The following is a 166,502-nucleotide window of genomic DNA, read 5'->3' as shown; positions in this document are numbered from 1 at the left end:
AGTAAATAAAAATAACCACTAACGAACTAAAAAATACAATGTCTTCTTGGAGATTATTCATTGTAAAATTCCACGCTAGAAGCATCAATATGGTTATACAAAACGTTAGTAGTATGTGAACAGTAAAAGTTTTCATGATTAAGGTTGAATGTTTATTGTTCTAATTGAGCTTCGACGTTGAATTTCATTATTTACTTTTGATAGCTCTGATTTATTAAATAATACAGTACCCCAAATGACGAGAGTAACGACTCCAGCTTTGGTCACTTTTCTATTACTCCAAAGCTTTACTAATAAACCCTTTCCACTTAAAGCCGAGGCGCCAATACCAATATATGATGCAAAGTTATCAACTTGACTATGAAAATACTGATCAGCTATAAGTTCTTCCGTTGTAAAAGACCATATGCCCCAATCCTTATTAACGAATGTAGGCTCAACAGCTAATGATATTAGCTTCGCTTTTAACGCCCCATTTGGTACGGATCTAATTAAAGTCATTGCTTCTATTTTTTGATGGCGATCTAAGTGTCTATATAGAATTGCACCACATATAGCTTCAACTTCATTTTGACCACCATCTTTGACTAAGGAGAAGGTATTTTAACTATATTTGACAGTATTCTGAGTTGCTCATTTAAGTTGTTTGGTAAATCGTATGGAAGATTACTAATAGAAAATGATGATGACATTTTTATTCCTTTAAAAATATAATATGAAAAAAGGGTACTTAATAATGCATGTTAGGTCAACAGCCAAAATCAAATTTAAAACAACTACTCTACTTTTTTGTACAAAATATCCGAATGGTAGTAATTAATTTGTAAGGGAAAATAATCTTAGGGTTTTAGCATTTAGTAACGAATATTCTAGCGAAAAATTGAACAAGGATAATTCAATGCTAAGTCATTTACCCCGTCGCGTATTTCGCACTGATCACCTGCAAATCGGTGAAGGAAATATCAGCGGTTACATTGCTTGCTTTTTTATTGTGTTGTTGGTGACTGCTGGTGTTTGATTAGGCGAATGTGTAGATTAAGTTTGGTTGGCTAAAAATTTTATCGAGTATTGGCATGGACAGATAACGATCAAAAATAGATTGCTAAAAAAGGTACTACCAGTGATAATTGGTTAAAGCAGGAATAATATATTATCATTGTTAGCTTTTTTTAAACTAATCGAACACAAGGATTCTATTTTGCAATTGAAATTACTTTTAATGAGCTTATCTATTTTGGCCGCAAGCGGATGCGGTGGTTCTTCTAACGACAGTCAAGATACAGCTGTTACAGAGCAAACGTTTACGCTTAAAATAACAGCCAATAGTGTTGCCGCAGGACTTGAAGTGTTATGGATGGATAATAAAGCAAAGCTTACTGTAGACAAGGCTATTGAACTTAGCGCAACAGCGGAGACATTTTTACAACCGACCTTACTAGCCATACCTAAAAGTATTTCGTGTGATACACAGTTGAGTAATGCAACAACGTTGAATTATAGTCTTGCTATCCAATGTGTATCTTCTCAGGCGACTTTTGAACAAACATCCCCTTATTCATACCCTGTAACTATTCGCTATGGCGAGCAAAACATTCAGTTAAAAGACTCTGTGCTTTCAGTTCCGCCATTTACAATGACTGAGCCTGAAATTACAGCGCTTGGCGGGCCACAGATTTGTGAGATCGATGATTCATCTGCTCTTAACTTTAAAGTCGCTTGCCGTCCTTATACTGTGGTATATGAAAAACGTAAATTGTATTTGGTGTTTAGTGAACAAGAAAAGCAATTATTGTTTGATAATCCCGACAAAGAGCGGTTAATTGAATCTGAATATTTATGGTTTGATGAGCAAGTTTGGTTTATTACTGAAGGTGCCTCTACGCAATACAAATTACACTCTGCTTCTTTTGATAATGGCCAATTAGGTAATTATAAAGTCCATGATATTAACGCTTCAAGTTTAGCTATTTCAGGCGGTAAACTATTTGCGTTAACGTCTTTCACTGATGGTGTTTATAGTTGGCAAAGTGGTAAATGGAAAGCAGTATCTAACCTAATCAACGATGGGGTTTTGAAAAGTGAATTTATTGCAAATAATCAAGACCTTTATCTAGCGCTTGAAGATAATAATGAGGTTTCATCAAAATCGTATATACAGATCATAAATGCTCAGATCCGAGGGAGAACTGTATTGAGTAAGCAGATCAGTACATTTAGTCATACACCATTTTTTGAATATGATGACATCACTTTTGGTCTAGGTTTTGGTACTGATGAGCAGTTGCTTATAAATGTAATGGACGTCATACCAAGTGCGCGCGATGACGCTGTGTTTTCATTGAATAATGTACGCAATGCTACTATTTGGCAAAATGCTAATAACCAGTTCTTATTTACAAACCAAGACAGTGGCATTGAACAGTTTAAATTCACACGAGAACAAGTAGAGACAAGTACTGCATTCGATTTAACCGCGTTAAGGCAAACAACTCCTGATTGGATTGGCGGCGACTTAGATACTTTACTTGCGGGTGATTTTGTCGAGACTGCATCGATAAAATATGCCGTGCTTAAATATTTACGTAAGGCGGATATAGAGCAGTCAGAATTGCAGTTGCAAACACGGCTAAATACCACTCAACCGATCAGAGTTTATAATGAAACGTGGCGCACAATTGCCAGTTATGCACGAAGTAATACTAAAAAAATCACCCCAATTGTGAGTGAACACGGCTATTTATTGGTTTATGTAGGTGATGCGTCATCTAATCAATCGATAGGCCAACTGTGGGCTCTATCAGCTGATAAAGAGTATTTGATCAAAGATGATGTGTCATGGGAAGGTTATTTAATGAAAGACTTTCATTTTGAGGCTGTTTCAGAAAAACACCTTGTGGTGTATAGCGAAATAGCCAATAAAATCATTACAATAACGCTAGATTAACGCTATTTTATTAACCAACTGAGTTCTGAGGGCGTTTATTTTATAGCTAGGCGGAAAGCGCGGCTCAGAGGTAGAGTCGCGCATAAAAGTTATAGTTTTTCTATTAGTGCTTTAAGAGTTGGTCGTCGGCTCATATCTGCGTTCATACATTGTTGAGCAAGTGTTATTAACTGTGTTGCATCGCTCGTAACTTCAGTACACACGCTCAGTAAATCATCAATTAAGCAGCCAATCGCTCTGACTTCAATACGCTGCATTTGTTGGCGCTGATAGTCGGTCAGAGAGTCTAAGTTAGTTGCTGCGCCAAAGTCACCAAACAATACTGTGTATTCATCGTTTATCATGGTGTTATGCGCATATACATCGCCATGACTTACGTTATTGATATGTAAGTGGGTAAGGGTGCTGACCATTTGCTTAGCAATGTGTTTAATGGCGTGAGCAGTAAACTGTGTATGCTCAAAAAAGGTATCGCGGGTGCAAGTATCAAGTGACGGCGGTAAGCCGAGGTTTTGATAGTCCTTGCTGATAAGCTCCATAACCAGACCAAGTTGCTCTGGGTTATCGATATAGGCGAGAACGTTTATTAGGTTTTTATGTTCGCCCGCTTGCAAGCAACAGTTTACTTCATCAAGTGGATAGCCATCACTGGTGATCGCGCCTTTAAACAGTTTTAACGCCACATTATTGTGCTGCCACTGTGCTAAGTGAATAATCCCTGACGCACCTTCACCAATTTTTTCTACAAGTGAAAACTCGTTTAGTTGTACGGCTGCTAATTGAACTTGTTGTAAACTTTGTGCTTTATTAAAGTCATTGCCTGCAAAAGCCAGCCAGCTGAGTTTTGGTAATTCAAACAGCCAGTCATTAACATCAGTTAAGTTATTCGCAGATAAACGCACGAGTTCAAGCGCTTGGCACTGCTGCATACTGTGTGGCAAAGTCGTTAGTCGATTGCCAGCAAGGGCAAGTTTACGCAGTTGCGTAAGTTCACCAAAAGAGTCTGGCAATTGTTCAATATGGTTGTCAGTTAAAATTAACCATTGTGTCGAAAGCGGCAAACTATGCTCGGCAAATTCACTGATTTTATTGCCTTTAAATGCAATCATAATAAGGGAGGGACATTTTGCCAATACGGCAGGAATATGCTGGAACTGATTGAATGATAAAAACACCCGCTTTAATTTAGTTAAACTAGCAAATTTGTCGGGCAAATCAGATAAGTTATTATTTGATAAGTCGAGTACTTCAAGGGTATCTGCAAGGGTAAAAATTTCGTCTGGGAATGTGGTTAGCTCTTCAACCAGCTGTAAGCGTTTAGTGCCAGCTAATTTACCACTATGAAGCTGTTCAAGGGTATTCAAAATACAAGCCCATTTATTTAGGTAGTTTAACTATTAGCAAATAAAAGAGGCCAATCTAGTTGGCCTTAGTGATAATTTTAGTCAATAAAATTAAAATTGTGCGTTGTGGTACACGTTTTGTACGTCGTCACAATCTTCAAGCATGGCTAAAAAGCGTTCCATTACTTCTACGTCTTCGCCTGCAATGGGTGCTTCAACTTGTGGCACAAATGAGATCAAATCTTCATCAAACTCAGTAACGCCCATTTCTTCAAGTGCGGTACGGGTGTTGTTGTACTCAGTATGCGGAGCAAAAACAGTGACTTTGCCGGCTTCAACTTCTACGTCAGTAACATCAACGTCAGCCATCATTAGTGCTTCAAGCACGGCTTCGTCATCATCGCCATCAAATACAAAAATAGCCAAATGATCAAATAAGTGAGATACCGAGTTTTGTGCACCAATTTTAGCGTTTGCTTTAGTAAAACATACACGTACATCAGCAAAGGTACGTTTGTTGTTGTCAGTTAAGCAATCAACAATGATCATGCAGTTACCAGGGCCATAGCCTTCGTAACGAGTTGCTGAGTAGTCTTCACCGCCGCCGCCTTTGGCTTTATCAATTGCGCGGTCAATTACGTGTGCTGGTACTTGATCTTTTTTAGCGCGTTCAATTAAACGACGTAGCGATAGGTTGCCATCGGGATCAATACCACCATTTTTTGCGCAAATATAAATTTCTTTACCGTACTTTGAGTAAACTTTAGTTTTAGCACCCGCAGTCTTAGCCATTGAATCTTTTTTGTTTTGGTAAGCTCTTCCCATCTGCGTTTCGCCTTAAATATGTTTTTAAAAGTATAAATTTTGTAGTGCCGTATTCTATACCCAACTCGCTTGGAAATACAGAATTCAGTGGGAATTAAAGTTGCTTTGAGTGAGCAAGCAGCACAAAAAAATATAACCCGCAGTTGCGGGTTATATTTTCAATCGAAATGTATCGGGTTATTAGCAAATACGTACGCGTTGATCTTCTGGTAAATACAAGGCATCACCCGGTTGTACATTGAATGCTTTGTACCATGCATCGTGGTTACGTGGTGCTTGTGCTCTAAAACGACTAGGACATGGGTGCCACCACGAAGCTGGTTTAACATGCTTTGCTGAGTGCGTTTTTCTTTCCATACTTGTGCCCAAGCGAGAAAGAACCGTTGATCGCCCGTAAGGCCATCAATAATAGGGGCTTCTTTACCGTTTAGGCTGAGTTTGTAAGCGCGATAAGCCATAGATAAACCACCGACGTCACTGATGTTTTCACCTAAACTATTACGACCATTAACGAAGTTACCGGGGATTGGCTCTTGCTGGCCATTTAGCTCTTTTCCGTAAAATGCGAAGTTAGTATTGAATACATCTTCAGACAGGAGCTCTGCATAGAGCTTAGCGCATGGTAGGTTAAGTAATCTTTCCATACAGTAACATCTTCTTGATTAGGTAAAAACAACAAGCAACGCGGCATACAGTGTGTATCCCACGCCGAAGATGAGTCTCCATGTTTATGCTGTTTTTTGTTGAAGTTCCCACATGCGCGCGTATTCACCATTGAGGGTAAGTAACTCATCATGTTTGCCTTGCTCGATCAGCTGGCCTTCTTTGAGCACAATAATCGTGTCTGCATCTGTTATTGTTGATAAGCGATGGGCAATTACTAAACTGGTATGATTAGAAGCCAGTGCAGACATGGCTTTTAATATTGCTTGCTCGGAATGAGAGTCTAGTGCTGATGTTGCTTCGTCAAAAATGATAATAGGGGAGCGTTTTAAAATGGCTCTGGCTATGGCAATGCGTTGTTTTTCACCGCCTGAAACTTTTAAACCTCGTTCACCAACGAGGGTTTGATCACCTTTATCTAAACTATCAATAAAGCTGCGTAAATGCGCCATATTAATAGCGTTATCAACCTCTTGTGCTGTAGCATCTGGACGGCCATAAGCAATGTTGTCGCGAATGCTGGTATTAAATAACACAGTATCTTGTGGCACAATGGCAATCGCTTGACGCAAGCTGTTGAGTGTGACGCTAGTAAGTTGTTGACCATCAATATGTATTTCACCGCTGTCAATATCATAAAAGCGATACAGTAAACGGGCTAGGGTGCTTTTTCCTGCACCGCTGGCGCCCACCACCGCGACTTTGCTGCCTGCTTTAATAGCAAAACTAAGCTGCTTAATGATAGGCCTTGATGGATGGTAGCCAAAGTTAACGTTTTTAAATTCTATATCAGCGTGTTGTATATTAAGCTGTTGCGCATTGGCTTTATCTGAAATGAGTGGTTTACGGGTTAATAGTCCGAGCATATTTTCAAGGTCGGTTAAGGCGCGGCGAATTTCTCGATAGACAAAGCCTAAAAAATTGAGCGGTAAAAATAATTGGATCATATAGGCGTTGATCATTACCAACTCACCAATAGAGAGTGTGCCTTTAACCACTTCAATACTAGCAAGCCACATTAAAGCGGTGATCGCTGCTGCTATGATCAAGGCTTGACCTGAATTAAGGGCAAGCAACGATAAGCGGTTTTTAAGCCGGGCTTGCTCCCAGCTTGCTAAAAAGCCATCATATGTTTGTGCTTCATGCTTTTCATTATTAAAATATTTTACGGTTTCGTAATTAAGTAAGCTGTCAATAGCACGGCTGTTACTATTATTGTCGGCTTGGTTTGCTTCGCGAATAAAGCGGTTGCGCCACTGTGTTACAACAACCGTGAAGGTAATATATAAAGCCACTGCAAGCAGGGTAACTACGGCAAACCAGGGCGAAAATAAAGTTGCAAAAATAATCGCAACTACGGCTATTTCAAATAAAGTTGGCACAATATTGAACATTAAAAAGCGCATTAAAAAGCTTAAGCCACTGGTGCCACGCTCTATATCACGGCTAATGCCGCCAGTTTGCCTATCAAGATGAAACGACAACTCAAGGCTGTGTAGGTGATTAAATACTTTGAGGCCAATATGGCGCATAGCATGTTCAGTTACACGACCAAACAACGCATCACGTACTTCACCAAAAAACACACTCGCAAAACGTAGTCCGCCATACAGTAACAGTAAAGCTATGGGTACTATGACTATATTTTGTAAACTTGGATCAACACTGTCGATTATTTCTTTTAGCGCCCATGGCATCAATAAAGTGGCACCCTTTGCGGCGATCAATGCCAGTGTTGCAAGTGTTACACGGCCTTTAAAAGCAACCAAGTAAGGCCACAAGGTGACAATGCTTTGCTTTAAATTCATCGCATCATGATGTTTTATTGCTTCTTGTTTACCCATTCCGCGCATATTCTCTCTAACTCTATTAAGTCTGCATTAAACTTTTTCTAGTAGCCTAGAGTATAAACTTTAACAGTTTGTATCTAGGGCTATACTACTAACAGCACATAGTACAGTTTAGGCAGCTTAAGACAATGTTTTAGAGTGGTTAATTAAACTCAGTTTTTAACATAGAAGGGAAAGCAGATGAAAACTATTGGATACGCAGCACATCAAGCTAATACGCCATTAGAGCCATTTCATTTTGAAAGACGCGATTTACGCGATGAAGATGTCGCGATTGAAATCTTATATTGCGGGGTGTGCCATTCAGATCTACATACCGTAAATAATGATTGGGGTGGCACCAGTTACCCAATTTTACCAGGACATGAGATTGTCGGTCGTGTCACTGAGGTTGGCAGCAAAGTGACTAAATACAAAGTTGGCGATAATGTAGCAGTTGGTTGTATGGTTGATAGCTGCCTTGAGTGTGACCAATGCCACAAAGGCGAAGAGCAATTTTGTCGCGAAGGCATGGTCGGAACTTATTCAGGAAAAGATCGTATCACTGGTGAATCAACCAAAGGTGGTTACGCCAAACACATTGTAGTGCGCGAAGAGTTTGTTTTAAACGTTCCAGAATCACTTGATCTTGCTAAGTGTGCGCCAATTTTATGCGCGGGTATTACCACTTATTCGCCGCTACGTACTTTTAATGTCGGGCCTGGAAGCCGAGTTGGCGTTATTGGCTTAGGTGGGTTAGGCCATATGGCAATTAAAATCGCAGCGGCAATGGGTGCCCATGTGACAGCTATTAGTCGATCAGATGATAAAAAACAGCAAGCGTTGGAATATGGTGCTGAAGGTTTACTGGTATCTAAAGACGAACAAGCCATGAAAGCATACGCTAATCAGTTTGATGTGATCATTAATACTATTCCAGTTAAGCATGACTTTACCCCTTATATGCCCCTATTAGATATTGATGGTACTCAAGTATTAGTCGGACAAGTGGGTGAGATGGCTGAATCAAACTCGGTGCCATTATTATTGGGGCGTCGCCGCGTGGCTGGCTCTTTGATTGGTGGTATTGCACAAACTCAAGAAATTCTTAATTTCTGTGCGCTGCATAATATTTTACCGGAAGTAGAGATGATCAACATGGCAGATATTAATCAGGCTTTTGAACGCTTAAAAGAAGGTGACTTGTCTCATCGTTATGTCATTGACATGTCCTCACTTGAAGTCGCTTAATTATCGACTGTGATTTTTGGCCGTAAGTAGTTTTACTTGCGGTTTTTTTTGTTCAATTGCAAATTAGCTATTGAAATAGGGCAATTACTCCCCATTTATAATACCAGCTTACTATTTAGATAATAAAATGATCCGTTTTCGCTTAGTCCTTACTGTATTACTGCTGTTTACTGCACTTTTTAGTGTGCAGGCTAATGCTGTGAGCAACGCTGAGACTAATGTGAGCCAGCCTACCGCTTTTTTTCAGTCGGCGATGTTATCTGATTTGAGTGTTTTAGAGGTTAAGGTATTTGATACTTCAGTATCAGATAGCACCCCTTTTACCAAGAAGATACCAATTGCGGCGGCTGATCAACAAACAGAAGGCGCGGGGTTTGAGTCTTTACAGCCACGCTTTTCAGCGAGTAATTCATCGTTATTTCTGTATCAAAGCCAAGTTGAGCCAAGTTATGTGGCAATATTTGAGTTTTTTGTACCTAGCCTTGCGCGCCAACTTTACTTACAACCCCTTGAACCGCCAATAACATTACCTTGGTTTGTAGCCTACGAAGGTAAAAAATCACGGATTAGTGGTTGGAAAGACGCCAACTTACAATACCGTGCAGTACTTACTTACTTCAGTTAACTCTTCCTACTAATTTTTTCGATGTTTTAGTCATTCAACTAAAGCAAATAAATTACTGCGCCTATGAGGCGAGAAACCGATGCTTGCATTGGTTTAAAGGAAGCAATATGTTAAAAAATTCATCAAAAAAACCGCAGCTACAGCGTTTTAAAATAAGCTATATGGCGATGTTTTTGGCGCTGGTATTATTAGCTATCAGTGCCTTACCAAATTTATATCCAGCAAAATCGTGGCTGCATCTGAGTACAACGCAGAGCCAGCAACATTCACAGCAGTTACTAGCGAATACTCCTTCGCAAAAATCTGTTATTAATTTTTTAAATCAACATGGGTTTCTGGTTGAGCAATCAATTCAAGTGGCGAAAAACAGCCCTTCATTAAATGTGTTACTACAAGAGCCAACCAAAAGTGCCGCAGCGCAACAAGTGTTAAAAAGTGAATTTACGCAGTTGAATGCAAAAATAGTTACGCATCAAACAACTCCCGACTGGTTACAAAGCTTAGGATTAGCACCTATAAAATTAGGTCTTGATCTTAATGGTGGTGTGTTATTTGTATTAGATGTTGATTTAGTGAAAGCGCAACAAGAGCAACTTGATAGTGCGTATGAACAAACTAAAACAATTATTCGTGATGAAAAAGCCAGAGGTGTTCGTGTACAAAAAAATGCCCATGGTTTTGAATTACACGCGTTGCCAGCTGCTAAAAGTGACTTAGCCGCAGTACAGGCGAATGTACTAAAGCGTTTTGAGCGTTTAATGGCAACTGCGCATTCACAGGGTAATTTAACAACGGTGACATTTAGTTTTAGTGAACAAGGTAGTAATGCGTTTGATAAAGAAGTAATGAGTCAAACCTTAACCACTTTAAGAGGCCGTATTGAAGAATTAGGCATTACTGAAGCAGTTACCCAGCGCCAAGGTAAACAACGTATTCGTATTGAGTTACCCGGTGTACAAGATCCAAGTGAAGCAAAACGTATTATAGGTGCAACAGCGTCGCTTGATTTTTATCAGCTTAAAGAAATCGGTGGAAAAAACTTTAACCTGCAAAATGGTGGCTCGATCAATTTAGACCCAATTGCTATTTTTTCAGGACAGCACATCAATAATGCCCATGCAGGGCGCGATGAATGGGGCAAGCCGCTAGTGCAGCTTAGCCTTGATAGCCAAGGTGGCGAGGCGATGTCGGCATTTTCAAAACGTAATATCGGTAAACCAATGGCAACGGTGTATTCTGAATATTATAAAAATGCCAAAGGTGAAGTAGTTAAAAAAAGTGAAGTGATTAATGTTGCCAATATAGCTCAACATTTGAGTAGCCAATTTAGTATTACTAATATGCAAAGCCCACAAGCGGCGCAGGATTTAGCATTGCTATTACGTGCAGGTTCATTAACTGCGCCAGTGACAATCGTACAAGAACAAACCATTGGGCCAAGCTTGGGGGCAGATAACATACATAATGGGCTCGCGGCCTTAATGTTGGGAATGGGTATTACATTAGCCTTTATGGCGCTGTGGTATCGCCGTTTAGGGCTGGTGGCAAATATTGCCTTATTATTGAATTTAACAGCTTTAGTAGGATTAATGTCACTGCTGCCTGGCGTGGTGCTAACTTTACCGGGCATAGCCGGGCTGGTACTGACAATCGGTATGGCTGTTGATACTAATGTTATTATTTTCGAGCGGATCAAAGAAGAGCGCCGTAAAGGCCGAGCACCATACCAAGCGATAGAGCAGGGCTATCAACAAGCATTTTCGACAATTTTTGATGCTAATATTACCACTATGATCACGGCAATTATTTTATATAGTATTGGCTATGGGCCAATCAAAGGCTTTGCAATTACGCTGGCGTTAGGGCTAATAACTAGCGTATTTACCGGGGTGTATGTCTCTAAGGCGTTGAGTCAGACTTTGTATTTAAAATTGGCAAATAAGCGAGGAGCTCGCGCATGAGTAATTCAAATGAAAAAATGAGCACCACAACCCGCTTACGTTTATCGGGGATGGTTTTATCTATCTTACTAGTGCTGCTCTCTCTAATAGGGGTTGCTACAAAAGGACTCAATTTAGGTCTTGATTTTACTGGTGGCTATTTAACGGAGTTTACCACTGCAGTGCCAATTAGTGAGGCTGAGCTGGCGAAAAAAATTAGTTATTATCACCATGATAACTTTACCTTAAACGCTCAATCTAGCCAGCACTTTCAGTTAAGAGAGGCAGAGCAAGCCAGTACATCGCCTTGGTTAGCAACGCTTACGCAAGATGAGACTTTAGGTGCTGAAGTGTTGTCATCTTCTTACTTAGGCTCACAAGTTGGCGATGAATTATTTGAACAAGGCTGTTTGGCATTATTTGCGGCAATGGTTGCTGTGATGATTTATTTAGCACTACGCTTTGAGTGGCGTTTAGCGTTGGGATCGGTTGTGGCTTTAATGCATGACGTGGTGGTGGTAGTTGGTTTATTTGCATGGTTACAGCTTGATTTTAACTTAACCGTGTTAGCGAGTTTACTGGCAATCATTGGTTATTCATTAAATGATTCAATTATTGTCGGAGACAGGGTACGCGAGCTACTGCGCTTAGATTCCACAACACAACAAGCTAGCGTGAATACGGTGATCAATGAATCAATTAAGAGCACTTTGCCCCGTACTTTGATCACCTCAGGCACTACTCTTGCCACAGTGGCGAGTGTGTGGTTATTGGCAGGTGCGCCATTACAGGGGTTTTCTATCGCACTATTTGTAGGAATTGTTGTGGGAACATTATCGTCAATTTGTATTGCTGCAACGTTACCACAGTTACTTGGTTTAAGGCATGAAAACTATCAAGTTAAGGTCGATGAGCAAAGCCAAGCGTTGATGGATATGCCGTAACTGACTTTATCAACGAAAAACAAAAATGCCGCGATATACGCGGCATTTTATTCTTTAAGTTAATTTGTTAACTTAAATTAATTGTCACAACATCAGCTGTTTCATCATCGTTAAGTACAGGTTGTTTTGGTATGTCTGGTTTATCAAGCGCAATATCGCCGCCATCAATTACTTCACCGGTTTTTAAGTTGGTGAAATCAAATAACTCATTATCTGCTAGGTGCGAAGGTACAACATTTTGCATTGCGGTAAAAATACTCTCAATACGACCAGGGTGCTCAATATCCCACTGTGCAAGCATCGCTTTGGTATGTTTGCGTTGCAGATTTTCTTGTGAGCCACACAGATTACATGGAATGATAGGGTATGCTTGGCTGACAGCATATTGTTCAATATCTGTTTCTTTACAGTAGGCTAATGGACGAATTACCATGTGCTCACCGTTATCGCTCATTAATTTAGTCGGCATGCTTTTCAGTTTGCCACCATAAAACATATTTAAGAATAGGGTTTCGATCATATCGTCGCGATGATGACCTAAGGCGATTTTAGTGGCCCCCATTTCATTTGCGGTACGGTATAAAATGCCGCGACGTAAGCGTGAGCATAGCGAACAGGTTGTTTTACCCTCAGGAATAATATCGGTCACTATACTGTAGGTATCTTCTTCAACAATTTTATATTCAATATTCTGTGTGTCTAAATATGCTGGCAATACATGTTCAGGGAAGCCCGGTTGCTTTTGATCAAGGTTAACAACAAACAAATCAAATTTAATAGGTGCAACACGCTGCAAATGCTGCAGCATGTCGAGTAGGGTGTAACTGTCTTTGCCGCCAGAGAGGCACACCATGATACGGTCGCCTTCTTCAATCATGTTGAAGTCCATCACCGCTTGACCGGTTTGACGACGTAAGCGTTTTTGTAACTTAGATAAGCTATGTTGAGCTTTGGCTTGAACAGAATGCGACATTACGCCCCCTTTAGAACTATGGGTAAAATAAAGGGGCGTATTATATGCCTAAAGTTTCAATCAACAAAATTTATTTAATCTTTTGCCAACGGACTCACATAGCCATCGGGTTTTAAGGCTAATACGTCACAATCAAGGCTGTCAATGACATGCTCTGCGGTGTTACCCACTAAGGCTGCACTTAATCCAGTGCGGCCAACCGTACCAATCACCACTAATTCACTATTAAGGCGCTTTGCTACATCAGGGATCACGTCCTCTGGTAAACCTTCTTCTATAACACAGTTTTGCTGGGCGATTTTATGACTAGCTGCTAACTCATGGGTTGATTCTATGTGGTGTTTTTTTACTGACTCATTATAAATACTGGGGTTAAATTCAGGAATTTCAATCGCAATATTAATCGGTGTAGCAGGATAGGCGTTAACGATATTTAGGCTTGCATTAGCCAGTTCACATAAAAACTGCGCATCTTGAATAATACGATGATTTAAATCAAGGTGCTGTTGATTTTCGCTAACGGCGTTGACAGCAGCTAAAATATTGCCCTGCGAAGGCCACGCGTGCTCTTTTACCAATAATACGGGGGCTGGGCATTTACGAATTAAATGCCAATCGGTTGGAGTAAAAATAACTGACTTAAGTGTATCGTGCTGATGAGTCCCTTTTACAACCAGATCAAACTGTTGGTCAATAACTGTATTAATGATCGCTTCATAAGTGCGATTATGCCAAACCACTTGGCTTTTAATATCGATGTCTGGATAGAGCTGCAAAATTTCATCCAGCCATAACTGACGGTCTTTAACGACGGCATTACGCATTGCCTCGCGCTCATCGCCAGAAAGCATGGTCGTCATCTCATAGGAAAAATCATAAATGCTCATAAAAGCGGTGATGCTGGCACCGGACTTTTTGGCTAATTCAATAGAGCGAGATAAACCATGCTGAGACTCAGTGGTTGGATCAATAATGGCGAGTATTTGTTTGATGCTGTTCATAAGCTGCTCCTTTAACTACTGTATAGTTAGAGTGTAACGTATAACGTGAGTAGTTAAAGTAACAGCTAACAACTTGTTGCGCTAGATCAAGTTTATTTTGGGTGGATTGCTGCAGCTGCGGATAACCCATCATTATCTAGAATAGTGATAAATTTACCTTCTACTTTGATTAAAGCAGCTTTTTGAAAACGACTCAGTAAACGACTAATCGTTTCAACGGTTAAACCAAGGTAATTACCAATTTCACCCCGAGTCATGGTAAAGCGAAACTCTTTACGAGAAAACCCGCGTTCACCAAAGCGTTTTGATAAGTTGTAGATAAAACTAGCTAAGCGCTCTTCGGCTGATTTTTTATTCAGTGACAAAAACATTTCTTGGTCGTAGTTAATTTCACTGCTCATCAGGCGCATAATCTGCTGACGTAACTTGGGTAATTTACCTGAAAGTTCATCGAGTGTATCAAATGGAATTTCGCATACCATCGAGGTTTCAAGCGCCTGAGAAAAGCTTTGGTGTGCCATTTTATTTATTGCGTCAAAGCCAATTAAATCTCCTGCTAGGTGAAAGCCAGTAATTTGTTCGTCCCCTTGCTCGGAAAGGGTATAAGATTTAAATGAGCCAGAACGCACTGCAAAAATAGCCTCTAGCGGGGCACCTGACTCAAAAAGAAAATCCCCTTTGTGCAATGGTTTTTTACGCTCAATGATTTCATCAAGTTTATCCATTTCTTGCCCATTAAGGCTAAAAGGTAAGCACAGTTGATTAATACTGCAGTCATTGCAGCTGATTGTGCAATTGTTTTTGACTTTGTTTTGATATAAATCCATTAGTTCAGTCCATTAAATGTTGTCACACTAATTCGTTAAGATTAATGCAGCAGCTTGTCAGTTGCAATGATAAGTAAATAAATTCCATACCAAATAAGTACACTGCCCAGCGCTATTCGTGCCCATGGGTGGTTTAATACTTTATGCAATACTTGTGCGCCCATGCCGATACTTAACATCGCGGGAAACGTACCAAGAGCGAAAAATAGCATGACTAGAGCGCCATCAAGGGCTGTGTTGCTGGTCATCGCCCAAGTTAGCGCTGAATAAACTAAACCACACGGTAACCACCCCCACAATGCGCCATAAGCCATGGCTTTAGGTAATGAGTTGATTGGCATTATAAAACGGTTTAGTTTTACCAAGTGTTGCCACAGCAAGGTTTTTCCTAGCGATTCCAGCCATTGTAAGCTTGCGCCTAAACGCATGATATACAAGCCAACCAAAATCATAAATAGGCCACTTAAAAACGCTAAAGTTAACGTGAACCAATGACTTTGGGTGGCTACATGGCTGCTGATCCCTGCAACGAGTGCCCCAGCGAGCATATAACTGGCGGCACGACCGATGTTATACGCAATGGAGTACTGCAATGGCCGGTTTTTATCTGTGGCTAATTGTAAAGAGCTGGCAATACCGCCACACATTGCAATGCAATGTCCGCTGCCAATCAGGCCCATGATAAAAGCGCTGAAAAATAAGGGATCAATCATTACTTTTTTTGTGCTGTTCTTTATCGTCTTCAAACAAAATACTATGACCTTGTTTGTTCAAATCTGAAAATTGTTCGCCGCGCACGGCCCAAAAAAACACCCCGATTGCAATCAGCACAAATAAGATCGCAATTGGAACAAGAATATAAATGACACTCATAACTTTAATAACCTCAGTGAGTTGCTTATCACAATGATCGAGCTGGCAGACATCCCAATCACAGCCATCCAAGGTGCAACTAAGCCTAATGCTGCAAGCGGCAAGATAGAGCCATTATAAAGCAACGAAAGCGCTAAATTTTGCTTTATTATTCGGCGTGTTTTTTTCGATATTTTTAATAAATGATCGATTGCGGCTAAATCGCTATTGAGTAATACCACATCGGCGGTATTTTTGGAAATATCCGCGCCAGTTTCCATTGCAATAGATAAGTGAGCGCTGTTAAATACAGGGCTGTCGTTAACACCATCACCAACCATAGCAACAATTTCACCCTGACTGGACCATAGTTTCACTTCATTTTGTTTATCTTCAGGTAGACACCCTAGTTTAAAGCTATCAAGTTTGAGTTTTCTAGCAATTTGTTGTCCTGCATTTGAGGCATCGCCAGTTAGCATATGGCAGGTTAAGCCTTGTTGTTGCAAAGAGCTGATTAACAATGTTGCATTACTTTTTACTTCATCAACAAAATAAAAATTGGCTACGGGTTGTTGATCAATGTAAAAAGTTGCTTGAGCGTTTGTTTTCTTACTGTCAAACCAACCACTTTTGCCTATTGCATAGTGATAATTATCATCTTCACCTGTGATGCCAAGGCCTGGATGAATTTTGATATTAGTTAAATCGCGCTGCGCCGGTGTAAATTCATTAAATGCAGTTGCAATAGGGTGCTCAGAATAACTTTCGAGTTGTGCAGCAAGAGCCAAAATACGGTTTTTAGATAAAGAATCTACTAATACATCTACGGCATCTAGACTAAAACGACCTTGCGTTAAAGTACCTGTTTTATCAAATGCAAAACGGGTTAATTGTGGCAGTGTTTCCAGCACATGAGATTGCTTGATAAGTACTCCTTTGCGTGTCAGAGTTGCCACTGCGCAAGTTAAGGCGGTTGGAATTGCTAAACTCAGTGCACATGGACAGGTTGCAACAAGAACCGCAATGGTGATCCAAAACGCATGCTCAGGGTCAATTTGATACCAACTAATAGCGGTGATAGAGGCAAATATTAGCAAGCAAGCAACAAACCATTGTGCCACTTTGTCAGTGATCTCGACAAGTTTAGGTCGGGTAGCAAGTGCGCTGTGTTGCAGTTTTATAATTTGGTTTAAAAGTGTATTTTGGCCAATTTTGTTGATAAGAATTTCAATTGCACCATCATGATTAACGGTGCCAGCAAAGACGTGATGATCAATGTACTTATTAACTGGTAAATGCTCACCTGTCATCATCGATTCATCAACTGTGGTACTGCCTGCGAAAATAATTCCATCAGCAGGAATAGTTTCTCCTGCTTTAATGAGTACTCGATCGTTGAGTTTTAACTTTTTAGCGGCAATAATATGTTCGTGGCCGTTTTCATCCAAAGTACGGGCTGTAAGTGGTAATAACTTTTGTAAGTTAGCAGTAAACTCACTGGCTTTGAGGCGAGCTCGGAACTCTAAATATTTACCTAGCAATAATAAGAAGGTAAACATGCAAATTGATTCAAAGTACACTTCGCCGACAGCCATCAAGGTGGCATAACTACTTGCGCCATATGCGCCAAATATGGCCAGAGACACTGGGATATCCATGTTTAATTGCTTGGCTTTTAAGCCATTAATTGCATTGGTTAAAAAAGGCATGGCACTGTATAAAATAACCGGTGAAGCGAGGATCAAGCTGATCCATCGAAAATACTGTTCAAAGCTTTCTTCCATGCCTGAAAACATGCCAAAGTACATTGCGAATGCGAACATCATTACTTGCATGGTCATTAAACCAGCTACACCGAGTCTGCGTATGTAGGCTTTGGCTAGTAATTGTTTTTGACTTGCTTCTAGATCTGCTTGGAATGGGTAGGCTTTATAACCAATTTCTAATAATGACTTGATTATTTCACTTAGCGGCAATGCTTCTTTACGCCATTGGATCATTGCACGATTAGTTGAGGTATTTACATCAACGAGTTTAACCGCTGGCATATTAAGTAATTGCTTTTCAATTAACCAGGCACATGCTGCGCAGGTAATACCCTCAACAGTCAATAGTACTTCACTGATGTCCCCATTCAAGGCTATAAATTCATCTTGAATATCTTCGTTGTCATAACTTTTGATAAGTTCAAGTTGCTCAGGCACCAGTTGCTCTACTTTACCCGCAGTAACAGTTCTGAATTTATAGTAATCTGTCATACCTTGGGAGACGATTGTCTCAGCAACGGTTTGACAGCCAATGCAACACATAGGTTTAGCGCTATCGTCTATAACAACGGTGGCGCTAAACCCAGGTGGTACACTTTCAAGGCAATGAAAGCAGTTATTAGACATGATGAGGTGGCTACTTATATTCAGGACTTATAGCAATACTTTGCTCAGTCGGCAAAGTGATGTTTTCTTTTAACTTCCAACTACCGTTTGTTGGTTCAATAAAGACAGTATAAGTGCCATCACTGTATGGTTCGACGATTGCTGTAAATTCACCATTCGCATTAGGGGTTAAGTGAATATTAAAATCATGAGCCTTAATTGTACGGTGATAAAACGATAGTTTTAATGAGTGGATATTACTAGTGTCCCCTTTATTAAATTTAAAGCTGACTTTATCAGCTTCGATTAGCAATTCACCATGTAAATACAGCGCTTTGGCTTTATCGAATTTGCTCAACTCTAAGTTAATTGCTTTACCTTTTTTATAGTAATCATCAACCACCATATCAGGGCCATTACCGATAGCAGTTATAAAGAGGGAGATACAGCCAATGATGGCAACTAACGGAAAAAAGATTAAAAACCACGGCCAGAAATTTTTATACCAAGGAGTAGGGGTCATAAATACACTTAATTAGTTTACGATAAGGGCATTTTATAGGATTTAAATTGAAAAGACTAAAAAAAAGCCTCCAGATGGAGGCTTTTTTGATCTGCATTAATCTATTGAATTAATACATTAAAATATAAACATTTTATTAACGTTTTAGTTATTTATCTTGCGATAAACTATAAACGTATGCGGTTAGTAGATGGATTTTATCTTCACCTAAAATGTCTTTCCATGCAGGCATAACACCAGCACGACCGTTGTTAAGTGTTTCTTCAACAGCTCGTTGAGAACCACCATATAGCCAGGTGTTATCAGTTAAGTTAGGTGCACCAAATGGTAAGTTATGTGCAACTGAACCTTTACCGTCAGCCCCATGACACGCGGCACACATTGCAAACTTAGCTGCGCCAGCGGCAGCGTCTTTTTGGTTAACTGTACGACCCGATAAGCTGAGTACATGAGCGGTCATTTCTTTAATGCCTTGCTCACCTAGTGCAGCCCCCCACGGTGGCATAGCAGCAATACGGCCATGTAAAATCGTTTCTTTGATTTTATCTGGCGTACCGCCGTACAACCAATCTTTATCAGTTAAGTTAGGGAAGCCTTGGCCACCCCGGGCATCAGAGCCATGACACTGAGAACAATTTTGGGCAAACAAACGTTGACCAATCTCAAGCGCTTTTTCATCTGTAGCAAGTGTTTCAATGTCTTGCTGAGCAAATGCTTCAAAGATCGGACCAAAGCGTTCATCTGCCGCGCGGTATTCAGCATCAAGTTTAACAAAGCGACCTTCAGCCTGTGCCTCTTCAACAGCCATTTTAGACTCTGCTAAAGAGGTAATACCTTGATTAGAGCTTGTCCACTTACCTAAACCTTCCCAATTACCCAAACCTGGGTATGCTGCTAAGTAATAAACTGACCATGCGAATGTTGCAAAGAACATGTAAGTCCACCACTTAGGTAGCGGGTTATTTAGTTCTTCAATACCATCAAATTCGTGTCCGCAGCTTTCACCTTCTTTAACGCCTGTATAGTTTTTTAAGTTCCATACGAGCAAACCAAACAAAATGAAAAGACACGATAGGGTTAATACAATAACCCATATACTCCAAAAGCTAGTCATTTCTCAGACCCCTTTTCCTCGTTAGAGATTGTATCCTTGTGTGTTTTTTCATCTTCAAAGATGGCATTAGCAGCGTCTTTAAAACGTGTTTTACTACGCCTGCTATATGCCCACACAACAATGACAATAAATAGTACTAAAATTACCAGAGTTAAAATGCCTCTGTATGTTCCGTAATCCATAATTTATTACTTCAAGTGTGTGCCAAGTTGTTGCAAATAAGCGATAAGGGCTTGCATTTCTGTTGCACCTTTACCGTTATTCATTGCATCAACCTTGGCAACATCAGCGATTAGTTCTTCATCGCTACCATACCCTAAACCTGGATGTGCCGGGTTTTCTGGGTTAATAGCAAATGTATCACGAAAAATTTTAAGCTTTTTCAGAGTAAGGCTAGTATCAACTCGATCCTCTGCTAACCAAGGGAAACCTGGCATGTTTGACTCAGGAACCACTGCACGCGGATCTACCAAGTGAGCATAATGCCAGTCATCTGAGTAACGCTTGCCAATTCTAGCAAGGTCAGGACCGGTACGCTTAGAACCCCATAAAAAAGGATGATCCCATACTGACTCACCTGCTACTGAGTAGTGACCGTAACGTTCAACTTCGTCACGGAAAGGACGGATCATTTGTGTATGACAGGTATGACAACCTTCACGTACATAGATGTCATGGCCTTCAATTTCAAGCGCATTAAGAGGGCGTAAACCCTCAACAGGCTTAGTTGTATCGTCTTGGAACATCAGTGGAGTGATTTCTACTAATGCGCCGAAGCTGATAGCAAAAACAGTCAAGATAGCCATAAGGCCGATATTTTTTTCGACTATTTCATGTTTGTTTTGTGAATTATTATTGCTCATCATCTCACTCCGTTATGCTAACTGTGCTTGCGCATCTAATTTCAACGAATCATTCTTCGCAGAAATAGTACGATAAACGTTATAAGCCATAACCAGCATGCCTACTACGATGAACACACCGCCTAAGAAGCGCATAACATAGAAAGGATGTGATGCTTGCAGTGATTGTACAAAGGTATACATTAATGTACCGTCAGCATTTACTGCGCGCCACATTAGACCTTGCATAACACCTGAAATCCACATTGCTACAATGTAAAGTACAACACCAACAGTATGTAGCCAGAAGTGTGTATTAACGAGTTTCACGCTGTACATACGGCCTTGCGAAAACAACGCAGGGATAAGATGGTAAATCGCACCGATAGAAATCATTGCAACCCAACCTAATGCACCAGAGTGAACGTGACCTATAGTCCAATCAGTGTAATGAGAAAGAGCATTCACAGATTTAATTGCCATCATCGGACCTTCAAAGGTAGACATACCATAGAAAGACAATGATACAACTAGAAAACGCAGTACCGGATCGGTACGTAATTTATGCCATGCGCCAGATAACGTCATGATACCGTTAATCATACCACCCCAAGATGGAACAAATAAGATGATTGACATCACCATACCTAAACTTTGCGTCCAATCAGGAAGCGCGGTGTAGTGTAAGTGGTGAGGACCAGCCCAAATATACAGTGAAATCAATGCCCAAAAGTGAACCACTGATAAGCGGTATGAATATACAGGACGACCCGCTTGTTTAGGTACGAAGTAATACATCATGCCTAAGAAACCAGCCGTTAATAAGAAACCTACAGCGTTATGACCGTACCACCATTGAACCATGGCATCTACAGCACCTGCGTAAATTGAATATGATTTAGTTAGGGATACAGGTACAGCCATACTGTTAACAACATGCAATACTGCAACGGTAATGATAAAGCCGGCATAGAACCAGTTAGCTACATAGATGTGTGACACTTTACGTTTAGCTATAGTGCCCATGAACACAACCGCATAAGTTACCCAAACAATGGCAATTAAGATATCAATTGGCCACTCAAGCTCTGCGTATTCTTTAGTACTGGTCATACCTAATGGTAATGTGATAACAGCGAGGACAATAACTAATTGCCAGCCCCAAAAAGTAAAGGCTGCTAATTTATCGGAGAGAAGGCGCGTTTGACAAGTACGTTGCACAACATAATATGATGTCGCGAATAGTGCACTTGTACCAAATGCGAAAATAACTGCGTTCGTGTGTAACGGACGAAGTCGAGAGTATGTTAACCATGGTATATCAAAGTTAAGTGCTGGCCAAGCTAATTGGGCAGCAATCAGAACCCCAATACTCATGCCAACGATGCCCCAAATCACTGTCATAATAGTGAATTGGCGTACAACCTTATAGTTGTACTCAGTTTGTGATGCTACTGTTTGGCTCATTATCTGGCTTCCGCTGCAATAAATGCGTTTAGAAATGAATTACCCACTTTATTAAGTGGGGCCTACTATTTTTCTCAAGTATGTTATCAAAAACCCTCAATACCTTGACTGCTTCAGAAAACAAACTCGAGAAACCCTTATTTTTGCAGGGAAATGATAAATTTTTTGACCTAAAAAAGATAGGTCAATTGCATAAAATTATGACATCAATCAATTTTTCTCATGCAGTTGGCTATTTTTTGACACACTTTTGTACATTTACGTAAGAATTTAGTTCAGTGGTTGTATTTTAACGGTACGCTGATTAGTATCGGCCTTTAATTTCTCTAAGGAATACTATGCCAATTAAGCTTTTAGTAGTGTTTTTAAGTGCATTAAACATGTTAATGGCATGTGGCCCACAACCGCTAAGTATAGAAGAGCAAATCCAAGGTGCAAGTTGTCAGCCAAATCAGTTATGCGAGTATGATAATCAGGTGAAAATTTGGTTGAGTGAGCAACAAATAACACCAGAGACACCTTTTGAAATAAACTTATCGTTACCAAGTACAATGTTAGTACACAGCGCTAAGCTTGAAGGTATCACTATGTATATGGGTTATATTCCGGTGTTGTTTGAGCCGCGTAATGATATTTATGTTGCTCAAAGTATGGTTGGCATTTGTTCTGAGCGTAATATGACCTGGAAATTGACACTGGAAGTTAAAAATCAACAAGGCCAACTTAAGCATGTATATTATTACTTTGATGCGACTTATTGATATCTGTTTAATTTATATTAAACCTGAGTGTTAATTAAGAGGTTAACGACCCAAGCTCAGGTTATTTAGTTGCGACCTCCTTTATCGATCATACTACCTATCGAAACACCATTTTTGCCACCTTTTATTAGCTTGCTTTGTTATATTTTCAGTTAAATTTACAGAGTGCGCATAAAACCACCTTATTTTTACATTAGGCTGCACTGAACAAAGAGCAACAGCATTATATTGCCATTAAAAAAGCTGTATAGAGCTTAAATGCGCAAAATTATTGCATAACTATGGTTAGCAGTTGTTGGTCAGTTTTGCAGTTTTAATAAAACCATGTGATTAACTTGTTAATTTTTCTGATTTGGGTATTTTTGTACAGTAATTACATATAATTACAAAGTTAGTTGGTTTGATTTCATAGGTGTTTAAAGTGTTTCATGTTAAATGTAATATATTGAATTGAATATGTATTAACTGATTAACAATGAAACATTCATTAACTAACGTACCTATTGCAGGATTATCAATAATTGAAAAGGTAATTATTGACCTCTCATTCAGATTTCGTTCAGTTAAATCCGCCTAAGTTGCCATCGCTGACTCGATATTCTCAAATAAAACGAGCGCTACCTGAGCAAGGTATTTCTCCAACAAGTAGGGTTTCACATGAAAAAATCTATGATTGGCTTAGCTGTTGTCACAGCTATTCCTATGTTTTCAACAATGCAAGTAGCAGCAGCTGAAAATGCGGCGCAAACTATCGAAAAAATTCAAGTAACGGGTTCTCGCATTAAGCGTTCAGATATGGAAACCGCTAGCCCAGTTACATTAATTGGCGCCGATGATATTAAAGCAATGGGTGCAACAAGCATTGATAGCGTATTACAAAAGATGACCGCTACAGGCGGCGCAATGACAAACCCTGGTGTTAATAATGGATCTGGCGGTAACGCATCGATTAACCTTCGCGGTTTAGGATCTCAACGTACTTTAGTGCTTGTTAATGGTCGTCGTATGATCAACTCAGGGACTGGTGCAGCGTCTACCGTTGATTTAAACACTATTCCAGTATCAATGATCAAGCAAATTGAAGTACTTAAAGATGGTGCTTCTGCTGTTTACGGTACTGATGCTGTGGCAGGTGTTGTAAACATAATCCTTAAAAATGACTTTGAAGGTTTAGATTTAAATGTAAACACTGCAATGACTTCAAAGCATGATGCAACTGAAAATTCAATTGATTTTACAGTTGGTACTTCTTTTGATAAAGGTAACATTGTTTTTGGTGCTCAGTACACTAATCGTGGCCAAGCAAGCCAAAGTGACCGTGACTTCTCAAGCTGCCCACTACTAGAAGGCGCAAATGGCCTATATTGTGGTGGTTCTTCATTTAGCGAAGGTGGACACATTCAAAGTAATGTAACGGCTAATATCTTAAATAAAGATGGTGAATTAGAAAAAACGGGTGTTGCTAACGACAGTGGCTTAAGTGGACTAGGCGGTACTTTACATCGCTACACAACAGCAGCTGATGCATACAACTACTCAAAAAGTAGCTATTTATATACACCAATGAATCGTTTAAATATTACGGGTCTTGGTACGTATGAACTTTCTGACGATACAAGTTTTTTCAGTGAATTCACTTATACTAAACGTTGGTCAGAGCAGCAGCTAGCTCCACAACCAATTAACTTTGCATTTAACTACGATCCAAGCACTATGGGCAATAGCCTATTAGGCCAAACGTATGATAAACGTCAAGTTGTTAATAATGCGTTTGTAAAAGATGCAAATGGTAAGTATGTTACAACGCCAACAAACTACGCTAAAGGTGACGAAATTAGCTATCGTCGCCGTATGAGCGAAAGTGGTACTCGTAACTACACCCAAACTGTAGATACCGTGCGCATAGTTGTTGGTGCTGAAGGTGTAATTAACGATTACTCTTGGGATCTTTCTGCAAACTTTGGCCGTAACGATTCAGTAAGTAAAACCAGCAATCTACACAATGTTTCAGCGTTAAAAGCGGCCGTAGTTGATGGCACATTTAATCCTTTGAATGAAGCTGATTGGGCTCAAGCAAATGTAAATCCTTATATTTACAAAGAACAAGAATCAGGTGGCAGCCAGTTATTTATCGTTGCTGGTTCACTGTCTGGTGAGATGTTTGAACTACCTGCAGGTTATGCTGCATTTGCCGCTGGTGTAGAGCATCGTCAAGAAAAAGCATGGCAAGATCCTGATTCAATTGCTGCGCAAGGTCTAGGTAACGATCCTCGTATCGATCCAACAAGTGGCGGCTTTGATGTTGATGAAGCTTATGTGGAATTTGCAATTCCATTATTAGCAGATGCACCTCTAGCGCAAAGTGTTGAACTAAGTGCGGCAATTCGTGCTTTTGATTACAGCACATTTGGTTCAGATAATACTTGGAAGTTAGGTTTAACTTGGAGAGTAACAGACGAGCTAATGATGCGTGCTGTGCGTTCAACGGCTTTCCGTGCTCCTACTGTTGATGAATTGTATTCAGGTAAAGCAATATCTTATGATGGTGTAACTTACCCTGGTGCAGACGATCAAGCAGAAGTTACTGTTGGTGGTAATACAGCTCTAACTCCAGAAGAAGCCGATACATTCACATTTGGTATCGTGTATGAGCCTGAGTGGATTAGCGGCTTTTCAATGACGGTAGATTACTACGATATTGAAATTGAAAATGCGATCAGCACTTACACCAGTCAATTCGTTGTTGATCAATGTATTAATCCTAGCGGTACAGGTACTACACTGTGTGAAAATACCGGTGCATTTATACGTACAGATGGTCGTATAGTATTTAATAACCAATTGCGTAATATCGGTTCAGAAAAAACATCTGGTATTGATTTAAACTTAGCGTATTCATTTGATGCATTAGGTGTAGCTTGGAAAGCAGGCTTAGATACAACATATTTAGACGAGTATGTAGTAGACACAGGTGCTGTGATTGATTACCAAGGCTACGTTACAAATGGTAGCGGTGGTTATGCAGATCTTAAGTCAAACTTCCACCTTACAGCAAGCAGTGATAGCTGGGATGCTACATATGAAGCACGTTATATTGCCGGAATGGATAGCTTTACATGTCGTGATGAACCAGGTGAATGTATTGCACCAACGACTCCATCTATTGTATATCACGATATAAGTGGCTCATATATGATAAATGATATCGTAAGTATTTCTGCTGGAGTAAATAACTTATTTGATAAACAACCACCTTATTACTCAGGTAACTACAGCTCAAATACTGATCCGTTCACATATGATGTATTAGGTCGTCGTTTCTTTGCTGGTGTGAATGTTAAACTTTAATCAGTAAGTAACTTTGATTTTATCTAAGGCCTAGTTTTTACTAGGTCTTTTTTTATTGAACAAATGAAAAAAGGCAGTAAAATATAGTGAGCAAAATTAATTTGGAGAGTTGATTGTTAAGGCAGGATGAAAATTTATCCTTTATTATCGAACCAGAGCTGAGCCCTCGTGCTGAGCAGCGTATCGACATGTATTTTTCTATCCCCAATGAAATGGGCATCAATCCGCAAACGTTAACAGAAGAATCGTATTTTAATAACCACTTCAAGTCGTATTTAGCGTATAACGCCAATAATATCCATTTACCTTTAGTACGTAGTCGCTTTGTTAGTAAAAATAAAGGCGAACAACAAGATTATCGGCAAAACCTCAATTTGTATTGTTACCAAGTCCGCTTGGCGATTGATACTGATATCAAAGATACATTGAAGATTGAAGAAGTTGATGAGTTTTATCAGCGCGCTATTGAATTATCTGAACAAAGCCAAAGCCTACTAAAAAAATTAAGACGTTACACCCCAGACGATGAAAAACTGATTTCGTTTTATACTAACGCAGATAACTATTTAAGTTGGCACATAGAGCAGTCATTTTTGAAACTGCTTGATGAAGGGCCGCGCAGTAGTGATTATGCAAAAGAGCGCACTGATCTGATGAATTTTTGTAAAGCTGAGCAAGATTACCGTCAGGGACTGCAATATAACTCGGAATCAACCCTTCAGGATGCAAACCGGATCACCAATAAAATGCGTCTTTTACAGCGTTTGATTGAGCATGGTGTGGTGTTAAATCGTAATACTCGTTACCTCAATAGTTATTTAAAACGATTGGTTAAAGGAACCGTCACAGCAATTATAATGGCGTTTGTTATGGTTGTAGTACTGAATGCGCGGATCTCGTTTACCGAAGTGACTGCGACATTAGTGATCATTTTAGGCGCTATTTACGGGATGCGGGAAATTTTTAAAGAAGATATAACACGAGTTATTTGGCGAGCTATTGTGAAAGGTCGGCCAAAATGGCGGTTTCAATTTCGAAATAGTGTAACCAAAGATAAAATAGCTACACAATACATCTGGCTTGAATATACACGCTTTAAACATATTCCAGAGGATGTACGAAAAATATTTTCAAAACGACGTCAACAAAATAAACAAGCAGCGCAATGGCTGCACTTTGCCAGTGAAATTCGGGTTAATGCAAAAGAGTTCTTACCTGGTTATGATAGCTTGCAACAGACCTTACAATTTAGTTTAGCGGCGTTTGTGCGGAACTTAAAAAAAGGCGAAGGTAAACTGTATCATCTTGATAATAATAAAATATCTAAACAAAGTGTAGAGCGACGCTATCAGCTAAATGTAGTGCTTTCATATCAGAATGACGAAGAGATAAAGTATCAGCGTTATAAGATCACTTTAAATAGAAGTAAAATTGTTAGTATTGAGCTTATTTATAGCGAAATGGAATAAATATTACCGGCGATTTTTATCTATCAGGTATTATCTCGCTTTTTTACACAGTTTGAGAGGGAATTATATGCGCTTTCTGATTTCCAGAATGGCCCAACCAGTCATTATCTTGTTTATTGGTAAATAACTATCAGTAGGTGGCAACATCGTTACTACCTACTGCAATGGTTTATTTTTCTAAACCAGTTTTACTATATAAAGAGACTTTGTTTGACACTAAGGTGATTTCAATATTTTTACTGTCATCGCCCCATGTACAATTTGTGTGCAGGGTTTTTTCAACACAATTATCAGCGCTGCCTAAGATTGCTTCAACTTCGGTTTTGTCCATGCCAATTTCAATTTTTTCGTAATTTTCTAAACTTACTTTTGAACAGGCCGCAAGACCAAGCGCTGCTGCAATGATTAAAAGTTTTTTCATTCGGTCATCTTCCTTTATTTAGTGGTTAAATTTTCTAATTTGTACAATCATGCCCATTTTAGGATGGTCAAAATAATGAATGTCGCCACTTATAACCCGTTTGAATTGTGAAAACCTAGCGTGTTGGATTTCACCTGTGGCTTGGACTTCACTTACATCAAAGCTGGCATTAATAAATAAATAATGGCGCAAGTAAATATTAAAAGTACCATCTAATTCCCATTGATCTGCATTTTTCTCAATTGCGGGTGCGATGCGCTGATTGGCGCTGACTAAACTAATAAAGTTATTAGTAGTATATTGTGGTGTTTGCGCAATTATTGGTGCGTGCAATAATTTACCGCCAAACAGTTTAATGCTTTCAGAGCGAGATTGGCTCGCACCTTCAAAGCGCCATCCTGTATGAAGTATAGGCTTGAGTCCTTTTCGCACCAGCTCTTGCTGTTGTGATATAAATTGTAGCTGTGCGGGAGCAAGTAAGTAGGTTTGCTCCATATCATCTTTAGCAGGCGCTATTGGGCTAAGTGGAAGTGCTGAGTAACTGTGTAGGTAGTCAATACTGTCATCACATAAATTAGAGCGACTGGCACCAATCACAGAATCGGTTAATGACTGCGAATTAAAGCGAGTGTCGCCGTTGATACACTCCTGTTTAGCTTGCGCCGTATAAAGTGGTGTCAGTAAATCAACGCTGCGCTTAGCCTTAATTGGCTCTTTGTCTAAGCTAAAATCCTCTTGCAAATAAGGGGCAGGGCGCTGTTTGAATATCAGTACTTCTACTTCAAACCAACGTTCTGCAAATGCTGTGCTACTAAATACACAACACAGTAGGATAAGAGATTTTTTAAGCAACATTAATGGCTAACCTTTTTTTCGAAATCTGCAATCATTGCAGTGACCATTCTTAAGCGTTCGCGGGCATTCGCCTCATTGATCGCAAAGCGCAACTTATTTGCACCATCCATTTTATACACCTTAGGTGCACTTTGTATCAAACCTATAATGAAGCTAGGGTTAACCTTAGTATGTTGATTAAACTCAAAATAGCCACCTTTTGGATTTGCTTCAATTTTTTTGATGCCTAATTCGCTGGCTTTGAGTTTCAGTTGTTGCAAACTAAATAGGTTTTTAGTTGCATCAGGCAGCAGACCGAAGCGATCAATTAGCTCAACTTGTAATTCGTCCATATCATCTAGGTTAGCGCAGCTGGCAACCCGTTTGTAAATACCTAGTCGCGCATTTACATCGTGAATATAATCTTCAGGGAGTAATGCGGCTAACTTTAAGTCCACTTCACTTTGTTGTTGTAGCAAGTTATCAAGGGTAGGCTCTTTGCCTTCACGAAGAGATTTCACAGCTTGCTCAAGCATTTCCATATATAAGCTAAAGCCGATGCTCTGCATTTGTCCTGATTGATCATCACCAAGCAACTCACCAGCACCACGGATCTCTAAATCGTGGGTTGCGAGTGCAAAGCCGGCACCTAGATCTTCCAGTGACTCGATGGCTTCAAGGCGTTTAACGGCATCTTTCGACAGCCCTTTAGGATTGCCGGTTAATAAATAAGCATAAGCTTGGTGGTGGCTTCGTCCAACACGGCCCCGTAACTGATGTAACTGCGCTAAGCCTAGTTTATCGGCTCTATCCATAATAATTGTGTTGGCTGTAGGGATATCAATTCCCGTTTCAATGATGGTAGTACATACGAGTACGTTGTATTTCTGGTGGTAAAATTCGCTCATTAGTTGCTCTAAATCGCGTTCGCGCATTTGGCCATGGGCAGAAGCAACGCTTGCCTCAGGTACCCACTCACTAATTTCTTCTGCCACGCGGTCAATAGTTTCAACGTTATTATGTAAAAAGTATACTTGGCCACCGCGTTTTATTTCACGTAATACCGCCTCTCTGATCAAATCTGCATCGCGCTGACGAACAAAGGTCTTCACCGCTAAACGTTTAGCAGGAGGGGTCGCGATGATTGATAAGTCGCGCATACCACTCATGGCCATATTTAAAGTACGTGGGATAGGTGTGGCGGTAAGGGTTAATATATCGACATCTGCACGTAAGGATTTGATTTTTTCTTTTTGACGAACCCCAAAGCGGTGTTCTTCATCAACAATCAGTAAGCCAAGATCTTTAAATATAATATCGGCTTGGATCAGCTTATGTGTACCAATAACAATATCTAAGGTGCCTTTGGCCATTTTTTCTAGGGTGTCTTTTTGCTCTTTGGGTGAATTAAAGCGAGACAGTACACCGACTTCGATGGGTAAATCGGCAAAGCGGTCTTTAAAGTTTTCAAAGTGTTGTTGTGCAAGTAAGGTAGTTGGTACTAAAACGGCTACTTGTTTATTGTCGTTTACAGCAACAAAAGCGGCGCGCATCGCAACTTCAGTTTTACCAAAGCCAACATCACCACAGACCAGTCGGTCCATGGCTTGTTTACTTTGCATATCACCTAGCACAGCTTCGATAGCGTTACGCTGATCGTCAGTTTCTTCAAATGGAAACCCATCACTAAATACCCGATAAGCAGCACCATCAAGGGCAAATGCATTCCCCGGTTTTGCTTGACGTTGGGCGTAAATATCGAGTAATTCAGCGGCCACATCACGTACCTTTTCAGCCGCGCGTTTTTTCGCTTTTTCCCACGCATCAGATCCCAGTTTATGTAGCGGTGCACTGGCTTCTTCGCCACCAGAATAACGACTGAGCATATGCAGGGCTGACACTGGCACATACAATTTTGCTTCATTAGCATAGGTAATGGTTACAAACTCAGTGATCAGACCTGCCGCATCAATCGTTTGCAAGCCTTGATAGCGACCTACACCGTGATCCAAATGCACAATCGGTTGGCCAACTTTAAGTTCAGCTAAGTTACGGATGAGCGCATCTTGGCTAGCTTCGTATTTATGTTTACGACGGCGACGCTGCGATACTTTAATGCCAAGTAATTCTTGTTCAGTAACTATGGATAATGCGGGCTTTGTACCAAGTACTACACTTTGTTCTAGTGGGCTGACAATTAAGCCAACATCGCTACTGCTATTTACAAATTCATCGAATGATGAAAACTCTTTAAACTTTAAGCCGCTGGGTTTAAGTATAGCGAGCAGAGATTCACGGCGACCATCGGATTCTACTGACAGTAAGATACGGCCTTTTTGTTTCTTTTGCGCTGCTACATAATTTATAAATGCTTGATAGGATTCATGTAGTTTATGATCAATGCGTATTGCGGGTAACTCGCTGGTGACTAGATTTTTATTGCCTGCTTTTGTCGCGAGTTTTGCTTGCGATAACCGAATGCGAGCAAAGTTGCCTAAATTTTCAAACAGTTCATTAATGGGTTGATAAAGTGCAACTGGCTCAAGTAACGGGCGCAGTGGATCGACTCGACGGTTTTCATAACGCACATTAATATCATGCCAAAAATGCTCCGCAGCATCTTCTAAATCTCCCAGTTGCATCACTGTTGCAGTATCTGGCAGGTAATCAAAGATAGTGGCTAATTGCTCAAAAAACAGCGGCATATAATATTCGATACCAGCAGGCCAATTGCCTTTGGTCACTTGCATATACACGGAATCTTGCGATGAGCTGGCACCAAATTTTTCACGGTAGTTTATTCTAAATCGTTCAATATCGGCTTCGTTGGTAGGGAACTCATGAGCAGGTAGTAATTCAATTTTATCGACTTTTTCATCCGAGCGTTGGCTTTCAACATCAAATAAACGAATGGTATCAAGTTCGTCATCAAGAAAATCGAGTCTAAATGGATGCGGACTGCCCATTGGATATAAATCAACAATCGAGCCACGAATGGCGTATTCACCATGCTCCATGACTTGTTGCACATGCAAATAGCCTGCTTGCTCTAAGTTACTGCGAAGTTTGTGGGTATCGAGAATATCACCGACTTTAAAATTAATGGTTGAACCATAAATAAACGAAGCAGGGGCGGTACGTAGCATCAAGGTAGACACAGGCACAATTAATACACTTTGTTGTTCTTTCTTTAAAGTATTTAAGGTGGCTAAGCGCGATGAAATTATATCTTGATGGGGTGAGAAATGATCGTAAGGCAACGTTTCCCAATCAGGGAATATCATTACTGGATGCTCGGGTAGCAAGCACTCCAACTCTGTTTCAAGGCGCAATGCACTGGGTGTATCAGGGGTAACAATAAGCACTAAGCCAGCTTGTTGTTTAACCCCTTGTGCAATGGCAATACTTAAACCACTGCCAGTGAGTTGCCCCCATTGAATTTTATCTTTTTGAGATTTTACCCAAGGCAAGGCTGCCCATTGCGCAAACGCCATTTACTACTCCTTTAATGCGCCTCAACTGAGGCGCTAATTTATTCTTAATCGCGATATATTTTGGTTAAATCGTGGTAATGATCTATACGACGGTCGCGTAGGTACGGCCAAATGCGTCTTACATTTTCAGAACGCTTTTGATCAAGTTCAACAAGTAACAGTTGCTCATCAGTGTTGTTGGCTTCTGCTAGCAGTTCACCTTGAGGACCCGCTATAAACGAGTTACCCCAAAATTGAATACCTTCACTTTGACCACTTGGATCACTTTCATGACCGACACGATTACAACTAATCACGGGTACGCCATTGGCAACCGCATGTGCGCGTTGCGATATTACCCACGCATCTTTTTGACGTGTTTTCTCGCCTTCGTCATCACGTGGATCCCAGCCAATTGCGGTTGGGTAAATTAATAGTTCAGCACCGGCCATTGCCATTAAACGCGCAGCCTCTGGAAACCATTGATCCCAACACACTAAGACACCAAGTTTGCCGACAGAAGTTTGAATTGGTTCAAAACCTAAATCACCCGGAGTGAAATAAAACTTTTCGTAAAAGCCTGGATCGTCAGGGATATGCATTTTACGGTATTTACCCGCAATTGTGCCGTCTTTTTCAAGCACTACCGCAGTATTGTGATAAAGCCCTGTGGCACGTTTTTCAAATAAAGAGGCAACAATAACAATGCTTAATTCTTTTGCAAGCTCAGCTAAAGTGTCGCTACTTGGGCCAGGAATAGTCTCTGCCAAATCAAATACATCAACATCTTCGGTTTGACAAAAGTACAGACTGCGATGTAATTCTTGTAACACCACCAGTTGTGCGCCTTGGCTTGCGGCATCGCGAATACCGGCAATTGATTTTGCCATGTTTTGTGCGGCATTATCACTGTTACTTTGCTGCACTAAGGCAACGGTTAAATTTGCAGGGCTGCTCATAATGATGCTCCAGCTAAAAATCCACGGGGTAATTGCATAGTAATGCAGTGTAAACTACCAAATTGATGAATAATTGGTAAGCAGTTTACGCCTATTATTTGATGCTCAGGGTAGGCCGTTTGAATTTGTGCTAAGGCTAATTCGTCATTGGCATCAGCATAAATAGGCACAAGTACAGCTCCATTAATGATTAAATAATTTGCGTAGGTGGCAGGTAACCTGTCGCCATCATCATTAAATACGGCTTTTGGCCATGGTAAATCAATTAAGGTATAAGGTTTACCTGTTGTTGTTTTAAAACCTTGCAACTGCTTTTCCATGGCATCAAGAGCGCTGAAGTGTTGGTCATTTTTATCATCACACTTTACATACACTAAGGTATCATTGGGCGCAAAACGCACTAAAGTGTCGATATGACTGTCGGTATCGTCACCAGCTAAATAGCCATGATCAACCCATAAAAAGTCGGTGGCGCCAAGTTGTTCACGCAAGCACTGTTCAATGTCTTGTTGGGTTAGGTCTGGATTACGATTTGGATTAAGCAAACATTCACTGGTGGTCAATAGTACACCGTGTTGATCAATCTCTACACCGCCACCTTCAAGAACCAAATCAAGCGCTTGGTATTGATTGCGCGTATCGGCAAGTTGTTTAACCAGTACCGCATTAATTTTATTATCTAATTCACTGGTAAATTTATTACCCCAGCCATTAAAGATAAAATCAACAATTTTTAGTTGGCTATTATCAGCAACTGCGGCGCAGGTTAATGGGCCATGATCACGTGCCCACGTATCGTTACAGGGAGTAACAACAAAATGCACGCGGCTCAAATCAACAGCGTTGTTGCGCAATAATTGGCTAATGTGTGTTTTTAAGGCTTCATCATGAGCGATGATCACTAATTGCTCTGCATTACAAATATGCTGACATAATTGCACGTATACAGGCTCTACAGCGGTTAAATTGTCGCACCAATCAGTGGCTTGGTGTGGCCAAGTGAGCATAACGGCGTCTTGCTCAGCCCATTCGGGTAAAAGTCTAAAGTTCATGAATTTAATAAACAAACAAAGGTGCTATTAGTTTAGCATTTCAACTATAGCCAAGCCACTTCAAAATGAGGGTTGCTAGTAGCTATATTATTCTGGTTTTGTTGGCTCTGTTGTGTCTTGGTTATCAAAGTTGTCGCTTTCATGTTGCAGCAGCTGACGCTTTTTCAGTTGTCTGGTTTGTGCATGTAAACTAGCACGTACCACAAGTTCTTGATCAGTATCGCGGACGGCTTTAAAAAGTAGGGTGTATTGGTAGTGTTCATCGTCAATCTTATTAACCGCAACTACCTCGGTGTAACAATAAATAGCAGAGGCTTCATGCTGTAAAAATAATTTAGTGCGAAATGCTTGGCCAATAGAGTAGACTTTTGTATCGGTTAGTTTGACACCGCCACCGCCGTAGCTATCACAATAAATGGCGTTATCTTCGGGCTGCTCTGAGGCCAATATATGGCTCATGATCAAGTCGATTTTACGCGATTGTGCTTGTAAAAATACGGCAAGCTCTTGTGCCAAATCACCAAGGCTACGCAATGGTCTTAACGAGCTTTGCTCTAATTCACTAACCTCATTGGCCAATTTAAATAACGGTGGGATATCTGCTTCTAGTTGCGCTAAGGTAGTAGGCACTTTGCTATCGTCAACAGCAAATAAATTTACTCGATTACTTTCATCAATCTGAAAGTACTGCTCAAACTCGGTTAATTTTTCACTATTCATCATAAGGCTCCTCGACGCAATAGTTTAATAGTAGCGCCGACAGTATAAAATTGCTAGTTATCAAATTACCATAAAAAAGGGCAAACCACTGTTTGCCCTTATATTTTTGTAGCTGAGCTTAAATCATAAATTACCCTCTTGGGTGTCGACATGTTCACGCTTGTGGTGGCTTGCAATTTCATCGGATAAATCTGCTCGCGAGCGTTTTTCAGTAAGTTTGCGCTCAGTTAACCAATAAAAGAACAGTGGTACAAAGAACACGGCAAGGAAGGTTGCTGCCATCATGCCGCCCATAACGCCAGTACCAACGCTATGACGTGCACCTGCACCGGCGCCTGAGCTCAATACTAATGGCACTACACCTAAAATAAAGGCCATCGAAGTCATGATGATGGGTCTAAATCGAAGGCGGGCAGCTTCAAGTGCTGCAGCGCTTGCGCTCCAACCTTGTTGATGTTTCATCAATGCATATTCAACAATCAAAATGGCATTTTTACTGGCTAAACCAAGTAAGGTCACTAAGCCGATTTGGAAGTACACATCGTTAGTCATGCCTACTAACCAGATTGATACCAATGCGCCAAAGGTTCCAAATGGCAATGCTAGCATCACCGAGAGTGGCAATGACCAACGCTCATACAGTGCCGCAAGGATTAAGAAAACCATGATCACCGCAAGGCCTAAAGCAATTCCTGTGGTACCTGAGCTGCGCTTTTCTTGATACGCAGAGCCGGTCCAGTCGTAGGTCATATCCGGTGGTAATACTGCTTTTGCAATACGTTCAACTTCAGCAATTGCTTGGCCAGAGCTGTAACCGGGTGCAGCATTACCGAGCAGTTTTACCGCAGGCAAGTTATTATAACGATTTAGATTTTCTGGTCCGCGGCTATATTCAATATTAGTAAACGCAGACATAGGAACCATAGCACCTTGACTATTTTTTACATAAATTCGTCCAATGTCATCAGGCTTCATTCTAAATTCAGCTTCTGCTGACATAAGTACTTGCCAAGCTCGGCCAAACTTATTGAAGTCGTTCACATAATATGTACCCAGTGTGCCGGCAAGGGCTGTAAAGGCATCGTCAATTTCAATGCCCATCGCGCGGGCTTGTTCACGATCTACATCAACTTTAAGTTGCGGTGCATTTGGTCGCCACAACGTTTGTAGGCCACTTAAAATAGGGCTTTTTTGTGCTTCAGCCATCATTAAGCCCATGGCTTGTTGCAGTTTTTCTGGGCCACCTGCGCCTTTGTTTTGAATATAAAATTCAAATCCGCCAGTGCTCCCTAAACCAAAAATAGCAGGGGGGTTAAACGCTAAAACAAGTGCTTCGTTGATATGCGCAGTTTTCATAAACAGCTCATTAACCAAACTTTTAGTATCAATCTCTCGTTCATCCCAATGTTTTTGGGTGACGAATAAGGTGGCTGCACTGTTTTTATAACCGCCGCCAATAAAATCAAAGCCTGTAAATGCCACCACATTTTCATTGGCAGGATTAGATTGTACGGCGCTAATAACTTCAGCCACTACTTTTTCTGTACGCTCAAGGGATGAGCCATCAGGTAAGAAAATAGCTGAAATATAGTAGCCTTGGTCTTCATCAGGCACTAATGAACCAGGAGTGCTTTTCCAAAGGCCAATGGTAATTGACACCATACCAATCATCAGCAATAAACCTAATGCGCCACGGCGCACCATAAAACCAACAGCACCCACATACTTACTGGTTATTTTAGTAAATACACGGTTGAACCATAAAAAGAAGCTTGCGGTTTGTTTATGCTCTTGTTTTAAAATAAGCACACATAAAGCAGGGGTCATTGTTAGTGCAACTATGCCAGATAAGCTCACAGCAATTGAAATGGTGATCGCAAACTGACGGAATAGTTCGCCAGTTAAGCCACCTAGAAATGCAATTGGCACAAACACTGAGCAAAGTACTAGAACAATAGCAACAACAGGTCCAGATACTTCTTTCATCGCTTTTATTGCGGCTTCATGGGCGCTCACATGCTCTTCGTGCATGATACGCTCTACGTTTTCAAGTACCACTATGGCATCATCCACCACGATACCAATAGACAGTACCATGCCAAATAAAGTCAATGAGTTGATAGAATAACCGAGCATATACATACCAGCAAACGTACCAAGTAATGACACTGGTACGGCAAGTGTTGGGATCAGTGTGGCGCGCCAATTTTGTAAAAATAAGAACACCACTAAGAAAACCAGTACCATTGCTTCAAGCAGTGTTTTAACTACTTCGCGGATCGAGACTTCAACAAAACGGGTGGTATCGTACGAATTTAAGTGAGCAAGTCCTGTGGGGAATTGCTGAGTTAATTCTGCTAATACACCATTTACTTCTGCTGCTACATCTAGGGCATTGGCACCGGGTTGTAGGAAAATACCTAATAGTACGGCTTCTTTGCCGTTGATAGTGCCTCTGAAGTTATAATCTTTTGCACCCAATTCAACACGGGCAATGTCTTTTAAACGTAAACTACTGCCATCAAGATTTGAACGAATAATAATTTCTTCAAATTGTTCAGGCTCTGATAAACGCCCTTGAGAGGTAACACTGTAAACCAGCTCTTGCGCTGATTGTGAAGTGGGGGTTGCACCAATCGAACCGGCTGCATATTGAGAGTTTTGGCTGCGTACTGCCCCTGCGACTTCCTCAACCGTAACACCAAGCTGACTCATTACATCAGGGCGCAGCCAAATACGCATGGCGTAATCTTTCGCACCAAAAATTTGTACACTCGTTGTGCCAGGAACACGTTTAATTCGGTCTAAAATATTCAGTGTGACATAGTTTGAAGTCCATAAGCTATCGCGAGTGCCGTCCGGTGAATAAAACGCATGGACTTGCAAAAAGCTCGATGAGCCTTTCTGTACCACCACACCTTGGCGCCGTGTTTCTTCAGGTAAACGAGCTTCAACTTGCTTTACACGGTTATTGACGTTAACTGCTGCTTGGTCAATATCGGTGCCAATTTCAAAAGTTATTTCAATAGTTGTTGCACCAGAGCTTGTCGAGGTTGAAGACATATACATCATGCCTTCAACACCAGTAATCGCATTTTCAATCGGCGCGGCTACGGTTTGTTCGAGTACTTCAGCCGATGCCCCCGGGTAGGCTGCTGTTACTTGCACAACGGGTGGGGCAATTTCAGGGTATTGGGCGATCGGCAAGCTGCGCATAGCAGCCAGACCCGCCAGTACAATAACAATTGAGATCACAAACGCAAAAATAGGTCTGTCGATAAAATAACGAGAAAACATAAAACTCCCTGCGCCTATTCTGCGCTTACGTTGTTTGTTGCATTGCTAACGGTCACTGGCATGCCTGGGAAGAAAATCTTTGCCATACCATCAATGATCACCTCATCGCCTTGCTGTATGCCGGATTTAATCAACCAAAAGTTTTTATCACCTTGATTATCTGGCTTTTGGATCCACTCACCCACTTCAACGGGGGCTGGGCGCGCAATCGTGCCGCCTTGTTCATTTTTAGCGACAACATATACAAATTTACCTGTGCCATTATCAAGTACCGCACGTTGCGGTATTACAAATGCATTTTTGCGTACCGCACCACTTAACATCACTCGCACAAATTGACCTGGGCGAAGTTCAAAATCAGTGTTGGGGATAATTGCTTGTAGTTCGCTGGTGCCGGTATTTGGGTTTATACGTACATCAGAGAAGTTAACTTTGCCGCTTTTATTGGAGAGTGAACCGTCTTGTAATTTAATGCTCGTGTGCCACTGACCTTTTTCTGGTAGCGTTAATGAGCCATTTGCGACATCTTGACGCATTTGTAATTGTTCACGCTCAGAAATACCAAATCGTAAACGAATAGGATCAAGTTGGGTAATTTGCGTTAATAATAGATCGGGACCTGATACAAAAGTACCTACCGACACAAATTCACGGCCCATCACCCCGGCGACAGGCGCTTTTATTTGCGCATATTCTAAATTGAGCTGGGCTTCTTTTAACGCAACTTTCGCGGCTTCTAACGTGGTGTTAGCGATATCTTGGGTGGAACTGGCGTTATCGTAATCCCGTTGTGAAACTGATTTCTCAGCACGTAGTTTGGCTAATCGCTTCACCTCACGTTCGGCTTGTACTAAAGATGCTTTTGCACCATTAAGAGCAGCTTGCGCACTTTCAACCGCCAATTGATAGGGGGCTAGATCAATAGTGAAAAGTGACTGACCTTGTTTAACTGTCTGGCCTTCATCGAAGTTACGAGATTCTAAGATCCCCGTTACTCTGGCACGTACTTGAACTTCTTTAGAACCTGATAGGGTTGCTGGTAGTTCAATAGTGAATGGGGCATTTTCATGGGTTGCTATAGTTGTTATAACAGCCGCAGGGTGCATTGTTTCATGTTCGGTTTTAGGTGCTTCACTACAACCTTGTAGAAACAGCGAAGCCGAGGTAAATAAGAATAAAGGTAATTTTGATGGTGCGAAAGACAGACGCATGGTTACTCCACAGTTCCAATTGTTAAGTATGATATGAATAATATATAACATTTTATAAGCTAATAGTATGACATACTGTTGATCTTATCACCTACTGTCTTACACGGTGCTTAATCCATATAGCTTAGTTGAATGCGAGTGTATACCTTAAATATTTACGGGTATACACTGGTGTTTATTTTTTCATGGTTTTTTAAATCGCGTAGGGCATATTAGGGTGAAATGAATTAAATCGCAGCCCCGCTGGTTTTTAAAGTTTAACAACTTAATTATAAAATGTTGAAAGTGATTTGTTAGCGAAACAGCTTTAATAACCACAAAATTAACAAATTGCTTTGTAATTGGCGCTAAAACTCGTACCCTAGACGTAATAATCACAACAAGGGTAAAGTTAATAATGACGCGCAAGCCGACATTATCTACAACATTTATTGAACTGTCTTCACAGTTGCGGCGTTTTGTTTCGCGTATAGTACAGCCAGATGACGTGGAAGATATCGTACAAGAAACCTTTGTTAAAAGTTACCAAGCTGATTTAAAGCAAGATATTAAATATACGCGCAGCTATATGCTAAAGACAGCCAAACATTTAGCGCTCAATCACATAGCAAAATGGGATAATCAGCATTGTGATTCATTAGATACCTCTGATGATTATCAGCAGTCGTTGAGATCTATGCAGCTTGAGGATGAAGTGACCTCAAAAGAGCGGTTTTTATTATTTTGCCGTGCTACTGAGCAACTAAGTCAGCCAGTGCGAAAATGTTTTATTTTAAAGAAAGTATATGGCATGAGCCAAAAAGAAATCGCAGCGCAAATGAAGTTAAGTGAAAGCACGGTTGAAAAACATATTGCCAAAGGTTTGTTACAATCTATGCGCTACATGCAGCAACATGAGCAGTTAGGTGAGCACAGCAGTGCTACTATTGAACCTACCAGGAGGGTGGGAAAATGAGTAATATTCATCAATTTTCGTCTAAAGATGTTATCCAAGCTGATGCCAGTCGTTGGATCAGTGCTATGGATAGGGGCTTATCAAAGCAAGAGCGTCTGCAATTTCAGCACTGGGTGCAACAAAATAAAGCTCATCAAGATGCGGTATTTGAGTTAGCTCAATTATGGGATGAACTGAGCGTATTAAATGAGCTCAGCAGTCTGTTTCCAAATAAAAATAGTGTCAATAAACCTGCCCGTAGAGAAATTAATTTTTCGATTGCGGCAAGTGTCTTTACTGCATTATTAGTAGCCAGTTTTTTATTTGTAGGTATTAAACATTGGCCATCAACACCTCAAGAGCAAGCCAAGTACAGTAAAATTTACCGTACTAAAGTGGGTGAGCAAGCAACATTTGTACTACCAGATAGTACGATTGTGCAATTAAATACCAATAGCTTATTAGAAGTAGCGTATACAAGAAATCGTCGGCAACTCATTTTAAGTCGTGGTGAAGGACGTTTTAATGTTGCTAAAGATGCCTCACGTCCATTTACGGTGATGGCGGGCGATAAGTCATTCACCGCGCTGGGTACGGTTTTTAATGTGCAGCGTAACGCAGCATCAGATCTTGAGCTGGTCGTGACCGAAGGTAAAGTGATGATCACGGATCCTTCGGTTGCTGTAAATGCGGATGATTTTGTACAATTGCAAAATGCCAGTAACGATACAGTAAAGGTTAAAGATATTAATGCTAGTATTGTTATCTCTGGTGAAAAAGCATTAATCAAAGAAAGTATTACCAAACCCATTACGCGTTTAACACAAGACGATGTACAACGCGATTTAGCATGGCAACAAGGGATGCTAATTTTTAATGGCGAACCATTAAGCGAAGCTTTGCAAGAAGTGAGTCGTTATACTGCAACGCGTTTTGAACTTGCAGATCCTGCTTTAGCTTCTTTAAAAGTGGCAGGAGTGTTTAAAGCCGGTGATATCATCGGCTTACTTGATAGCTTGCGCATTAATTTAGCCATTGAGCATGAACGTTTAGGTGAACATATCGTAAGCCTAAAACACGGTGATCGTAGCTAAGCTTTATGCTTGCTCTTTGATTTAAAGTGTCAGAAGTTACAATGGTAAATATAAAAAGTAAAAAAACAATTAACAAAAAAGTAGGGTTACATAGCGGATTATTCTTTCTCAACTGTTTGTATAAGTTACGCAGTAACCAAACGTATCCAATGTGTGGGTTAATTGTATTTGCACCTTTAGTATTGAGTCTGAATGCTCAAGCGGAGGCTGTGAATCCACAGATGGTACAATTTGATATAAAAGCGCAGCGAGCTGATCAAGCATTGATAGAGTTTGCCAAACAAACAGAACAAACCGTGGTTTTCTCGTTTGATTTAGTAAAACAATACCAAGCTCAATCAGTGTATGGTTATTACACTCAGTTAGAAGCGCTAAGTACAATGCTGAAAAACACTGAACTCGATGCGGTTGTTGATCAAAATGGTTTACTGAGTATAAAACTCAAACAAATCAATAGGAATGATAACAACATGAAAAAGCTTTCAGGGGTCAGTGCTGCTGTTATACCCCTTTTAATGGCAACCAATAGCCAAGTTGCTAATGCACAAGAACAAGCCGCTCAAGAAAACATTGAAAAAATCGCCATCGTTGGTAGCCGTGTAGCAGGACGTTCAGTCGAGGACTTACCCGTACCTGTTGATATTTTGAGTGCTGAAGCGCTGGAAAATACCGGACAAACAGAAGTCGGCCGTATGCTACAAGCCATCGCACCATCTTTTAACTTTTCAAGTTCATCGATCAGTGATGGTACTGATGCACTACGACCTGCCACTTTACGTGGTTTAGGGCCAGATCAAACATTAGTACTTATTAATGGTAAACGTCGTCACCAAGCCAGCATTATCCATATTAATACATCTGTAGGTCGTGGTACTGCAGGTACAGACATGAATGCAATCCCCGCTGCTGCGATCAAACGTATCGAAGTGCTACGTGATGGTGCGGCTGCGCAATATGGTTCTGATGCGATTGCTGGTGTTATCAACATTGTTTTAAAAGACGCTGATGAAGGCGGCAAAGCCGCAGTTAATTATGGTCAATATTCTGAAGGTGATGGCGAAACCGTTACGGTTGATTTTAATCAAGGTTTTGCGCTAGGTGATGATGGTTATTTAAATACCACTGTTAATTACCGCGACCGTGCGCCGACTAATCGCGCTGGATTACATGGTTCTTGCCAATTTTATGGTTGTACAGAACTTTCTGATGGCACGCTGTTAGCGGGCGATCCCCGTGAGCTTACTGCGCCACGTGATACGTTTAGAATTGGTGATGCAGACTCGCAACAATTTGCTTTAACGGTGAATACTGGTTATGAACTTGCTGGTGGTGAGCTCTATGGCTTTATTACTTATTCAACCCGAGATAACGAATCAGCTGCGTTCTTCCGCCATAATGCCAATGCTGATGGCAACCCAGTTTTACAAGATGGTGATGCGGTGATCCCGATGGGCTTCTTGCCAATGATCAACACCACCATTGATGATATCTCGTATAACTTTGGCTTTAAAAAAGAGTTTGATAATAGTTCTAGTCTTGACCTGTCATATACCTATGGTGAAAACAGCATCGATTACACCACTAGTGACACTATCAATGGTTCATACGCTAATTTATTACGTTATGATCAAGGCTTAAGTGCTGATGATATTCGTGCCACGATTCCTCGTCAAGCGTATGCGTATGGGATGGAGTTATCACTGCAAACGATTAACCTTGATTTTACACAAGATTTTGATGATTTTTCACTGGCGATGGGGGCAGAATTACGTACCGATGAATACCGTATTTTAGAAGGCAGCGAATACGCATACCGTGATTACGATACTAATAATGGTGTTAATATTTATGACGGTATGAGCGGTGGTATTGGTAGCGAAAATGCAGCGGGTGGCACACAAGGTTTTGGTGGCTCTGCACCAGAGTCATCGGTGAATGAATCTCGCGATGTTATTTCCTTTTATATTGATGCCGAGACCTACATTATTGATGATGTCATTATTTCTGGCGCACTGCGTTATGATAACTATAAAGGCTTTGGCGACACGGTAAACTTTAAGCTTGCTGGTAACTGGTCTGTTACTGATAATGTATCGTTACGTGGTGCTGTGAGTACTGGTTTTAGAGCGCCCTCGATGCAGCAGTTATATTTTAATAACATTAGCACCCAATTTGTGGTTGGTCCTAATGATACTTTAGTAGCTGAAGAAGTCGGGACATTTAGAAACGACAGTACGCTTGCACAAAGTATCGGTATTCCAAAACTTAAAGAAGAGAAATCACAAAACCTGAGTATGGGGATTGTGTATAACGTGACTGATAACATCAATGTGACCGTTGATTATTATTCAATTGATATTGATGACCGCATTGTGATCAGTAATCGTTTAGGTAAAGGCTTAGCAGACACCTTAGATGCTGCACTGATTAGCGCAGGTGCAGGTGCTGGGCAGTTTTTCTTAAATGGTGCTGACACTGAAACACAAGGTATTGATTTTGTTGCAACCTGGAATACTGAAGGGTTAGGTGGCACCCTTGACTTTACATTGGCAGCTAACTTTACAGAAACCGAAGTGGTGGATTTATTTACCCCACAAGGCAGTGGCCTTGAGACAATTCCTGTGGAAGATGTGTTTTCAGCACAAGAAACCTCAATCATCGAAGAATGGCAACCTCAAGATAGAGTTAACTTAAGTGCGTTATATCGCCTTGAAGATTGGACAGTCAATTTATCGCTGAATCGTTATGGAGAGTACACAGTTGAAGACGGTGGGCGCCAAACTTACGGTGCTGAAATCCTTACAGATGTAAAAGTGAACTATTTTGTTACAGATAACTTGTCACTGAATATTGGAGCAAACAATTTATTTGACGTATACCCAGATAAGAACTCTATAGGTAACTCACGCGCAGGCACTATAGTGGATGCATCGGGTAATACAATTGTTAGTTCTACAGGGGTCTTTGATTATTCACGTCGCTCTGCGCCATTTGGCTTTAACGGTGCTTACTATTATGTAGGTGCGGAATACCGATTCTAAAATAACTTCTCCTGCGTTATTTAGTTTTGAAGGGCCGGTTAGGCCCTTTTTTTGCTTTTAGTACGATATGAGCGCGATAGGATAGTTACCATGCTCTTTGATTAATGCTTTTGCATACGGCTCATTTCGGTATGACAACTTTGCATGGTCAGTAATACTTTAGCGAGGGCGGTTTCACAATCATGCGGTTGTGGTTTTTTCATGGCAGTTTTAATTTCTTCAAGTGTTTTATCTTCCACTTCTTCAAGCTCTTTAGCATATATTTCATCTTTATCTGAGCTAAATTTAGTGAGCAGTGCGGTATATGCACGACGTGCTTCAACAGCAAAAGATGAACCGTCTTCTCGTTCACCTTGCTCATTAATAGCGTAAGGCTGTAGATTTTCAACGCTGACTTTACGTGCGTCTATCATACGCTGAAATAACGCGCCAATGGCTGGATCTTGTACTTTTTCCTGCGCCTTTTCATAAAAGTCGATGCCGCTGTTCATTACTTGGATAATGTCAGTGATATGATTTACTTCGTTTTCTTGATGGGTATTCATAATAGTGACCTCTTTAAGTTAAATGAATATAAAAGTTCAAGTAACTTAAAGCAATCGTTATTCCATTTTTTAAATTATTTTAACATCATGATTATTAAAACTTTTTAAATTTGTGTTTGCTTATTTGAAAATACCAATAAGCAAATTTTACAGGGCTTTTGTAAGAGTGTTACTTTAATTCATCTGCCACTTCGGCTACTTTTTGGCGTAACCAAATATGACTGGCGTCTCTGTGAAGTAATGGGCTCCAAATCATATCTAACTCAAATGGTGGTATAGGGAAGGGAGGTTCCAAAATTTTTAAACCTGGATCATCTAAATAAATATTCGCGGCTTTTGAAGGGAGTGTCGCAATCAGGTTCTTCTCTTTCGCTAGATGTATTGCAACGTGGTAATTACGGGTAAATGTGGCAATATTTCGGTGTTTACCAAAATGGGCGAGGGCTTCATCTACCCAGCCAAGTTTTTGTACGTCTTTAGGATCCATCCCAACCCCGACACCAAAACCTGTCTTACTCACCCAAATATGTCGAGCTTTTAAATAACTATCGAGGCTAAAATTTTCAATGATCGGGTTGTCAGCTTTTACTAAACAACAAAAGCTATCTTTCCAAATACGTTTGTGATGAAACGATTGTGGCAGGTTTTCGAAACGGTTTATTGCCATATCGACTTTACCGTTTTCTACATCATGAAAAGTAACATCACTTGGAGTGAGAATATCAAGAGTGGTATCCGGCGCTTCATCGTGTAATTTACTCAGGAGTCTAGGTGCTAAGGTGCTGGCAGCATAATCACTGGCCATAATCCTAAATACCCGTTTGCTTTGGCTGGCTTCAAATTCACGGTTTGGTGCAAGCGTTTCTTCTAATGTCATTAAGATGCCACGGATCACTGGCTGCAATTCAATAGCTCGTTCAGTTGGCACCATACCATCGCTGGTGCGCACCAAAATTGGATCGTTAAACAAGTTACGTAAACGTTTTAAACCATTACTCATGGCCGGCTGTGTAATGCTCAGCTGATTTGCGGCGCGAGTAACATTACATTCGCGTAATAAGGTGTCGAGATAAACGAGTAAGTTTAAATCTATTTTACTGATATTCATAGTGTGTCCTTTCGTCTACCATTGATGGATAAAACGCTGCGTAGCTGGATAAGGGTAGATATGGCTAACGACCCCTGCTTTTATATTTCGTTGCGCTTGCTGCCAAAATGCGACGTCTAATAGTTCTGGATGTGTTTGGCTGAAAACAGCTTTGTAGTGCGGGTTTGGCATTACAAAAGTGCATAACTGCTCTGGAAATACATCTTGTGGTGCCACAGAGTAACTTTGCTCATTAGTTAAGTAGTCATCATAACTTTTTGCTTTAGGCAGTGCCCTAAAGTTCATATCTGTTAAGTATTGCACTTCATCATAATCATAAAAAATAATGCGTTTGTGTTTACTGACCCCAAAGTTTTTAAGCAACATATCGCCTGGGAAAATATTAACGGCGATCATTTCCTTGAGTGCTTGACCGTACTCTGCAATGGCAACAGCGGCATCTTCAGTATTGGCTTTTTCTAAATATAAATTTAGAGGCGTCATGCGTCGCTCAATATACATATGTTTGATGATCAGTAAATCGCCTTCGATGATCATTGATGAATCAATAGTTTGTTTAAGCTGTGCAAGCAATGTAGCGGTAAAACGCGCAACAGGGAATACGACGTTAGAATACTCTATGGTATCGGCCATACGACCAACGCGGTCATGGCTTTTAACTAATTGGTAGCGTTTGAGTACGGTATCGCGACCAAATGGTTTGCTTTCACCAAATTTGTCTTTAATTATTTTAAATACATAATCAAATGAAGGTAGGGTAAATACCATCATCACCATGCCTGGTGTGCCAGGGGCTACGATAAAATCATCAGTAGAGCGTTGTAAATGGGTTAAAAACTCACGGTAGAATTCCGTTTTGCCTTGTTTATGAAAACCAATAGCGTTGTAGAGTTCCGCAATCGTTTTATTGGGCATCAGTTGGTTTAAAAACCGAACTAATGCCGAAGGGGCGTGGGTTTCAACCATAAAATAAGCGCGGGCAAAGCCAAAAATAACTCGCATTTGCGATGAGTTAGTCAGTAGCGCATCTAAATAAAGACCTTCATCTTGATGATGCAATACGGCAATAATAAAGGGTTGTACGCCACTTTGCGAAACTACACGACCAACAATATACGCGGCTTTATTGCGATAAAAAGGCGTTTGCAAAATATCAAAACGCATTTGCCATGCGCGGTGATGGGTGTCGGGCGCTTGTTTATAAAACGCTTTTACTAAAAGTCGTATATCGCGCTCTAAATTAACAAAGTCGGCTTTAAAATCAAATTGATTAATTATTTTTCGGATGGTTGGCTTTAATCCATCTACGACCGGAAAATAACTACGGTATTCAGCTTCAATCGGTAAAGCGGGTGCATCTGCCAAGGTGGCTTTTACAAAAATAAAATTATTATTAAAATAACGACGATGAAATAAGCGGCAAAATACCGAGTTATAAAATGTTTCGGCTAACTCGGCTTGCGGATGAAACGTTAAAAAGTGTTGGTAGATTTGTTTTGTTTGCAGCCAGAGTGATTCATCAAGTTGATTGGCTAATTGCTGATTTTGTAGCTGCTGGGTGGTTTCGTTGACCCGTTCATCATAATAGCTTATCCGCAAGCGACTAATATCGTGCATCTTTGTCCAATTTTTATTTGCAAATGCCAAAGGTGCTTGTGCGGTGATCTGCTGAAATAATTTATAATGCTTTTTAAAACCATTTAGAATTAGCTCGGCGATGTTTTGTGGTTGCATAAACGGGTACTCCAAAATGACCTGTAGAGTATATGCTCTACACTTGTTAAGAGTATGCTAAATACAGGTAAAACCCAATAGCTTATTCATAGCGTTTCAGTTTTTTTTCTAGTGAGGAGAGGTGTTTATTCGTTTTTTTAGTGTTTTTGGCAAACGTTTTATTGATCACTTTTAGCTGCTTTTTTATCTCTTTGCTAAGCTTTTTTTTATCGTCATCGCTCATTAAACGATTTAGCCGTTGCAGTTGCTCGTATTCAGCGCGATCACGGTCACGACTCAAAATGGCGAGCTTATATTTAACGCTGCGGATCTCAGCGTTGAGATTGCGAATGATTTGCTCACGCTCAAGGGAATTAAGCACTTTAACATGATTTATATTGGCTGAGATAACGTTAGGCGACACCGCTATTTTATGTTGGGTTGCCTGCCTGCCACAGGGAAATTGGCTAAAAGTAGTGCCTTTGTCGGTTACGCACTTATAATATTGATCGGCAGAGGCCGCCGGATCAGCAACGAAGAGCAAATTAATAAAAATAACGAAAAGGATACACGGTTTCATTACGCTAGCCTTCCCTAGTTAGGGCATAATTAAATATAAAACTATAACCTAACTAGGGTAAATCGCCAGTGGCAGTTATTCGGTAAAGGTTTTGAGCTTTTTAATGCTTTGCGCTAAAAACGGAATATCTAAACCTTGCTCTATTGAAAAGCCTTGTGCAGCAGAGATATTTTTATAATTACCATCAGAATCAATTAATGTAATGCGGTCTTTCTTATAGGCAATAAATACGCCTTGTGAATAATTAACGCCCATATCGCCTTTTTTGTTATACAGATTAACACCTAGCATGCTTTGTTTTGCGAGTTCAGCGCAGTTCAAATATTGACCAACGCTTGTGGCAATTAAATCGCTTGGCTGGATCAAGCCTTCAATACGGGTTACTTCTCTATCTGTGCTATATAGCGATGAAGCACTTACAATACCATGATCAACATCGGCTAAACTAAATGCAAATACTTGGTTTACTCCTTCGCGAAGCGCGGTGTTTTCATCGGCGTTAATGATACGAATTGCTGCATTCCCCGCAGTTGTACTATTGATATAGTTAAAATCATCAAAGCCACTGACACTTAGGCTACGGCGATTACTTTGCCACACTGGCAATGTTTGCTCAGCCATTAAGGCTGACTTGTAGTAAGCAGGTAAACCGTATAGCAAGCTAAATAGTACATCTTGATGATGAACGGGCTGCAAAAACTGCTCGGTTTTATTTAAAAATTGGTACTGTTTTGCAAAACTTGTTAACGCAGATGCAGAGCTAAACACTAAAATATCGACTGTCGTCGCAGTATAGTTTTCACAGCGAGCCAGTGGTGTGGGAGCTGTGTAATCTACATTTAGTGTATTAACCTTTACGTTATGTGCTTGCTCGTAACTTTCAAGATCAAGTAAATCATTTTTTGCGAGTAAACTTTTTGCGGTCGTTGGGTAAGACAAGGGTAAGACATTATCTTGCTTTGTGATATCAAACTTCAAATTTGCATCAGCCCAAATATGAATACTGTGACTCATCGCAAAACAAACCAATAACAATGAGCTGGCGTAACGAGCAAATTTATACTGTTTTAAGCGGGCTAAATGGTGCCATGTATAGTTACTTGCTAATAATTGGAACGCAAAAATAAGCATCACAATTCCGCCAGCCAGTAGGGTTGTCAATGCTGGAGAACTAGTTAAGCGATACCATAATAAGGTAATAATCTCAGGTAGCGCAGAGCTACTTAAATGGTAGCCTAAATTAAAATACACATAGGCATCAAGCGTCAATAGTGATGCACCACAGGTGGCAAGTATTGCTGCCATACCGCGGATATGACGCGGATAAGGAAATATTAAACTTAGCGGAAATACCGTCAGCACAAAGGCAATAAAGGTAATAAAGCTAGTGTGACTAAGCCACGTTACTAGCATATAAAGCATACCCATAAAGCTGGTTGGGGGAGAGTCAGCAAATAAGTAACTTAAACTTATAAGTAACACTAAGCCGATATTGGCAAAAGTAAACAAATGCCCCCAACTTAATAATTGACTCGCTTTAGACGAAAATTGATTGTGCTGCGATAAATTCATAAAGTCTATTTAACCGATTGCGCAAGTGCTTTAGCAAAATTGTCTGCAACCGCTTGTCTTTTCCCTGTTGGTACATGCTCTTTTAAGATATGCGTGATAGAATTTCCTAAACACATAAGACTTAAATCAACCGGCGCATTGTGCTTAGTTAACACATCAATGAGCTGATCGACGATTTGTTCTACTTCATCATTAGAATATTTTGATAAGATTGGCATCAGTTGGTTCAATAAAAGAGTTATATTCTCACATTTTAACACCAGAGGCGTGAAAAACAAAGATGGCAATAGATGTTAAAAAGTTAGTCGTTCATTATGTAGACAAAAAAGACGACGATACGCAAATTCATTTGCGCAATGACGAAATGGCAGTGAATGATAAAGTCGCTGTATTCATCGAGCAACTTCATCACGCATACAACGGTAAACCCGGTAAAGGGTACTGTGCTTTTAGTGGCGATAAAAACTCTGTAGTTGCATCAGCCATGCAAAGTTACCGCAATAGCGAGCTTGGCTTTTGGCACATGACAGAGCAAGCTTCAGCAGTACTTAAAGAGGAACTTGATAAGTATGCGTTTAACGAAACTGGCTATTTAGTATTTTGTCATTATCAATATGTAGCAACTGATTATATGCTGATTGCAATGATCAACATCAAAGAGCATTACTCAATTACCTCTGAGCTTGATTTAGCCTCGTCACGCCATTTAGATATTTCCCGCATGCAACTAGCCGCACGCATTGATTTAACTGCGTGGGACACTCAAGCAGAAGACAATCGTTATATCTCCTTTATTAAAGGCCGAGCAGGGCGCAAAGTTGCTGATTTCTTCTTAGACTTTTTAGGTTGTGAAGAAGGTATCGATCCAAAACAGCAAAGCCAAGTGATGCTTAATGCTGTGGAAGATTATTTATCAGAGCAACAATTTGATAAATCTGAAAAAGACGACTTACGTAAACAAGTGTTTGATTACTGTAATGACTGCGTCACCACCGGCGAAGATGCCAACGTTGGCGAATTATCAGCAACGCTCACCAAAGGTGACGACAACCCATTTGAAAGCTTTTGCAAAGAGCAAAGCTATGACCTAGAAGAATCATTCCCGGTCGATAAAAAAACCGTCACCAGCATGGTTAAATTCTCCGGACTTGGTGGCGGCGTGAGCATCAGCTTTGAACGTAAACACTTAGGCGAACGGGTAATGTACAACGAGGCCACTGATACGTTAGTTATTAAAGGCATACCGCCGAACCTTAAAGATCAATTGCAACGATTTATGGAAAGTGAAGACTAAGCCATCAGTTTAAACTTAAGCTATAAGTGGTAAGTTTAAGCAGATTTGAGTTAGTTGAAAGCGTGGTGTTTACACCGCGCTTTTTTTTTGCTTACTTGTGATTGTTGGTTTTCTATAGATCAAAATTTATAAAATTAAAATGATTAGCTTAAGGACACAGCTAGATGTTTTGGAGAAAGAAAAAACAATATATGTTTCCGCATGATTATACTTCCTTCACTGAGGGGTTGTTTGTTGTGTGTGAGTTAAAACATTCAATTAGTTTTATCGAAGTGTGTAATCATAATGGGGTGCAGCACTGTATAAACCGAAAAGCAACAATGAAGCAGTTACTAGCGAATCATGATGGTAATTTGTACTTCAGAGGTTTTTGCAAAGAACTAAAAGATATTCGAGTTTTTGAGTTGTTAATGCCTGAGTATGAAATTGACGGACAGCTTCAAGTCATTTCACAATGGTTTTTTCGGTAACAGGTGAAACTAAGTATTCGTTTACACAACGTTGCTATAGACAATCACCTAAACTAATGTGGCAAGGGGAGTGTGAAGTCACATTTTTTATCGATGTTTGCACTATAATCGAGAAGGGTCAATTGAAAGAAACATGCATTAAAAGAAAATTTGATGCACTTAAACTTTATACAGATTCAAAAGATAACTTCTTTGTTGAATTCACTGATTTGATTATTAATAAGAATATTCGTACTTACCCACTACCATTAAAATTCACCACAGGAGAATCAAGCTACCTTTTTGAAGAATGGTGCAAAAATATTCTTGGGTTTAAAATTTGGAAATTTTTCCCTCCGGAAAACTAATTCAACCTGAACAATAGCTCCTTAAAAATTGTTGATAAATAAGCTGGGTAAAATAAATTAAGCCTTTGACTACTATTAAAAAAGCCGCGTTAATGAGAATTAACGCGGCTTTTTATTTTTGGCTAAAGCCAGAGTGTTAATCAACACTCATGGTTTTAGTCATTTCAGCGCTTGCACGACCTGCAGGTCTGATTGAACCAGCACGTAAGCCACTATCAGCAATAACTTCACGTTGGTCGTGTGCCATTGCTTTAGGTGTATGAGCAACTTCACTATCTGCAACTGGTGTAGGTTGTGCCATTGGTGCACTTGCTTTACCTGCGATGATCACTGTCTTCGTATGCGTCACAGGTTGTGTAGCAGGCTTAGGCTCTGCCACTGGTGCAGCTTCTTCAACTACTTCTGGAGTAGGTTCAGCGACAACTGGTGCTTCTTCAACTACGTCTGGAGTAGGTTCAGCGACAACAGGCGTGTCTTCAACTACGTCTGGAGTAGGTTCAGCGACAACAGGTGCTTGTTCAACCACGTCTGGAGCAGGTTCTGCAGCAACTGGTGCTTGTTCAACCACGTCTGGAGCAGGTTCTGCAGCAACTGGTGCTTGTTCAATCACTTCTTCAGTTGGTTCTGCAGCAACTGGTGCTTGTTCAACCACGTCTGGAGTAGGTTCAGCAGCAACTGGTGCTTGTTCAACCACTTCTTCAGTTGGTTCTGCTGCAACAGGTGCTTGTTCAACTACGTCTGGAGTAGGTTCAGCGACAACAGGCGCTTGTTCAACCACGTCTGGAGCAGGTTCTGCAGCAACAGGTGCTTGTTCAACCACTTCTTCAGCTGGTTCAGCAGCAACAGGTGCTTGTTCAACCACTTCTTCAGTTGGTTCTGCAGCAACAGGCGCTTGTTCAACCACTTCTTCAGCTGGTTCAGTAGTAATTGGCGCTTGTTCAATGACTTCTTCAGTTGGTTCAGCAGCAACAGGTGCTTGTTCAACCACTTCTGGAGCAGGTTCAGCAGCAACTGGCGTTTGTTCAACCACTTCTTCAGTTGCTTCAGCAGCAGGTTTTTCTTCAACTTGCTTATTTTGCTTGGCTTTTAATTCAGCTTCATATTCAGCAGCGGCTTGATCAGCAACTGGAATAAATGCTGGCGGTTGTGTACCTTGCGTTGGCGTAGCTTCTTCACCCTCAGGGCGACGACGGCGTTGTCCAGCAGCACGTAAATGACGTGGAGAACGACGTGAACGAGTTCGCGTTTGGCCTTGCTCTTCATCCGATGTTACTGCTTCTTGCTCGCTTGGTGCTGTCTGCTCAGCTTTTTGCTCAGATGCTTCAGTAACCGTTGTTTCAGCAGCTGCAGCTTCAACTGAAGTAGTCTCAACAGGGGCTTTCACTTCTTCCTGTTTTGCTACAACTGGCTTTGCTGGTTTTTCCTCAACAACTGGAGTAGCTTGCTGTTCAGCGTCATTGTTTGTTGCAACTGCTTGTTGGGCGTTTTCATCTTGCAGGCGAACTTTTTTACGTAAGTTACGGCGTTGACGACGTACTTTAGGCTTTTGCTCAGTTGCTTCAACAGCGACATCTTTAGCTGCTGCAGTGTCTTTAACGTCAGCTTTTGCTTCGGTTTTCTCTGCTACAACTTTGCTGTCATCGTTACGCGTGTCGTTGCGTTTACGAGAGTTAGGATTACGACGACGCTTATTGCGATTTTCGTTTCTTTCCTGTTGCTCGTTATTTGCTGTCGTAGCTGCTGGTGTTTCTTCAGCTACGCGCTCGGTACGCTCGTTTTGTGGTTTAGTGCGTGAATTATTATTACGACGACGTTGGTTATTACGACGACGCGTATCACCCTCGTTATTACGACGTTGATTATTGCGAGATTCACTCGCTGGTTTTTGTTGCTGTTGTTTGCTTTCAGTCTGCTCAGCAGGTGTTGCAAATAAAGCCTTAAACCAATTACCAATAGCAGTGAACAAACTTACTTGCGGTTGTGCTGCAGCACTTTGTGGTGCTGGTGTTGCTTGAGCTTGTTGTGGTGCGGGTGTTGAAGGCATTACAACGCCTTTTAGCACTGGCTCTTCACGTACTGCAACTGTTGGTGTTTTTGATGTTTCATACACTTCAGGCTCTGGCGCTGTAATTTGCTCGTAGCTTGCCGCTTCAATGGTTTCATCTTTACGCAAACGCATCACTTCGTAGTGTGGTGTGTCCATATGTTTATTAGGAATGATCACCACATCACAGCTGTGACGTTTTTCAATACGGTGTACGCTACGGCGTTGCTCATTTAACAAGTATGAGGCCACTGCAACAGGCACTTGGGCATTAACTTGTGAAGTATTGTCTTTAATCGCTTCTTCTTCGATTAAACGTAGGATTGACAATGCAATCGATTCGTTTGAACGAATTGTGCCTTGGCCACTACAACGTGGGCATGGGCCTTGGCTTGCTTCACCCAGTGAAGGGCGTAGGCGCTGACGCGACATTTCAAGTAAACCAAAACGCGAAATTTTACCAATTTGTACACGGGCACGATCTGGACGAACAGCGTCTTTTAAGCGATTTTCTACTTCACGTTGATGGCGCGGTGGTGTCATATCAATGAAGTCGATAACGATTAAGCCACCTAAGTCGCGTAAACGTAATTGGCGAGCAATTTCGTCAGCTGCTTCTAAGTTGGTATTAAGCGCAGTTTCTTCGATATCGCCGCCTTTAGTGGCTTTAGATGAGTTGATATCGATAGAAGTAAGTGCTTCAGTTGGGTCAATAACAATTGAACCACCAGAAGGTAAACGTACTTCACGTTGAAACGCAGACTCAATTTGGCTTTCGATTTGGTAATGAGTGAAAAGTGGTACTTCACCTTGATAAAGTTTTACACGGCTCATGAAGTCAGGGCGGAAACGCTCAATGTGCGCTTTAGCTTCTTCAAATACACGGGCTTTATCAATCAGGATTTCACCGATATCGCGACGTAAATAATCACGAATCGCACGGAAAATTACGTTGCTTTCTTGGTGAATCAAAAACGGAGCTTTACCACTGTCGGATGCTTTTTGAATGGCATCCCAGTGGACTAACAGCGCTTTTAAATCGTCGTTTAGTTCTTCAAATGATTTACCAACACCGGCAGTACGCACGATTAAACCCATGCCTTTAGGCAGTTCTAAACGGCTTAAAGCTTCTTTAAGTTCAGTGCGCTCATCCCCTTCAATACGACGAGAGATGCCGCCAGCACGAGGGTTATTAGGCATTAAAACTAGGTAGCTACCAGCAACACTGATAAAGGTAGTAAGTGCCGCGCCTTTTTGGCCACGTTCTTCTTTATCAACTTGGACAATCACTTCTTGACCTTCTTTGATCACGTCACGAATGTTCGGGCGACCGTGGAAGGTATAACCTTGTGGGAAGTAAGTACGGGCTATTTCTTTTAAAGGAAGGAATCCGTGACGATCAGCGCCGTAATCTACAAAGGCGGCTTCTAATGACGGTTCGATACGTGTGATTTTGCCTTTATAAATATTGGCTTTTTTTTGTTCGTGACCCGGGCTTTCGATATCTAAATCATACAGGCGCTGGCCATCAACCAGTGCTACGCGCATTTCTTCTTGCTGCGTCGCATTGATTAGCATACGTTTCATATTGTTACTCTACTGTGTTATGTCTCTGACATGACGAAACTTTTCGCCTGTTCAGTTGCTCCATCGCTTCTTTTTGTACAGTCTCACGACTGGATCTGTGGGGGAGCTTGGTACTGTATTCATATTTTAAGTATCTTTATGGTGCTGGCTGACAATAACGTGTTGTCACGTTATTAAATTCTATTATGGTGCCAAAACTATCGGCTGTTTTTACAGTGACGTATTCGAGTTCTGTCCAGAGTCGACCATTTATTAAATTAACTTAGGTGTTTTACAGTACATCTGCTGAACGGCGTATCGTACGCCGTCACGATCAGACAAATTATCTGTTCAAATTGCTTTTTTTATCAACATTTAATAACACTTCATGCTCAAACTTAACTGGCGATATATTACACGCATCGGAGTTAATTGAACGCACGTGTAAACTGGGTATGTATAAAAGCTTTGGAAAACTTATCTCGGATCTGTATGATCAATTACCCAGAATGTGCATCACGAATGTTTTAATGTGTTAAAAAGCACCGTTGTTATTTGCAAATATATATTTGCGTCGGTGATTATCCCATTATTATAACTGTGTTAGCAACTAAAATTATTTTACTTAAATCAGTGATTAGGCAATGTCAGAAAAAACCGGCTTACAAGTATCTTTCGTCACGATTACCGAAGACCATTTGGGTCAACGGATTGATAACTTTCTTATTACCCATTTAAAAGGGGTGCCTAAAAGCGCTGTATATCGAATTCTTCGTAAAGGTGAGGTGCGTGTTAATAAAAAACGCATCAAGCCTGTGTATAAATTACAGCTTGATGACATCGTTCGTATTCCGCCAATCAAAGTGGCTGAACGTGAAGAGTTTGTGCCAAAAAACCTTGATGTAGTCACCAAACTTGAAGACGCTATTTTATTTGAAGATAAATACCTAATGGTCATTAATAAGCCATCAGGTATGGCTGTGCATGGCGGCAGTGGCTTAAGTTATGGCTTAATTGAAGCATTACGCGTACTGCGCCCTGATGAGCGTAGCTTAGAGTTAGTACACCGTTTAGACCGCGATACCTCAGGCTGTTTACTGATTGCGAAACGTCGTTCAGTGTTAACCAGCTTACACGAACAGTTACGCGAAAAAACCATGGGAAAAAATTACTGGGCATTGGTTGACGGGCAATGGGATTCAAAAGATAAAAACGTTACCGAAGGGCTGTTAAAGAACACTTTGCAATCGGGTGAGCGTGTTGTTCGTGTTAATAACACCGAAGGTAAGCCATCTCATACCCGCTTTAAAGTGCTAGAACGTTTTAATGAATGCTCACTGGTGCAGGCATCACCAGTTACTGGTCGTACGCATCAAATTCGTGTGCATACACAATGTAAAGGTCATGCAATTGCGTGTGATGATAAATACGGAAACCAAGCATTTGATGCGGCGATGCGTAAAGTGGGGTTGGGGCGATTATTTTTACATGCACACGATTTGAGTTTCTATCATCCTAAAAACGAATCAACTATGCGTGTGGAAGCACCACTAGATAAAGCCTTAACTAATTGTATTAAAACCTTACGCGCCGCTAAATCGTGAAATCGTATAATTAGTAATATTCGATTAAGATGGCACTGTAATGGATTCAGTACCTAAAATCGTTAACAGCATGGGCAAAGCGGCCAATATTGACCGTTTAGGTGTAACGATGGGGTGCATAACACGCTGCAACTTAGCGAATTTGCACTATTGCCTCGGTTGACTCGTATCAACAGTTACATGAGCTTTTAATTAACGCAGTTGAGCTTGTTGATTAAGTACATCCAAACCAAACTCAGCCAATAACTGGTTGAGTTTGATAAGTGGTAAGCCAATTAAGCTGTTAGGGTCATCGCCGCTGAGTTTTTCAAATAAACAAATACCAAGGCCTTCACTTTTAAAACTGCCAGCGCAGTTATACGGTTGCTCTGCGTCGCAATAGGCACTTATTTGTGCCTGTGTGAGTGTTCTAAAAGTGACGTTAAAGGGCTCGACAAGGGTTTTTGTTTTATTATTTTGAATGTCATAAACACATAAACCAGTTAAAAATGTCACTGTATTACCGCTAAATAAACTAAGTTGTTTGATGGCATTTTGTTTATTATGCGGTTTACCCAAAATTTGTTGCTCGAACACGGCGACTTGATCAGAGCCGATAACTAAACCTTGGCTAAAATGTTGGTTAGCGGCACGGGCTTTAAGCTCACTGAGACGCGCTACAAGCGCTTGTGGTGTTTCTTTAGGGTGCGACGTTTCGTCAACGTCCGGTGAAAAAGTACTGAAAGGTAAATTAAATTTTTTCAATAAAGACTGACGAAAGGGTGAACTTGAGGCTAAAATAAGCGAGTGCTGCATGGATTGTTTTCCTAATGAAAATCAGATTGAGTTAGGATAAATCAGATCCGTCGGCAAAACAAAGAAATGAATCGCGAAAAACCACCTAAAAAAGGTTTTTTACTTTGACTAACCAAGTAACTATCTATATGATGCAGCCCCTATGCAAAAGGTGAAAATTCCCATCACTCTTCATCCAGGCAAAGCAGCGCAACACCGTTTAAAGTACGACGGCATTGTCCCGCTTGAAAAACTTGTCCGTTTACGGGAAGTTGTGCAGGAAGAAGTAGGTGAAATAGCGGTAAAAATTCATTGCAAAAACGATGAGCAAGGTTTCGCTGTGATTAGAGGCAATCTGTCCACACACGTAACTGTTACTTGTCAACGTTGTAATGGTGATTTAGGGTTGGATTTGGTTCAAGACTTTGTTTATTCTCCAGTAGATGAGGATACAGAGTTAGATAATTTTCCAGAAGACTACGATGAAGTAGCACTTGATGAAAATGGTGAAATTAACGTGTTTGATTTAATCGAAGACGAACTAATTTTAGCAGTGCCATTAGTTGCTACCCACAACGAAGCTTCATGCAGTTATTCAGCAAAGCCTGCCAGCTTTGGTGTATTAAAAGCGGAAGATGATAAACCAAATCCATTTGATATTTTGAAACAACTTAAGAAAGATTCTTAGGAGAAGACTATGGCTGTACAAAAGAGCAAAAAGTCTCGTGCAAGACGCGGCATGCGCCGTTCACACGATGCGATCAGTGGTCCAACTTTAACTGTAGACCAAACATCTGGTGAGACTCATCGTCGTCACCATGTGACTGCAGATGGTTACTACAAAGGCGTTCAAGTAATTTCTAAATAAGAGATTGCTTTTATGCTGACCAATCTAACCATTGCGTTAGATATGATGGGGGGCGATTATGGCCCCCGTTCATCTATCCCCGCAGCCGTTAACGCGGTAAATGCCAATGCCGACCTAAGATTGATCTTATGTGGCAACGAACAAGTAATATCTAAAGAACTCGAGTCTCTCGATTCTCTATCTCATTCTCGCTTAATAATTCGTCATTGTAGTCAAGTAGTCACCAATAGCTGTGAACCGTCTTCTGCTGTGCGATCTAAAAAAGATTCCTCGATGCGCGTTGCCCTTGATTTAGTTAAATCAGGTGAGGCACAAGCGTGCGTGAGTGCCGGAAATACCGGTGCATTATTATTTATGGCTCACTATGTGCTGAAAATGTTGCCAGGCGTAAAACGTCCTGCATTGATCTCGGCTGTGCCAACTGAGCGAAAAAATCCGGTTTACTTACTTGATTTAGGTGCGAACGTGCATTGTGATGCGCAAACTTTATATCAGTTTGGTATTATGGGCTCGGTGGTGGCCGGACAAGCGTTAGGCTGTGATAATCCGAAAGTCAGTTTATTAAATATTGGCTCAGAAGACATTAAGGGCCATGAAGATATCAAACAAGCTGCGCAACTGATGCAGCAATGTGATCATCTCAATTATATTGGTTACAGTGAAGGCAGCGATATTTTTACTGGTAAGTCTGATGTGATCGTCTGCGAAGGGTTTGTCGGGAATGTGGCGTTAAAGACCTGCGAAGGCATTGCTAAACTTATCATGTTTAAGCTTACCAAAGCTTTGCAGAAGCATTTTTTCTATAAATGTTTGGCGTTTATGTTACAGCCAGTGATAAAAAAACTCTATAAACGGGTGAACCCCGACCAGTATAACGGCGCTTCTCTGGTAGGATTACGCGGTATTGTCGTAAAAAGCCATGGAAATGCCTCAGCTAAAGCATTTCATGCTGCAATCGATGAAGCAGTTAGAGAAGTCGAACGCCAACTTCCAGAAAAAATAGCCGCTATCTTCGATCAAACACATTCAACTAAAAAAGTCGCAACCGACGATTAATTATTTTGTCAGGTGTGTACTTAAACATTTATTTATTTGTTTAATTAAAAGAGCAAAATATGGCACAAAAAATTGCACTTGTTTTTCCAGGTCAAGGCTCACAAACCGTGGGTATGTTAAATGAGCTTTTAGATCAATCTGACGTTGTTAAAGCAACGTTTGCAGAAGCATCAGAAGCACTTGGTTATGATTTGGCAGCGTTAGTACTTAATGGTCCAGAACAAGAACTCAATCAAACCCATCGTACGCAACCTGCATTATTAACAGCATCAGTGGCTATTTACCGCCAATGGCTTACTGCAAATCCAGATACAGATGTCACAATGGCAGGTCACAGTTTAGGCGAGTATTCAGCGCTGGTTTGTGCCGATGTACTAAGCTTAGCGCAAGCAGTAAAACTGGTAGAAAACCGTGGTTTATATATGCAAGAAGCCGTGCCTGCAGGTGTTGGCTCTATGGCAGCAATCATTGGTTTAGGCGATGACGAAATTAAAGCTGCATGCGCAGCGTCAGCTCAAGGCGAAGTAGTTGCACCGGTAAACTATAATTCTCCGGGTCAAGTTGTTATTGCAGGACATAAAGCTGCCGTAGACAGAGCCTCAGAGGCATGTAAAGAAGCGGGTGCAAAGCGTGCGTTGCCATTATCAGTAAGCGTGCCTTCACATTGTGAGTTAATGAAACCAGCCGCAGAAAAGTTAGCAGCTGATTTAGCCGCTTTAACATTTAATACACCTAAGTGTGATGTAATTAATAATGTCGATGTAACTGCTGCAAATTCAGCAGATGCAATTAAAGATGCTTTGGTTCGTCAATTATATAGCCCAGTACGTTGGACTGAGACGGTACAAGCGCTAGTGGCACAAGGTATTACACAAAGCTATGAGTTTGGCCCAGGTAAAGTGCTGACGGGCCTTGCAAAACGAATTGATAAAGCAATGGTGTGTGGCTCGGTAAATGACCAAGCTAACATCGATGCAGCAAAATAAGAGTAGGAAACAATGGCAAATTTATTTTCTTTAGAGGGCAAAATTGTCCTTATTACTGGTGCAAGTCGTGGTATTGGTAAAGCAATTGCAACCACGCTTGTGGCGCAAGGTGCTAAAGTAGCTGGTACTGCAACCAGCGAGTCAGGTGCTACAAATATCAGCGAATATTTAGGTGATAACGGTAAAGGTTATGCACTTAACGTAACAGATCCTGCATCGATTGAGGCAACACTTGCTGCGATAAAGGCAGATTTAGGCGATATTGATATATTAGTAAATAATGCTGGTATTACCCGTGATAATTTACTTATGCGTATGAAAGACGCAGAATGGGACGATATAATTAACACTAACCTAAGCTCTATTTTCCGTTTATCTAAGGCTGTTTTACGCCCGATGATGAAAAAGAAAAATGGCCGTATTATCAATATTGGTTCAGTTGTTGGTACAATGGGGAACGCAGGCCAAGCTAACTATGCAGCAGCTAAAGCAGGCGTCATTGGTTTTTCTAAGTCACTTGCGCGTGAAGTTGCATCTCGTGGCATTACTGTGAACGTGGTAGCACCAGGTTTTATCCAAACAGATATGACCGATGAGCTTACAGATGAGCAAAAAGCAGCTACGCTTGCTAATGTTCCTGCTGGACGTTTAGGTCAACCTGACGAGATTGCAGCCGCAGTATGCTATTTAGCATCTGATGCGGCAGCGTATGTGTCGGGTGAAACCCTGCATGTAAATGGTGCGATGTACATGGTGTAAGGGACTTTGTTCCTATTTTGTTTTGAGTCGGTTTGTCGAAAAATATTGAATTTTTTGTTAACTTGCTTTAAACATACTTGAATTCGTACTGAAAATAAGCGATAAAAGACACAAATAACCGTCAAGAGGTTTGACCAGATAAAAAATTATCAGCAAATCCTTGAATCACAGAATTATGCGCCGTAAACTACGCCGCAATCTGAAAATAACGCATTGGCGTTTTTAATAAAGGAAAGAAGAATGAGCGACATCCAAGAACGCGTAAAGAAAATCATCATTGAGCAACTAGGTGTTAAAGAAGAAGAAGTAAAGCACGAAGCTTCTTTCGTTGATGACTTAGGCGCCGATTCACTTGATACTGTTGAATTAGTAATGGCTCTTGAAGAAGAGTTTGACACTGAGATCCCAGACGAAGAAGCTGAAAAGATCACTACAGTACAAGCTGCAATCGATTACGTAACAGCTCACGCTGAGTAATCGATCGCACATTAAGGGCAGCATTCGCTGCCCTTAATCTATCCATAATATGATACTAATTAATTTAGTACACACCCACCTAAAATAATAATTCCCTTATTGGAGGCAACCCGTGGCTAAACGTCGAGTAGTCGTAACTGGCTTAGGAATGTTGACACCGCTAGGTAACGATGTTGAATCAACCTGGCAAGGCTTGTTAAATGGCAAAAGTGGTATTCAAACTATCACGCATTTCGATACTTCAAGTTTTGGCACCAAATTCGCAGGTTTGCTGAATGATTTTGATGCATCTAACTATATGTCACCTAAAGATGCTAAGAAAATGGATTTGTTTATCCAGTATGGCATAGCAGCGGGTGTGCAGGCACTACAAGATTCTGGCCTTGAGATCACAGAGCAAAACGCACCGCGCGTTGGTGTTGCTGTAGGTTCAGGCATTGGTGGTTTAACGCTGATAGAAGAGAACCACATCAAACTATTAAACAGTGGCCCACGTAAGCTTTCTCCTTTTTACGTGCCGTCGACCATTATCAATATGATCTCAGGTCATCTATCGATTATGCACGGTCTTCGTGGTCCAAATATTTCAATTGTTACAGCATGTACCACAGGTTTGCATAATATCGGCCATGCGGCGCGTATGATTGCGTACGGTGACGCTGATGCGATGGTTGCAGGTGGTGCTGAAAAAGCGTCTACACCGATAGGTATGGGGGGGTTTAATGCTGCACGTGCGTTATCGACCCGAAACGATGATCCCCAAGCCGCGTCTCGTCCGTGGGATAAAGACCGTGATGGTTTTGTATTAGCTGATGGCGCAGGTGTGATCGTACTTGAAGAGTATGAACATGCGAAAGCCCGTGGTGCTAAAATTTACTCTGAGTTAGTTGGTTTTGGTATGAGCGGTGACGCTTATCACATGACGTCGCCACCAGAAGATGGTGCCGGTGCAGCCTTGGCAATGGAAAATGCGTTAAATGATGCAAAAATCAATGCAGATCAAGTGGGTTATATCAATGCGCACGGTACTTCAACCAACGCCGGAGATAAAGCAGAAACCTCAGCAGTTAAGTCAGTTTTTGGTAATGCAGCAAAAGATGTGATGGTGAGTTCGTCTAAATCTATGATGGGTCATTTACTCGGTGCAGCAGGCTCTGTTGAATCAATTATCACTATTTTGTCGTTACAAGATCAAAAAGTAACCCCGACAATTAACCTTGATAACCCTGATGAAGGCTGTGATCTGGACTACGTTCCACACACGGCTCGTGATGCGAAACTTGATTACGCATTATGTAATTCATTTGGTTTTGGTGGTACTAATGGCTCGTTGGTATTTAAAAAGGTATAATCTTTTTTAACAACGAAACAAAATAAGAGCCCAGTTGTTACTGGGCTTTTTTATATGCAAAAAAACAAAAACCGATGCAAACAATAATTTTTACAGATCTTACAAGTACAGTGAGTATTAAAGACCGAGGCTTGAATTATGGTGATGGTTTTTTTACTACCGCAAAAGTGCACAATGGCGAGGTTGAACACTGGCCGTTACATTGTGCGCGCTTGGAAGAGTGCGCTTCACGTTTAGGTTTCGATGCGCTTGATATCGCCGCGCTAACGCAAGCCGTTAACGGTTATATTCAAAGCGTGTCTCTGGGTGTGTTAAAAATCGTTGTCACTCGGGGTGAAGGCGGGCGAGGCTATGCATTGCCTGAGCTGCCGCAAACCACTATTTTGTTATCGCAGTTAGCGTTTCCTGGGCATTATTATCAACAAGCGCTGAAGGGGGTGAAACTTGCGGTAAGTCCTATAAAGCTTGCTTCACAGCCATTACTTGCGGGTTTAAAAACCTTAAACCGTTTAGAGCAAGTCATGATCAAACGCGCGATGGACGCACAAACATGTGATGATGTTTTGGTTTGTGATTACCACAATAATGTGATTGAAGCCTCTGCTGCGAATATTTTTGCCATTCACAATGGTCGCATTGTCAGCCCAAATTTACAAAACTGCGGTATCAAAGGGGTTTATCTGCAATCACTGTGTAATAAGTTAGAAATTGAATTTATTGATATTACATTGTCTGAATTATTGCAAATGGATGCAGTGTATCTGTGTAACAGTTTAATGGCCATTGTTCCTGTTTTAGCTATTGCTGATACTGAGTTTGATTTAACAACTAGTTTAAGACTATTACATGGTTTTTTAGCCAAGGAGTCTGCGTGTTAAGAGTGATTTTCTCTATCGTGTTGTTAGCATTGCTGGCCATAGGCATTGGTTATCAACAATTACAAAGCACTATCAACAGTACATTAGTTGTTCCAGCGAGTACGCTATTTGAAGTTAAAAAAGGCACTGGGTTTAATCAATTATGCCAACAATGGCAGGCTAAAAAGTGGTTAGAAGGCTGTTTCCGTTATCAAATACTCACTAAGCTCGATCCGACATTGACGGATTTAAAAGCTGGATTATATCAACTTAAGAACACCACGGTGCTTGACAATATTCGGCAAATCAATCAAGGCAAGCAAGTAAGTTTTAGTTTTACAATTATTGAGGGTCAGTCACTGCGTGACGTGTTAGCAGCAATAAGTAAAGCCCAGTATCTTCGTCAAGATTTAAACCTTAGTGAGCTATCTCAGCAAATCGTTGGCTCTGAACAGCATTTAGAAGGATGGCTGTTTCCTGATACTTATTATTATCATGCGAATGATACAACAAGCTCAGTGCTCAAACGAGCGCATAAAATAATGCAAAATGTACTTGATGAGGCTTGGCAAAGCAGGGCTGCTGATTTACCGTTTAAAACCGCCTACGAAGCATTGATTATGGCCTCAATTATTGAAAAAGAAACAGGCCTTGCCAGCGAACGGCCATTAATAGCTTCTGTCTTTACTAATCGACTAAATACAAAAATGCGCTTGCAAACTGATCCAACCGTGATTTATGGCATTGGCGCTGACTTTGATGGTGATATAAAACGTAAAGATTTAACTAATCATACTCCGTATAATACATATAAAATTAATGGCTTACCGCCTACACCGATTGCTATGCCGTCAAAAGCGGCAATACTTGCAGCAGTCAATCCACCTGAGTCTGAGTACCTTTATTTTGTTGCCAAAGGCGATGGTAGCCATCAATTTTCTAAAACCTTAAAAGAACATAACAAAGCAGTACAAGATTACTTACGTTATCAAAAACAGTTAAGCAAATCAGAGTAAAAAATATAAAACGAGAAAGCAGATCAATGCTTTTTCAAACTAAAAAGAGAGATCATGACAGCAGCAAAATTTATTGTGATTGAAGGCTTAGAAGGGGCCGGTAAATCGACAGCTATAGCAATTTGCCAACAATTTTTAGAGCAGCACAAAGTTGATTTTATTAATGTACGCGAGCCCGGCGGCACACCCATCGCTGAAGCACTGCGCACTATTGTAAAAGATAACCATGTCGAACAGATTGCCAGCGAAACAGAATTACTGCTGATGTATGCAGCCCGTTCGCAACTGCTGCATAATGTTATTCGTCCAGCTCTTGCTAAAGGACAATGGGTATTAGGCGATCGACACGATCTATCATCGCAGGCTTACCAAGGCGGTGGACGTGAAATTGCCGCTACTACGTTAGATTCTCTCGCCAATATTGTATTAAAAGGTTTAAAACCAGATCTCACCATTTATTTGGACATTGAACCTGCGGTGGGCCTTGCTCGTGCGAAAGGACGCGGTGAGCTGGATCGTATAGAGCAACAAGCATTGAGTTTTTTTGAACGCACCAGAGCGCGCTATTTAGAACTTGCCAATAACGATGAGCGCATTAAAACAGTCAATGCTGGACAGAGTATGGAGTTAGTCCATCATGACATCATCGCGGTGCTTGAGCAATTTGTAAAAAGTAATCCTTAACATGATTTATCCTTGGCTTAATGATGTGCAGCAGCAACTAAGCGCTAGTTTTAATGCTGGGCGCTTTCACCATGGGCTATTATTTAATGGTCAACAAGGTGTCGGTAAACGCGCCCTAGTTGAACAACTTGCCAATGCATTACTGTGTAGCGCACCGCAAAATTTAGTTGCGTGTGGACATTGCAAAAGCTGCCATTTAAATCAAGCCGTTACTCACCCTGATAAATATACTGTGCAAGCAGATGGACAAAGCATTGGTGTGGATGATATTCGCAGTGTCAGCGATTTTATGCATCAATCAGCGGCGCAAAATGCCAATAAAGTGGTGGTGATCAATGATTGCCATAAAATGACCATAGCGGCGGCCAATGCCTTACTTAAAACGTTAGAAGAGCCCAGCCCGCAGCGATTTTTGTTACTAACAACGAGTGCTACAACGCAATTACCGGCCACTATTTTAAGTCGTTGCGCGCTTACACAAGTAAAAGTGAATGATGCCAATGTTGCTATGGACTGGATTGCCCAACTGCATGTTCCTGCATATCCATGGTTAAAGATGTTTACTCAGCAGCCATTATTGATTGCCCGTTGGCAACAAGATGAGCAACTGCAGGTAATCGATCAATTGTATAAGTTTGCAACTGAGCTAAAACAAGGCCATAATTTCAGTGCGTTAGTTGATATTATCAGTAAAGATACAGAGCGTGTTCGCGTCTTTTGTTTATTTTTAAGCGAGCAATTAAAACAACAACTCATTGCTGGAATGGATTTTGATTCATACCAGAGTGCACAAAATGCATTAGCCGAATTTGTGCAAAACAGTACACAAATATTAGGGTTGAACTTGCCGTTGGCAGTGTCTTGTTTAGCGTATCGTTTACGTAAAAGCTATAAGTAGGATTGATTGTGCAAGAATTATTAGTCGATTTAGATGATCTAGATGAATTATACCGCTGCTATATGCCGTATCTAAAAAATGGTGGACTATTTGTGCGCACTAATATGCGTTATGAACTAGGTCATTCATTGGCACTAAAAGTGACGTTACCAGATGCCCTTGAAGATGATGTAATAACCGGGAAAGTCACTTGGATCACACCACAAGGTGCACAAAGCTCTAACCCACCTGGGATTGGCATTAGTTTTATCGATGATAAAACTAACCTCAATTTGAAGATCGAAAAACTACTAGGGACTATGTTAAACTCTGGTAATCCAACTTATACCATGTAGAAAGCAGTAACGTGATTGTAGATTCTCATTGCCATTTAGACCGACTCGATTTTGATAAACTCGATTTAAACTTAGATCAAGTACTTGATAGTGCACGAGCCAAGCAAGTCGAACACTTTTTATGTGTCAGTGTCACACTTGATCAATTTCCGAGTATGCTGGAAAAAATTAAGGGTTACCGTGACGTATCAGCGTCGTGCGGTGTTCATCCGCTTGATCAAAAAGATGCGCTTGATAAACAACGCTTAATTGATTTAGCAAGCCAGGATAAAGTAGTTGCAATTGGCGAAACAGGGCTTGATTATTATTATTCGAAAGACACCCATGCCGTGCAACAAGCAAGCTTTGTGGGCCATATTGAGGTGGCTAATGAATTACAAAAGCCACTTATTATTCATACCCGTGATGCCCGTGTCGACACCATTAGTTTAATGCGTGAGCACAAAGCAGAAGATTGCGGTGGGGTACTGCACTGTTTCACCGAAGATTGGGATATGGCTAAAAAAGCCATTGATATGGGTTTTTATATCTCTATTTCAGGCATTGTGACCTTTAAAAATGCAGTTGAACTTAAAGATGTGGTTAAACAAATCCCCCTTGATCGATTATTAATCGAAACAGACTCGCCTTATCTCGCACCAGTACCGTATCGTGGTAAAACCAATCAACCAGCCTATGTACAAGATGTTGCGTATTATATCGCAGAATTAAAAGGTGTTAGTTATAAAGAGCTTGCCGAGGCCACTACGGCGAATTTTTATTCGCTATTTAATTTAGTAGATAAAGGTTAAGTAGCGTATGAGCACAGCCGCACTCCCAGAGCTACTAATGGGGCCAATGGTGCGCCGTGCTGACGCCAATGGGGTGTGCTTTCAATTTGCTACCAGCATCCCTTCACAATACCGCATTGAGCTAGATAACGTTGATACCTATAGTGAACATCACAGTATTGTGCTTGGTAGTCAGCTGTTTTTGCATTTTATTGTATTAAAATCGATTAATGAAAACTTACCTACTGATGAACTGCTTAGCTATCGCTTATATAACGATAAACAGCAAGTTGATCTCAGTCATTTTTGTTATGATGGCAAGGCAACTCCAGAGTTTGTGATCCCACAAACTCTCGAGCAAATATTTCATGGCTCATGCCGTAATCCACATCACCCAGCCCAAGATAGCCTAGTTGCTGCACAGCGGTGGCAAGCTGAGCAGCGCACTCATGGTAAGGCCGGCGCTGATATTTTATTGCTGTCGGGCGATCAGGTGTATGCCGATGATGTGGCAGGAGCCATGTTAATAGCAATCCATCGTTTGATTGAGTTATTGGGCATTTACAAAGAGCTGCCACTGGATATTCTATTGCCAGAGGAGCTCTCAGAGCAACTTTATCAACGTCATTTATTTTTGCCTAAAGTGCCATGGCAACAGCGTAATAAAATAGGTGTGGGCTATTGGTTAAAAAAAGACGAACCGCATTTCTCCAGCTTAAAAGCAGCTAATCATTTAATCTCATTTGAAGAATTTATTGCGCTGTATTTACTAAATTTCAGCTCGGTTGCTTGGTCGTTGATTGATTTAGCGTCAATTAGTTATCAAGCTAAAACAGCGGAATGTCAGCAACTGTTCGAAAATGAAAAACAGGCGTTAATCGAATTTAGTCAAGGACTATACGAGGTTCAGCGATTATTTGCCAATGTATCGACACTGATGATGTTTGATGATCATGATGTCACCGATGATTGGAACTTAACCGCAGGCTGGGAGCAGGTTATTTATCAACATCCAGTTAGCCGACGTATTGTTAATAATGGTTTGATCAGTTACTGGTTGATGCAAGGCTTTGGTAATGATGCTGGGGTTAAAACTGCGGCGTTAGTCGATGATTTCAAAGTTAGTTTAAGCAAGCAAAAGCAATGGCAATTTAATGCGTTTGATAAAACAGTATTGGACTTTAATCATTGGCATTATGAGCTCAATACTGTGCCTAAAGTAGTGGTGCTTGATACACGTACCCACCGCTGGCGCAATGAACAAAATTTTAATGAACCCTCAGGTTTGCTCGATTGGGAGCGCCTCACTGAACTTGAAAACAGCCTCTTAACCCATGAGCAAGTGATCATAGTGTCGCCTGCGCCGGTGTTTGGGGTGAAATCAATAGAAGCTATCCAAGCGCTATTTAATATGTGTGCTCAGCCCTTGCTGGTCGATGTTGAAAACTGGATGGCTCATGAAGGCTCAGCCAAAAAGTTACTTGATACTTTTCGCCGTGACGATACCCCCAAAGAAACGCTTATTTTATCGGGCGATGTACATTATTCATTCTGTTTTTCAGTACAGAAACGTTTTGGTAAGCATCCAAACCGCATTTGGCAATTAACAGCCAGTGGCATAAAAAATGAGTTTCCACGTAAGTTAATTAATATTCTTGATAAGCTTGATTCGATTTTATATGCTCCTAAAAGCCCGTTAAACTTTTTCACTAAACGTTGGCATATGGAGGTTGATAAGCACCAAACAAAGGACGACAGCCAAAAATATTTAGTGAGTGACTCAGCAATTAGCTTGATCACTCTTGAGGCCGGAAATTTAGCTTGTTACAAGCTGATACATGGCGATGGCCACACCACCGAATTTGATTTAGTAAAGCAATAAATTAAAAATAGGCTTTAGATGGATAAGTATCAGGTTGGTATTATTTTGAAATCGTAGCAGCGGGTTTACCCCGCGTTATGAATTATTGCTACTCTCACGTGATATAAAATTGCTGATACAAACTAAACCACAGCCTCTAAAAGTGCAGCGTCACTATGTCGTATTTGTTTTATATATCAAGGTATCAACTATATTCACTACGGTGTTTTTTAAGCCGTTTAGGGGCGGGTAATTGATTAGTTAATATAGCTAAACATAATACCACTATAAATAACATCGAATTTGCGCCAGCCTGTAATGAATAATCAACCGAAGAATGCAGCATCATTGCCACAATAGCTGTAGCACAACCAAAGGCTACGCCTTGATAAAGTGCTGTTTTACGAGTTCGCATGGTATTAAAACACAACCACAAACAATAAAGTATCAGCAATCCTAATAACACCGTAACCGGAATACCCAGCTCAACCGCAAATTGAACGTAATCATTATGCGCGTTATCGTAATACCCAGAGTAGGGCTCAGATTGATACGCTGGAAACGCGGTATAAAAAGTACCTCCGCCAGAGCCCAGTATAGAGTTATCTAGAATAAGCGGAATTGAGTCTCGGACGACTTCATCGCGAGTTTCCGATTGTAAACTGGTTTCGCTAATACGTTGCTTTACTTTTTCTACATCAAAAATGGCACCAATGATGATCAAATCAATTATAAAAAAGCTCACAATAAGTAGTTTAAATGCTTTAGGTTTTTGCTTATAAAAAAATAGCGCTAGTAAGCTCACTATTATCAGAGCAATAAAAAACGCCGAGTTACCCATACGACTGCGAGTTAATATAAGCGCCACAATAATAATAATTAATGAAATACGTAAAATTATTTTAGAGCTTAACAATACTTCAACCCAGGCGCGCAGTGTTTGTTTAAAAGTGGGCTGATAGCCATTATTTGTGCGCTTTAATTCGCTGATTAATACACCTATGCCTAAACATAAACATAAAGCTAAGTAGTTAGCTAAAAAGTTAGGGTAGGTAAAGGTGCCAATTGCACGGTCAGTATGTCCGTATCCAAATAAAGGACTCACAATATCGGGCGATAAGTTTAAGTAACTAGCATATAAAGCCTGAAATACACCTGCACAAATTACAGCGTAAATTAGCTTCTTAATTCGCTCTGCGCTATTACAGTAATTAAATATTAACCAGCTCAACATTAGTAAAAAGCTCGTTTTTAATAACATTTGTTTGGTTTGAAAGGGGTCAACACTAACGCTAAACAGCTGTACGCTACATACTAAAATAACCATGCTTAAAGCAACGAATATAGGCCACGTATAACGGGGCGGAAATAGTGACTGGTTATTATTTAAAACACTGTGCGTAAGGTGAGCAATAAAAGTAAAGCTAGTGAAAATACCAATGGCTAAAATTGCCCAAGGTCTGTAACTACCTAAGGGAAGGGGAAGTAAAAATAGGATCAGGCAAATACAAAAAAATATAAAAGGATTCAAAATAAACTCAAAAGTAAAAACGCAGCTATGTGCTGCGTTTGTATATACTATTAACTAGAAACTAGTTAGCGACTTCAGAAATACCAGTATCACCACCAGTACCGCCAGCACCAGAAGGTATTGGTAGTGTTGGTAAGGTAACGACTACTGGAGTAGCTGGGCCTGCACCAGAGCCTGCAGCTGTTGCTTCAGAAGCTATTGTAGGATCAATACCTGCAGTAATTGCAGCAAGAGTGATTGTATCAGAGTCGATATCAGTATCTGAAAGTGCAGCTAAAAAGTCAGGGATTAACGGGTTGTCTGCGCTAAAATTAGCAACAACAGCTGTGATCATTGCATCAATGTCTGCAGCGCCACATGCACCATTAAGTAGTTTTTCGTCTAGCTTAACTTTTCCTTCATTTTCACAAATACGTTTAATTTCTTCTACTAAGTCTTTGCGTAATTGCTCAGATGAAGTATCAGTCGTCACGTTGTTAAGAATGTCAATAATGCCATTTATGCTCTCCTCTTGAGCCACAGTAACATTGTCCGTTTGTGCATAGCTTGGAAAAGCAGTAAGAGCAGTTGCGCTAGCGACTAAGCCAGCTAAAAGTAATTTTTTCATTTCTCATCCCTTGATTGAGTACTAATTGCAAAATATTAGCGCATCGATGCAAAAAGTAAACTCTTTATTTACGCCATTTGTATTAGACTTAATAATTTTTGATGGTGCTTGTATCAAATTGCCTTGAACACCATCACACCCTAAGTATTCAAGAATTTCTAAAGTCTCTGTTTTTTCAATTAAACAGGCTAAAACTTTAATGCCAAAACCATGGCAAATATTGTTAACCGTTTGAATATAAAATTGGCTTTGCGGATTGGTTACTAAATCTTGAATATAGCTACCATCAATTTTAACGTATTCAATATCAAGGCCTTGTAAGTACCTAAACGACGTCAAGCTAGTGCCAAAGTGTTCAATACAGACATTAATACCCAGCTCTTTAATTGCATCTATATGTAACGACGCCACATGTACATTATATAGCAAACTTATTTCGTGAAGCTCAAACAGCAAGTTAGTTTTTATAACGGGTTTAGTGTACGAATAAAGAGTAAGCCACTCTATAAAGTCAGTCGAATATAAAGATGCTTTGCTAATGTTTAGTGCAAATACCTCATTTGGGTATTGCTCTTTTATATCCACAAAACTACGGATAATCTTTTTATCGAGTTCTTCGGTTAAGTTTAACTTTTCGGCCATTGCGAATAAGTGACCGTTATTTACTTTCTCGCCATCATGAATGAAGTGCGCAAATACTTCAAAGTAACATTGAGACTTCGTTGTATTGGCTTGCTTTACTGGCTGTATTGAAAAGCTGACTTCACCAGCATTTATAATCGACTTAATCAGTGTACGCCATTGATTAACGCTAAATAGCGATTCTTTATCATTACTGCTTAGGGTGGTGTCTTTGCCTATTGTACAGCCTGTATCAAGTAGCGATAGGACCTCACCTACACTTGTGCCTTGTTCAACACCAACCAATGCTAAATTGGCGTAACCATTTATATGTAAGCTGTTTTCTTTTTGGCTTAATTTTTCAAGAAGTTCAAGGCGTGCTTTATTTAAGAATAAAACGTCATATGGGGCCAGTAGCACAAACGTCCCCCCGTTAAGTTTGAATACTGTTGAGTTTGGTAATTCGCCAGCAAGGTGTCTTAGTAACTTTGTCGCATCAAGCACATACTGATCGCCATCTTGATAGCTCACAATTTGGTTTATATTATTCAATGAAGGCAGGGTAAGCATCATAGCGGTAATTGGCGCATCGTCTGAAATATTATTAACAACAGAATTAAAGTGGTTTTCAAACGACTTGCGGTTACCGAGCCCAGTTAATGAATCTATATATACTTCTTCGGTGAGTGCTTGAGTTTGTTTAGTTAGTGAGTCAAAGGTACTTTGTAAGTTTATAACCATATTATTTATGGCTTGAGTAACGGTGCGTAGTTCACGAGCTACCGGTATTTCTTTATTTAAAGTAAAGCGTTTACGAGTTACTAACGTAGCTTGATTTTCTACAACTTTTAACGGCCTAAAGACCGCGCGTAATATTAAAAACGCAATAACCAAAGAGGTTGCTAACAATAAAAACGAGCTATATAAGCTGCGTAATGTGTGCTGCCACAAAGTTAAATAAGATTGTCCTGTATGGCTGGTTACATCGAGTGTACCAGCAATTATCCAGCCGTTGTTTATTTCAGAATGCATAGTAGGTGCACTAAGTTCAATAGCATTAATAAACCAATTAGGGACCGATTCAACGCGTTTTGGGTTGTGTAACTCAAACACCACATTGTTGTGTACATCGGTAAATTTAATTTCACTATAATAACCTGAGTCAAAAATAGCAGTTGTCATTGTCTCTGCAATCATTAGGCTATCGTCTTCTAGATAGGGTGATATAGAAAGCCCTAAACTGGTGGCAGTGTCCTGCGCATGGCTGGCCATTTGCGTTTGCAGATAATTTCGGGTTGTATCTACGTCGATAATTACACGTACACAAAACGAAATTACCGAAATTAAAATGATCAAGCTATATACTTGGGTCTTTAAACTCAATCCATATTTAAAAATTCGAGACATAACTACCAGTTCCTTTATTGTTACCGTTGGCGGGCGCAAGCTCACCTTGTTCAATTCGCTCAAGCATAGTATTCCAAGCAGAGACACCACGACTATTTTTAACTTTATTTCCCAAACCTCTAGATTTTGCCAACCACAAACCTTGGCCGTTAAAACTATATATTGGCTTTAAATCACCGCGATTGCTTGCAGGCACTAGTTTTGTATTAAAATTATCGAGCACAAGCGGTATCTGATTGGGTTGTTCAAAATATATAAGTACCATATGTGGCTGATTAACCGTACGCTGGCGCACATACATAAACCGAATTTTATCTTCTGGGATACCTAAGGCAATTAATGTAAAATATTTTGCAATAACATAGTCCTCGCAGTCACCCATACCTACGCCTAAGCTTTCTAGTGGCGTGGCCCAGTAATCTGTTTTTTGCCAAAGGTCCTCATCGGTTTTGTACTTTATGTGCTTATTAAAAAAATCATTAACTAAATGAATTTTTTGCCACTCACTTTTACCTGCTGAGTCGTCAATAAAATTTAGCCATGTTTTTATTCGTTGATGGCCAGCATCACCATAAAATTGTTTAGCACGGCTTATTATATCGCTATTACGCAAATGCAAAAGCATGTCTTGTGCACAAGCAAAAAAAGACACTAATATAATGATGCAAAATCCTACGCGCACAAAGCCCATCCATAAAAAGTTAACGCGGTAATTATATTCTCATTGAAACTAAAATGATAGGTTATAAAAAAAGCACAGTTTAGCGGGTTAGCAATTACGCAACATAAAACAATCAAAAAGACTGCTTTTTATATTGAGCGATTGCATGTGTTGTGTATAATGCCCGCCCATATGGATTGTAGTACTTCAAAAACTCCGCTGAATTTGGCGAGAATATCGGAAAGTAATTACGGAACAACCAAAAAAAGTAACGTTAAAAGGAGTTGAAGTGAAAGTATTAAAAGCAGTCCTTCCTGTGGCAGGTTTAGGGACGCGTATGTTGCCTGCTACCAAAGCAACGCCAAAGGAAATGCTTCCTCTCGTCGACAAACCCCTCATTCAATATGTTGTTAACGAAGCGGTTAAAGCCGGTATTAAAGAAATTATACTGGTTACTCATGCCTCAAAAAATGCCATAGAAAACCATTTTGATATTAGTTTTGAGCTAGAAGCCACATTAGAAGCTCGCGTAAAGCGAAGTTTGTTAGAAGAGGTTCGTTCAATAATCCCAAGAGAAGTTAGCATTATTTCGGTCCGTCAATCGGCGCCGTTAGGCTTAGGGCACGCTATCCTTGAAACTCGCCCAATTATTGGCGATAACCCATTCGCTATTTTATTACCTGATGTAATTATTGACCAATACAAGTCAGACCTTAGGGTTGATAATTTAGCACAAATGATCGCACAATTTGAGCGCACTCAACACAATCAAATTATGGTTGAGCCTGTACCTCACGAGCAAGTGCATAATTATGGTGTGGTCGATCTTGCAGGTAAAAAAATACAACCAGGTGAAAATGCTGTCATTACTAACATGGTTGAAAAGCCGGACAATGACGGCGCACCAAGTAATTTAGCAATAACAGGGCGCTACGTTGTATCACCTGCTATTTGGGGTTTATTAGAGTTTACCCCTCCAGGTGCTGGCGGTGAAATTCAATTAACTGATGCATTACTGCAGTTACGTCATCTTGAGACAATTGAAGCGTATCACCTAAAAGGCAAATCACACGACTGCGGCTCAAAACTAGGCTACATGCTTGCAAACGTAGAGTATGCAATGCAATCAAATTTACTTGGTGAAGAATTTACAAAACGTGTGAAAGAACTCATCAAATAATCAGAGAGATAAAATGAAAGTAACTTTTTACGGAATTGGATATGTGGGATTGGTTCAAGCCACAGTTTTTGCGGATGCTGGTCATGATGTGTGCTGCGTTGATATTGATGAAACCCGCATAGAAAACCTCAAAAAAGGCATAATCCCAATTTACGAGCCTGGGCTGACGCCTTTAGTGGAGAAAAATTTTGCTGAAGGGCGTTTAACATTTACAACAGATGCCCAGTTTGGTGTTGAGTTTGGTGAACTACAATTTATTGCAGTAGGAACGCCGCCAGATGAAGACGGCTCAGCAGATTTAAAGTACGTATTAAAAGTAGCAGAAACTATTGCTACGTATATGCAAAAGCCAAAAGTTATTATTGATAAGTCAACAGTACCTGTTGGAACTGCAGATAAAGTTAAAGCAACAATACAGTCAACGCTTAATGAACGGAAAAGTGATTTAACCTTTTCTGTGGTATCAAATCCTGAGTTTTTAAAGGAAGGGGCTGCGGTTAATGATTGTAAACGTCCTGATCGTATAATTATTGGTACAGATTCAGCTGATGCAGAAGAGCAAATGCGCGAGCTTTATGCGCCATTTAATCGAAATCACGAAAAGATTATTGTGATGGATATTAAAAGTGCAGAGCTTACTAAGTATGCAGCTAACTGTATGCTAGCTACAAAAATTAGTTTTATGAACGAAATGGCTAATATTGCTGAGAGAGTCGGGGCCGACATAGAGCATGTTCGCCATGGCATAGGCTCAGACCCACGAATTGGTTATCAGTTTATATACCCAGGTTGTGGTTATGGAGGTTCATGTTTCCCTAAAGATGTGCAAGCACTTGTTCGTACAACTGACGGCATAGGCTACGAATCAAAAATACTCAAAGCAGTCGAAGCCGTAAATTATGCTCAAAAGCATAAGTTATTTGAATACATTACGAATCATTATGGATTAGAAAAAAATCCAGATGCAATTAAAGGTAAGACTTTTGCGTTGTGGGGATTAAGTTTTAAACCTAACACAGATGATATGAGAGAAGCCCCTAGTCGAGTTCTTATGGAACAACTTTGGAAAGCGGGAGCCAAAGTGCAAGCTTATGATCCTGAAGCAATGGAAGAGACACAGCGTATATATGGTGCTAGAAATGACTTAAACTTTATGGGTACAAAAGAATCAGCACTCAATAATGCAGATGCTCTGATAATTTGTACTGAGTGGCAAAACTTTAAAGCGCCAGATTTTTCTTTAATGAAGTCATTACTAACGACCCCAGTTATCTTTGATGGACGTAATCTGTTTGAACCTCGCAGACTAAAAAATAAAGGCTTCAGTTATTATTCCATTGGTCGTAATATTTTATAGTAAAGGGTCTTAGGATGTTGACAGTTATAATACCTGCATATAACGAAGAGAAATGTATTGAAAAAACTTTATCCGAATTAACGAATTTTTCGAGTTTGGAGGTTGAGGTAATTGTCTTGCCAAATGGCTGTACGGATAATACAGCCGAATTTGTTAGAGCTAAATATCCTTCCTTTAAAGTTGTAGAGCTTGAAACTGGTTCAAAAGTCTTAGCTATAAATAAGGGGCTTGAAATTGCTAAGTTTGGACATGTACTTGTTCAAGATGCAGATGTTATTATAAACGCAGAAAGTGTTAGAAATATTCTTAAGTTTATTGAATCTGAAGATTATTTATTTGCATCGCCAAACACCAGAATTATTCAAGATGGTAGTTTCTTAACCAATAAGTACTACAGCTTTTTGAAACTAACTCCTGCTTATCGCATTGGAATGGTCAACTCTGGTGCGTACCTTATTTCCCCAAATGCCCGTGATATCTTAGGAGAGTTTCCGCAAGTTATTGCTGATGATGGTTATGTTAAGGGGACTTTAGGTACAGCTAACTTGACTACGATCCCTTCTTGTTATTCAGTAGTAATGAGTCCAAGGACTATTTGGTCACTTATTAAAATAAAAACGAGAAGTAAGTTAGGTAATATGGAATTAAAGAAGAAGTTTACGTCACCCACCACTGGGGGGAATAGTTTTGCTTCTTTGTTTAAAATTGCTATCAAAGAGCAAGCTTTATTTCAGTTTTTAATTTATGCAATGGTCATTTCTATAGCCACTCTTCGCGCTAAGTTGCAAATCAAAAAATTAAAGACTATTAAATGGGAAAGGGACGAGAGTACACGAATATGAAAAGATTCATACATGTCTATGTACGACATTTTATACTATCCATTATCACGCTTTGGTATATCCACTTTTATAAAATGAATATACATAAAAGCGTTAGAATTTCATTGAAAGCAAAGTTAGATAAGACAAACCCACAAGGTGTTCATATTGGAGCGGGGACTTATATTGCATTTGGTTCAGTAATTTTAACGCATGATATGTGCAGAGATATTCATAAAGATGTGAGAATTGGCGAAAATTGTTTCATTGGTGGTAACTCAATCATAATGCCAGGTGTGACCTTAGGTAATTCATGTATTGTTGCTGCGGGTGCAGTCGTTACAAAGGATGTTAGCTCAGGGACAATTGTTGCAGGAAACCCTGCCGTTGCAATTCGTACAAACATTAAAACGAAAGCTTTAGGGATATTAATTAATGAGTAAGAAGCTCATAGCAATTGCATCAACGGGTGGTCATTATGTGCAATTAAGCAGAATCATGAAACAAGCCAACTTTGATTCTAATGACATTTTATATGTGCGAACGAAAGTAAACGCAAATGATACACCTTCTTTTGAGAATGAAAGCTTAATTGAGGATGTGTCAAGAGACACATTAATCCGTTCTCCGATAATCGCTTTTCAAATGTTGAAACTCATTTTAAAACATAAACCTAAATGGATAATTACCACAGGCGCAATGCCAGGGTTAATTTCTATTGTAATTGGGCGACTGTTACTTAGAAAAACCATGTGGGTGGATAGTATTGCTAATACAAAACAGTTATCAGCATCGGGAAGAATTGCAAAAAAAATTGCACATAAAACATTAACTCAATGGCCTGATTTAGTCGGTGAGAATGTTCAATACAAAGGTCGAGTTATATAATGAAAGTTCTTGTAACTGTAGGTGCGCAATTACCTTTTAAACGATTGATAGAAGCCATTAGCGATATCAATAAATCTCTTAACTTGGATGTTTTTGCTCAGGTTGGTGAAGACTCGCGTGATTATGATGGTATCCAAGTGATTGATTTTTTGAGCTCTAATGAGTACAAAACGAAGCTTGATTGGTGTGATATTGTAATTGCTCACGCTGGTATGGGTACTATTATTCAGTGCTTGGAATTAAATAAAAAGCTAATTGTAGTGCCTAGATTGGCTAAATTTGGTGAGCATCGAAATGATCATCAGCTCGATACTATTTCAAGATTCGAACCGTTGACATCCTCAAGTAGCTTAATGAGAGTTTGTCGTAATATTGATGACTTGAAACAGATTTTAGAGGAAATCGAGCCGCTAAGTGAGACGAATGACTTCTTTACTACAGCAAAAGAGAAAGATACAGAGAACCTTGGTGAATATATAAAAAAAATGATAGATGATGAAGTATAAATTATCTTTATTAATAGACTCGCTGTTATCTTCGGGTGCTAATTTTTTAATAACTTTTCTTTTACTTAAATATGAGGGGAATGAGTCAGTAGTAATGTTTGGCGTTGCTATGACTCTCTCCTTGATTTTCCTATCTTTCCAAAGAACAATTGTGCTTATCCCTTTCAATTTAAAAGAGGATAAGTGTAGTAAGGTGAGGATAATTGAGTTTTTAAGTTGTTCATTGATCCTCTTAGTGCAGTTTTTGGTGTTGATTGTTATTTGTACTTGTTTTGTATTTCCATATCAAGAGCAGTGGCTATTAGCTCCAACTTTGTTCGCTTTTTTATTTATACATGAATCATTTAGATACCTATTGATGATGAGTAAGCTGTTCTTTCTGCCAACTTTGATATCCGTTGTCTTGGTGTCTACTTTTGCAGCTTCGTTATTGCTTGATGGTTTATCTATAAAGCTTTTAACAAATACTTATTTCTGTTTGTTTGTTTTAGAGTTAATTGCAATTGTTCTTTACATCGTATTTAAGAAAGCGGAAGCGGATGAGCCGAAGGTAGATATTTTTTTTTGGTTTCGTGACACGAGAAACCTATTAAATAGAAATGTTCAATCTATCTCTCAATTATTACTCGTACATTCTCCATTTTTGTTAGTATCGGCTTTTTATCCATCGACTATTTCTTCGGTCTTATTTATAGCTCGTTCTGTATTTCAGCCTGTTCAAATATTGATCAAGTCGCTGGAGGCTATAGATCAAAGAAAACTGGCTAGTTTAAAAAATAATGTACATATATTTACAAAGAACTTATTCAAAAAGTATATGGTAATTTCTTTATTTGCTTCTTCCGTTTGCCTTTCAATAGCTGTTTATCTATTCCCCATTGTGTATGCTCAGCAGGCTGTACCACAGCTTAGTGATTTATTATTCTGGGCTGGTATTCTAATTTGTTTATCCTGCTCTAGAAGTGTTGAAATGCTACTAGTGAAAAAAAATATGTATAAGAAAATGAATTCACTATATTTGTTATCAGGCTTTGGTGTTTCATCTCTTTTATTCTTAAATTTGTTTCTTCATTTAGCGCTTCCACCATCATTTTCTATTTTTATGGGTTGGCTGTTTTTGGTGATGGCTTATTGTGTGATTGTTATAAAAGGAGCCGCAAATGAATAGAATAAAACTCTTTAACTTATTTCTTTTTTCAATGTTTATCATTTTTTCTTTATTTGTTTTTAGAATACGCGAATATGGAAGTGATAGTGTTGATTTTCAAATCATTTTACGGCTGATAGCATGGGGGGGGGGGATTTTAATCGCATTTATATATTTTTATAAATTCGGTTTTAGGGTGTCTAACAATCATGAGTTGCTATTTGTTGCTTTTATCCTCTTAGCAATTTTGATGCTTCCTTTTTCAATGCTTCCTTTTCGTAGCTTTGTTGTCGTTCTTTCATATGCGGCCTTCTACTTTTATTTTAAATATGTAAAAAGTAGGTTTGGAGATGACTTTTTACTTTATTCAATTTTTTTATCATTTTTTATAGTTATATGCTTTTCATACATTTACTATCTGGTGTTACCTGATTTGGGAAGGCATATCTATTGGTTGAATGATGTTTTATTTGTAAGTCCTCGCATGAGCGGCGTCTTCTCAACATCAAATGCAATGGGGGGATTTTGCGCCGTATATTGCCTGTTTCTGTTGCACTCTTTTAATAAGTCAGTTATTTCAAAGTCTTGTTTTATTATTGCATTTGCACTGTCTTTAATTGCTTTGTTATTGAGCGATAGTAAGACTGCTTTTATATCATTTGTTTTCTCATCTTTATTTTTATATAGAAGAAATAAGTTTATTCTTTTTGTGATTTTATCAGGGGTAATTTTTACCTCGTTATTGATAATATATGCTGCATTTGATTTTTACGGCTTCCTTGAGCATGTATCTCGCCATGGTGATCCTGAAGAAGTGTTAACCTTTACAGGTAGGACGTATATCTGGCCTGCTGTATTTGATATGGCGCTTGACCGGCCTTTTACTGGTTATGGGATTGGCGTAACATCTTTGGCTTTACCTACATTAGAAGATATTATTGGTTATACACCTGCTCATGCTCATAACTTAATTTTGCAAGCCTTTTTTAGTCTTGGGCTAGGGGGCATGTTATGTATAACTGCAATTCTTGGCTATAATCTCGTTATAAAATGCAAAAATAGATTGGGTAACTCGATGGCTGTCTATATTGTTATTACCTCTTTATTTGAGGCCTCATTTTTATCCGGTGTTGCTGGTTATTCTATAATCCCTGTTATTTATATGGTTTTAAGTAAAGAAAAATGAAACATTATCTAATTTTATTTTTACTTCTTTTAAGTTCATTTAATAGTCTAGGAGCTATTGAAGACTACAACTTAGTGTTATCTTCTGGTCAGTCCTTGAGTATAGGGCATACAGACCAAAACTTGAATCCAATCATTTTTCCAAATGCAGTTAATCCTGAGAAAGTGTTTTTGTTTAACGGGGTTAGAACTTCGGCGCCACAATACAACCAAAAATTAGTAGCAAATGATGTCAGCTTTTTAGAGCCTCTAAAGGATATAACCAGGCAAACACATGCATACTCAATGTTTAACATGCTGGAATACCTATATGAAGTTGAAAAAAAACCTTTTCCTAAGTTTATATATGCCCCTCATGCTCGCGGAGGGCAAAAAATTAGTAACTTGGAATATGGGACTGAACCATTTGAAAATGGACTAACCATGTTAAGAGCCGGCGAAAAATTAGCCGCTCAAAATAATGAGAATTTTAATGTTCCTTTTATTACTTGGATACATGGTGAATCTAATGCAAACTCTAACTTACAAGAGTATAAACAGAAACTAGGTAAATTATACAACGCATATAAAAACAAAATACAAGCAACCTCTTCTATAACTCGCAGTCCAATTTTATTTATAGATCAAACGGGCGTAAGTTATGGACACGAGATGGCAGTTGCGCTGTGGCAATTTGTAAAAGATAATGATTCGTTCTCTCTTGTAATGCCAAAATATTTTCTAAATAGGAACTACTTTAACAAAGCCGACGATAGAACTCACTTAAATGCAAAAGGATATATTTTACAAGGTGAATATTTTGCTAAAGCTATTTTTTCTTCATTTGTGTTAAATAAGAAGTGGAAGCCATTGCAACCAGAATCTTTAAAAATTGACGGTAATAAGGCTTTTTTGACTCTGCATGTTCCTGAGGGTAATTTGACTATTGATACTCAGACTTTACCTGAAGCTCCTGGTTTTGGCCTTAAGTACATATCTCCAGACAATATAGAATTTATTCCTCAAGTTACAGTACAAGGTAATTCATTAATGCTTGAGTTTAATACCTTAATAGAGGTTGGTGGAAAAATAGATAGTGGTTTTACATTAGATGACAGATATAATACTGCAAATCAGAAAACCCCAGTTACTAATATTAGAGATACCTCTGAGTTAATTTCCTCAATAGATCAACTGCGGCTGCATAATTGGCTAGTCCAATTTTCAATTGAAATAACTCCACAAACTCTAGGTATGTCCTCTTCTGTAAATCCAAGTGGTAACAGTATATGGAATGATGGAGATATTGTTTCGAACATGTCAGCACCATTTACAATAATAGGGGGGAGCTACAATGATGAAAGTCTGGACTATGCACTGTATCGCGTAAGCTTTGATGTTGAAATTGAATCAGGATATCCAATTCTTAATATTGGAGATTCAACTATACCAATTACAAAAAAAGGTAAAAACTCTTTTGTGGCAATTGTGTGTGAACCGACACAAGATATGGTTTCTATAGTAAGTACACAAACTATGTTTACAGGTTCTATGCACTCTATTTCTTTGAAGCCTATTTTATCGGAAACAAATTTTGATCAATATAGAGTTGAAGACTTAGGCGAAAACATATGGCCAAATAATGTAACGATCGATAATTTCGAAATGGATGAGCTGTCGGTTACAGGGGATTACTTTATTAAAACTAAGTTACAATACCCAATATATTTGCTTGAATATGAGATCGAAATTGGTGAGGGAACTGCATATATTAATATTGGTGACTTTCACAAGAGCATAAATGATACTGGAGTTTTTTATAGCAGGGTCCCAATTTGTATACCAGAGTTCGGGCGTTTAAGGTTCTCTGCGGGTAAATTTGGCTTTTCAGGTAAAGTATCTAACATTGAAATCGAACCTATTTAAGGGACTGTACTTTTGTTTTATAATTCAATTAATAATTTTCGTGCAATAGCAATAATATTTATTGTTTTCGGTCATTCCTTCGATGTCTCAGGAGTTGTTTTAGATAGTTTTTGGGAGGTTTTTATTCGTAACTTTCTATCTGGTGGGACTATTTTATTTGTTTTTATTTCTGGGTTTTTATTTGAAGTTGTGTTTTTAAAGAAGTTTAATTTTTCAAAGTTTTATATATCTAGAGTTTCAAGGTTAATTTGGCCATATATTTTTTTGTCATTACTACCAATATTTTTATATATGTATGTATCAAATCCCATTTCAGAAGGGTATTTCCTACCTAAAGCTGAAGATGCTATATCAAAATTTATTGTGCCTTTTCTCAAGTATGAAGTAACTGGTCGATTTATGACCGCTTATTGGTACATACCGTTTGCATTATTTTTGTTTTTATTATCACCACTAGTTGTTTTTGTGCTCAAAAAAAACCTTAAATTTAAAGTGATAGTAATTTTAGCTCTTTCTTGTTTGTCTATTTTTGCTCATAGACCAGTTGACAATATAAATCACATTCACTCTGTTGTGTTTTTTTTCCCTGTCTACCTCATAGGGGCTTTAGCCTCACAGTACAGAGAGTCTTTGATTGACTTATTTCAGGGTAATAAACTTTGGTTGTTTTTTTTATTATCAATTATGTTCACTCTCATTCAAACATACTCTGGCAGCGTAGGAAGCTATCATAAAGCATTCTTTGAATTAACAGGTATTGATTACATGTATTTGCAGAAGGTATTTCTTTCATTCTTCTTCTTCTTATTATTAGAAAAGCACTCAAAAGAGACTTTATTTTTCAATTACCTTGCAGAAACAAGCTTTGCTGTATTTTTTATACATCCGTATTTGATTTTTATTTACAGAAATCTAAAGTTTCCTTTTCCAGAGACAACCTTGTTTCAGTGGCTATATTTTATTGCTTTATCGTTAACATTTATTCTCATAAGCATGCTTTTAGCGCTACTCGTGAAAAAGTTGCTTGATGATAGAAGTAAATATATTATCGGTTATTGACACTATTTTGATTAAATAACTAGGAAATCAAAAGTGTGTGATCACTGTCAAAACGACTACATAAAATGGCCTTCGCAGGAACTGAGTTAAATGGACGGCATCAATCTCAGCGATATATTGAAACTATTGCTGAGATTAATGAAATACACTTCAATCTAAAATAAATGCTTTCACTTTAATATTTAGCTCCCTGAATACCTCCCTAAATTAAATTAACAACCAAGTTATAACGCTTTGGAATGACAGTTTTGTTATTTAATTACTTTTATAATTACAATGAACCACAATAAACATTGTATTAACAATTAAATAACATTTGAAGGTTATTTTGGGTGTGTTCTAAAGTTTTTTAATGTAATTTTGTTGTGTAAGTTGTTGATTTTTGTTTTTGTTTTTTTAATAATGTATATTTTTGGTACTTTTGTAGTGGTTTTTATTTCTTTTAGTTAGATTTGTATATACAATGCTCAGTAATTACTTAATGAACTAGAACCTTCATTGAACAAACAGTCTTTAATTTAGTGCCACTGATGCACATTATTTACGAGGAAAGTAATGAGTAACTCATTAATAAAATTAAAAAAGTTAAGCACAGTGATCGCACTAACTTTAGCTAGCTCTACAACGTTGGCCGCAGACTTAGGTATTGCAAATAATTTTTCAGCGTTTGTCTTTGAAGATTTTAAATCGAACTTTGGTCGTGCAGATGGCGCAATAGCCGCTGGTGAAATCGATTTGAAAGGTTATAGCGTCGGTTACTCCCGCCCTTATAACCGAGATGCATACTATTTAATTAGTGAATCAAGCATCGAATTTAAATATGGCCGCCAATATGTCGGTAGCATGATAGCTGGTGGTGCTACAAATATTCACTGGAGTGTTCGCTGGGGGATGGAGCAGGGTTCTAAAATACTTTCTAATCAAGATGAGTCGGCTATGCCATTTAATTTTGATGAACAAGAACAATATTACAAAGATTTAAGCGCAGAATTAAGCCAGCTTGATACAACCGGCACAGTAAACAGTAAATGGGGCGGCCTATATTTAGAAGGTGATGGAAGCTCTGATAGACAAGTATTTAATATAGATTCACGTGACTTTGCTAAAGCACACACATTTAAAGTGTGGGGTATTCCTGCTGATGCAACAGTAATTTTTAATATTACTGGTGATGATAACGTAGTGGTTAAAGGTAAAAGTTTTTCGCATTTACGCCATCATGCAAGTAAGACGGTATTTAACTTTGCAAATGCTGAAAAGCTAGATATTAAAGGCAATCATTGGTTAGGTGTAATATTAGCTCCTTATGCAGATATTAGAGGAGTTTACGGTACAGCTAAAATGCCAATTGTTGGTCAAAGCTTTTATGGCTCAATGACATTATTGGGTAGAGAGTTTACTGGTGATTTACCTCAAATACATGAACCTGTCTGTAATGATATTAATATAGTTGAAAAATGGAGCTGGAGTGGTAGTGAATTCTTGCCTGAGTATGATCAAATTATCTCAACACCTATCGCTGTAAATCTTAATGATGATAATGGTGATGGTGTTGTTGATGATAAAGATGTAACAGATATTTTAGCTGTAACTTTTAATCTTGCTAATTACCGCGCGCAAGGAGTTGTTCGAGCTTTTAGCGGCATTGATGGTGAAGAGTTGTGGAAAAATGAGAATCTTGATGGAACTTTTGATTACAAAACAATCAAAGCAACATCCACTTATTCTATTTCTGCTGCTGATGTTAATAACGATGGATTAGTTGAAGTTATAGTTAGAGATTCAACTGATCATAGTTATAAAATCTACAGTAATACTGGAGAGTTACTGAAAGCTATTCCAAAAGGATTCGCATACGGAAACTCTACAATATCAGATTTAGATGGTGATGGTTTTGCGGAATTGATTATTGGTAATCGCATTGTAAATCTTGCTAACGGCTCTATGGTTAAACTTGGAAAGCCTTTAAATTATAACAAAGGCAACTTTACTATGATTGATTCAATTGCTTTTGATTCTGATCTTAGTGGACAGCAGGAAGTATTGGTAAATGGTGTTTTATTTACTAAGGATGGAAACGTTCTTTGGAATAAAAATACACAACAGGGTTTTTCTGCAATTGGTAACTTTGATAATGACGCATATCCTGAAATCGTTCTAACGGACTTAGATGGTAGTGTTAAACTGTTAGAGCACGATGGTTCAGTCATTTGGGAATATCAATCAGAGGACTTAGGGGGAGGGGTTCCATCTATAGGCGACGTTAATGGAAATGGCGAGCCCGATATAGTGGTTGCAGGCGGTGAATTTATTAAGGTACTTAATAAATTCGGTGCTTTAACCCATACTTTTGAAATACATGATCCTTCTAGTAAACGTGCGGGCGTAATAACATACGATTTCAATGGCGATGGTAAAGATGAAATAGTTAACATAGATGAAACGGGTTTGAACGTATTTAGTGCTTCTGAAAATAAGCTAATTTATAAGTCGCCACAATCGTCAGGTACAATTTGGGAGTATCCAATCATAGTCGATTTAGATGGTGATGGCTCTGGAGAAATCATATCTGTTTCGAATAAGCTTTTTTTGCCTGATGGAGCTATCGGTACTAATGGTATTTCTGTTAAAACGTCAGGAAGTTGTAAGTGGTCACCTGCTACACGTATATGGAACCAGCATTCTTATTCAGGTTCAAACATTAATCAAAATGGCTCATTACCTTTACAACCAGTGAATAGTTGGGAAAAAACGAATACTTTCCGTTCAGCTAACCTGAATTAAATAGCACTCTAAATAAAAGCCAATTGATTTTTAATTGGCTTTTATTGCTAGAATAGCAAGTATATTAAAAAATTTGATTCAAAAGGTTTATTTTGACTGAGTTACGTTCTGATCCTGCAGTTAGAAGTTTGATGGAAAGAATGCCTGAAAGTATTCAAAATACGTTTACCGATGAACAGCTAGCGCATTTGAAAATAGCAATTGGCGCGAGGCAGTGGGGCAATCATGCCGTTGATTGCAGAGGGGTAATTAAAATATTTAAATACCGTTACTACTATGTTTTATTGGCAGGGCGAAATAGGCGACAACTTAGTGTTAAAGAGCAAAAAATTGCAAAATTAACACAAACACTAATTATTAGTTTTTTTGTGCTGGTTGTTTTTTCAACTGCTTTATTAATTATATATTTGTTGAAATCAGCATTGGGGATAGATATTTTTGAGGGGCATTCTTTTGGGATTTGGAGTTGGTTTAAAGGTTTATTTAATTAGTTATAGTCTTTTTATATAAATTTTAATTATTCAACGAAATTATAAGAAAGTTTTTAGTATAAAATATTACTATTTTACTGGAATCAGTAATTGAATAAAGCTGGCTAATACTATATTATCCCTTGCATTTTGTGGGGCTCTACTCACTCTGAACTAGCTATAAGGAATTAAGCAAAGTGACATCTCCAAGAACTTTTAAACCCTCAGGTTCGTCTGATGCCAATTTTTACCGACTATTTGATATATTTGCACTGTTTTTAGCTTTTCAGTGCGCATCCTTATTTTACAGCTTTAAACTGACCCCCATTTATGCAGCCTCTGCACTGACTGTTGCGCTCAGTTATTTGTACCGTGCTGAAATATTCTCTACTTACCGCTCATGGCGGGCAGGTAAGTTTAGAAAAATGGTTATGTGTGCATGGGGAAGTGTGCTTATCGCTTTCGCATTTTTATTAGTGATATCTTTTGCTTTTAAGTTTACTGAATCGCTCTCTCGTGTTGGTGTTGTTATTTGGTTTTTGCTAAGTGTGGCATATCTATACATTTGGCGTTTAGGGGTTTATTGGTATAAACGTAGCCGCCGTAAATTAGGCTTGTCGCAGCGCAATGTGGCCATTATTGGTGCAACAGAATCTGCAGCATACTTACATGCTGAAATTGTTACTCATGATGAGTTAGGCTTTAATTTTAAAGGCTTTTACGATGACAGAAACCCTGAACGCTTATTTGAGCAGTTAGAACAACAATCTGTTGAAGGCAGTATACAAAGCGCCGTTGACGCTGCTCGCCACGGTGAAATAGATATACTTTATATTGCATTACCTATGAAAGCACAAAAGCGTATAGCTGATATTTTATTGCAGCTAGGTGATACCACTGTAGATGTTCATGTAGTGCCTGATTTTTTATTATCGAACTTAATACATGCCCGTATTGAACATGTAGGCGATGTAGACACATTAAGCGTATTTGAAGCTCCTTGTATTGGCGCGCACGAATTTATAAAACGTACAGAAGACATAGTTGTTTCAGCTATTATTCTTACTTTAATTACCCCCGTTTTATTAACGATTGCAGTTGCAATAAAGCTGACTTCTAAAGGACCTATCATATTCAAGCAAGACCGTTATGGCTTAGATGGTCAAAAAATAAAAGTATGGAAATTCCGTTCTATGACTGTTACCGAAAACAGTGATGTAGTGACTCAAGCAACTAAAAATGACGTCAGAATTACTCCGTTAGGTGGTTTTTTGCGTCGTACTAGCCTTGACGAACTACCGCAATTTATAAATGTTTTAAAAGGTGACATGTCTATTGTTGGTCCAAGACCTCATGCGGTTGCTCATAATGAAGAATACAGAAAAAAAGTAGAGTTTTACATGTTTAGACATAAAACTAAACCAGGTATAACAGGTTGGGCGCAAATTAACGGTTGGCGTGGCGAAACTGATACACTTGATAAAATGGCTAAACGGGTTGAGCATGACTTACATTATATTAAACATTGGTCTTTATTGTTTGATTTGAAAATAATTTTTATGACAATTTTTAAGGGATTTAAAAGTGAAAATGCGTACTAATACAATTGCACCTTTACTTGTTACTTTAGGGTTATCAGCACCAACATTGGCTGTAGAATTACAACCAGGTAGTGTTATGACTAAAGACGGTGCAGAGGTTACACCTATGTTGAAATTAGGTGTTAGCAGCAACGATAACTTTTTTATGACACCATCGACTACTCAGTCTCGGTTAATTTGGAATATAGCACCTAGTTTAGAAGCTCTTATTGAAGATGGCCCAGATAATTATAAGTTTGATATAGCATCAAGCACGTCGTTTCATAATCAAGATACCACCGATAACTTTACTCAAGTAAATGTTGGTACTGTTGTACATAAAGAGTTTACTAGCCAACACCGTTTAGATGTAGTAGGTGATGCTGACTGGCTATACGAACCACGCGGAACAGGTTTAACAGAAGGTCAAGGTAATGCTATTGATGATCTAATCGACTATCAGCAACAAAATCTAACGGCTCGGTATGAATATGGTGCGCTAAGCTCTAAAGCAATGGTTGCTTTAACTGTGGGTTATTATAATAAAAACTACCAAAATTTTACTGCCATATCGCAGTATCGCAATTACGACAAGCCAATGTTAGGCATCGTTGGTTATTATAATACCCAAGCTGGGACTCGTACCTTTTTAGAAGTAAAACAAGAGAACTATCGTTATGATGTAATTGATTCGAATGGTGTTTCGCGTGACTCGGACGATGTAAAGGTATTATTCGGTATGGAGTGGGAAGCCACTGCCGTTACTACTGGTTCATTTAAAGTGGGTTATCAAAATAAAGACTTCGAGTCGAACCTCCGTAATAACTTTAGTGGATTAAGCTGGGAAGCGACTGTTGTTTGGAAACCGCTTAGTTACTCATCAGTTCAATTAGTTACTAGCCGTGCGGCTAAAGATCCATTATTACAAGGCGATTACATTAAAGAGAGTGTTTATGGTGCAACATGGCAGCATGACTGGAGCGAATACATAAGTTCTGTAGCAAGTGTTAATTACGTTGACCAAGAATACTCAGGTAATTTTGACCGCAAAGACAAAGTTAAAAATGCGCGTCTAGGGTTAAATTATTTAGCTAGTAATTTTGGCATGATAACAGGCTATGTTGATTTTATAGACCGTAACTCAACACAAGCGGATATTGAGTTTGACCGTGTAATTGTGGGTCTTAATTTTACATTTGCGTTAAAGGGTAATGAATGAAGGTTGGAATTGTAGCAAGTTTGATGTTGTTACTAAGCTTTGGTAGTTTTGCGAACGATTCGCAAAACTACATTTTAGGCGCGGGTGACAAAATAGAAATTAGAGTATTTGGCCAGCCTGATTTAGATGTAACCTCATTACTTGGCAATAGCGGTGAGATTAACTACCCATTTTTAGGTAAAGTTAAACTTGTTGGTTTAAGTGTTTCGCAAGTTGAACAAATAATAAGCGAAGGATTGCAGCCAAACTATTTAGTTAACCCTAATGTATATGCGCAAGTAGTAGAGTACCGACCTTTTTATATTCATGGTGAGGTTAAAGAGCCAGGTGCATACCCCTATCAGCCCGCGATGACGGTAAACCAAGCGATTGCATTAGCAGGAGGGTTAACCGAACGCGCCTCGGTTGATAAAATATTTATTTTTAAAGAGCAAACCAAACAGCAGCAACAAAAAGGTAGTTTAAACAGCCAAATTGCAGCAGGTGACACCATAAAAATAGAACAGCGCTTGTTTTAAGTAGTTTAAGGCAGTAATTAAAAAATGAATACACGATCTGAAAAGCCTAGCAACAACGAGGAACTAATTGACTTTGGTGCTTATCTTAATGTAATTAAGGTTAGCAAATGGAAAATATTAGGTTTTGCTGTTGTTATTGCACTATTAACCATATTGGTTGCTCTAACGTTGACACCTAAGTATGTAGCTACAGCCACTCTATTAATTGAATCTGAGCAAACAAAAGCAGTGAGCTTTGACGAAATTTATGGCTTAGACTCTACTAAAAAAGAGTACTATTCAACCCAGTTTGAAGTCATTAAGTCGAACACTGTTGCCCGTGAAGTTATCACTAAACTAAATTTGAAAGAGCATGCTGACTTTCTTGCTACACCTTCGTTTGCAGGCGAATTAAAAGACATGGTTAAGCAGCTGTTACCCTTTTTAAATAAAAAAGAAAGCTCAGTGATTACTGAGCAAGAGCAAGCAGAGCGCGAAATGTTAGGCTTGCTTGCAGCATTTAAATCCCGTTTGACGGTGTCTCCAATTCGTAAAACACAATTAGTACAAGTTAGTTTTGAATCGAGCGATCCTAAATTGGCTGCTTTAGTGGCTAATACTGTGGGTGAAGTTTATATTGAAAGCCAAATGCGCGCTAAAATGGGCATTACTCAGCAGGCATCTAGTTGGTTAAATACCCGTTTATCTGAATTACGCATACAACTTGATAGCTCTGAGGTACGTTTACAAGCCTACCGAGAAGAGCAAAAACTTGTTGATATAGAAGGTATTGCAGGGTTGGTTACTCAAGAGCTTGAGCAAACTTCGAAAAAATTGGTAGATGCTCGCGCTACTAAAAATAACCTTGAAAGTATTAACCGTGTTATTAACGAATATGGCAACGATAACATAGAGCTCCTTGGTAGTATGCCTGAAATCACCTCGCACCGCGTAATACAAGATGTTAAACGCGAAGTGGTACTCGTTGAACGTAAAGTCAGTGAGCTTGGCGAGGTTTATGGCCCTAAACATCCTAAAATGATCTCAGCTAAAGCAGAACTCGCTACAGTTAAAACTAACCTAAATAAGCAAATAAAAGGTTTAATTACTGGCATTGAAAAAGAGCTTAACAGAACAGCGCGAACAGTGAATGCACTTGAGGGCGATTTAGCTAAGATTCGTGCTGAATATCAAGATATTACCCGTAAAGAAACGCAATATAACCAGTTAAAGCGTGAAGTTGAAACAAATCGTAATATTTTTAATACCTTTTTATCTCGCTCTAAAGAAACTGAAGTAACCAGTGACTTTAGCTCAGCTGCCGCTCGTTTTACAGATCGTGCCTATGCACCAAATGAGGCAAGTAAGCCTAACAAAAAGTTAATTGTTATTTTAGCCTTTGTCGCCAGCTTTGGTTTTGCTATGATAATGACCTTTGTTTTTGATGCCTTAAACGATACAGTTAAGAACAAAAACGATGTAGAGAACAAACTTGCTCAGCGTATGTTAGGCTTGTTGCCTCATGTTGCTATCCCTAAAAAGAGTTTTTTCCCAATTCACGCTTATTTAGATGATACATACCGTCGATTTGCAGAGTCGGTACGCACTTTCCGAACTAGTTTATTGCTAACTCATCTTGATCGTGCGCACCAAGTTATTGCTGTTACATCAACTTCTCCAGGAGAGGGTAAAACAACTACGTCTGCTAATTTAGCTATGTCGTTGGCACAAATGGGTAAAGTATTACTTATTGATGCTGATCTACGTAAGCCAACGTTGGCTAAACGATTCGATATACCCGTATTTCACCCTGGTTTAAGTAATTTAATGATTGGCACAGATCAATTAGCCGACTGTGTGCATATTGATGCCCAATCGGGTGTAACAATTATGCCTAGCGGTCAAATACCGTCTAATCCACTTGAGCTTTTATCAAATCCACGCTTTTCTGAGTTACTCACTGAATTAAAAGCGCAATACGATCATATTATTATTGATACACCACCAACACAAGCTGTTAGTGATGCATTAGTAATAGCGCAAAAGGTTGATTCGGTTGTTTATGTTGTTAAATCAGATATAACCCGTATTAAACCAATTACAGCCGGCCTAGAGCGTTTATTTGAAGTAAAAGCTCATGTTGCTGGTGTGGTACTAAATAAGGTAGATATGAGTAAATCTAAAGATGAACATAGCCATGGTTACTATGATTATTACGATTACTCGCAGCAGCCTGAAAAACCACAAGCGTAACTAAGTGAGTTTATGATTGATATTCATACGCATATTTTGCCGGGTATTGATGATGGCGCTAAAGATTTAGCTGAATCTTTAGCGCTTTTAAAATTGGCTGAAAATGATGGGATTACTCATATGGTGGCAACGCCACATATACATATAGGCCGATTTAATAATTCGATTTCTCATATTTATGATGATTTGGCAAACCTACAGCTTCATGCAAAAAATGAAGGGATTAAAGTCAAGTTAGCTGCTGCTGCTGAGGTGCGTTTAGACGTAGAGATAATGGCAATGGTGATGGCTAACAAACTGCCTTTTATTGGTAAAATAGCAGATAAAAACGTTTTGTTACTAGAGTTACCACATTCGCATATGCCACAAGGCTACGATAAGTTTATACAGTGGCTCGGCAAACAAAATATACGGGTTATTATTCCGCACCCAGAACGCAATCGCGATATTCAGTCAAACCTTTTTTATATTCAACACTTAAAGCAATTAGGCTGTGATTTTCAGTTAACAGCATCGAGTATTGAAGGCGAGTGGGGGGAAAGCGCTCAAGTAATATCTTTGCAAATGTTAAAAGATGGTTTAGTGAGCTATGTTGCCTCTGATGCTCATTCAGTAAAACGTCGCCCTCCTATTTTAAGGCAAGCTAAAAACACAGTAACGCAATTAATAGGTGAAGAGCAGGCCACTGCGCTTTTTGTAACTAACCCACAGCAACTAACAGAGTGCTTATTTAATGACTAAATTAACCATGCTTAAGGTAGTTCCTGCTGTTATTTTAGGTATGGTAGTGCTTGTAATTGCTTATACGAGTATGCAAAGTATGCGGGCAAATGCGTGGTACTTTAATGCGCTTAATATTGTGCAAGAGTCGGATGGCGCTTTGTCTGGTTCATCGCTTCAAGCAGCAGAAAATGCGATTTTGTTAGCCACTCATGTGGACCCTGAGCATCCTCATTATTGGCATTTTTTAGCCCATATAAAAATGCTAGGTTTAGCTGGGGTTGATCCCACATCAAGTAAGCAATCAGCACATGTTCAGCAAACTTACCAACAAGCTGAGCAGGCGTTGTTAAAGTCTATTGAACTTAGACAAAGCTGGGCGCAAACATGGATAAGTTTGGCGCAAGTTGTAAGTTATCAAGAGGGCCCTACTGATCGTGTGTATAGTTATATTCAGCAAGCAAAAAAAGTCGGTTCTTATAAGTTAGAGGTACATTTAGGTATAATTCAGATTGCTCTAATGCATTGGAGTGATTTACCACCAATCTACAAAGCCCTTTATGTGAATGAGCTTAAGTTAGCTTCTAAGTATGGTTACAAATTTAATAATATTTTTAGTATGGCTGAAGAGATAAACCGCTTACCAATAGTGTGTTTATCGCTTCAATTTGGTTCTTATTTTGAAACAGTTAGAAACACGTACATGTTTAAAAAATATTGCAATTAATTGCTCAGTCATTAGTTTGATTGATCTCAAAGCTGGGAAGTCGGTTAGCTATCAACTTATTCATACTGATAGCCGCACCACAGAGTTTGATTTAAACGATAATTAAGCTGTTTTGAAGTTAATCTACTTTTCACGTTGTGCTTTAACGTAATCCCCCACGTTAGTGACCGTATCTAACCAGTAGCCATTATTAGGGTTTTTCAGATAAACAAGTAATTGTTCGAGGACTTTTGCGTCAGTGGTATATTGATCTCCGTTACCAATTTCATGGCCTGCTAAAATCAACCAAGCATTATTTTCCCGTAATTGATCCAGCATAGTAATGATTTCATCAAAACTCATTCCGTCGATCCTGAGTCCTGTTAGCTGTGCAAAATCAGTAAAATTAGGATTATTAGCTGACTCATCTAACCAAGTTCGGCCGCTGTCAAAATGTTTAGCGATTAAAGGCACGTAGCTCTTGGTATCAATGCCCCGGCCAACAAATGTATTGCCGCACGGATAAGCAAAGGCGCGAGGGGTCACTCCTAAATGATCTTTTAGGTATTGCTGCGCTGATAAAATATCATTTTCAAGCCACTTGAGTGTCGTGTGTTCAAGTGATAAGTCTTGTGCCCTTAACCATTCAAAGTTACCGGTACAGACATGGCTACTAGTATGATTTGCAATTTCATGGCCCGATTTTACCGCATCTTGCCACTGAGTTAGGCGCTGCTTAACGTTAAAAGGGGAAACATAAAAAGTTGCTTTGATTTGGTGCCTGTTCAAAATTGCGGTGCCAACATCGACTTGGCTGTGACGGGCATCATCAAACGTGATACTCACAGCATTTTGCGCTTTATGCGGGTAATTAAAACCAAGGTATTTTTGTGACTCAGGGTTGGCAATAACAGAGAATGACAGTACTGAAATAGTTATGATCAATGAAGATATTTTTAACATGGTAGTCCTTACACTTTTTTAGTATATAGAAACAAGTTATGTGTAATAAAGCAATGATTACCTAAGTGACAGAATAAATTTCAAGATGATAGCTTATTTATAGACAAAAAAACGCCCAGAACGAATCCGCATTGTTCTGGGCTTAGGGGATGGCTCTAATGAGCCTGCGCTAACTTTAAAAACACCTTCTAAGTTCATTAAGGGAGAAGTAGAAAGTAATATTAAGTGTAGTTAACATATGTAAAAAAGCCCAATAAATGATGTTTTTTTATACTACTTATAAAACAACTGTTTGTCTTAAAATGAAACGCAAAGCTTAAAATTTATACATTGGTTGTTGCCAGCTTATCCACACCTTATTATCACCAATTGATCAGTTGAGTGTTTTGTACTAAATCTCGAGGTAAGGAGTTTTTAATTTTATTTTTTTGCCATTTTCCAAGCCCTATCGGACAGCCACAAAGGGTTAAAATCACTTCACCAAGTGCGTTGCTAGGTTCGCTTAAACGAATATCTTTACCTTGAAAGTAGTCGTTGGCCTGCTCATTACTTAGTGCAATTACATTAGCCTTGCATTGGCCACCAAATACGGTGGCAAATTCGTGGTTAAGACGCACCCCATTTTTGTGGATCATGCCCAGGTGGATACCAAGTCGCGCGTATTTTATTTTGTTTTCAATGGCGGCAAACTGCTCAGGGAATAGCCACAGTTCTTTATCGCGCTGCATTAGTGAGCCGCTGAGTGATGTCAGATCAAATTGTTTTTTTAGCTCAGTGTAAAATGCTTGGCTGGATTTTTTGTCAAACGGCTGAAAAGGGAATGCACCTTTTTTTATTTTTTGATTTGGATTATCGCAGCTAGCACGCTTTTTAAACTTAGCAATAAAAAAGCCTTCGCTGTCGAATGTCTGCGGCCAGACATGCAAATAGCCTTCGCTGGTTGTGGCTCGCTCTGCACCGGCAAACAAATTATCTAATGGTTGTATTTCAAGATGCTCTGCAAACTCAGTGAGAAGATATTCGCACACTTGCTGATTTTCAAGCGGAGTTAGAGTACAGGTTGAATAGACTAATGTACCGCCTGGTTTTAATGCATAGAAAGCGCTTTTTATTAAGTTTTTTTGCACTTTGGCAATATCAATGTTTGACTCAATCGACCAATTCTTTAAGGCATCGGCATCTTTTCGAACCGTACCTTCGCCAGAGCATGGGGCATCGAGTAAAATACTGTCAAAGCATTCATACATATAATCGCCAAAAATAGCCCCATCAAAATGCGACAATGCACAATTGCCAACTCCCATGCGCTTTAAGGTTGCGCTGAGTACTTTTAAACGAGATGACGACAATTCATTGGCAACCAATACCCCGTGATTATTCATTAATGCTGCTAATTGTGAAGTTTTAGAACCTGGAGCGGATGCCATGTCGAGCACATGAGTTGCATCAGTTAATGCGTCTTTGAGTGCTATTGGTGGCAGCATCGAACTGGCTTCTTGTACATACATAGCGCCACTTAAATGTAGATCCGTGTTACCCAGTGCCAGAGCTTGCTCTTCATGTTCACTGCGCTCTAACCAAAAACCTTCGCTACACCATGGGATTGGGCTTAATGTCCAGCCTCTATCAAGGGCATACTGCTGAAAATCCTCAACCGACATTTTAAGCGTATTGACACGTACAGATTTACGAAGCGGTCTGCGACAGGCATTGAGAAAGTCACCCAATTTTAGGTGTGCTGGTAAATAGGTTTTTACGTCATCTATAAAATGCTGGGGAATATAGGTATTGGCGTCCAAGGCAGTACTCACAGAGAATTTAAAAGTTGTATTCTACCATTATTAGTGGCTCAGAGCAGTGCCTTAAATAATCTTTTAAAGGATGTGAACCTGTCGACACTTAGTGCCTCAATGTGTGTTTTAACTGTTTTTAAACATTATTTATTATACTTATGTCGACAATGGCCGTTTTTAAACGCAGTTTTTACTGATTTAGGGTTGACACATTTACAGCTAAAGACCATAGTGTATCCATAAATTGTCGACAATCTTGGGAAGGTGAACAATGACGCAAGATGCTTTTAGTGAAACACCTATTACTACCGCTTCAGATCAGGTATTTGTCGATATGCGTCGAGAAATTGTCGAAGGCAGTATTGTTCAAGGTAGCAAGATATCCGAGCCAGAACTGGCAAAGCGTTATGGTGTAAGCCGTGCAACGCTTCGTGAAGCGCTTAACCGCCTTGAAAGTTGTTATTTAGTTGAACGTAAAGCGAATGTGGGTTGTCGTGTTGTGGCACTTACAGCTGAACGTTTAATTGAAGTATATCAAGTTCGCAGTGCGCTTGAAGGTTTAGCGTGTCGTTTAGCTGCCGACAATATGGCACCCGATGAAGTACAAAGTTTAAAGCAATTACTTAATCAGCATTTGAAAACACAACGTGTAAAAGAGGGGGAGTCTTACTATCAAGAAGCCGGCGATCTGGATTTTCATTATCGCATTATTAAAGGCAGTAAAAATGACCACCTTATTCACTTATTGAGTAACGGGCTTTATCAGTTAATTCGTATGTATCGTGTGCAAATGGGCATGGTTGGGCCACGCGTATCAAAAGCATTTGATGAGCACTTAGCCATTATTAATGCCATTGAAAACCATGATGGGGAATTAGCTGAGTTATTGATGAAGCGCCATATCAGTGCATCGCAAGCCAATATACAAACGAAGTTTAATTTACATGCCGCGCAAAATGAGCGCGTAGAGCAGTAAAAACGTCATATTAAACCATTAAAAAATATAAGTTGTCATAAAGCAACCCCGTTCAAAGTTAGGAGAATGTAATGTCAGCAGGATTAAAATTTAAGCAGGCGATTGCCAATAATCATCCATTACAAGTCGTCGGCACAATCAACGCTTACACGGCGATGATGGCTGAAAAAATGGGTCATCAAGCAATTTACCTTTCAGGTGCAGGTGTCGCGAATGCTTCATTTGGTATGCCTGATTTGGGCATGACCAGTCTTGATAATGTTTTGGAAGATATTCGCCGCATCACAGGTGCCAGCGATTTACCATTACTTGTTGATGCTGATACTGGTTGGGGTGGAGCATTTAATATTGCTCGCACAGTCAAAGAGATGACCAAAGCCGGCGCGGCGGGGTTTCATATTGAAGATCAAGTAGCGCAAAAGCGGTGCGGCCATCGCCCGAATAAAGAAATTGTCTCGCAAAGCGAGATGGTTGACCGTATTAAAGCGGCTGTTGATGCTAAAACTGACAGTGACTTTTACATTATGGCGCGTACTGATGCGTTTCAAAAAGAAGGCTTAAATGCCGCGATTGAACGTGCAGCAGCCTGTGTTGAAGCCGGCGCCGATGCGATTTTTGCAGAAGCCGTACACGATCTTGCCGACTATCAAGCCTTTACCAAAGCGATTAATGTGCCTATTTTGGCCAACATTACTGAGTTTGGCCAAACGCCAATTTATACTAAAGAGCAACTAAGTGATGTAGGCGTAGAAATGGTGCTTTACCCACTCAGCGCGTTCAGAGCAATGAATAAAGCGGCACTTAACGTCTATTCAGCAATTTTAAATGAAGGGTCTCAACAGAGCCAAATTGAAAATATGCAAACACGTGCTGAGCTTTATGACTTTTTAGATTATCACTCGTATGAAAATACACTCGATAACCTTTTTTCAGCAAAATCTGATAAATAATAATAAATTCAACAGGAGACACATCATGGTAGATAAAGCATTAGGCGGCGCAGGACTTCGCGGACAAGTAGCAGGCCAAACAGCACTTTGTACAGTAGGGCAAACCGGTTCAGGCTTAACGTATTGTGGTTACGACATTGCAGAGCTTGCTGAAAAAGCGCAGTTTGAAGAAGTATCTTTCCTGCTTTCGCGCGGTGAATTACCGACCTCTGCAGAGCTTAGCGAATACAAAGCTAAACTAAAAAGTTTACGTGGTTTACCACCGGCACTGAAAACTGTACTTGAAAACATTCCAAAAGACGCGCACCCAATGGATGTTATGCGTACAGGTTGCTCTATGCTAGGTAACCTTGAAATGGAGCATGATTTTAGTCAGGCTAATGATGCAATTGACCGTATGGTTGCGGTATTCCCAAGCATTATTTGTTACTGGTATCGTTTTACTCACGACGGTGTGCGTATTGAAACACAAACTGATGATGACTCAGTTGGCGCGCATTTCTTAACGCTACTACATGATAAAGCGCCATCAGAGTTATTTGCTCAAGTGATGAATGTATCGTTGATTTTATATGCAGAGCATGAATTTAATGCCTCAACCTTTACTGGTCGCGTTTGTGCATCGACATTATCTGACATTCACTCTTGTGTAACAGGTGCCATTGGTACGTTACGTGGCCCATTACATGGCGGCGCGAATGAAGCAGCAATGGATATGATTGAAGGCTTTAAAGATGCAGACCATGCAGAGCAAGAAATCATGGGCATGCTGGAGCGTAAAGATAAAATTATGGGCTTTGGTCACGCAATCTATCGCGAATCAGATCCACGTAATGTGATCATTAAAAAGTGGTCTGAAAAACTCGCTGCAGAGCTAGGTGACGAGGTACTTTATCCAGTATCAGTGCGCTGCGAAGAAATTATGTGGCGTGAGAAGAAGTTATTTTGTAACGCAGACTTTTTCCATGCATCGGCGTATCACTTTATGGGCATTCCAACTAAGTTATTCACCCCTATTTTTGTTATGAGCCGTGTTACAGGCTGGACCGCACACGTAAAAGAGCAACGCGCTAATAACCGTATTATTCGCCCAAGTGCAGATTACACTGGGCCAGAAGCGCGTAGCTATACGCCAATCGAATCACGTTAAGACTATTAAAGGTGGGCGAAAATACGCTCACCTTTTATTTTTTGCACATTGCCACTAGCGCATAGTTTTTAAGGCCTCTTTTTTCATACATCCCTTAAACACGCTATACGTGTGCGACCACCGTCACCAAATTAGCGAGTCTTGTAATGACTATCATAAACAATACTAAATACAGAAAACCCTTACCTAACTCTAATGTCGATTATTTTGACACCCAAGCTGCAATTGATGAAATTAAGGCTGGTGCGTACGCAGCCTTGCCCTATACATCACGTGTTTTAGCAGAGAATTTAGTACGCCGCTGTGAGCCGCAAATGCTAACCGCAGCACTGTCGCAGCTTATCGAACGCAAACAAGATTTAGATTTCCCTTGGTATCCCGCGCGCGTAGTCTGTCACGATATTTTGGGACAAACAGCGCTGGTTGATTTAGCTGGCTTGCGTGATGCCATTGCAGCCAAAGGCGGCGATCCAGCTAAAGTTAACCCAGTAGTACCAACACAGCTGATTGTTGATCACTCATTAGCCGTTGAATACGCAGGGTTTGATCCTGATGCTTTTGAAAAAAACCGCGCTATTGAAGATAGACGCAACGATGACCGTTTCCACTTTATTAATTGGACCAAAACTGCGTTTAAAAATATTGATGTGATCCCACCGGGTAACGGCATTATGCATCAAATCAACCTTGAGAAAATGTCGCCGGTGATCCAAAGCCGCGATGGGATTGCTTTTCCTGATACCTTAGTCGGTACTGATAGCCACACACCGCATGTTGATGCGTTAGGTGTCATTGCAGTTGGTGTTGGCGGCCTTGAAGCCGAAAGCGTGATGCTTGGCCGCGCTTCTTATATGCGTTTGCCTGATATTATTGGTGTTGAACTCAGTGGCAAACGTCAACCGGGTATTACAGCAACGGATATCGTGCTTGCGATCACTGAGTTTTTACGTGGCCAGCGTGTCGTATCAAGCTATTTAGAGTTTTATGGTGAAGGCGCAGATGCATTGACATTAGGCGATCGCGCGACTATCTCAAATATGACACCAGAATTTGGTGCCACCGCAGCGATGTTTTATATCGACCAGATGACCATTGATTACTTACGCCTAACAGGACGTGAAGAAGAGCAAATTGCCTTAGTTGAAAACTACGCAAAAACTACCGGTCTGTGGAGCGACAGCCTAAAAACAGCGCAGTACGATCGGGTATTAAAATTTGATCTATCAAGCGTTGGCCGCAATATTGCTGGACCGTCAAATCCGCATCGCCGTGTTTCAACCAATGATTTGGCAGCGCAGGGGATCTCTGGGGTTGTTGAAAATGAAGACGGTTTAATGCCGGACGGTGCCTGTATTATTGCTGCTATCACTAGTTGTACGAATACCAGTAATCCACGTAATGTCATTGCAGCTGGTCTTATTGCGCGTAATGCAAATGCGAAGGGCTTAACTCGCAAGCCATGGGTTAAAACCTCATTAGCACCGGGTTCAAAAACGGTGCAATCGTATCTTGAAGATGCCAAATTACTATCAGAATTAGAGCAACTTGGTTTTGGTATTGTTGGCTTTGCGTGCACTACGTGCAACGGTATGAGTGGCGCGCTTGATCCCGTTATTCAACAAGAAGTGATTGATCGCGACCTATACGCCACGGCTGTGCTCTCTGGTAATCGTAATTTTGATGGCCGTATTCACCCATACGCTAAGCAAGCATTTTTAGCGTCTCCGCCATTAGTAGTTGCCTATGCCATTGCAGGAACTATTCGTTTTGATATTGAAAAAGACGTACTCGGACAAGACCAGCAGGGCAATGACGTAACCTTAAAAGATATTTGGCCATCAGATGAAGAGATTGACGCAGTGATTAAACAAAGCGTAAAACCTGAGCAGTATAAGAAGGTTTACGAGCCGATGTTTAATTTAACCGTTGATTACGGTGAAGATAACGACCCACTTTACGATTGGCGCCCACAAAGTACTTATATTCGCCGCCCGCCATATTGGGAAGGCGCACTCGCTGGTGAGCGAACCATGAAAGGCATGCGCGCATTAGCGGTACTTGGCGATAACATCACAACTGACCATTTATCACCGTCAAATGCAATTATGGCCAGTAGTGCAGCAGGTGAGTACTTAACACATATGGGTGTGCCAGAAGAAGACTTTAACTCGTATGCAACGCACCGTGGCGACCATTTAACTGCACAACGTGCAACTTTTGCTAATCCTAAATTACTTAATGAAATGGTGATTGAAAATGGCGAAGTTAAACAAGGCTCATATGCCCGCATTGAGCCTGAGAGCACAGTTACTCGGATGTGGGAAGCAATCGAAACCTATATGCAGCGCAAACAACCATTAATTATTGTTGCAGGAGCTGACTATGGCCAAGGCTCTTCTCGTGATTGGGCTGCCAAAGGTGTGCGGTTAGCTGGCGTTGAAGTTATTGTTGCAGAAGGTTTTGAGCGTATACACCGTACTAACTTAATTGGTATGGGTGTATTACCGCTGGAATTTAAAGCGGGCACCACCCGTAAAACGCTTAAGCTAGATGGCAGTGAAAGTTACGATGTAACGGGTGAATTAACACCAGGTGCGAGCGTTAATTTAACGATTACCCGCACTGATGGTGAAGTATTAAATGTGCCAACAAAGTGCCGTATTGATACTCAAGAAGAGCTATCCATTTATGCTGCAGGTGGCGTATTACAACGCTTTGCTCAAGACTTTTTAGAAGCCACGCAAAGTGTATAAGGAAAACAGTCATGACATTTAAACCACAAATTAAAGTACCTGCCACCTACATGCGCGGTGGCACTAGTAAAGGGGTATTCTTTAATCTCAGCGATTTACCAGAGGCAGCACAAGTCGCAGGTTCTGTGCGAGATAATTTATTGCTACGAGTGATTGGTAGTCCAGATCCATATGGCAAGCAAACCGATGGTATGGGGGGGGCTACTTCTAGTACCAGTAAAACCGTTATTTTAAGTAAAAGTGAGCAAGCTCATCACGATGTTGATTACTTATTTGGCCAAGTTGCTATTGATAAAGCGTTTGTTGATTGGAGCGGGAACTGCGGTAATTTAACTTCTGCAGTTGGCGCATTTGCAATTAGTAATGGTCTTGTTGATGCTGCTCGTATTCCAGAAAACGGTGTGGCTGTAGTGCGAGTTTGGCAAGTTAATATTAAAAAAAGCATTTTAGTGCATGTACCAATGATCAACGGTGAAGTACAAGAAACGGGTGACTTTGAACTCGACGGGGTGACATTTCCCGCCGCTGAGGTGAAATTAGAGTTTATTGATCCAGCGGATGGCGATGGTGCGCTATTTCCAACAGGTAATGTGGTTGATGACCTTGAAGTACCTGAGTTTGGTGTACTTAGAGCCACTATGATCAACGCGGGTATCCCTACTATTTTTGTTAATGCAGCAGATATCGGCTATACCGGCACTGAACTTCAAGATGATATAAATAATGACGAACAAGCATTAGCTAAGCTTGAGTCTATTAGAGCGCATGGGGCAGTAAAAATGGGCTTGATCGCTCATATTAGTGAGGCGGTAGCGCGTCAACATACACCAAAAGTTGCATTTATTAATAAACCAATGTCATACCTAGCTTCAAGCGGTAAAGAAATTCACAATGATAATATCAACCTACTGGTACGTGCCATGTCGATGGGGAAACTTCATCATGCGATGATGGGTACTGCCGCTGTTGCAATTGGCACAGCAGCTGCAATAGAAGGATCGCTCGTTAATATTGCAGCTGGTGGCGGTCAGTTGAACGAAGTTAATTTTGGCCATCCGTCAGGTACATTAACAGTAGGCGCGCAAGCGATACTTCAAAACGGTAAATGGCAGGTTACCAAGGCCAGTATGAGTCGCAGTGCTCGTGTGCTAATGGAAGGCGTTGTCCGAGCACCTGAGGCGAATTAATTAGTGTAATAAAATGAAAAGTGACTGCTAAGTCACTTTTCCTCTCTTATTTATGTGAATAAATGTAAACGAATTTGCGTTAATTTGTATCTTTCGGCTAATATTTAATCTCCTATCTGTTCCCTAATCAATTAAAAAATAATTAAGCCTTTATTTTTACTTAACTTTCTCACTAGATATAAAAAACCTTTAGTCTGTTAGTGGTTATTTACAGGTGTAATTAAAATTACATTTTTCCATAAATTGTCATATATTGATGATAAGTTGATAGCATGTAATAAAAAGGTAACCCAAAGAGTTGCGTTGATACATAATTTTAACTTAAATGACTATTGATATTAATATAGGCTACGATTTCAGTAATGCTATTTGCTAACAAGCACTCTAGGAGATTTTCATGGCGAAAAGAATAATTAAATTTACCCCAATTGCAGCCTCGGTTGCATTGACTCTCGGCCTCACAGGTTGCGGTTCAGATAATAATAATAACAAGCCTGATCCAGTTACAGTATATAAAGGCGAAGTCAGCACTAATTTTAATACTCAAGTATCGGGGAAAGCGGTAAAAGGTTCGTTAAAAAATGCCGTAGTGACAGTATCTACTATCAATGAGGCGGGTGGATCTGTCCTCGTTGCGTACCGTTTAGAGGCTGCGTCTGATGCAAGCTATACTGCAGAATCGACGACTTCTCAAGCAGATGCTGATGCCAAAGCATTGGCATTGGTTACGGCTGCTAATCCAGCTGAGACAATGACGTCAACCACTGGTGCCTATAATATTTACCTTGAAGACGGCTTTTCGGGTCCGCTTTATATTACGGTGAGTACGTCGAAAGAAGATGACAGCATGGTTAAATGTGATTCATTTACCGGCTGTGGCAGCTACGATGAAGTGCCGGCAGCATCTGAAGAGGCTGGAATGATAAACAATGGCGATATAGCTATTGATTTTGGCGAGTGGTACAAAGATGATCTTGAACTACAAGTTGTTAAATTTATTAAAGCTTCGGTAGCACCTGCCAGTGCTCGTGGTATTAATTTCGCGGAAGGTAATGGTACTGGTGTGCAGCAGTACTTTGCTAATGTGACTTTATATACGAGTATTGCAGCAAAAATGTTGTTAGACGCTGCTAAAGATGGTTCAGCAGTCTCAGATGAAGCAGTTGCAGCGGCAAGTTTAAAAACATTAATTCAAGTATTAGGGCCTGATACAGCAATTAAAGCTGCTTCTTTACTTGGTGATATTTCTCTTGGTGGCGCAGTTGATTTTAGTGATATTGGCGAAGGGGATTCACTGGATGCAGGTACTTTGGCATTAGTTCAAACGGCTGTTTCATTGCAGTCTGTTGCGGGGGCGGGTGCCAATGGCTCATTAAAAGAGCTGATTGCAAGTCTATCTGCAGCTGTTAAAGAAGGCAAAGTAAGCAACAGTGACAATGAAATTGTCCAGAAGATTGCAGCTGAGCTACAAAAAGCAGTTGAGAATACCAGCCTTATTTTTGCTGCAGTAGTTACAGGTGAAGGTATTGATGAAGCATTTGCTAAAGTTGCTGAGAACTTAGGCATTACCGATGCTGATGAAATTGCAAAATTCAAAAACAAAACCACTAAAGCGGTTGAGGATGTGCAAGCAAAAGCAAAGGAAAAAGGCTTAGATAAAGATTTAAAAGAAACTGCAAAAGAAGTTAAAAAAGCACTAGAGAAGATTGGCTGTGAAGATAACTGTGATGCTGGTGATGATCTAATGGCTAAAGTCGCAGCAGAGTTAGAATTACAAGTTACTGCCACAACAGCTGCGTTAGCTACATCTACCGACTCAATCGCTGTGGGTGTTGCTGAATTGACAAAAGTGAAAACGTTAGGTGATGCTGGTTTAGAAACAACCGAGCAGGTTTTGGCTTACAGTGCAGATGTGTTTACATTATCAGGGAATAAAGCTGAATATAGCCAGTTGCAGGTCGAGCTTTCTGCAGCGCTTGCATTAACACAAGGGATTGCAACTACCGCCGCAAGTTTAGGTGAGCAATATAAACAGCTAGCAGACAGAGCAAATGTATTAAGCAGTGCTGTTGCCACTCAGCTTGAAGCAGTTACAACCTTGATTTTTGGTATTGATGCTGAAGTCAGTCGCTCTGATGGGGCTGTGAAAGAATTAGGTTTAGATCTCAACGTTGCAAAAAGCAATGCGACTATCGCAAGCAATAACCTAGATGCTGCTGATTCTGCCGCCATGATTGCGCAAAGTGATTTAGCAATAGCGATGATCACAGTTGCTGCTGCAACGATTGATAATAAAGCTAATGCAGAGCTTGCTTTATTATCCGCACAAACAGCAATTAGCGTGGCTACAGAGACTCGCGAAAAAGCAGCTGAACTCGCTAATGCGGTAGTACAAGCTGAAGTTGCTGCTGCAGCATTAATGGATATTGCCTCTGAAACAAGCGATAAAGATATTGCTGCAAACTTATCTGCAGCGGCGAAACTCAGTGCTACATTAGCCACAAGTGTTAGAAATGAAGGCGATACTGCTTTAACTAGCGCAACTTCATTGGAGTCAGATGCTCAAACAGCAATTACAACATTTACGGTATTAGTTGATGTTAAAGCAGGCACTGAGAGTGTTCGAAATGTAACTTTGGTTACTAAGTCGGGCGGTCGGGCATTATTTGATACTGCTGAAGTTATTTATGATGTGTTGACAGAAGCTTGGGATTTAGGGGATGACGCTACAGATGTTGTTTCTACTCGATATCCTAACTGGACGTACAGCTTTGATAAAGACGCATTAGGGCTTGATCTTGTTAACAGTGAAACAGGCGAGCAGGTCAACGTGAATGGGTCAATCAATAATAAAGCAATCGTATTCGCGTTTGGCGGTATGATTGAAACTGTTGACGGTGCAATGGTTCATATTGAAAGACTTGATGATATGGGGGATGCTTTACAGTATTGCATCGATGCTAATAATGGCACAATTGCTAAAGATCTATCCGATTCTTGTTTAGTTATTAACTTTGAAGAAGAAGTTTCAAGTGATACGGCTGTTGATGGTAAAGTGTTATCAGTAGATGGTTGGAGCCGCGTTGAAATAGTTGATGGTGATGCAGGATTTATTGGTACATTAAGTATATCTGGTGCCGATGTAACAGAGCTTGGCATGATCACCGCATCAGGTGTTACAGGTGACATTGATTTCACTGCGATGTTATCTGTTGATTGGGCAAATGAAAATGACAATTATGCTGTTGAACTACAGTTGCATAATAGTATTGGCTACGCATTATCGTTAATGGTTGAAGAAGGTGACGAGGTCATGGGGAGTGTTGATGCTAACGTTGCAGGCACTATGATGAAGTTCGGTACTGTGACAGAAATTACCAATGGTATTTCTGTTGAGTATATCGATGGTGAGGTTATCGACTATACTGATATTAGTTTTTTAGATTCATCGAAGTAATGTAAAAATAAGAGGGAGAGCTGTTCTCCCTCTTAAATAATAACAAGTGAAATAAGTATGAAAAAAAAACTTCTCACGTTAGGATTTTCTGCATTTTTAATTACCCCTATTAGTCATGCAACAGAGCCGTTCCAAATTTTCACCACACTCGATTCAGAAGTGTATACAGAAGCACAACCTGTCACAGCCTTTATTGATGACTTTGATGCTCCATTAACATCCGGTGATAGCGCCTTTACTTATAATGTTTTTGAGTTTGGTGTTGGCTATGGAAATTTTAAAGTCGGTTATCAAAGCCGCTTTGATTATGTTTTAAGCTTTGATGCGGATACCGCGCGTTATTTGCATACTGAAAAAAATGACCTGCCTTTTGAAGATAGAAATTATGTTTATTACCTAGACGGTAAGCAATCAACCACCAATGGATTGTTTGTTTCTTATGATTTCAAATTTTTAGAATTTGAGGCCTTAACCATCACGCCTAAATTAACGGTTTTTGCTAGTACGCATTTTCAAGATCTGACAGTCGAAGGCACAGTCTATAGTGATGAGATCCAAGGCGCATTAACAGTCGACTCTTATTTTTCGAAAGATATTTTATTTAAGCGATTTACTCCAGATGAGAACCCATCTGGCTTAGGGTACAGCGTTGATTTAGCAGTTAATTGGAAAATAAACCATGATTTAAGCGTTGGGCTACTTGCACAAGACTTACTGTATAAAACTGAGTATGAAAAAAGCGGTTTTGCAAATGGTTATACAACAGAGGTCCCGTTTACTGAAAACGATGATGGGGATATTGTCACTGAGCCAACAGTGCGCTTAGCAACGTCTGAGTATGGCAACGAAGTCACGCATAAATTTGATATGCCGGTACGTATCAAAGTTTATGCAGATTATCGCATTAACGATTTGTTTTCTACGGAGCTGATGGTTAAACAATTTGATCAAGATACGTTTTCCCAATTAAAAGCACGCATGCACTTTTGGGATCATTGGGCCGTAATTGGGGGCTATGAAATAAAAAGTGAAGCTTTTTTACTTGGTATCGAGAACGATTATTTTGGTTTTAATATACAGAGCGATAATCTAGATATTGATAAAGCGTATTATGCCAATGTAAATTGGTACCTGAAGTTAGCGTTTTAAGGACTTGTGATGTTTAAAAAACTTATATCAGTTAGTTTACTTATGTCATTAGTTGGTTGTGGTGGCTCATCGGAGAATGGCGCGACAGACACTTTACCGACTATGCTGGAAACGTCTTCCACAGTAGGCTTTTATATTGCTCCTTGGCAATCTAGTACGGGTACATTAACGCTCATTAATGATAACACTGGCTCTATAGAAACTATTGACGTTGCAGATATTAACGAGGTGACTTTATCAGTCACAACTTTAAACTTTCATCATGTTGAATTTACCTCAAATGCAACGACGTTAACATGTCCAAGTTTTGCAGGTTGTGGTCGCACAGCTAGAAACAATCCGAATGATGGAAATGCCAACCGTCGTATTGATTATCAAGAAGTGATGGACATGACGCTGAGTTATCGGGCTGACTTTTTTGCTTCCCCAGGCGAAAACAAAGTCTATTTATCGCCAGTCAGCTCAGTTATCAGCGATGAGAATTTAGATATTACTTTAGAGAGTTTAAGTGCGACACCTTTTTATCACCTTACACACAGTCAGTTGAATGATAATCTTGAAGCCGAATTATTAACTAACGCATTGACCTTTGGTGTGATCTTAAAAAGAGCTGCGGATATCGAGGCGAGCTTAAATACAGCCAATAATACGGTGGTAGAACAACAGGCCCAGTTAGCAAGTTTGCCACTTTATCGTACGTTTGCAGATCGTTATGTGTCAGAGAATTTACTTAATGAAGGTGGTAATCAATTGCTTCAACCTGTCGCTAGTGAGGTCAAACAAAAGCTGGTTATGATTGGTAATGCTAGCAATATAGCGCCACTAGAACGAGATGAAGAGCAACTACACTCTCGCGAGTTACTCGAAGATGTACGTAATATAATCGGTGTGGCACGCTTACAAGAGCAAACGTACAGTGATGAGCTCAAACAAAAGCTGACTGAATTTGAAACAGTATTAGGCGAAGATTCGCAACAAACCATTATCGTTTTAGGGAATGTGCTTTATGACGTGCTCTATAATTTTTCGCCATTAAATAATACCGAGGCGGGAGTTTATAATTTACAGGGTTTGACAATAAACTACCAACAATCCCCTAATTCTTGGGCTATTAGTGGCCAGTATGATGATCATGACGTACAACTAGATTTAAATATTCCACAATGGCAAATAAGTGGGCTGTTGGGTAATAAAGTCTCCGGTATTATGAGTGCGAAAGTAATAGGCCAAGATACCCTGCTAAACGCCGATGTGAGTGATTTATTGCTGTCATTTGATGGTACTGACGATCCATTTGCAAATGATCAAAGCGAAACAACCGGGCAGCTGAATATAGAGACAAGGGTATCATTAGAAAACGCCGATAACGGTGTGTTAACAGGTGACATAAAGCTCAACGTCGATCGCTTCGTTACTCCCTTTGAAGAGCTTGTGACAGTGATATCTGGTGTTGACTTTAAAGGTCAGCTTGTTAGTGAAAATCAAACGACACAGTTTAACTTACAAGCAATCGAAGCAACGCCATTTATAAATGAAGCTACACAGAATCTTGCATTTGCTGTGCAATTGATAACGCCATTAAATGGCGCACCGGATTTTCAGTTTGCTTATGTTGGTCGTTTGAATCGTTTAGCTGATATAACTCATGCAGACATTGCCTTACGGGTAAAGAATAGGGCACTTGGAATTAACCTGCGTACGGTAGGCAATAATATTAATGCAGTGATCCACGGCGCTCAAGGGCGCTGGTTAGACGTTAAACAAAAAGGCCGTAATTACAGTGGTGGATTGTATTTTGGCGACACCCAAATTGCAGATGTAACCGCAGTAAGAGGCATACCGGGCATCTTATTCCCTGATGGGACATTTGAGTCGTTGTTTTAATAATATAAAGGCGCTTAATTGCTAATATTTAAGCGCTTTACTATTAGCGGCTACACTGTTGCTTTTTTTCTTCAATATAGCTTAAAAGTGTTCCTTGCTCATTCATTTTACTTATCTCGTTATTGAGATCGGCTAAAATTTCCTGCCACTGTGGATTTGCTTTACTTACCATGTAATACAATGGTTTGTAAGCGAGAGCAGGGGATAATGGAACCAAAGAGTTTTTCATTTGTTGCTTTTCTTTTGCTGAAGAGACAGATTTTTCAATACTGGCAATTAACACATCATAATCGGCTACAATTAGGTTGACTCTCAGGCTCATTAGTAAATGAATTAGCTGATACTCATTATTGGCAATAATGGTATTAATTTTTTTTGAATCAGTCAGCTTATCGAGTTCAGGGGTATTTTTATATGATCGGACCACACCAATAATTTGATCTTTTATTGACTCTACATTGCCGTTATAGTTTGAGTTATTACCTCTGAGTGCGATCAGTGACAAATTACCACCAGGAACTGCTGAGGATAAAGCCAGTAAATCATTGCGTGTTTTACTCGGCCTATTATCTGACATAACGGCATCATCAATAAAATACTCAGGAAATAAAATATCCGCTTTTCCTAACTCGGCTGCTCTAACCGCTCTCGCCCATGGAAAAAATTCAATATGCACACCATAGCCTTTTTGCAGCAACAGTTTAACGGTTAATTGAAACAGCCAGCCATTGTTGCACAATGATTCATCGATATAAGGAGCCCAATTTAACGTGACTAGTTTTAAAAGCTTTTTGCCACCAATGTTATAGGCATAACCATATTCATATCGTACTGCTGGCGCAATGATTGTTTGCTCACCCACTTGGTAACTAACAGGGGTCATAGTTGCCTGCGTGAACCCGCAAAATAACAATACAGAGACTAAGTATTTTTTCATTTATTTGATAAGTTTTGTAATTATTACTAAAGCTTAGTTGCATATATGCATTTAACAACTTAAAAAGGCGATAAGAGAATCCCCCCAATTTGTTTCGTTTGATGGCTGTAATAACATGCCAATTTTTTGAAAGCTTAAGCTAAATAAATAGGTTTAAGGTGAAATTCTCAGAATTTATTTTGCATCTATTTGCTTGTCTAGTTCGGTATTCTGGGTGATGGCTTGGAATGTGCTTTTTTGTACATCATCTAGGTTAAGCGTTTTTAGAATTTTCCGCGTGTCTTGGCACGTATAGACTGTTGACCTTTGGACCGGGTGATTAAGAGTAGGTAGTGCGCTAATCAACTGAGCTAAGGTTTACGAATTGAGGATATTAGTGATTAAGATTGGTACGACTGAGTGGATTCGAACCATTGACCTTTGGACCGGGTGATTAAGAGTAGGTAGTGTGCTAATCAACTGAGCTAAGGTTTACGAATTGAGGATATTAGTGATTAAGATTGGTACGACTGAGTGGATTCGAACCACCGACCCCTACCATGTCAAGGTAGTGCTCTAACCAACTGAGCTACAGTCGTACAATTATATTTGGAATGTTTAAACGTTGGTACGACCGAGTGGATTCGAACTACTGGCCTCAGGACCGGGTGATCAAGAGTAGGTAGTGCTTTTTCCTTCGTTATACCTTTACTTAATTTTTCTCTTAAATTTGGTACGACCGAGTGGATTCGAACCACCGACCCCTACCATGTCAAGGTAGTGCTCTAACCAACTGAGCTACGGTCGTATCATAAATTTAAGTTGTGCTAATTGCTTAACAACGGTCGCTAATATATAGCGTGCGCTGAAGTGAATCAAGCGAGAAACGCTTTTTTTAGTTCGTTTGCCGTTTTTTTATTCATATTGGGCTGATTTCACACGTTTTATAAAATTTTTGCCACCAAATAACGTGTGTTTTGGAGGAGTCTTTAAATGCTGTGAGTATATTACTTGGCTGTGCTGGGCTTAGTAATGCCGTTAGTTGCGGTTGTGTTGGGCTGGAATCTTGCCATAATGCTTGATACAACGGCATTAGGCGCTCTAACGCACCTGATAGTTGAGCCTGATAGGGTTGTAACTGCTGCAAGTAATATTTCTTGAATACGTTGCTGAGGATCTGTGCTTGGCGTTTATTTTTTAGCGGGTTGCATAGTGTGCTTAGCTCAATATTCGCTAAAAAGTTACTAGTACTATTATTTAGCTGTGTTTGTTGGCGTACTGCGCTTATTAAAGCTTGATTGAAGTTAAACTGGCGCAATTGCGCCAGTAGCGGATAGAGCGCTTGAGAGTCTATTTGTGCATATTGCTGCTGTATTATTTGCTGTTTTAAATTCACTAGGCTTTGCAGCGCAAGTTCGGTTTCTACAAGGCCGGCTAAGTTTGTATCAAGTGTATGGCCGGTTAGCTGCCATGTGCGTTTTAATTCTGGGTCTTTATAAAGTAGCTGCTTGAACTGATCTAATAACTGTTGTTTTTTATTATGTAATTCGTTACTTATGGCTTGATAACTTTTTGAATCAGGTTCTAGACTATCTAAGCACTGTGGTGCAAATTGAATAAATTGAAGCTGGTATATTAACTGGCTAGCAGGAGAGGCGAGTTTTCCTAGTTGACTATTATGTTCAGCAATAAGGGTATTGAGTTTACAGTGTGAAAGTTGTGCCAGTTGCAATATGCTCAACTGTTGTGCATTTGTTGACTTGTTGTTGCTAACAGCTGATAGCGCAACATTGCTAAGCTTTGCTGTATCGGGAGTTGGCTTGTCCAACGCATTCGCGAGGCGCTGCTGATATTCTAAATACACATCAGCGGGTTTATCTGTGCATGCACAAACTAGCAGCAAACAGCACAGTAAACTACAAAGGTAACCAAATCGCGACGTTTGGTTACCTAGTTTGTGCGATTTTTTAAGCGCTTTTAAGTGGTTCATGTTTGAATCTATTTGCGACAGTGAGCATTAATAACACTGCGGCCACACTTAAGCCGACTATGATACCTACCCAAAAACCATGCGGACCCATAGCTGGCACCATCAAATCGGTGCGTGATAAAACAAAGCCCAGTGAAAAACCAATCAACCAGTAAGATATAAAGGTTATATACGAAATCGGTGCTGTGTGTTTTAAACCCCTTAATATACCGTTTGCAGCTACTTGTAAAGCATCAGGAAGTTGATAAATACAGGCTAAGATCATAATGGATGTTGCTAAGGCAATAACACGAGCATCATCTGTATAAAATTGGCTGATTATGTCACGACCAAAGAAGGTGATAGCCGCAAGTAATATTGCAATGATCATGGCAAGAATATAACTTGTAGAGATTACTTTTTTAAGTTGTTCAAAGTGATTTTGGCCATATAAATTGCCAACCCTGATACTTATCGCGATAGATAAACTCAATGGCATCATAAATAACAGCGTTGTTACACTGGCTGCTATTTGATGACCGGCAACCGCAACTGCACCTAAATGGGCAATAAATAATGGGATACAGGCAAACAAAGTGACTTCAAAAAAAGTGGCTAGAGAAATCGGTATGCCGACTTTAGTGATGGTCCACATAGTACTAAGTTGCGGTGCTTTAAAGTTTGCTAATAGGGTTTTTGCATCCACTTTTTTACTCAATTGGCAGTAAATCACTTGTGCGATAGCCATTGCACTAAAAACCAAAGCTGTGGCAATTCCACATCCAGCACCGCCGAGTGCAGGCATTCCTAACTTGCCATAAATGAAGATGTAATTTGCAGGGATATTAACCGCAAGGCCAATTAAGCTGATATAAAAAGCTGGCTTAGTCATACCCATGCCTTCGGTGATATTGCGATAAACACTGAACACGAGAAAGCCAATCATCCCCCATTTCACAAAGTGAATATAGTCATAAGCCATATTGGCAATAGTGGGGCTGGTATCAAGCTTTAAAATGATAACGTCAGCAAAGTAGGCGATCGATAAACCAAATACGCTTAACACGCCCGCCAGATATAAGCCTTGTTGAAAATAATGGCTTATGCCGGTTTTATCGTTAGCGCCAGAAAACTGCGCAATAATACCGGTCAGGGCTAATAATATACCTTGCAGGGCAAGCATCGCAGGGTTCCAAACACCTGTTGCAATTGAGAGTGCTGCTAAATCGGTAGGACTCACTTGTCCTGCCATGATGGTGTCGACCACTGACATTAAAACTAAGGTTACTTGTGCTAAAAAAACGGGGATTGCCAGAGAAACTAACCGTTTGGCTTCCCAACTACAAAAAGTCATATCATTTACTACGTAAACTGAAGAGGCTGATAGTGTAATCGATAAAGCACAGAATCAAAAATTATAGCGATGAGTCAATGTTATTGGTTACAGTAATAATAATAACGTGGATCGAGTAAACTAAAGCGTGAAATAATATGAATAGTATCTACTTTAGGTAATAAAAGGTGAATTGATTTATGTTTACAGGAATTGTGCAAACACAAGCGACAGTGATTTCGACTAACCAGCAGCAAGGTGTGATGCGTTTAGTGCTCGCTGTAGCAAAGCAATATGTTACAAAACTTGAGTTAGGCGCCAGTATTGCTATTAATGGTTGCTGTTTAACGGTTGTTAAAGTAGAAAATATCTCTGATCAACCGCTTGCTCAGGTTCACTATGATGTAATTGACGAAACATTACAGTTAACTAATTTAGGAAAGCTTATTGTTGGCAGTACCGTTAACTATGAGCGATCGATAACGTTTGGTACTGAGTTAGGTGGGCATATTGTATCTGGTCACATTCACTGCACCGCCCAGATTGAAAATATTATTCATACACAAGATAATTGTAAAATACAATTGTGCTTACCAAGTAAATGGCAAAAGTATGTGATGTATAAAGGGTTTGTATCAGTCAATGGCGCTAGTCTCACGGTCGGTGAAACCGATGAGCAGGGCTTTTGGCTGCATTTGATCCCAGAGACGTTAGCTATTACCAATATTGGTAAGGCTGCAATTGGTGATGTGCTAAATATCGAAGTTGATCAACAAACTTATACCATCATCAATACGGTCGAAAATTACTTACGACAGCAGGCTTCGTAGTCAAATATAAATGCTAGGCTAAAATATTTGTTCGTCATCGCTATCAATATGTAACTCTACCTTACTATTTGCATAGTCAATATGCATATTAAAATGGATAGGGTTACAGCATGCTGCGCAATCTTCGAAGTAATCTTGATCGCCATCACTAGCATCAAGGGTAATATGAATATGATGGCCACAATGTGGGCAGCAGATCCGTTGTGAAAGTTGGTTTTTCATAAATGATTCAACCTTACAAAGCAGAGCAATAAAAGCTGATTATTTATCGCAGCTGATAAATGGTTATGCACCCCATAATTGAACGCCAGCGCCTGTCATTGCTGGGGTTGTTCAATATTAGGCGATACCTAAATATAGTCTGCTTTATTCATTTATGACATCTATTTGACAATAAAAACCTGCTTATTTCAGCAGTCGTTCTATTTGTTGTTTTGCTTCAGTAAGATAGTGGCCTGCAAAGATATTTGCATGATTTAAAATAGGGTAAAGCTGGTAAATTAATTTACGTTGTTCATAGTCTTGGGTTAGCGGGTAGTGTTTATTATAGGCAATGTAAAAGGCATCAGGAAGCGGAGCAAATAGTTCACTCATGGCAATATCAACTTCCCGATCACCATAATAGCAGCTGGGATCAAAGAGGCTGGGCACACTATGAATAAACCCCATATTGCCACGCCAAAAATCGCCATGTAACAACGATGGCTGTACGATATGACTGTGTAACATATCTTTTACAAATGCTACAAAGTAATCTTTATCTACTAACTCAATGCCTTTTTCATGCAGTAATTGTAGCTGCCAGCCAATTCGCTCTTCGGCAAAAAATATATTCCATTTTTTATGCCAGTGATTGGGCTGAGTTGTTGGGCCAATAAAGTTATCGTGGTCAAAACCAAACATGGCTTGGCGATGTTTCAGATGTAAGCTTGCAAGGTGGCTGCCCATAACATGCCAGTTGGTATGAGGTTGCTGATCCAATTCAAGCCATTCTAAGACAATAAATGAAAACTCAATACTTGCGCCAGTAGTGATACAATCTGGCACCATAAACAAGCTCTCTTGGGTGAGCAGCTGTAAATTGTGGGCTTCGTTTTCAAATCGTTCTAAGTCACCACGATGCGCGATTTTAACAAAATATTGATGAATACCATCGCTTATTTGAAATAGTTTATCGCTGCTTGGACTTTGCAGTTGGCGCTTACTGGTGTGCTTAAAGTCAAAATGCATAGCTTGGCTGATCTGTTCGTTAACCGTATTCCACATAGCATTGTTTACCTTTTATACAGATAACTAAACTATGGCAAAAAGTAGTTAAATAAACAAACTCTTGAGAGTAAAATTAATGTTTTATAAGCGCGTGCTTAGCTTTATGGAACAACCAAGTGGAGAGAATAATGAATAAAAGCCTTATTACCAATGTAATTGCCGGGATTTTAGTGGTGACAGGTTTTCTATTTGACCAAGCAATTGTACTGTCAATCGGCTTATTTGCACTCTCAGGTGCAGTGACTAATTTACTCGCAGTGCATATGTTATTTGAGAAAGTACCTTTATTATATGGATCTGGGGTTATCCAGTTGAAGTTTGCAGGGTTGAAAGTGGCGATAAAAAACCTTATTTTAACCGAGTTTTTTTCAGAGCAAAAAATATCACAACTACTTGGCAATAAAGCCATCGATATTGATTTGCAACCAGTGATCAGTGAAGTTGACTTAAACCCAGCATTTGACACGCTTTTAGATGTTATAGAACACTCTCAATTTGGCAGTATGCTAGCCATGATTGGTGGCAGTGCTGCTGTAGAGCCAATGCGTGAATCTTTTATAGAAAAAATGCGTGATTCATTGATTGTTATGAGTCAAACCGATGAATTTAAGACTCTGGTCAATAGTAAGCTTACAAAAACCAGCCTGGCAAGTGATTCATTATTTACGACTGTGTCAGGCCTAGTCGATGATCGCTTAAATGAACTGACCCCAAAAATGGTGAAGGATATTATGCAAACCATGATCAGAGAGCATTTGGGCTGGCTAGTTGTGTGGGGCGGAGTATTTGGTGGTTTGTTTGGTCTGATTGCTGCAATCATATAAATTAGTTTTTAAGCTGGCCAACGAGTCGCCAGCTTAAATTAATAGTATTTAAGCATGCTATTTAGAACCTGCAATAACCATAATTGTTTGTTGTTCTAATTTTGCTAAGTCTTGAATTGACGTACCAGTAGCCGTTTCAATTCCTAAGTATTTTGCCGTTTTATTGAGGCCGTAAGCCCCTGCAAATTTTGCGATGCTCATGTCGTTACAACGTAGTTTATTGGTTACGGTTGTTTTGCTAATACGTAAGTCTTTCATTGTTGCGTAAAGCTGCAAACGTTTATTGGAGCTCACAGCCATACAAACTTGAGTGCCAGGGCTATTATCAGCTGCAACAAATTGTGCTGCTTCAGTATTGGCTGTAGTAAGTGCTGCTGAGCTTAAAAGTAACGTTGTACAAAGTGTAGTTGTTAAAGTATTCATCATCATTCTCCAGTGGTTTGATATGTCTGCTAGTTGACGAGTTAAATATTAGCTTTATTTTTAAATAAAGCTGTAAATGAAAATCGACAAGATGTAACACTGTGTGTGGATGTGTTTGATAATAACTAACTATTTGATAATAAATGACTTAATGTGTGTTTTTTGACATATTTCAAACAAATTATTTTTCACTTCTTTTATTGTTTTTGGTTGTTTTTTAATCTACCTCATAGGCTTTACATTCTATTTACTTTAGAGTCATTGCACTTTGTAGCACTGTATTGCTGACATATTCTTCAACCCTGTTATGATCGTCTTGATTATCAAAATACCTGTCTATTAGGAGACTCTGTGAGTAAAACATTGGCGAGTTATTATCAGCAAGCATACGCCTGTGAACAGCATAATTTTAACCGTTGCTTTTATTGTGGCTGTGAAGCGACTGAGCGCGATCATTGCCCGCCATTGCATATGCTACAAAGCATTATTGATTTAGGTGAAGAAGCTGAGTTTATTAGTATTCCAGCGTGCTATGAATGTTATGCAATATTGCATAACGAGCGCTTAATGACCATTGATGAACGCTTTACTAAGTTAAAAAACAAACTCGGTGCTAAATATGCTAAACCACTGCGGGTTTATAATATGTGGCATGAGAATGAACTTAGCGATATGAGTGATGAGTTTGCACATAGCATTAAAGCGGGAATGAGATTAGGTGCTGAGGCCGCTGAACGTTTAGCATTTAGTGGTTTTAATTATGCAACAGAAGAAGCGAAAGTAACAGTTCGCGAAAAAACGGCTGAGTTTGATGTTGAAGGCGCCATTTTTACTGATTTTAAAGAAGCTTTAAATTATTGTATTAGCGAATTAAACGTACAAAAAAGTGATTTTTATAAAATTTTAGTAGAAGACTACCAAGGTGATTTTAATAAAGCCTTGAGTCAGTATCGTCATCGTCATGATAAAGTGACAGCCGCTAAAGATGGCGACTGCCTAATTAAGGATTTTTCAAAATTGCATAAACAAAATTCAGACTTTGTTACTCGAACTGTTAAGCATTTTATTAGTAAAGATCCAAGTTTGACAACGGAAGCTGCACTTGAGCAACTGTATAACAATTATATTAAGAAATAACATTCATCTTATATAAATGCAGCTCTAGCTGATTTTTTAGCTTTATGTTGTGTGTTTATATAAAGTAACAAAAAAACAACAACAGAGACTAACATGATGCAAAAATTTGCTCCTTCATTGTTGGTTGTTGCACTTGGTGTGGCGATTGCCGGCTGCCAAGACAACAGCCCACAAGACGAAAAAGTAACCATTAATAAAAATCCATACCCAAGTACCTACAAAGCACTTAAATCAACGACAACTTTAATCACCAACGCAACTGTTTTAACAGGCACTGGCGAGCGTTTAGAAGAAGCTGATGTATTACTCGTCGACGGTAAAGTGCAACAAGTTGGTAAAGACCTTACTGCACAAGCAGATCTCACCATAGATGCACAAGGTAAATGGGTAACCCCAGGCTTAATTGATGTGCATTCACACTTAGGAGCTTACCCAAGCCCGTCAGTTGAATCTCACCAAGATGGCAATGAAATGACCAGCCCGAACACAGCTGAAGTATGGGTTGAACATTCGGTTTGGCCACAAGATCCAGGCTTTAACCGTGCGCGTGAAGGCGGTATTACCGCATTACAAATTTTACCCGGCTCAGCCAATTTATTTGGTGGTCGTGGTGTAACTCTAAAAAATGTACCAGCGCATACTATGCAAGGTATGAAGTTCCCTGACGCACCGTATGGTTTAAAAATGGCCTGTGGTGAAAACCCTAAGCGTGTTTACGGGCGTAAAGGAGTATTACCATCAACACGAATGGGTAATATGGCTGGTTATCGCGAGGCTTGGATAGGCGCCGTTGAATATAAACGTGCGTGGGATAAATACGATACAGATTATGCAGCAGGCAAAAACCCAGAAGTACCGCATCGTGATATTAAATACGATACATTGCGTGGCGTATTAGAGGGCGAAGTTAGGATCCACAATCATTGTTACAAAGCAGAAGAAATGGCAATGATGATCGACCTGTCAAAAGAGTTTGGTTATCACGCAGGTACTTTCCATCACGGTATTGAAGCATACAAAATTGCTGATTTACTCGCTGAAAATGGCTCATGCGCTGCGCTTTGGCCTGATTGGTGGGGCTTTAAAATGGAAGCTTACGACATGGTTCAAGAGAACGTAGCGATTGTTGATGCGGTTAAAAATTCTTGTGCTGTTGTGCATTCAGACTCTGATCTCACTATCCAGCGCTTAAACCAAGAAGCAGGCAAAGTAATGTACCGCGCCAACGACAATGGGTTTAATATCTCTGAACAGCATGCAATTAAGTGGATCACAGCTAACGCCGCTAAATCGTTAGGTATTGAAGATAAAACAGGCTCACTTGAAGCAGGCAAACAAGCTGATGTGGTTATTTGGAATCAAAGCCCGTTTAGTGTTTATGCAAAAGCAGAGCAAGTGTTTGTTGATGGTGCAAAAGTTTACGATAGAAACGATAGCGCATTCCAAGCACAAAGTGATTTTATGTTAGGTCAACAATAAGGAGCACCCAGAATGAAAAAATTATCACGTTCGTTTTCGCTTTCTCTGGTTGCTGCAGGGCTATTAGTATCGGGTACCGTGAGCGCAGAGTCACTGGCAATTATTAATGCAACTTTGCATACATCTTCAGATCAAGGTGTATTAGAAGGAGCTAGCATAGTTATGAATGATGGCAAAATCACTGCCATTAACCCTAACGATTTTAAAGTTGACAAAGTTATTGATGCTCAAGGTCAAATAGTGACCCCAGGTTTTATCGCCAGTGTAAACCAGCTTGGCTTAGTTGAAGTAGGTGCGGTTGCCGGTTCTCGCGATGCAGGAGAAGACAAAGCGGGTATCGATTTTGATGCAAGCTTGGCATTTAATCCTCGTTCAAGCTTAATTCCTTATGCACGTAAAGGCGGTATTACTCGCGATTTGATCACCCCTTACGTTGGTGACGGCATATTTGCAGGCCTTGCAAGTGTTGTTGATTTAAGTGGTAGCTTCGAAAGCGTAAATAAAAAGCAAGCAGCATTAGTGGTTCATTTGGGTGAACGCAGCAAAGGCTCTCGTGCATTTACCTTGCAAACACTTATCAATAAGTTAGATGAGCATCAAACTAAAGCAAGTAAAGAAGCCAAAAAAGACGACGCTAAGCCAAGTGCTGAAGACACCATAATGGCTAAAGTACTAAAAGGCGATATGCCATTACTAATTAGTGTGTCGCGTTCGGCTGATATTGTTGAACTAATAAAAGTGAAACAGCAGTTTGGCGTAAACATTGTCCTTAATGGCGCTCAAGATGCCGTTGTAGTTAAAGATCGCATCGCTAAAGCAGGCATTCCTGTGATCATTAGTGCAATGGATAATTTACCAGGCAGCTTCGATTCATTGCATGCAAGCTTAAATAATGCCGGCATATTAGAAAAAGCCGGTGTTAAAGTGCTATTAACTGTGGGTGGCGATGCCAGTCACAATGTTTACCAGCTTCGCTACGATGCCGGTAACGCAGTGTCTTACGGTATGAGCCAACAAGGCGCGTTAAAGGCCATGACTTCGAATGTGGCTGATGTATTTGGTATTAATGCCGGTAGCCTAGAAGTAGGAAAAGCCGCTGATGTTGTTATGTGGAGTAACGACCCGTTTGAGCTGAGCAGTCACGTGAATAAAATGTTTATTAATGGGGTTGAGGTTAGTACTGAATCTCGCCAAGATAAACTGCGTGAGCGCTATACAACAGAGTCGAACATGCCACGCGCGTACACAAAATAAACTTTTAAAGTTGAATTTAAAAGGCCGCATTAGCGGCCTTTTTCTTAGGCACAAAAAAGGCGCTCTATGAGCGCCTTTTCATTCATTTAACTGATTTATACTAGTTTAGATAAAATCTCGTTAAATGTTGTGCTCGGACGCATTGCTTTGAAGGCTGCATCGTCATTTGGCTGGAAGTATCCGCCAATGTTCATTGCAGGACCCTGTGCATCGTTTAGCTCGCTAACAATTTGCTCTTTGTTGGTTTCAAGGTCGCTAGCAATTTGTGTAAATTGCGCTTTAAGCTCGCTATCTTCATTTTGCTTAGCAAGTTCTTGAGCCCAGAATAAAGATAAGAAGAAATGAGAACCACGGTTATCAATTTCTTTTACTTTACGTGAAGGCGACTTGTTTTCAGCTAAGAATGTACCCGTTGCTTTATCAAGCGTATCCGCAAGTACTTGTGCCTTGTTATTACCCGTTGTTGTACTTAGGTGTTCAAGTGACGCAGCAAGTGCTAAGAACTCACCTAAAGAATCCCAACGTAAGTGGTTTTCTTTTTCAAACTGTTGAACGTGCTTAGGAGCAGAACCACCCGCACCTGTTTCAAATAGACCACCGCCATTCATTAGTGGCACAATTGAAAGCATTTTCGCACTTGTACCAAGCTCAAGAATTGGGAATAAGTCAGTTAGGTAATCACGTAATACGTTACCCGTTACTGAAATAGTGTCTTTACCTTCTTTAATGCGCGCAAGTGAGAACAATGTTGCTTCAAGCGGTGCTAAAATTTGGATATCAAGACCCGCTGTATCGTGATCTGGTAAATACGCATTCACTTTTTTGATTAACTGTGCATCGTGAGCACGGTTTTCGTCAAGCCAGAAAATTGCAGGGTTACCAGTCGCACGTGCACGGTTTACAGCTAATTTAACCCAATCTTGGATTGGTGCATCTTTAACTTGGCACATGCGCCAAACATCACCTTGCTCAACAGTGTGTTGTAGCAATACGTTGTCAGCACTATCAACAACACGGATCACACCGTTTGCTGGTGCTTCAAAGGTTTTGTCGTGTGAACCATATTCTTCAGCTTTTTGTGCCATTAGGCCAACGTTAGGAACGCTACCCATAGTGGTCGGATCAAACGCACCGTGTTCTTTACAGAAATCAATTGTTGCTTGATAAACACCAGAGTAACAACGATCAGGAATGACAAAGCTGGTATCTTGTAATTTACCTTCACTGTTCCACATTTGGCCACTTGAACGAATTGCAGCTGGCATAGACGCATCGATAATCACATCACTTGGTACATGTAAGTTAGTAATACCACGGTCTGAATCAACCATTGCAATTGCAGGGCGTGTTGCATAAACCGCTTGGATATCTGCTTCAACTTCGGCGCGTTTAGCGTCATCTAACGTTTGAATCTTAGCGTAAACATCACCAAGACCATTATTAACATCAACACCTAACTCAGCGAATAGTTCACCGTGCTTAGCAAAAACGTCTTGATAGAATACTTTAACAGCATGACCAAAGATGATTGGATCAGATACTTTCATCATGGTTGCTTTCATATGTAGTGAAAACAGAATGCCTTTTTCTTTTGCCGCGTCGATTTCAGCCGCTAAGAAAGCTTGTAACTTTTTAACACTGATTGAAGATGCGTCAATTACTTCACCTGCAAGTAGTGGAGTACTTGTTTTAAGTACAGATACATCGCCAGTGCTAGCTACATGTTCAATGCGCACATCAGTTGCAGCATCAAGGGTCACTGATTGCTCAGAGCCAAAGAAATCGCCTTCGCTCATACTTGCCACGTTTGAAGCAGAATCTTTGCTCCACGCGCCCATTGAATGTGGGTTGTTGCGTGCATATTCTTTTACCGAACCAGGCGCACGACGGTCAGAGTTACCTTCACGTAATACTGGGTTTACAGCACTACCTTTGATTTTGTCGTAAGTTGCTTGAATTGCTTTTTCTTCATCTGTTTTAGGTTCAGCAGGGTAGTCTGGCAGTGCGTAACCTTTTGCTTGTAGCTCTTTGATCACAGCACGCAATTGTGGAACTGATGCACTAATATTTGGTAATTTAATGATGTTTGCTTCCGGTGTTTTAGCCAGCTCACCTAATTCAGCAAGCGCATCACCAATGCGTTGTTCTTCAGTTAAATACTCAGGGAAGTTAGCAATAACACGGCCCGCTAAAGAGATATCACGAGTTTCAACTTCAACGCCAGCGGCATTAGTGTATGCTTGGATGATCGGCAGCAAAGAGTATGTTGCTAGTGCCGGAGCTTCGTCTGTTTTAGTGTAGATAATTTTTGATGTCATCATCATTCCTAGATAGTAGGCGTAAGAGCCATATTCAACAATGCAAAGAAATATCATCGCCATCATGCGTTCACGACGTGACAATGATCAGTCAGTTAGGTGTTAATACTGTTGATTAAATAATCACACCTGACGAACTGTATTTAATTTTATGTTATTTATAAACTAAGTAAATTAGCCATTAGCCTAATTATTAGTGTTTAAAGGGCCTTTTGAGGCTGCTTTTAAGCACCTAAGAGTGTAACAAGCTTGGCAACAAAGGGCTAATATAACATGGGGGTATTAAAAAAGAATTTCAAGAGGAAGGACAGTTTTTGTTCATTCTGCACGTTTAATTTTTAATAGATTAAATGCCAGCTTTGAATCTGAATGTACAATTTAGTTGGGATTAAATAAATTTAGAGGAATTAAGCGAGGATCTTTACAGGTCGCTCGCTTTAGTCGAACGTCTAAACAACTACACTAACTCTTCGTTAGGCGCTATATTAGTCGCATGCATGCCTTTTGGACCTTGCTGCAATTCGAATGTTACATCTTGACCAGCTTTAAGGGTTTTATAACCGTCCATTACAATCGTTGAGTAATGGGCGAATATGTCATTCTCGCAGCCGTCTTCTACGATGAAACCAAAACCTTTGGCGTTATTGAACCATTTGACTTTACCACAAGCCATACTTCTACATCCTTCTATAAGTTGACTAATTTAGTTATTCTAAACCGTATAGTTTGATAGACTGACTAAGGTTTAATCAATCTACAATTGACTGTAGTTTATTTCGCCGATCAGTCAAGTGTTTTAAACTATTTTTTTTACATTTAATTTATTTTTTATTCAAGTTTGCTTGAGTACCAAAGACAAGACTATATTTAATTATGAGTGGCATGAAAGATTCAGATGTTTTAGATACGGTTCGCGATAGTGAGAAGCAAAAACTGCAACCACCGCGAAGATATAAAGTCATTTTAAATAATGATGATTACACGCCAATGGACTTTGTGATAGAAGTACTAACGACGTTTTTTAACATGGATAGCGATAGAGCAACAGATGTGATGCTGCAGGTTCATCAAAATGGTCGCGCAATTTGCGGGGTTTATACCGCAGACGTAGCGTATACCAAAGTTGAACAAGTTAACCGTTATGCAAGAGATAACGAGCATCCACTGCTATGTAGTTGTGAGCAGGAATAATACCAAGGTAGGGTGATCAAAATACCCATCACAACGGTATATAAATATTATCTCAGTAAGGGGTTGCTAATGCTAAACAAAGATTTAGAACTAACTTTAAACGCGGCGTTTCGCGAAGCGCGTACACGTCGCCATGAATTTATGACTGTAGAGCACCTATTACTTGCCCTGCTTGACAATCCATCGGCTGGAGAAGCGCTGCACGCCTGCGGGATTGATATGCCAGCATTAAAAGTTGAGCTATCAGAGTTTATTAATGAGACCACTCCAGTCATTCCAGATTTAGAAGAAGAACGTGAAACCCAGCCAACACTTGGTTTTCAGCGCGTATTACAACGCGCGGTATTTCATGTGCAATCATCAGGTAAAAACGAAGTAACAGGCGTGAATGTGCTGGTGGCTATTTTTTCTGAACAAGAAAGCCAAGCAGTGTACTTGTTGAAAAAAGCTGATATTTCGCGACTAGATATTGTGAACTTTATATCTCATGGTATCACTAAAGCAGACGATGACATGGGTGGCGAAGATGCTGATGACATCCATGAAGAAGTGCAAGCAGTTCAAGGCGAAGAGCCAAGTAAATTAGAAAACTTCACGTCTAATTTGAATGTACTCGCCCGTGAAGGGAATATCGACCCATTGGTGGGACGTGATAGTGAAGTAGAACGCACAGTGCAAGTACTGTGTCGTCGTAAAAAGAATAATCCGTTATTAGTGGGCGAAGCTGGGGTGGGTAAAACCGCTATTGCTGAAGGCTTAGCGTATCGCATCGTGCATGAACAAGTACCTGACGTGATTGCTGATGCTGTGGTGTACTCGTTAGATATGGGGGCATTACTTGCAGGCACTAAATACCGTGGTGATTTTGAAAAGCGTTTTAAAGCATTATTAAAAGAGCTTCAGGCGAAGCCTGGTGCTATTTTGTTTATTGATGAGATACATACCATAATTGGTGCCGGCGCAGCCTCTGGCGGCGTTATGGACGCCTCTAATCTACTTAAACCACTGCTTTCGAGCGGTAAGTTACGCTGTATGGGCTCAACTACTTATAACGAGTACAAAAATATCTTTGAAAAAGACCGTGCTTTAGTGCGTCGTTTTCAAAAAATTGATGTACTTGAACCAAGTGTCGCTGATACCACTAAAATTCTTAATGGCTTAAAAGAGCGTTACGAGGAGCATCATGGTATTCGTTATACGCAAAAAGCGTTAAAAGCGGCGGCAGAGTTGAGCGCTAAGTACATTAACGAACGCCATTTGCCTGATAAAGCTATTGATGTAATTGACGAAGCGGGTGCTAGTCAACGATTACAACCTATCTCTAAGCGCAAAAAAACCATTGGTGTGGCAGATATCGAATTGATAGTGGCGAAAATGGCGCGTATTCCACAGCAAAGTGTGTCATCAAGCGATAAAGAGACCCTTAAAAATCTTGATCGTAATTTGAAGATGTTGGTATTTGGCCAAGATCAATCAATCGATGCACTAACCTCGGCCATTCGCTTATCACGTTCAGGTTTATCAAATGAAGATAAACCAGTGGGTTCGTTCTTGTTTGCAGGGCCAACGGGTGTAGGTAAAACTGAGGTGACTAAACAACTTGCAAAATGTATGGGTGTTGAGTTTATCCGCTTTGATATGTCTGAGTACGTAGAGCGTCACGCGGTGAGTCGTTTAATTGGTGCGCCTCCTGGTTATGTTGGTTTTGAACAAGGAGGCTTGTTAACTGAGGCGGTGATTAAAAATCCACATTCGGTTGTATTACTGGATGAGATAGAGAAAGCTCATTCAGATATCTACAATATTTTATTGCAGGTAATGGATCACGGAACGCTGACCGATAATAACGGTCGTAAAGCGGACTTTAGAAACGTTGTGGTGGTGATGACCACCAACGCTGGCGTACAAGAGACCGTTCGTAAGTCGATTGGCTTTACTGATCAAGATCATTCTCATGATGCAATGAGTGAAATTAATAAAGTATTTTCGCCAGAATTTAGAAACCGCCTTGATAACATTATTTGGTTTAATCATCTTGATCGCGATGTTACGCTACTGGTGGTTGATAAATTTATTGTTGAACTACAAGCACAGTTAGATAAAAAATCGGTTAACTTGGAGCTGACTAATAAGGCTCGTGAATGGTTAGCAGACAAAGGTTACGATAAAGCAATGGGTGCACGACCAATGGGCCGTGTGATCCAAGAGCAATTGAAAAAGCCGTTGGCAAACGAGATTTTATTTGGTGAACTTATTGATGGTGGTACAGTGAAAGTGTTTATCAAAGATAAAAAATTACGTTTTGATTATGAAACGAATTTAACACCTGCATAACCGTAATTGTTAAATAGACAACAAAAAGCCCAGCAATTGCTGGGCTTTTTGTTTATTAAATGTAATGCTCAGCAACGGCCTTCAATTACATTTAATAAACGCTTCAAGCTAGTGTAGAAAGTAACTAAGTTACTCAGACAACTTAGCTAAAAACTTGATATTTCGTTAACGCACTAACTTAGCGAGCACGGAATACGATGCGACCTTTTGATAAATCGTATGGGGTCATTTCTACAGTAACTTTATCGCCGGTTAAAATGCGGATATAGTTTTTACGCATTTTACCTGAAATATGAGCCACAACTACGTGACCATTTTCAAGCTCAACTCGGAACATTGTATTTGGTAAAGTATCAAGGACCGTCCCTTGCATTTCGATTACGTCTTCTTTCGCCATGTTTAGCGTAACACCTCTTTAATAGTTAAACGATGCAGATTCTGCCGAAAATACACCAATAAGTAAAGCCACTGTAGGCATTTTTGCAAATTAAATAGGCAGCCACTGCTCAGCAACTCTATTTTGAGCAGGTAAAAATTGGGTTTTGTAACGCATTTTTGCACATTCATCAATTTGATAGCCTAAATAGAGAAACTCTTTATCGTATTGTTTGGCGAATTTAAGCTGCTCTAAAATCATAACTGTGCCAACACTGAAGTGATCATAATCAGGATCAAAAAATGTATAAATAGCAGAAACAGTCTTATGCATACAATCAGTTACCGCCACTGCAACCAGTTTATCTTGATCCCATAATTCAATAAAAATAATGGGTAACCAGTGACAAAATATAAAGCTGTCGAATTGACTTTGCTCGGGTGGGAACATAGAACCACCTTGATGGCGCTCGGTAATGTATTTACTGTATAACGCAAAGTATTCAGGGCGCTGTTCATCTGAGTATTTCACGCTAAAGGTATTTTTTGCTTTATTAAGTTTACGTTTTTGCGATTTTGTTGGTAAAAATGCCTGAGCTAATACACGAACAGACTTACATGCGCTGCAAGCTGGGCAGTGTGGGCGGTAAATTTGGTCGCCACTGCGGCGAAAACCTAATCCCAGTAACTCTTCAAACTTGCCAGGGGTATAACAACTTGGATCCAAAATAACTAATAATTGCTCTTGGCGATCGTCAAGATAGCTACAATCAAATTGTTGGCTTAATCCTAAACGAGCAGGTAAGTGTTCAGTCATAAATTGCTATAAGCTCCTGAGGTTGCCACATTGTAGTTGGCATTTTAAATATCGCTGCTTGTTTCAGTTTAGTTAAAAATTCTGAGCGTGGTAGCACTTTTTCACCTAAGGTGACTAAATAAGGATTCTCAAGCTGACAGTCAATAAAATGAGCATGGTGACGTTTCAACCAGTTGACCAATGCCCACATGGCTAATTTTGAACAATTAGCTTGATGATGGAACATTGATTCGCCGCAAAATACACCGTGCTGCATAATACCGTATAAGCCACCGACAAGTTTGTCATTTGACCAAACTTCTAAACTATGCGCTAAGCCTGCTTTATGTGCATCTTTATAAGCGTTAAGCATTTTTTTTGTGATCCAGGTGCCATCTGTTTCTAAGCGTTGTTGGCGACAGGCCTTAATTACCTGAGTAAATTCGGTATTAATAGTCACTTTAACCGGATTTTTTTTCAGATGCTTGCGTAAGCTTCGGCTAATATGAAATTCATCTAGCTCGATAATACCTCGCTCACTGGGTGACCACCACATAATTGGTTCGTATTCACTAAACCAAGGGAAAATCCCTTGCCCATACGCGTTTTTTAAGCGCGTTATGGATAAGCAACCGCCTATAGCAAGTAAACCATCTGGATCATCTAATGCGTGGGTGGGATCAGGAAAAGCAAAGTGGTTTTTAGAGAGTTGATAAAGTTGTTTAGTCATAACACCGATTGAATAACTGAATGATCAAGATAAAGTGTAACCTGTTGCTTTAAATTCACAAACCAAAAATTATTGTGTTATCCATAGCGTTGTATAGAGCTTACATTCTAAGGGGTGTTTATGATAGGCAAATTGTAGGCATAAAAAAGCGCGTTAAAAAACGCGCTTAATTGAACCATGAACTAATCGAATTAGCTAACCACTTTTACTGGTACAGCTTCACCTGCGTTGAACTTAGTTGTCATTGCTTCTTCAACAGGTGTAAACGATGTAAGGTCAATACCTTCAACCGCAGACTTATACTCTTCCATAGTCGGGAAACGACCAAGAACAGAAGATAGAACTACAACTGGCGTAGAACCTAGAAGTGATTCACCTTTCTTCTCAGATGTATCGGCTACTACACGGCCTTGGAATAAACGTGTTGATGTTGCGATAACCGTATCACCTGGTTCTGCTTTTTCTTGGTTACCCATACATAAGTTACAACCTGGGCGCTCTAGGTATAAGATATTTTCATACTTAGTACGTGCAGCCGTTTTTGGTTTTGCATCGTCAAATTCAAAACCTGCGTATTTAGCAAGAATATCCCAATCGCCTTCAGCTTTAAGCTCATCAACAATGTTGTATGTTGGTGGCGCAACAACTAATGGCGCGTTGAATGAGATAGAACCGTTTTTCTTCTCAAGGTTACGTAGCATGTGAGCAATAATTTTCATATCGCCTTTGTGAACCATACACGAACCAACAAAACCTAAATCAACAGGCTTGTCGTTGTAAAAAGAAACAGGGCGGATCACATCGTGAGTATAACGCTTAGAAACATCATCGTTATTTACGTCTGGATCGGCAATCATTGGCTCAACGATTTGGTCCAAATCAACCACAACTTCTGCGTGGTATTTAGCGTTGTCGTCTGGAGAAAGTGCTGGCTCTTCACCAGATTGAATACCTGCAATACGCTTGTCGGCTAAGTCGATTAGACCTTGTAGCGTTTGTGCTTCGTTTTCCATACCTTTGTTGATCATGATTTGGATACGTGACTTAGCAAGTTCAATTGACTTAATTAACGTTTCATCATTTGAAATACAGATTGACGCTTTCGCTTTCATTTCTGCAGTCCAGTCAGTGAAGGTAAACGCTTGGTCAGCCATTAAGGTACCAATATGAACTTCAATGATACGACCTTGGAACACGTTTTCGCCGCCAAATTGCTTAAGCATTTGCGCTTGCGTTGCATGTACAACATCGCGGAAATCCATATGCTTAGCCATTTTGCCTTTAAACGTTACTTTAACTGAATCAGGAATCGGCATCGCAGATTCACCGGTTGCAAGTGCAACAGCAACAGTACCTGAATCGGCACCAAAGGCAACGCCTTTAGACATACGTGTATGCGAGTCACCACCAATGATGATAGCGCGATCATCAATGGTAATGTCGTTCAATACTTTGTGAATAACGTCAGTCATTGCATGGTAAACGCCTTTCGGGTCACGTGCAGTGATCAAACCAAACTTATTCATAAACGCCATTAGTTTAGGAATGTTTGCTTGTGCTTTGCTATCCCATACTGATGCTGTATGACAACCAGACTGATAGGCACCATCAACAAGAGGTGAAATCGTTGAAGCAGCCATGGCTTCTAATTCTTGCGCTGTCATTGGACCGGTTGTATCTTGCGAACCAACGATGTTCACTTTAACACGAACATTTGAGCCTGCGTGAAGTGGCGTATCTGATAGTACACCTACCGCGTTACGGTTAAAGATTTTTTCAACCGCTGTTAAGCCTTGGCCTTCGTGTGAAATTTCTTTTGAAGGTGCATAAACAAGCGGCGTTTCAATGCCAAGAGTTTCAGCAGCAAACGTTTGTAGTTTTTTACCGAATACAACCGCGTAAGAACCACCGGCTCTCATAAATTCAACTTTTTGCGGTGTGAATGCTGATGAAATATCAACAAGTTCTTTATCGCCGTTATAAAGCTTCTTCTCTTTAGTATTGATTGTTAACACAGTACCAGTAGCAACAGAGTAGGCTTCTTCAAGCACAGCGTCACCATTTGCATCAGTTACTGTATTGCCGTTTGCATCTACTTTCTTAACCCAGTTTTTAAGGTCAAGACCAATACCGCCAGTTACATCAACTGTTGTTAAGAAGATTGGTGCAATGCCGTTAGTACCTGCAACAACAGGTGCAATGTTGATGAAAGGAACGTATGGGCTTGCTTGTTTACCAGCCCAAAGTGCTACGTTATTCACACCAGACATACGTGATGAACCAACGCCCATGGTGCCTTTTTCAGCAATAAGCATTACTTTAGCGTTAGGGTGTTTCTTTTGAAGAGCAACAATTTCTTGTTGTGCTTCTTCAGTGATCATGCACTTACCGTGTAATTCACGGTCAGCACGTGAGTGTGCTTGGTTACCTGGAGACAGTAAATCAGTTGAGATGTCGCCTTCACCAGCGATGTAAGTTACTACTTCGATTTTTTCTTCGATGTCAGGTAATTTTGTAAAGAACTCAGCTTTTGAGAAACTCTCTAGTAATTCTTTAGCAATTGTATTACCTGCTTCGTAGGCCGCTTTTATGCGCGCCATATCTGCATCATACAAGAATACCTGAGTCTTAAGTACTTCAGCAGCTTGTGCTGCGATTGCTGCGTCATCACCAAATGCTAAATCAATTAGCATTTCAATTGACGGCCCGCCTTTCATGTGTGAAAGCAGTTCAAATGCAAACTCTGGAGTGATCTCTGCAACGTGCTCTTCACCCAAAATAATTTCTTTTAGAAACTGTGCTTTAACGCCCGCAGCACTGGTTGTTCCTGGTAATGTATTAAAGATAAAGAAATGCAGTGAATCTTTACGGTGCTCGTTATTAGTATCTTTAATTTGATTAATGATTTCTGATACTAGTTCAGCGCTATCGATTGGTTGTGGGTTTAATCCAAGCTCCGTTTTACGGGTTTGGATTTCTTCCATATATTTTGTATACAAACTCATAGAAAACTCTCGGTATTTTACTTGATATGAAGTTAAGCATTTTAACTGATTTTACAGTCTCTAGTAATGCCTAAATGAATAAAGCTTTTCTGCCTAACTATAATTATAGCTAGTTTTACTTACTATACTTTGACGATATTCATTGCTCGAACTTAGATCCTATCGCACCTAAGCCATTAATTGTATAAATATGATTGATTTCGAGTATAAGTATGGTGAATGTTGGTGCGACTGCAATGAGTACTTTTCGGTGTTGGATGAGCCTTTATAATTTTTGGCCCAAAAAAAGGGCTGAAAATTCAGCCCTTACTATAAGTATATAAATTACAGGTTATCTAAGAAACGCTCAGCATCAAGTGCTGCCATACAGCCAGTACCCGCAGAGGTAATAGCTTGACGGTAGATATGATCAGACACATCACCTGCCGCAAATACACCCGGTACGCTAGTTTGGGTTGCGTTACCGTTTAGCCCTGACTCAACCACTAAGTAGCCGTCTTTCATTTCAAGTTGGCCAACAAACATATCAGTATTTGGTTTATGACCAATGGCAATAAATACGCCCGCTAAATCAATTTCTTCAGTGGCTTCTGAGTTTGCATCCTTAATACGAACACCGGTAACACCCATTTGGTCACCCAGTACTTCATCAAGCGTACGGTTGTAGTGCATTACAACATTACCGTTTGCTGCTTTTTCAGCTAGGCGATCGGCTAAGATTTTTTCACTGCGGAAGCTATCACGACGGTGAATTACATGCACTTCATCAGCAATGTTCGATAAATAAAGCGCTTCTTCAACCGCAGTATTACCACCACCAACAACCGCAACTTTTTGACCTTTATAGAAAAAACCATCACAGGTTGCACAGGCTGACACACCACGGCCTTGGAAGTTAGTTTCAGACTCTAGACCCAAGTACTTAGCAGATGCACCCGTTGCAATGATCAGCGCATCACACGTGTAAGTACCTTGATCACCCGTTAATGTAAACGGACGTTTAGTTACATCAACAGTATGAATGTGGTCAAAGACAATTTCAGTTTCAAAACGCTCGGCATGCTCTTTCATACGATCCATTAACGCAGGACCTGTTAAACCGTGAGCATCGCCCGGCCAGTTTTCAACTTCAGTCGTTGTTGTAAGTTGACCGCCTTGTTGCATACCGGTGATCAATACCGGGTTTAAATTTGCGCGTGCTGCGTAAACTGCTGCAGTGTAACCCGCAGGTCCAGATCCTAAAATTAGCAACTTACAATGTTTTACTTCACTCATGTTTTTATATCCTAAACGTTTAATAGCGTATTAATGCGCTCGATTTTAAGAGAAACAAGAGGGAAGTAAATAAAAGCGGCGATTATTTTTTTTTCTAAATCACAAAGCTGTCAAATATTGTGTACTAGAATCATGATAAGTGTACGATTTGTATGATATATGAGCTATTAATTCAGTATTAACTTAGCAAACGACGTTAATTCATGACCAAACTGTGTTTTTTTGATATGTTTTAACTAATTTTGATTTGTGACCCTCAAAAAGGGTAACCTAAGTGAATAGGCAACTATGTTATTTTGGCAGGAAAAATCCGCGTACGGGTTGACTTCAAAAGACGTTAACGTCTTAACCAATGCACAAGAATATCGCACGCATTTATTAACACTGATTGCGCAGGCAAAAACACGTATTTATATTACGGCACTTTATCTGCAAGATGATGAAGCAGGGCGTGAAGTGTTAGCAGCGTTACATCAGGCTTCATTAGCAAATCCTGCATTAGATGTAAAAGTGTTGGTTGATTTTCATCGTGCCCAACGCGGTTTAATTGGTGCTGCAAAGTCAGACGGAAACGCTAGCTTATATTGTGAATACAAAGAAAAGTATCAATCCAATATACAAATATTTGGTGTGCCAGTAAAAGCCAAAGAACTCTTTGGTGTGCTGCATTTAAAAGGCTTTGTAATTGATGATACGCTGCTTTATAGCGGTGCGAGTTTAAATAATGTGTATTTACAGTATCAAGACCGTTATCGACTAGATCGCTACTTTTTAATCAAGCAGGCTGCGCTATGCGATTCTATCGTTAACTTTATTGAGCAAGCGCTATTGAGCTCAGAGGCAGTCCCACGCATTGATACGCGGCCACTAACGAAGTTTAATGATATTAAAATCGCACAAAAACAATTGATGCGTTCATTAAAGCAAGCTAACTATGCTCACAGTGTGGAGCAAAATGAGCAAGCACTTGGCGTGCGACTATTTTTAGGACTGGGACGACGTAATAACGAGCTCAATCGGGTGATTAAATCGTTATTTGATGCCACCGAACAAGAGTTAGTACTGTATACCCCATACTTTAATTTTCCTGCACCGTTAATGCGTTCATTGCGCCGCTTATTAAAGCAAGGCAAGCAAGTAACGATAGTTGTAGGTGATAAAACAGCCAATGACTTTTACCTGCCACCAAGTGAACCCTTTAGTAAAATAGGTGCTTTGCCATACTTGTATGAAACGATTTTGCATAAATTTTTAAAATCGCAAAAGCGCCATATTATCAACGGTAATTTAAATGTGTATTTGTGGCGGCATGAAAGTAACTCATTTCATTTGAAAGGTATTTGTGCTGATCGTAAATACCATTTATTGAGTGGCCATAATTTAAACCCTCGAGCCTGGGGGTTAGATATAGAAAATGGCATTTTATTAGAAGATCCTGAGCAAACTCTCATGCCAGCAATCGACAATGAAAGAGCTGAGATATTACAGCACTGTCGTCGTTTAAATGGCGCAGAAGATTTAGAAGCTATGGATAACTACCCGCCAGCGGTTAAAAAACTACTGGGGCAAGCTAAACGTGTCAAAGTTGATTTTATTATTAAGCGTTTTATTTAACGCATGGTTATATAGCAAAAGTTAGCACTATAAAAGCAGTGGTTTTGCTGCTTTTAGCTGCTTTTTTAGCACCGTTTGTTTGCTTCACCTCGTTGTAATACTTTACAAAACTGATGATGGTTATTTTAATATTCAAAGGAACTAACAATGCTTATTAAATCCGCCGAGAAAAAAGATTACGCCTCTTTAATTGAGATCTGGGAAGCTTCCGTTTCTCATACCCATGACTTTTTAACCCAACAACACATAGATGAACTGAAACCATTGATTTTGGCACATTATTTTGATGCTGTTAGTCTTTTTTGTTGTAAAGACAACAGTGGAAAAATAATTGGGTTTATTGGCGTTGCTGGCGGCAATATTGAAATGCTGTTTGTTGAGCCGACTTTCTTTGCGAAGGGGGTTGGCACGTTATTAATTAATTACGCGATTGATAATTTAGCAGCAACTCATGTTGATGTTAACGAGCAAAATCCTAAAGCCCATGGTTTTTATTTAAGTAGAGGGTTTGAGCAAATAGGGCGCTCTGAATTAGATGGTCAAGGAAATCCGTTTCCGCTGCTACATATGCGTTTAGCAAAAGTAGTTGAGGCTGACTAAATGGAACTGGTGATTTCAGATTCAATAACTTTAAAGCCATTAGATATTAGTCACGCAGTTGAACTTTACCAAGTTATCGCCGATAGTCGGGAAAATCTGAGTCAATTTTTACCTTGGGTGGATGACGTAATAGATGTTAATTCAACTAAACGTTATATATATGAACGACTACACAGCGGTAAAGCAGGTTCTCAGTGGTTTGCGGTATATATAGAGGATCGCTTAAGCGGTGTATTTGGTATTAAACACATTGACCCTGACAGTAAAGGCGCTGAATGCGGTTATTGGTTAGCTGATTTTGCACGCGGGCAAAGAGCCATGAATCAAGTGCTTACTAAAATAGTGCCTTATATAAAAAATAATAGTCACGCAAAAGTGATTGAGTTTTGTTGTTTAGAGGAAAACCTAGCGAGCATTAAAGTGGTGCAAGGCGCTGGTGCGAAGTTCAAATGTTATCACCAAGAGACATCACACTTTCTTGCTAATAAGCAGCAACGTTTAGGTGTTTATGAAATAAAGCTAACGTGATCAATGTTGATGGTAAGTAATAAAAAAGCGCAATACAATTGATATCGCGCTTTATTATTCTCGCTAACTCGCTAACTCGCTAACTCGCTAACTCGCTAACTCGCTAACTCGCTAACTCGCTAACTCGCTAAAACGTCCACTCAACGTGAAATTGCGGCACAGACTCTGTGGTGTCTGTGCCTAACTTGTTGTGCCAATATTGCCATTCAAGGCCAAGTAGTAAGGTGTTTTCTTTCATGCTAATGGCATTACCCAAGTCCCAAGTAATGATAGGTTGTGCTAAGATCCACGCCTTAACATCTTCACCAAATTCATTTTCGCGCTCAGCAATATATTCAACATGGCCAGTTACATTAAATTTTTGCGAACCAATTGAAAACGGGTAACCCCATGCAACATCTAGCATCCAGCTGTTTGTTTCAATAGGTGCACCACCACGCGCAACGCCATCGTTATCATCAATATAGGCCGTCACTAACGTTGATAGAAAGGTAAAGCCAGGCGCTTGCCAGTTTACTTTTACACCGGGTAAGTATTTTAATACCTTAGAGTCACCGGCAGCGTTAAAACCTGCTGTGAGGCCGATATCAGCAATTGCCCCATAAGACATATCCTTGCCTGAAATTTTCGACAGGCTAAAAGTTGAATACCATTCGCCGTAGAAGTCTTTATCTTGATAACCGTCATCAGTGGCGTCATTAATATAATCAATAAAGAAGAAGTTATCCCCATAATTATAAGCTGATGCATGTTGCAGTGATGCGATAGTGGTGTTTGATTCTTGTCCTGTGAAGGGGTTTTTAAAATCACCATTGTTAAGGTGTAACGCAGTGTTGCTCCAGTTAGCCGCTTGGCTAGAGGTGCTTGCCAAACAAATGGCAGCGAAGGCGACGGTTTTTTTCAATGTCTTATCTCGAATTTAAAGGTTAGTTAATTAATCCAAAAACGAGATTATAGCAGATACACTGAAAGTTGGCGTATCTGCTTAAAAAATTATGCTTTATTACGACGTAAGCAGATCACTGCAATCGCAGTAAACGCTAATATAAAACAGTAATATGATGAAGTAGACACTTGCCACGGGCTAATTTTAAATGTAGCGCCTAGCAGCAGTGCTTGCGCGCCATATGGCAATGAACCTTGAGTGACACAGGCGAAAATATCTAATAAGCTGGCAGAGCGTTTACTGCTGATCTCACCGTCATCAGCCAGCTTTTTAGCAATAGGCCCAGCCACTATGATAGACACGGTATTATTGGCGATACACAAGTTACTGGTCATTACTAATGCCGCAATACCCAGTTGATCAGCCACTTTTCGGTGCCACTTGGCAATCACTTTAGTGATCGCTTGAATCTTTTGTGCAATGTAGTCCAAGCCGCCACTAATACGAATAAACTCAGACAAGCCACCAATAAACATCGATAGCAAGAAGATTTCTTGCATATTCGTAAAGCCTTTGTAAATATCTTTTACAAAGCTGGCACCTTCATAACTGCCAGTAAAGCCCATCAGTGCCGCAAATATAATACCACTGAACAGCACCACAAATACATTAAAACCCATCACCGCCAACACTAAAATAAATGCATAAGGCAGTACTAATAGAATATCGTAATCTTTAGTTTCTACTGCTTGAGCCGCAGGCGTTAAAAAGAATAGTAAAGCGATAGTCAGGAGCGCTGCTGGCAAGGCAATTTTTAAATTCTCACGGAATTTATCTTTCATCTCACAGCCTTGGGTACGCGTTGCGGCAATAGTGGTATCAGAAATAATTGATAAGTTGTCACCAAACATGGCACCAGACACAATCGTACCGGCCATCAACGCAGGATCAATACCGGTTTTAATTGATACCGCATAAGCAATCGGGCCGATTGCACCGATAGTACCCATTGACGTACCCATGGCAGTTGATACAACTGCAGCAATTAAAAATAAACCCGGTAACAATAAAGCTGGTGGAATAAGAGATAAACCGGCATTAACAACCGCATCAACACCGCCTGTTGCACCTGCGACGGCAGAAAATGCCCCAGCAAGTAAATAAATTAAGCACATGGTAATGATGTTGTTGTGACCGGCACCTTTTATAAAGGTTTCTACACTGTGGTTAATAGTGTTTTTATTTAATATAAACGCCAGCATAATCGCCGGTAAAATAGCAACAGGGGCTGGAAGTTGATAAAAAGCGTAATCTACCCCTTGTGATTGTAGGTATAAACCCGCACCTAAAAATAAGGCCACAAAGGTTAATAGGGGGAGCAAAGATAGTTTTGCTGTTGTTTTATTAAATGATGGCTGCATCATATTCCTCGTTAGATAACTTCTTGCACAACTAACACAGCCAAAAGATCCCTCTTTTAGCTGAATTTAGTTGTCATACTTACCACAATGATAAGTACTTCAACAGCGCCCGCAAGCCAAAGACCAAATCGGCGCAAAGAAAGAAGTTTAAATGTATAGATGGCTAAAGTCTATGGGTATCTGCTATTATTATTTTTTAAAAGGCTTACCTGACTATTACACGAGTTTTAGATAAAATCTAGCCAACTCAAAAAATGCATAGGTTATAATATGAATCGAATCGGCGTATTTGGCGCAAACGGAAGAATGGGGCTGGCATTAATTGAAGCCACTCACAAAAATAATCACACTGAGCTTAGTGCAGCCTATGTACGTAGCAATTCACCTTTATTAAATATTGCAGTTAATCAATTAAATAGCGCAGCACCTGCGACAATAAATTTTAGTGACGAACGCCATGTTGACAATATCGACGTACTGATTGATTTTACGCTCCCAGCGGGTATGCGTGAGCATTTAAAAACAGCCGTTGCACAAAATATTCCGATTGTGATTGGCACCACCGGTTTAAATGACGACGATATGCTGGCGTTACAAACGGCTGCCAAGCACATTCCAATTGTGTTTGCGAGAAATTACAGCGTAGGGGTAAATTTGCTGTTGAATTTAGTGCAAACTGCAGCTACTAAGTTTGGTGATGATTTAGATATCGAAATTTTTGAAGCGCATCATCGCCATAAAATCGATGCGCCATCAGGCACTGCACTTGCCATTGGTGAGGCAATTGCCGATGCAAAAGGGTGGGTGCATGATGAGGTTGCGGTATTTGATCGCAGCCGAGTAGAAACAGAAAAAGCGCAAAATGAAATTGGTTATTCGGTGCTCAGAGGCGGAGATATAGTTGGTGAACATACCGCATATTTCGCAACTTCTGGCGAAAGGCTTGAATTAACTCATAAAGCAAGTTCTCGAATGACCTTTGCATTAGGCGCAGTAAGAGCTGCAGGCTGGTTGAAAAATAAGCATGCAGGACTTTATAACATGCAAGATGTGCTTGACTTGAAGTAGTTTAGTTACTTTTTTGGGTGTTTGGTGGCTTTTATAGCTTATAGGGCTTATTTTTACGGATTATTGAAATAGGGTTAGACCTAAAAGGCAAATTACTATAAAATAGCGCTAATTTGCCAAAAATTCATAATTGCGTGTTTCCAATCGCTATAAACGGGTAGTAAAGCAAATGACTTTACGCCCGTTTTTTACTGTTAGGAGGTTAACTTGACTAAATCCGCTCTGTTAGTTCTAGAAGACGGCACAGTGTTTCGCGGTACTGCAATCGGCGCTGACGGCATGTCTGTCGGTGAAGTAGTATTCAATACATCAATGACTGGTTATCAGGAAATTCTGACTGACCCTTCATACGCGGAACAAATCGTAACTTTGACGTACCCACACATAGGTAATACGGGTACTAACAGCGAAGACGAAGAAGCGAGTCACATTTGGGCTAAAGGCCTAGTGATCCGTGATTTGCCACTGCTAGCAAGTAATTTCCGTAACGAGCAATCGTTAGATGATTACTTAAAAGAACGTAATATCTTAGGTATTGCAGACATTGACACCCGCAAGCTTACCCGTATTTTGCGCGATAAAGGCGCTCAAAACGGCTGTATTATTGCTGGTGACGAATTAGATGAAAACCAAGCGCTCGCAGCTGCGCAAGCCTTCCCAGGCTTAAAAGGTATGGATTTAGCGAAAGTAGTCTCAACCAAGGAAAATTTCGAGTGGCGTGAATCAAGCTGGACATTAGGCGCAGGGTTCAAAACTCTAAACGCAGCCGATGAAAAGTTTCACGTTGTTGCTTATGATTTCGGTGTAAAGCGTAATATTCTACGTATGCTTGTAGACCGTGGTTGTAAATTAACCGTTGTACCTGCACAAACCTCGGCAGCTGACGTGTTAGCACTTAACCCAGATGGTATCTTCTTATCGAATGGCCCGGGCGATCCTGAACCGTGTACTTACGCTATTGAAGCAATTAAAGCCTTTTTAGAAACTGAAATTCCTATTTTTGGTATCTGTTTAGGTCACCAATTGTTAGCCCTTGCCTCGGGTGCAAAAACAGTGAAAATGAAGTTTGGTCATCACGGTGGTAACCACCCAGTGAAAGATTTAGACCGTAACGTAGTAATGATCACTGCGCAAAACCATGGTTTTGCTGCCGATGAAACAACGTTACCAGATAACCTTCGTGCTACGCATAAATCGTTATTTGACGGCACATTACAAGGTATTCACCGCACCGACAAACCTGCTTTTAGCTTCCAAGGTCACCCTGAAGCAAGCCCAGGTCCACACGATGCAGCCCCATTATTTGACCACTTCATCGATTTGATGCAAGCGCGTAACAACTAATTAAACCGGAGTAACAATGCCAAAACGTACCGACATAAAAAGCATTCTTATCCTAGGCGCAGGCCCGATCGTAATCGGCCAAGCCTGTGAATTTGACTACTCTGGTGCTCAAGCGTGTAAAGCACTTAGAGAAGAAGGCTATCGAGTTATTTTAGTTAACTCAAATCCTGCAACAATTATGACCGATCCTGATATGGCTGATGCGACCTACATCGAGCCAATTCATTGGGAAGTAGTAGAAAAAATCATTGAAAAAGAAAAGCCAGATGCTGTACTGCCTACAATGGGTGGTCAAACCGCATTAAACTGTGCGCTTGATTTAGATAAGCACGGTGTATTGGCAAAGCATGGTGTTGAGCTTATTGGCGCAACTGCTGATGCAATCGACAAAGCAGAAAACCGTGAGCGTTTTGATGTTGCTATGCGTAACATCGGCCTTGAATGTCCGCGTGCTGAAATTGCTCATTCAATGGATGAAGCAAAAGACATCATCAAACGCATTGGTTTACCGTGTATTATTCGACCTTCTTTCACTATGGGCGGCACCGGCGGCGGTGTGGCGTATAACTTAGAAGAGTTTGAAGAAATTTGTGAACGCGGTTTAGACCTTTCTCCAACCAGCGAGCTATTGATTGATGAATCATTGATCGGTTGGAAAGAGTACGAAATGGAAGTTGTGCGTGACAAAAACGACAACTGCATTATCGTTTGTGCAATTGAAAACTTTGACCCAATGGGTGTTCATACTGGCGATTCAATCACCGTTGCTCCTGCGCAAACATTAACTGACAAAGAATACCAATTAATGCGTAATGCCTCTATGGCAGTACTGCGTGAAATTGGTGTTGAAACAGGTGGCTCAAACGTACAGTTTGGTGTTAATCCTGATGACGGCCGTATGGTTATTATCGAGATGAACCCACGTGTATCACGTTCATCAGCACTTGCTTCAAAAGCAACCGGTTTCCCGATTGCTAAAATCGCGGCTAAGCTAGCGGTAGGCTACACACTTGATGAACTACAAAACGACATCACCGGTGGTAAAACACCTGCGTCGTTCGAGCCATCAATCGACTATGTAGTAACAAAAATTCCTCGCTTTAACTTTGAAAAATTTGCTGGTGCAAACGACCGTTTAACCACGCAAATGAAATCTGTAGGCGAAGTAATGGCGATTGGTCGTAACCAACAAGAGTCGTTACAAAAAGCATTACGTGGTCTGGAAGTTGGCGCAACGGGTTTCAACCCAATCGTGGCACTTGACGATCCGAAAGCGAAAGAGAAAATCATCCGTGAATTACGTGAGCCAGGCGCTGAGCGTATTTGGTATATTGCTGATGCAATGCGTCACGGCATGAGCGTTGAAGAAGTGTTTCAGTTAACCAAAGTTGACCGTTGGTACTTAGTACAGATTGAAGACATCTTAAAAGACGAAGCTAAAATTGCCGAAGTGGGCATGGCTGGCTTAAGCGCTGATTTCCTTCGTAAGTTAAAACGTAAAGGGTTTGCTGACCCTCGTATCGCTGAAATAGCCGGTGTGTCTGAAGCTGAAATTCGTAAAAAGCGTCATTTATTAAACATCGTGCCAGTATACAAGCGCGTTGATACATGCGCCGCAGAGTTTAGCTCTGATACTGCATACATGTACTCAACGTACGATGAAGAGTGTGAAGCTGCCCCATCTGATCGTGATAAAATCATGGTTATTGGTGGCGGTCCTAACCGTATCGGCCAAGGTATTGAATTTGATTACTGTTGTGTTCACGCAGCCCTTGCACTACGTGAAGACGGCTACGAAACTATCATGGTTAACTGTAACCCTGAAACGGTTTCTACCGACTATGATACGTCAGACCGTTTATACTTTGAACCAATTACCCTTGAAGACGTACTTGAAATCGTACGTGTAGAAAAGCCTGTTGGTGTAATCGTGCAATACGGTGGTCAAACACCACTTAAACTTGCCCGTGAACTTGAAGCTAACGGCGTGCCAGTAATTGGTACTTCACCAGATGCGATTGACCGTGCAGAAGACCGTGAGCGTTTCCAACAACTTGTTGAGCGTTTAAACCTGCTTCAGCCGGAAAATGCCACTGTTACTTCAACTGAAGAAGCGCTTTTAAAATCAGCTGAAATTGGTTTCCCACTGGTTGTACGGCCTTCGTATGTACTAGGTGGTCGTGCAATGGAAATCGTGTATGACGAGCAAGACTTACGTCGTTACATGACCGAAGCCGTATCTGCATCAAATGAAGCACCAGTACTACTTGACCGTTTCTTAGATAACGCGATTGAAGTTGACGTTGACGCAATTTGCGACGGCGAGCACGTGATCATCGGTGGCATCATGGAACACATTGAACAAGCAGGTGTTCACTCAGGTGACTCAGCTTGTTCATTACCAGCCCATTCGTTATCACAAGAAGTGCAAGACGTAATGCGCAAGCAAGTAACGGACATGGCACTGGAGCTTGGTGTTGTTGGTTTGATGAATACACAGTTTGCTGTTAAAGATGGCAAAGTGTACCTAATCGAAGTAAACCCACGTGCAGCGCGTACGGTACCGTTCGTATCAAAAGCGACCGGTGTGGCACTTGCAAAAGTAGCGGCACGTTGTATGGCGGGTCAATCTTTAGCAAGCCAAGGCATTACTAAAGAAGTGATACCACCTTACTACAGCGTAAAAGAAGTGGTATTGCCATTTGCTAAGTTCCAAGGTGTGGATCCTATCCGTGGCCCTGAAATGCGCTCTACTGGTGAAGTAATGGGTGTGGGTGAAACATTTGCCGAAGCCTTTGCAAAAGCACAATTAGGTGCAAGCAACACTTTACCACGCGGTGGCCGCGCGTTACTATCTGTGCGTAATAGCGATAAGCCACGTATTGTTGAACTAGCTAAAACCATGACAGACCTAGGTTTTGAACTAGATGCAACAGGTGGCACAGCCGCTGCACTTGAAGATGCTGGTATTGCAGTACGTCGTGTAAACAAAGTATTTGAAGGTCGCCCGCACATTCTTGATAGAATCAAAAATGGCGAGTATAGCTATATCGTTAATACTACCGAAGGTCGCCAAGCGATCGAAGATTCGAAGGTGTTACGTCGTGGTGCATTGCAACACAAAACTAACTATACAACGACCTTGAATGCGGCATTTGCTAACTGTACTGCTAACCAAGCAGACGACCGCAGCAAAGTGACGTCAGTTCAAGAACTACACCTGCGATTGAACTAAGGAAATGTGCCAAGGCCGTTTATCGGCCTTGGGATTAAGTGAGAAAAGTATGCAAACAATTCCGATGACAGTTCGTGGCGCAGATTTAATGCGTAAAGAACTTAACGAATTAAAAACAGTTACCCGTCCAAAAATTGTATCTGATATTGCAGTTGCACGTGAACATGGTGACTTAAAAGAAAACGCTGAATATCACGCAGCGCGTGAGCAACAGGGTTTTTGTGAAGGCCGTATTCAAGAAATTGAAGGTAAGCTTTCAAATGTACAAATTATTGATGTGACTAAACTACCAAATACGGGTAAAGTTATTTTTGGTACCACAGTAACAATCGTTAATGTTGAGACTGATGCTGAAGTTAAATACCAAATTGTTGGTGATGATGAAGCAAGTATTAAAGATAACCGTATTTCGGTTAATTCACCGATTGCCCGTGGTTTAATTGGTAAACAAGCAGATGATGCTGTGATCATAAAAACCCCAAAAGGCGACGTGGAATACGAAATCATTGAGGTTGAGTACATTTAATTACTTTACTCATTTTCACGTTTTTAAAAACCGATGCTTGCATCGGTTTTTTTATGTTATAAACAATCTCGACATTTCTTAATAAATTGGGTACGTTAAGCTAACGTATTGATAATTTGCAGATGTTGATGACAGCAATTACTTTTCCTGACGCATTAAAAAACGGCGATAAAATTGCCATTTGCGCATTTTCATCCGGTGTTGAGAGCATCTTTCACCCACGTCTGGAACGTGTACTTTCGGGCTTAACACGCCGTGGCTACCAAGTAGTCGAAGGTAAATGTTTAAGACAACAAAGTAGCCCAGCAAAACAACGCGCTGATGAGCTAATGGCATTCTTACTTGATGACAGCATTGCCGCAATTATGCCGCCGTGGGGTGGTGAGCTTGCCATGGAAATACTTCAGTATATTGATTTTAATGCGGTTAAGTCTGCCAAGCCAAAGTGGTTAGTAGGTTTTTCAGATGTGAGCACGTTTGCCTGTATGCTTACAGTGCGATGTGGGTGGGTAACACTTCATGCTGCAAATCTAATGCAATTACATCCCAACGAGAAAGACAATTACTGTTTACAAGTTTTTGATGTTCTGGCGATTGAGAAAAATGGCTATTTCGAACAGGTGCCTGCCAAGTATTATCAGAATAAAGTGATTGATTACGCAAAAGGGCCAGATGCATTATTTGATTATACTCAGCCGAGTCAATGGCGCTGCCTAAACTATCAAGACTCAAGGCAAGTAGAGCTGACTGGGCGGTTATTTGGTGGCTGTTTAGACTCACTTAACGTGTTACTGGCTTCTCCATATCTTGATCTGCATAACTTTAAGCAAACATATGCGCCAGAAGGTTTACTACTTTATTTAGAAAATGCAGAGCTTTCACCTACAGCAGTGGCTCGTACTTTAATGGCGTGGCGGTTAAATGGTGTGTTTGCTGATATTAACGGTATTTTTCTGGGGCGTAGTGCTTTGCTTAGCTCTCCAGAGCAAGACATTGATTATTACCAAGCCCTTGAGCTTGCGTTAGGTAATTGTTTATTCCCAGTGATCATCGATGCTGATATCGGACATATCGCACCCAATTTATGTTTAGTGAATGGCGCATTTTGCAGTTTTAAAGCCACTATAGATAAAGGCTTAGTCTACAATGCGAGCCTAGTGACCACTTTGCAATAGAACTTCCTACCTAATTGGTGATAAATATGCATATTAAGGCAATGGCGTTAATATGCATTTCTCGCGATATGTAATTATTTTGAATTAGATAACCTTTCGACTAACTCAACACGTCGATTCAGCTCTCGACCTAATTCGTTTTTGTTAGTGGCTGCGGGAGAATAGGGGCCAACACCTTGAGGCATTAATCTTGTTTTAGCGATACCATAGTCAGCAATTAACACTTTAATGACTGCATCAGCTCGACGTTTAGAGAAGTCTAAATTGTACTCAGCAGAGCTTTTTTTCAACAACAACCGAAAAGTGATCCACTCCTATTTTTCTGCTTGTTGCGCTAGCGCTGTTGTGTTCGCTTCACACCGGCGAGCGGGGTAAGATTGCAGATACGTTTGCTCTTCTTTTAATCTATTTGCGGGCTTTACTTGTATTATGAGTAACACCCTCGCTTTGCCTTCATTTAAACCAACTATAGTGATCAAGCTTAAAGGTTTTTACCAAACGCCTATTTATGTATACCACTGGCAACCCAAATAAACTGTGGGTTTACTAAGACGTAATGCCAGTCGCGGTTTTATAGCGTTATTTAATCACAACCAGCAACTTTTATAGTTAGTTAAATTAGTAAATAGTTTCTCAAAATGACCAAAATAGCGAGCGCAAGCTATAGTGAGTTGTTATTTTACTGGAGTAATAAATACGTAAATACAGGAGTAGTGTTTAGGGTCAGTGCTTAGTGGATGTCATATTTTTTATCCATAAGTTCATGTTCTCTGCAGACATTGGTTTGGCAATATAATAGCCTTGGCCATGGTAGCAACCCATATCTATAAGTACTTTTTCGAGCTCTTGCGACTCGATACCTTCTGCTATTAGGTTATACCCAAATGCTTTACTTAGCGCCACGATACACGTAACGATGGACTTGTCTTCATGGTCTGATAGGAGTTTTTTAACAAAGCTTTGATCTATTTTTAATGTATCTAAAGGTAATTTTTTTAAGTAACTCAAAGAAGCGTAACCTGTACCAAAATCGTCTAACGCAATACTTACACCTAAATTTCGACAGCCATTGAGCACTTCTACTGCTTGGTCAACGTTTCCAATTGTGGTGCTCTCTAAAATTTCTAATTCGAGTGTTTTTGGCTTTATACTATTAGTGCTGATGAGTAACTCTCTCAGATTTTCAACAAAGCCCTCACTAAGCAAATGAGCCGGAGATATATTTACATTCATGGTAAGATGATTTTTTGTCCAAATTTTATGTTGTTTTAGGGCCTCAGCGAGTACCCATTCACCAATCAATATACCAATGTGTGGGTGCTCTAATGCCTCTGAAAAGTGACCAGGGTAAAGTAAACCCAAAGTAGGGTGATTCCAGCGTATTAAGGCTTCAACGCCAATCAACTGATGATCCATCAAGTTTACCTTTGGTTGATAATGTAGAATAAACTCTTTACGAGCAATGCCTTTCTCAGCAGCCAATAATAAATCATGTTTTGCATGCCTTAGGCTTTCTTCTTCTGGATCAAAAAACAGAATCCGGTTTGTACCTGATCTTTTAGCTTGATACATGGTTTGATCCGCTCTGCGTAAAATGTCATCGCAGGTTAAGCTATCATCATTAGGAAGTGCAACGCCGATGCTGGCTGAAATCTGAACAGAGCACGAAAACTCTGCTAATTTTATTGGGTCGTTTACCTCAACCAGTACGTCTTGTAAAAGCGTCTCATATTTTTGTATCGTGTGCGTTGCTCCTCTTAATAAAAGGATAAACTCATCTCCGCCGATACGCGCTAGTGTGTCTTCTTTACGTAATGTGCTTTGTAGCCTTTGGGCAATGGTTTTCAACACGAAATCACCGGTTTCATGACCGTATTTATCATTAATGGGTTTAAAGTTATCTAAATCTAAATAGGCAACGGCGAGCTTTTGCTGAGATGTAATGGCCTGTTGAAGTTGATCAATTAAAATAGGGCGGCTTGCTAAGCCTGTTAGGCTATCGTAGTGTGCCATGTGATGAAGTTTTTTTTCTAAGCTTGCGCGTTGAATGGAGCTAGATATAGAGTGAATCAACTGAGCGCTTTTTAATTGATTTTTAAGTAAATAATCGCTTGCTCCAAGCCGCATAGCTTCTGCTGCTATTTTTTCATCTCCTAAGCCCGTGATCATAATCACAGCACAATGGTTATTAATAGACTTTCTAATATTATCCAGTAGAGTAAGCCCCGAGCCGATACCTAATCGGTAATCAACTATGACACAATCAAATTCCCTATTTTCAAGGTAAGACATTGAACTTTCTATAGAAGATGCTTCTGAAATTTTCGCCTGTATATTAGAGCGAGATATCATACGACGTATTTGTTCCCTATCAACCGCATCGTCATCAACAATGAGTAGGTTAATATTGTCGCATGTTTCAAAATGATCTATTGAAGTTACCATATCCATCTCTAGCTAAGTAGACTTATTCAAGCTCAACGGCATGTATATAAGCGTCCATAAGTGTTGCTAATTTAGCAAATTGCGGGCCAATTGCATGCTTAACCATATAACCTGCTACGTTGTTATGATACGCACGAGTACGATCGTTATCCTCATTGGAGGTTGTTAGTATAAAGACAACGGTATCGTTTAATTTTTTGTCATTACGAATGTGCTCTAAAAATTCAAACCCATTCATCACTGGCATATTCAAGTCAAGCAATACTAAGTAAGGCTCTGATATTTCTTTTTGTTGTGCTTTTTCTAGTAACGCATCTAGCGCAAGTTTTCCGTTTTGTTTCCAAATTATTTTAATTTTAGGATCCACTTTTTTTAGGCTTCTTGTGACAGCTTCTGCGGCAACATCGTCGTCCTCAACAAGCAGTATAGATAGATTTTTGATCATAAATTCTCTTTCCTTGCAAAGCGCGGCCACCAAACATGGAATGTGGACCCTTTTTGCGGTTCATTTGAGCTAACTGAAATGCGCCCTCCATGAGCTTGTGCAAGACGCCGACTAATAGACAGCCCAATACCTGAACTCAATTTATTGTCAGAGGTTGTTTGAAACAAACTAAAAATACGTTCGTAAGCCTCTGGTGGTATACCGGGCCCATCATCAGTAACAGTGATATGGCAAAGCGTATTTTCTGCTACACAACTAATTTCTATAGTTCCTTCTTCACAGTTGTGATGTTTGATGGCATTGCTTAATAAGTTGCGAACAACGGTTTCTAGCGGAGTCCATGCAGTGACGATGGTATCTAATTGAATGTCTTTATGTAGCTTCATTCCAGCAGGTAAATTTAACAACTCAGTAACGTTAGAAATTAATTTATGCATATCGATTACTTGAGTATCTGGGGCTGCTTTACCAGCTCTTGCATAGGCCAATAAATTATCAATTAACGTCTCCATTTTTTGAATACGCTCATTAATACGCGTTAAGTTGTATTCTACTTCAGCCGTGGTAGTGCCTAAATCTTCTTTGATCCATTCAATTAAGTTTGAAATGCCTCGTAATGGAGAGCGTAAATCATGAGATGCCACATAGGTGAACTCCTTCAGACTTGTATTATTTTCCTTTAGCTCTGTTTCCATTCGTTTTCGTTCTGTTATATCTAACAGCGACACAAATACCATATCTTCATCATTGGTGTTTATAAAAGGGCTCAAGCCCACTTCAACGGGGAATTCTTTACCGTCTTTGTGTAAGGCGGTTAAATCTCTGCCTACTCCCATACTTCTTACACTGGGCTCAAGATGAAATGAATGACGAAGTGCCGAGTGATGACCTTGGTAGCGCTGGGGCAGAAGCATTTCCATTTTTTTATCGAGTAGTTCTACTTCACTGTAGCCAAAAGATTTACATAACGATTGATTCACCGCTTGTATAATACCAGCTTGGTCAACTACTAATACACCATGTGGTGCAGCCTGAATAGAGCGTTGAAACATATTGTTAGCGCGTAGCCTTTGCGATATATCAACCAGTGTGGCTAAAACTAACTCTTGTTGTCCGTGTATTGGGTTTAAACCTATTTCAATTGGGATTTGCTTACCATTTTTTTGACTCGCAAATAACTCACGGCCTTCACCCATTAAGCGTTTTCGAGGGTTAACAAAAAACTGACTCATCAAGTGCGTATGGTTCGCTTTAAATTGCGCTGGAAGTAAACTATCTATGTTCATCCCTATCAGTTCTGAATCCTCATAGCCTAGTATTTCAGATAGTTGGTTATTAGCAAAAAGGATCTGGGCATCAGTATTGACTACCATTGCCCCCATGGGTAAACAATTAACTAGTTGAGTTAAAAATGCTTCATCCATATTTACATTTGAACTTGGTGAATTAGATTTTTTATTTACTTTTTTAAGGTCCATCAAGTATCCCGCAAGTAAATTTGGTTCCCATAATATAGTAATAGTCGAACAATTAACGAACGGCAAATCTAGCGAAAGATCATGTTATTTAAATGCTTATTCTAATGATTTATTCCTATGTTCTAGCGGATCATTATGGGTGCTCTATTTAAGTTTTATATAAATAATAACTTCAGTTGCTTTTTGAAGTCGCGGGTTCAACAAACATTTTCATAAGGCAAGCTCACGCAACAATTGACTCAAATAAGCGACAGGCATTGTGGGTGGGAAGCTAATTTTCACGCTGCCGATAGTAAGCATGATCGGCAGTTGCTGTTCAGTGGGGGCGACGTGTTTAGTGACTTTTGCACGAACAAAACTACCGAATGAAGCATTAAGCTTACTTCGTGCTGCATAAAAGCTTGTTTTAGATAAGGCATGTTGCTGGCAAAACTCAGTAATAGTTAAATCGCTGGCTTGTTGTTCTTCGATAATGTTACGCCACTGCTCAAGGCTACGTGTTTTTCTCATGGCTATCTCCTAATTGAAATTCAGAAATAGCTTAATCGGTTTGACGAATTACTGGCAGGTGCACTTTGCTAGACGCTTACTGAATATTTAAATATTCAGTCAAAAGTGAAGTTATCAAGCGATGAAATTAAGGAGAGGCAGAAAAAAGCAGCTACAGACACTGCGATTAAAAAGCGAAGTAATTCGCAGCAGCTTGTTAAAAAAGCTATTAAAAAAATAACCAAAGAAACGGGCAACAAACCAACTCAAAAAGAGGTTGCTGAAAGAGCTAAGCTTAGCTTAAGGACTATAAAGAGGTATTGGTAGTAGGGCAACACTCAAGAATTAAAACTTTAGACAAAAGGATTTAGCTGTATTCTTATAAGAAGAGTACTTTGAGAAAACATTGTTGTAACGATTAATACCTAATTTTAGATTTATCCCACTTTTCCAGAATGTTTTTCTGAAACCACAAAGGCTTCAACTTATTATATTTATCAACTTTTATTTTTAGTAGAGCATTTTCCGATTTTTCAGCAAATAATTCTTGTTCATATGAATTATCGAAATAATAGACTCTTTCACAAAGCATAGTCATTTCGTAAAGATTTTCTAAGCTTCGTTTATATCTACCAATAACTTTTTCATCTGGTACGCCATGTCCGCCAGAACCAACTCGCTCTTTGACACGAGCAATATTTACTTCAGGGTCGTTTATACACACGTAATATAGGTATGTTTTATAGCCTTTAGCTTTAGCTCTTTTAATATATTCAAGGTGTGATTCATGACTCATTACGGATTCGTAAGTTAGAGAAAGGCCTAAATCTAAATATCTTTCCCGAAGACCTGTACAAATTTTTTGAGACATTTTTGCAGTGTTTTTGGGATCTATTAAACTCCCATTCACTGAGTAATCTTTTAGTGTCAGGGCAACATCATCAGGATTAATATACTGTCCAAAGTGAACATCATTATGCTCTTGAAGTGTAGTAAATAGAGTTGTTTTTCCTGAGCCATTTGGTCCAGCAATTAACCTTATTCTGGGCATTAATTAGTTACACCTAGAGGCTTGAATTTATCAACAGAATTAACTCCTTTCAAGACTTTTTCGCTACCATCTGGGGTTACTTCAACGATATAGCCGTCCTTAATTACAGTTACTGTTAAGCCCTCTCTATGTACTCGACGCTTGGCTTTTCGAGCACCTGATATAGCATAGCTCGCTAAAGTGTTAAAATTTTCAAGTGCATTTTTACCTGCACTATATTTAGCTTTTGTACTATCTTGAGTCATATTAAAAACACCTACTTAATAACTGATAACTAAGCATACCACTCATTTATTACTACAACAAAATAATAGTTACTAAGCTCTTACATGTGTTGTTAGTTTGCTATAGGTAATTGAGTAAATCTTTCGCATCTAATTTAGGGAATTAAGGGGAAGATAGAGTTTCTCGAAGGTGCCATTAGCTGTCTTCCTATATACCCCCCCTTTATACCTTAAAATTATAAAATAATTTAAGGCAAGTATCGTGCGATAAATGTGCGACATATATTTAAAAATACTAATTTAATTGTGCGATAAAGAAGAGAGTTTAATTTATAACGAGTTGAAATAAAGAGGAATTAATTGGTCGGTATGGAGAGATTCGAACTCTCGACCCCTGCCACCCCATGACAGTGCGCTACCAAGCTGCGCTACATACCGACGTTGCAAGCAATAGTACGTATATTTTTTCAAAAATCAATAAGCTTTTGTTTGTTTGAACATTTATTGCACGTACTGAGTGAAATAAATCATTTTATGAGGATGTTTAGTTATTTATCCACTCATTGATCGATTTATACATCACATCTCGTAGTATAGGTTGAGCAGTTTTGTTAGGGTGTATGTTGTCGTTTTGCATTAGGCTTTTATCTGATGCGATATCAAGCACAAAAAACGGCATTAAATGGCTGTTTGTGGCACCGGCAATTTCTGCAAAACTAGCGGTAAATAACCCGGTATAACGTGGCCCATAGTTAGGCGGGATGTGTACTTCCATAATCGCTACTTTGGCATCAGCTTGTTTGCTCTTGCTCACTAAACTGGCTAGGTTTTCTTTTAGGCGTTTAATTGGAAAGCCACGCAGGCCGTCGTTACCACCAAGCTCTATAAGTACATGGCTCGGTTGAAACTCATTAAGTAGGGCGTCTAAACGACGCAGTGCGCCACCGGTGGTTTCGCCACTGATACTGGCATTGATAAGTTGGATTGGTGCTTGCTCGTTGTCGTACTTATCTTGTAACAGTTTAACCCAGCCTTGCTCTTGTTTTAAGCCGTAGGCGGCGCTTAAACTATCACCTAAAATTAAAATTGTGTTGTCAGCTGCCGCACCAAGTGGTTTGATTACTAATAGTAAAACGAAAATAAAACGTAGGATTGAATACATCATATGTCAGCGCTATCTCAATTAAATATCATTCAGGTTAAAGGTCTTTCTAAAACGGTTACTACCCTTGAAGGGGATTTGCCCATCCTCAGCGACATCACCTTTAATGTCAAGTCTGGGGACTCAGTTGCTGTGGTTGGCACCTCAGGTTCAGGTAAATCAACTTTATTAAGTTTACTGGCAGGGCTTGACCAATCGACTCAGGGATCAATTTATTTAGAGGGTGAGCCACTGCATGAACTTGATGAAGAAGCGCGTGCGGCATTAAGAGCTGAAAAAGTCGGTTTTGTATTTCAATCATTTATGTTGGTACAGAGTTTAACAGCACTTGAAAATGTGATGCTACCGGCAGAGCTTGCTGGTGAGTCTAACGCCAAACAGCAGGCACTTGAGTTACTTGAAAAGGTGGGGTTGAGCCATCGTATTGAGCATTACCCGTCTCAGCTTTCTGGCGGTGAACAACAGCGTGTAGCGATTGCCCGCGCATTTATTGGCACACCGAAAATTTTATTTGCTGATGAACCATCCGCTAATCTCGATAGCAAAAATGGTAAATTAATTGAGTCACTGTTATTCGATTTGAATAAGTTACACGGCACCACATTAGTGCTAGTGACGCATGACGAAGCATTAGCTGCGAAATGTCAGCACGTTTTGCAAATTGAAGCGGGGCAATTAGTTAAAAATACCAATGAGGCTGTGGCGAATGTGGGCTAAATTAGCACTAAAATTATTTAGCCGTGAGTTTCGCCGTGGTGAACTTACGGTGATCTGTGCGGCAATATCGCTTGCGGTATTAACCGTCTTAACACTTTCCATGGTAACTGACCGAATAGGGCAAAGCATAGCGCAAAAAAGCAGTGCCTTTATTGCCGCTGATCGCGTGCTGGCAAGCAACCATGAATTACCAGAAAAGTATTTAACTAAAGCAAGCGAGTACAACTTACAAACTGCACAGCTCACTTATTTTGATACTATGTTATTTGCTAATGACGAAATGCAATTAAGCTCAGTAAAGGCGGTGTCGCAGCATTACCCACTTAAGGGCGAATTAAAAGTTAAAAGCAGCTTAACCGGTGAGGTTGAAGTGGCCACGCAAGGCCCAACAGTTGGTAATGTGTGGTTTAGTGAATCGGTATTTTATGCACTAAATGTAAAAGTAGGTGATACGGTTGAGCTTGGCGCTGCGCAATTTAATATTGAAAAAGTATTAGTGGAAGAGCCAGATGCGCCATTTAATATTTTTTCGAGCAGTCGTCGTGTGTTGTTAAATAACCAAGATGTAGAAAAAACTGAAGTGATCCAGCCGGGCAGCCGCGTTTTTTACCGCCAGTTGTATGCCGGTGATGAAAGTGAGATCAGCGATTTTTATGATTGGTTAAAACCACAAATGAAAGAAAATCAGCAATGGTATGGGGTTAAAGACCGACAATCGCCGATTGCTAATAGTTTAAACCGTGCCGAAAGCTTTTTATTACTGGCTGGTTTATTAGGTATTATTTTAGCGGCAGTGGCGATTGCAGTGTCTGCTAAACGCTATTGTGAACGCCAATATGACCCAGTTGCGATGATGAAAACGTTAGGCGGCAGCCGCGCAATGATCCGCAAAATCTACTTACTGCATTTATCTTTAGTATGTGGTCTATCAGTGATCCTTGGCTTAGCCATTGGTTATGGCCTACAAGAAATTGCCATTAATTATTTAGCCAAATCAATGAATAACACCTTGCCAGCGGCGGGTTTGAAACCTTGGTTGGTAGCTATAAGCACTGGGGTGATTTGTGCGGTGATGTTTTCAATCAAACCGTTATTAGATTTATTCGATATTCCACCACTTAGAGTATTACGCCGTAACTTGGGCGATAAGTTGTTAGTGAGTAAAGCACATTTAGGCATGTCGGTGGTGACGGTATTTTTACTCATGTGGTTATTTAGTAATAACTTAAAAATCACCGCTATCTTATTTGTTTCAACGCTGGTTTTAATTGCCATACTATTTTTGCTATCGCGACTCATCTTTGGTGGTGGGCGCAAGTTAGGACTGCGCCCTGGCAATAGTTGGTCGCTTGCGATTGCCTCTATTCAAAAACGGGCCAACGCCAATGCGGTGCAGTTGATCAGCTTTTCACTTGCTATAAAGCTGCTGTTATTTTTAGTAGTACTTAAAAACGATATGATCGCTGATTGGCAATCGCAATTACCCAGTGATGCGCCAAATGCTTTTTTAGTAAATATAACCGAAACTGAATTGCCAGACGTAACAAGCTTTTTAGAGCAAAAAAATATTCAAGTATCCGAGTTTTACCCGACTATTCGTGGTCGCGTCAACGCTGTTAACGGTGAACTAGTTGCTCGAGAAGTCTCATTGCAAGACAACGAGAAGAAAGACGAAGAAGCACGCGCAGGTGTTGGCCGTGAGCTAAATCTTACATGGTTAGAGCAAGTCCCTGTGCAAAATGAGATCATTGATGGTAAGTGGTTTGGCGACAATACGACCGCTGAGGCGTCAGTTGAAGAGTCAATGCTCGAGCGCTTGGATGTGAAACTGGGTGATACGCTGACCTTTTTAATTGGCGCGCAGTCGTTTGATGCTAAAATTACCAGCGTGCGTAAAGTGAATTGGGCAACCTTAAAACCTAATTTCTTTATTATTTTAAGCCCTGATGTTTTAGCTGACTTTCCGGCGACCTATATTTCATCGGTACGAATTAATGACGATCAAAAACGCGATTTTAGCCAGTTATTACGCAGTTACCCAACCATCAATGCCATCGATGTTGAGAGCTTTGTAAAACAAATACGCTCTACTATTGAACAAGTGTCTTTAGCAATTGGCTTTGTACTGGCCATTGTAGTGCTATGTGGTGGTTTAGTATTGATTTCCCAAGTACAAGCAAGCTTGGGTGAGCGGATGCAAGAAATTGTGATACTGCGTACTTTAGGTGCAAAAGCGCGGTTAATAAAAAATGCGACCTTGTACGAGTTTTTATTACTTGGTGGCGTAGCCGGTTTTGTCGCTGCGCTGATCAGTGATATTGCGTTATTAATAGTACAACGAGAGATGTTCGATTTAGCCGGTAAGCTGCACCCGCATATTTGGCTGATTGGGCCAGTAGTGGGAGGCGTGTTTGTGGCATCACTTGGCTATTTTATGATAGCTAGAACCATGCGTAAAAATACCCAAGGGTTATTGCGCTCTTTAGCTTAAAATAGTAGCAATTAAACAAGCCCGTTTTTACGGGCTTTTTTATGTCAATAATGCACTGGTAATTTATACAGTGCTCTGGCATTATTAGCGTACTTAACTATTTACACTGATTGGGCAAGTATTGGCTATTATTTTAGGGATTGATCCTGGCTCACGATTAACGGGTTATGGGGTGATTGCCCATCAAGGGGCTAAATTTACCTATTTAGGCAGTGGCTGTATTAAATTGGCTGATCATGATTTTCCTATTCGTTTAAAAATGATTTACCAAGGGATCAGCCAACTGATTGAGCAGTTTTCACCCGATCACTTTGCCATTGAAAAAGTGTTTATGGCGCACAATCCTGATTCAGCTCTTAAACTAGGCCAAGCGCGAGGTGCTGCAATTGTTGGTGCTGCTATGGCTGATGTTCAGGTGTTTGAATACTCAGCGCGGCAAATAAAACAAGCTGTAGTTGGCAACGGTGGTGCAGACAAAACGCAAGTACAGCATATGGTTAAAAATATTTTAAAATTACCAGGCACACCGCAGGCGGACGCCGCCGATGCATTAGCCATTGCGATATGCCATGCTCATTCCGATCAAAATTTAATAAAACTAGCGGGCAGTGCCAGTAAAACCGTTAGAGGACGATTAAGGAAATAACATGATAGGTCGCTTAAATGGCATCTTAGTAGAAAAACAACCACCAGAAATTTTGCTTGAAGTAAGCGGGGTTGGCTATGAAGTAAATATGCCAATGACCTGCTTTTATGATTTACCAAACATTGGCGAAAATGCCATTGTGTATACTCATTTTGTAGTAAGAGAAGACGCCCAGTTATTATTTGGCTTTAATAATAAAATAGAGCGAGCATTATTTAGAGAGCTATTAAAAGCCAATGGCGTTGGGCCAAAGCTCGGATTAGCAATACTTTCAGGGATGTCGGCTAAGCAATTTGTTAGCTGTGTGAATAACGAAGATGCCACCAGTTTAGTGAAACTGCCAGGTGTAGGTAAAAAAACCGCAGAGCGCCTGGTACTTGAAATGAAAGACCGTTTAAAAGATTGGGGTAATGACTTATTCACGCCATTTAGTGATAATGCAGTTATAGAGCCCGCCTCTGACGCACTTATTGCTAATAATGCGGCAGATGATGCAATCTCTGCGTTAGTGTCATTAGGTTATAAATTGGCGCAAGCACAAAAAACAGTAAAATCAGTGGCCAAGCCTAGTATGTCTACAGAGGTTCTGATCAAAGAATCTCTAAAATCAATGTTGTGAGTAAACCATGATTGAAGCGGATCGTTTAATAGATGCGACTGAACAAAGTAATGAAGATGTAGTCGATCGCGCGATTAGACCAAAATTATTAGCCGATTATACTGGTCAGCCCCATGTTAAACAGCAAATGGAAATATTTATAGAAGCTGCACGGAGTCGGGGTGAAGCGCTTGATCATTTATTAATATTTGGCCCGCCGGGTTTGGGTAAAACCACACTAGCAAACATTGTTGCCAATGAGCTGAATGTCAGTATTAAAACAACTTCGGGCCCAGTGCTTGAAAAAGCCGGTGATTTAGCCGCACTACTGACCAACCTTGAAGAAGGCGATGTACTTTTTATTGATGAAATACATAGGCTAAGCCCACAAGTTGAAGAAATACTCTATCCGGCAATGGAAGATTATCAACTCGATTTAATGATTGGGGAAGGGCCCGCAGCTCGTTCCATTAAGCTCGATTTACCCGCTTTTACTTTAATTGGGGCAACCACTCGCGCAGGCTCGTTAACCTCACCGCTTAGAGACCGTTTTGGTATTGTACAGCGTTTAGAGTTTTATTCGGTGGCAGATTTATCGACTATAGTGGGGCGCTCTGCTCATTATTTAAATTTAGCCATGTGTGATGAAGGTGCCATCGAAATTGCTAAACGCTCTCGTGGTACGCCACGTATAGCAAACCGTCTATTGCGGCGAGTGCGTGATTACACCCAAGTAAAATCAGACGGTACTGTAAATGCCGAAGTGGCAGAGCTGGCACTTAACATGATTGATGTAGATAAAAGCGGTTTTGATTATATGGACCGTAAATATTTACTCGCGATCATTGAAAAATTTATGGGGGGGCCGGTGGGATTAGAGAACTTAGCCGCCGCTATCGGTGAAGAAAAAGAAACCATTGAAGATGTGATCGAACCTTATCTAATCCAGCAAGGATTTATCCAACGTACGCCAAGAGGGCGTATTGTGTCTGATAACGCCTATCATCACTTTGGCTTATTACCAAAACAAGAATAAAGTACATTTTTTATTGTAGCTGTACGTGTGAGTATGGCTACAAACCCACCTCACATACCACACTGTTTTTTTGTCGTGTCTTTCGCTGTGTTTAAGTTAATCGCGTGATTAGCATATTACACAAAGTTTAGATTCTTTAGTTATTTGGGCTAATGCAATTCACATGCTGTTAAGTTTGTAAACGATATTGTATGCGCCATAGCGAGGTATGCTGTGCGTGATTTACAGGCAAAAAAAAGCCCGCATAAAATGCGGGCAAACAACAAGTTGAAGGAAGTAATCTAAGTAACACTGCTTAAATTCATCAAGTTTTATCAAGAAGACTTTAAGCATAGCAATACGAAAAATCAGAATCATATTGCAAAGAACTGGGCTGAATGAAGTATTCATTGCTGCACTAGCTCGGTATGGGAGAATAATACGCAATAGTTGGTTTTTGTTCAAACTAGAAAAATTTAATTTTCAGATAAAAAAAACTAATAGCAAGGTTTTTGTGAGCGCTTTATTTTTGTTCATAAAGTTCACGGTCGTATATTAATCTATTGAATTTATAATGTTTTATTTGTTTTAGTGATTTTTTTATAGATTAGTTAAACTGTTGCAATGACTATGCTTATAGTCAATTATGCTTGTTTATTCATTAAGAGTGAATAAACAGGGTGTTTTACACGGTTTTTGTTTATAAATAAGCATCACAATATGTGTTTAACTTGATAGCGCAGCCTTAAATAGTTGTGTTGATATTGCCGAACATGGCAATAAAAATGGTGTCAGCCTGCTCTTCAACGTTTTTTGTTGCTAATTCACAGCAATAGCGTTGTCAGTACTGAGCTGAATAGATACACTAGTTGCAACTTTTGGCCATTTTTTCGGTCATATACCTAGCGTATAATGAAATGTTATTTATACAAGAAATCTTATTAGGAGTTTAATGTGGGTTCAGGGCTTAATTTTTTAGATTTAATTCTAGAAGCAAGTTTTCTTGTGCAGTTAGTTATGCTGGCATTAGTAGCTATGTCAGTGATGTCGTGGGCAATTATTTTTCAGCGTAAAAAAGCAATTTCAGATGCATTATCCAATACTAAGCGTTTTGAGCAAAAATTTTGGTCAGGCGTTGATTTAAGTAAACTCTATAATGAGATCTCATCGCGTAGCGTTAGCCCAACCGGCGTTGAAGCATTATTTATAGCAGGCTTTAAAGAGTTTGCTCGCCATAAGAAAAACTCTTTTCAAAGTGCTAGCATTGTAATGGAGGGGACGCATCGTTCAATGCGAGTTGCGCTATCGCGTGAAATCGAAAAATTAGAATCAAGTTTATCGTTTTTAGCAACAGTGGGGTCTATCAGTCCTTACATTGGTTTGTTTGGTACTGTATGGGGCATTATGAATGCTTTTATCGCGTTAGGCGAAGTTAAGCAAGCAACCTTACAAATGGTTGCCCCAGGTATAGCCGAAGCACTTATTGCAACAGCGATGGGTTTATTTGCAGCAATCCCAGCCGTAATTGCCTATAACCGTTTTGCTAATAAAGTTGAAAAGCTGGAATCTAACTACATTAACTTTATGGAAGAGTTTGCCAATATTTTACACCGTCAAGCAGCTACCCAAATAGAGGCAAAAGCGAATGTATCAGCGTAAGAAACGCCGTCCTGTTGCAGAGATAAACGTAGTTCCTTACATCGATGTTATGCTGGTGCTACTGATTATTTTTATGGCTACTGCGCCTTTGATCACTCATGGCGTTAAAGTTGATTTGCCAAAAATGGAAGAATCAGATTTAGTTGATACTAAAGATACGCCACCGATCATTGCTTCAATTGATGCACAAGGTAAGTACTATGTCAGTATCGGTACTGATCCAGAAGAACCGATGGAAGCATTAGATGTTGCCGCTGTTATCAAGTTGCAACTGATGAAAAATCCAGAAACCCCAGTAATGATCAAAGGCTCAGGTAAAGTATCGTACCAAGAAGTATTGTTACTGATGGACTTTTTGAAAAATGCCGGTGTGCCTTCTGTTGGGTTAATGACCGAATCATTCGAAGGAAGTAAAGGTTAATATGCGTGCTTCAATAATAAAATCAGTGTTGTTGCACCTTGCGATTATAGGCGTGTTGGTTGGTACGGCGAGTTTTCATACTTCACCGCCTACAGTAATGGAAGTTACCTTGAATAAGGCTATGCCTGATGCTGAAAATGCTGTTTCAGCGGTGACTGTTGACCAAAAAATGGTTGAACAAAAAATTGCTGAGTTGAAACGCAAAGAAGATGATAAAAAACGTGCTGAAGACAAACGCATTCGTGATTTAGAGCGCCGAGCATCTGATGCACGTAAACAGCGCGAATCTGAAGATCGTCGGATCAAAAAACTAGAGCAAGAGCGTCGCGCGAAAGAGAAAGAAACTGCACATGCTCAAGCTCAGGCTAAAAAAGCACGTGCAATTGAACAAAAAGAACGTGAAAAAGCACTGCAGGCTGAAAAGCAAAAAGAACAAGCTGAACTTGCTGCTAAAGCTGCGGCTGAAAAACGTAAAGCGGAAGAAGAGGCCTTAAAGAAAGCTGAAGACGATCGCAAACGTGAAGAGTTAGCCGCTAAAAAACGTGCAGAAGCCGCTGAAGAGGCACGTCAAAAAGCGTTACAAGAGCAAATGCTGCAAGAGCAACTGGCTACAGAGCAAGCTGCACGTAATAAAATACGTCAGCAACAGGTAGGCACAGAGGTTGATAAATATAAAGCATTAATTATGGCACGCATTCAGCAAAATTTATTAATTGATGAAAAAATGAAAAATCAACAATGCCGAGTGAATATTCGCTTAGGTTTCAATGGCTTAGTAACGCAAGTTAAATCTTTAGGCGGAGATAAGTTAGTATGTGAAGCGGCGCTTAGAGCGGTTCGTATGGCTGATACGTTGCCGGTCTCTAAAGATAAAGATGTTTTTGAGCAATTAAAAAATATTAACTTAACAATTAAGCCACAATTTTAAAGGAATGGTATGTTCAACAAGTTGAAAACAGTTTGTTTAATTTTCGTTTTAGGCTTTGCCAGTGTTGCCAACGCGGCACTTGAAATAGTCATAACCGAAGGCATTGATGGCGCGCGACCAATTGCGATCGTGCCATTTAAATATAAAGGTGTGGGGCCAATCCCACAAAAGCTCAGTGATGTGATTGCTGCAGATTTAATGCGTAGTGGTAAATTCAAACCGATTGATGTTAATGCCATGCCCCAGTTACCCAGCAAAGATGCTGACGTCGATTACGCCGCATGGGTTAATAAAGGCGTTGAAGCTATTTTAGTTGGTGAGGTTGAACAGCAAACTGATGGCCGTTACTTAGTACGCTATGAGCTGGTTGATGTTATTCGCGGCCAAATCACTGGCGGTGAAACGCAAATGATGAGCAACGGTAAACTCATTAAAAACCAAGATCATATTCAAGAAGCACGCGAAAGTGTGATCAGTGATACAGGTTTTAGACGTTATGCACACCGCATCAGTGATGTTATTTATGAGAGACTCACCGGTGAGCGCGGCGCATTTTTAACTAAAATTGCTTATGTGATTGTACGTAATGATGAACCAAAGCCTTACCAGTTAGTAGTTGCTGATTATGATGGTTTTAATGAGCAGGTTTTATTACGCTCGCAAGAGCCACTTATGTCTCCGGCGTGGTCACCAGATGGTACTAAATTAGCGTATGTGACGTTTGAAAATCGTCAAAGCCAAATTTATATGCAAGATTTATACACTGGTAAGCGTGAAATAATTACTAGTCACCAAGGTATTAATGGCGCACCACAGTTTTCACCGGACGGTAAAAAACTACTATTGGTGCTATCAAAAGACAGAAACGGCGCTACAGAAGTATATATGTTAGATCTAGCTACACGCAAAGAAACGCGCCTTACCCGTCACCGTAGTATAGATACTGAACCGTCTTGGCATCCGAATGGTCAAGATATCGTGTTTACCTCTGAAAGGGGTGGTAATGCTCAGATTTATAAGTTAAATTTACAGACCGGTAGGTCACAACGCATGACCTTTGATGGTGATATGAACCTGGCTGGTTCGATTACCCCTGACGGCAAAGAATTAGTGATGGTTAACCGTACCAACGGGCAGTACCATCTTGCTAAGAAAGAGCTGGCTACAGGCGCATTTCAAGTATTAACAAGAACGCGCCTAGATGAATCACCGAGCGTAGCACCAAATGGTTCGATGATCATCTATAGCACGCTACATAATAATAAGCAGGTACTAGCGCTAGTATCAATGGACGGTCGCTTTAAAGCACGGTTACCTGTGCTAAATGGACAAGTAAAGGCACCCGCTTGGTCGCCTTATTTACAGTAATTTTTGCTGGTTTACTCAATATAGGAATCTACTCAATGCAACTTAATAAAATACTTAAAGGCCTGCTAATTGCTGTGCCAGTTATGACACTAGCAGCTTGTAGCTCATCTTCGGATATCGATGAAGGTGCAGCAAATCAATCAAATCAATCAAATCAAGCGACTGTTGAGCAAACAACAGATAATGATGCAGTTGAAGTTGCTACATTAACACCAGAGCAGCAAGCACAAGAAGAACTTACTAAAAAATACGAAGCATTACGTCAAGAGCAAGTTATATACTTTGGTTTTGATACTGCGAGTATTCAAGGGCAGTACGGCGAATTACTTCGTGCACATGCTGAATTTTTAGTTAAAAACCCATCAGTTAAAGTATTAATTGAAGGTCATGCCGATGAGCGTGGTACACCTGAGTACAATATTGCACTAGGTGAGCACCGTGGCCAAGCAGTTGAAAAATACCTACAAAGCTTAGGTGTTTCTGCAAGCCAAATGTCAGTAGTGAGCTATGGCGAAGAAAAGCCAATGGTTAAATCACGCACTGAATCTGCTTTCGCTAAAAACCGCCGTGCGGTACTAGTTTACTAAGATTAGAGACATTATGAAGCCGAAAATTATTTTGGCAGCCATGATATTGAGCGGGAGCACCCATGTTTGGGCTGCTCCCGCTCCTGTTTCAGAAGCTGCGAGTTCACAATCGAGTATAGAAAAACGCCTTGCTGCCCTTGAAAGTATGATGCAGTCGAGAAATTTATTACAAGTTGAGTTACAGCAACAGTTAAATAGGTTGCAAGATGAAGTGAGCCAAGTTCGCGGGATCACTGAAGAGCAGACCTATAAGCTTGAAAAAGTACTGCAACGTCAACGTGAGCTGTATCAAGAAATTGAAAATCGCGTTAGTCAAGCTTACTCGCAACCTAGTGCTGAGCAACACGCAGAGCCTGTTGCATCGCAAGCTATTAGTTCTGATCTGTCTGAGAATGAGGCATATGAGCGTGCAGTGGCATTAATCATGAAGGACAAGCGCTATGATCAGGCAATTCCAGAGTTTCAAACGTTTTTAACAACGTATCCAAATTCTGTGTATGCATCTAACGCTCATTATTGGTTAGGGCAATTACTAACAATTAAAAATGATCCAATAAAAGCATCGGAACATTTTAAAGTGGTGGTAAATGAATTTCCAAATTCAAATAAGCGGCCAGATGCAATGTTAAAGCTTGGTACTTTATTACAAGAGCAAGGTTTAGCTGAACAAGCGTCAAAAACCTTTAATGATTTACTTAATCAATACCCAAGTACAACTGCTGCAAAATTGGCCGCTGATCGCCTTTCAAAAATGTAGAATCAGCTTGATTAGACTGCTTTTTGTCATAAGCGGTCTAAAATTGGTCAACTAGACATAAAAACTTAAAAAAAGAGACATTTTCTGTTGCACTCATTTTTTAAATAAGTATTATAAGCGCCCGCAGCAAACGAATGGTTCAACCACTCAAATTGCGACAAAAAGAGCGGGTCATTAGCTCAGTTGGTAGAGCAGTGGACTTTTAATCCATTGGTCGATGGTTCAAGTCCATCATGACCCACCATTCTTTATTTGGCTTTATGCTAACAATAGAATGGTCTTTTATCGGCGGGTTTACGTAAGTACTTAGGTGCAT

General features: G+C 40.0%; 142 protein-coding genes, 4 tRNA genes and 1 pseudogene. 83 read left to right on the top strand and 64 right to left on the bottom strand.

Annotation, left to right across the window (positions count from 1 at the left end; genetic code table 11):
* Positions 1-138: 138 nt before the first annotated feature.
* Positions 139-501: a hypothetical protein gene (locus tag J7338_RS10985; protein ID WP_210797088.1), complete on the bottom strand. Its 363-nt coding sequence runs from the start codon at positions 499-501 to the stop codon at positions 139-141.
* A gap of 703 nt (positions 502-1,204) precedes the next feature.
* On the opposite strand from J7338_RS10985, the gene J7338_RS10980 reads away from it, so the two are divergent.
* Complete coding sequence (locus J7338_RS10980) at positions 1,205-2,944, top strand: hypothetical protein (protein WP_210797087.1); 1,740 nt, start codon at positions 1,205-1,207, stop codon at positions 2,942-2,944.
* Between the two features lie 89 nt (positions 2,945-3,033).
* On the opposite strand, the gene J7338_RS10975 is transcribed toward J7338_RS10980, so the two are convergent.
* The 4 genes and pseudogenes from J7338_RS10975 to J7338_RS10960 form a co-directional block, all read right to left on the bottom strand.
* Positions 3,034-4,308 carry a leucine-rich repeat-containing protein kinase family protein gene (locus J7338_RS10975; protein WP_210797086.1) on the bottom strand — a complete coding sequence of 425 codons (1,275 nt, stop codon included), beginning with the start codon at positions 4,306-4,308 and terminating at the stop codon, positions 3,034-3,036.
* Between the two features lie 90 nt (positions 4,309-4,398).
* On the bottom strand, positions 4,399-5,112 hold the full coding sequence (locus J7338_RS10970) for a YebC/PmpR family DNA-binding transcriptional regulator (RefSeq protein ID WP_145233481.1): 714 nt from the start codon (positions 5,110-5,112) through the stop codon (positions 4,399-4,401).
* A 180-nt stretch (positions 5,113-5,292) separates the two neighbouring features.
* A pseudogene (locus J7338_RS10965) lies at positions 5,293-5,645 on the bottom strand (M13-type metalloendopeptidase); the annotation flags it as partial.
* Positions 5,646-5,840: 195 nt separating this feature from the next.
* Positions 5,841-7,583: an ABCB family ABC transporter ATP-binding protein/permease gene (locus tag J7338_RS10960; protein WP_210797097.1), complete on the bottom strand. Its 1,743-nt coding sequence runs from the start codon at positions 7,581-7,583 to the stop codon at positions 5,841-5,843.
* Between the two features lie 222 nt (positions 7,584-7,805).
* Between J7338_RS10960 and J7338_RS10955 the strand changes: the two genes are divergently transcribed.
* From J7338_RS10955 to secF, 4 genes are all read left to right on the top strand, one after another.
* Entirely contained in the window at positions 7,806-8,855 is a 1,050-nt protein-coding gene (locus tag J7338_RS10955) for an NAD(P)-dependent alcohol dehydrogenase (protein WP_145233486.1), read from the top strand.
* Positions 8,856-8,982: 127 nt separating this feature from the next.
* On the top strand, positions 8,983-9,480 hold the full coding sequence (locus tag J7338_RS10950; protein ID WP_182718568.1) for a hypothetical protein: 498 nt from the start codon (positions 8,983-8,985) through the stop codon (positions 9,478-9,480).
* 107 nt (positions 9,481-9,587) lie between these two features.
* Entirely contained in the window at positions 9,588-11,441 is a 1,854-nt protein-coding gene (secD, locus tag J7338_RS10945) for a protein translocase subunit SecD (RefSeq protein ID WP_210797085.1), read from the top strand.
* Positions 11,438-12,364, top strand: a complete 927-nt coding sequence (gene secF / locus J7338_RS10940; RefSeq protein WP_210797084.1) for a protein translocase subunit SecF — start codon at positions 11,438-11,440, stop codon at positions 12,362-12,364. The genes secD and secF overlap by 4 nt, the downstream gene beginning before the upstream one ends.
* A gap of 67 nt (positions 12,365-12,431) precedes the next feature.
* On the opposite strand, the gene ttcA is transcribed toward secF, so the two are convergent.
* The 11 genes from ttcA to ccoN form a co-directional block, all read right to left on the bottom strand.
* Complete coding sequence (gene ttcA / locus J7338_RS10935) at positions 12,432-13,337, bottom strand: tRNA 2-thiocytidine(32) synthetase TtcA (protein ID WP_210797083.1); 906 nt, start codon at positions 13,335-13,337, stop codon at positions 12,432-12,434.
* Positions 13,338-13,411: 74 nt separating this feature from the next.
* Positions 13,412-14,338: a universal stress protein UspE gene (gene uspE / locus J7338_RS10930; protein ID WP_210797082.1), complete on the bottom strand. Its 927-nt coding sequence runs from the start codon at positions 14,336-14,338 to the stop codon at positions 13,412-13,414.
* A gap of 92 nt (positions 14,339-14,430) precedes the next feature.
* Positions 14,431-15,165 (bottom strand): FNR family transcription factor, encoded by a 735-nt coding sequence (locus J7338_RS10925; RefSeq protein WP_210797081.1) that lies wholly within the window; start codon positions 15,163-15,165, stop codon positions 14,431-14,433.
* A gap of 41 nt (positions 15,166-15,206) precedes the next feature.
* Positions 15,207-15,878: a sulfite exporter TauE/SafE family protein gene (locus J7338_RS10920; RefSeq protein WP_210797080.1), complete on the bottom strand. Its 672-nt coding sequence runs from the start codon at positions 15,876-15,878 to the stop codon at positions 15,207-15,209.
* The gene (ccoS, locus tag J7338_RS10915) at positions 15,871-16,038 is read right to left on the bottom strand and encodes a cbb3-type cytochrome oxidase assembly protein CcoS (protein ID WP_210797079.1); all 168 of its coding nucleotides are present in this window, start codon (positions 16,036-16,038) and stop codon (positions 15,871-15,873) included. Before ccoS ends, J7338_RS10920 begins: the two co-directional genes overlap by 8 nt.
* On the bottom strand, positions 16,035-18,410 hold the full coding sequence (locus tag J7338_RS10910; RefSeq protein ID WP_210797078.1) for a heavy metal translocating P-type ATPase: 2,376 nt from the start codon (positions 18,408-18,410) through the stop codon (positions 16,035-16,037). Before J7338_RS10910 ends, ccoS begins: the two co-directional genes overlap by 4 nt.
* Positions 18,411-18,420: 10 nt before the next feature.
* Positions 18,421-18,912: a FixH family protein gene (locus J7338_RS10905; RefSeq protein WP_210797077.1), complete on the bottom strand. Its 492-nt coding sequence runs from the start codon at positions 18,910-18,912 to the stop codon at positions 18,421-18,423.
* A gap of 148 nt (positions 18,913-19,060) precedes the next feature.
* Positions 19,061-20,026, bottom strand: a complete 966-nt coding sequence (gene ccoP, locus J7338_RS10900; protein WP_210797076.1) for a cytochrome-c oxidase, cbb3-type subunit III — start codon at positions 20,024-20,026, stop codon at positions 19,061-19,063.
* Positions 20,023-20,208: a cbb3-type cytochrome oxidase subunit 3 gene (locus J7338_RS10895; protein ID WP_210797075.1), complete on the bottom strand. Its 186-nt coding sequence runs from the start codon at positions 20,206-20,208 to the stop codon at positions 20,023-20,025. The genes ccoP and J7338_RS10895 overlap by 4 nt, the downstream gene beginning before the upstream one ends.
* A gap of 6 nt (positions 20,209-20,214) precedes the next feature.
* Positions 20,215-20,889 (bottom strand): cytochrome-c oxidase, cbb3-type subunit II, encoded by a 675-nt coding sequence (gene ccoO, locus J7338_RS10890; protein WP_210797096.1) that lies wholly within the window; start codon positions 20,887-20,889, stop codon positions 20,215-20,217.
* 12 nt (positions 20,890-20,901) lie between these two features.
* Entirely contained in the window at positions 20,902-22,335 is a 1,434-nt protein-coding gene (ccoN, locus tag J7338_RS10885; RefSeq protein ID WP_210797074.1) for a cytochrome-c oxidase, cbb3-type subunit I, read from the bottom strand.
* Between the two features lie 338 nt (positions 22,336-22,673).
* Between ccoN and J7338_RS10880 the strand changes: the two genes are divergently transcribed.
* The 3 genes from J7338_RS10880 (at position 22,674) to J7338_RS10870 (ending at position 27,913) form a co-directional block, all read left to right on the top strand.
* Positions 22,674-23,096 (top strand): hypothetical protein, encoded by a 423-nt coding sequence (locus tag J7338_RS10880; protein WP_210797073.1) that lies wholly within the window; start codon positions 22,674-22,676, stop codon positions 23,094-23,096.
* A gap of 657 nt (positions 23,097-23,753) precedes the next feature.
* A complete protein-coding gene (locus tag J7338_RS10875; protein WP_210797072.1) occupies positions 23,754-26,444 on the top strand; it encodes a TonB-dependent receptor in 2,691 nt (896 codons plus the stop codon).
* A gap of 113 nt (positions 26,445-26,557) precedes the next feature.
* Positions 26,558-27,913 carry a hypothetical protein gene (locus tag J7338_RS10870; RefSeq protein ID WP_210797071.1) on the top strand — a complete coding sequence of 452 codons (1,356 nt, stop codon included), beginning with the start codon at positions 26,558-26,560 and terminating at the stop codon, positions 27,911-27,913.
* 169 nt (positions 27,914-28,082) lie between these two features.
* On the opposite strand, the gene J7338_RS10865 is transcribed toward J7338_RS10870, so the two are convergent.
* From J7338_RS10865 to J7338_RS10830, 8 genes are all read right to left on the bottom strand, one after another.
* On the bottom strand, positions 28,083-28,334 hold the full coding sequence (locus J7338_RS10865) for a DUF3862 domain-containing protein (protein WP_210797070.1): 252 nt from the start codon (positions 28,332-28,334) through the stop codon (positions 28,083-28,085).
* Between the two features lie 18 nt (positions 28,335-28,352).
* Positions 28,353-29,189, bottom strand: a complete 837-nt coding sequence (locus tag J7338_RS10860) for a peptidoglycan binding protein CsiV (protein ID WP_210797069.1) — start codon at positions 29,187-29,189, stop codon at positions 28,353-28,355.
* On the bottom strand, positions 29,189-32,662 hold the full coding sequence (mfd, locus tag J7338_RS10855) for a transcription-repair coupling factor (RefSeq protein WP_210797068.1): 3,474 nt from the start codon (positions 32,660-32,662) through the stop codon (positions 29,189-29,191). Before mfd ends, J7338_RS10860 begins: the two co-directional genes overlap by 1 nt.
* A gap of 44 nt (positions 32,663-32,706) precedes the next feature.
* On the bottom strand, positions 32,707-33,600 hold the full coding sequence (locus tag J7338_RS10850; protein ID WP_145233544.1) for a carbon-nitrogen hydrolase: 894 nt from the start codon (positions 33,598-33,600) through the stop codon (positions 32,707-32,709).
* On the bottom strand, positions 33,597-34,652 hold the full coding sequence (locus J7338_RS10845) for an agmatine deiminase family protein (protein WP_210797067.1): 1,056 nt from the start codon (positions 34,650-34,652) through the stop codon (positions 33,597-33,599). The genes J7338_RS10850 and J7338_RS10845 overlap by 4 nt, the downstream gene beginning before the upstream one ends.
* Before the next feature lie 87 nt (positions 34,653-34,739).
* The gene (locus J7338_RS10840; protein WP_210797095.1) at positions 34,740-35,372 is read right to left on the bottom strand and encodes a PilZ domain-containing protein; all 633 of its coding nucleotides are present in this window, start codon (positions 35,370-35,372) and stop codon (positions 34,740-34,742) included.
* A 123-nt stretch (positions 35,373-35,495) separates the two neighbouring features.
* On the bottom strand, positions 35,496-38,669 hold the full coding sequence (locus tag J7338_RS10835) for an efflux RND transporter permease subunit (RefSeq protein WP_210797066.1): 3,174 nt from the start codon (positions 38,667-38,669) through the stop codon (positions 35,496-35,498).
* Between the two features lie 14 nt (positions 38,670-38,683).
* Entirely contained in the window at positions 38,684-39,880 is a 1,197-nt protein-coding gene (locus J7338_RS10830; RefSeq protein ID WP_210797065.1) for an efflux RND transporter periplasmic adaptor subunit, read from the bottom strand.
* 397 nt (positions 39,881-40,277) lie between these two features.
* Here J7338_RS10830 and J7338_RS10825 point away from each other — a divergent pair, with 397 nt between their 5' ends.
* The 3 genes from J7338_RS10825 to J7338_RS10815 are packed head-to-tail and all read left to right on the top strand — an operon-like array spanning position 40,278 to position 44,949.
* A complete protein-coding gene (locus tag J7338_RS10825; RefSeq protein ID WP_210797064.1) occupies positions 40,278-40,835 on the top strand; it encodes an RNA polymerase sigma factor in 558 nt (185 codons plus the stop codon).
* On the top strand, positions 40,832-41,908 hold the full coding sequence (locus tag J7338_RS10820; protein WP_210797063.1) for a FecR family protein: 1,077 nt from the start codon (positions 40,832-40,834) through the stop codon (positions 41,906-41,908). Before J7338_RS10825 ends, J7338_RS10820 begins: the two co-directional genes overlap by 4 nt.
* 41 nt (positions 41,909-41,949) lie before the next feature.
* Positions 41,950-44,949: a TonB-dependent receptor plug domain-containing protein gene (locus tag J7338_RS10815; protein ID WP_415837798.1), complete on the top strand. Its 3,000-nt coding sequence runs from the start codon at positions 41,950-41,952 to the stop codon at positions 44,947-44,949.
* Between the two features lie 101 nt (positions 44,950-45,050).
* Here the strand turns inward: J7338_RS10815 and J7338_RS10810 are convergent, their stop codons facing one another.
* From J7338_RS10810 to J7338_RS10785, 6 genes are all read right to left on the bottom strand, one after another.
* A complete protein-coding gene (locus tag J7338_RS10810) occupies positions 45,051-45,494 on the bottom strand; it encodes a ferritin-like domain-containing protein (protein WP_210797062.1) in 444 nt (147 codons plus the stop codon).
* Between the two features lie 169 nt (positions 45,495-45,663).
* Positions 45,664-46,602: a LysR family transcriptional regulator gene (locus tag J7338_RS10805; protein WP_210797061.1), complete on the bottom strand. Its 939-nt coding sequence runs from the start codon at positions 46,600-46,602 to the stop codon at positions 45,664-45,666.
* Between the two features lie 15 nt (positions 46,603-46,617).
* Positions 46,618-48,336, bottom strand: coding sequence for a bifunctional isocitrate dehydrogenase kinase/phosphatase (gene aceK / locus J7338_RS10800; protein WP_210797060.1), 1,719 nt, complete (start codon positions 48,334-48,336; stop codon positions 46,618-46,620).
* Positions 48,337-48,418: 82 nt separating this feature from the next.
* Positions 48,419-48,895, bottom strand: a complete 477-nt coding sequence (locus J7338_RS10795; protein WP_210797059.1) for a DUF4124 domain-containing protein — start codon at positions 48,893-48,895, stop codon at positions 48,419-48,421.
* A 75-nt stretch (positions 48,896-48,970) separates the two neighbouring features.
* On the bottom strand, positions 48,971-50,467 hold the full coding sequence (locus J7338_RS10790; protein ID WP_210797058.1) for a DUF3413 domain-containing protein: 1,497 nt from the start codon (positions 50,465-50,467) through the stop codon (positions 48,971-48,973).
* 5 nt (positions 50,468-50,472) lie between these two features.
* Positions 50,473-50,685 carry a YejL family protein gene (locus J7338_RS10785; RefSeq protein ID WP_016707302.1) on the bottom strand — a complete coding sequence of 71 codons (213 nt, stop codon included), beginning with the start codon at positions 50,683-50,685 and terminating at the stop codon, positions 50,473-50,475.
* 62 nt (positions 50,686-50,747) lie between these two features.
* Between J7338_RS10785 and yejK the strand changes: the two genes are divergently transcribed.
* The 3 genes from yejK to J7338_RS10770 all read left to right on the top strand — a co-directional run bounded on the left by yejK (position 50,748) and on the right by J7338_RS10770 (position 52,578).
* Positions 50,748-51,761, top strand: a complete 1,014-nt coding sequence (yejK, locus tag J7338_RS10780) for a nucleoid-associated protein YejK (protein WP_210797057.1) — start codon at positions 50,748-50,750, stop codon at positions 51,759-51,761.
* A gap of 164 nt (positions 51,762-51,925) precedes the next feature.
* Complete coding sequence (locus tag J7338_RS10775) at positions 51,926-52,231, top strand: hypothetical protein (protein WP_210797056.1); 306 nt, start codon at positions 51,926-51,928, stop codon at positions 52,229-52,231.
* Entirely contained in the window at positions 52,216-52,578 is a 363-nt protein-coding gene (locus J7338_RS10770) for a hypothetical protein (protein ID WP_210797055.1), read from the top strand. Before J7338_RS10775 ends, J7338_RS10770 begins: the two co-directional genes overlap by 16 nt.
* A 136-nt stretch (positions 52,579-52,714) precedes the next feature.
* On the opposite strand, the gene rne is transcribed toward J7338_RS10770, so the two are convergent.
* Positions 52,715-56,209, bottom strand: a complete 3,495-nt coding sequence (gene rne, locus J7338_RS10765; RefSeq protein ID WP_210797054.1) for a ribonuclease E — start codon at positions 56,207-56,209, stop codon at positions 52,715-52,717.
* A gap of 623 nt (positions 56,210-56,832) precedes the next feature.
* Between rne and rluC the strand changes: the two genes are divergently transcribed.
* Positions 56,833-57,792, top strand: a complete 960-nt coding sequence (gene rluC / locus J7338_RS10760) for a 23S rRNA pseudouridine(955/2504/2580) synthase RluC (protein ID WP_210797053.1) — start codon at positions 56,833-56,835, stop codon at positions 57,790-57,792.
* Positions 57,793-57,984: 192 nt separating this feature from the next.
* Here rluC and J7338_RS10755 read toward each other — a convergent pair whose 3' ends face one another.
* A complete protein-coding gene (locus J7338_RS10755) occupies positions 57,985-58,587 on the bottom strand; it encodes a Maf family protein (RefSeq protein WP_210797052.1) in 603 nt (200 codons plus the stop codon).
* Positions 58,588-58,729: 142 nt separating this feature from the next.
* Here J7338_RS10755 and yceD point away from each other — a divergent pair, with 142 nt between their 5' ends.
* From yceD to J7338_RS10685, 14 genes are all read left to right on the top strand, one after another.
* Positions 58,730-59,254, top strand: a complete 525-nt coding sequence (gene yceD, locus J7338_RS10750; protein WP_210797051.1) for a 23S rRNA accumulation protein YceD — start codon at positions 58,730-58,732, stop codon at positions 59,252-59,254.
* Positions 59,255-59,263: 9 nt separating this feature from the next.
* Positions 59,264-59,434 (top strand): 50S ribosomal protein L32, encoded by a 171-nt coding sequence (gene rpmF / locus J7338_RS10745; RefSeq protein WP_002962381.1) that lies wholly within the window; start codon positions 59,264-59,266, stop codon positions 59,432-59,434.
* A 12-nt stretch (positions 59,435-59,446) separates the two neighbouring features.
* Positions 59,447-60,490, top strand: a complete 1,044-nt coding sequence (gene plsX / locus J7338_RS10740; protein WP_210797050.1) for a phosphate acyltransferase PlsX — start codon at positions 59,447-59,449, stop codon at positions 60,488-60,490.
* A gap of 59 nt (positions 60,491-60,549) precedes the next feature.
* The gene (gene fabD, locus J7338_RS10735; RefSeq protein ID WP_210797049.1) at positions 60,550-61,476 is read left to right on the top strand and encodes an ACP S-malonyltransferase; all 927 of its coding nucleotides are present in this window, start codon (positions 60,550-60,552) and stop codon (positions 61,474-61,476) included.
* 12 nt (positions 61,477-61,488) lie between these two features.
* Entirely contained in the window at positions 61,489-62,235 is a 747-nt protein-coding gene (fabG, locus tag J7338_RS10730; protein ID WP_210797048.1) for a 3-oxoacyl-ACP reductase FabG, read from the top strand.
* Between the two features lie 240 nt (positions 62,236-62,475).
* Complete coding sequence (acpP, locus tag J7338_RS10725) at positions 62,476-62,712, top strand: acyl carrier protein (protein WP_016707440.1); 237 nt, start codon at positions 62,476-62,478, stop codon at positions 62,710-62,712.
* A 112-nt stretch (positions 62,713-62,824) separates the two neighbouring features.
* Positions 62,825-64,063, top strand: a complete 1,239-nt coding sequence (fabF, locus tag J7338_RS10720) for a beta-ketoacyl-ACP synthase II (protein WP_210797047.1) — start codon at positions 62,825-62,827, stop codon at positions 64,061-64,063.
* A 74-nt stretch (positions 64,064-64,137) separates the two neighbouring features.
* A complete protein-coding gene (pabC, locus tag J7338_RS10715; protein ID WP_210797046.1) occupies positions 64,138-64,941 on the top strand; it encodes an aminodeoxychorismate lyase in 804 nt (267 codons plus the stop codon).
* The gene (gene mltG, locus J7338_RS10710) at positions 64,935-65,936 is read left to right on the top strand and encodes an endolytic transglycosylase MltG (RefSeq protein WP_210797045.1); all 1,002 of its coding nucleotides are present in this window, start codon (positions 64,935-64,937) and stop codon (positions 65,934-65,936) included. The genes pabC and mltG overlap by 7 nt, the downstream gene beginning before the upstream one ends.
* Before the next feature lie 54 nt (positions 65,937-65,990).
* Positions 65,991-66,620 (top strand): dTMP kinase, encoded by a 630-nt coding sequence (gene tmk, locus J7338_RS10705; protein ID WP_210797044.1) that lies wholly within the window; start codon positions 65,991-65,993, stop codon positions 66,618-66,620.
* Between the two features lies 1 nt (position 66,621).
* Positions 66,622-67,518, top strand: a complete 897-nt coding sequence (gene holB, locus J7338_RS10700; protein WP_210797043.1) for a DNA polymerase III subunit delta' — start codon at positions 66,622-66,624, stop codon at positions 67,516-67,518.
* A gap of 8 nt (positions 67,519-67,526) precedes the next feature.
* Positions 67,527-67,853 carry a PilZ domain-containing protein gene (locus J7338_RS10695; protein ID WP_210797042.1) on the top strand — a complete coding sequence of 109 codons (327 nt, stop codon included), beginning with the start codon at positions 67,527-67,529 and terminating at the stop codon, positions 67,851-67,853.
* Between the two features lie 11 nt (positions 67,854-67,864).
* On the top strand, positions 67,865-68,644 hold the full coding sequence (locus tag J7338_RS10690) for a TatD family hydrolase (protein WP_210797041.1): 780 nt from the start codon (positions 67,865-67,867) through the stop codon (positions 68,642-68,644).
* A 7-nt stretch (positions 68,645-68,651) separates the two neighbouring features.
* Positions 68,652-70,505: a metallophosphoesterase family protein gene (locus J7338_RS10685; RefSeq protein ID WP_210797040.1), complete on the top strand. Its 1,854-nt coding sequence runs from the start codon at positions 68,652-68,654 to the stop codon at positions 70,503-70,505.
* Positions 70,506-70,689: 184 nt separating this feature from the next.
* On the opposite strand, the gene J7338_RS10680 is transcribed toward J7338_RS10685, so the two are convergent.
* From J7338_RS10680 to J7338_RS10665, 4 genes are all read right to left on the bottom strand, one after another.
* On the bottom strand, positions 70,690-72,015 hold the full coding sequence (locus J7338_RS10680; RefSeq protein WP_210797039.1) for an O-antigen ligase family protein: 1,326 nt from the start codon (positions 72,013-72,015) through the stop codon (positions 70,690-70,692).
* 61 nt (positions 72,016-72,076) lie between these two features.
* Positions 72,077-72,622: a hypothetical protein gene (locus J7338_RS10675; protein ID WP_210797038.1), complete on the bottom strand. Its 546-nt coding sequence runs from the start codon at positions 72,620-72,622 to the stop codon at positions 72,077-72,079.
* A 21-nt stretch (positions 72,623-72,643) separates the two neighbouring features.
* Positions 72,644-74,650, bottom strand: coding sequence for a bifunctional diguanylate cyclase/phosphodiesterase (locus J7338_RS10670; protein ID WP_210797037.1), 2,007 nt, complete (start codon positions 74,648-74,650; stop codon positions 72,644-72,646).
* Positions 74,634-75,332 carry a transglutaminase-like cysteine peptidase gene (locus J7338_RS10665; protein ID WP_210797036.1) on the bottom strand — a complete coding sequence of 233 codons (699 nt, stop codon included), beginning with the start codon at positions 75,330-75,332 and terminating at the stop codon, positions 74,634-74,636. Before J7338_RS10665 ends, J7338_RS10670 begins: the two co-directional genes overlap by 17 nt.
* A gap of 268 nt (positions 75,333-75,600) precedes the next feature.
* On the opposite strand from J7338_RS10665, the gene galU reads away from it, so the two are divergent.
* The 18 genes from galU (at position 75,601) to J7338_RS10575 (ending at position 95,609) form a co-directional block, all read left to right on the top strand.
* Positions 75,601-76,491, top strand: a complete 891-nt coding sequence (gene galU / locus J7338_RS10660) for a UTP--glucose-1-phosphate uridylyltransferase GalU (RefSeq protein ID WP_210797035.1) — start codon at positions 75,601-75,603, stop codon at positions 76,489-76,491.
* 13 nt (positions 76,492-76,504) lie between these two features.
* On the top strand, positions 76,505-77,848 hold the full coding sequence (locus tag J7338_RS10655; protein WP_210797034.1) for a UDP-glucose dehydrogenase family protein: 1,344 nt from the start codon (positions 76,505-76,507) through the stop codon (positions 77,846-77,848).
* A gap of 14 nt (positions 77,849-77,862) precedes the next feature.
* Entirely contained in the window at positions 77,863-78,690 is an 828-nt protein-coding gene (locus tag J7338_RS10650) for a glycosyltransferase family 2 protein (protein ID WP_210797033.1), read from the top strand.
* 104 nt (positions 78,691-78,794) lie between these two features.
* Complete coding sequence (locus J7338_RS10645; protein ID WP_228732965.1) at positions 78,795-79,112, top strand: acyltransferase; 318 nt, start codon at positions 78,795-78,797, stop codon at positions 79,110-79,112.
* On the top strand, positions 79,105-79,557 hold the full coding sequence (locus tag J7338_RS10640; protein ID WP_210797031.1) for a glycosyltransferase family protein: 453 nt from the start codon (positions 79,105-79,107) through the stop codon (positions 79,555-79,557). The genes J7338_RS10645 and J7338_RS10640 overlap by 8 nt, the downstream gene beginning before the upstream one ends.
* A complete protein-coding gene (locus J7338_RS10635; protein WP_210797030.1) occupies positions 79,557-80,063 on the top strand; it encodes a glycosyltransferase in 507 nt (168 codons plus the stop codon). The genes J7338_RS10640 and J7338_RS10635 overlap by 1 nt, the downstream gene beginning before the upstream one ends.
* On the top strand, positions 80,050-81,231 hold the full coding sequence (locus J7338_RS10630; protein ID WP_210797029.1) for a hypothetical protein: 1,182 nt from the start codon (positions 80,050-80,052) through the stop codon (positions 81,229-81,231). The genes J7338_RS10635 and J7338_RS10630 overlap by 14 nt, the downstream gene beginning before the upstream one ends.
* Positions 81,224-82,396 carry an O-antigen ligase family protein gene (locus J7338_RS10625; protein ID WP_210797028.1) on the top strand — a complete coding sequence of 391 codons (1,173 nt, stop codon included), beginning with the start codon at positions 81,224-81,226 and terminating at the stop codon, positions 82,394-82,396. The genes J7338_RS10630 and J7338_RS10625 overlap by 8 nt, the downstream gene beginning before the upstream one ends.
* Positions 82,393-84,300 (top strand): sialate O-acetylesterase, encoded by a 1,908-nt coding sequence (locus J7338_RS10620; RefSeq protein ID WP_210797027.1) that lies wholly within the window; start codon positions 82,393-82,395, stop codon positions 84,298-84,300. Before J7338_RS10625 ends, J7338_RS10620 begins: the two co-directional genes overlap by 4 nt.
* A 12-nt stretch (positions 84,301-84,312) precedes the next feature.
* The gene (locus J7338_RS10615) at positions 84,313-85,359 is read left to right on the top strand and encodes an acyltransferase family protein (protein WP_210797026.1); all 1,047 of its coding nucleotides are present in this window, start codon (positions 84,313-84,315) and stop codon (positions 85,357-85,359) included.
* 555 nt (positions 85,360-85,914) lie between these two features.
* A complete protein-coding gene (locus tag J7338_RS10610) occupies positions 85,915-88,143 on the top strand; it encodes a choice-of-anchor A family protein (RefSeq protein WP_210797025.1) in 2,229 nt (742 codons plus the stop codon).
* Positions 88,144-88,235: 92 nt separating this feature from the next.
* Positions 88,236-88,634: a 3-phosphoshikimate 1-carboxyvinyltransferase gene (locus tag J7338_RS10605; RefSeq protein ID WP_210797024.1), complete on the top strand. Its 399-nt coding sequence runs from the start codon at positions 88,236-88,238 to the stop codon at positions 88,632-88,634.
* A 176-nt stretch (positions 88,635-88,810) separates the two neighbouring features.
* Positions 88,811-90,214: an undecaprenyl-phosphate glucose phosphotransferase gene (locus tag J7338_RS10600; protein WP_210797023.1), complete on the top strand. Its 1,404-nt coding sequence runs from the start codon at positions 88,811-88,813 to the stop codon at positions 90,212-90,214.
* Complete coding sequence (locus J7338_RS10595; RefSeq protein ID WP_210797022.1) at positions 90,198-91,412, top strand: outer membrane beta-barrel protein; 1,215 nt, start codon at positions 90,198-90,200, stop codon at positions 91,410-91,412. The genes J7338_RS10600 and J7338_RS10595 overlap by 17 nt, the downstream gene beginning before the upstream one ends.
* Positions 91,409-91,930, top strand: a complete 522-nt coding sequence (locus J7338_RS10590; RefSeq protein ID WP_210797021.1) for a polysaccharide biosynthesis/export family protein — start codon at positions 91,409-91,411, stop codon at positions 91,928-91,930. The genes J7338_RS10595 and J7338_RS10590 overlap by 4 nt, the downstream gene beginning before the upstream one ends.
* Positions 91,931-91,954: 24 nt before the next feature.
* Positions 91,955-94,162 (top strand): GumC family protein, encoded by a 2,208-nt coding sequence (locus J7338_RS10585; protein ID WP_210797020.1) that lies wholly within the window; start codon positions 91,955-91,957, stop codon positions 94,160-94,162.
* Positions 94,163-94,174: 12 nt separating this feature from the next.
* On the top strand, positions 94,175-94,903 hold the full coding sequence (locus J7338_RS10580) for a tyrosine-protein phosphatase (RefSeq protein ID WP_210797019.1): 729 nt from the start codon (positions 94,175-94,177) through the stop codon (positions 94,901-94,903).
* On the top strand, positions 94,896-95,609 hold the full coding sequence (locus J7338_RS10575) for a VpsP family polysaccharide biosynthesis protein (protein ID WP_210797018.1): 714 nt from the start codon (positions 94,896-94,898) through the stop codon (positions 95,607-95,609). Before J7338_RS10580 ends, J7338_RS10575 begins: the two co-directional genes overlap by 8 nt.
* A 123-nt stretch (positions 95,610-95,732) precedes the next feature.
* Here J7338_RS10575 and J7338_RS10570 read toward each other — a convergent pair whose 3' ends face one another.
* Together J7338_RS10570 and rsmF are read right to left on the bottom strand one after the other, a co-directional pair.
* On the bottom strand, positions 95,733-96,551 hold the full coding sequence (locus J7338_RS10570; protein ID WP_210797017.1) for a polysaccharide deacetylase family protein: 819 nt from the start codon (positions 96,549-96,551) through the stop codon (positions 95,733-95,735).
* Positions 96,552-96,913: 362 nt separating this feature from the next.
* Entirely contained in the window at positions 96,914-98,350 is a 1,437-nt protein-coding gene (rsmF, locus tag J7338_RS10565; RefSeq protein ID WP_210797093.1) for a 16S rRNA (cytosine(1407)-C(5))-methyltransferase RsmF, read from the bottom strand.
* A gap of 265 nt (positions 98,351-98,615) precedes the next feature.
* Between rsmF and J7338_RS10560 the strand changes: the two genes are divergently transcribed.
* The 8 genes from J7338_RS10560 (at position 98,616) to J7338_RS10525 (ending at position 111,850) form a co-directional block, all read left to right on the top strand.
* Complete coding sequence (locus tag J7338_RS10560) at positions 98,616-99,320, top strand: GntR family transcriptional regulator (protein ID WP_182734859.1); 705 nt, start codon at positions 98,616-98,618, stop codon at positions 99,318-99,320.
* Positions 99,321-99,391: 71 nt separating this feature from the next.
* Positions 99,392-100,270 (top strand): methylisocitrate lyase, encoded by an 879-nt coding sequence (gene prpB / locus J7338_RS10555; RefSeq protein ID WP_145233598.1) that lies wholly within the window; start codon positions 99,392-99,394, stop codon positions 100,268-100,270.
* A gap of 25 nt (positions 100,271-100,295) precedes the next feature.
* Positions 100,296-101,420 carry a bifunctional 2-methylcitrate synthase/citrate synthase gene (gene prpC / locus J7338_RS10550; protein ID WP_145233600.1) on the top strand — a complete coding sequence of 375 codons (1,125 nt, stop codon included), beginning with the start codon at positions 100,296-100,298 and terminating at the stop codon, positions 101,418-101,420.
* Between the two features lie 146 nt (positions 101,421-101,566).
* Entirely contained in the window at positions 101,567-104,173 is a 2,607-nt protein-coding gene (gene acnD, locus J7338_RS10545; protein ID WP_210797016.1) for a Fe/S-dependent 2-methylisocitrate dehydratase AcnD, read from the top strand.
* A gap of 11 nt (positions 104,174-104,184) precedes the next feature.
* Complete coding sequence (gene prpF, locus J7338_RS10540) at positions 104,185-105,360, top strand: 2-methylaconitate cis-trans isomerase PrpF (protein WP_210797015.1); 1,176 nt, start codon at positions 104,185-104,187, stop codon at positions 105,358-105,360.
* Between the two features lie 397 nt (positions 105,361-105,757).
* Positions 105,758-108,817 carry a hypothetical protein gene (locus J7338_RS10535; RefSeq protein WP_210797014.1) on the top strand — a complete coding sequence of 1,020 codons (3,060 nt, stop codon included), beginning with the start codon at positions 105,758-105,760 and terminating at the stop codon, positions 108,815-108,817.
* Positions 108,818-108,874: 57 nt separating this feature from the next.
* Positions 108,875-109,966, top strand: coding sequence for a hypothetical protein (locus J7338_RS10530; protein WP_210797013.1), 1,092 nt, complete (start codon positions 108,875-108,877; stop codon positions 109,964-109,966).
* A gap of 9 nt (positions 109,967-109,975) precedes the next feature.
* Positions 109,976-111,850 carry a hypothetical protein gene (locus tag J7338_RS10525; RefSeq protein WP_210797012.1) on the top strand — a complete coding sequence of 625 codons (1,875 nt, stop codon included), beginning with the start codon at positions 109,976-109,978 and terminating at the stop codon, positions 111,848-111,850.
* 43 nt (positions 111,851-111,893) lie between these two features.
* Here the strand turns inward: J7338_RS10525 and J7338_RS10520 are convergent, their stop codons facing one another.
* The 5 genes from J7338_RS10520 to J7338_RS10500 all read right to left on the bottom strand — a co-directional run bounded on the left by J7338_RS10520 (position 111,894) and on the right by J7338_RS10500 (position 116,089).
* The gene (locus tag J7338_RS10520) at positions 111,894-112,733 is read right to left on the bottom strand and encodes a substrate-binding periplasmic protein (protein WP_228732964.1); all 840 of its coding nucleotides are present in this window, start codon (positions 112,731-112,733) and stop codon (positions 111,894-111,896) included.
* A 555-nt stretch (positions 112,734-113,288) separates the two neighbouring features.
* Positions 113,289-113,365: transfer RNA gene (locus tag J7338_RS10515), tRNA-Val, on the bottom strand.
* Positions 113,366-113,497: 132 nt separating this feature from the next.
* Positions 113,498-113,574 (bottom strand) — tRNA-Val (locus J7338_RS10510).
* A gap of 111 nt (positions 113,575-113,685) precedes the next feature.
* On the bottom strand, positions 113,686-114,756 hold the full coding sequence (locus J7338_RS10505) for a DUF3080 family protein (RefSeq protein WP_210797010.1): 1,071 nt from the start codon (positions 114,754-114,756) through the stop codon (positions 113,686-113,688).
* The gene (locus J7338_RS10500; protein ID WP_210797009.1) at positions 114,734-116,089 is read right to left on the bottom strand and encodes an MATE family efflux transporter; all 1,356 of its coding nucleotides are present in this window, start codon (positions 116,087-116,089) and stop codon (positions 114,734-114,736) included. Before J7338_RS10500 ends, J7338_RS10505 begins: the two co-directional genes overlap by 23 nt.
* A 179-nt stretch (positions 116,090-116,268) precedes the next feature.
* On the opposite strand from J7338_RS10500, the gene J7338_RS10495 reads away from it, so the two are divergent.
* The gene (locus J7338_RS10495) at positions 116,269-116,898 is read left to right on the top strand and encodes a riboflavin synthase subunit alpha (RefSeq protein WP_210797008.1); all 630 of its coding nucleotides are present in this window, start codon (positions 116,269-116,271) and stop codon (positions 116,896-116,898) included.
* An 18-nt stretch (positions 116,899-116,916) separates the two neighbouring features.
* On the opposite strand, the gene J7338_RS10490 is transcribed toward J7338_RS10495, so the two are convergent.
* Positions 116,917-117,120 carry a CPXCG motif-containing cysteine-rich protein gene (locus tag J7338_RS10490; protein ID WP_145233067.1) on the bottom strand — a complete coding sequence of 68 codons (204 nt, stop codon included), beginning with the start codon at positions 117,118-117,120 and terminating at the stop codon, positions 116,917-116,919.
* A 183-nt stretch (positions 117,121-117,303) separates the two neighbouring features.
* Entirely contained in the window at positions 117,304-118,164 is an 861-nt protein-coding gene (locus J7338_RS10485) for a fructosamine kinase family protein (RefSeq protein ID WP_210797007.1), read from the bottom strand.
* 131 nt (positions 118,165-118,295) lie between these two features.
* Here J7338_RS10485 and J7338_RS10480 point away from each other — a divergent pair, with 131 nt between their 5' ends.
* Positions 118,296-118,991, top strand: a complete 696-nt coding sequence (locus J7338_RS10480) for a DUF445 domain-containing protein (RefSeq protein ID WP_210797006.1) — start codon at positions 118,296-118,298, stop codon at positions 118,989-118,991.
* A 57-nt stretch (positions 118,992-119,048) separates the two neighbouring features.
* Here J7338_RS10480 and J7338_RS10475 read toward each other — a convergent pair whose 3' ends face one another.
* Positions 119,049-119,414, bottom strand: a complete 366-nt coding sequence (locus J7338_RS10475; protein ID WP_210797005.1) for a DUF3718 domain-containing protein — start codon at positions 119,412-119,414, stop codon at positions 119,049-119,051.
* Between the two features lie 351 nt (positions 119,415-119,765).
* Here J7338_RS10475 and J7338_RS10470 point away from each other — a divergent pair, with 351 nt between their 5' ends.
* From J7338_RS10470 to J7338_RS10460, 3 genes are all read left to right on the top strand, one after another.
* Positions 119,766-120,551 carry a hypothetical protein gene (locus J7338_RS10470; protein WP_210797004.1) on the top strand — a complete coding sequence of 262 codons (786 nt, stop codon included), beginning with the start codon at positions 119,766-119,768 and terminating at the stop codon, positions 120,549-120,551.
* A gap of 96 nt (positions 120,552-120,647) precedes the next feature.
* Positions 120,648-122,030 carry an amidohydrolase gene (locus J7338_RS10465; RefSeq protein WP_210797092.1) on the top strand — a complete coding sequence of 461 codons (1,383 nt, stop codon included), beginning with the start codon at positions 120,648-120,650 and terminating at the stop codon, positions 122,028-122,030.
* A 12-nt stretch (positions 122,031-122,042) separates the two neighbouring features.
* Positions 122,043-123,284: an amidohydrolase family protein gene (locus J7338_RS10460; RefSeq protein ID WP_210797003.1), complete on the top strand. Its 1,242-nt coding sequence runs from the start codon at positions 122,043-122,045 to the stop codon at positions 123,282-123,284.
* A 95-nt stretch (positions 123,285-123,379) separates the two neighbouring features.
* Here J7338_RS10460 and J7338_RS10455 read toward each other — a convergent pair whose 3' ends face one another.
* Together J7338_RS10455 and cspD are read right to left on the bottom strand one after the other, a co-directional pair.
* Entirely contained in the window at positions 123,380-125,602 is a 2,223-nt protein-coding gene (locus J7338_RS10455; RefSeq protein WP_210797091.1) for an NADP-dependent isocitrate dehydrogenase, read from the bottom strand.
* 457 nt (positions 125,603-126,059) lie between these two features.
* Positions 126,060-126,275: a cold shock domain-containing protein CspD gene (cspD, locus tag J7338_RS10450; RefSeq protein ID WP_054204685.1), complete on the bottom strand. Its 216-nt coding sequence runs from the start codon at positions 126,273-126,275 to the stop codon at positions 126,060-126,062.
* 209 nt (positions 126,276-126,484) lie between these two features.
* Between cspD and clpS the strand changes: the two genes are divergently transcribed.
* Positions 126,485-126,793 (top strand): ATP-dependent Clp protease adapter ClpS, encoded by a 309-nt coding sequence (gene clpS / locus J7338_RS10445; protein WP_210797002.1) that lies wholly within the window; start codon positions 126,485-126,487, stop codon positions 126,791-126,793.
* Between the two features lie 69 nt (positions 126,794-126,862).
* Positions 126,863-129,127, top strand: coding sequence for an ATP-dependent Clp protease ATP-binding subunit ClpA (gene clpA, locus J7338_RS10440; RefSeq protein WP_210797001.1), 2,265 nt, complete (start codon positions 126,863-126,865; stop codon positions 129,125-129,127).
* Between the two features lie 178 nt (positions 129,128-129,305).
* On the opposite strand, the gene infA is transcribed toward clpA, so the two are convergent.
* From infA to trxB, 5 genes are all read right to left on the bottom strand, one after another.
* Positions 129,306-129,524 (bottom strand): translation initiation factor IF-1, encoded by a 219-nt coding sequence (gene infA / locus J7338_RS10435; protein ID WP_002962494.1) that lies wholly within the window; start codon positions 129,522-129,524, stop codon positions 129,306-129,308.
* Between the two features lie 90 nt (positions 129,525-129,614).
* On the bottom strand, positions 129,615-130,319 hold the full coding sequence (locus tag J7338_RS10430) for an arginyltransferase (RefSeq protein ID WP_210797000.1): 705 nt from the start codon (positions 130,317-130,319) through the stop codon (positions 129,615-129,617).
* Positions 130,312-131,028: a leucyl/phenylalanyl-tRNA--protein transferase gene (aat, locus tag J7338_RS10425; protein WP_210796999.1), complete on the bottom strand. Its 717-nt coding sequence runs from the start codon at positions 131,026-131,028 to the stop codon at positions 130,312-130,314. Before aat ends, J7338_RS10430 begins: the two co-directional genes overlap by 8 nt.
* A 191-nt stretch (positions 131,029-131,219) precedes the next feature.
* Positions 131,220-134,033, bottom strand: a complete 2,814-nt coding sequence (locus J7338_RS10420) for a bifunctional aconitate hydratase 2/2-methylisocitrate dehydratase (protein WP_210796998.1) — start codon at positions 134,031-134,033, stop codon at positions 131,220-131,222.
* Positions 134,034-134,357: 324 nt separating this feature from the next.
* Positions 134,358-135,308: a thioredoxin-disulfide reductase gene (gene trxB / locus J7338_RS10415; RefSeq protein WP_182717361.1), complete on the bottom strand. Its 951-nt coding sequence runs from the start codon at positions 135,306-135,308 to the stop codon at positions 134,358-134,360.
* Positions 135,309-135,596: 288 nt separating this feature from the next.
* On the opposite strand from trxB, the gene pssA reads away from it, so the two are divergent.
* The 3 genes from pssA to J7338_RS10400 all read left to right on the top strand — a co-directional run bounded on the left by pssA (position 135,597) and on the right by J7338_RS10400 (position 138,050).
* Positions 135,597-136,922 (top strand): CDP-diacylglycerol--serine O-phosphatidyltransferase, encoded by a 1,326-nt coding sequence (gene pssA, locus J7338_RS10410; RefSeq protein WP_210796997.1) that lies wholly within the window; start codon positions 135,597-135,599, stop codon positions 136,920-136,922.
* A 147-nt stretch (positions 136,923-137,069) separates the two neighbouring features.
* Positions 137,070-137,522: a GNAT family N-acetyltransferase gene (locus J7338_RS10405; RefSeq protein ID WP_210796996.1), complete on the top strand. Its 453-nt coding sequence runs from the start codon at positions 137,070-137,072 to the stop codon at positions 137,520-137,522.
* Positions 137,523-138,050: a GNAT family N-acetyltransferase gene (locus tag J7338_RS10400; RefSeq protein WP_210796995.1), complete on the top strand. Its 528-nt coding sequence runs from the start codon at positions 137,523-137,525 to the stop codon at positions 138,048-138,050.
* 127 nt (positions 138,051-138,177) lie between these two features.
* Here J7338_RS10400 and J7338_RS10395 read toward each other — a convergent pair whose 3' ends face one another.
* Together J7338_RS10395 and J7338_RS10390 are read right to left on the bottom strand one after the other, a co-directional pair.
* A complete protein-coding gene (locus tag J7338_RS10395) occupies positions 138,178-138,954 on the bottom strand; it encodes a nucleoside-binding protein (protein WP_210796994.1) in 777 nt (258 codons plus the stop codon).
* A gap of 89 nt (positions 138,955-139,043) precedes the next feature.
* Positions 139,044-140,357 (bottom strand): Na+/H+ antiporter NhaC family protein, encoded by a 1,314-nt coding sequence (locus J7338_RS10390; protein ID WP_210797090.1) that lies wholly within the window; start codon positions 140,355-140,357, stop codon positions 139,044-139,046.
* A gap of 270 nt (positions 140,358-140,627) precedes the next feature.
* Between J7338_RS10390 and dapB the strand changes: the two genes are divergently transcribed.
* The 5 genes from dapB to J7338_RS10365 all read left to right on the top strand — a co-directional run bounded on the left by dapB (position 140,628) and on the right by J7338_RS10365 (position 147,705).
* On the top strand, positions 140,628-141,425 hold the full coding sequence (dapB, locus tag J7338_RS10385; protein ID WP_210796993.1) for a 4-hydroxy-tetrahydrodipicolinate reductase: 798 nt from the start codon (positions 140,628-140,630) through the stop codon (positions 141,423-141,425).
* A gap of 207 nt (positions 141,426-141,632) precedes the next feature.
* Positions 141,633-142,769, top strand: a complete 1,137-nt coding sequence (carA, locus tag J7338_RS10380) for a glutamine-hydrolyzing carbamoyl-phosphate synthase small subunit (protein ID WP_145233083.1) — start codon at positions 141,633-141,635, stop codon at positions 142,767-142,769.
* Between the two features lie 16 nt (positions 142,770-142,785).
* Entirely contained in the window at positions 142,786-146,004 is a 3,219-nt protein-coding gene (gene carB, locus J7338_RS10375; protein WP_210796992.1) for a carbamoyl-phosphate synthase large subunit, read from the top strand.
* A gap of 49 nt (positions 146,005-146,053) precedes the next feature.
* Positions 146,054-146,530, top strand: a complete 477-nt coding sequence (gene greA, locus J7338_RS10370; RefSeq protein ID WP_210796991.1) for a transcription elongation factor GreA — start codon at positions 146,054-146,056, stop codon at positions 146,528-146,530.
* A 128-nt stretch (positions 146,531-146,658) separates the two neighbouring features.
* A complete protein-coding gene (locus J7338_RS10365; protein ID WP_210796990.1) occupies positions 146,659-147,705 on the top strand; it encodes a S66 family peptidase in 1,047 nt (348 codons plus the stop codon).
* 74 nt (positions 147,706-147,779) lie between these two features.
* On the opposite strand, the gene J7338_RS10360 is transcribed toward J7338_RS10365, so the two are convergent.
* From J7338_RS10360 to tnpA, 5 genes are all read right to left on the bottom strand, one after another.
* A complete protein-coding gene (locus tag J7338_RS10360) occupies positions 147,780-147,995 on the bottom strand; it encodes an OmpA family protein (protein ID WP_228732963.1) in 216 nt (71 codons plus the stop codon).
* Positions 147,996-148,428: 433 nt separating this feature from the next.
* Positions 148,429-150,150 (bottom strand): two-component system response regulator, encoded by a 1,722-nt coding sequence (locus J7338_RS10355; protein WP_228732962.1) that lies wholly within the window; start codon positions 150,148-150,150, stop codon positions 148,429-148,431.
* Positions 150,151-150,172: 22 nt separating this feature from the next.
* Entirely contained in the window at positions 150,173-150,595 is a 423-nt protein-coding gene (locus J7338_RS10350) for a response regulator (protein WP_210796988.1), read from the bottom strand.
* A complete protein-coding gene (locus J7338_RS10345; RefSeq protein ID WP_210796987.1) occupies positions 150,592-152,073 on the bottom strand; it encodes a PAS domain-containing sensor histidine kinase in 1,482 nt (493 codons plus the stop codon). Before J7338_RS10345 ends, J7338_RS10350 begins: the two co-directional genes overlap by 4 nt.
* A gap of 210 nt (positions 152,074-152,283) precedes the next feature.
* Positions 152,284-152,583: an IS66 family insertion sequence element accessory protein TnpA gene (gene tnpA, locus J7338_RS10340; protein WP_210796986.1), complete on the bottom strand. Its 300-nt coding sequence runs from the start codon at positions 152,581-152,583 to the stop codon at positions 152,284-152,286.
* Positions 152,584-152,688: 105 nt separating this feature from the next.
* Here tnpA and J7338_RS10335 point away from each other — a divergent pair, with 105 nt between their 5' ends.
* Entirely contained in the window at positions 152,689-152,889 is a 201-nt protein-coding gene (locus tag J7338_RS10335; protein WP_210796985.1) for a hypothetical protein, read from the top strand.
* Positions 152,890-152,980: 91 nt separating this feature from the next.
* On the opposite strand, the gene J7338_RS10330 is transcribed toward J7338_RS10335, so the two are convergent.
* From J7338_RS10330 to J7338_RS10315, 4 genes are all read right to left on the bottom strand, one after another.
* Complete coding sequence (locus J7338_RS10330; RefSeq protein WP_210796984.1) at positions 152,981-153,613, bottom strand: ATPase; 633 nt, start codon at positions 153,611-153,613, stop codon at positions 152,981-152,983.
* Positions 153,613-153,858: a hypothetical protein gene (locus tag J7338_RS10325; protein WP_210796983.1), complete on the bottom strand. Its 246-nt coding sequence runs from the start codon at positions 153,856-153,858 to the stop codon at positions 153,613-153,615. The genes J7338_RS10330 and J7338_RS10325 overlap by 1 nt, the downstream gene beginning before the upstream one ends.
* Positions 153,859-154,198: 340 nt before the next feature.
* Positions 154,199-154,275 (bottom strand) — tRNA-Pro (locus J7338_RS10320).
* Positions 154,276-154,381: 106 nt separating this feature from the next.
* Positions 154,382-155,002 (bottom strand): arylesterase, encoded by a 621-nt coding sequence (locus tag J7338_RS10315; protein WP_210796982.1) that lies wholly within the window; start codon positions 155,000-155,002, stop codon positions 154,382-154,384.
* On the opposite strand from J7338_RS10315, the gene J7338_RS10310 reads away from it, so the two are divergent.
* The 12 genes from J7338_RS10310 (at position 155,003) to J7338_RS10255 (ending at position 166,430) form a co-directional block, all read left to right on the top strand.
* On the top strand, positions 155,003-155,716 hold the full coding sequence (locus J7338_RS10310; RefSeq protein ID WP_210796981.1) for an ABC transporter ATP-binding protein: 714 nt from the start codon (positions 155,003-155,005) through the stop codon (positions 155,714-155,716).
* The gene (locus tag J7338_RS10305; protein WP_210796980.1) at positions 155,706-158,207 is read left to right on the top strand and encodes an ABC transporter permease; all 2,502 of its coding nucleotides are present in this window, start codon (positions 155,706-155,708) and stop codon (positions 158,205-158,207) included. Before J7338_RS10310 ends, J7338_RS10305 begins: the two co-directional genes overlap by 11 nt.
* Before the next feature lie 121 nt (positions 158,208-158,328).
* Complete coding sequence (gene ruvC / locus J7338_RS10300; protein ID WP_210796979.1) at positions 158,329-158,853, top strand: crossover junction endodeoxyribonuclease RuvC; 525 nt, start codon at positions 158,329-158,331, stop codon at positions 158,851-158,853.
* A gap of 1 nt (position 158,854) precedes the next feature.
* Positions 158,855-159,472, top strand: a complete 618-nt coding sequence (gene ruvA, locus J7338_RS10295; protein WP_210796978.1) for a Holliday junction branch migration protein RuvA — start codon at positions 158,855-158,857, stop codon at positions 159,470-159,472.
* A 7-nt stretch (positions 159,473-159,479) separates the two neighbouring features.
* Complete coding sequence (ruvB, locus tag J7338_RS10290) at positions 159,480-160,487, top strand: Holliday junction branch migration DNA helicase RuvB (RefSeq protein WP_210796977.1); 1,008 nt, start codon at positions 159,480-159,482, stop codon at positions 160,485-160,487.
* A gap of 933 nt (positions 160,488-161,420) precedes the next feature.
* Positions 161,421-162,125: a protein TolQ gene (gene tolQ / locus J7338_RS10285; RefSeq protein ID WP_210796976.1), complete on the top strand. Its 705-nt coding sequence runs from the start codon at positions 161,421-161,423 to the stop codon at positions 162,123-162,125.
* On the top strand, positions 162,112-162,546 hold the full coding sequence (gene tolR, locus J7338_RS10280; protein WP_064666942.1) for a protein TolR: 435 nt from the start codon (positions 162,112-162,114) through the stop codon (positions 162,544-162,546). The genes tolQ and tolR overlap by 14 nt, the downstream gene beginning before the upstream one ends.
* Before the next feature lies 1 nt (position 162,547).
* The gene (gene tolA / locus J7338_RS10275) at positions 162,548-163,474 is read left to right on the top strand and encodes a cell envelope integrity protein TolA (protein WP_210796975.1); all 927 of its coding nucleotides are present in this window, start codon (positions 162,548-162,550) and stop codon (positions 163,472-163,474) included.
* Between the two features lie 9 nt (positions 163,475-163,483).
* Complete coding sequence (tolB, locus tag J7338_RS10270) at positions 163,484-164,842, top strand: Tol-Pal system beta propeller repeat protein TolB (RefSeq protein ID WP_210796974.1); 1,359 nt, start codon at positions 163,484-163,486, stop codon at positions 164,840-164,842.
* 35 nt (positions 164,843-164,877) lie between these two features.
* On the top strand, positions 164,878-165,429 hold the full coding sequence (gene pal / locus J7338_RS10265; protein WP_210796973.1) for a peptidoglycan-associated lipoprotein Pal: 552 nt from the start codon (positions 164,878-164,880) through the stop codon (positions 165,427-165,429).
* Between the two features lie 13 nt (positions 165,430-165,442).
* A complete protein-coding gene (gene ybgF / locus J7338_RS10260; RefSeq protein ID WP_210796972.1) occupies positions 165,443-166,186 on the top strand; it encodes a tol-pal system protein YbgF in 744 nt (247 codons plus the stop codon).
* A gap of 168 nt (positions 166,187-166,354) precedes the next feature.
* Positions 166,355-166,430: transfer RNA gene (locus J7338_RS10255), tRNA-Lys, on the top strand.
* Positions 166,431-166,502 lie beyond the last annotated feature (72 nt).

Source organism: Pseudoalteromonas ostreae (genome assembly GCF_018069805.1).
In the GTDB taxonomy this organism is placed as follows: domain Bacteria; phylum Pseudomonadota; class Gammaproteobacteria; order Enterobacterales; family Alteromonadaceae; genus Pseudoalteromonas; species Pseudoalteromonas ostreae.
This window is presented reverse-complemented; position numbering and strand designations above follow the sequence as displayed.

Excerpts from the sequence above, each read along its gene's own strand:
- J7338_RS10985 (WP_210797088.1), bottom strand. The coding sequence starts at position 501 with ATGACTTTAATTAGATCCGTACCAAATGGGGCGTTAAAAGCGAAGCTA.
- J7338_RS10970 (WP_145233481.1), bottom strand. The coding sequence starts at position 5,112 with ATGGGAAGAGCTTACCAAAACAAAAAAGATTCAATGGCTAAGACTGCG.
- J7338_RS10960 (WP_210797097.1), bottom strand. The coding sequence starts at position 7,583 with ATGAATTTAAAGCAAAGCATTGTCACCTTGTGGCCTTACTTGGTTGCT.
- J7338_RS10955 (WP_145233486.1), top strand. The coding sequence starts at position 7,806 with ATGAAAACTATTGGATACGCAGCACATCAAGCTAATACGCCATTAGAG.
- J7338_RS10950 (WP_182718568.1), top strand. The coding sequence starts at position 8,983 with ATGATCCGTTTTCGCTTAGTCCTTACTGTATTACTGCTGTTTACTGCA.
- secD (WP_210797085.1), top strand. The coding sequence starts at position 9,588 with ATGTTAAAAAATTCATCAAAAAAACCGCAGCTACAGCGTTTTAAAATA.
- secF (WP_210797084.1), top strand. The coding sequence starts at position 11,438 with ATGAGTAATTCAAATGAAAAAATGAGCACCACAACCCGCTTACGTTTA.
- ttcA (WP_210797083.1), bottom strand. The coding sequence starts at position 13,337 with ATGTCGCATTCTGTTCAAGCCAAAGCTCAACATAGCTTATCTAAGTTA.
- uspE (WP_210797082.1), bottom strand. The coding sequence starts at position 14,338 with ATGAACAGCATCAAACAAATACTCGCCATTATTGATCCAACCACTGAG.
- J7338_RS10925 (WP_210797081.1), bottom strand. The coding sequence starts at position 15,165 with ATGGATTTATATCAAAACAAAGTCAAAAACAATTGCACAATCAGCTGC.
- J7338_RS10920 (WP_210797080.1), bottom strand. The coding sequence starts at position 15,878 with ATGATTGATCCCTTATTTTTCAGCGCTTTTATCATGGGCCTGATTGGC.
- ccoS (WP_210797079.1), bottom strand. The coding sequence starts at position 16,038 with ATGAGTGTCATTTATATTCTTGTTCCAATTGCGATCTTATTTGTGCTG.
- J7338_RS10910 (WP_210797078.1), bottom strand. The coding sequence starts at position 18,410 with ATGTCTAATAACTGCTTTCATTGCCTTGAAAGTGTACCACCTGGGTTT.
- J7338_RS10905 (WP_210797077.1), bottom strand. The coding sequence starts at position 18,912 with ATGACCCCTACTCCTTGGTATAAAAATTTCTGGCCGTGGTTTTTAATC.
- ccoP (WP_210797076.1), bottom strand. The coding sequence starts at position 20,026 with ATGACTAGCTTTTGGAGTATATGGGTTATTGTATTAACCCTATCGTGT.
- J7338_RS10895 (WP_210797075.1), bottom strand. The coding sequence starts at position 20,208 with ATGGATTACGGAACATACAGAGGCATTTTAACTCTGGTAATTTTAGTA.
- ccoO (WP_210797096.1), bottom strand. The coding sequence starts at position 20,889 with ATGAGCAATAATAATTCACAAAACAAACATGAAATAGTCGAAAAAAAT.
- ccoN (WP_210797074.1), bottom strand. The coding sequence starts at position 22,335 with ATGAGCCAAACAGTAGCATCACAAACTGAGTACAACTATAAGGTTGTA.
- J7338_RS10880 (WP_210797073.1), top strand. The coding sequence starts at position 22,674 with ATGCCAATTAAGCTTTTAGTAGTGTTTTTAAGTGCATTAAACATGTTA.
- J7338_RS10875 (WP_210797072.1), top strand. The coding sequence starts at position 23,754 with ATGAAAAAATCTATGATTGGCTTAGCTGTTGTCACAGCTATTCCTATG.
- J7338_RS10865 (WP_210797070.1), bottom strand. The coding sequence starts at position 28,334 with ATGAAAAAACTTTTAATCATTGCAGCAGCGCTTGGTCTTGCGGCCTGT.
- J7338_RS10860 (WP_210797069.1), bottom strand. The coding sequence starts at position 29,189 with ATGTTGCTTAAAAAATCTCTTATCCTACTGTGTTGTGTATTTAGTAGC.
- mfd (WP_210797068.1), bottom strand. The coding sequence starts at position 32,662 with ATGGCGTTTGCGCAATGGGCAGCCTTGCCTTGGGTAAAATCTCAAAAA.
- J7338_RS10850 (WP_145233544.1), bottom strand. The coding sequence starts at position 33,600 with ATGAGCAGCCCTGCAAATTTAACCGTTGCCTTAGTGCAGCAAAGTAAC.
- J7338_RS10845 (WP_210797067.1), bottom strand. The coding sequence starts at position 34,652 with ATGAACTTTAGACTTTTACCCGAATGGGCTGAGCAAGACGCCGTTATG.
- J7338_RS10840 (WP_210797095.1), bottom strand. The coding sequence starts at position 35,372 with ATGAATAGTGAAAAATTAACCGAGTTTGAGCAGTACTTTCAGATTGAT.
- J7338_RS10835 (WP_210797066.1), bottom strand. The coding sequence starts at position 38,669 with ATGTTTTCTCGTTATTTTATCGACAGACCTATTTTTGCGTTTGTGATC.
- J7338_RS10830 (WP_210797065.1), bottom strand. The coding sequence starts at position 39,880 with ATGCGTCTGTCTTTCGCACCATCAAAATTACCTTTATTCTTATTTACC.
- J7338_RS10825 (WP_210797064.1), top strand. The coding sequence starts at position 40,278 with ATGACGCGCAAGCCGACATTATCTACAACATTTATTGAACTGTCTTCA.
- J7338_RS10820 (WP_210797063.1), top strand. The coding sequence starts at position 40,832 with ATGAGTAATATTCATCAATTTTCGTCTAAAGATGTTATCCAAGCTGAT.
- J7338_RS10815 (WP_415837798.1), top strand. The coding sequence starts at position 41,950 with ATGGTAAATATAAAAAGTAAAAAAACAATTAACAAAAAAGTAGGGTTA.
- J7338_RS10810 (WP_210797062.1), bottom strand. The coding sequence starts at position 45,494 with ATGAATACCCATCAAGAAAACGAAGTAAATCATATCACTGACATTATC.
- J7338_RS10805 (WP_210797061.1), bottom strand. The coding sequence starts at position 46,602 with ATGAATATCAGTAAAATAGATTTAAACTTACTCGTTTATCTCGACACC.
- aceK (WP_210797060.1), bottom strand. The coding sequence starts at position 48,336 with ATGCAACCACAAAACATCGCCGAGCTAATTCTAAATGGTTTTAAAAAG.
- J7338_RS10795 (WP_210797059.1), bottom strand. The coding sequence starts at position 48,895 with ATGAAACCGTGTATCCTTTTCGTTATTTTTATTAATTTGCTCTTCGTT.
- J7338_RS10790 (WP_210797058.1), bottom strand. The coding sequence starts at position 50,467 with ATGAATTTATCGCAGCACAATCAATTTTCGTCTAAAGCGAGTCAATTA.
- J7338_RS10785 (WP_016707302.1), bottom strand. The coding sequence starts at position 50,685 with ATGCCAATCTTATCAAAATATTCTAATGATGAAGTAGAACAAATCGTC.
- yejK (WP_210797057.1), top strand. The coding sequence starts at position 50,748 with ATGGCAATAGATGTTAAAAAGTTAGTCGTTCATTATGTAGACAAAAAA.
- J7338_RS10775 (WP_210797056.1), top strand. The coding sequence starts at position 51,926 with ATGTTTTGGAGAAAGAAAAAACAATATATGTTTCCGCATGATTATACT.
- J7338_RS10770 (WP_210797055.1), top strand. The coding sequence starts at position 52,216 with ATGGTTTTTTCGGTAACAGGTGAAACTAAGTATTCGTTTACACAACGT.
- rne (WP_210797054.1), bottom strand. The coding sequence starts at position 56,209 with ATGAAACGTATGCTAATCAATGCGACGCAGCAAGAAGAAATGCGCGTA.
- rluC (WP_210797053.1), top strand. The coding sequence starts at position 56,833 with ATGTCAGAAAAAACCGGCTTACAAGTATCTTTCGTCACGATTACCGAA.
- J7338_RS10755 (WP_210797052.1), bottom strand. The coding sequence starts at position 58,587 with ATGCAGCACTCGCTTATTTTAGCCTCAAGTTCACCCTTTCGTCAGTCT.
- yceD (WP_210797051.1), top strand. The coding sequence starts at position 58,730 with ATGCAAAAGGTGAAAATTCCCATCACTCTTCATCCAGGCAAAGCAGCG.
- rpmF (WP_002962381.1), top strand. The coding sequence starts at position 59,264 with ATGGCTGTACAAAAGAGCAAAAAGTCTCGTGCAAGACGCGGCATGCGC.
- plsX (WP_210797050.1), top strand. The coding sequence starts at position 59,447 with ATGCTGACCAATCTAACCATTGCGTTAGATATGATGGGGGGCGATTAT.
- fabD (WP_210797049.1), top strand. The coding sequence starts at position 60,550 with ATGGCACAAAAAATTGCACTTGTTTTTCCAGGTCAAGGCTCACAAACC.
- fabG (WP_210797048.1), top strand. The coding sequence starts at position 61,489 with ATGGCAAATTTATTTTCTTTAGAGGGCAAAATTGTCCTTATTACTGGT.
- acpP (WP_016707440.1), top strand. The coding sequence starts at position 62,476 with ATGAGCGACATCCAAGAACGCGTAAAGAAAATCATCATTGAGCAACTA.
- pabC (WP_210797046.1), top strand. The coding sequence starts at position 64,138 with ATGCAAACAATAATTTTTACAGATCTTACAAGTACAGTGAGTATTAAA.
- tmk (WP_210797044.1), top strand. The coding sequence starts at position 65,991 with ATGACAGCAGCAAAATTTATTGTGATTGAAGGCTTAGAAGGGGCCGGT.
- holB (WP_210797043.1), top strand. The coding sequence starts at position 66,622 with ATGATTTATCCTTGGCTTAATGATGTGCAGCAGCAACTAAGCGCTAGT.
- J7338_RS10685 (WP_210797040.1), top strand. The coding sequence starts at position 68,652 with ATGAGCACAGCCGCACTCCCAGAGCTACTAATGGGGCCAATGGTGCGC.
- J7338_RS10675 (WP_210797038.1), bottom strand. The coding sequence starts at position 72,622 with ATGAAAAAATTACTTTTAGCTGGCTTAGTCGCTAGCGCAACTGCTCTT.
- J7338_RS10670 (WP_210797037.1), bottom strand. The coding sequence starts at position 74,650 with ATGTCTCGAATTTTTAAATATGGATTGAGTTTAAAGACCCAAGTATAT.
- J7338_RS10655 (WP_210797034.1), top strand. The coding sequence starts at position 76,505 with ATGAAAGTAACTTTTTACGGAATTGGATATGTGGGATTGGTTCAAGCC.
- J7338_RS10650 (WP_210797033.1), top strand. The coding sequence starts at position 77,863 with ATGTTGACAGTTATAATACCTGCATATAACGAAGAGAAATGTATTGAA.
- J7338_RS10640 (WP_210797031.1), top strand. The coding sequence starts at position 79,105 with ATGAGTAAGAAGCTCATAGCAATTGCATCAACGGGTGGTCATTATGTG.
- J7338_RS10635 (WP_210797030.1), top strand. The coding sequence starts at position 79,557 with ATGAAAGTTCTTGTAACTGTAGGTGCGCAATTACCTTTTAAACGATTG.
- J7338_RS10630 (WP_210797029.1), top strand. The coding sequence starts at position 80,050 with ATGATGAAGTATAAATTATCTTTATTAATAGACTCGCTGTTATCTTCG.
- J7338_RS10625 (WP_210797028.1), top strand. The coding sequence starts at position 81,224 with ATGAATAGAATAAAACTCTTTAACTTATTTCTTTTTTCAATGTTTATC.
- J7338_RS10620 (WP_210797027.1), top strand. The coding sequence starts at position 82,393 with ATGAAACATTATCTAATTTTATTTTTACTTCTTTTAAGTTCATTTAAT.
- J7338_RS10610 (WP_210797025.1), top strand. The coding sequence starts at position 85,915 with ATGAGTAACTCATTAATAAAATTAAAAAAGTTAAGCACAGTGATCGCA.
- J7338_RS10590 (WP_210797021.1), top strand. The coding sequence starts at position 91,409 with ATGAAGGTTGGAATTGTAGCAAGTTTGATGTTGTTACTAAGCTTTGGT.
- J7338_RS10585 (WP_210797020.1), top strand. The coding sequence starts at position 91,955 with ATGAATACACGATCTGAAAAGCCTAGCAACAACGAGGAACTAATTGAC.
- J7338_RS10580 (WP_210797019.1), top strand. The coding sequence starts at position 94,175 with ATGATTGATATTCATACGCATATTTTGCCGGGTATTGATGATGGCGCT.
- J7338_RS10575 (WP_210797018.1), top strand. The coding sequence starts at position 94,896 with ATGACTAAATTAACCATGCTTAAGGTAGTTCCTGCTGTTATTTTAGGT.
- J7338_RS10570 (WP_210797017.1), bottom strand. The coding sequence starts at position 96,551 with ATGTTAAAAATATCTTCATTGATCATAACTATTTCAGTACTGTCATTC.
- J7338_RS10560 (WP_182734859.1), top strand. The coding sequence starts at position 98,616 with ATGACGCAAGATGCTTTTAGTGAAACACCTATTACTACCGCTTCAGAT.
- prpB (WP_145233598.1), top strand. The coding sequence starts at position 99,392 with ATGTCAGCAGGATTAAAATTTAAGCAGGCGATTGCCAATAATCATCCA.
- prpC (WP_145233600.1), top strand. The coding sequence starts at position 100,296 with ATGGTAGATAAAGCATTAGGCGGCGCAGGACTTCGCGGACAAGTAGCA.
- acnD (WP_210797016.1), top strand. The coding sequence starts at position 101,567 with ATGACTATCATAAACAATACTAAATACAGAAAACCCTTACCTAACTCT.
- prpF (WP_210797015.1), top strand. The coding sequence starts at position 104,185 with ATGACATTTAAACCACAAATTAAAGTACCTGCCACCTACATGCGCGGT.
- J7338_RS10535 (WP_210797014.1), top strand. The coding sequence starts at position 105,758 with ATGGCGAAAAGAATAATTAAATTTACCCCAATTGCAGCCTCGGTTGCA.
- J7338_RS10530 (WP_210797013.1), top strand. The coding sequence starts at position 108,875 with ATGAAAAAAAAACTTCTCACGTTAGGATTTTCTGCATTTTTAATTACC.
- J7338_RS10525 (WP_210797012.1), top strand. The coding sequence starts at position 109,976 with ATGTTTAAAAAACTTATATCAGTTAGTTTACTTATGTCATTAGTTGGT.
- J7338_RS10520 (WP_228732964.1), bottom strand. The coding sequence starts at position 112,733 with ATGACCCCTGTTAGTTACCAAGTGGGTGAGCAAACAATCATTGCGCCA.
- J7338_RS10505 (WP_210797010.1), bottom strand. The coding sequence starts at position 114,756 with ATGAACCACTTAAAAGCGCTTAAAAAATCGCACAAACTAGGTAACCAA.
- J7338_RS10500 (WP_210797009.1), bottom strand. The coding sequence starts at position 116,089 with ATGACTTTTTGTAGTTGGGAAGCCAAACGGTTAGTTTCTCTGGCAATC.
- J7338_RS10495 (WP_210797008.1), top strand. The coding sequence starts at position 116,269 with ATGTTTACAGGAATTGTGCAAACACAAGCGACAGTGATTTCGACTAAC.
- J7338_RS10490 (WP_145233067.1), bottom strand. The coding sequence starts at position 117,120 with ATGAAAAACCAACTTTCACAACGGATCTGCTGCCCACATTGTGGCCAT.
- J7338_RS10485 (WP_210797007.1), bottom strand. The coding sequence starts at position 118,164 with ATGTGGAATACGGTTAACGAACAGATCAGCCAAGCTATGCATTTTGAC.
- J7338_RS10480 (WP_210797006.1), top strand. The coding sequence starts at position 118,296 with ATGAATAAAAGCCTTATTACCAATGTAATTGCCGGGATTTTAGTGGTG.
- J7338_RS10475 (WP_210797005.1), bottom strand. The coding sequence starts at position 119,414 with ATGAATACTTTAACAACTACACTTTGTACAACGTTACTTTTAAGCTCA.
- J7338_RS10465 (WP_210797092.1), top strand. The coding sequence starts at position 120,648 with ATGCAAAAATTTGCTCCTTCATTGTTGGTTGTTGCACTTGGTGTGGCG.
- J7338_RS10460 (WP_210797003.1), top strand. The coding sequence starts at position 122,043 with ATGAAAAAATTATCACGTTCGTTTTCGCTTTCTCTGGTTGCTGCAGGG.
- J7338_RS10455 (WP_210797091.1), bottom strand. The coding sequence starts at position 125,602 with ATGACATCAAAAATTATCTACACTAAAACAGACGAAGCTCCGGCACTA.
- cspD (WP_054204685.1), bottom strand. The coding sequence starts at position 126,275 with ATGGCTTGTGGTAAAGTCAAATGGTTCAATAACGCCAAAGGTTTTGGT.
- clpS (WP_210797002.1), top strand. The coding sequence starts at position 126,485 with ATGAAAGATTCAGATGTTTTAGATACGGTTCGCGATAGTGAGAAGCAA.
- clpA (WP_210797001.1), top strand. The coding sequence starts at position 126,863 with ATGCTAAACAAAGATTTAGAACTAACTTTAAACGCGGCGTTTCGCGAA.
- infA (WP_002962494.1), bottom strand. The coding sequence starts at position 129,524 with ATGGCGAAAGAAGACGTAATCGAAATGCAAGGGACGGTCCTTGATACT.
- J7338_RS10430 (WP_210797000.1), bottom strand. The coding sequence starts at position 130,319 with ATGACTGAACACTTACCTGCTCGTTTAGGATTAAGCCAACAATTTGAT.
- aat (WP_210796999.1), bottom strand. The coding sequence starts at position 131,028 with ATGACTAAACAACTTTATCAACTCTCTAAAAACCACTTTGCTTTTCCT.
- J7338_RS10420 (WP_210796998.1), bottom strand. The coding sequence starts at position 134,033 with ATGAGTTTGTATACAAAATATATGGAAGAAATCCAAACCCGTAAAACG.
- trxB (WP_182717361.1), bottom strand. The coding sequence starts at position 135,308 with ATGAGTGAAGTAAAACATTGTAAGTTGCTAATTTTAGGATCTGGACCT.
- pssA (WP_210796997.1), top strand. The coding sequence starts at position 135,597 with ATGTTATTTTGGCAGGAAAAATCCGCGTACGGGTTGACTTCAAAAGAC.
- J7338_RS10405 (WP_210796996.1), top strand. The coding sequence starts at position 137,070 with ATGCTTATTAAATCCGCCGAGAAAAAAGATTACGCCTCTTTAATTGAG.
- J7338_RS10400 (WP_210796995.1), top strand. The coding sequence starts at position 137,523 with ATGGAACTGGTGATTTCAGATTCAATAACTTTAAAGCCATTAGATATT.
- J7338_RS10390 (WP_210797090.1), bottom strand. The coding sequence starts at position 140,357 with ATGCAGCCATCATTTAATAAAACAACAGCAAAACTATCTTTGCTCCCC.
- dapB (WP_210796993.1), top strand. The coding sequence starts at position 140,628 with ATGAATCGAATCGGCGTATTTGGCGCAAACGGAAGAATGGGGCTGGCA.
- carB (WP_210796992.1), top strand. The coding sequence starts at position 142,786 with ATGCCAAAACGTACCGACATAAAAAGCATTCTTATCCTAGGCGCAGGC.
- greA (WP_210796991.1), top strand. The coding sequence starts at position 146,054 with ATGCAAACAATTCCGATGACAGTTCGTGGCGCAGATTTAATGCGTAAA.
- J7338_RS10365 (WP_210796990.1), top strand. The coding sequence starts at position 146,659 with ATGACAGCAATTACTTTTCCTGACGCATTAAAAAACGGCGATAAAATT.
- J7338_RS10355 (WP_228732962.1), bottom strand. The coding sequence starts at position 150,150 with ATGGTAACTTCAATAGATCATTTTGAAACATGCGACAATATTAACCTA.
- J7338_RS10350 (WP_210796988.1), bottom strand. The coding sequence starts at position 150,595 with ATGATCAAAAATCTATCTATACTGCTTGTTGAGGACGACGATGTTGCC.
- J7338_RS10345 (WP_210796987.1), bottom strand. The coding sequence starts at position 152,073 with ATGGACCTTAAAAAAGTAAATAAAAAATCTAATTCACCAAGTTCAAAT.
- tnpA (WP_210796986.1), bottom strand. The coding sequence starts at position 152,583 with ATGAGAAAAACACGTAGCCTTGAGCAGTGGCGTAACATTATCGAAGAA.
- J7338_RS10330 (WP_210796984.1), bottom strand. The coding sequence starts at position 153,613 with ATGCCCAGAATAAGGTTAATTGCTGGACCAAATGGCTCAGGAAAAACA.
- J7338_RS10325 (WP_210796983.1), bottom strand. The coding sequence starts at position 153,858 with ATGACTCAAGATAGTACAAAAGCTAAATATAGTGCAGGTAAAAATGCA.
- J7338_RS10315 (WP_210796982.1), bottom strand. The coding sequence starts at position 155,002 with ATGATGTATTCAATCCTACGTTTTATTTTCGTTTTACTATTAGTAATC.
- J7338_RS10310 (WP_210796981.1), top strand. The coding sequence starts at position 155,003 with ATGTCAGCGCTATCTCAATTAAATATCATTCAGGTTAAAGGTCTTTCT.
- J7338_RS10305 (WP_210796980.1), top strand. The coding sequence starts at position 155,706 with ATGTGGGCTAAATTAGCACTAAAATTATTTAGCCGTGAGTTTCGCCGT.
- ruvA (WP_210796978.1), top strand. The coding sequence starts at position 158,855 with ATGATAGGTCGCTTAAATGGCATCTTAGTAGAAAAACAACCACCAGAA.
- ruvB (WP_210796977.1), top strand. The coding sequence starts at position 159,480 with ATGATTGAAGCGGATCGTTTAATAGATGCGACTGAACAAAGTAATGAA.
- tolR (WP_064666942.1), top strand. The coding sequence starts at position 162,112 with ATGTATCAGCGTAAGAAACGCCGTCCTGTTGCAGAGATAAACGTAGTT.
- tolA (WP_210796975.1), top strand. The coding sequence starts at position 162,548 with ATGCGTGCTTCAATAATAAAATCAGTGTTGTTGCACCTTGCGATTATA.
- tolB (WP_210796974.1), top strand. The coding sequence starts at position 163,484 with ATGTTCAACAAGTTGAAAACAGTTTGTTTAATTTTCGTTTTAGGCTTT.
- pal (WP_210796973.1), top strand. The coding sequence starts at position 164,878 with ATGCAACTTAATAAAATACTTAAAGGCCTGCTAATTGCTGTGCCAGTT.
- ybgF (WP_210796972.1), top strand. The coding sequence starts at position 165,443 with ATGAAGCCGAAAATTATTTTGGCAGCCATGATATTGAGCGGGAGCACC.